General features: G+C 47.2%; 197 protein-coding genes, 2 pseudogenes and 1 riboswitch. Of the genes and pseudogenes, 116 read left to right on the top strand and 83 right to left on the bottom strand.

Going from position 1 to position 230,686, the window contains the following annotated elements:
• The first annotated feature begins 152 nt into the window (after window positions 1-152).
• The 6 genes from C7R93_RS09405 (at window position 153) to C7R93_RS09380 (ending at window position 6,388) form a co-directional block, all read left to right on the top strand.
• Complete coding sequence (locus C7R93_RS09405; RefSeq protein ID WP_106838586.1) at window positions 153-1,136, top strand: ABC transporter substrate-binding protein; 984 nt, start codon at window positions 153-155, stop codon at window positions 1,134-1,136.
• Window positions 1,133-3,148, top strand: coding sequence for an iron ABC transporter permease (locus C7R93_RS09400; protein WP_106838585.1), 2,016 nt, complete (start codon window positions 1,133-1,135; stop codon window positions 3,146-3,148). The genes C7R93_RS09405 and C7R93_RS09400 overlap by 4 nt, the downstream gene beginning before the upstream one ends.
• A 134-nt stretch (window positions 3,149-3,282) precedes the next feature.
• Window positions 3,283-4,110: a helix-turn-helix transcriptional regulator gene (locus tag C7R93_RS09395; RefSeq protein WP_106838584.1), complete on the top strand. Its 828-nt coding sequence runs from the start codon at window positions 3,283-3,285 to the stop codon at window positions 4,108-4,110.
• Window positions 4,111-4,196: 86 nt separating this feature from the next.
• Window positions 4,197-5,180, top strand: a complete 984-nt coding sequence (locus C7R93_RS09390) for an iron-siderophore ABC transporter substrate-binding protein (RefSeq protein ID WP_106838583.1) — start codon at window positions 4,197-4,199, stop codon at window positions 5,178-5,180.
• 33 nt (window positions 5,181-5,213) lie between these two features.
• Window positions 5,214-5,552, top strand: coding sequence for a cupin domain-containing protein (locus C7R93_RS09385; protein WP_106838582.1), 339 nt, complete (start codon window positions 5,214-5,216; stop codon window positions 5,550-5,552).
• 101 nt (window positions 5,553-5,653) lie between these two features.
• Window positions 5,654-6,388, top strand: coding sequence for a hypothetical protein (locus C7R93_RS09380; RefSeq protein WP_106838581.1), 735 nt, complete (start codon window positions 5,654-5,656; stop codon window positions 6,386-6,388).
• Window positions 6,389-6,515: 127 nt separating this feature from the next.
• Here C7R93_RS09380 and C7R93_RS09375 read toward each other — a convergent pair whose 3' ends face one another.
• On the bottom strand, window positions 6,516-6,890 hold the full coding sequence (locus C7R93_RS09375) for a hypothetical protein (protein ID WP_106838580.1): 375 nt from the start codon (window positions 6,888-6,890) through the stop codon (window positions 6,516-6,518).
• Between the two features lie 204 nt (window positions 6,891-7,094).
• On the opposite strand from C7R93_RS09375, the gene C7R93_RS09370 reads away from it, so the two are divergent.
• From C7R93_RS09370 to C7R93_RS09335, 7 genes and pseudogenes are all read left to right on the top strand, one after another.
• The gene (locus tag C7R93_RS09370) at window positions 7,095-7,763 is read left to right on the top strand and encodes a YdeI/OmpD-associated family protein (RefSeq protein WP_106838579.1); all 669 of its coding nucleotides are present in this window, start codon (window positions 7,095-7,097) and stop codon (window positions 7,761-7,763) included.
• Window positions 7,764-7,963: 200 nt separating this feature from the next.
• On the top strand, window positions 7,964-8,227 hold the full coding sequence (locus C7R93_RS31115; RefSeq protein ID WP_106838578.1) for an S-layer homology domain-containing protein: 264 nt from the start codon (window positions 7,964-7,966) through the stop codon (window positions 8,225-8,227).
• A gap of 148 nt (window positions 8,228-8,375) precedes the next feature.
• A pseudogene (locus C7R93_RS31110) lies at window positions 8,376-8,486 on the top strand (hypothetical protein); the annotation flags it as partial.
• Window positions 8,487-9,055: 569 nt separating this feature from the next.
• The gene (locus C7R93_RS09350) at window positions 9,056-10,168 is read left to right on the top strand and encodes an ABC transporter substrate-binding protein (protein WP_106838575.1); all 1,113 of its coding nucleotides are present in this window, start codon (window positions 9,056-9,058) and stop codon (window positions 10,166-10,168) included.
• 12 nt (window positions 10,169-10,180) lie between these two features.
• The gene (locus C7R93_RS09345; RefSeq protein ID WP_208637803.1) at window positions 10,181-11,194 is read left to right on the top strand and encodes a FecCD family ABC transporter permease; all 1,014 of its coding nucleotides are present in this window, start codon (window positions 10,181-10,183) and stop codon (window positions 11,192-11,194) included.
• A complete protein-coding gene (locus tag C7R93_RS09340) occupies window positions 11,187-11,993 on the top strand; it encodes an ABC transporter ATP-binding protein (protein ID WP_106838574.1) in 807 nt (268 codons plus the stop codon). Before C7R93_RS09345 ends, C7R93_RS09340 begins: the two co-directional genes overlap by 8 nt.
• Entirely contained in the window at window positions 11,990-13,300 is a 1,311-nt protein-coding gene (locus C7R93_RS09335) for a hypothetical protein (RefSeq protein ID WP_106838573.1), read from the top strand. Before C7R93_RS09340 ends, C7R93_RS09335 begins: the two co-directional genes overlap by 4 nt.
• Window positions 13,301-13,420: 120 nt before the next feature.
• Here the strand turns inward: C7R93_RS09335 and C7R93_RS09330 are convergent, their stop codons facing one another.
• A complete protein-coding gene (locus C7R93_RS09330) occupies window positions 13,421-14,371 on the bottom strand; it encodes a YndJ family transporter (RefSeq protein WP_106838572.1) in 951 nt (316 codons plus the stop codon).
• Between the two features lie 306 nt (window positions 14,372-14,677).
• Here C7R93_RS09330 and C7R93_RS09325 point away from each other — a divergent pair, with 306 nt between their 5' ends.
• Together C7R93_RS09325 and cysI are read left to right on the top strand one after the other, a co-directional pair.
• Window positions 14,678-16,504: an assimilatory sulfite reductase (NADPH) flavoprotein subunit gene (locus C7R93_RS09325; protein WP_106838571.1), complete on the top strand. Its 1,827-nt coding sequence runs from the start codon at window positions 14,678-14,680 to the stop codon at window positions 16,502-16,504.
• A 34-nt stretch (window positions 16,505-16,538) separates the two neighbouring features.
• The gene (gene cysI, locus C7R93_RS09320; RefSeq protein ID WP_106838570.1) at window positions 16,539-18,260 is read left to right on the top strand and encodes an assimilatory sulfite reductase (NADPH) hemoprotein subunit; all 1,722 of its coding nucleotides are present in this window, start codon (window positions 16,539-16,541) and stop codon (window positions 18,258-18,260) included.
• 65 nt (window positions 18,261-18,325) lie between these two features.
• On the opposite strand, the gene C7R93_RS09315 is transcribed toward cysI, so the two are convergent.
• Entirely contained in the window at window positions 18,326-19,711 is a 1,386-nt protein-coding gene (locus tag C7R93_RS09315) for an SMI1/KNR4 family protein (protein ID WP_106838569.1), read from the bottom strand.
• 25 nt (window positions 19,712-19,736) lie between these two features.
• Between C7R93_RS09315 and C7R93_RS09310 the strand changes: the two genes are divergently transcribed.
• Window positions 19,737-20,174 (top strand): DMP19 family protein, encoded by a 438-nt coding sequence (locus tag C7R93_RS09310; RefSeq protein WP_208637809.1) that lies wholly within the window; start codon window positions 19,737-19,739, stop codon window positions 20,172-20,174.
• A 38-nt stretch (window positions 20,175-20,212) separates the two neighbouring features.
• Here C7R93_RS09310 and C7R93_RS09305 read toward each other — a convergent pair whose 3' ends face one another.
• Entirely contained in the window at window positions 20,213-20,761 is a 549-nt protein-coding gene (locus C7R93_RS09305) for a hypothetical protein (protein WP_106838567.1), read from the bottom strand.
• A gap of 304 nt (window positions 20,762-21,065) precedes the next feature.
• On the opposite strand from C7R93_RS09305, the gene C7R93_RS09300 reads away from it, so the two are divergent.
• Window positions 21,066-22,565 (top strand): malate:quinone oxidoreductase, encoded by a 1,500-nt coding sequence (locus C7R93_RS09300; RefSeq protein WP_106838566.1) that lies wholly within the window; start codon window positions 21,066-21,068, stop codon window positions 22,563-22,565.
• Between the two features lie 152 nt (window positions 22,566-22,717).
• On the opposite strand, the gene C7R93_RS09295 is transcribed toward C7R93_RS09300, so the two are convergent.
• Window positions 22,718-25,831: a S8 family serine peptidase gene (locus tag C7R93_RS09295; protein WP_106838565.1), complete on the bottom strand. Its 3,114-nt coding sequence runs from the start codon at window positions 25,829-25,831 to the stop codon at window positions 22,718-22,720.
• A 231-nt stretch (window positions 25,832-26,062) separates the two neighbouring features.
• On the opposite strand from C7R93_RS09295, the gene C7R93_RS09290 reads away from it, so the two are divergent.
• Entirely contained in the window at window positions 26,063-27,151 is a 1,089-nt protein-coding gene (locus C7R93_RS09290) for an ankyrin repeat domain-containing protein (RefSeq protein ID WP_106838564.1), read from the top strand.
• A 375-nt stretch (window positions 27,152-27,526) separates the two neighbouring features.
• Window positions 27,527-29,002 (top strand): RtcB family protein, encoded by a 1,476-nt coding sequence (locus tag C7R93_RS09285; protein ID WP_106838563.1) that lies wholly within the window; start codon window positions 27,527-27,529, stop codon window positions 29,000-29,002.
• 78 nt (window positions 29,003-29,080) lie between these two features.
• On the opposite strand, the gene C7R93_RS09280 is transcribed toward C7R93_RS09285, so the two are convergent.
• From C7R93_RS09280 to C7R93_RS09240, 9 genes are all read right to left on the bottom strand, one after another.
• Entirely contained in the window at window positions 29,081-30,256 is a 1,176-nt protein-coding gene (locus tag C7R93_RS09280) for an esterase-like activity of phytase family protein (RefSeq protein ID WP_106838562.1), read from the bottom strand.
• A 184-nt stretch (window positions 30,257-30,440) separates the two neighbouring features.
• Window positions 30,441-31,760 carry a sensor histidine kinase gene (locus C7R93_RS09275; RefSeq protein WP_106838561.1) on the bottom strand — a complete coding sequence of 440 codons (1,320 nt, stop codon included), beginning with the start codon at window positions 31,758-31,760 and terminating at the stop codon, window positions 30,441-30,443.
• 23 nt (window positions 31,761-31,783) lie between these two features.
• Window positions 31,784-32,470: a response regulator transcription factor gene (locus tag C7R93_RS09270; RefSeq protein WP_106838635.1), complete on the bottom strand. Its 687-nt coding sequence runs from the start codon at window positions 32,468-32,470 to the stop codon at window positions 31,784-31,786.
• 151 nt (window positions 32,471-32,621) lie between these two features.
• On the bottom strand, window positions 32,622-33,206 hold the full coding sequence (locus tag C7R93_RS09265) for a WD40/YVTN/BNR-like repeat-containing protein (protein WP_158264014.1): 585 nt from the start codon (window positions 33,204-33,206) through the stop codon (window positions 32,622-32,624).
• Between the two features lie 181 nt (window positions 33,207-33,387).
• Window positions 33,388-33,777, bottom strand: a complete 390-nt coding sequence (locus tag C7R93_RS09260) for a VOC family protein (RefSeq protein ID WP_106838559.1) — start codon at window positions 33,775-33,777, stop codon at window positions 33,388-33,390.
• Window positions 33,778-33,831: 54 nt separating this feature from the next.
• The gene (locus C7R93_RS09255; protein WP_106838558.1) at window positions 33,832-34,692 is read right to left on the bottom strand and encodes a helix-turn-helix domain-containing protein; all 861 of its coding nucleotides are present in this window, start codon (window positions 34,690-34,692) and stop codon (window positions 33,832-33,834) included.
• Window positions 34,689-35,576 carry a TIGR01777 family oxidoreductase gene (locus C7R93_RS09250; RefSeq protein WP_106838557.1) on the bottom strand — a complete coding sequence of 296 codons (888 nt, stop codon included), beginning with the start codon at window positions 35,574-35,576 and terminating at the stop codon, window positions 34,689-34,691. Before C7R93_RS09250 ends, C7R93_RS09255 begins: the two co-directional genes overlap by 4 nt.
• Window positions 35,577-35,661: 85 nt before the next feature.
• On the bottom strand, window positions 35,662-36,204 hold the full coding sequence (locus tag C7R93_RS09245) for a GNAT family N-acetyltransferase (protein ID WP_244191486.1): 543 nt from the start codon (window positions 36,202-36,204) through the stop codon (window positions 35,662-35,664).
• 92 nt (window positions 36,205-36,296) lie between these two features.
• Entirely contained in the window at window positions 36,297-36,866 is a 570-nt protein-coding gene (locus tag C7R93_RS09240) for a hypothetical protein (protein WP_106838555.1), read from the bottom strand.
• 157 nt (window positions 36,867-37,023) lie between these two features.
• On the opposite strand from C7R93_RS09240, the gene C7R93_RS09235 reads away from it, so the two are divergent.
• Entirely contained in the window at window positions 37,024-37,620 is a 597-nt protein-coding gene (locus C7R93_RS09235; protein WP_106838554.1) for a TetR/AcrR family transcriptional regulator, read from the top strand.
• 49 nt (window positions 37,621-37,669) lie between these two features.
• Here the strand turns inward: C7R93_RS09235 and C7R93_RS09230 are convergent, their stop codons facing one another.
• The 8 genes from C7R93_RS09230 to C7R93_RS09200 form a co-directional block, all read right to left on the bottom strand.
• Complete coding sequence (locus C7R93_RS09230; protein ID WP_106838553.1) at window positions 37,670-38,305, bottom strand: DUF1266 domain-containing protein; 636 nt, start codon at window positions 38,303-38,305, stop codon at window positions 37,670-37,672.
• A 22-nt stretch (window positions 38,306-38,327) separates the two neighbouring features.
• On the bottom strand, window positions 38,328-40,319 hold the full coding sequence (locus tag C7R93_RS09225) for a J domain-containing protein (RefSeq protein ID WP_106838552.1): 1,992 nt from the start codon (window positions 40,317-40,319) through the stop codon (window positions 38,328-38,330).
• Window positions 40,320-40,483: 164 nt separating this feature from the next.
• Entirely contained in the window at window positions 40,484-40,690 is a 207-nt protein-coding gene (locus C7R93_RS09220; protein WP_208637802.1) for a hypothetical protein, read from the bottom strand.
• Window positions 40,635-40,799: a hypothetical protein gene (locus C7R93_RS30450; RefSeq protein WP_208637801.1), complete on the bottom strand. Its 165-nt coding sequence runs from the start codon at window positions 40,797-40,799 to the stop codon at window positions 40,635-40,637. The genes C7R93_RS09220 and C7R93_RS30450 overlap by 56 nt, the downstream gene beginning before the upstream one ends.
• Window positions 40,800-40,861: 62 nt before the next feature.
• Window positions 40,862-41,428 carry an NADPH-dependent FMN reductase gene (locus C7R93_RS09215; protein ID WP_106838551.1) on the bottom strand — a complete coding sequence of 189 codons (567 nt, stop codon included), beginning with the start codon at window positions 41,426-41,428 and terminating at the stop codon, window positions 40,862-40,864.
• A gap of 20 nt (window positions 41,429-41,448) precedes the next feature.
• Window positions 41,449-42,507 carry an LLM class flavin-dependent oxidoreductase gene (locus tag C7R93_RS09210; RefSeq protein WP_106838550.1) on the bottom strand — a complete coding sequence of 353 codons (1,059 nt, stop codon included), beginning with the start codon at window positions 42,505-42,507 and terminating at the stop codon, window positions 41,449-41,451.
• 15 nt (window positions 42,508-42,522) lie between these two features.
• Entirely contained in the window at window positions 42,523-43,464 is a 942-nt protein-coding gene (locus C7R93_RS09205; protein ID WP_106838549.1) for a ring-cleaving dioxygenase, read from the bottom strand.
• Between the two features lie 51 nt (window positions 43,465-43,515).
• The gene (locus C7R93_RS09200; RefSeq protein ID WP_106838548.1) at window positions 43,516-43,959 is read right to left on the bottom strand and encodes a MarR family winged helix-turn-helix transcriptional regulator; all 444 of its coding nucleotides are present in this window, start codon (window positions 43,957-43,959) and stop codon (window positions 43,516-43,518) included.
• 271 nt (window positions 43,960-44,230) lie between these two features.
• On the opposite strand from C7R93_RS09200, the gene C7R93_RS09195 reads away from it, so the two are divergent.
• Window positions 44,231-45,202: a YpjP family protein gene (locus tag C7R93_RS09195; protein ID WP_158264013.1), complete on the top strand. Its 972-nt coding sequence runs from the start codon at window positions 44,231-44,233 to the stop codon at window positions 45,200-45,202.
• A 71-nt stretch (window positions 45,203-45,273) separates the two neighbouring features.
• Window positions 45,274-45,762 carry a hypothetical protein gene (locus tag C7R93_RS09190; RefSeq protein ID WP_106838546.1) on the top strand — a complete coding sequence of 163 codons (489 nt, stop codon included), beginning with the start codon at window positions 45,274-45,276 and terminating at the stop codon, window positions 45,760-45,762.
• 47 nt (window positions 45,763-45,809) lie between these two features.
• Here the strand turns inward: C7R93_RS09190 and C7R93_RS09185 are convergent, their stop codons facing one another.
• From C7R93_RS09185 to C7R93_RS09170, 4 genes and pseudogenes are all read right to left on the bottom strand, one after another.
• Window positions 45,810-46,697 carry a LysR family transcriptional regulator gene (locus C7R93_RS09185; protein WP_106838545.1) on the bottom strand — a complete coding sequence of 296 codons (888 nt, stop codon included), beginning with the start codon at window positions 46,695-46,697 and terminating at the stop codon, window positions 45,810-45,812.
• Window positions 46,698-46,712: 15 nt separating this feature from the next.
• Window positions 46,713-47,921 carry an MFS transporter gene (locus C7R93_RS09180; protein WP_106838544.1) on the bottom strand — a complete coding sequence of 403 codons (1,209 nt, stop codon included), beginning with the start codon at window positions 47,919-47,921 and terminating at the stop codon, window positions 46,713-46,715.
• A 55-nt stretch (window positions 47,922-47,976) separates the two neighbouring features.
• Window positions 47,977-48,183 (bottom strand): annotated as a pseudogene (locus C7R93_RS09175) (DJ-1/PfpI family protein); the annotation flags it as partial.
• A gap of 241 nt (window positions 48,184-48,424) precedes the next feature.
• Entirely contained in the window at window positions 48,425-50,605 is a 2,181-nt protein-coding gene (locus C7R93_RS09170) for a serine hydrolase domain-containing protein (protein WP_106838543.1), read from the bottom strand.
• Between the two features lie 263 nt (window positions 50,606-50,868).
• Between C7R93_RS09170 and C7R93_RS09165 the strand changes: the two genes are divergently transcribed.
• Entirely contained in the window at window positions 50,869-52,653 is a 1,785-nt protein-coding gene (locus C7R93_RS09165; protein ID WP_106838542.1) for a helix-turn-helix transcriptional regulator, read from the top strand.
• 30 nt (window positions 52,654-52,683) lie between these two features.
• Here the strand turns inward: C7R93_RS09165 and C7R93_RS30240 are convergent, their stop codons facing one another.
• Entirely contained in the window at window positions 52,684-52,842 is a 159-nt protein-coding gene (locus C7R93_RS30240; protein ID WP_167402449.1) for a hypothetical protein, read from the bottom strand.
• Between the two features lie 259 nt (window positions 52,843-53,101).
• On the opposite strand from C7R93_RS30240, the gene C7R93_RS09160 reads away from it, so the two are divergent.
• Window positions 53,102-54,442, top strand: a complete 1,341-nt coding sequence (locus tag C7R93_RS09160; RefSeq protein ID WP_106838541.1) for an erythromycin esterase family protein — start codon at window positions 53,102-53,104, stop codon at window positions 54,440-54,442.
• A 55-nt stretch (window positions 54,443-54,497) separates the two neighbouring features.
• Here the strand turns inward: C7R93_RS09160 and C7R93_RS09155 are convergent, their stop codons facing one another.
• Window positions 54,498-55,088: a DJ-1/PfpI family protein gene (locus C7R93_RS09155; RefSeq protein WP_106838540.1), complete on the bottom strand. Its 591-nt coding sequence runs from the start codon at window positions 55,086-55,088 to the stop codon at window positions 54,498-54,500.
• Window positions 55,089-55,236: 148 nt separating this feature from the next.
• Between C7R93_RS09155 and C7R93_RS09150 the strand changes: the two genes are divergently transcribed.
• From C7R93_RS09150 to C7R93_RS09085, 14 genes are all read left to right on the top strand, one after another.
• Window positions 55,237-56,109 carry a LysR family transcriptional regulator gene (locus C7R93_RS09150; RefSeq protein ID WP_106838539.1) on the top strand — a complete coding sequence of 291 codons (873 nt, stop codon included), beginning with the start codon at window positions 55,237-55,239 and terminating at the stop codon, window positions 56,107-56,109.
• A gap of 181 nt (window positions 56,110-56,290) precedes the next feature.
• The gene (locus tag C7R93_RS09145; protein WP_106838538.1) at window positions 56,291-57,070 is read left to right on the top strand and encodes a DeoR/GlpR family DNA-binding transcription regulator; all 780 of its coding nucleotides are present in this window, start codon (window positions 56,291-56,293) and stop codon (window positions 57,068-57,070) included.
• 24 nt (window positions 57,071-57,094) lie between these two features.
• The gene (fba, locus tag C7R93_RS09140; protein WP_106838537.1) at window positions 57,095-57,958 is read left to right on the top strand and encodes a class II fructose-1,6-bisphosphate aldolase; all 864 of its coding nucleotides are present in this window, start codon (window positions 57,095-57,097) and stop codon (window positions 57,956-57,958) included.
• 37 nt (window positions 57,959-57,995) lie between these two features.
• Window positions 57,996-59,087: a bifunctional phosphoglucose/phosphomannose isomerase gene (locus tag C7R93_RS09135; RefSeq protein ID WP_106838536.1), complete on the top strand. Its 1,092-nt coding sequence runs from the start codon at window positions 57,996-57,998 to the stop codon at window positions 59,085-59,087.
• 1 nt (window position 59,088) lies between these two features.
• Entirely contained in the window at window positions 59,089-60,033 is a 945-nt protein-coding gene (gene pfkB / locus C7R93_RS09130; protein ID WP_106838535.1) for a 1-phosphofructokinase, read from the top strand.
• 26 nt (window positions 60,034-60,059) lie between these two features.
• Window positions 60,060-61,058 (top strand): ROK family protein, encoded by a 999-nt coding sequence (locus C7R93_RS09125; protein ID WP_106838534.1) that lies wholly within the window; start codon window positions 60,060-60,062, stop codon window positions 61,056-61,058.
• 18 nt (window positions 61,059-61,076) lie between these two features.
• On the top strand, window positions 61,077-64,181 hold the full coding sequence (gene ebgA, locus C7R93_RS09120) for a beta-galactosidase subunit alpha (RefSeq protein WP_106838533.1): 3,105 nt from the start codon (window positions 61,077-61,079) through the stop codon (window positions 64,179-64,181).
• A gap of 96 nt (window positions 64,182-64,277) precedes the next feature.
• Window positions 64,278-66,014, top strand: a complete 1,737-nt coding sequence (locus C7R93_RS09115) for a cache domain-containing sensor histidine kinase (RefSeq protein WP_106838532.1) — start codon at window positions 64,278-64,280, stop codon at window positions 66,012-66,014.
• A complete protein-coding gene (locus C7R93_RS09110; protein ID WP_106838531.1) occupies window positions 65,986-67,179 on the top strand; it encodes a response regulator transcription factor in 1,194 nt (397 codons plus the stop codon). The genes C7R93_RS09115 and C7R93_RS09110 overlap by 29 nt, the downstream gene beginning before the upstream one ends.
• A 118-nt stretch (window positions 67,180-67,297) precedes the next feature.
• A complete protein-coding gene (locus tag C7R93_RS09105) occupies window positions 67,298-68,596 on the top strand; it encodes an ABC transporter substrate-binding protein (RefSeq protein ID WP_106838530.1) in 1,299 nt (432 codons plus the stop codon).
• Window positions 68,597-68,653: 57 nt separating this feature from the next.
• On the top strand, window positions 68,654-69,574 hold the full coding sequence (locus tag C7R93_RS09100; protein WP_208637808.1) for a carbohydrate ABC transporter permease: 921 nt from the start codon (window positions 68,654-68,656) through the stop codon (window positions 69,572-69,574).
• Window positions 69,571-70,383, top strand: coding sequence for a carbohydrate ABC transporter permease (locus C7R93_RS09095; protein WP_106838528.1), 813 nt, complete (start codon window positions 69,571-69,573; stop codon window positions 70,381-70,383). Before C7R93_RS09100 ends, C7R93_RS09095 begins: the two co-directional genes overlap by 4 nt.
• Before the next feature lie 17 nt (window positions 70,384-70,400).
• A complete protein-coding gene (locus tag C7R93_RS09090; RefSeq protein WP_106838527.1) occupies window positions 70,401-71,057 on the top strand; it encodes a YesL family protein in 657 nt (218 codons plus the stop codon).
• On the top strand, window positions 71,047-72,738 hold the full coding sequence (locus tag C7R93_RS09085) for an amylo-alpha-1,6-glucosidase (protein WP_106838526.1): 1,692 nt from the start codon (window positions 71,047-71,049) through the stop codon (window positions 72,736-72,738). The genes C7R93_RS09090 and C7R93_RS09085 overlap by 11 nt, the downstream gene beginning before the upstream one ends.
• 271 nt (window positions 72,739-73,009) lie before the next feature.
• On the opposite strand, the gene C7R93_RS09080 is transcribed toward C7R93_RS09085, so the two are convergent.
• The 5 genes from C7R93_RS09080 to C7R93_RS09060 form a co-directional block, all read right to left on the bottom strand.
• Window positions 73,010-73,240 carry a hypothetical protein gene (locus C7R93_RS09080; RefSeq protein ID WP_106838525.1) on the bottom strand — a complete coding sequence of 77 codons (231 nt, stop codon included), beginning with the start codon at window positions 73,238-73,240 and terminating at the stop codon, window positions 73,010-73,012.
• 60 nt (window positions 73,241-73,300) lie between these two features.
• On the bottom strand, window positions 73,301-73,525 hold the full coding sequence (locus C7R93_RS09075) for a hypothetical protein (RefSeq protein WP_244191485.1): 225 nt from the start codon (window positions 73,523-73,525) through the stop codon (window positions 73,301-73,303).
• A 146-nt stretch (window positions 73,526-73,671) separates the two neighbouring features.
• Complete coding sequence (locus tag C7R93_RS09070; RefSeq protein ID WP_106838524.1) at window positions 73,672-74,394, bottom strand: amino acid ABC transporter ATP-binding protein; 723 nt, start codon at window positions 74,392-74,394, stop codon at window positions 73,672-73,674.
• Window positions 74,391-75,044 carry an amino acid ABC transporter permease gene (locus tag C7R93_RS09065; RefSeq protein ID WP_106838523.1) on the bottom strand — a complete coding sequence of 218 codons (654 nt, stop codon included), beginning with the start codon at window positions 75,042-75,044 and terminating at the stop codon, window positions 74,391-74,393. Before C7R93_RS09065 ends, C7R93_RS09070 begins: the two co-directional genes overlap by 4 nt.
• Window positions 75,045-75,095: 51 nt before the next feature.
• Window positions 75,096-75,878 carry a transporter substrate-binding domain-containing protein gene (locus C7R93_RS09060; RefSeq protein ID WP_106838522.1) on the bottom strand — a complete coding sequence of 261 codons (783 nt, stop codon included), beginning with the start codon at window positions 75,876-75,878 and terminating at the stop codon, window positions 75,096-75,098.
• Between the two features lie 196 nt (window positions 75,879-76,074).
• On the opposite strand from C7R93_RS09060, the gene C7R93_RS09055 reads away from it, so the two are divergent.
• The 5 genes from C7R93_RS09055 (at window position 76,075) to C7R93_RS09035 (ending at window position 81,209) form a co-directional block, all read left to right on the top strand.
• A complete protein-coding gene (locus C7R93_RS09055) occupies window positions 76,075-76,776 on the top strand; it encodes a response regulator transcription factor (protein ID WP_106838521.1) in 702 nt (233 codons plus the stop codon).
• Complete coding sequence (locus tag C7R93_RS09050; RefSeq protein WP_106838520.1) at window positions 76,769-77,860, top strand: sensor histidine kinase; 1,092 nt, start codon at window positions 76,769-76,771, stop codon at window positions 77,858-77,860. The genes C7R93_RS09055 and C7R93_RS09050 overlap by 8 nt, the downstream gene beginning before the upstream one ends.
• A gap of 166 nt (window positions 77,861-78,026) precedes the next feature.
• Window positions 78,027-79,289: an efflux RND transporter periplasmic adaptor subunit gene (locus tag C7R93_RS09045; RefSeq protein ID WP_106838519.1), complete on the top strand. Its 1,263-nt coding sequence runs from the start codon at window positions 78,027-78,029 to the stop codon at window positions 79,287-79,289.
• Between the two features lie 16 nt (window positions 79,290-79,305).
• Window positions 79,306-80,025: an ABC transporter ATP-binding protein gene (locus C7R93_RS09040; protein ID WP_106838518.1), complete on the top strand. Its 720-nt coding sequence runs from the start codon at window positions 79,306-79,308 to the stop codon at window positions 80,023-80,025.
• A complete protein-coding gene (locus C7R93_RS09035; RefSeq protein ID WP_106838517.1) occupies window positions 80,022-81,209 on the top strand; it encodes an ABC transporter permease in 1,188 nt (395 codons plus the stop codon). The genes C7R93_RS09040 and C7R93_RS09035 overlap by 4 nt, the downstream gene beginning before the upstream one ends.
• A 148-nt stretch (window positions 81,210-81,357) precedes the next feature.
• Here the strand turns inward: C7R93_RS09035 and C7R93_RS09030 are convergent, their stop codons facing one another.
• Together C7R93_RS09030 and C7R93_RS09025 are read right to left on the bottom strand one after the other, a co-directional pair.
• Entirely contained in the window at window positions 81,358-81,906 is a 549-nt protein-coding gene (locus C7R93_RS09030) for an NADPH-dependent FMN reductase (RefSeq protein ID WP_106838516.1), read from the bottom strand.
• A gap of 86 nt (window positions 81,907-81,992) precedes the next feature.
• Window positions 81,993-83,885 carry a serine hydrolase domain-containing protein gene (locus tag C7R93_RS09025; RefSeq protein WP_106838515.1) on the bottom strand — a complete coding sequence of 631 codons (1,893 nt, stop codon included), beginning with the start codon at window positions 83,883-83,885 and terminating at the stop codon, window positions 81,993-81,995.
• A gap of 154 nt (window positions 83,886-84,039) precedes the next feature.
• Between C7R93_RS09025 and C7R93_RS09020 the strand changes: the two genes are divergently transcribed.
• Together C7R93_RS09020 and C7R93_RS09015 are read left to right on the top strand one after the other, a co-directional pair.
• Complete coding sequence (locus C7R93_RS09020) at window positions 84,040-85,884, top strand: hybrid sensor histidine kinase/response regulator transcription factor (protein WP_106838514.1); 1,845 nt, start codon at window positions 84,040-84,042, stop codon at window positions 85,882-85,884.
• A 63-nt stretch (window positions 85,885-85,947) separates the two neighbouring features.
• Window positions 85,948-86,289, top strand: coding sequence for a zinc ribbon domain-containing protein YjdM (locus tag C7R93_RS09015; RefSeq protein ID WP_106838513.1), 342 nt, complete (start codon window positions 85,948-85,950; stop codon window positions 86,287-86,289).
• Between the two features lie 145 nt (window positions 86,290-86,434).
• Here the strand turns inward: C7R93_RS09015 and C7R93_RS09010 are convergent, their stop codons facing one another.
• From C7R93_RS09010 to C7R93_RS08960, 11 genes are all read right to left on the bottom strand, one after another.
• Complete coding sequence (locus tag C7R93_RS09010) at window positions 86,435-88,306, bottom strand: glycosyltransferase (protein ID WP_106838512.1); 1,872 nt, start codon at window positions 88,304-88,306, stop codon at window positions 86,435-86,437.
• A 26-nt stretch (window positions 88,307-88,332) separates the two neighbouring features.
• A complete protein-coding gene (locus C7R93_RS09005) occupies window positions 88,333-89,256 on the bottom strand; it encodes an MBL fold metallo-hydrolase (RefSeq protein WP_106838511.1) in 924 nt (307 codons plus the stop codon).
• A 28-nt stretch (window positions 89,257-89,284) separates the two neighbouring features.
• Window positions 89,285-90,058 carry a hypothetical protein gene (locus C7R93_RS09000; protein WP_106838510.1) on the bottom strand — a complete coding sequence of 258 codons (774 nt, stop codon included), beginning with the start codon at window positions 90,056-90,058 and terminating at the stop codon, window positions 89,285-89,287.
• 35 nt (window positions 90,059-90,093) lie between these two features.
• Window positions 90,094-90,459: an alpha-helical endospore appendage domain-containing protein gene (locus tag C7R93_RS08995; protein WP_106838509.1), complete on the bottom strand. Its 366-nt coding sequence runs from the start codon at window positions 90,457-90,459 to the stop codon at window positions 90,094-90,096.
• A 57-nt stretch (window positions 90,460-90,516) separates the two neighbouring features.
• Entirely contained in the window at window positions 90,517-90,858 is a 342-nt protein-coding gene (locus C7R93_RS08990; RefSeq protein WP_106838508.1) for an alpha-helical endospore appendage domain-containing protein, read from the bottom strand.
• Window positions 90,859-91,079: 221 nt separating this feature from the next.
• On the bottom strand, window positions 91,080-91,412 hold the full coding sequence (locus C7R93_RS08985; protein WP_106838507.1) for an alpha-helical endospore appendage domain-containing protein: 333 nt from the start codon (window positions 91,410-91,412) through the stop codon (window positions 91,080-91,082).
• A gap of 243 nt (window positions 91,413-91,655) precedes the next feature.
• Complete coding sequence (locus C7R93_RS08980) at window positions 91,656-91,979, bottom strand: alpha-helical endospore appendage domain-containing protein (RefSeq protein WP_106838506.1); 324 nt, start codon at window positions 91,977-91,979, stop codon at window positions 91,656-91,658.
• Window positions 91,980-92,167: 188 nt separating this feature from the next.
• Window positions 92,168-92,476, bottom strand: coding sequence for an alpha-helical endospore appendage domain-containing protein (locus tag C7R93_RS08975; protein ID WP_106838505.1), 309 nt, complete (start codon window positions 92,474-92,476; stop codon window positions 92,168-92,170).
• A gap of 144 nt (window positions 92,477-92,620) precedes the next feature.
• Window positions 92,621-93,316 (bottom strand): class I SAM-dependent methyltransferase, encoded by a 696-nt coding sequence (locus tag C7R93_RS08970; RefSeq protein ID WP_106838504.1) that lies wholly within the window; start codon window positions 93,314-93,316, stop codon window positions 92,621-92,623.
• Between the two features lie 2 nt (window positions 93,317-93,318).
• The gene (locus C7R93_RS08965; protein ID WP_106838503.1) at window positions 93,319-94,020 is read right to left on the bottom strand and encodes a glycosyltransferase family 2 protein; all 702 of its coding nucleotides are present in this window, start codon (window positions 94,018-94,020) and stop codon (window positions 93,319-93,321) included.
• Window positions 93,977-94,879 (bottom strand): class I SAM-dependent methyltransferase, encoded by a 903-nt coding sequence (locus tag C7R93_RS08960; protein WP_106838502.1) that lies wholly within the window; start codon window positions 94,877-94,879, stop codon window positions 93,977-93,979. The genes C7R93_RS08965 and C7R93_RS08960 overlap by 44 nt, the downstream gene beginning before the upstream one ends.
• Before the next feature lie 172 nt (window positions 94,880-95,051).
• Between C7R93_RS08960 and C7R93_RS08955 the strand changes: the two genes are divergently transcribed.
• From C7R93_RS08955 to C7R93_RS08940, 4 genes are all read left to right on the top strand, one after another.
• Window positions 95,052-96,200: a glycosyltransferase gene (locus C7R93_RS08955; protein WP_106838501.1), complete on the top strand. Its 1,149-nt coding sequence runs from the start codon at window positions 95,052-95,054 to the stop codon at window positions 96,198-96,200.
• Window positions 96,201-96,414: 214 nt separating this feature from the next.
• The gene (locus C7R93_RS08950; protein WP_106838500.1) at window positions 96,415-97,383 is read left to right on the top strand and encodes an ABC transporter substrate-binding protein; all 969 of its coding nucleotides are present in this window, start codon (window positions 96,415-96,417) and stop codon (window positions 97,381-97,383) included.
• Window positions 97,384-97,474: 91 nt separating this feature from the next.
• Entirely contained in the window at window positions 97,475-98,485 is a 1,011-nt protein-coding gene (locus C7R93_RS08945; protein ID WP_106838499.1) for a FecCD family ABC transporter permease, read from the top strand.
• A complete protein-coding gene (locus C7R93_RS08940) occupies window positions 98,482-99,465 on the top strand; it encodes a FecCD family ABC transporter permease (protein ID WP_106838498.1) in 984 nt (327 codons plus the stop codon). The genes C7R93_RS08945 and C7R93_RS08940 overlap by 4 nt, the downstream gene beginning before the upstream one ends.
• 50 nt (window positions 99,466-99,515) lie before the next feature.
• On the opposite strand, the gene C7R93_RS08935 is transcribed toward C7R93_RS08940, so the two are convergent.
• Window positions 99,516-100,061 carry a GbsR/MarR family transcriptional regulator gene (locus C7R93_RS08935; RefSeq protein ID WP_106838497.1) on the bottom strand — a complete coding sequence of 182 codons (546 nt, stop codon included), beginning with the start codon at window positions 100,059-100,061 and terminating at the stop codon, window positions 99,516-99,518.
• A 243-nt stretch (window positions 100,062-100,304) separates the two neighbouring features.
• On the opposite strand from C7R93_RS08935, the gene C7R93_RS08930 reads away from it, so the two are divergent.
• From C7R93_RS08930 to C7R93_RS31105, 15 genes are all read left to right on the top strand, one after another.
• Window positions 100,305-101,399, top strand: a complete 1,095-nt coding sequence (locus tag C7R93_RS08930) for a putative 2-aminoethylphosphonate ABC transporter substrate-binding protein (RefSeq protein WP_106838496.1) — start codon at window positions 100,305-100,307, stop codon at window positions 101,397-101,399.
• 20 nt (window positions 101,400-101,419) lie between these two features.
• The gene (locus C7R93_RS08925; protein ID WP_106838495.1) at window positions 101,420-102,451 is read left to right on the top strand and encodes an ABC transporter ATP-binding protein; all 1,032 of its coding nucleotides are present in this window, start codon (window positions 101,420-101,422) and stop codon (window positions 102,449-102,451) included.
• Between the two features lie 15 nt (window positions 102,452-102,466).
• Window positions 102,467-104,167 carry a putative 2-aminoethylphosphonate ABC transporter permease subunit gene (locus tag C7R93_RS08920; protein WP_106838494.1) on the top strand — a complete coding sequence of 567 codons (1,701 nt, stop codon included), beginning with the start codon at window positions 102,467-102,469 and terminating at the stop codon, window positions 104,165-104,167.
• A gap of 40 nt (window positions 104,168-104,207) precedes the next feature.
• Window positions 104,208-104,990, top strand: a complete 783-nt coding sequence (locus tag C7R93_RS08915) for an HAD family hydrolase (protein ID WP_106838493.1) — start codon at window positions 104,208-104,210, stop codon at window positions 104,988-104,990.
• Window positions 104,983-105,324, top strand: a complete 342-nt coding sequence (locus C7R93_RS08910; RefSeq protein WP_106838492.1) for a DMT family transporter — start codon at window positions 104,983-104,985, stop codon at window positions 105,322-105,324. Before C7R93_RS08915 ends, C7R93_RS08910 begins: the two co-directional genes overlap by 8 nt.
• A 52-nt stretch (window positions 105,325-105,376) precedes the next feature.
• Window positions 105,377-109,261: a metallophosphoesterase family protein gene (locus C7R93_RS08905; protein WP_106838491.1), complete on the top strand. Its 3,885-nt coding sequence runs from the start codon at window positions 105,377-105,379 to the stop codon at window positions 109,259-109,261.
• A gap of 181 nt (window positions 109,262-109,442) precedes the next feature.
• On the top strand, window positions 109,443-110,000 hold the full coding sequence (locus tag C7R93_RS08900; RefSeq protein ID WP_106838490.1) for an RNA polymerase sigma factor: 558 nt from the start codon (window positions 109,443-109,445) through the stop codon (window positions 109,998-110,000).
• Window positions 109,987-111,573, top strand: coding sequence for a DUF4179 domain-containing protein (locus C7R93_RS08895; RefSeq protein WP_106838489.1), 1,587 nt, complete (start codon window positions 109,987-109,989; stop codon window positions 111,571-111,573). The genes C7R93_RS08900 and C7R93_RS08895 overlap by 14 nt, the downstream gene beginning before the upstream one ends.
• A 134-nt stretch (window positions 111,574-111,707) precedes the next feature.
• Window positions 111,708-114,383 carry a YhgE/Pip domain-containing protein gene (locus tag C7R93_RS08890; protein ID WP_106838488.1) on the top strand — a complete coding sequence of 892 codons (2,676 nt, stop codon included), beginning with the start codon at window positions 111,708-111,710 and terminating at the stop codon, window positions 114,381-114,383.
• Between the two features lie 135 nt (window positions 114,384-114,518).
• Complete coding sequence (locus C7R93_RS08885) at window positions 114,519-114,764, top strand: hypothetical protein (RefSeq protein ID WP_106838487.1); 246 nt, start codon at window positions 114,519-114,521, stop codon at window positions 114,762-114,764.
• 308 nt (window positions 114,765-115,072) lie between these two features.
• The gene (locus C7R93_RS08880) at window positions 115,073-116,482 is read left to right on the top strand and encodes a helix-turn-helix domain-containing protein (protein ID WP_106838486.1); all 1,410 of its coding nucleotides are present in this window, start codon (window positions 115,073-115,075) and stop codon (window positions 116,480-116,482) included.
• A gap of 196 nt (window positions 116,483-116,678) precedes the next feature.
• Entirely contained in the window at window positions 116,679-116,981 is a 303-nt protein-coding gene (locus C7R93_RS08875; protein ID WP_106838485.1) for an aspartyl-phosphate phosphatase Spo0E family protein, read from the top strand.
• 115 nt (window positions 116,982-117,096) lie between these two features.
• The gene (locus C7R93_RS08870; RefSeq protein ID WP_106838484.1) at window positions 117,097-117,726 is read left to right on the top strand and encodes a hypothetical protein; all 630 of its coding nucleotides are present in this window, start codon (window positions 117,097-117,099) and stop codon (window positions 117,724-117,726) included.
• 140 nt (window positions 117,727-117,866) lie between these two features.
• Window positions 117,867-118,256, top strand: a complete 390-nt coding sequence (locus C7R93_RS08865; RefSeq protein ID WP_244191484.1) for a hypothetical protein — start codon at window positions 117,867-117,869, stop codon at window positions 118,254-118,256.
• 549 nt (window positions 118,257-118,805) lie between these two features.
• Window positions 118,806-118,940: a winged helix-turn-helix transcriptional regulator gene (locus C7R93_RS31105; protein WP_412679449.1), complete on the top strand. Its 135-nt coding sequence runs from the start codon at window positions 118,806-118,808 to the stop codon at window positions 118,938-118,940.
• Window positions 118,941-118,996: 56 nt separating this feature from the next.
• Here the strand turns inward: C7R93_RS31105 and C7R93_RS08855 are convergent, their stop codons facing one another.
• Together C7R93_RS08855 and C7R93_RS08850 are read right to left on the bottom strand one after the other, a co-directional pair.
• Window positions 118,997-120,388 carry an MFS transporter gene (locus C7R93_RS08855; protein WP_106838482.1) on the bottom strand — a complete coding sequence of 464 codons (1,392 nt, stop codon included), beginning with the start codon at window positions 120,386-120,388 and terminating at the stop codon, window positions 118,997-118,999.
• A gap of 108 nt (window positions 120,389-120,496) precedes the next feature.
• Complete coding sequence (locus tag C7R93_RS08850; protein ID WP_088910000.1) at window positions 120,497-120,922, bottom strand: MarR family winged helix-turn-helix transcriptional regulator; 426 nt, start codon at window positions 120,920-120,922, stop codon at window positions 120,497-120,499.
• A 170-nt stretch (window positions 120,923-121,092) separates the two neighbouring features.
• Between C7R93_RS08850 and C7R93_RS08845 the strand changes: the two genes are divergently transcribed.
• On the top strand, window positions 121,093-121,746 hold the full coding sequence (locus tag C7R93_RS08845; protein ID WP_106838481.1) for a glycosyltransferase: 654 nt from the start codon (window positions 121,093-121,095) through the stop codon (window positions 121,744-121,746).
• Between the two features lie 65 nt (window positions 121,747-121,811).
• Here the strand turns inward: C7R93_RS08845 and gcvPB are convergent, their stop codons facing one another.
• From gcvPB to C7R93_RS08830, 3 genes are read right to left on the bottom strand one after another with little or no spacing between them, the layout of a single operon-like run.
• Window positions 121,812-123,401, bottom strand: coding sequence for an aminomethyl-transferring glycine dehydrogenase subunit GcvPB (gcvPB, locus tag C7R93_RS08840; protein ID WP_106838480.1), 1,590 nt, complete (start codon window positions 123,399-123,401; stop codon window positions 121,812-121,814).
• 22 nt (window positions 123,402-123,423) lie between these two features.
• A complete protein-coding gene (gene gcvPA, locus C7R93_RS08835; RefSeq protein WP_106838479.1) occupies window positions 123,424-124,809 on the bottom strand; it encodes an aminomethyl-transferring glycine dehydrogenase subunit GcvPA in 1,386 nt (461 codons plus the stop codon).
• Between the two features lie 52 nt (window positions 124,810-124,861).
• A complete protein-coding gene (locus C7R93_RS08830; protein WP_017246688.1) occupies window positions 124,862-125,644 on the bottom strand; it encodes an SDR family NAD(P)-dependent oxidoreductase in 783 nt (260 codons plus the stop codon).
• Between the two features lie 262 nt (window positions 125,645-125,906).
• Between C7R93_RS08830 and C7R93_RS08825 the strand changes: the two genes are divergently transcribed.
• Window positions 125,907-127,661 (top strand): sigma-54 interaction domain-containing protein, encoded by a 1,755-nt coding sequence (locus C7R93_RS08825; RefSeq protein WP_106838478.1) that lies wholly within the window; start codon window positions 125,907-125,909, stop codon window positions 127,659-127,661.
• Between the two features lie 57 nt (window positions 127,662-127,718).
• Window positions 127,719-128,498: an arylamine N-acetyltransferase family protein gene (locus tag C7R93_RS08820; protein ID WP_106838477.1), complete on the top strand. Its 780-nt coding sequence runs from the start codon at window positions 127,719-127,721 to the stop codon at window positions 128,496-128,498.
• A 390-nt stretch (window positions 128,499-128,888) separates the two neighbouring features.
• On the opposite strand, the gene C7R93_RS08810 is transcribed toward C7R93_RS08820, so the two are convergent.
• Together C7R93_RS08810 and C7R93_RS08805 are read right to left on the bottom strand one after the other, a co-directional pair.
• Window positions 128,889-130,316: a M23/M56 family metallopeptidase gene (locus tag C7R93_RS08810; RefSeq protein WP_106838475.1), complete on the bottom strand. Its 1,428-nt coding sequence runs from the start codon at window positions 130,314-130,316 to the stop codon at window positions 128,889-128,891.
• Window positions 130,317-130,320: 4 nt separating this feature from the next.
• Window positions 130,321-130,695: a BlaI/MecI/CopY family transcriptional regulator gene (locus C7R93_RS08805; protein WP_106838474.1), complete on the bottom strand. Its 375-nt coding sequence runs from the start codon at window positions 130,693-130,695 to the stop codon at window positions 130,321-130,323.
• Between the two features lie 114 nt (window positions 130,696-130,809).
• On the opposite strand from C7R93_RS08805, the gene C7R93_RS08800 reads away from it, so the two are divergent.
• A complete protein-coding gene (locus tag C7R93_RS08800; RefSeq protein WP_106838473.1) occupies window positions 130,810-131,478 on the top strand; it encodes a class I SAM-dependent methyltransferase in 669 nt (222 codons plus the stop codon).
• Between the two features lie 48 nt (window positions 131,479-131,526).
• On the opposite strand, the gene C7R93_RS08795 is transcribed toward C7R93_RS08800, so the two are convergent.
• A complete protein-coding gene (locus C7R93_RS08795; RefSeq protein ID WP_106838472.1) occupies window positions 131,527-133,065 on the bottom strand; it encodes a hypothetical protein in 1,539 nt (512 codons plus the stop codon).
• A gap of 144 nt (window positions 133,066-133,209) precedes the next feature.
• Between C7R93_RS08795 and C7R93_RS08790 the strand changes: the two genes are divergently transcribed.
• The 9 genes from C7R93_RS08790 to C7R93_RS08745 all read left to right on the top strand — a co-directional run bounded on the left by C7R93_RS08790 (window position 133,210) and on the right by C7R93_RS08745 (window position 146,753).
• A complete protein-coding gene (locus tag C7R93_RS08790) occupies window positions 133,210-134,613 on the top strand; it encodes a sigma-54 interaction domain-containing protein (protein ID WP_106838471.1) in 1,404 nt (467 codons plus the stop codon).
• 199 nt (window positions 134,614-134,812) lie between these two features.
• Complete coding sequence (gabT, locus tag C7R93_RS08785; protein WP_106838470.1) at window positions 134,813-136,162, top strand: 4-aminobutyrate--2-oxoglutarate transaminase; 1,350 nt, start codon at window positions 134,813-134,815, stop codon at window positions 136,160-136,162.
• Window positions 136,163-136,189: 27 nt separating this feature from the next.
• On the top strand, window positions 136,190-137,614 hold the full coding sequence (locus C7R93_RS08780; protein ID WP_106838469.1) for an aldehyde dehydrogenase family protein: 1,425 nt from the start codon (window positions 136,190-136,192) through the stop codon (window positions 137,612-137,614).
• A gap of 261 nt (window positions 137,615-137,875) precedes the next feature.
• Entirely contained in the window at window positions 137,876-139,330 is a 1,455-nt protein-coding gene (locus tag C7R93_RS08775) for a polysaccharide deacetylase family protein (protein ID WP_106838468.1), read from the top strand.
• Window positions 139,331-139,362: 32 nt separating this feature from the next.
• Window positions 139,363-140,676 (top strand): nucleotide sugar dehydrogenase, encoded by a 1,314-nt coding sequence (locus C7R93_RS08770; RefSeq protein WP_106838467.1) that lies wholly within the window; start codon window positions 139,363-139,365, stop codon window positions 140,674-140,676.
• Between the two features lie 26 nt (window positions 140,677-140,702).
• Window positions 140,703-142,586 carry a glycosyltransferase gene (locus C7R93_RS08765; RefSeq protein WP_106838466.1) on the top strand — a complete coding sequence of 628 codons (1,884 nt, stop codon included), beginning with the start codon at window positions 140,703-140,705 and terminating at the stop codon, window positions 142,584-142,586.
• A 42-nt stretch (window positions 142,587-142,628) separates the two neighbouring features.
• Complete coding sequence (locus C7R93_RS08760; protein WP_106838465.1) at window positions 142,629-144,389, top strand: polysaccharide deacetylase family protein; 1,761 nt, start codon at window positions 142,629-142,631, stop codon at window positions 144,387-144,389.
• 27 nt (window positions 144,390-144,416) lie between these two features.
• Entirely contained in the window at window positions 144,417-145,481 is a 1,065-nt protein-coding gene (locus C7R93_RS08755) for a glycosyl hydrolase family 18 protein (RefSeq protein ID WP_106838464.1), read from the top strand.
• Window positions 145,482-145,919: 438 nt separating this feature from the next.
• A complete protein-coding gene (locus tag C7R93_RS08745) occupies window positions 145,920-146,753 on the top strand; it encodes an undecaprenyl-diphosphate phosphatase (protein WP_167402448.1) in 834 nt (277 codons plus the stop codon).
• A 47-nt stretch (window positions 146,754-146,800) separates the two neighbouring features.
• Here C7R93_RS08745 and C7R93_RS08740 read toward each other — a convergent pair whose 3' ends face one another.
• The 10 genes from C7R93_RS08740 to efeO all read right to left on the bottom strand — a co-directional run bounded on the left by C7R93_RS08740 (window position 146,801) and on the right by efeO (window position 156,709).
• Window positions 146,801-147,268 carry an OsmC family protein gene (locus C7R93_RS08740; protein ID WP_106838462.1) on the bottom strand — a complete coding sequence of 156 codons (468 nt, stop codon included), beginning with the start codon at window positions 147,266-147,268 and terminating at the stop codon, window positions 146,801-146,803.
• A gap of 175 nt (window positions 147,269-147,443) precedes the next feature.
• A complete protein-coding gene (locus tag C7R93_RS08735) occupies window positions 147,444-148,250 on the bottom strand; it encodes a hypothetical protein (RefSeq protein ID WP_106838461.1) in 807 nt (268 codons plus the stop codon).
• Entirely contained in the window at window positions 148,240-148,833 is a 594-nt protein-coding gene (locus C7R93_RS08730) for a sigma-70 family RNA polymerase sigma factor (protein WP_106838460.1), read from the bottom strand. Before C7R93_RS08730 ends, C7R93_RS08735 begins: the two co-directional genes overlap by 11 nt.
• 133 nt (window positions 148,834-148,966) lie before the next feature.
• On the bottom strand, window positions 148,967-150,655 hold the full coding sequence (locus C7R93_RS08725) for a hypothetical protein (protein WP_106838459.1): 1,689 nt from the start codon (window positions 150,653-150,655) through the stop codon (window positions 148,967-148,969).
• A gap of 27 nt (window positions 150,656-150,682) precedes the next feature.
• Window positions 150,683-151,123 carry a divergent PAP2 family protein gene (locus tag C7R93_RS08720; protein ID WP_106838458.1) on the bottom strand — a complete coding sequence of 147 codons (441 nt, stop codon included), beginning with the start codon at window positions 151,121-151,123 and terminating at the stop codon, window positions 150,683-150,685.
• 23 nt (window positions 151,124-151,146) lie between these two features.
• The gene (locus C7R93_RS08715; RefSeq protein ID WP_106838457.1) at window positions 151,147-151,503 is read right to left on the bottom strand and encodes a DMT family transporter; all 357 of its coding nucleotides are present in this window, start codon (window positions 151,501-151,503) and stop codon (window positions 151,147-151,149) included.
• A 64-nt stretch (window positions 151,504-151,567) separates the two neighbouring features.
• Entirely contained in the window at window positions 151,568-152,497 is a 930-nt protein-coding gene (locus tag C7R93_RS08710) for a decaprenyl-phosphate phosphoribosyltransferase (protein WP_106838456.1), read from the bottom strand.
• 218 nt (window positions 152,498-152,715) lie between these two features.
• Complete coding sequence (locus tag C7R93_RS08705) at window positions 152,716-154,500, bottom strand: FTR1 family iron permease (RefSeq protein WP_106838455.1); 1,785 nt, start codon at window positions 154,498-154,500, stop codon at window positions 152,716-152,718.
• 27 nt (window positions 154,501-154,527) lie between these two features.
• The gene (efeB, locus tag C7R93_RS08700) at window positions 154,528-155,805 is read right to left on the bottom strand and encodes an iron uptake transporter deferrochelatase/peroxidase subunit (protein WP_106838454.1); all 1,278 of its coding nucleotides are present in this window, start codon (window positions 155,803-155,805) and stop codon (window positions 154,528-154,530) included.
• 4 nt (window positions 155,806-155,809) lie between these two features.
• Window positions 155,810-156,709: an iron uptake system protein EfeO gene (efeO, locus tag C7R93_RS08695; protein WP_106838453.1), complete on the bottom strand. Its 900-nt coding sequence runs from the start codon at window positions 156,707-156,709 to the stop codon at window positions 155,810-155,812.
• Window positions 156,710-157,072: 363 nt separating this feature from the next.
• Between efeO and C7R93_RS08690 the strand changes: the two genes are divergently transcribed.
• The 14 genes from C7R93_RS08690 to C7R93_RS08625 all read left to right on the top strand — a co-directional run bounded on the left by C7R93_RS08690 (window position 157,073) and on the right by C7R93_RS08625 (window position 171,055).
• Window positions 157,073-157,861 carry an HAD-IIA family hydrolase gene (locus tag C7R93_RS08690; RefSeq protein ID WP_106838452.1) on the top strand — a complete coding sequence of 263 codons (789 nt, stop codon included), beginning with the start codon at window positions 157,073-157,075 and terminating at the stop codon, window positions 157,859-157,861.
• Window positions 157,862-157,882: 21 nt separating this feature from the next.
• Window positions 157,883-159,961 carry a glycerophosphodiester phosphodiesterase family protein gene (locus tag C7R93_RS08685; protein ID WP_106838451.1) on the top strand — a complete coding sequence of 693 codons (2,079 nt, stop codon included), beginning with the start codon at window positions 157,883-157,885 and terminating at the stop codon, window positions 159,959-159,961.
• 60 nt (window positions 159,962-160,021) lie between these two features.
• The gene (locus C7R93_RS08680) at window positions 160,022-161,122 is read left to right on the top strand and encodes an ABC transporter ATP-binding protein (RefSeq protein WP_106838450.1); all 1,101 of its coding nucleotides are present in this window, start codon (window positions 160,022-160,024) and stop codon (window positions 161,120-161,122) included.
• Between the two features lie 25 nt (window positions 161,123-161,147).
• The gene (locus C7R93_RS08675) at window positions 161,148-162,464 is read left to right on the top strand and encodes an ABC transporter substrate-binding protein (protein WP_106838449.1); all 1,317 of its coding nucleotides are present in this window, start codon (window positions 161,148-161,150) and stop codon (window positions 162,462-162,464) included.
• A gap of 27 nt (window positions 162,465-162,491) precedes the next feature.
• A complete protein-coding gene (locus tag C7R93_RS08670) occupies window positions 162,492-163,379 on the top strand; it encodes a carbohydrate ABC transporter permease (RefSeq protein WP_106838448.1) in 888 nt (295 codons plus the stop codon).
• Window positions 163,380-163,391: 12 nt separating this feature from the next.
• The gene (locus C7R93_RS08665) at window positions 163,392-164,195 is read left to right on the top strand and encodes a carbohydrate ABC transporter permease (RefSeq protein ID WP_106838447.1); all 804 of its coding nucleotides are present in this window, start codon (window positions 163,392-163,394) and stop codon (window positions 164,193-164,195) included.
• Window positions 164,196-164,213: 18 nt separating this feature from the next.
• Window positions 164,214-165,035, top strand: coding sequence for a sugar phosphate isomerase/epimerase family protein (locus C7R93_RS08660; RefSeq protein WP_106838634.1), 822 nt, complete (start codon window positions 164,214-164,216; stop codon window positions 165,033-165,035).
• Window positions 165,036-165,602, top strand: a complete 567-nt coding sequence (locus C7R93_RS08655) for a glycerol-3-phosphate responsive antiterminator (RefSeq protein WP_106838446.1) — start codon at window positions 165,036-165,038, stop codon at window positions 165,600-165,602. It begins immediately after the preceding gene.
• 342 nt (window positions 165,603-165,944) lie between these two features.
• Window positions 165,945-166,247, top strand: a complete 303-nt coding sequence (locus tag C7R93_RS08650; protein WP_244191481.1) for an NINE protein — start codon at window positions 165,945-165,947, stop codon at window positions 166,245-166,247.
• 264 nt (window positions 166,248-166,511) lie between these two features.
• Window positions 166,512-167,609, top strand: a complete 1,098-nt coding sequence (locus tag C7R93_RS08645) for a nitric oxide synthase oxygenase (RefSeq protein ID WP_106838445.1) — start codon at window positions 166,512-166,514, stop codon at window positions 167,607-167,609.
• Between the two features lie 100 nt (window positions 167,610-167,709).
• Window positions 167,710-168,297, top strand: coding sequence for an RNA polymerase sigma factor (locus C7R93_RS08640; RefSeq protein WP_106838444.1), 588 nt, complete (start codon window positions 167,710-167,712; stop codon window positions 168,295-168,297).
• Window positions 168,266-169,195, top strand: a complete 930-nt coding sequence (locus C7R93_RS08635) for a hypothetical protein (protein WP_244191480.1) — start codon at window positions 168,266-168,268, stop codon at window positions 169,193-169,195. The genes C7R93_RS08640 and C7R93_RS08635 overlap by 32 nt, the downstream gene beginning before the upstream one ends.
• Before the next feature lie 194 nt (window positions 169,196-169,389).
• Window positions 169,390-169,794: a hypothetical protein gene (locus C7R93_RS08630; protein WP_106838443.1), complete on the top strand. Its 405-nt coding sequence runs from the start codon at window positions 169,390-169,392 to the stop codon at window positions 169,792-169,794.
• Between the two features lie 295 nt (window positions 169,795-170,089).
• Complete coding sequence (locus C7R93_RS08625; protein WP_106838442.1) at window positions 170,090-171,055, top strand: iron-hydroxamate ABC transporter substrate-binding protein; 966 nt, start codon at window positions 170,090-170,092, stop codon at window positions 171,053-171,055.
• Window positions 171,056-171,125: 70 nt separating this feature from the next.
• Here the strand turns inward: C7R93_RS08625 and C7R93_RS08620 are convergent, their stop codons facing one another.
• Window positions 171,126-172,748: a family 10 glycosylhydrolase gene (locus tag C7R93_RS08620; RefSeq protein WP_106838441.1), complete on the bottom strand. Its 1,623-nt coding sequence runs from the start codon at window positions 172,746-172,748 to the stop codon at window positions 171,126-171,128.
• A gap of 241 nt (window positions 172,749-172,989) precedes the next feature.
• Here C7R93_RS08620 and C7R93_RS08615 point away from each other — a divergent pair, with 241 nt between their 5' ends.
• Window positions 172,990-173,940, top strand: coding sequence for a lipase/acyltransferase domain-containing protein (locus tag C7R93_RS08615; RefSeq protein ID WP_106838440.1), 951 nt, complete (start codon window positions 172,990-172,992; stop codon window positions 173,938-173,940).
• 54 nt (window positions 173,941-173,994) lie between these two features.
• On the opposite strand, the gene C7R93_RS08610 is transcribed toward C7R93_RS08615, so the two are convergent.
• The 6 genes from C7R93_RS08610 to C7R93_RS30235 all read right to left on the bottom strand — a co-directional run bounded on the left by C7R93_RS08610 (window position 173,995) and on the right by C7R93_RS30235 (window position 183,389).
• Window positions 173,995-178,545: a collagen binding domain-containing protein gene (locus tag C7R93_RS08610; RefSeq protein ID WP_106838439.1), complete on the bottom strand. Its 4,551-nt coding sequence runs from the start codon at window positions 178,543-178,545 to the stop codon at window positions 173,995-173,997.
• Between the two features lie 55 nt (window positions 178,546-178,600).
• Window positions 178,601-179,218, bottom strand: coding sequence for a class D sortase (locus C7R93_RS08605; protein WP_106838438.1), 618 nt, complete (start codon window positions 179,216-179,218; stop codon window positions 178,601-178,603).
• Between the two features lie 527 nt (window positions 179,219-179,745).
• Window positions 179,746-180,378 (bottom strand): LysE family translocator, encoded by a 633-nt coding sequence (locus C7R93_RS08600; RefSeq protein WP_106838437.1) that lies wholly within the window; start codon window positions 180,376-180,378, stop codon window positions 179,746-179,748.
• Between the two features lie 151 nt (window positions 180,379-180,529).
• Window positions 180,530-182,293: an SH3 domain-containing protein gene (locus C7R93_RS08595; RefSeq protein WP_106838436.1), complete on the bottom strand. Its 1,764-nt coding sequence runs from the start codon at window positions 182,291-182,293 to the stop codon at window positions 180,530-180,532.
• Window positions 182,294-182,307: 14 nt separating this feature from the next.
• On the bottom strand, window positions 182,308-183,243 hold the full coding sequence (locus C7R93_RS08590; RefSeq protein ID WP_106838435.1) for a hypothetical protein: 936 nt from the start codon (window positions 183,241-183,243) through the stop codon (window positions 182,308-182,310).
• The gene (locus C7R93_RS30235; RefSeq protein ID WP_007724683.1) at window positions 183,240-183,389 is read right to left on the bottom strand and encodes a hypothetical protein; all 150 of its coding nucleotides are present in this window, start codon (window positions 183,387-183,389) and stop codon (window positions 183,240-183,242) included. The genes C7R93_RS08590 and C7R93_RS30235 overlap by 4 nt, the downstream gene beginning before the upstream one ends.
• Before the next feature lie 195 nt (window positions 183,390-183,584).
• On the opposite strand from C7R93_RS30235, the gene C7R93_RS08585 reads away from it, so the two are divergent.
• The 8 genes from C7R93_RS08585 to C7R93_RS08550 all read left to right on the top strand — a co-directional run bounded on the left by C7R93_RS08585 (window position 183,585) and on the right by C7R93_RS08550 (window position 197,805).
• Complete coding sequence (locus C7R93_RS08585) at window positions 183,585-185,378, top strand: vWA domain-containing protein (protein WP_106838434.1); 1,794 nt, start codon at window positions 183,585-183,587, stop codon at window positions 185,376-185,378.
• A gap of 13 nt (window positions 185,379-185,391) precedes the next feature.
• Complete coding sequence (locus C7R93_RS08580; RefSeq protein WP_106838433.1) at window positions 185,392-188,781, top strand: tubulin-like doman-containing protein; 3,390 nt, start codon at window positions 185,392-185,394, stop codon at window positions 188,779-188,781.
• 34 nt (window positions 188,782-188,815) lie between these two features.
• Entirely contained in the window at window positions 188,816-191,164 is a 2,349-nt protein-coding gene (locus C7R93_RS08575; RefSeq protein ID WP_106838432.1) for a hypothetical protein, read from the top strand.
• Window positions 191,161-192,438, top strand: coding sequence for a vWA domain-containing protein (locus C7R93_RS08570; RefSeq protein WP_106838431.1), 1,278 nt, complete (start codon window positions 191,161-191,163; stop codon window positions 192,436-192,438). Before C7R93_RS08575 ends, C7R93_RS08570 begins: the two co-directional genes overlap by 4 nt.
• 17 nt (window positions 192,439-192,455) lie before the next feature.
• Complete coding sequence (locus tag C7R93_RS08565; protein WP_106838430.1) at window positions 192,456-193,091, top strand: beta-mannanase; 636 nt, start codon at window positions 192,456-192,458, stop codon at window positions 193,089-193,091.
• A 13-nt stretch (window positions 193,092-193,104) separates the two neighbouring features.
• Window positions 193,105-194,370: a TRAFAC clade GTPase domain-containing protein gene (locus tag C7R93_RS08560; protein ID WP_106838429.1), complete on the top strand. Its 1,266-nt coding sequence runs from the start codon at window positions 193,105-193,107 to the stop codon at window positions 194,368-194,370.
• Complete coding sequence (locus tag C7R93_RS08555; protein WP_106838428.1) at window positions 194,370-196,868, top strand: GAP1-N2 domain-containing protein; 2,499 nt, start codon at window positions 194,370-194,372, stop codon at window positions 196,866-196,868. Before C7R93_RS08560 ends, C7R93_RS08555 begins: the two co-directional genes overlap by 1 nt.
• A gap of 202 nt (window positions 196,869-197,070) precedes the next feature.
• Window positions 197,071-197,805, top strand: coding sequence for an MBL fold metallo-hydrolase (locus C7R93_RS08550; protein WP_106838427.1), 735 nt, complete (start codon window positions 197,071-197,073; stop codon window positions 197,803-197,805).
• Between the two features lie 108 nt (window positions 197,806-197,913).
• On the opposite strand, the gene C7R93_RS08545 is transcribed toward C7R93_RS08550, so the two are convergent.
• Entirely contained in the window at window positions 197,914-198,540 is a 627-nt protein-coding gene (locus C7R93_RS08545; RefSeq protein WP_106838426.1) for a cupin domain-containing protein, read from the bottom strand.
• A 129-nt stretch (window positions 198,541-198,669) separates the two neighbouring features.
• Between C7R93_RS08545 and C7R93_RS08540 the strand changes: the two genes are divergently transcribed.
• Window positions 198,670-204,585, top strand: coding sequence for an AAA family ATPase (locus tag C7R93_RS08540; protein WP_106838425.1), 5,916 nt, complete (start codon window positions 198,670-198,672; stop codon window positions 204,583-204,585).
• 50 nt (window positions 204,586-204,635) lie between these two features.
• Here C7R93_RS08540 and C7R93_RS08535 read toward each other — a convergent pair whose 3' ends face one another.
• Both C7R93_RS08535 and C7R93_RS30580 read right to left on the bottom strand, forming a co-directional pair.
• Window positions 204,636-204,992, bottom strand: coding sequence for a response regulator (locus C7R93_RS08535; protein ID WP_106838424.1), 357 nt, complete (start codon window positions 204,990-204,992; stop codon window positions 204,636-204,638).
• 241 nt (window positions 204,993-205,233) lie between these two features.
• Window positions 205,234-205,383 carry a hypothetical protein gene (locus tag C7R93_RS30580; RefSeq protein ID WP_244191479.1) on the bottom strand — a complete coding sequence of 50 codons (150 nt, stop codon included), beginning with the start codon at window positions 205,381-205,383 and terminating at the stop codon, window positions 205,234-205,236.
• Between the two features lie 200 nt (window positions 205,384-205,583).
• Here C7R93_RS30580 and C7R93_RS08525 point away from each other — a divergent pair, with 200 nt between their 5' ends.
• From C7R93_RS08525 to C7R93_RS08505, 5 genes are all read left to right on the top strand, one after another.
• Entirely contained in the window at window positions 205,584-206,384 is an 801-nt protein-coding gene (locus C7R93_RS08525; RefSeq protein ID WP_244191478.1) for a DUF4097 family beta strand repeat-containing protein, read from the top strand.
• Between the two features lie 244 nt (window positions 206,385-206,628).
• On the top strand, window positions 206,629-207,582 hold the full coding sequence (locus tag C7R93_RS08520) for an ABC transporter permease (RefSeq protein ID WP_106838423.1): 954 nt from the start codon (window positions 206,629-206,631) through the stop codon (window positions 207,580-207,582).
• Complete coding sequence (locus C7R93_RS08515; protein WP_106838422.1) at window positions 207,579-208,520, top strand: iron chelate uptake ABC transporter family permease subunit; 942 nt, start codon at window positions 207,579-207,581, stop codon at window positions 208,518-208,520. The genes C7R93_RS08520 and C7R93_RS08515 overlap by 4 nt, the downstream gene beginning before the upstream one ends.
• A complete protein-coding gene (locus tag C7R93_RS08510) occupies window positions 208,517-209,275 on the top strand; it encodes an iron ABC transporter ATP-binding protein (RefSeq protein ID WP_106838421.1) in 759 nt (252 codons plus the stop codon). The genes C7R93_RS08515 and C7R93_RS08510 overlap by 4 nt, the downstream gene beginning before the upstream one ends.
• A 104-nt stretch (window positions 209,276-209,379) precedes the next feature.
• Window positions 209,380-210,369: a siderophore ABC transporter substrate-binding protein gene (locus C7R93_RS08505; RefSeq protein WP_106838420.1), complete on the top strand. Its 990-nt coding sequence runs from the start codon at window positions 209,380-209,382 to the stop codon at window positions 210,367-210,369.
• 68 nt (window positions 210,370-210,437) lie between these two features.
• On the opposite strand, the gene C7R93_RS08500 is transcribed toward C7R93_RS08505, so the two are convergent.
• The 8 genes from C7R93_RS08500 to C7R93_RS08465 form a co-directional block, all read right to left on the bottom strand.
• Window positions 210,438-211,094, bottom strand: coding sequence for a DJ-1/PfpI family protein (locus C7R93_RS08500; RefSeq protein WP_106838419.1), 657 nt, complete (start codon window positions 211,092-211,094; stop codon window positions 210,438-210,440).
• 231 nt (window positions 211,095-211,325) lie between these two features.
• Window positions 211,326-212,189 carry an ABC transporter ATP-binding protein gene (locus C7R93_RS08495; RefSeq protein WP_106838418.1) on the bottom strand — a complete coding sequence of 288 codons (864 nt, stop codon included), beginning with the start codon at window positions 212,187-212,189 and terminating at the stop codon, window positions 211,326-211,328.
• A gap of 174 nt (window positions 212,190-212,363) precedes the next feature.
• Entirely contained in the window at window positions 212,364-212,657 is a 294-nt protein-coding gene (locus C7R93_RS08490; protein ID WP_106838417.1) for a YxcD family protein, read from the bottom strand.
• On the bottom strand, window positions 212,645-213,076 hold the full coding sequence (locus tag C7R93_RS08485) for a hypothetical protein (RefSeq protein WP_106838416.1): 432 nt from the start codon (window positions 213,074-213,076) through the stop codon (window positions 212,645-212,647). The genes C7R93_RS08490 and C7R93_RS08485 overlap by 13 nt, the downstream gene beginning before the upstream one ends.
• Before the next feature lie 965 nt (window positions 213,077-214,041).
• Window positions 214,042-214,917: a hypothetical protein gene (locus C7R93_RS08480; RefSeq protein WP_106838415.1), complete on the bottom strand. Its 876-nt coding sequence runs from the start codon at window positions 214,915-214,917 to the stop codon at window positions 214,042-214,044.
• A gap of 1,206 nt (window positions 214,918-216,123) precedes the next feature.
• Window positions 216,124-216,786, bottom strand: a complete 663-nt coding sequence (locus tag C7R93_RS08475) for a methionine ABC transporter permease (RefSeq protein WP_106838414.1) — start codon at window positions 216,784-216,786, stop codon at window positions 216,124-216,126.
• Complete coding sequence (locus C7R93_RS08470; RefSeq protein ID WP_106838413.1) at window positions 216,786-217,823, bottom strand: methionine ABC transporter ATP-binding protein; 1,038 nt, start codon at window positions 217,821-217,823, stop codon at window positions 216,786-216,788. Before C7R93_RS08470 ends, C7R93_RS08475 begins: the two co-directional genes overlap by 1 nt.
• Window positions 217,824-217,865: 42 nt before the next feature.
• Window positions 217,866-218,696 (bottom strand): MetQ/NlpA family ABC transporter substrate-binding protein, encoded by an 831-nt coding sequence (locus C7R93_RS08465; protein ID WP_106838412.1) that lies wholly within the window; start codon window positions 218,694-218,696, stop codon window positions 217,866-217,868.
• Between the two features lie 104 nt (window positions 218,697-218,800).
• A riboswitch (SAM riboswitch) is annotated at window positions 218,801-218,902 on the bottom strand.
• A gap of 221 nt (window positions 218,903-219,123) precedes the next feature.
• On the opposite strand from C7R93_RS08465, the gene C7R93_RS08460 reads away from it, so the two are divergent.
• The 10 genes from C7R93_RS08460 to C7R93_RS08415 all read left to right on the top strand — a co-directional run bounded on the left by C7R93_RS08460 (window position 219,124) and on the right by C7R93_RS08415 (window position 230,280).
• The gene (locus C7R93_RS08460; protein ID WP_208637805.1) at window positions 219,124-219,480 is read left to right on the top strand and encodes a Na-translocating system protein MpsC family protein; all 357 of its coding nucleotides are present in this window, start codon (window positions 219,124-219,126) and stop codon (window positions 219,478-219,480) included.
• A gap of 197 nt (window positions 219,481-219,677) precedes the next feature.
• Window positions 219,678-220,751, top strand: coding sequence for an ABC transporter substrate-binding protein (locus C7R93_RS08455; RefSeq protein ID WP_106838410.1), 1,074 nt, complete (start codon window positions 219,678-219,680; stop codon window positions 220,749-220,751).
• Window positions 220,752-220,838: 87 nt separating this feature from the next.
• Complete coding sequence (locus tag C7R93_RS08450) at window positions 220,839-221,768, top strand: nucleoside hydrolase (protein WP_106838409.1); 930 nt, start codon at window positions 220,839-220,841, stop codon at window positions 221,766-221,768.
• A gap of 26 nt (window positions 221,769-221,794) precedes the next feature.
• Window positions 221,795-222,616 (top strand): ABC transporter permease, encoded by an 822-nt coding sequence (locus tag C7R93_RS08445; RefSeq protein ID WP_007724617.1) that lies wholly within the window; start codon window positions 221,795-221,797, stop codon window positions 222,614-222,616.
• Between the two features lie 5 nt (window positions 222,617-222,621).
• Window positions 222,622-223,410 carry an ABC transporter permease gene (locus C7R93_RS08440; protein ID WP_106838408.1) on the top strand — a complete coding sequence of 263 codons (789 nt, stop codon included), beginning with the start codon at window positions 222,622-222,624 and terminating at the stop codon, window positions 223,408-223,410.
• Between the two features lie 15 nt (window positions 223,411-223,425).
• A complete protein-coding gene (locus C7R93_RS08435; RefSeq protein WP_106838407.1) occupies window positions 223,426-224,487 on the top strand; it encodes an ABC transporter ATP-binding protein in 1,062 nt (353 codons plus the stop codon).
• 18 nt (window positions 224,488-224,505) lie between these two features.
• Window positions 224,506-226,215, top strand: coding sequence for an adenine deaminase (locus C7R93_RS08430; protein WP_106838406.1), 1,710 nt, complete (start codon window positions 224,506-224,508; stop codon window positions 226,213-226,215).
• A gap of 237 nt (window positions 226,216-226,452) precedes the next feature.
• A complete protein-coding gene (locus C7R93_RS08425; protein ID WP_106838405.1) occupies window positions 226,453-227,937 on the top strand; it encodes a lytic polysaccharide monooxygenase in 1,485 nt (494 codons plus the stop codon).
• Window positions 227,938-228,072: 135 nt separating this feature from the next.
• Entirely contained in the window at window positions 228,073-229,428 is a 1,356-nt protein-coding gene (locus tag C7R93_RS08420; protein WP_106838404.1) for an MATE family efflux transporter, read from the top strand.
• 174 nt (window positions 229,429-229,602) lie between these two features.
• Window positions 229,603-230,280 (top strand): MgtC/SapB family protein, encoded by a 678-nt coding sequence (locus tag C7R93_RS08415; RefSeq protein WP_146142416.1) that lies wholly within the window; start codon window positions 229,603-229,605, stop codon window positions 230,278-230,280.
• Window positions 230,281-230,686 lie beyond the last annotated feature (406 nt).

Raw genomic sequence — 230,686 nt, 5'->3', positions numbered from 1 at the left:
GGTGAGTCCAATCAAACAGGAAGAGTCGAAACTCACTTAATAATATTGACAACTTCATTAAGCAATGATAATCTCTCTTTGTTGAAATTGATATTGATTATCATTATTGATTTTGATAAAAATACTAGCGTTTACTGGGTGGGGGAAACATAATGAAAAGGCTATTACAAGTTAGTATTGTTCTACTATCTCTCCTAATTATTACTGCTTGTGGCTCAAAAAATTCGGATAACACAAACAGCGTTGCCTCAAATAATACCAACACGGCTGCTCCTATCATTATTAAACATGGAAAAGGTGAGACTAAGCTGGACAAGCCAGCAGTGCGGGTAGTCGCCTTGGAGTGGATCTATTCAGAGGAATTAATCGCGTTAGGTATTCAGCCTGTAGGAAATGCGGACAATAAGGAATATAAGATTTGGGTGACGGATGAAGCGGCACTCGCAGATAGCGTTACGGATGTCGGCTTGCGTTGGGAACCCAACCTAGAGACGATCGCGTCATTGAAGCCTGATCTGATTATCTCGAATACGGACAATAACGATGCAATCTACGATCAGCTTAATGCTATTGCGCCTACAATTGAATTCGATCCCTATCCGAACGAAGGAGATGCCTATACAGGAATGGTCAACGATTTTAAGACCATTGCTACAGCAGTAGGTAAATCAAAAGAAGCGGATAAGGTGCTCGCAGATCTTGATGAGCATTATGCAGCAGCTAAGGAAAAACTTAAAGCAGCTGGCAAGGACAAATTCAATTATGTCATTACCCAAGCATTCAGCAGCCAGAATGCGGCAACGTTGAGGATGTTTACGGATACCTCGACAGTCGTTCAAACGCTCAATCGTATCGGGTTAACCAGCGATTGGAAGTCCGACAAATTTGAAAAGTACGGTTTTACAGACGCCACCTTTGAATCCCTGCCAGCAGTGAGCGATTCCAATTTTATTTACATTGTCCAGAAAGACGATAACGTTTTCGGTGACTCGGTGAAGAATAATAAGGTTTGGAACGGATTAAATTTCGTTAAAGAAAACCGGACTTATGGCATAGGCGGAGACACATGGACCTTCGGCGGCCCCCTCTCCTCCAAAGTATTAGTTGACCGCGTTGTAGAAGCTATAACGAAATGAGAACCGTTAGTTTATTCGGGGGTGGCTTAGCCGCCCTCTTCCTACTGTTGATAGCCAGTCTGTGCTTTGGAGAAGCACAAATTTCTTTCAAGGTCGTGTTAGAAGCCCTATTTCATCGTCAGGATATACTCTCACATAATGTGATATGGGATATGCGTATACCGCGTGCAATACTAGGATTAATCTCCGGGGCAGGGCTTGCTGTAGCTGGGGTCTTGCTACAGACGGTTACTAAAAACCCGCTAGCTTCCACAGATACACTTGGTATTAATGCAGGTGCTTATTTCATGGTTGTTGCTGGAACGATCTATTTTCCCAACCTGCTCCACCAGTCACCATTTCTCTTTGCCGCCGCTGGTGGAGGCTTTGCTGCGATGTGTGCCTATTTTCTCGGAGGCGGTCGATCTACAAGTCCAATCCGCCTAGCCCTTTCCGGTATGATCGTAGCTATGGTGATCGGTTCATTTACAAGCGCTCTACATATATTCCATGCTACGGAAACACAGTCGCTATTTTTATGGGGCTCAGGCTCGCTCGCCCAACTCGACTGGAAAGGCGTTACGTATGCCTGGCCTGGCGTCAGTGCTGTTATTATCGTCGCTATTTTGATGGGCAAGCAATTCGATGTATTGAACTTGGATCAGTTCACTGCTCAATCATTAGGTCAGAAGGTTGATCTCATTCGCTTCGCCGGATTGGCGCTTGCAGTGCTTGTTGCTTCAGTTGTAGTCAGTGTAGTCGGACCGATCGGATTTGTTGGTCTCGTCGCACCGCACTTGGTACGTCTAAGTGGATTGCACAAGCATAATTGGCTCATTCCCGCCACCGCCCTTTGGGGAGCTGTATTGCTCACTGGGGCTGATGTTCTTACGCGAATGGTGCGTAGCAGCATGGGTGAGATGCCAGTAGGTGCGATGATGGCGATAATCGGAGCACCTTGGCTAATCTGGCTCATACGTAGGAAAATGAATGGTATTTTGGGTTCCTCTTCAACCTCATCCATGTCTATTGGCAGAAATCGTGTTCGGATTCAATTCCCGCTTCTCGCGCTCATCATGCTTTTCTTAGTTGTCTCATTCATTCTTGTAAGCATGACAATGGGCGGCACACGTATTCCGCTAAGTCAGTTATTCACGAGCTTAATTGGATCTGACGAAGCAGCATCTTATTCGGCCCTCTTTCATTTACGATTACCTCGTACCCTTGTCGCCGCAGGCGCAGGAATAGCACTGAGCGTAAGCGGTGTTCTAATCCAAGCTTCTGTTCGTAATCCATTAGCCGATTCTTCTATCCTGGGGGTGACCTCGGGGGCTGGATTCGGAGCACTACTTGTGCTTATTGCCTGGCCGCAAGTACCGATCGTAGTTCTTCCGATTGCTGCCATGAGCGGAGCTATACTTGCTGCTGCCGTCATATTCCTATTCGCATGGCGAAAGTCGCTCAATCCCTCGGTACTTATTCTTCTGGGGATCGCGGTTTCTGCTATCGGCTCCGCGGGTATTCAAGCCTTAATCGTACTTGGGCCATTATGGGGAAGTAGTAGCTATATATGGTTGACTGGCTCGACTTATGGTCGCACCTGGGATCAATTCCTTATCATCTGTATATTCCTAGCCGCTCTCCTTCCCCTTGCATGGTGGCTCGGTCGTAGGTTTGATATACTCGCATTCTCTGATGATAGCGCTATAGGATTAGGTTTATCGGTGCGTAAAACACGATTCGCTGCAATATCCGTAGGTGTTCTTCTCGCTGCTGGTGCTGTCGCCACTGTAGGAACTGTAGGCTTTCTCGGTTTAATCGTCCCTCATATGATACGAAGCTTAATCGGGCATAACACGCGACAATCCATCGTATTGTCGAGCTTACTCGGGGCTCTCCTTCTTGTATTGGCGGACGCCATCGGTCGAACGATACTTGCTCCGGTCGAAATTCCATCCGGCCTATTAATTACATTGATTGGCGCACCTTATTTTCTATTCTTAATGTTTCGGTCACATACGAAGAAGCTTTAGACCAATAGCTAGTGAAGGGTAATCCCTTTACTAGCTTTTTTCTGAATGTCATATAAATGAACGGACCAATCTTATTGCAATAGTTTCCCGTATAACGGCTTTTAAATGATTTCATTTGAAATGAGGTATGCGATGTGAAAATCGACGTTAATCAGTTAGCAGAGCATTTTGCACACATTCCTTTTCAAGTAGAAGGAATATATCGATATGCTAGAAATCCAGGTGTGCCTTACGCTGACTATACAGATTCTTTTCCTGGATTTGTGTTTCCACTTACAGGGAAGGTACAATTTCAATTTAATGATACGCCTTATATCCTTTCGCCAGGAAAAGTTGTGCATGGCGGTGCAAGAATGAAACTAGCTCAAAAAATGTTCGGTAACACAAACTGGGAATATATCCTTGTTTTATACCGGATATATAACTCAGAACTAGAAGAGACAAGCCTTTCTCATCAGCATTTTGAATTATTAACAGGACAATCCCCTCGTCTGATTGAATTAATCATGCGTCTTTGGCATGTGTATAATCAGCGCGGAGGCCTTTCGATGTTTCAGACCGAAATGCTGTTTCGCGATGTACTGAATGAAGCCTTAGTATGTGTTGTTAATAGGCAAGATAGCTGTGAATCACATACTTTATTCGAACGGGTATCTACTTATATTCATGAATACTATTATCAAGGCCTTACAATAGCATCGCTTGCAGAACAATATAACGTTAATCGAAATCGACTTTCTTACGTATTTAGAAGACATGCAGGCATGGGACCAGCAGAATATTTATTAAAATATCGTATAAACATGGCGCAAAACATGCTATTTACAAGTGATGCGCCTGTACAGCAAATTGCGCAAACTGTTGGAATTGCTGACCCCTTTTATTTTAGTAGAGTGTTCAAAAAACATTTTGGTATTTCTCCTACTGAATATCGAGAGAAGTTCATCAATAATCCATGCTAATTTCAACAGGCATCCATTTTAAACCAAAAATGACTTTACTATACTAATGGCAAGCCAAAGAAAACATCATGTCGGAGGAATTTCGTATGTACAAGATGAAAGGCTTGCTAATCTCCATGCTATTATTAGCAGGCATACTAGCAGGTTGTAATGAAACACCTGCTGAAAATAAAGGATCAACTACAGAAAGTACATCTACATCAGCAGTTAAGGCAGATGCACCTGAGTGGCCAAGAACATTTAAGGATGCGTTAGGTAAAGAGATTGTTATCAAGCACAAACCAAAAAAATTGGCCGCACTATGGTATTTTTATCCTGAAATATTAGTTGCATTAGGTGAACCGCCTGCTGCTTCTACTGAAAAAGAGTATCTATCTTCTTTATCTTATTTAAATGGAAAGCTGGATTCAGCTGAAGAATTAGGTGACAAATTGTCTCCTAGTATTGAGAAAATTCTATCCATTGAGCCTGATTTAATTCTAGCAACAGAACAACATGAAAAAATGTATGATTCACTAGAAAAAGTTGCGCCAGTCATTACGTTAAAATCCAAGGACATCTATGAAAATTGGCAATATGGACTCCGTACAGTCGCCGAGATTATTGGGAAAGAAGACGAAGCGGAAAAAGTCATTAATAAAATGATGAAAGAAATTACAACTGGGCGTGAAGCATTAAAGTCGATTCAAGGAGAGACAGTAGCTCTTATTTTGTCTTGGGACGGAAAAACTTTTAATGTTCTAGGTGAAGGAAATCCTGTCTATACACTTGCGTTTGATAAAGAAAAGGGACTGGGGCTTACACCAGATGATACATTTAAAGGTACGAATAATAAATTTACTACCTTTGAAGGGATTTCAACTGTTCAAGCAGACCACATCTTCCTTATAGGTGACATTACAAAAAAGGAAATATTAATGAATGACTTAAAGCAAAGTAAGGTATGGAATAATCTGAATGCCGTGAAGAAAGGCAATGTCTATTTAATGGATAGTTCCGCTATTACTGGTGGCCCATTAGCTATCGAATACGCTTTACAAAATATAACAAATGCCTTGCGTAAGCTCTAAATAACGCAGGTCAAAAAATAAGGAGGGATTCATATGCATTACCAAGCTATTAATCTGAATGAGAAGCTATCTACATTGAACGATCTCTGGTCTCCGAAAGTCATTGCTGAATTGAATGACTATCAATTTAAGCTCGTTAAGATTGCTGGGGATTTTATATGGCACGAGCATCAAGGTACGGATAAGGTATTTATCGTGCTCGAAGGAGAGATGTTCATTGATTTTCGTGATGGTCAGGTGAAAATTTCCAAGGGTGAGATGTTTATTGTCCCGGGGGGAGCCGAGCAGAAGCCCTTCGCCGAAAAGGAATGCCATATCATGTTGGTGGAGCCTAGAAGCGTAGTAAACACTGGCGGTACTGAGTCTGAATAACAGCAGCCAATAATACTCGGATCGATCCAGTTTTTGTTACTAGTACGAACTCAATGTATGAGAAAATGGTTCACGTAAGAAAAATAAACAGAAGATGACAAGTGGAGTTGAAGCAAATGGAGCAAGAGCTCGTTGCCTTAACGTGCGGGGTATGCAAAGGCGTATCAGAGCGCATAAGGATGGAAAGTGAGCTGTTTGATATTGCTGGCTTCGAAAATGATATTATAGAATGGTCAGATTTTGAAAACGAAGTTCCTCCGTTGGATGAGCGACATTGGCAGCGTTCTGATTGCCCGCCTGAGCAAGGTCAGGTTAGAACGGTGAAGGTTTCCCATCCTTTCCATATGAGGATTGGAGAACCCTTTTGGATCATGTACACCCCGGTACGCTCCAGTTTTAATGGATGGGATTCGCATCCCGAAGAGATTGAACAATCTTCTTTTGTACAGTGTTCCATTGAGCGTGTCATTGAGCGGAATGAGTTTAAAGCTTGGTTGTGCGTAAAGATTTTAGATGTATGGCTGATTAAGGATTACAACGAGAGATTTCCAGAAAGAGATGGGAGCACAGGTTATTTAGAAGGTTTTGAGATGTTCGGAGATCCTTACATATTCAACTATCGGAACTGGCTATTTATCAGTGCTGGTGCACAGGGAGATCTCGGTGAATGGGGACTCGTAAAACAATTAAATAGTCAGTACCATATGCTCGTATATGGAGATTGGGGCTTTCATAAGAATAATGCTTATGGAGGAAACATCCTGCTACCTAAGGAGCGGATCGATGGATGGCTCAAGCAAGCGATGGAGAATAATCGTTATGAAACGATAGAGTAGTAAAATGAGAGCGTAAAAGAGGCTTCATGGAAAGCATATAAATGTATCATTGCTTGGGTACCGAAATAATGATCGAATAGGAAAGGAAGGAGCTGACCGCCACAGCTCCTTCCTTATTTTTTACATTTTATTCACATATACTGCAATTCGGGAATTTCCCTTGCAGATAGGAATCCCACAGGCTATTGATAAATTCCATATTAATCTTGTTTTCAAACGCCTTGGAAATTAAACCAAAGTCGTCCGACGCATATCCTGCCAGCTCTGAATTCTGGGTTATCCGAAAAGTTTGCTTGAACACAAATTCCCTAATTTCTCTGATCACGGTATTTTCAGAGGGGGCAATTTCATCAACTTTTTTGTAACTAGAACTCCATGCCGTATCAAATTTATCAGCATCCCTAGCGTCTAATTCAGCGTCCCAATCAACATCTTTATGGAAGACATTCTCTAAAAAACTGTCATTACTGATTATCGAAAGTATCTCACTCGCTGTTTTCAACGGAACCCCCCCTTCCATATTATACTAATAGTAATTATCCTCCATAAAATGTCAACTGATAAAGTCTCCACGTGTACATTAACGGTATAATAGAATGGAAACATAGAACACATGAAGAGAAACTTTGCGAAAGCTTTACATATGTGGAAAGTAAGGTAGGCTGGGCTCCGAGCCGTACCATGAAATCAAAGGGGAAGATCCATCATGTCGAAAACAATCGTTGAGAAGCTGAACCTGCAAAAATATAAAAAAACGGCTGTCTTACATACACCTGAGGGTGAGGAGAGCTTAGCCGTTCTTAAAGAAGCGGAACATGAATTGAAAGAAGTGCAATATGACATGATTTTTGCTTTCGTACTGGATATGAAGGCCTTGCAGGAGCTCATGAAGAAGGTAATCGACTACAGCTATTTATTGGAGGGGGGCCTTCTATACGTTGCTTATCCCAAAAAAGGGAATAAAGTCTATCCGACTTATATCCATCGGGATGAATTGTTCGATGGATTAGGAGCCGACGAAGATGGCTATATCGGGACAAGCACTATCAAATTTAATCGAATGGTCGGCATGAATGAGGTATTTACGGTTGTCGGGTTTAAAAATGAGAAAAAGAAGGCGGCAAAAGCTTCATCTAAGCCGAGTCAATGCGTCGATGATTATATAGAATTTGTACCGAAAATAGAAGAGGATCTGCGTCATGCGCCAAAAGAGCTCGCTTTTTACCAATCTCTCACGCCCGGGTACCAAAAGGATTGGGCTCGGTATGTATATAGTGCCGTACAAGAGGGGACACGGGCAAAGCGTCGAGCTGAAATGATGGCGGTCTTGGCTGAGGGCTTTAAAAGCATGGATCTCTATCGCCGGAGTAAATGAGGCACTGTTTGAAGTTGTGCTGAGGCCTACATAGAATGAAATACAAGAAGAGCTCGCGCGAGTGTGGGCTCTTTGCTGTTTGCATGAACCTCGATACGGAACAATCAAAAACAATCGTGTAATCAACGTATCTCGCGAAAACTGGAATTTCGAACCGTATCTGGTCGATAAAGCGGTCGACGACCTGATCTCACAAATGAATAAGCTGCAAAAATAGTATTTACAGGTGGAAAAACCTTTCTGAAAATGGACAAGCGGCTGTCTATTCCGATACAAAAGGAAATCATGCAGATTCAATCATAGCGACCGTAACAGGGCAAGGCTTCATGAAAGGCTATGAGGATGGTACGTTCCGCCCGAATCAAATACTCACTCGAGCGGAAGCAGTAGTTTTGTTCAACCGTTTGACGGGAAGAACGCCAGTCAAGGGGTTGTCTCTTCATTTAGGAGACAACCCTTTCTGACGTTGATCACTGCGGACCACGCTGTTCAAGCCGAAGTGAAACTGTTTGAGAAACTGCTGCTTGATCAAGATATTCCAAAGGAAGACGGCGAGGATTGGGCTGATAAGATAAATCTCGATTCGTTGATCTATAGAAGGATGCTTTCCTTGAGCCTTCTATTAAGCATGCCTTACCGGAACAGAAATTCCAATTCTTCCGATATGGCCTTTTTTGCGTAGATAAGAAGTATAGTGCCAATTGGATGGTCCTTTTTCTATAACTTTCTGTTACAAACAGTACGGTGAACCGTGACATGTATGCTTCGACTTTTGCGGAGTTTCTAGAACGGCTGATTGACGAGCGGTCTTAAATAAGAATGCATCATAATCGTAGCTTGAACATCCAGACGTTAGTAAGGTGAAACTACGCGCCGTGGCAAATTTTTTGTCGATAGACCTGTTAAGGTGAGCCTTATTACAAATGACGCAAATTTTTTCAGTTCGCCCAGCATGGGTGATGACTACTAGGTGAAAGTTTCGAATAGAGGTTAGCTATCCTCGCCGTTGATATTGACTATCATTCTCAATGATGATAAGATGCTCTATAGTTTAAACAGGAAAGAGAATGAATTCGATAAGTATCAGCCCCTGATCCCAAAGTTCATTTGGACGGTCCTCTGGAAGAATAGCGTCTGTCCCCGCACAATAGCACTTTTCATTGGGAAATCTAAACGATATATGCAGGATACGATTATGAGAGTTTTGATAAACATTTTTCTCCGACCTGCGTTTGAGAGTATTCCTACATACCTTCCAGGGCATCAGAGGCACAAACAACTAGGAGGAAGACATGAGAAAAGTTGTAGTGACTAGTTTAATCGGTATTGCGGCATTAACGATAGCAGGATGCCAAAGCACGGATAATAGCCAAAAGGATAAGGAAACGAAAAATGACGGAACTTCAGCTGTCACGATCGTTGACGGTAGAGGCAAAGAAGTTGTTCTTGAGGATGGATATGCAAAAAATTTCGTACTGTTTCCAAATGAAGGGACAGAGATGTTTTCTATTACGCAATCTGTTGAGCCCTTCTTAGGTATGCGAAAAAGCGATCAGGATTCGAATATTGCAGGTGGCGTAGTAGCGAAATACTACCCTGAAATTTTAAAAGTAAATTCTAATATTATGGATGCTGAAGGGGATGCGCCCAACGTAGAGGAGATTTTGAAGCTGGCTCCTGATGTGGTGTATCAATGGACTTCAGCCGAAGCTAAAATCAAGCCGCTTGAAGATGTAGGGATTGATGTCGTTGCCTTGAACTGGGGTACTTACAAGGATGACGTTGAAAGATACACTTTGTACGGTCAGGCTATAGGGAAGCAGGATCGGGTAAAAGAAGTGTTGGCGCACCATGACAAAGCGAAGCAAGCCGTTTTAAGCGTCACTGAAAAGTTGACAGAAGCGGACCGACAAAATCATGTGTTTGTCAGCCATGTAAAAGAAAATCAAATGAATGTATGGGGAACAGAGCTCCCTCATACCCCTGTACATAAGGTAGAAAATGTCGCGTTTACCAAAGGGAAAATCACAACGAATGACGCTGACATTAATGCAGAAACGCTACTTCAATGGGACCCTGACATGATAGTGATCGGAGAATGGGCAAAAGATATTACGCCAGACTATTTCTTTAACCATCCCGTGCTCAAAAATCTGACGGCGGTTAAGGAAAAGCGAGTATATAAAAGTCCAACTTCTTCTCTGCTAGATAATCCAGGTATTAGCTGGTACTTCTATGCTGTTTTGTCGCATCCTGATAAGTTCAAGGGGTTTGATATGCGTCAGCAGGTTCGTGAAGATTATAAGATGCTCTATAACATCGATGTAACTGAGCAAGATATTGATCAGATTTTGAATGTTGCTGAAAATAAACATAGCAAATCCTTTGAATTGTTCATGCAATAAGGAGATAAGTTGATGGTAAAAGACAGACGTAACATTCAAGTTCAGTTCTATATCATATCCTCTATCATATTGTTTGTCTTGATGGTGGCAGCGATTTGTATCGGAAGATACACAATCGCTCCACTTGATGTTTTTTATGCACTGGTAAATCCAGACGCTGTAGCGGACTCCACGATTCCAGTAGTGGTACAAGAGGTGCGAATTCCCCGCGTAGTATTAGCTGTAGTTGTCGGAGCTGGCATTGCAGTATCTGGAGCTGCCCTGCAGGCCATATTCGGTAATCCACTGGTGAGCGGGGAAATTTTAGGGGTATCGTCCGGAGCAAGCTTTGGTGCGGCACTTGGCATTATTACAATCAGCAGCACGCTTGGTACGCAAGCACTGGCTGTCGTTTTTGGATTTCTGGCGATGTATTTGACGTATAGTATTGCAAAGAGGCGTGGGCATGTCACCGTGTTAATGCTTGTTCTCGCGGGTATTATCACAAGCTCGGTATTTGGTTCGGGTGTATCCCTACTCAAGTATTTTGCAGATCCGCAAAATGAGCTGCCTGCGATCACCTTTTGGCTGATGGGCTCACTTGCTAGCGCCTCTACGGATACTATTCTTAGAACAATACCTAGTATTTTGATTGCCCTCATTTTTATATATAAATACAGATGGCAGCTCAATCTACTTTCTTTGGATGAACATGAAGCGATCTCATTAGGCATCAATGTGAAAAAAATGCGCATCATGATCATCTTTTTTACAACGGTGATTATCGCCGCGGTAGTATCTATTGCTGGTGTGATCAGTTTTGTTGGACTGGTCGTACCCCATTTTACGCGGATGATTATTGGGACAGACAATAAGCATTTAGTGCCAGCGTCTATGCTGATGGGTGCTATATTTTTGCTCATTACAGATACACTTGCCCGATCCGTAACCGCTTCAGAAATTCCACTTTCCATTTTAAGCTCGCTTCTAGGTGTACCGTTCTTTATCTATCTTCTTAGAAGAACAGGGGGTATTTGGGATGATTAGAGTTGAGCATCTTAACTTTCAATACCCTAACTCAGACAGACAAATATTCAAAGATTTGTCCTTCCACGTACCGAAGGGTGAGGCATTAGCGATTCTTGGTACGAATGGGATTGGAAAGACGACCTTTGTGAAATGCTTATTAGGATTTCTAGCGTATCAATCCGGGGATATTTTTATCGATGATGAATCTGTCAAACAAATGGACACCAGTAAATACTGGAAGCTCGTATCTTATGTTCCACAATCGAAAAAAGCGGCCTTTGGTTTTACCGGACTTGAGATGACGGTCATGGGTCTATCCCCGTATGTGAAGATGGGCAGAACACCTACCAAAGAGGATTATGAGCGAGCGTATGAGCAACTAAGAAAGCTTGGGATCGAGCATCTGAGTGAACGGAATTGCAATAAAATGAGTGGCGGCGAGCTACAAATGGTGCTGATTGCCCGATCCTTGATCAAGAATCCGAAGATCCTCATTATGGATGAACCTGAATCACATCTAGATTTGAGAAATCAGCTAAAAATATTGAATATGATCGAGGAGTTAAATAGTAGAGGGGAATATTCTATTATAATCAATACTCATTTCCCTCAACATGCCTTTCGGATCGCCAAATCAACGCTGTTGTTGGGGTATGACGGATATATCTTTGATAAGACTGAACATGTGGTTACCACAAGGAATATGAGAGATTATTTTGGCATTAATTCTGAAATTTTATCGTATGAACGAGCTGAGAAGAGCTACTCGACGATACTGCCGATCGATCTACAAAATAGCCAAGAGGTCAGCCAATGAAAAAAATTGCTTACGTGACGACTGGGAAGAGCTCGCAATTAATAAGCTACTGGGATTATGCTCACTATATGGATCAATTCATTTATGCAGATGATTTGCCTACGCTGGATCTAAATGAATTTGGTGTAGTCATTCTTTCCTGCGGGTGTCATATTGACCGCATTCTTCCGCATAAACAGCAGCTTAACGATTACGTCAGAAATGGTGGATTCCTTTTATTATTTGCACTTGATCAAGCTGATCAGCTGTTAGACGTTGTACAAGTCGAATGGGTGGATTCAAAAATAAAGGATTGGCTGTGGTGGACGAAGCCAGGAGGCAAAATCGAGCTGTACGTTCCGGATGCGATCGAGCATTCTTTCTTTGACTATGTGCAGCCGAAGCATTTACATTGGCATTGGCATGGTGCATTCAAGGGGAATCATAACGGGACTACGCTGCTTGCGATCGAGGAGACGGACGAGTCGGTCATTATTGATTTTAAGGATCTTGAGGGTGGCGGTAGAGTTTTCGTCACGACGCTTGATCCACACAGTCATAACGGTCAGCGATTTATGCCAGTAACAACTAAGCTGCTGCAAGGATTTTATCCGTGGCTTAATCATGAACTTGGCATTGATCGAAATAAGATCGAACCGTTTACAGTAGCATATCTGCAAACAACAGGGATCGATACCGAGGATACCCCGCCATTTTTAGCGGATACCTTTGAAGGCACAAATGGTAAAATAGAATACTTTGGTGTTCGTCCGATTCCAGATGAGGTGTGGGACGCTGACATCATCTATATCCCTAGTATCTGCGATCAGATCTGGATGCAGCAATATTCGGATCGAATGATGGAATATATTAAAAATAATGGACAACTCATATTAAATATTGAGGTAGCTGTATGCTGGCTGCCATTTTTAAAGCCGTTTCACACGGTACCACCTGTTCCATATACGAATCTCAAAGTACGGGTACAAAATGATCCATTTGAATTTTTCAGGAATATGCCTGAGGACTTTGATGGATGGAGCGGGATTATAGGTCAGTATGCTAGAGGATTCTCTCCATTACCGGAGCATGCTCTAGGTCTCACATACATAGGATCGGAGCATGCCAAATACGCATCCGATTATATATGGCAATATCCGACCATAGATGGTAGTGGTGGAAAGGTAGTCGTGCATAACGGAGATAATATGATACGTTATCCTGACCACGGTGAGTATAAAAACAGCCTTGTTCGAGATATTTGTGTAGGTCTTATGAAATATCGCAGTGCAGTTGTTCCTTTTGCTGGGGTACAAGCACACGAGTAATGGGATAAACGTAAAAAGTTTATGTATGAATTCGAATGAGCCCCAGATCGTTGGGGCTCATTCGCTGTTCTAAACTCTAGACTTCTTACGATAGGATCGAGGAACTTTGCAGATGGAGATCTATGTCTTGTCAGCAAGCCTATTTTTCTTAAGAGAGTCTATCATGCACACCCATCCAATCAACCCACACAAAACAAACCCAAACGAATGCAGCAATCCGTAAATCGGAATGAAATCATGTATGGTTAAGGCAAACATGTTCTTCAATAACGGATAGCTAATGGAAAGAACGACAATCGTGTAAAAGGCAATGCAAGAAAGGACTAAAAAGAAGCTTGATTTATTGTGTAACGAGCCCCTCCTCAAGTAACCAAGCAGATAAGTAGTGTAAATCGCAATATTACAGGCGAACAAGGTAACACCAATGTACTCAATCGGCTTCGAGAAAATAATACCGACAGCGATCAGAATAGGTCCGATGATATCGATAGCTACGACCCAGGGATACCAGCTTTTCTTCGTCATGACCCGTCCCAGTAAACCGATAAAAATCGGAACGATTGCAGATGAGAAATGAAAGTGGACCGAACTCAGGGCGTGCGTTGCGGGCTTAGCTTGGGAGAGGTCAAATTGATACTGATAGAGGGTAAACCAAATGCCTCCGATAAAAAAATAAACGAGCCCCGCCCCAATCGCTATTTCCTCTGTTCTTCCCTTGCGATTCACAATAACGGTCAGGCCATAGATGCCGAGCAGGAATGTGAACAGTAGCCACCCGAGGGAGAGAGTCCCTGGTATAGCCGTGCTTCCCAGCCCCCACGTCTTGCTACCCATTACAGAGGCTAAGGCAAGAAGCGCTGCGGGAAATTGAAGCAGCTTAATAGCAGCATAAATAGTCCGTTGATGTTTGTTCTTTTCGTCGTAGCTCAAAAGTACAATCACAAGAGGTACAATGACGAAAGCCGCAAACATGAGAAATTTATCGACAAGCGGCAATTGGAAGTAATCTAGAAAAAATATAAGAATGGTTATGATTCCACCGGGAATCGTCGCTACTATCAATGGTTTCATCAAATGCCTCCATAAAGCCATCCATGGATGTTCACTTCACATTTTTTATAGAGAAGTGGTTACTTTAAGTAGTTTAACACATTCTGTGGGGGCTATTTTTCGACTAATCAGTTTGAATGTCTAAGAACACCCCGGGTCCTAAGATAAGGAACCGGGGTTCTTTCTGCTGTTATCCAATGATTAGGAAAACTTATGATGACAATAACGAATCCCAATTGCTCGGGCTTCCTTACTGTGGTAGGTTAAGGTAAATAATCATATAAGATTACTCGGAATTAAATTTTTTCCTGTGCGAGGTGCATATCGTTGGTACTTAAGGTGACAGACAGTCCTTTTAGTCAGGAACAAGTGGAGCTTCTGAACCGGTTGCTGCCCACGCTTTCGGAGGTGCAAAAGGTTTGGCTGAGCGGATATCTTGCAGCTCTTCACAAAGTGGAAGCACCGATAGCTGTTGGGTTTCAAGCTGCTTCAGCTGCGAATGGGCCAGTCATTTCTAAAGAGGTGACAGTGCTTTTCGGATCACAGTCCGGGAACAGCCAAAAGTTGGCCAAGGTGCTGTCCGGAAAGCTTCAGGAGTATGGCTTCCACGTAACTCTCTCCTCCATGAGCGACTTCAAGACGAATGCGTTGAAAAAGGTTGAAAACCTGCTTGTTGTGGTAAGCACACACGGGGATGGTGAACCGCCGGACAACGCCATCTCCTTCCATGAATTCCTGCACAGCAAGAGAGTGCCTCAATTGGTGGGCCTGCGCTATTCCGTGCTGGCATTAGGCGACACCTCTTATGAATTGTTCTGCCAAACCGGTAAAGAGTTCGACAAGCGGCTGGAAGAGCTCGGCGGCAAGCGCCTGACTCCCCGGGTTGATTGCGATGTGGATTACGACGAACAAGCCTCTGAATGGATGAATCATGTCCTGGCCTCCCTCAGTGAAACTTCGGCAACCCAAGTTGCTGCTGCAAGCGCAATCGTCGGCGGTGCATTGATCGGAACAGGGTCACAGACCGAATATTCACGGTCGAATCCGTTTCAGGCCGTGGTCTTGGAGAATTTGAATCTGAACGGACGAGGATCGGATAAGGAAACCCGTCATCTGGAAATCTCCCTTGAAGGTTCCAATCTCGAGTATGAACCGGGTGATTGTTTGGGGATCTATCCCAAAAATCATCCTGGCCTTGTCCGTGAGCTCATTGACGCGATGGGCTGGAAGCCGGAAGAGCTTGTTCCGATTAACAAGAACGGGGAAGAACGCCCGTTGGAAGAAGCGTTATCCAGCCATTATGAAATCACGGTTCTCACCAAGCCCCTCCTGGAACAAGTGGCAAAGCTTTCTTCAGGAAACGGGCTGCAAGAACTGCTTGCGGAAGGACAGGAGCAAGAGCTTCGAGATTATGTCCGAAATCGGGATTTGTTAGATTTGGTGGATGACTACCATTTGAAGGGAGTGTCATCCAAAGAATTCGTCTCCATACTTAGGAAGCTGCCGCCGCGTCTCTATTCGATCTCAAGCAGCTTGAGGTCCTACCCGGACGAAGTTCATCTGACAATTCGCAATGTTCACTATCAAGCTCATGGGCGAGAGCGGTACGGCGTTTGTTCGAGCTATATCGCGGATCGTTTGGAAATGGGTGATACGTTGCCAGTATTTGTGCAGCATAACCCCAACTTTAAGCTGCCGGTTAACCCGGACATACCGCTAATCATGATTGGGCCAGGCACGGGTGTCGCTCCATTCCGCGCCTTCCTGGGAGAGAGGGAGGAGCTTGGGGCAAAAGGCAAGACATGGCTTTTCTTCGGCGATCAGCATTTCTCTACAGATTTTCTCTATCAGCTCGAATGGCAGCGTTGGCTCAAAAAGGGCATTCTGACGCGCATAGATGTCGCGTTTTCTCGTGATACAAGCCAAAAGGTGTACGTTCAGCACCGGATGCTTGAGAAGAGTAAGGAGCTCTATCAATGGTTGCAGGATGGGGCGCACGTATACGTTTGCGGTGACGAGAAGAAGATGGCGCACGACGTTCACGCAGCCATGGTCACCATACTCCAACAAGAGGGTGGACTTGATTCAGAGGAAGCTGTTGCGTATTTGAAACGTATGCAACAGGAAAAACGATATCAGCGAGATGTCTACTGAGTTTCGAGAAAGAATGAGAGGGGAGATAGGAACCATGTCAGAAAATCATTTGCTTTCGCCAAACAGTGCTCCTCACAGCGATGTAGAGGATATTAAACGCCAAAGCGATTATTTGCGGGGGAGCCTGACGGAAACGCTGGAAGACAGGATTTCAGGGTCCATTCCTGAGGATGATAATCGCCTGATGAAATTTCATGGCAGCTACATGCAGGATGACCGAGATCTTCGCAATGAACGGAATAAACAAAAGCTGGAGCCGGCCTATCAATTCATGGTGCGCGTGCGTGCCGCTGGTGGAGTTGTCACGCCAGAGCAATGGCTCATGATGGATAATATCGCCCAGCAGTTTGCGAATGGAACGATTCGCCTGACGACTCGTCAGTCTTTCCAACTGCATGGCGTGATTAAGTGGAATATGAAGCAGGTGATTCAAGAAGTAAACGAAGCCTTGTTAAGTACACTAGCCGCCTGTGGGGACGTCAACCGCAACGTTATGTGCAACCCGAATCCGTACGAGTCGGAGGTTCATCAAGAGGTTTACGAATGGGCCAAAATACTAAGCAATCATCTCGATCCCCGGACCCGCGCCTATCATGAAATCTGGCTCGACGAAGAGAAGGTTGTCGACAGTAGGGACGGAGTAGAGCAAGAACCGATCTACGGGCCTGTCTATTTGCCGCGCAAGTTCAAGATCGGCATCGCCGTTCCGCCTTCCAATGATGTTGATGTTTTTTCTCAGGATTTGGGCTTTATCGCTATTCATGAGGAAGGCCGACTGTTAGGCTTCAACATAGCGGTCGGGGGCGGAATGGGGATGACCCACGGTGATCCAAAAACGTATCCGCAGGTGGCGCGAGTGATCGGTTTCGTCACACCGGAGCAATTGTTGGATGTCGCCGAGAAAACGGTCATGATCCAGAGAGACTACGGAGATCGCGCGGTGCGGAAGCATGCCCGATTCAAATATACGATCGACGACCGCGGGATCGAATGGTTTGTTCATGAACTGGAGCAGCGATTGGGGTGGGAGCTGGAACCTGTACGTTCCTATCACTTTGAGCATAATGGCGATCGTTACGGTTGGGTAAAAGGGAGTGACGATAACTGGCATTTTACTCTGTTTATTCAAAATGGCCGTGTAAAAGACGAGGGCAACTACCTCCTCCAGTCCGGGCTGCGGGAGATTGCCAAGGTGCATACAGGGGATTTCCGTCTGACACCGAATCAGAACCTCCTCATTGGAAATGTCACCAGCGAAAAGAAGCCGGAAATTGAACAGCTCATTCAAGCATACGGGCTGACCGATGGAGCTTCCTATTCTGCGCTGCGGAGAAACTCCATGGCTTGTGTTTCGTTGCCGACTTGCGGACTCGCGATGGCAGAAGCAGAGCGTTATTTGCCTACGTTGCTGGATGATATCGAGCTGATCTTGGATGAGGCGGGTTTGCGCGACGAGGAGATCGTCATTCGCATGACAGGATGCCCAAATGGATGCGCAAGACCTGCACTGGCGGAACTCTCTTTTATCGGGAAGGCAGTGGGTAAATACAACATGTATTTGGGCGGCGGCTTTTCTGGAAATCGATTGAACAAGCTGTATCGTGAAAACATCGGAGAGGCAGAAATACTGAATGAGCTGCGGCCGATCTTAAATCGGTATGCGAAGGAACGTGAGGAAGGCGAACACTTCGGAGATTTCGCTATTCGGGCAGGGTATGTGAAAGAAGTAAGATCAGGACTCGATTTTCATGAGTAGTGTGGTTGCCAAGAGATAGAAGAAGAGCCCGCGTCAACGTGGGCTCTTTGTTGCTGGTATGTCTCTTAGGCTTCTCGCAGCTGCTGAATCACTTCCGCTGCGAACTGATCTGTAAACCGGATGTGTCCATTTTTCTGTACGATCCGCCCTTCCTTCCTGCGACGGTCCAGCCATTCGCTGATCCATCCTGGGGCATACCCGCCTTGACCGAATTCTCCGCCAAAGGCGATCATTTTCTCATAGACAGCCAGGTACTGTTCATGACTGGTATCCGGGTATGACTTTGTGTATAGCCAAAACTGCACATCGTACATCAGATACGAGAGTTCATCCGCATGAAAAGAAAAATAGCCTTTTTCCTCTACAATCCGTGTACAAATGCTACGTATTTTCTGATCGATTTGCTCCACTTCCGATACTGGCGTGCACAACTCCTCCAGCAAGGAAGAAAATTTCCCGTGGGCTACTTTATTGAGAGCCGCTTCCTTGTCCTCCTCGGAGGTATCGTATTCTTCTTCGCTCACCAAGCCTCTGATAAACGCCTCGAAATTTTCAGCCAGGAAAGTAATCTCATAATCGCTTTCCTGATCGACGTGAATGACTTCGGGTTCACCATCTTTCCCACATGCCCGGTAATCCAGCATGACTACGTCGTGACCTGCTGAAGGACAATCACAGATGACGATTCCAATGTCGGGATATCCCCATTCCTCAATCATAAACAGGCTACCAAGATCCCCGCAGAGCGAATAGCTTTTCTCACGGCCAATGCCTAGAATGCCCGTAATGGCAATGTGGTCCTCAGCCCAGGAGGTAGGGTCCTCTGTTGGAAAGCACGTGTTTTTCGGAACTCCGCCATTCTGCTGCCTCATTAGTGCAAGATAGGAGGCAGGGAGCTTGTATCCCAGCTCTTCCTCGATCGATGCGATCAGTTCATCCGTGGGTGGCTCGGATAGATAGGACTTCCTCGCGTACTCGCTGTCGTCCCAAAAGTCTTCAAATGACATATTTGAAAAAGGAGCTTCCTCCGCTCCTGAACCACGAGATTCAACAGCTGCTGCCTTTTTGGCTGCTATCCGACTCTCTTGTCTTTGCTGCTTTTCCGCTTTTTGCAAGCTCCACTTTAACCATGATTCGGTATTCTGATTACCGGTTTCTAACTTGTCTGAGGTACGGAATGACTGTGCCGCCTCTTCATATCTTTTCAAATGATAGAGGGCAAAACCTACCCGAAAGTGCCAGACTGGATCTTGTTGGCCTGCTTCAGTAATATTCTCCAATTGGTTGAGCGCTTCTTCATAAAGCCCTAAGTTGTTATAAGCTCTGCCCAGTCGGCTGATTGTCTCATAGTCTCGTTCCTCCTCGGGAACAGTTAACAGCAAGTCCACTATTCGCTGGTGTTCGTCTTCTTCATGCCAGCGATTCAATTGTTCGATAAGTGCCTGGTCCATTGCAGCCTCCTAAACGATTCTTTTTATTAGAAATTTTCGGGTTTGGTTCGATTTTGCCGCGGCTTTTGTGCAGAAAAAGAATGTTTCGGGCTGGAACACACTGACTTCGCAGGAACAGGAAATTGCCGCCTTATGGCTACTGGAAGCCGATGTGTATAACGGCGGGTTTTTGCAGTTTTTTTGCAACTGGGGAGAAGAGGCATATATCTACGCGGTACGGGCGTTACAAGCCATCGGGGCAGTCCATGCACTGGAAATCGTCCAGTCCGGATATGACTGCATCGAGCACTTATCGGAAGACAACCGCCTCACCCAACTCTGGGATATTCCACAGTTCCTTACCGAGGAAGAGGCAGAACAGCTGGATAAGCTTGATCAGAAATTCTGGGAAGACCAAGATCGTATTGCAGAAGTTGCACATCGCTATTACGTACAGCAGCTGGGAATACCCACCCCATCATAAGGTGACGGGGGTGGGTACTATCAAGGAGAAGTCGACACCTATTCAACAGCACTAGCCCCTTCTGGTTGGAGCATAAGCAGCAGTTCCTGAATAGCGGGAGCGAGTTTATCATTCCCTTCCATAATCGCGGTGAAAACAGGAATGGCGCCTTTTAGCAGCAAATAACTAAAAGAAAAATAGCTGAAAAATGATTCCTGCTCATAGCCCCGTGGCTCTTCTTCTTCCCACCATAATTCATCGTCTTCTTCGTTCTCTGGCCACAAGTACTTTTCGTCCAGTAGCTCGTTCATGGTCTCAACCGTATTTTGTGAATCGATATCTTCCACGGGTATAGCAGAAGCTACAGCCAAGTACAACTGAATTTCATTCAAAGAGACTTGCTCTGGCTTCTGTTTGGCAAGCTCCTGCAAGAGTATAAGCAGCACCCACGGCGTCGTCTGCCACAAGGTGCTTTGGTGCTCGATTAAATTGGCCAATTCTTCATATTGCCCGGTCTCTATGAGCCGCGGAATGTCCGTCCCTCTTCCATAGGCCGTCGTCAAACGCTGCCACGGAATGCTGGTTGTCGTTAGGGGTAAAGTGTTCATCTCTATCTCTCCTTCCACGTATCTCCCTCAAATTCGTTGTATTTATTAGTCACCTTTGTTCTCCATTTTTGCCGAAAACCCCTCTTGCAAAAAAGCTAAGTTAAGGCAATGTGGATAGCCTTCTTACATTTTTACCAACATTAAATAGTTATTAATCCTCTAATTATAATAGATAATTGAATCAATAAATAATTTCTATGATATAGTTATAGTTGTGAAAGGTAAGATGTTTTCGTAGCGTCTTGCAACGGGGCAAGGAGCTACTACTTCTTTTTTACAAAAACAGTAGATAAGGAAGGGTAATATGAGCTCCATACAGCAAAAAACAGACGTTATTTTGATTGGTGCAGGGGTCATGAGCGCAACTCTGGGAGCATTACTGAAAGAATTGGCACCGGAGTTGGAAATCAAAGTTTTTGAGAAACTCGCAAAAGCAGGCGAAGAAAGCTCTAACGAATGGAATAATGCGGGTACTGGCCACGCGGCACTCTGTGAGCTGAACTATACATCCGAGAAAGCTGACGGGTCTATAGATATTAGCAAAGCGATTAAAATCAATGAACATTTTCAGCTGTCCAGACAATTCTGGGCTTACCTTGTAAAAAACAATCTCATCCAAAATCCGCAAGACTTTATCATGCCAATACCTCATATGAGTATGGTACAAGGCGAAACGAATGTAAGCTTTTTGAAAAAACGTTTTGAAGCGCTGGCAAACAATCCTCTGTTTCAAGGGATGGAATTCTCCGATGATCATGAAAAACTGATGAAATGGATTCCGCTTATCATGGAAGGCCGCGCATCGAATGAACCGATTGCTGCAACCAAAATCGACTCTGGAACGGACGTCAATTTTGGTGCTTTGACACGCATGTTGTTTGATTACTTGAAAACAAAAGATGTCGAGATTAACTACAACCATGCTGTTGAGGATATTAAGCGTACGAGCGACGGCTTGTGGAATTTGAAAGTATATAATATCAATACTGGCAACATCGAAGATCATGCTGCCAAATTCGTCTTTATCGGCGGTGGGGGCGGAAGTCTGCATTTGCTCCAAAAAACCGGAATTCCAGAATCGAAACATATTGGCGGTTTCCCGGTAAGCGGACTGTTCATGGTCTGCAAAAACCAGGATGTTGCAGAGCAGCACCATGCAAAAGTGTATGGAAAAGCTAAGGTCGGTGCTCCTCCAATGTCTGTACCGCATTTGGATACCAGATATATCGATAACAAAAAATCCTTGCTGTTTGGACCTTTTGCGGGATTCTCGCCAAAGTTCTTAAAAACAGGTTCCAATATGGATTTGATCACTTCCGTAAAACCGAACAACGTCATCACGATGTTGGCGGCAGGCGTAAAAGAAATGGGATTGACCAAATACCTGATCGAGCAAGTTATGTTATCGCATGAAAAGCGCATGGAAGAACTACGAGAGTTCATTCCGAACGCGAAAAGCGAAGAGTGGGATATCGTGGTAGCGGGCCAACGCGTGCAAGTTATCAAAGATACGCCAGCTGGAAAAGGTACCCTCCAATTTGGTACAGAAGTTGTTAGTGCCGCTGATGGCTCCGTAGCTGCATTGCTCGGCGCATCTCCAGGTGCTTCTACAGCCGTTCAGGTTATGCTTGAGGTATTAGAAAAATGCTTCCCACAACGTATGGCAGAGTGGGAACCGAAAATCAAAGAAATGCTTCCTTCTTATGGCGTGTCACTCATGGAAAACCAAGAGCTTTTCCAAGAGATTCAACGTTCAACAGACGAGGTGCTGGGTCTCGTCGAAAAGGAACTGGCTTATAGTTAATTAGTTAATGGCAATCACATGGAACCTTTGATCCGTCTTTGGATTGAAGGTTCTTTTTTTAATCTCGCAGAGTAGGAGTAGAGGCTGAAACATAAAGGCCCCGCCACACATCATGGCGGAGCCTTCCTTCATCTATTAAGCGTCATACCAAACTACTCCACTACTGCCTCCAACGTCACTTCCACTTTCACAGTCCGCGTAACCGACTCATCTTCCTTGGAAGTAATCGTCACATACAGCGTAACTGTCTCTTCACCGTCGGCAGGCAGCTCCTTCAAAACCCCCTCATCGTCGATAAACGCCTCATCAGAGCTCTTTGTCACCTGATAAGTTACTTCATCGCTCTCTGCCGGCAGGGAAAGCACTGGCTGATCCAGCTCGGTGGTGTTCGCAATCTCAAACTCGAATTGCTCCTCGGCTTCCTCAACTACCTTGGACAAGACTGCGTTTTTATCAGATGCCTTAATCATGAAGGATTTCCAAGCCTCGTATTCTTTTACAATCTGCTCACCCTTCGGCTTGTTTTGGTCAACGCTTCGACCGACGAGCTTCAGCTTGTATTTGCCTGAATCCAGCTTCTTCGCTACTTGGGTACCATCGTAGTAGGTACCATCGAGATTAGAGAAGGTGATCGGGCCTGGCGCAATCAGCGCGTAGTTGTTAAACACAGATGCGAGAGTACCGATGTATTTATCGTCCATGTTCCATGCTTCAACAGAGATTTGGTTCACGTCTTTTGCTTGCAGCTCAGCTTCGAGCGTGAACGAATCCTCATTGCCATCGCCATCAGGCGTGATCGTCGTATCGGACAGCTTCAGGTTGTCGAAACCGAAGTTGGTATCCTCGCGCTTGTCACCCACATGTACTGCAAACGGCAGGCGCAGGTCAGGGTTGCCTTTCGCTTTCAGCAGGACTTCCCCTTCATATACGCCGTCTTTTGCATCGGAGTCAACGGATAGGTTGAGCTCAAATGTGGTCGCATCGCCTTTTTTAGCGGAGATGGAATCATCGGAGATTTCCACATCGATGTCATCGACATTTGGCGATTTGGAGCCTGGTTTGTATGGATCTGTCGTGACGGACGGATGCATGATCACTTTTGCTTCGTAAGAAACTTCTTTCTTGGACAGGTTTTTCAGCTGGAGCGTTTTCGTGACGGTATTGCTGCCAGCCTTCAGCAAGCCAAAGGAAACATTATCTGCATAATACGGGATGGTCTTCGGCTCAAAATCTTCGCCCAAAATGGTGAGCTGCTCGACCGTTGTCAGAACAGCAGGTGTTTTCGACGCGTCGTAGCCATTTACACGGCCTGCACCTTGGGAGTACACATCGTACAGCGTGCCGTCTGGGCTATACACCTGTTTTGAGGTGTTTGCGAGCGCTGCCTTGATATCCGAAGGGGTCCAGTCCGGATGTGCTTGTTTTAACAGCAGGGCGAGACCGGAAACGTGCGGAGCCGCCATGCTTGTACCGTTCAAACGGGCATATGCCTTGTCGTACTTGGCATCAGGGATCAGCTTGCTCCAAGATGGATAGCTGGACAGAACAGCTACACCTGGCGCAGCTAGATTCGGCTTGATGCTGTAATCGTCGCCCATGATTGGACCACGGGAGCTAAATCCGGCGATGCGGTCGCCAGGATCATTGGTGCTTGGGTATTTTTCAGAGAACGTAAACGTCAGAGTTTTCGCTTTTTCAGGGTCAGCCAGCAGCTCTTTTGCCAGTTTTCGGCCTTCCAGACCCTTCATGTCAAAGGTAGGGATCGCTTCGATCTGGTCACCCAGGATCGTGTTGACATAGCCCTCACGATCACGGATATCCAGGTCAGCTTGGCCATCCCCGTCGGCGTCGTTACCGTTAAAGACCACGATAGCGACAGCACCAGCTTTTCGGGCGTTCTCGATTTTTTCCGTAAAGCCGAGAGTACCGCGAGAAACGAGAGCGACTTTGCCTTTTACACTTGCCTTTTCAAAATCGCTGCGGGAGCCAAGGTTGGCATAGACGACTGGCAGCGGTTTGGTTCCGACGATGGAGGAGAAGTTATCCTTTCTAACCTGCCATGCCATCACAGGGAATTCGTAATTGGCTCCGAAGGACGAGGTTGCTGAGCCATCATATTGCACGGTAGGAGAGTCTACCGCTGCAACTGTAATCGGCAGCCTCGCACCAGAAGGTGATCCCGCCGTGTAGAAATGTCTGCCGCGTTCATCGTCGGCTGAATTCCCACCCGATACAACCGTGATCACACCAGACAGCACCGCGTTATTCACAGCGATGGCATCTGGAGAGTCAGAGTTCTTCTCCATAGAGGCACCAAGCGACAAGTTAATGACATCCATGCCGTCTTTCACCGCTTTTTCGATACCGTCGATGACCTGAGCGGAGCTACCGCCGCCTCGGCCCAATACGCGGTAGACGTAGAGGTCTGCACCGTAGGCAACCCCTTTTACCTGTACATCTGAGGTCTTGTTTTTAGCGCGTCCTACGATGGTGCCGGAGACGTGAGTTCCATGGCTGGAGCCTTCATATCCTTTTCCATCGCGGTCATCTTCCACAGGGATTGGTGCTTCTTCATAAGGATCTTTGTCATTGTCGAAGGAGTCATATCCGCCTTTATAGGCATCCTTGAGATCAGGGTGCTTGTAATCGACACCGGTATCGATGACGCCGACCTTCAATCCTTTTCCTGTCAGACCTGCTTTCCACATATCGAGAACGCCGATTTGTTGGAGAGGGGCCTGATCCCATTTGGTTGCCGATTGTTTCTCGCTGACGGCATCAATTTCGGGGAGCTCATAATACGTATTCTGATAAATGCGTTTAACCTGTGGCAGTCCAGCCAGCTCTTCTAATTCGTCGGCTGACACGGTTACTTCCATACCGTTGAATACATGCTCAAACTTGCGCTTTACCTTCAGTTTGACCTTGTTATCTTTTGCCTCATCGAGGAAGGATTCTTGCTCCTCCTCTACTTTTGCTCGCAATGATCTAACGGAAGATTCTGAACCTTCATCTTGTTTAGCTACGATCGAAGGCTCACTGTTCAGCTCAATAATGACACTGACATTTTTGCTGGAACTGGTGTTCAACAGAGGGGAGATTTTCGAGATTTCGGAGCCAAGCTCTACTTCCGCGTTGGTATATTCGTTTACTTTCTCCCAATCCTGTTCGCTAAACTCCGCCGCTGCCAGTGCATTGTAAGGAAGGCCACTCAGCATGAGTGTTGCTGCAAGCGTAAGAGAAGCGAGAGTACGCATCTTCTTCATCAGTCCACTCTCCTTAAAAATTATGTATAAGACGATTTGCATAAGTATTTCTCTTCCCGTAAAAATACTCCTTTTATTGGGAAAAAACTTTTTATCGACTGGATTCGTCAAAAATAGATAAAATTCCCTATATTTACAATCGAATTAAGGAGAATCAGGCAATTATTTGTTGTTTTTTGCCAAATAATTTTCTATATTTTTTACAAGACAATGGGCAGGAGAGGATAATTGATGATCAAGCTGAAAGATATCGGGAGGTTCGAAGAGCTGCCAGAAATCGCGATGCATATTTATCAAGGAAATATTCCGGCTTTGCAAGATGCTATTGCAGCCGGTTGGGATATAGAAGAGGGCATCGTGCTCAGCAAATACACGACGCTAAGTCCGTTGGAACTGGCGTTCGTATCGGAGAAATTGGAGGTTGTAAAGCTGCTGGTAGAGCACGGCGTCAATTTGAGTGTCAAAAATAATCCGGCATTTTTGCTTGCAGTACGCTATTGCAAGGAAGAGATTGTTCGTTATGTTGTAGCGCAAGGCGCCAAGCTGGACATGCTCAATCAAGTGCGCTCAGGCGCTTATTCGCAGGCTTATTATGGCAACAAAAAAAATATCCCGCTCATTCATGAGTTGGGATTGGATGTGAGACTGCATGGCGGAGAGGTATTGCGTCAAGCCGTGTCGGATCACGACCTTACGACCACCGCTTATTTGCTCGATCATGGGGTGGACATCAATTTTAACGAACCGGATATGGTGTATCCGTATCAAGCGACCCCATTAACGGTTGCCACGCGCATGGGGAATGTCGCCATGGTCAAGTATTTGATTGAACGGGGTGCGGACGTCATGATAGCGGAAAAGAGCGGCGAGCGACCTTATACCATAGCGGTCAGCAATAAAGATACTGTGTTGTCCGAGTATTTAAAATCGCTGGAACCTGCCGAGCTGCATGATGTGGAGAACAAGAAGTACGAGCTGCAAAAATATAAACTGACCGAAGAACTGATTGGTTTCCTTACCGGAGAAGAGCTGCGACTTGAGCTGGCGGAAAATGAATATGACATTGGGTACATCGACTTTTTCACATTGACGGACACCATTGAGATGAAGGTTGGTCGGCAAAAGCTGCTGCGTTTGTCTGCCGAAATCGACAACTACTCCCATCTGCATCTTGTGTGGAATCCGAAGCAAAAAGGTAGCATAGGCTGCTATGATGAGGAGCATAAGGAGTATGCGGATTTGTGCAGCTTTACGGAGTTCCTCGCGCAGCCGGAGGTGTACCTGATCAAGTTTATGGAAGGCGAGTTAGACTCGAAGTAATGGGTAAGATCAAACTGGCCCTCGATATTTCGGGGGCTTGACAGTTAAATTTATCCAATGATAAGATCGTGAGCAAGAAACGAAAGGAGGAGGATTTAAACATGTTCGCATACGTAACCAAGACAAAACAACTTAGCGACAAGATCCAACTCCATAGGTATGCCTTTTACGCAATTGCGCGGCTTAAGGGTGCGCCAACTCCGTTTCCCATAGACTGCGGATAACCCCCTTGTGATAACACAATAGCTCCAAGCGTAAAGGCTGCGATTCAATGCTGCATTTTTCATCGAGGAATGAAGAAATGAGCATGAAGGCGGCTTTTTCTATTGGTAAATAAAGAACATACGTTCCTATAAAAGTGAAGGTGGTTTTATATTGAGCAACACGCTGATTAAATATTTCATGAATCCGGAAGTAAAAGTAGAAAACAATGCGGTAGAGGAGCTTCATCGACTTTTGGAAATGAATGAAACAATTGCAACACTGCAAAAGCATTCACCCGATTATTTTGACGATCCCGATGCTGGGGTTTTGGAAGTAGCTATTACGCCTGATTTTCACAAAGGGAGCGGCGTTCCTGTGGGCACGACGCTGTTTACCCGTGGTTTTGTGCTGCCGCAAGCGATTGGCAACGATATTAACTGCGGGATGCGTTTGTATGTCACGGATTTGTGCGAGGAACAGATTCGAACACATCTGGATGCCATTGAGCGGAATGTCCGCCATGTATTTTTCGAAGGAGGCCGCAATATTCCCATGACACGGAATATGCGCGAAAAAATGTTCAAGGAAGGTCTGATCGGCATACTGGACAGCCACAAAGAAGCGAATGGAGAGGGAATTTGGCGTTATTACAATGAGAAGCAGCAGGAGCTGGATTTGAACCATGTTAATAAAATGGGGTCTTTTATCGCGGAATCGACGATTGGTCTCGATGACTTTCTTGGTCCTGCCGAGCTTTCCCGAGATGCACAAATCGGCTCGCTTGGCGGAGGGAATCATTTTTTTGAGATTCAGGTGGTCAAAAAAGTACACCAGGGCTCTATCGCCAGCCAGTGGGGGCTAAAGGAGGGGCAAGTCGTCCTCATGATTCATACCGGCTCCGTTTCCATTGGTTATAACAGTGGTGCATGGATCAAAGAGATGCTGAAAAAGATGTACCCGACTTCCTTGAAGCATCCGGATAATGGTATGTATCCACTGCCTCTTTCGGAGCGTTCCCTGCCGCAGTGGAAAATGTTTTGGAGTCTCCTGCACAATGCAGCGAACTTTGCGTTTGCCAACCGATTGATGCTGGGGCTGATGATGTACAAATCGATTTCCGATGTATTGGGCGATTTTGAACACAAGCTGTTGTACGATGCCCCTCATAATTATTTGTGGGAAGAGCAGCTCGAGCAGGTGGGCGGATTTTTGCACCGAAAAGGGTCGTGTACGGCGAAATCGGCCGAGCAAATGATGGGCACGCCGTTTCAGTATACGGGCGAACCTGTTTTTATCCCTGGTTCGATGGGGGCGCACAGCTTTATTTTGGCGGGGCTAGGCAATCGGGACAGCTTGTTTAGTGCAAGCCATGGCGCTGGTCGTGCGCTCTCTCGCGGCGATGCTGTAAAAGTGAATGATGACAGGTTTCGCGAGTTTCTTGCCAACTTCCGTGTGATCAATCCGATTGATCCGAAGCGGGCGGATTTGCGCGGACGGAGCGATATTTTGAAAAAATGGGAAGAAGAGCTGAAAAAAGAGGCGCCTTATGCTTACAAGGATATTACTCCGGTCATTCAGTCACATGTTGATCATGGTATGGCTGAGATTGTGGCGGAAGTGGCGCCGATTGCTACGGTGAAAGGATAAAGGAAATAGAAACAGGGGCGATCCCTTAGTCATTTTCCTGACTTTTTGGGAAAGCCCCTTTTTTCTATACCTTGTTACTCACTTTTTAGGCAGAACTTCGAAAGCTAAAAACTGAGTGGTTTGTGTACTTGCGAAGTTGTTATCTGAAACCAGAACTAAGCTGTCATGTCCATTCGGAAGTTTGGGTCCCCACGTTATCCCTTCGATGTTATCAATATGCCGTAGACCTGATTTGGATAAGTCCAGAACCAGACGTTTTTTAACTGGAGTGATATTCTTTCCAAGTATCAAATCCAGATTGGAAATGTCAGAGGCACCAGCTGTATCAATCTCATATACACGAACATGGAAGGTGAAGGTTCCATCTGCTCCTTCAACGCCGGCACGTTCTGTCAGCAAGAGCTGATGATCATTGACAGCGAGAATACTCGTTACGCCATTATCCGCATACTTTCCAGGACCGGGTTTTGCAGGGATGGCATCAACTGGATAGGCATATTGTGATTTCAAGTTTCCATTGCGATCATATTGCGTGATGCGCGAGAGCGATCCAGCGTTTACCGTTGGGAGTCCCCCATCCTGATAGACAGCGTTTTCCATGGCAACCCAAAGCGATGAGCCGTCAGGAGAAAAGCTGAGACCTTCAAAGGTTTGGTTTTGGCGAGGTCCGATTTCGTATTTGGGAGACATGGTGAATAGCTTGTAAGCTGGGAAAGAAGACAAATACTTCCCATCTCTGGTCGCATGCTTGACAGATGGATTCATGCCATGCGTTCGGCTGCCTTCCGTTGTATACCAGATGGTTCCATTCTTGGGGTCTACCGCAATATCCTCCAAATCCGGGATTTCCCCACCTTGCGTAGCGAATAGCTTTTGATTGGGATATTCACTTCCATTCGGTTGCTTTAAAAATGTGACCCCTGATAGCTGAACCGATTGAAACTGCTTATGGTCGTAGGCTAATTTTGCCTGGTAGAATCGCGCAGGGCTTTTATCAGACCGATCATCACTGATGATGAGCCACTGTCCTTGTTTTGGATCATAATGAATACCTGAAAGTCCTCCAACAGTCGTTCCTTCAAACTGCTGGTTAAATGGAATGGTCTTTTCTCCTATAAAAGAAAGGCTGCCTACAGAACGTGCTTTACCATTATGGACATTAGCTGAATCCGTACCGGAAGCATGGGTTGGACCGTAACCGAAAAGGGTCGAGAGTACGAGTGACGCCGTTAGCGTATACATCCATTTTTTCATACGTTGTCTCCTTTTCAATCTGCTGCTGATTTCATGTATGATCCTACCATGCTTATATTGAGAATTGACTTTTCCCATGTTAAGGAAGTGTAAGGGAATGAAAAAAACTCGACATGTATTTTTGTCGAGTCCACAAAGAGCAAAGCGGTGGAACGACCGATTGCCCTTGGTACATTGGGTTTGGTTAAAGGATAAAGATGAAGGTGATGCTTTCGCTCTCGTCGCTTTCAGCGTAAATCTCGCCACCAAGCCTCTCCATAATGGTTTTTGCTATAGAAAGGCCCAATCCATGATTGCCATTTTCATACGTACGTGCAGTGTCTGTGCGATAAAACCTGTCGAACAACTTGGGTAAATCCTGTTTGGACAAGCCTTTGCAACTGTTTTTAATAGAAAAGAGGATACGCTTTTTTACCTTTTTCAACCTTATTTCAATATAGCTGTTTTGTTCAGTATATTTGAATGCATTATCCACTAATATGGTGATGACCTGGTTGATTTTATCTCTATCACTTTTTATCGTTAAATCAGGCTCTATATGTTGAATAATTTTTACACCTTTCTCAAAAGCTACGGCTTCCATTGACAAAATAATATTTTTCACAGCTTGGCTTAAATCAAACGAAGAGTATTGCAGTTTCACTTCCGCCTCATCATTCTTAGCCAAATATAAAAGTTCATTTACTAGCTTGGTCATTCGAGATGTTTCATTTCGGATATATTCCAGCCATTTTTTCTGGCTTCTAATGGTATCATCCTCGTTTGTCATCAATGCATCATAATTTGCTGAAATAATGGCCAAGGGTGTTTTTAGTTCATGTGAGGCATCCGCTATAAACTGCTTCTGTTTGTCCCATGAGATAGAGATAGGCTTGATGGCTCTGTTTGCAAAATACATACTAATAAAGTAAATGACGAACAGCATGATAAAACCTACTGAAACAAACGTTATGAGCAGGCCTGTAAGTGTTTTGCTGTCATCCGTTACATCCAAAAACACAATCTGATAAAGATTATTCTTCTGATCAATAGAACTGGGATCGTCCACAGTCCATGTTTGCCCGCTGTCTCTGGAATATTGCATCTTTCCGTTTTCATCCATTCTTACCATTACAGGACTTTCGGAAATTCTATACATCCAGTCTTTACCATCCAGACTGATAACGGAATTATTCTTTTTCTCTTGCCACGCAAGATTCGCAGCTTGTTTATAGGTTTCATCTGCCATGTCGATAAACGAGTTAACCTTTTGAAGCGCACCATGAGCGTCAACCTGTATATGAAAAGACATGGAATAATTCAAGGAAAGAACAGTTTCCCCCATTTTGGATAAAGTAACATCCATTGTCGGTGATCTGACAGATAAACTGTTCAGTTTGTTCACATTTTCGCTTTGAATGTTGTTGTACGTAATGAGATAAATGATAAAAAATGCCGTTATCATCAATGCTGATATGATCGACATATTGAGTATCAAGAATTTTTTGCGCAATTGTTTAAACAAAGCTATACCACCCGCTTACTTATCTATTTTGCGCTTTCTTTGGACGTTAAATAGTACCCTACGCCTCGCTTGGTTTGTATGGACACATATGATTTTAAACTGGTTAATTTCTTCCTTAAAAAAGAGATATATACTTCTACATGGTTGTCCTCGGCATCGGTATCATATCCCCAAATTTTTTCAATAATGCTGTCTTTGGAAGTAATGCCGTTCCGTCTGTGAATCAATAATTCCAGCAACTGACATTCTTTCAGGGTTAATTTAAAATCGCTTTTTCTGCAACGAAGGTTAAGGGTATGGGGGTTTAACTCGATATCGCCGTACTTTAAGACGTTATCACATATCAACTCGCTTTTTCTGCGTCCCAGTGCCCTTAAACGTGCCAACAATTCCTCTGTTGGAAAAGGCTTGGCAAGGTAATCATCGGCTCCGCTGTCAAGACCAATCACTTTGTCTGATGTTCCGCCTTTGGCAGTTAACAGGATAACAGGGGTATCTATACCATTCTTTCGCAATTCTTTCAGCACGGCTATGCCATTCATTTTTGGCAACATGATATCGAGAATGATGAAGTCGTATATACCGGAAAGTCCACAATCCAAACCGTCTTCACCATTAAAAGCCAAGTCAACACTGTAATGATTTTTTTTCAAAACCTGTTCGATTGCTTCCGCCATATGCTTTTCATCTTCCACCATTAAAATTCTCATGCGCAGCACTCCGACCAGTAAGGTAATCAAGCTGTAAGAAAACATAGCATGCAAAAACGATTTTCTGCTAATAGGTTTTTATATGGAGTATTATGCCATAAAGCAACCATAACACTCGCAAGTGTTATGGTTGCGATACATAGATAGAGTCTTAGTTTTTGTTGGGTGCTTTATCGTTCCAGCTTTTTCCTCCATCTGTAGAATATAGCGTAACTCCATTTTCGATTTTTACCATGATATCCATCGAGTTGTCTGCATTGTGTAAATCGGCATTCTCCACAGCTTCAATGGTTGCGATGCCATCTTTGAAGCTGGTGACTTTGAAAGCCTGGTCCGTAGAAGTCGGTGTAAATTCGTTCCAGGTTTTGCCGTTGTCTGTGGAATAGAGATTAACCCCGTCTTCCGTTTTTACCATGACATCTTTTACTGTGATGGACTTCGAGCTGTCTGCATCACTCAAGTCACCGGCAGCTTCGACTGTTGCGACGCCATCTTTGAAGCTGGTTACTTTAATTGCTTGGTCCGTAGAAGCTGGTGTAGTTTTATTCCAAGTTTTTCCGCTGTCTGTGGAATAAAGGTTAACTCCATCTTCCGTTTTTACCTGAGCAGTAATTTCTGTTCCGATTTGTGGCGTACTCGCGGCAAAAGCTGTAGCTGTGGCTAGCATCAGCGCACCCACACTGCAGAGTGCCATACCTACCCGTTTCTTAGTTGCCAAGTTTACCAATTTGTTCATTTTCATAACCTCCTTTTTTTTGTAAGCAGTTAACTTACAAATTCATTGTAGCCCCGTAACCTTAATTGAACCTTAAACCAGAATAGGTGTTGTCACGATTGGATTTTAACGGTTTTATATACGTATACAAAAAGCCGATGCTCCCCACGTTAAGGAAACATCGGCGGTTATAGTATGTCTTCTAACAAGCAGCCTCTCCTTGTACTTCACTCACTAAGGCATGCGTATTCTCTTCTGTGTCTTTGAAGAAGGTCATCCAGGTTTCCATTTGTCCCATTTTGGCTACGAGATGGGGCTCGTCGATAAACGTAACATCCCTATTCGTTAATTCTTCAAAGGCGGTTTGAATGTTATCCACTTGAAAGTAAATGACGGAGCTAGCGTGTGCAAATTGCTCTTTTTCCGGCAGGCTCAGCATGAGGCGAAGTCCGTTACATTCAAAGAACGCCATATTGCCTGTTTGAAACAAAAGAGGGAGCCCAAGCTGCTCTTTGTAAAAATGGACGGCTTTTTCTAGGTTTTTTACAGGGATGCCGATCTGCCCTACTTTTTGAATCAGGTTCGTTTTCATGATAAAATCCCCCTTTTGTTCACGTCTCCTCATCAGCATAAACGAATCAAATGATTAGTTCTTATCCAAAATCACTTTTTTTCTGAATTGCAGAGGAGAAATGCCGACATGTTGCTTAAACATTTTGCTAAAGGATACGGGGTTACTGAATCCAAGCGCAAAGGTGATGTCTGTCATATTGAATTCCAGCTTGGCTAACAGTTGTTTGGCTTTTTGTATCCGGTATTCCGAAATATGCTGATGAGGCGTTTTGCCATACACTTGGGAGTACGCTCGCAATAAATGGTTGGGGGATAGACAAGCAATCTGCGCGATCTCATCGAGCCTGATTGGTTGATCATAAAAAGCTCGTATATAATCATGGGCGGTACTGATTCTTCGATAAAGTTCTTCACGCGTCGATTGCCGAAGCGCGTGCAAAGCGTCCATTTCTTTTCTTACATCGAAATGCCGGAGTAATAGGGTCCGCATAATCTTGTGATATTGTTCTTCATAACCGATGGAGTCCCGATCAAGGAAGGCGAGACTCTCTTTCAAACTCGCTAACTGAGAAGCGAGTGTATGGCTCGTAGGATAGGTTTTTTCAAAAAAACCGATTGAAGCCGATTCCTTGTAAGGATCACTGAGAAGGCGGTCTGTTGGTTCCACGAGCGTGCTTACAATCTCCTCGCCAAGACCTCGCTTAAAGAAAATGCAAAACGATTCCACTTCCTCATCTTCCTCGATGGAAATGGTATACTCCCCTTCGTTAAGTAAGAGATACCTGCCCTCTTCCACAGCAAAAAAGCCTTTACTCGTCTTGTAATGCGCCCTTCCATTCTGGAATGTCTTAATGGAAAGCTGCCCATCCCCTTCCCAGTAAAATTGCTTGCTTTTTGCGTGGAGAACATAGTTCATGGAATGCTTGTCGGTCATTTCAAGATTTCCTGCAACGTTTTATCGATGTGGGCAAAGCGGAACTGGTACCCTTCACGCTCAAGCCTTTCTGGAATAACCCAACGGCTTTTCAGCACCAGCTCTGTTTCCGTTCCGATCATCATCGCTCCCATTTCCAGCATCCATTTGGGAGAAGGCAGTCCAAAGCTACGATTCATCACGTTGCGAAAATGCTGCATGAACTCACGGTTTGTGACGGGTTGTGGAGAAGAACAATTGAATACGCCGCTTAAATCGGTTCTCTCCTTCAAAAAGAGAATGATCTGGAAAATATCTTCGACATGAATCCAGCTAAAACGCTGGTTTCCAGACCCTTGTACTCCCCCGAGTCCAAAGCGAACGAGATTTTTGTATGGATCGATAACTCCGCCGTTTTCCCCCAGCACGATTGCCATGCGTAATGCTACTTGTCTCGTTTGCGGCAAATCAAAGGAAAAGAAGGCAGATTCCCATTGCTTGGCGACATCGACAGAAAAGCCTGTTCCAATCTCCCCTGCTTCTTCTGTCATGGGGCGATCCTCCGCATGCCTATAGATGGTGGCTGTGCTGGAATTGAGCCAGAGTGAAGGCGGGTTTTTGCAGGCCGATATGGCATTGCCAAGTATGTGAGTGGTCTCTGTCCGAGATCTCAGGATTTCTTCTTTGTTTTTATCATGATAACGACAGTTGACGGATTTGCCCGCCAGATTGATGAGCAGCTCGGAATCTTCCAAAGCTTCCACGATTTTTGCGTGATTATCCCACGTTATATGAGGGGAAGTTCTTGCGATGATCAATACTTCGTAGCCAAGTTGATTGAATTTGTCTGCCAGATACTTGCCGATAAAGCCAGTGCCGCCAGCCAGGATGACTTTCTTTTTCATAAGATCAACTCGCTTCCTGCGGTGTGCGTATTTCTTACAATAATTGTAACATAAAGCGAAGTGGCGGCAGCATGTATCCGTCATTCTAGCGATTTTTTTGATAGACCATACAATACACAGGGACATTATCGATTTTTGTTTGTTCTCGTAACGTAAATCCGAGTTTTTGATACAAAGCTACATTCTCTTCCTTTTCCGTATCCAGCGCGATTCCCTGCGATTCGGGGTCATCCTGTGTGGTTTGAAACAGGTGCTGCATCATGGTTTTGCCGACCCCCTTTCCTTGAGCCTCCGGTTTTACCCCAATCATGATGAGGTAGTGGTGCTTCCATGATGGAGCGGCCGTTCTTGTAATGCGCATATAGGAATTAAGGAGGAGCAGAGTCTTTCCAGACAGTTGAAATACTAACGGAATCAACATGCCGATTAACAGGAAGCCCCCTTTTATATTCGGAAGCTTGCTTGTTTGTGGCTTCTCGACGACGTATGTGCCGAGTAAGCTGTCATTGTCAAAAATACCCCATACTTCCTCATGCAACAGAAAGCTCTTATCAAACAGAAAGGACAGAAAAGCTGTGACGCTCTTTCTTGCTTTGCTATCGAGCTGTGAATCACCAAATACATACATAAATAAAGGATCACGCGAAAATGCCCTGCTCATGAGTGATACGAATGCGGGTTTATCCGACTTTGTGAGTTTGGATAGGCGGTAGGAAGTCCTCATTTTTCTGTACCTGTGTTGTTGATTCCTTTCCCATAATGATTGACTGCAAAGCTAAATAATACTTTTACCATAAAGAATAAGCAGGTGATCAACAGAAACGGATGCATACCTGGGAGCAATGGGATCCAACCAAGGCCAATAGACAGGAGAATGCCTGCGACAAACAGTTGCGAACGATGCCCAAAAAGAGCATTCACAACAAAAGCTCCTACAATCGTATAAGCCCATACCCCTATGGAATACACGAGGTTTTGCTGTAAAAGAAATGCGACCAGGATGATATGAACGTGAATGGCGATAAATACAATTCGATTTTTTTTACGAGCCGCATAAAAATTGCTGGTTGAGATCGTAAAATTCGCTAAGCAACCAGAAAATATATCGAATACAAGCAACAATGCGAGGGTGCTGCGCCAAATAGGCAAGCTGTGCGTGAGTTCAGGGAACCTCAAATAGAGAGCAGTGGTCAGCGCTCCGCCGAACAGCAGGATGACTGCGATCGAGCCAATGCTCTGCTTTTCACCAAAGACGTCATGCAAAAAAGCAGGAATCCGTATTTGTTTCATGATAAGATCACTCCCATCTCACAGAAAATATGTAGTGAATGTAGTTAATTACTACAAAATAATTATAACTGTCGAAGTCTGTCCATTCAATGGTTATGTAGTGTATTTATTGAACTACTCTAAAACATAAGCTACACTACATAAAGAGGTGGAGAAGATGAACGGATTCGAACGTCGAAAACAGAACAAAATCGATCAAATATACAGTGCTGCCTTTCAATTGTTCTCCAAGCATGGTTTTCAAAAAGTCAGCGTAAATGAAATTGCGCAGAGCGCGAAGGTTTCTCCGGCGACCATTTATAACTACTTTGGGACAAAAGAACAGCTCTACGCGGACATGCTCATGAACTGGATGGACAAGCAGTTGGAGCAGTATGAGGCGATTCTCGATTCGGAGAGTTCTTTTCCTGAAAAGACAAAGGAGATCATGCTGCTGGAAGCCAAGAATTTGCATAACCTCTCGGATGAGTTTCAGAACGCCCCCTTTTCTGAACTAAGTGGTTTGCTGCAACGAATAGAAAGCGAATACGAGCAAAAAATCAGGCATTTTTTTATGAAGTTTGTCGGGCTTGGGAAGCAAGAAGGTTATATTCAGCGTGATCTGACAGAAGAAATGATGATGATGTACTTCACGATGTACAAAAATGAGCTGGGACGGCATTGGGAAGCATCGAATCGCGAGCGATTAACGCTGAGTATGGAGCAATGGGTGGAAATGTTTTTCTTTGGTGTGGTTGGACAGAAGAAGGAGTAGCAAGAAAGTAAAAAAGCTCTGCGCCCAAAATGGGGAGAGCTTATATTTATTAGCTAAAATTTGAAAAGTCTGTATGCCAGTTAGATTTCGATAGGAAGCAGTGTTTGGAAACAAAGGAGCGTGAAAAATTCCAATCATTTTGGCGTAGGTAATCCAGCGATGTTTGCGCAGTCATAAATTGATAGCCGGCGATATATCCCGTGATAAACTCGCTCCAGCTGTTATAGGCTTGCTGCGCTTGTCTCACAGCCTGTAGCTTAAACTGCCGAGCTTCCTCTTTGCTGATATAGCCGCCATTTTCCCATCTCGTACCACTCAAGTAGGTGGCCCAGGCATAATCATAGGCGGCAATTCCTTCAGCCGGGAGTCTTCGCAGATAGTAATGAACAACCTTTGCCTTGGCGACGCGATCCTGATCTGGTTCCAAGGAGTTGATATATTCCGCTCGTCCTGACTCCGATAACGCTGATAAGAAATGGTGAAGCCGGGCAAATTCTTTCCGCTCACCTTCATTTAGCATCCACGATAGTCTTTCTTTCTGACTCGCTGCGTCTCTTATTCCCCGTTTGCTATAGTTATCTTTTATTTCGATGTAGACCGTATCTGCCCCAATCGCAATAGCTGAATGCATACTGTAGGTAAAGAAGTGAAATTGTTTTTCCTTTTTACGCTTGAATGTGAACATGTATGAAAAAGTCCACTCCTTGTTAATAGACTCGAGTGATGATATACAGATTGTACAGTGACCCAAAGAAGAAACGACACAAGACCAAAAGAATCAGCCCATAGATATAGATCTCCAACGGCGTGCTCGGACTCGGGATCGTCGGGATCGTCAAATACTTTACCTCAACCATTTGATTCTGATTGAGCTTGTTGAAATCGAACAAAGAAGTCAGTTCCAAATCCTGTAACATTTTCTTTGTGTCCATCAGTACCTTAGGCGGTATATCCATTACCTGGCCCATTTCAAATTCTAAGATTCCGGTTTTTTCAATCTCGATCGTACTATGCTTCGTAATGACGAGGATGGGTGTATCGCCCAAGTAGCCGATTTTTACGTAGCCTGAAGGAGTAATTTTTCCTATGTCTCCAGTTTCATTAAGCGTCAAATAATTTTCGTATGCCGTGTAGCTATTTCCGTCTTTATCTGTTTTCGTATACTGATAGATTTTCAGACTACGGAGATTCGTTAACTTGGCCTGAACGAATTGATTGGGTCCAATCTGCTCCAAAGCTTCTGGCGATGATACGTTGACCAGTCCATCCTGAAGAAGCTTTACATTAGATGTGGGAGTGGACTTTGTATGATCTACATATGCGTTGTATAGAAGAGATTGAAAAAGCATGATGAGAGCAAGGGCCACCGTAGCTATGGTTACTTGAAAATGAATGGCTGGAAGTATTTGTTTATTCAAGCCTTTCCGTTCTCCCAGCTGTGAAGTCAATTGCTGCAAGGCATGCTTTCGTTCTTTGGCTGGCAGCTTCTTGACTTGCTTCAGCATGTTTGCGCGAATCTGGGTGAGCAAAATGAGCGCCTCGTAATCGTGCGGACAAGCTGCGAGCAGTTGTTCAAATGTGACTTTTGCCTGCGTCGTATTACCCAGCTTCAGCTGACACTTTCCGAGCAGGCTCAGTGCTTCCGGATGGTCTGGAAGTTGAGACAAGATGTACTCGCATTCCTTCTGAGCTTCGGTGAAATGTTGATTGTTGTACCAGATGTAGGCCCGAGTCAGGTAGCTGTCGATATCGTCTGGCTGAATGCTGATGATACGGGAATAAGCGTCAAGTGCACCGTCCGTGTCACCGATGCGCTGGCAATACTCTCCCTGAAGGCGAAGCAATTCGGGATCATCGGCAAATAAGGCAATAGCCGGGTTAAGTGAGTGGCTTGCTTGCTCCAGTTGATTTTCTTTCAAGGCTTGATAAGCTGCATCGCGGTAAGACAAGAACAAATCACGATCGAGATGGGTCGCCGCGAGCAAAGTGTCAAAACGCAATCCTGGCTCGTCTAGCTGTTTCAGATAGTATTGGCAGAATTTTTTCGAGTGCTTGTCCATATAAAAAGGCTTTTGAATAAGCTCCCGCCATTGAAAGCCATCCTCTAGTATTAACCACACGCTTTTGGGCAAATGGTGGTGCTCGTGCAGAAAGTGAAACAGACGATCACTTACGATTCTGCTCTGATGTATATTCCACACTAAGTCAGAACGGAGCAGCTTTGTCCAATTTTCTGGATTGATTCTGGAAGGGAAATCGTCGTACAAAGCTTTTACTTGTTCCATAAAAGTGTCTATCTGTTCAACCGGGTCATTGCGATCAAGTGTGGCGTCAATATGTTGAAAGGATAGCCGATGTTGAACAGTGAGAATGGGGGTGTCCTCTTCCACAACCGGATCATTGCGATCAAGTGTGGCGTCAATATGTTGAAAGGACAGCCGACGTTGAACAGTGAGAATGGGGTTATCCTCGTCCGTTTGTACAGGAGCTTCTGTATCGGCTGTGAATGTCACTTCTGCTTTTTGTATTTTCTCACGCTGCTTCGCCATTTTGATGGCCCGATCGTATGCTTCTCTCAGTTGCTGATAGCCCTCCGGATCATCTTCCGGGTGATGCATCTTCAGCTTTTTCGCATAGGCTTTTTTAATCGTCGAAATATCGTCGGTAGGATCAATGTCCAGTATCCTCCAAGTATTCACAAGTCGTCACGCCACCTTTTACATGTGATTCATCTGTTGCTTCATGATTATAATCTACTTAGGATAAATTTAACTATGATGGAAAAATAAAAAAGACGCAGACCTTCTTTCCTTGTGAGAAGAAGATCTGCGTCTTTTCATTGTTAAGGTAGTTGGACGGCAGGTTACTTCGCTGCCAGGCCTTCTTTAAACGCTCTTTGGAAGCTTTCGATGAGCAGGCCGTAGTTTGGCATCACTTCCGCATAGATTTCTGCGAACTCTTGGGCATCTGGGCGGTTCCATGTTTTTTGCAATTCGGACATGACAGCGAGTGTATCAATAGGAACTGCTCCTGCTTGCACTACGCGAGCCAGTGTAATATCTGTCGTCATCTTGCGGCACATCCATATCCCCTACTGTTTGGAACAAACCACTTTGATGGTCGATCAACAACAGCGCTGCATCATTTGCGTCAATGACATGGTGGTTTTTCGTTGTCATGGATAATTCCTCCTAAATAGTTTTGTATTGAGTTTCTTTAATTTGAGATAAATTTGATTCGATTAAAAATCATACTCGGCATCTTTTTGCTCCCGAATCCGTGCATAGGTATCGACGAGCAGTACCGTATCCTCGACAAGTCGCTCTAGGCGGAAGTGAATATCATCATTGATGATTTCTTTGCGGTTGAAGTCTTTCTCTTCGATAAAAACATAAGTGGGTACGATATGTGCCTTCATATAAGACAGGATTGGCTTCAACTGTTGTTCCGCCATGAGATAGTGTTTGGATGTTCCTGCCGTGACCAATACGCTGACGACTTTATCCCGGAATGCGTTGACAGGCAACAGATCAAAAATGTTTTTCAATGTGGCTGGGATGGATGCTTGGAATGTGGGTGTTCCAATGATAAGCGCATCGGCTCCCATGATGGTTTCGGTCACGAGCTTGGTGTCCCCTTCGTAATCCGTGTAATTCCGTCCATCACTGAAGACGAGATTGTACTCGGCGAGGTCAAGCAACGTAATCTCTGCATCCGGGTATTTTTCCCGTGCCATTTTGAGTGTCAAATCCATGGCTGTTCTTGTTTTCGAGCCTACGTTAGAGCCCGCGATTCCGACGATTTTCATAAGTTCCACTCCTTTTTTGGTTAGGATTTGGTTGTATGCTTTTTCACTTCTGGTAAGATTTTCGTTGCAATCAGTTCAATATTTTTTGCGATTTTATCAAAAGGTACACCGCCAAAATCGATTTGCGCCATGAAGCGTTGTTGTCCGTACATTTCGTATTGGTAGAGCATTTTCTCGATGATGACGTCTGGACTCCCAATCATTAACGCATCTCGATAATCGACAGCTTGCGCAAACTGTTGCTTCGGATAGCCACCGCCACGCAATGCGATAAACCCACCATTTAGATGCGGATAGTACTCACGAAGTGCGTCTGAAGTTTTGTCGGCTGTATAAAATAAACTCGTTGTCGCTACTGGCAAGGTCGCTGGGTCAAAACCATTTTGCTTCGCGGCCTCCCGATAAGCATCAACGGAACCTTTGAAGTTGATGGCAGGACCTCCGAGTGTGGTCAGCATCATAGGCACGCCTGCTTGACCGGCTTTAATTGCGCTTGCCGGTGGTCCCCCTACTGCACGCCAGATAGGCAGACGTCCTTGTAAAGGCTGAGGCAGGATCGTAGCATTTTGTAGCGGTGCACGGAATTGCCCTTCCCACGTAATGCGATCCTCGTTATTAAGCTTGAGAAGAAGGTCCATTTTCTCTTCAAACAATTCCTCATAGTCGCGCACATCGTAGCCGAGGAGGCTATACGCTCCTACTCGGGAACCGCGTCCGGCAACTATTTCTGCCCGACCATTGGAGATCAGATCCAAGGTTGCGAAATCCTCATACACGCGGACCGGGTCGGATGTGCTCAATACAGTGGCGGAACTGGCGATTTTAATGTTTTTCGTAGCTTGTGCGATTGCACCCAGAATGACGGTATGCGCTTGTGTCGTAAAATGCGTCTGGTGGCTTTCGCCGACAGCGAATACATCAAGGCCTGCTTCATCTGCCAGCTTACTTGCCTCAATTAATTCCTTAATGCGCTGTTCAGAAGAAATTTTTGAGCCTGTGTGCGGGTTTGGGTTATGATCCCCAATGGAATACAATCCTAATTCGAGTCCTTTTTTTGTGTCGATACGATATTGTTCCATGGTGATTCACTCCTTTTAGTCAATGGGTGTCAATTTGGCTTCAATTTCTGCGCGGCGTTCTTCCAGGAATGGAGGCAAGTCTAGAGCTTTTCCGAGCTCCTCGACGGTTGAATCTGCTGTAAAGCCAGGACCGTCAGTTGCAATTTCGAACAAAATGCCGTTGGACTCACGGAAATACAAGCTTTTGAAGTAGAATCGATCAATCACTCCTGTTGAACGGAAGCCGCGTTTACGAACGGCGTCATCCCAATATTGCAGTTCTTCGTCGTTATTCACGCGAATCGCCAAGTGATGAACACTTCCACGGCCCGGCTTTTCAGGTGTTCCTTCTTCCTGCTTGATGACAATTTCACCGAAGGACTTCCCTGGAACGGATTGATAAATGGCTTCTTGCACTGAGCGTGATACTTCGGTATAGCCGAATGTATCTGTTAACAGACTGGCTATTTTCTCCAAGGAGCGGACGGTAATCTCAACCGTGCCGATTCCCAAAATGCGATGCTTTTCTTCGACTACGGATTCGCTCCATGTAGACCAATTCGACGGAAATTCTTCGCTGTTGTTATTGATCAGGATCATCCGCAGACCTTCCGGGTCTTCGAAATGCAAGGCATCGCGTCCAGCGTACTTGGTAATGTCGCCATGGTGGACATTCAGTTGTTCAAAGCGGTTTTTCCAAAAGGCCAAGCTCTCCAGTGAAGGGACGAGCAGTCCAATTCGAGTGATGGCGTTCGTGCCGCGTACGGTTTTTCCTACCATGGACATTTCAAAAAACGACAACTCTGTTCCAGCACTGCCTGTCAAATCTCCGTAAAACAGGTGATACATCGACGGATCGTCTTGGTTGACGGTTTTCTTCACTCTGCGCAGTCCCAATACGTTCTGATAAAAGTGATTATTCGATGAAGCATGCTTGGTTAACATAGATACATGGTGATGGCCTGGAATGGTGTACATGGGAGTCCCTCCTTATTTAACTTGACTAATCAAGTGATGGTGTAAAAAAAATTACTCGGGCGGTAATTCTTTTTTTTGGCTATTCTTATGAACGCGTGTCATCAGGGTGTAAAGTGTTTTTTGTTCTTCTTCACTCAGTACCTCGTCAAAGAAAGACGATTGGAAAGCCAATTGTTCAGGAAAGGCTTGTTCCAGTACCGCTTCGCCTTTTTCGGTAAGGCTGATCGTTTTCGTTTTCCAATCCTGCTTGCGTTCAATGTAGCCTTCTTTTTCAAGTCGTACGAGCATGCGAGAAATACCACCTTGTGTAACGGTAACCTTCTCAGCTAACTCCGATTGGGTAAGAGGCTGATAGACGCTAATTTGCATCAGGACATCGAATTGAGCTGTTGTTAAATCGAAGCGTTTGAGAAACTCATTCGACAGCTGGTTGCTTTGGGTGGTAAACCGCATCAAGCGTAACCAGATTAATGAGCCGATCGTGTTATTACGCATGGTAGTTTGCCTCCCTTCGCTGAGCTTATTATCACTTTACTACTCAATTGATAGGGAATCAAGTGTTTTTATATTTTCTTCCATACTCATTTATTCGTCCAAGAATGATGTTTTGTCGATTGATTGGTAATTATTTATAGTTATTAATATGATATTTTGTAATTATATCCAAATTATTGAATTATTTAGAATGAAAGGGTGATCTATTTTCTTGTAGTTCATGCATATTCAATTGTTAGCTAAAATTCTAATTAATCTACGGAGGGATATTATGAAGGCGCTGCTGCTTAAACTAAGACATACTACAGCAATAGTGTTAGCTTTTGTTTTATTATTTAACACAGTATTACTATCAACTGCATCTGCAAATACACAAATTAATAAAATCCCAAAAATAGATAGCGAAGTTTTAAAACAAATCCTTAATAGTAAATACTTAGAAGATGCAGGCGTTGAACTTAATTTAAGTGAAGAAGCGTTGCGCTACTCAACTGAATTTGTATTTACCCATTTAGAATACATCATATTTGCTTTACAGGAGGATCAAGAATATAGAGAGTTGTTTATGAATCAATCAACCATAAACGACGATCTAAAGGAAGAGTTAGAATCTGTTTTAGAAATAAAGAATGAAGATAAGAAAAGTGAAAAATTATACTCACTGGTTGATCAGATTAAAGAAGATATCGAAGAAGAGTTTAACGCTAACGAGCTTTCTCCTACTATTTTGCCGAGTATCACCTCAGTGGTATTAAGATATGGTAGTGAAAACATAATTGAACCAAGAAGCGAAACGATTCAGTATAGTTCGAGAGATAAGGTAGAAGCCCTCGCTCTTCCGTTACTTTGGCCAGTTGTGGCGCTCGCATTAAAGGGATTTGTAAAATCGAAATTCGGTAAAAAAATCATGCGTGAAATTTGGGATGAATTTGAAGACAGAGTTTGGGATGAAATTAGCAATGCAGCAGAGGCTGTATATGATGAGCATAAAGGAAAGATTGACTATTCTGGTCCCGAAAATTCTAATGGGAGGATAAAACAAGGAGAAGAAGTATTTACTCTTTATGATGATAGAGGAAGAGATATATTTAGGTTTGATATTAGAAAAAGAGAATTACGGGGGAAAACGCATCTAGACTTCCACTACCATAAAAAGACGGATTCTGATCCTGATATGGAAGATCATTATGAGATATATACAATTACTCGGAATGGAACTTTGCCCAAATGGGGTACGGATTAATAATTTGACGAACTGATTTTGCCTTTGGGTTTAAAGGTAATGCACACTAATTATGAAATAGGGGATCATTTATGGAGAAAAAATCAGGAGTATACTTCGGCAAAGAAATTGCCTTAAACAACTTGAGAGATATCCTATTTCACTATCATACTGAAGAAAATGCAGATTATGAGGTAACCATTGATTGTAAAGAGTTCGATCCAAGAATTGAATTAGATACTGAAATAATTGGATCTTATGTAAGAAATGAAGATATAGAAGAATTGGATTTGAAATTAAAAGGGCTACCAGGGAACTTCCGTTGGTGCACATACAAACACTGGCATACGACTGCAGTAATTAATGATGTAAAATATGAAGCGTTTGGAAAGGAAACCCTAGATGGTGAAAGGCTGCTTATATTAGAAGATTATACGGGAGAGTTGAATGATCTCAGATTAAAAGTATGCAATCTCCCTCAGCATCTACAGTGGGTGACATTAAGGAAAAATATTGATGGAACATATCCAAATAGGCAAGAAAATTTTAGATCATGGATAAACGAGATGTTAAAACTTTGAACTGTTTATAAGGGTGTGCCGCTCCATTATTAGGAGCGGCATTATCTTTATCTAATGTTGTTTTCAACCGTCTTCTTCATTCTTTCAATTAATGCTTTCAAGAGGGGCGAATTCCGGTTCTTCATCTGATATGCCAAATACAAATCATTAAAAACAGTACAGGACGGGTACATAATCTTTACCTTGTTTCTGGACAAATGGTCGTCCAGCATGAAGGTGGGCAATAGGCTTATGCCTGCGCCATGCTCGATAGCCATCAGCACACTGTGCAAATCGGGCACGACGTGTGTCGGATGCGTTTGTGGACGCTTCTGAAAATGCTCACGCCAAAAACGGCGGATAATCGGCAAATCCAAATCATAGCTGATCCACGGCTGGGAGCATAGCCACGCTTGAAAGGATTCCCGGTCCTCAAACGTGGGTTCATTGTAATTGGGAGGTGCCACCAAGACAAACTCCTCCTGCATGTACGGAATATATTCTACACCCGGCGCGGAAAGCTTTTGCGACATGACGATGATGTCTACCTTTTCTTCTACCAGCCAGTCGAGTACTTGGGAAGCGATGCCCAGTTTGGCAATCACGCACATCTGGTAGCTGCCGATATGTGGAGCCAGCTTTTCCCGAAAAAACTCATGCGCCGATCCGATTCGAATCACGGGCAAAGACGTGGCTGCGCTTGTTTTCAGGTTTTGCGTGGTTTCCTCCAATGCTTCGATGAGAGGAACCACCTGCGTATAAAGAGCTTTGCCTCGCTCGGTCGGGATCATTTTCCGGGGAGCTCGCGTAAACAACGGCTCGCCCACCTCAGCCTCCAGAGAAGCCAGATGCTGGCTCATGGCTGGCTGGGTCATCATTCTCGTTCTGGCAGCTTCCGATACGGAGTTATGCTTGTAGATACTGATAAAACTTCGGTACCATTCAAAGTCCACCATGTTGGCTATCCTTTCTTAACTGAGACGTTTCTGGTGCTGTGCTCCCCATATCGTAAACAAAATTCCGATGACCGTCACGAGCGAAGCGACCCAAGGAACGGCAGGGAGACCGCCTGCAAAGTTAAAATCGATGACAACGCCCCCGATATAGGCACCAAGCGCATTTCCCAGGTTAAAGGCCGCGATGTTCAGTGTCGAGGCGAGCGTAGGAGCTTCCTTGGCTGTGTTCAGCATGTGGAGCTGCAAGCCAGGAACCGTACCAAATGCTGCAATCCCCAAAATGAATACCGTTATCAAGGTGAGGACCTTATTTTGATCGGTAAAGCTGAAAACAGCGAGAACTAGCGCTAGTACGACAAGTATCCCGAGAAGGGAAGGAAACAGCTTGCGGTCAGCCAATTTTCCTCCGTAAATATTCCCGATCGTAATTCCCACGCCGAACAAGACGAGAATATAGGAAACAGAGCTAGGCGAGAAGCCTGTGATATCCACTAGAATTGGCGAAATGTAGGTAAAAGCGGTAAATACGCCACCAAATCCGAATACGGTCATCAAAAGCGCGATATGAACGGCTGGGCGTTTGAGCACACCGAGCTCCTGGCGCAGACTGGACGTGGCATTTGCTACCTTCGGGACAAGCATGACAATCCCGATGAGTGCAATGATCCCAATAATCGTGATCGCCCAGAAAGTAGAGCGCCAGCCGTACGCTTGCCCCAGAAACGTTCCAATCGGCACACCCAAAATATTGGCCAGGGTCAGCCCAGTGAACATGATCGCGATGGCACCCGCGCGTTTTTCCTTGGGAACCAGCTCAGCGGCAATGACCGAGCCAACGCCGAAGAACGATCCGTGGGTGAGCGCGGCCAAGATGCGAGCAAACATCAAAACGGTATAGTTCGGTGCGAGAGCGGCAAGCGCATTTCCCGCGATAAATAGAATCATAAGAAACAGCAATAGTGCTTTGCGCGGCATTCTGTGGGTAGCTATCGTGATAATAGGAGCGCCGATAGCGACTCCTAATGCATATCCGGTAATCAGGAATCCAGCCATCGGGATGGATACGTTTAAACTGGTGGCTACCTCAGAGAGCAGTCCCATAATGATGAATTCTGTCATCCCGATCGCGAATGCGCCGAGTGTCAAAGCGTACAAGGCGAGAGTGGAGCCTTTGCGAGTGGCCAGTGTCTGTTCAGAGTGACGGGCCATATTTTCTGTTAGCATGATAGTGATTAGCCCTCCTTTAGGATAAAGAAAATGACAAGATGAATATGGGAGCCAAGCCTGTCGCTGCTTCTTCACTGTCCGTGAAAGCATTCACGCGCTTGCCTGCGACCAGAGGTTGTCCATTGGACAAAGTCGCGCCAACGAGACCGGCAGGACCGTGGCAAACAGCCGCTACTACTTTTCCTGCTTCATAAAAATCTCGCAGTAATTGCTGGAGCTTTTGGTTATCTGGCAGATCAAACATCGTGCCAGCCCTCCCTGTGGGCTTGCTACTGTGATGTCATAGCCTTGGTGACTACCATCAAGATTTGTTTTGCCATCTATATTGCCTCCTGTACTTTGTGATTTCGGGTACAGTTGCTATTCTAAGACTGAGTTATCGATAAAACAAATTATGTTTTATGTATGTATCCATAAATAAATTTATAGAAAAAGAAAAAGACGGGAGTTCATCCCGTCTCTACTCTGTCGGTATTCGATTAAAAAGTACTTCAATGGACTTAACGGCTAAATTCCTTTTGGAAGAGGCCGAGATTAACCTGTATAGGTTCAGGACCGACCGCATTGACGTTCGTCACCAAAACTTGCTTCCCACCTAGCGTACCACCAGCTAACGTTTCAAACCCATGAATGCCGCCGCCGTGTGCCCAATAGCTCTTCCCATTCTGCGTTTTTACCTCATAAATACCGAGTCCATACTTACCATAAGGAGAATCCACACCTGTCGTCATCTGCTTCATCATCTCGTCATTTAATAGCTTTCCTCCTAAGAGCGCACTGAAGAAGGTGGTCAGATCCTTCCCTGTGGAGATCATTTCTCCCGCCGCATTTGCCCATGAAGGATTGTACTCTGTAAAATCATACAAATTACCGGACTTATCCATGTTATAACCTGAGGCATGCTGACCCGGAATTTTGGGGTTGCTACCACTAAAGGATGTATCTGTCATCTGAAGCGGGTCGAGGATACGTTTCTTAATCTGCTCTGCATACTTTTCCCCTGTAACCTTCTGAATAATAAGACCAGCTAGCACGGTATTGGTATTGGAATAGTCCCAGCCTGCTCCTGGCTGAAATACTGGCGGCTTTGCCAGCCCCATACGTACAAGGTCATCGACGGTGTATTGAGGGAATGAGGTAGCGTGTCGCATTTCTATATTCGTATAGCTCGCAATCCCGCTCGTTTGGTTCAATAACTGACGAATCGTGATTTTGTTGCCGTCATACCCATTGCCCTGTACTACACCTGGCAGCCATTTTTCTACCGAGTCATCCAGATTCAGCTTTTCCTCCTGCGCTAACTGTAAGACGGTGGTAGCGACAAACGCCTTGGTGACACTGCCAATACGGAAAGTAAAGTCCGACTCCATCGGATTTTTTTGTTCGAGGTTGGCTACACCCGCTGCATGAGACCAATATTCTCCGTCTCTTAACCCAGCAGCCACTATGCCTGGAATCTTCTCGCTTTTTGCTTCTTGATCAATGAGTTGGTTCATTTCGTCCCGATGTTTTTGGGCAGCTTGATCCACGGTAGATGGTTGATTGGCTAGTCCCGAGAATTCAGTCATCTGGATGCTCTCCATATGTGGAACAGCACCTTCTAGTACGTTTATGCTCATCGCGATCACATGCTCGCCGTCTTTTGTTCCACCTGCAAAGTTGGTGAATCCAGGAATACCACCTTGATGACCCCATATGGTGACGCCATTCGGCAATGTTACTTCTTGAATACCGAGTCCGAACCTCCCGTGTGGAGTAGCAACAGTGGTCATCATTTCTTTCTGAATCTCAGGTGTTAACAATTTTCCGCCCAATAAAGCACTGAAGAACGTTGTTAAATCTTTCGCAGTCGAGATCATCCCCCCTGCTGAGTCTGCAAACGAAGGGTTAAGCAGAGTCATATCCATTAATGTACCGGCATTGTTAAAGTATCCATTTGGACTCCGTTCAGGCAAGGAATGAGAGTCGTCGGGCAATAGCGTTTCTTTTAATTGAAGCGGCTCAATAATTCGTTTCTTAATTTGCTCAGCATACGTTTCTCCTGTGACCTTCTGAATAATGAGTTTCATGAGAACGGTATTCGTATTCGAATATCCCCCCGTGGTTGGTTTTTGCTTTAATGCACGAGAAACCAGTTGTTCGGCTGTAAACGTTTGAGTGGAGTTCTGGAGTAAACTTTGCTTGAGTTCAGCATCTAAGTAGTCTGCAATGCCGCTCGTATGACTTAATAACTGACGAATCGTAATTTTGTTCCCATCATAGCCATTTCCTTGCACGACACCTGGCAGCCACTTCTCCATCGAGTCATCAAGGCTTAGTTTCTTTTCCCCAGCTAGTTGCAGGGTAACTACACCGACGAACGATTTCGTTATACTCCCGATTCGAAATGAATAGTCAGCTTCTATTGGTTTCTTACTTTCGATATTCGCTTCGCCGGAAGCATACGACCAGAAATCATTTCCCTTCTTTACTGCAACGATGACGCCTGGAATGTTTTCGCTGGCAGCGGCTTTATCGATCGCTTCTTTTGTTTTAGCGTGGTCTGTTTTTAGTTGTTGCGTGATTGTCTGGTTCATGCCCGCTTCCGCACAACCGTAAGTAGGAAGTACCAGCGCCCCTATCAATAAGGCAGATAAAGTCAGTGACGCTCCTTTTCCTTTTTGCATGTGGAATGGTTTCATTTCTCTTCGCTCCTATAAGTTGAAATGTGTTGTCTCACATACTCACCTTATTCTTAGCGTTGTAAAATCACATAGTGACAAAACCGCTTCATTTGTCGATGACATCTGGTTTAGACTCATCACATGTACCAAATGACATACTGTCATAAGACCGATATGACAAGTAGATTCTGCTTGACGAATCGGGAAAGGTTGATACAAGATGAGTCATAAACATACAGAGATATTCTTACATTACATAACAAGTGGGAGTACACGAATCGATGTTATCCATGATAAAAAAATGGTTCTGGTATAATTGGGTCATTTTTGCCCTACGAACGATTTGGTTGGCGATTATCATCATTTCTCATGTCGTCTATCCGGCAATGATCGCTGGTCCGTTTGGGGTCACCATCTTCTTCGCCTTCATGGTTTACCTCATTCCATTGATCGTTCCATACAGGAGAGAAAACTGGTATTTGGCAGTCGAGGTCTTAGCTGCCGGCCTCTTTTATCTATATGTGGCTTATGTAGCGCCAGGATTGCTTTGGTCTTTCATCATACTCGTGATGATTATTGGCGTGGCGAGCAATCAGAAAACGTATGTGTGGACGGGAATTCCTTGTGGGGTCATTTTTCCGGTTTTAAACGGTTTAATAACGAATCGCCCGCCGTACGAGTATATGTTTAGTTGCAGCTTTGGGTTTGCCATGGGTTTGGCTTTTGGTATATTGATTCAGTCTCATAAGCAGGCCAGAATCATTCATGAGCAGAAGCAATTACTGGAGCAGCATATTAAGCAGATCGAGGAGCTCACACTAATCGAGGAGCGTAATCGGCTGTCACATGAGCTACATGACACGCTTGGGCATTCGTTAACCTCTTTGCTAGTCGGCGTAGAATCGCTCCGGTCATCAGTTCCTGATTCACAGATTGAACGGGTTGATACACTTGTCGCAATCGCACAGCGCAGCTTGGATGGTATTAGAAAGCATCTGCACCAGCTCTCTGATGCGCAGTTGAGCCAGTCGTTAGGTGAGGCGCTACGGGAACTAACGAAGGATTTTATTCAGGCTACAGGGGTAACGGTCAACTTCCGTGTAATCGGCAGTGAGACTCTCGTTATGCAAGAAATGAGCTTATGCTTATATCGCTGTCTGCAAGAGTCGCTGACTAATGCGGTTCGTCACGGTCAAGCGAGCGTAATCACTGTTGATCTGTATTTCGAAAGTCAGCAACTTCGATTACAGATCGAAGATAATGGCAATGGAATGGAGTCGATCCAGTTCGGATTTGGTTTAAATAGTATGGAGGAACGACTGGAGATCCATCAAGGTACGTTGTCCGTTCATTCGCAACCAGGACGAGGAACCGTCGTCATTTGTAATGTTCCTTTACAGGTAGAGCCTGTACATGGAAAAATCCGTTTGCTCATCGTGGACAATCAGGTTCTCATTGCTGACAGCTTGCAGCAGATTTTAAGTCAGCAGTCCGACTTTATTGTTGTGGGGACGGCTAATAAAGGGCAAGAAGCATTAGAACAGTGCGAGCAGTGCCAGCCGGATATCGTGCTAATGGATTTTCACTTGCAAGGACTGAACGGACTTGACGCCCTACTTGAAATGAAACAACGTTGGCCGAACATGAAGGTTGTGCTCATGACGACTTTTGAAGATTCCACACAGGCTGGAACGGCCATGGAATATGGAGCGGAAGGATACATGCTGAAGTCGACTCAACCGAGAGAAATGGTTGAGGCCATAAAACTCATCTATCGTGGAGGAACGTGGATTGACCAGTCTATCGCCACGCGACTTTTCGAGGAGATGAGGCGCCAACGTGAGCTGTTAGAAAAGTACAGCCCGAACGATCCGAATGGGCTTACCAAACGTGAAATAGAGATATTGCAGCATCTATCCGAAGGACTGCGCTACAAGTCAATCGCTGCCAAGATGTATTTATCGGAAGGAACCGTTCGTAATTATTGTTCCAATCTGTATTCGAAGCTCGGTGTTAATAATCGTGAAGAGGCAGTCGAGCTAGCGAGAAGCAAAGGGATCATTTAGACGACAAAAAAGACGGGAGAAATCCCGTCTTTACTCTTCTGGCGTTCGGTCGAGGAAAAGCCGCGTAACCTCTGTGTAATCCCCTTTTTCCACTTCTTCTTCTGTCGCTTTTTCTTCTAATGGATCATGACCGTACATACTTGGCGCAATCGTTGGATCGTGCTCAGAGGAACGCTTTTTATTATCCATGATTCACCACTCCTTTAGAAGGTAGGGTGCGATGGATGGCCTATTCTTATCCCCGATTGCAGCATATGACATTGGAAATGCTATTTCAAAAGTACCGATCTTCAAGATCCGGTGCTTTTTTTGATGACAGATTGTCATATGGGGTAGGGAGAAACCGTTGGTAACAGGGTGTTTGAAATTTATGACAAAACGTTACTTGTTGTATAGGCAGTGCTCGGGCCATACTTTGAGCAAACGAAGATAATAGGAGGAAAGAGAAATGAACTTTTACAAAAGTAGCATCGCCGCGGTATCGATTTGTAGTCTCCTCTTAACAGGAGCTCATGCCACGTATGCAGCTCCATTAACCGAGACGGACAGCGAACAACAACAAGGGAAGAAGGCAAAAAATCTAAGTCCAAAAGAATGGTTAGAGCTGAAATCTTTTGAATTGAATAGCGCTGAGCCAGGGACTGATCTTGAAGATATTGAACCGCTGCGCGACATGATCGGTTCTGCTTCAATCGTAGGTTTAGGTGAGGCAAATCATGGCAGTCGTGAAATTTTTACGATGAAACACCGGTTTGTTGAATTTCTCGTCATGGAAATGGGCTTTACCACCCTTGTATTAGAAGAAAACTGGGGCAACGCATTGGAACTTGATCATTACGTTCTCACAGGAGAAGGGAATCCGAGTGAAAATCTAATGCCCCTATTTCAAACACAAGAAATCGTAGACATGCTGGAATGGATGCGTGAGTACAATGCCGATCCCGAGAACGAAGAGAAACTGCGGGTGGTCGGGATGGATGTACAAAACGTCAGCGAAAATGTATACGATGAGATCAGACAGTATATAAAAGAATATAAGCCTGACCTGCTGCCCCGTGTGGATAAAAAAATGAAGGAACTTGCCGAAGTTACGAAGGATCTGGAAACCTATACATCTTTGCCAGATGCCATTCAGAAAAAACATCATGAGCAAGCGAAAGAAATCACGAAAATATTGGAACAAAACAAAAAGCGTCTGAACGGCCAATCCGAGGAGTTCGCAAAGATCAAGCAACACGCCAAGATCATTGAGCAATTTACTGGCATGTATTTCAACTTCTCGGAGAATCCATCAGAAGTATTTTTGAGGCATGATATCGCGATGTTTGAGAATGCGAAGTGGGCTCATGAACAGCTAGGAAAAACAATCGTATGGGGGCACAATGGGCACATCGCAAAGAGCAATATAGTGCCGGATGTATACCCGAAGCTCGCCGGTCAGCATTTACTGGACCATTATGGTAAGAAATATGTAACGATTGGAACTTCATTCGGGAAAGGCGATTTCAACGCGTATAACTCTGAATATAAAATTGTTCCAGTTACCATTGAATCGAATGATAATACATCCAATCACACCCTAGATCAAGTCTCAAAGGATCAATACTTTGTTGATTTACGGACTGCTACAGGTCTCACCAAAAAATGGTTAGACGAAGAACGGCCGTTTTTGAACGGACGCGGTTCTGCTAATCCAAACACACCAAACCTTGTAACAGCTGCGCTTGGGCAAACATTTGATATTCTCATTCATATAGACACAGTGAGCGCTGGCAAGCTTGTTCGTTAAATAGCAGAAAGAAACCGGCATTTACCCAAGAGCACTGGGCAGAATGCCGGTTTTATTATACAAGAAACCCCATCAAGCGTTTCACATTGTCGGTGTTTTCGCGGGATGTCAGCGACTCCAGCAAGGTGAATGCCACATCAAAAGCGGTCGAAGGGTTGTACGAGGTGATAATATTGTTGTCGATGACGATGGATTGGTCAGGAATGACATTGGCACCCATCGCAGCTAGTTGCTTTTGCCGCAACTGGTTGTTCAGGTTGTAGGTCGTTGCTTTTCGTCCTTGCAAAATCCCGCTTTTCCCGAGGGGAAGCGCGCCGACACAGATGGAGGCGATCACTTTGCCTTGCTTTTCAAATTCACGTATGAAAGCGAGAACGTCCTCGCGATAGGCATCTTCATAAAACCCCGCCTGCTCAAAACCGCCAGGCAGTGCCAGTGCATCGAAGTCGTTTACATTCGCATCGTCGATCACCATTTCGGGGATCACAGTAAAATTCCACGTGCATTTCAACTCTTTACGCGTGCCCACCGTCACCAGCTCCGTTGTTCCGTCGCCCTCTTCCTTGTTCCAGCCGATTACATCAGTAAATACGCTTGCTTCTACTGCTTCAAAGCCATTCGGTAATAACAAGCACACTTTTTTCATCGAAAATCAGCTCCTATGTTCGAATCGTTCAAGCCGTACCGGTACTTACCAAGAATCATATGCTATCATTGGTTATTAGTAAAAATGAAAGTTCTGAAGAGTAACTTCAGTATTTCTGATAATAAACATGCGGGCAAGGGGGAGACTCATGGAGATTCGCCAATTTCAAACCTTTAAGGCAGTCGTTGATTTCAACAGCTTTACGAAGGCTGCGCAAGCACTGCAATATTCGCAGGCGACCATTACCTCTCATATTCAGCAACTGGAAGAAGGAATGGGCGTCCCTTTGTTTGATCGACTGGGAAAGAAAATTCAATTGACCGCCTATGGTCGCGAGCTGTACACGTATGTCGAGGAGCTGCTGGTTTCGTATGCGAAAATCAAGGATATATCGGCGAATGAGCAATCACTGCAAGGCGAGTTACGCATCGGAGCCTCGGAGACGCTTACGATCTATCGGCTGGGTGACATTTTGTCCAAGTACAGAGCGAGCTACCCGGGCGTAAATATTTCATTTGTGATGGATGACTGTATTCGCTTACGGGAAAAGCTGCATGACGGTCTATTGGATATCGTGATCACGCTGGAGCCAAAGCTCGATGATCCGAATCTGGTAGTGGAGCAGTTCTCTACGGAGCGGCTGGTTTTTATCGGGGGGCGCGATCATTCGTTTGAGAAAATAGAGGGTGCTGGCGAGGAATGCATGATTTTCAGTGGAGAGCATTGTGCTCTGCGGCGGTTTTTTCAGCGCTTCTTGGAAAAAAGGGAGATCAAGCCGAAACACCACCTGGAGTTCTCCAGTATGGAAGCGATCAAGCAGAGTGTCGCGAACGGGCTAGGCGTGAGCTTGATGCCGTATATTAGCGTGGAAGCCTTGTTGCGTGAGAAAAAAGTGAAAATGATAGCGTGCGAGGAAGAGCTGTTGTTCTATGCACAAATTGCCTACCATAAAAATAAGTGGCTCTCACGGGCGCATAAGAAGTTTATTGATTTCATGCTGGAAAGTCGGGATATCGGGTAATGAGGCAACCAACCAGTCTGTTTTGGTCTAGAACCAGAGCAGGCTGGTTTTGTTTTCGGAAAATTCCATAACTTGTTTGACATTCGTTTTTCTTCAATGATAAGATCGAAATGAAAGTAAACGAAAGGGTAACACAACAAAACGAAATTCATAATAGTTTGATCGTAAGGAAGTGAGAGATATGCTGGCAGCCGAACGGCACAACAAGATACTGGAACAGTTGAAATCCGAGCAAAGCGTAACCGTCAGCCAGTTGAGCCTGGCGCTCGATGTGTCTGAAGTAACGATCCGAAAAGATTTGATCAAGCTCGAAAATGATGGACTGCTAACGCGCATTCATGGGGGAGCAACGATTACAAATTTCCTGCCTCTGGAGCGTAGCTTCACAGAAAAGCTGGCAGAGAGAAGCGAAGAGAAGCAGGCGATTGCCTATCAGGCGCTGTCCCACATTCAGCCGGGTGACACGGTCATTCTGGGGGCAGGGACGACGATGATGGAACTCGCAAAGCTACTGCGCGGGATGAATGATTTGACTGTCGTCACGAATGCGGTCAACATCGCAATGGAGTTGAACAGTCAAGGCAAGCATCACGTCATTTTGATCGGTGGGGAGATGCGGCACAAATCGTTTGCTCTCGTGGGTTCAGTAGCGGCGGAAAACCTGCGTGGCTTGTCTGTCTTCAAATGCTTTATCGGTGCAGATGGTGTTCATCCAGAAAACGGACTGACGACATTGAATCTGGCCGAAGCGCAAATCAATCAGGTTATGATGGAACGTGCAAGAAAGGTGTACGTGCTGGCTGATCACAGCAAGTTTGGGGAGACGCATTTGGCCAAATTCGCCGGTCTCTCGGACGTGGATCGGATTATCACGGACGCGGCGGCGCAGTCTTTTGCCAGTAAGTATGCGGAGCTGGGCATCAATCTGGAGCTGGCGAGCATGCAGGGCGTGTCCATCTGAGCCAAGTGAAAAGGAGGATTAGTTATGGCGTTGGTATCATCGACACAGATGCTCCGCGAGGCAAGAGCACAAGGATATTGCGTGGGGGCATTCAACGTACACACGATGGAAATGCTCCAGGCGGTAGTGGAGGCGGCTTCTGAAGCAAACGCTCCGCTTATTTTGCAGACGACCGTCGGAACGGTACGGCATCTCGGACCTGAGTATGTGGCGGCAATCGCCCGGGTAGCAGCACAGCAAGCCCGGGTGCCGATCGCCTTGCATCTGGATCATTGTCATGAGGAAGAATTAATCGTGCGTTGCATCGAAGCGGGTTATACATCGGTCATGATCGACGCGTCGATGCATCCTTTTGCAGAAAATGCAGAGATGACGCGACGAGTAGTGGCACTGGCCCAAAAGCATGGCGTCAATGTGGAGGCAGAGTTGGGCAAGGTAGGAGGCGTCGAGGACGATCTCGTCGTGGACGAAGCAGATGCTGCGCTCGCTGATCCAGCCGAGTGCGAACGATTTATCGAGTTGACGGGTGTCGATACATTGGCCCCCGCCATTGGTACGGCTCACGGAATTTATAAGGGAGAACCGCGCATCGATTTTGCTCGAATTGAAGAGATTGCCCGGCGGGTCTCTGTACCGCTTGTCTTGCATGGTGGTTCAGGAATTCCCGAGGAGCAAGTGAAGCGAGCGGTCAAGCTCGGTATGGCGAAGATGAACGTAGCGACAGAGCTGCGAATTGCCTTTTCGCAAGCGATCAAGGGTGTATTTGACCATAATCCGCAGGAAAACGACCCCCGTACCTATATGAAACGAGCGAAACAAGCGGTAAAAGAGGTCGCACTGGCCAAGATGGAGATGTGTGGTTGTATGGATAAGGCAGTAGTACGGTAACGAAAAACGAAGATAGCGAAGAAAGGGACGATTTTCCATGCGTATCAATTTGGATGATGCGAAAAAATTGCGTGAACTGGATACGATTTTGGCACTGCAAGATACGGAAAGCTATGATGAACAGTTTCAAGAAGGTCTAAAATTATCTGATTCTTTAGATGTATCGAATATTTCTGTTAAAATTAAAAATATTGTGGTTCTGGGAACGGGAGGCGGCTCCGCTGCGAGCGTCAATCTGATCAAGTCGTATTTGTTTGATGAACTGCAAGTTCCCCTCCAGTTGAATCAAGGTTACACCATCCCGGCTTTTGTAGATGCAGAAACACTCGTTATCGTCGTCAGCCATTCAGGCAACACGGAGGAGGTCGTCAGCGGATACGAAGCGTCGATTGCCAAAGGGGCACAGGTGGTAGTCATTACAGCGGGCGGCAAAGTATTGGAAATGGCACGTGAAAACGGTCATGCCTGCGTGGTCGTACCTGGTGGAATGATGCCGCGTATCGTGCTCGGGTACATTTTCCTGCCGATTCTCGCCATTTTGACCAAGCTCGGGTTGGTTTCTGACAAGCGTGCGGAGATCGAGGAAACGATCGCGCTGTTCCAAACCTTGAAGCATACGTACGGAACCGATTCCCCGATCAATCGAAACGAAGCGAAACAAATCGCAATGGAAATGGATGGTCTGATCCCTGTTGTGTACGGAACTCTGCCGTTATTCGACGCTCCTGCATGGCGCTGGAAAAACCAGCTGGGTGAAAACAGCAAGCTGATGGCATTCTGGAACGCGATACCGAGTCTGCACCACGACGAAGCTGTGGGCTGGGATTCGCCTGCTGCTCTATTGAAAGGCGTTCACTTTACGCTTATCCGTGATCAGGAGGACAGCGAGAAGACGACACAGCGTGTGGAAATTAGCGCAGACATTTTGCGTGAGAGAGCGGGTGCAGTCAGAGTGGTTCATTCGCAAGGCGTATCCAGAATGGCCCGGCTGTTTTCCATCGTGTACCTGGCAGACTTCGTGTCGTTGTATGCAGCCTTGATTCGTGGGGTTGATCCGACACCTGTAGATGTGATCAATTTGTTCAAACAAAAAATGGGGCAGCCGCTCGTTAGTGTGCAGGTGAGATAGCATGCTCGTAACGGTTACGCTGAATGCGGCCATCGACAAGACGTATCGCCTCTCTCATTTTCGTGCAGGGGAACTGCATCGGATGCGGGATGTACTGAGCCTACCGGGCGGAAAAGGCATCAACGTGGCGCGCGTAGCCAAAACGTTGGGGCAGGAAGTGGTAGCAAGCGGTTTTGTCGCTGGTCATAACGGGAGGTTTATCGTGGAAGGCTGTGTACGCGAGGGGATCGCAACCTCATTTATTGAAGCCAATGGGGAGTCCCGCCTGTGCCTCGCCTTTCTCGATGAGCAGGAAAAGACAGTGACGGAATTGTTGGAGCCGGGACCTGTATTAGGTGAAGAGGAGTTGAACCTTTTACAGGAACGCTTGGTATTGCTGGGAAGCAAGGCACAGTTCGTAGTGTTTTCCGGGAGCTTGCCTGCCGGATTGCCCGCAAATGCCTACGCGACTCTGATTAGAGTCGTTGCCCAAACAGGAGCGAAATGTGTGTTGGATACGAGCGGTCAAGCGCTGCTCGAAGCCTTACGTGAAACGCCTTACTTAATCAAGCCGAATCAACCGGAGACAGAAGCACTCCTTGGCTTTTCATTGGATAGCGAAGAAGCGCGGTGCAGGGCTGTACGTGAGCTGCATGCACGCGGAGCGCGACATGTTCTTCTCTCGCTTGGGGCAGAAGGCGCGTTGTTTGGAGCCGGGAGTCAGATCTGGCGTATTGCAGCCAGTTCGCTACCAGCTAACGAAGTCAAAAATACGGTTGGCTGCGGTGATTCCATGCTGGCTGGTGTACTAGTCGGGCGAATGCGCGACCTGAACTGGCCCGATGCGATTCAGCTCGGGATGGCATGTGGTGCAGCAAATACACTGTCGTTTGGGGCTGGCATGATCACGCCTGAAGATGTTCAGAGGATGTTGCGCCAACCGATGCCCGTAGAGCAGCTTGGGTAATAGAAGCACATGGAAGGGAGAAGCACATGCGCCATGTAATAGGACTGGATGTAGGGGGCACCACGATGAAAGGGGCGGTCATGGACGAAAATGGCCGTATTCTCATCCGTGCTACAAAAGAAACCAAGGTGCATAACAATTTGCCGCTCCTGCTTGAGCGAATGGCAGCCCTGATCGGTGAGCTACGGGCCAAGTCGCCTGTTTACATTGAGTCAGTGGGAATCGGATTTCCCGGTCCTTTTGATGCGGAGAACGGCATCTCTGTGCACTCGCCCAACTTTCATTTGCATCAGGCAGACCTACGAACCCCTCTGGCAAAGCTAGTTGAGCTGCCGTTGTTTTTTGACAATGATCTGCGGACAGCTACGCTCGGTGAAGCGGTATTCGGCGCAGGACGCGGTATTAGCCATCTCGTTTTCGTGCCCCTTGGTACGGGGGTCGGTGCAGGAATCATAAATGAGGGCAAGCTCGTTCGCGGTGACAGCGGATTTGCAGGGGAGATCGGTCATGTTCGTTTCCCCGGGCTTACTGCTCCATGCAATTGCGGCAAAATGGGTTGTGTCGAGACCGTAGCATCTGCAACAGGCATCGCGCGAGTAGCTCGTGAGCGACTGGATAAAGAGCTTAACGCCAACCCGTTGGGGGCAAAAGCATCACAGCTGTTTACTCTCTGTGATGGTGACATAACGAAAATAACGGCTGAACAGGTGGCGACGGCGGTCGGAAAAGGTGACTCATTAGCGATCGAGGCATGGAACGAGGCGTGCGAAGTAATTGGCTGGGCGCTCTCCGTGCTGATTAACGTCTGTAACCCACAACTGGTGGTAATGGGCGGAGGGGTCAGTCGTGCCGGGGAGCTACTGCTGGCGCCAGTCCAAGCGAGCATTGGACGCTATGCGATGGATGTCGTTCATGAAAAGACGAGGATTGTTTTGGCCGAGCTCGGGGCAGATGCAGGTATTCTCGGTGCTGGTGCGTTGGCCTTACTCGCAATGAACGAGGGAAGCAAGACCGAGAAAATGTAAACAAAGGAGTGTACATAGATGAGCAAACCGAATGACTGGGCGAATCACCAGCTGCTGGAGCGAAATCGCCTCGCAGCTCGAGCTTACTTTTTGTCTTACCCGGAAGTAGCGGGAGCATTAACGTATGAGAGAGGCGCGACTCCGTGGTTTCAATTGTTGAATGGGCATTGGCAGTTCGCCTACGTGCCATCTCCACTGCTCGTTCCGGAGAACTTTTTTGCAAGCGACTTTGATGCGTCCGATTGGAGTCGGATTCAGGTGCCGGGGCATTGGCAGCTACAAGGCTACGGCAAACCACATTACACGGACTTGTACTATCCGTTTCCTGTCGATCCGCCGCATGTTCCTTCTGATAACCCGACAGGCTGCTATTTGCGAGAGTTTACGATAGCGCCTGCCTGGCAGCAGCATCAGGTGATTTTGCGATTTGAAGGGGTGGACAGCGCCTTTCACGTGTGGCTAAACGGAAAAGAAGTCGGTTATAGCCAAGGAAGTCGTCTGCCATCCGAGTTTGATGTGACCGAACTTTTGCAGGAAGGCACTAATCGCCTGGCTGTACAGGTGTACCAGTGGTCGGATGGTACGTACGTCGAAGATCAGGACATGTGGTACTTGAGCGGGATTTTCCGTGATGTATCCCTCATCGCGAGACCGAAGCTGCATATGCGAGATGTGGCTGTCGTGACGGAATTGGATGATGAATACCGCAATGGCGTGCTTCGCGTACGTGCACTTGTGGAAAATAGTGCGGCAGCCAGTTATGACGGCGTGCATGTGACACTACAGCTACTGGATCAAGCATTCTCGCCCGTAGCTTCTACGATTCGGGCAGGAGCTGGCCAGTTGGCAGCGGGACAGGAGACGGTAGTAGAGCTGGAGCTTCCTGTGCAGGAACCGCAAAAATGGTCCGCGGAAGAGCCGAACCTGTATCATCTGTTGCTAACGATTGGGCATGAGACTGGTGAAAAGACAGAAGTCATCCCGATTCGCGTTGGCTTCCGCCGTATCGAAGTAAAAGGAAACAACTTCTTCGTCAATGGCGTGGCAATACGTCTGAACGGGGTAAACCGACACGATCATCATCCAGACCTCGGCCGAGCTGTCCCATATGAGACGATGCGCGAAGATGTCCTCATGATGAAGCGCTACAACATCAACGCCGTTCGTACCGCTCATTACCCGAATGATCCGCGCTTTTACGATTTGTGCGACCAGTACGGTCTGTATGTGATGGATGAAACGGACTTGGAGACACATGGCTTCCAGTTGACCGGCAATATCAGTCAGCTGAGCGACGATCCAGAGTGGGAGCAGACCTACGTCGAACGCATGCAGCGCATGGTGGAGCGGGACAAAAACCATCCGTCGATCATCATGTGGTCGCTTGGCAACGAGTCCGGCTTCGGCTGCAATTTCCGGGCAATGGCCGCATGGTGCCGTCAAGCGGACCCGACCAGACTCATTCATAACGAAGAAGATCGGGAAGCAGAGGTTTGCGACGTATTTTCCACCATGTACTCCTCGATAGAAAAAATGATCCAGCATGGTGAAAATGAACATCTGCAAAAGCCGCATATCATGTGCGAATATGCTCATGCCATGGGAAATGGACCTGGCGGGTTGCGCGACTATGCCAATGTGTTTGACAAGTATCCACGCTTGCAGGGTGGCTTTGTATGGGAGTGGATTGACCACGGCTTGCGTCAATATACGCCGGATGGGCGAGAGTATTTTGCCTACGGGGGAGACTTCGGAGACTACCCGACGAATGGCAACTTCGTCATCGACGGCTTGATTCGTCCAGATCGTACGCCATCGCCAGGGCTGCTCGAATATAAAAAAGTGATTGAGCCAATTGTCGTCGAAGCGACTGATTTGGAAAGCGGGCTTGTCACCATTGTGAACCGCTATGATTTCCGTACGCTAGATCACGTGAGAATGGTGTGGAGTGTGACGGCAGACGGACAAGTGCTGGATAGCGGAAACTTGTCGCTTCCACATACAGCAGCAGGAAGTCGCACGATTGTGGCGGTTCCGTATACCTTGCCTGCGCAGGTGCAGGTTCGAACCGACTACTGGTTGACGCTCTCCTTTGTGCTTGCCCATGATGAGAGCTGGGTGCAGGCTGGACATGAGCTGGCGTGGGCACAATTTGCCTTGCCAGTGACCGCTGCGCAACAGGTAATGGTAACTCCACATCAACCTGTACTTGGCAAAGTGGATACAACCGAAACGAAAACGGACGTGACCTTAACAGGAGCGGACTTCCAATTTGTTTTTGACAAAGTGAACGGTGTGCCAACAAGCTGGGTATTTGCGGGCAAGGAACTGTTGGTGGCAGGACCGCGCCTTACGTTTTGGCGAGCGCCGATTGACAATGACATGTATGTAGTCGAAGAGTGGCGCAAGGTGTATCTGGATCGTTTGCAAACGCGGGTTGAGCATGTAGCGGTTAGGCAGGAGCGCGGGGATCGGGCAGTGATCACTTGCGACGTGCGAATTGCTCCACCTGTATACGATTGGGCGTTCACGTGCCGTTATACGTACACGGTGTTTGGAAATGGCGAAGTGCTGGTAGACGTACAAGGCACACCAAAAGGCACGCCGCCAGCCATGCTGCCACGAATCGGCTTGAAGCTATTGGTCGCCAAAGACATGGAGCGAGTCTCTTGGTACGGTCGAGGCCCGGGAGAGGCGTATATCGATAGCAAGGAAGCCAATCGCATCGGGGTATATCATGCAAGTGTGGATGAGCTGTACACGCCGTATGTGTTTCCACAGGAGAATGGCAATCGCACGGACGTCAAATGGATGTCGATCACGGATCAGAGAGGCATTGGACTTTTCGCGATTGGTCAACCGACCTTGGAATTTAGCGCACTTCGCTATGATACCGATGATCTGGAGCAAGCGAAGCACACGACAGATCTCGTAAAAAAAGAGTATGTCACCCTGCATCTCGATTATCGACAAAACGGGCTGGGTAGCAATAGCTGCGGACCTAAGCAATCAGAGCAGCATGCCTTGCGTCCAGAGGAGTTTTTCTTCCAGATGAGGGTAACGCCTTTTTCGAAGGATACGATTTCTCCGGTTCAGTTGTATAAGCGGAATTTGTGTGACTAACCGATGATTGTTCTCGAAGGCATCGCCGAAACGTTGTACAATCTAGTTGAAGATTGAATAGTGCAACTAATCAAAAATCGGTGGTGGTTTTGTCATATGAAGTCATGGTCGCTCTTTCCGCGCAGAAGCATTCATGCCAAGCTCCTCGCTTTTATGCTCATTGCAGCCATTATCCCGTTAATTACTTTGGGGAGTATGGCGTACTGGAAGTCGTCGATGGTCGTCCGCGAGCAATTCAGCACGTCAGGCGAGTATATCGCTACACAGCTGCAAATCCAGATCGACAACTACCTGAGCCAAATGAGATACATGGCCTACGACATCAACACGTACGTGTCCGACCCGACGTTGGTCGTCATGAGGGAGGAACAGCCGAAGACCTACACAGGCTTCCTGGAACAAAAAAACTTCGAGCGATACTTGGGGGCGCACCGCAATCTTGATACCAAAGGCATTTTTATCGTGACGCCCTCCGGTTATTTTTTCGGGGAAAACGTAATCAATGGACAGGATCTGATGCGGGAATGGTGGTGGAAGGGACTGCCCGCCAAGCTGGATGAGGAGCGATGGATTGGGTTTTACACACCGCGGCATTACGTCGGATTTCAGGATGAGGCAGAGCTGCGGAATCAGGAGAAGGTGCTTGGTCTCGTCGTTCCCGTACTCAGCGGTTATGGTGTGCTGAAGGATAGTCGGATATTGATCGAGATGAAAGCAGGCAAGCTGTTTCAGTTGTTTGAGCAGCTGGAAGAGGACATGAGTGCGTATGTGACCATCACCGCCAAAAATGGCGAGCTGATTTACCAGACGGCGGGTACGTTTGTCCAGCAGGAGAGCGATGTCGTCTGGAACAAGCCGCTGGAGTCCAACAACTGGATGATTCAGGTGCGCTTGCCTTATGAGCAAATGAATCGCTCTGCGGAAGTGATGCAATCCTTTTTTATCGCAGCGCTGATTCTATCGGCAGTGCTGGCACTACTTTTGGCGTATTTATTTTCCAGACGGATTACAGGCAAAATCAAACGACTTCAAGAAACGATGCGGCTGGTAGGAACAGGCGAGCTACAGACGCGCGCAGAGGTAGACACAGAAGACGAACTGGGGCGGTTAGGGGTGAGCTTCAACCAAATGGTGAGGCGGATTCAGACGCTAATCGCCGAGGTGAGTCGAACCGAGCAGTTGAAAAAGGAAGCAGAGCTGCGAGCCGTACACTACCAGATCAACCCGCATCTGTTGTTCAATACACTCAATTCCATTCAGTGGAAAGCAAGATTATCTGGCTCAAATGAAATCGGCAATATGCTCTATCATCTCATCAAGGTGCTAGAGGGCAACCTCGACATCACGCAGGAACTCGTCCCGCTGGAGAAGGAACTGCAAACGGTCGAGCATTTTCTGGAAATCCAAAAGCTGCGGTATGGGCATGTTTTTCAATATGATCAAACGGGTGTAGAGGATTGCAGTCGCTATTTGATCCCGCGGATGACGCTTCAACCCCTTTTGGAAAATATCTTTTTCCACGCATTCGAAGACGGGCACGGAACGATCCGGATCAGTGTCAGTGAAAAAGAAGGGCTTGTGACGCTGCTGTTGCAAGATGACGGTGCAGGAATTGTGCCGGAGCGATTGGCTAAACTTCTCGATCCTGATCTGGAGCGTTCTAGCAAACGAGGGCTCGGCGTGTACAACGTCGATCAGAAGTTCAAGCTTCATTTCCGTATGGAGCACGGCATGAAGATTTCATCTGTCAGAGGAGAAGGAACCACAATTCAAATCACATGGCCGAAAAGGGAGGAAATTCCTGATGAACATCAAGGTAATGATTGTGGATGACGAAGTGCTGGTGCGAAAAGGACTGAAAGCAATGGTGCCGTGGAGTCGCTACGGGATGGAAGTAGTAGCCGATGCACCGAATGGTCGCAAAGGCTGGGAGGCTTTCTTGCAAATACAGCCCGAGTTGGTGATTACGGACATCGTTATGCCGGAAATGGATGGGCTGGAGCTGTGCAGGCGAGTGAAGGAGCACGCTCCACAAACAAAGGTGCTTCTGCTCAGTTGTCATCGCGATTTTTCTTTTGCCCAGCAGGGAATCGCTCTCGGGGTATCGGGATATTTGCTGAAGACCGAGTTCCAGGATGAGGAATGGGCTACGTTGTTGGACAAAATGAAGTCTGAGCTGGCAGGCGAGAGCGCGCGACCCGAAAAAAATCGGGAACGTCCTGATGAATGGAAGCGGGAATTCGGTGCGTGGTTGACTGGCTTGAGCCGTGATTTCGAACAAAGCTTGTCTTCCTTCCTGCAATCACACTGGTCGTGGATGAACGACCCTATGCGTATTTGGCTCTTGGAAGGAATGGGTAGTACAAGCTGCGAGGAGCAGGAGCGGGCATGGATTACCCGAGAGCTGGACAGCCAATGGGAGTGGATCGTATGTGGTGATATCCGCTTTTTGCTGACTCCCGCAAGTGCTGGCAGGCAGGTAGAATCATTGCTCGTGGAATGGAAGCTGGCTGGCAGGGTGACGAGCTGGGAGACAACAAGCCCGTTTTCTGGACGCGAACCGTGGATTCAGACGGTACGGATGCTCTACCAGCGTACAGAGCGGGCGCGCAAGTACGGCGTTAATCAAGACCCATGGCAGGAACCAATCAAACAGGCTGTTCATTACGCGCTCGATCGTCTGGATACGCCATTGACGGTTAGTGAAGTAGCTTCACAGGTGGGACTGAGCCGCAGTCATTTTAGCGTGATGTTTAAAAAAGGAGTGGGCGAGAGCTTTGGCGAGTTTCTCGACAAGCGCAGGGTAAAAATGGCCCGGGCGATGCTGGATGAAACAGCATTGTCCATTCAGGAGGTAGCCGAGCGAGTCGGTCTTCCTGACGCCAAATACTTCAGTAAATGGTTCAAAAAATGTACAGGGATGACCCCGAGCCACTACCGTTTCAAACAAAAGGAGGAGTCCAGTCGAACAATCGTCCACTCCACCGCGCAAACCTGAACGAATCGGAAAAAAGGAAACAAATTCACACACTATTGCGAACAGTTATCGGTTTCACCGTTTTTTTTCCTTCATTAAAATAAAGGGAAATGAGGGGTAAAACTAGGGGGGATCACAGATGAAAAAGGTTGCGTCAAAATGGATGGCAGCGGGCATGGCACTTCTTTTGGCCGTCGCAGCTGGTTGTTCACAAGCCCAGCCCACAGGAACAGACGGTACGTCTAGTAACACAGGTACGACAACGCCAACATCGTCTGATAAAAAGGAAACGGTTACATTGCGTTTCGCGACATGGGACACGGACCAAATGCTGAAGATCCAACAAGATATCGCGAAACAATTCGAACAGAAAAATCCGGGTGTGAAGGTACAAGTCGAGGCATATGCAGATGGTTTTGATCAGAAGCTGGTAGCGGCATTCGGAGCGAAAAACCCGCCGGATGTCATGTACATGTGGGATTTCCCCACGTACAACGCTTCGCTCGAGCCACTGGATGAGTATGTAAAGAAGGACCCATCCGTGGCAATCGACGACTTTTACCAAGGCCTCTTAAACTATAATCGATTCGATGGAAAATTGTTTGGTCTCCCAGCGGGCTTCTCGACGCGGGTCGTATTCTACAACAAAAAGCTGTTTAACGAAGCAAATGTACCGCTTCCGACAGACGACTGGACATGGGATGATTTCAAATCGGCTGCCAAACAGCTGACCGTTCGTGACAAGAAGCAGTACGGATTCGCTGTTCGTTCTGAGCCAGATACGTATGATTTGCAGCAGTTCGTGTGGAGCAATGGCAGCAGCTTCATAAGCCCTGACGGAAAAACAATCGAAGGCTACATGAACAGCAAGGAAACGGCAGAAGCCCTGCAAATTTTCAGTGATTTGACGAAAGACAAGAGCGCTTTGCTCGTCGGTGGCAAAAACCAGCAGAGCGGGAACGACTTGTTCAAAGCAGGAAAGCTCGCGATGTATGACAACGGCGTATGGTCGCTTGAGTCGTACAAGAAGGCGAATGTCGATTTTGGTACAGTCGTGATGCCGCAATTCCCTGGCAAGCCTGGTAAGGGTGTCATTGCAACCTCCTCAGTATCAATCGCCAAGGATTCCAAAAACAAAGAACTGGCTTGGGAGTTTTTGAAGTTCTTCGTTTCCAGTGATGCGATCAAGATGCGTACCTCTGACTTGCCTGTGCGTATCAGTGTCGTACAAGAGAAGAAGCTTGATCAGGACGCGCTTTACGCTCCGTTCTATAAGACATTGGAGCAATCAACTGACACGCCAGCATTCCTGTTGAATCCGCACTGGAACGAAATCAACCGGAACCTTTCCGCAGCAGTCAATGCAATCATGATGGGACAAAATGCCGAGGAATTACTGAACAAGGCAGTAAAAGACTCCCAGAAATTCTTGAAATAACGGGAAGGGGTCAGGGACTTGAATATAGAGAGTGTTGTGACACATAAACAGCCTGCCATGACCGTTCAACCGAAAAAACTCAAGGGAAGGGCGTTTCTTACGCCCTATCTTTTTATCTTGCCTTGGATTCTCGGCTTCCTCGCCTTTACGCTGGGACCGATGATATTTTCGCTAGTCATGAGCTTTTTTGATTGGCCTGTCGTTGGTGAGGTTACGTTCGTCGGTCTGGACAACTACGTCAATATGTTTACGGATGATCCTTTGTTTTGGCAATCGCTCTGGGTCACGATTAAATTCGCGTTGCTGTTCGTACCGTTGAATTTGTTCATCGCGTTGTTTCTAGCCATGATGCTGAATCAGAAGGTAAAAGGCAGTGGCTTTTTCCGTACAGTGTTTTACTTGCCGAGTGTGATTTCCGGTGTGGCGCTGGCAATGATTTGGGCGTGGGTATATGACGGGGAATACGGTATTTTCAACTATTTGCTCAGTCTGGTTGGGATTACAGGTCCTGACTGGCTGAACGATACGTCGTGGGCGCTCGTGGCTATGGTCATTGCAAGTTTGTGGGGCCAAGGCTCTATGGTATTGATTTTCCTGGCTGGGCTCAAAAGCATCCCAGAGAGTTTGTATGAAGCGGCTTCGATTGACGGAGCAGGGGCGGTACAGAAGTTTTTCCGCATTACCCTGCCGATGGTGAGTCCAACGATTTTGTTTAACCTAATTATGACGATCATCAGTGCGTTCCAGCAGTTGAGTCTAGCACTCCTGCTCACTGGTGGCGGACCGTTGCAGTCTACGTATTTCTATGCCATGTACGCGTACGACAACGCCTTCAAATACTTCAAGATGGGGTATGCTTCGGCGAACTCCTGGTTTATGTTTGTAATCATTTTGGTATTGACCTTCCTCGTATTTAAAACGTCCGGCAAATGGGTGTACTACGAGGGCGACAACCGCAGGGGAGGGGAAGAGGCTTGATACGCAAAACAATCGCTTATGCGAGCTTGATCCTTTTTTCTTTCCTGTTTCTCGCACCGTTTTACTGGATGATCTCCACTGCACTCAAGTCAGACGATGAGATTTTGCAGTATCCACCAAAATGGATTCCAGATGTGCTCCATTGGGAGAACTTCGGGAATGCGTGGATGTCGCAGCCATTTAATTTGTACTTGGAAAACTCGCTGACGGTGACGATCCTGACGACGATTGGTCAGTTGATTTCGTCTTCGTTGGTCGCGTACGGATTTGCACGGTTCACATTTAAAGGGAGAGACTTTCTGTTCATGGTCGTACTCGCTACGATGATGATCCCGTGGGAAGTGACGATGATTCCGCTGTACATGGAGTTCAACTACCTTGGCTGGATCAACACGCTCAAGCCGTTGATTGTTCCTTCGTTTTTCGGCTCAGCGTTTTATATTTTCCTCATGCGACAGTTTATTTTGACCATTCCGCGTGAGCTGGATGAAGCAGCGCGTATCGATGGTGCTGGCTCGTTTCAGATTTACGCTCGGATTATTATGCCGTTGATGATGCCTGCTCTGATTTTGGTGAGTGTATTTAATATCTTGGGCACATGGAATGACTATCTGGGTCCACTCATTTTCTTGAATGACCAAAGCCAGTACACGTTGACGCTGGGCTTGGCGCAATTCAAAGGGATGTATGAAGTAGAGGCAACCGGACTGATGGCGGTAACGTTCCTGATCTCGATTCCGCCGTTACTCCTCTTCTTCCTAGCACAACGATATATCGTAGATAATTCAGCCGGAGTTGCAATCAAATAAGTGAGGAGGGAGCCACAGTGGGAAATCGGGCGAAGTGGGAAGGCTGGGCATGGTCATTTCATCAATTTGGGGAGCGACTGCTGCGGATGGCGGCAGCGCATCTCATGTGGGTTGTGTGCACGCTGGTGGGAGGGATCATCTTTGGAATCTTCCCAGCAACAGCGGCTTTGCACGACGTACTTAGCGGCAAGTGGAATGACCGTGGGCTTCCGTCCGCTTTCTGGCATGCTTTTCGCCACTACTTCTGGAGGAGCCAATGGCTTGGCGCAGGGATGGTGCTAACGGGGGCAATCCTGTGGGTCGATGTGGTGTTTTTCCTGCGTATGGGCACGCTGTGGGGGCTTTCGATCGCGGCTGTTTTTGCGGGGATCGGATTCTTGCATGCGGCTACCTCTTGTCACGCTTTTTCCGTGCTTGTGAGGGAGGGTGCAGACGTGAAGCGGACGCTCAAGCAATCGTTTTGGCTGGTTGCGGCCTTTCCGTTGCATTCGCTCGTAACGATGGGAGGCTTGCTCCTTCACTTGATTCTCTTGCTGGCGATTCCTGTTTTGCCGATCTTGTTGGGAGCGAGCCTGCCTGTCTGGTGGATGAACGCCCGAATGAGTCGTCTTTTGGAAAAGCGCGATCGTAAAATATCGACCAAGCAACCTCGAGGTGAGACATATGCAGTTTGATCTAGGAATGGTTCCTTTTAGCCGATACGGTTCGTACCTCGTACTCTCGCGACTGGGTAACGCCAAGCGCGCAGAAGGACTTTATTTGCGCAATATTCGTGGAGGAGACAACCACGATGGTGCGATTTTTCGAATAGAAATGGTAGCCGATGGTGTGGCGATTCCATTTGAGACGGAGGCTACGTCAACCTTGCTGCGTCTTTACGGGGATAAAGGCGAAGTGAAGCTGTGCATGAGCGAGCCGCAGCTGGTGCAGGTGCGTGGTCAAGGCGTTGGTTTGCGCCTGGTGCTGGAATCGTCGGCAGCAGATTATGCGATTCAAGCAGGAGCTGGATGCTGGGAAATCAATCACTTTTCCACGGAAATTCGCTTGCGAGTGACTCCGCTTGCTGGAACGCTCGCGGTAAACCCTACGAAGGCATCGCGTGAAGAGCAAGTGGGCGTAACCTTTCTTCCCGACGAGGGAACCGGTGTCCTGGAAGGCGTATTGGAGGAGTTCCACACGGTCTGGAAGGAACGCAGCTACCCTGCCTTTGCCGATGGATGGGCACAGGTAAGAAATGAGTACGACGAGTGGCTGGAACGGACACTTTCTGTATCTGAGGAGCATCGCGAAGGCTTGAGTGAAGCGCGAGAACTCGCGGCGTACATCACCTGGTCTTGTGTGGTGAGACCAGAAGGCTATCTGCCGAGGTCCGCGATGTACATGTCGAAAAACTGGATGACGAATATCTGGAGCTGGGATCATTGCTTCAATGCGATGGCACTGACGCGCGGAAATTTGCCGCTGGCGTGGGATCAGCTCATGATCTTTATCGACAGGCAAGATGAAAGTGGTGTCTTCCCTGATTTTATTAATAATCGGTATGCGCTGTGGAATTGCTGCAAGCCTCCGATTCACGGTTGGACGCTGCGCTGGATGCTGGATCGGAACAACGCGATTACAAACAAGATGCTGGAAGAGGTGTACGAGCCGCTTTGTCGCTGGACCGATTGGTGGTTCCGTTACCGCGATGATGATCAGGACGGGATTCCGCAGTACAATCACGGCTATGACTGCGGCTGGGACAACAGCACGATTTTCCTTGATGGAGCGCCGATTGAAAGCCCGGACCTGCCCGCGTATTTGATTTTGCAAATGGATGTGTTGGCGGGTTTGGCCAACAGGCTAGGCCGTCCCGCAGAAGCAGCTATTTGGCAGGAAAAGGCGGAACTGACACTGCAACGACTGCTTGCGAAGCACTGGAACGGCGAGAATTTCTACGCGACCCACTCTGGTAGCGATCAGCCTACCCAAGGAGACAGCTTGATCCGCTATATGCCTCTGGTGCTTGGTGAAAAGCTGCCAAAAGACATCCGGGCCAAGCTGATTGCTGACTTACAGGAGCGGTTTTTGACAGAGAATGGACTGGCTACAGAGAGTCCAACCAGCTCGTTTTACCGCGCTGATGGCTACTGGTTAGGCCCGATCTGGGCACCAGTGACGATGCTCGTAGTTGATGGATTACGGCGAGCTGGCGAAGTCGCGTTCTCTCAGGAGATTGCCAGACGTTTTTGCCGAATGGCAGCCCGCAGTGGAATGGCGGAAAATTTCGATGCGCTGACAGGGGATGGACTGAGAGACCGGGCATTTACTTGGACGTCCAGTGTGTTTTTGATGCTGGCTAATGAATATGTATAGGAGAAGTTCATAGAGGGGTACCGCCAGCAAAACGCAGATTTACAACGTTAAGGGATTCATAAAGCAAAAACATGTTGATTTTATCGAATTCTCCTGCCATGTCACAAACTGCATTCGAAAAATGACAATTGCTGTAAGCTTGTGACCCAAAATTACTCGTATCTCGGCTGTACCCCTAGATGTGCTACGGCTTTCCTTTGATGGAAAAGAAACAGCAACCATTCATAAATCCGGTTACTGTTGTATCTCTCATTTTGGTTACTCAACATAACTATGTACAACATTGTGCTACTTTCAATTCATCACTTCTTCTTATCCATAAAGATCCGTCTTCTTTGATCATATAATCAATTTTATAACTCTTTAAAGCTTCTATCTGTTCTGAAGATGGTCCATCAGAAAGTCTATAGTAATCGTTTCCAGTCCCTGCATATAAAAATCCAAATACTAGCATCACAACTATTGCTGTTGCAGCCAAAGACACGATTAATTTATTCTTCATAAATATCACCTTCTTTCAAAAAGGAGAATCAGGAATAATCATTCCTGACTCTCTTTTTTCTTACGTAATAGGGGGAAGATCTTGATCTACATAATCCTCTTCTTTACCTGTAAACTTTTCTAGTGTCCAGGTACTCTCTTTTTTGTTTGGTTTATTTATTTTTTTAAGCTTTCCGCTTTTGTATAACTCATCAATCGCAATTTTAACGTCTGAACGACTGCTATCGCTGTCTATCCCCTCTTGTGCTGCTTTGTATCGTCCTTCTGCATTATTGTGCATATCCATTTTATATGTTAAAGATTTTTTGTTTTGATAGGAAGCACCATCTTCCCTTAACGTTGTAAATTCGCGTTCTGCTGGCGGTACCCCATAGAGAAAAACAAACGGGCATGATGGATGACGAATCGATCATGCCCGTTGCTTGTTTTGTTTTACAACACTTTGCTGAGAAACGCCTTGGTTCTCTCTTGCTGAGGATTGTCAAAAATCTCGGCAGGCTTGCCTTCCTCTACGATATATCCGCCATCCATGAAAATCACGCGATCGGCTACTTCACGAGCAAATCCCATCTCATGCGTGACCACGACCATCGTCATTCCTTCTTTGGCCAAATCTTTCATCACCTGAAGAACTTCCCCTACCATTTCCGGGTCGAGTGCAGAGGTAGGCTCGTCGAAGAGCATGATGTGAGGGTCCATGGCGAGTGCACGGGTGATTGCAACGCGTTGCTGTTGACCACCTGACAGCCGATCTGGATACACGTCTCGCTTGTCTGCCAAATCTACTTTTTTCAGCAATTGCATAGCCTTCTGCTCATTTTGCTGACGCTCTGAACTTTTGACGTGCTTGGGTGCGAGCATAATGTTTTCTAAAACAGTGAGATGCGGGAATAGATTGAACCGCTGAAAGACCATGCCGACACGCTCGCGCAGCTTGTTAATGTCCACCTTGGGTGAGGTAACCTCCATGCCCTCAATGGTGATCTTGCCAGATGTCACCTCTTCTAACTGGTTCAGGCAACGCAGAAACGTACTTTTGCCTGAACCGGAGGGACCGATGACACAGACGACTTCGCGCTCTTCAATGGTAGTCGAGATGTCTTTGAGTACTTCCAACGAACCAAAGCTCTTTTTTAAATTCTCCACATGAATCATTTCGCGAACCTCCTCTCAAGGGAACGAGATAGCAGACTGAGGATGTAAATCATGAGGAAATAGAAGACCGCTACTACTGCCCAAATTTCAAACGAGCGGAAGTTCCCTGAGATGATAATCTCACCACTGTTCATCAGTTCACGGATACCAATGACCGTTAAGAGAGAGGTGTCTTTTAACGTCACGATGAATTGGTTGACGAAAGCAGGAATCATGCGGCGAACAGCCTGGGGCAAGATAACCAGGCGCATAGCTTTTCCGTGCGTGAGTCCTAGGGAACGGGCTGCTTCCATCTGTCCTTTATCGATCGAGAGTATTCCACCACGGAAAATTTCCGCCAAGTAGGCTCCGGCATTGAGGCTGAGTGCAAGGATACCTGCGGTCGTTTCCGGAATTTTGATATCAAGAACAGGCGGCAATCCAAAATAAATAAAGAAGATTTGAACCAACAGCGGTGTACCGCGGAGAACGTCAACGTAAGCGGTTGCAATGCCGCGAAGCACTTTGGACCGGCTTGTGCTCATCAAGCCAAAAAGTAATCCGATTAAGAGAGCAAAAAACAGGGAAATGACCGTTATTTTTAGCGTGACCACAGAGCCTTGGGCCAAGACAGGAAGCGCATCGACAATGACATCCCAACTACTGCTCATTTGGACAACTCCATTCTTTCTAAGGTGAAAAAAAGGCGCGTCTTGCGCCTTTTATTTTTTCGTGCTCAAGTATGTGTTGATGATTTCATCGTATTTCCCGTTCTCTTTCAGCTTCTTCAGACCGGAGTTGAGTTTGTCTTGCAGCTCTTTGTTGCCTTTTAAAACCGCGATGCCGTAGTGGTCACCATTGAGACGTTCGCCTACAATTTTTAGCTTGGAAGCAGGGTCTACTGCAATTTTATAAGAGATAACCGGATAGTCTTCGATGGTTACATCAGCATTGCCGTTTTGAACCTCTTGGAACATGGAAGGGCTATCGTCGAAGTATTTGACAGTCGCTCCGTACTTTTTCCCGAGCTCATCAGCAAAGGTCGCACCAGTCGTGCCTTTTTTGATGGCGATCGTTTTGCCAGCCAAATCTGCCTCTCCATTGATCGTTGTGTTGTCCTCACGTACGACCAAGGAAAGACCTGCTTGATAGTAAGGTTCAGAGAAATCTAAAATTTCCTTGCGATTATCCGTGATGCTGATCCCTGCAATGGCACCGTCTAATTGCTTCGCTTGAACGGCCGGAATGATTCCTTTGAAGTCCATCGGCTTAATTTCTACCTCAAAGCCTTCTTCTTTGGCGATGGCATTGATCAGGTCGATGTCAATTCCCACGTATTTTCCGTCTTTTTCAAACTCAAAGGGTGGGTATGTTGCATCTGTACCAATAACGTACTTCTTGGCACCCGACTGCCCAGATGAGGAAGCTTGATCCGTGCCACTGCCACATGCACTTACCGTGAGTGCCAACAAACTAGAAACAACAGCAAACATTAGTTTTTTCATAAATTACCCCCAAGTATATTTATGATAGATATGATATGGACATGAATATATTAATATAGAAAAGTCCGTAAAGTCAAAACAAACTGAAAGTAATTATTATCCATAATTGTATGAACGATATCATGGTGAGATCACAGAAAAGTCTTTTCATACCTGCTATAATGGTAGCAAATGTATACAAGGGATGGGAAAAACGATGAAGCAGGTCACCATATTGATCGCCGACGATGAAGCGGAGATTGCTGAGCTCGTTGCTTTGCATGTGAAAAAAGAAGGTTACCACACAATCATCGCAGCGGATGGAAAGGCAGCACTCCAAGCTGTGCAGACGCATTCGATTGATTTGGCGATCCTCGATATCATGATGCCTGGGTTGGATGGCTATGAGGTCACCCGGATCATTCGTGAACAGCACAATATGCCGATTATCTTTTTGAGTGCCAAGACGTCCGATCTGGATAAAATCTCGGGATTGGTGATGGGCGCAGATGATTATATGACCAAGCCATTCAATCCAATGGAATTGGTCGCCCGTGTGAATGCCCAGCTGCGACGTTTTAAGCAGCTGAATCAACCAGCAGTAGCAGTAGCGAGTAACAAGGTCTTAGAGGTAGGTGGACTCGTCATTTATCCAGAGCAGCGAACCGTGAGCCTGTACGGAGAAACGATTGAGTTAACGCCGAAAGAGTTTGATATTCTCTACCTGCTTGCCAGCTATCCGAAGAAGGTGTTTAGTGCGGACAATATTTTTCAGCAGGTGTGGGGCGAAGCGTACTATGAGGGCTGCAATACAGTCATGGTGCACATCCGAACCTTGCGAAAGAAGCTAGGCGAAGAAAAAACCAAAAATAAGTGGATTAAAACGGTCTGGGGCGTGGGGTATTCCTTTAATGGTTAAAATGATACGAAGCTTTCGATTCCAAATGGTCAAGCTTCTGGGCTTAAGTCTGCTTCTATCCGGTGCGGTTACCTATGTGATCTTTAAAGTGCTACAGCTTTACTATCGAACACAGGTAAGGTTTGAAAGCTTGTTAACACCGATTCGCTATTTTATGCGAGAAATAGGGGACATTTACTTCTTTCTGATTATTTTTGTTCCACTAGCCATACTGTTTTTCTTTTTGTTAACCAAACGGTATGCCAACTATTTTCAGGAGATTTCCAGAGGGATTCATCATCTTGCGAATGGCGACTTTACCCATCATGTCCACATACCGTCGAACGATGAGTTCGGGGATATTGCCAAGGATATCAATCTGGCGGGTGAAAAATTGCAGGAGGCTGTACAAAGAGGAGATTTTGCCGAAAGCAGCAAGGATCAGTTGGTCTTGAACCTGGCACATGACCTGCGGACGCCGCTGACTTCTGTATTGGGTTATTTGGATATCATTTTGCGGGACGAGCAGTTGACGGTACAACAAGCCAGACATTACACGACTATTGCTTTTACCAAGTCGCAGCGATTGGAAAAGCTGATCGATGAGCTCTTCGAAATTACGAGAATGAACTACGGCATGCTCACCATCCAACAGAATTTGATTGACCTGAGTGAATTACTCATGCAATTAAACGAGGAGCTATATCCTTCCTTGGAGAAAAATCAGTTGGAAACCAGAATGAATGTGGCCTCACGTTTGACGATTCTCGGAGATGGCGAGCTCCTGGCACGCGTTTTCGAGAATATCATGACCAATGCCATCCGGTATGGACAAGATGGCCAGTTTGTTGATATCAACGGTTTTTTGGATCGCGAAGAGGTCGTTGTGCAGGTGATTAATTATGGCAACGAGATTCCCCCGGAAGATCTGCCGCATCTTTTCGAGATGTTTTATACGGGAGACAAGGCACGCACTCATCAAAACGGCGGCACAGGTCTTGGGTTATTTATCGCCAAAAATATTGTCGAGGGCCATGAAGGGACGATTTCTGCTCAGAGCAATTTGATCCGCACCGTTTTTGAAATACGTTTGCCTTACGAATAGACTACCTCGCTTTATAAAAATTTAAGTTTTACCCCACTTTTTCTTTTAACAGTTTTCCTTATCCTGATCGGGTGACGAGCCAGGGTGGAACCTGCAAAGGGAAAAGTGGGTTTTTTTTATTGGCCAAGGGTTATCGGAGCGTAAAAGTTTTGTGGGAGGTAAGGGAATGAAAAAGCGATTGTGGATCTGGCTGAGTGTGGGCGTGCTTGTGGCTGGGTTTGGCGGCTATGCGGCTTCTTCGGGCGAAAAGAAGAATGGTGTTCCTGTGATGTTATCAACGGTGGTAACGGCCGATTTGCAAAGCACCATTTTGACGTCGGGCATTGTGAAAGTTCGAAATGAACATACCTTGTTCGCTAACTATGCAGGCGATCTGCGGAATTTCTCCATCAAGGAGGGAGACAAAGTGACCAAAGGGCAGGTGATCGGCAATATCGACATGTCTGATGTCAGCAATGAAATCATAGATATCGAGGCGCAAATCGCCATTCAGGAAGCGAATATCGCAAGGCTCTCCAAAGGTGTGGAGCCCGAGGAAGTCACGAAAATGCAGGAGCAGCTTGCCCAGAATGAACGCGAGTATCAAACGGCATTAAAAGATTATCAGCGAACGCAATCGCTGTTTACCGCAGGCGTGTCTACCCAACAGGCTGTAGAGGAGGCGAAGCAAAAGCTACAGACCGCGGAATCAAGAGTAAGGGTCGCGAAGCAAGATTTACTTTTGAAGCAAAAAGGGCCAGACAAGGCAGAGATTCGCTCCTACGAGGCGCAGATTCAAAAGCTGAATTTGGAAAAAGCGAAATATGAAAAGCAACGTGTGCAAAGCAGCATTGTGTCTCCGATTGACGGGACGGTGCTCTCGATGAAGGTGAAAGAAGGGAAGTACCTGAGTAAAGGCGAGGAAATTCTCACGGTTGGAGATACCAATGATGTTATGGTCGAAGCAGGAGTCGGAGAATCTGATTTGCGTAAAATCAAAAGCGGACAGGATGCGGTGGTCTCAGGCATTTCCTTAGGCGGAGAACAGTTGCAAGGCAAGGTGTCGCGCATATCTCCTATAGCTGTAACCAGCAAAGAGCGGGATGGAGAGAATACGAGAGTGCCGGTCGCTGTCGATCTGAATGAGACGAGGGAGTATTTGAAGCCAGGTTTTCACGTTGAGGTGGACATTGTCCTGCAAAAAGCAGCAAACGCCATGCAAGTCCCCATTGAGGCAGTCATGACGGATCAAGATGGATCTTCCTTTGTCTGGGTAGCGGAAAATGGAAAAGCAAGGAAGAAAAAAGTGACGACTGGAATTGAAAGTGAATTGTTTATCCAAATTGAAAGTGGATTGGATGGCAGTGAAGAGCTGGTAGTGAATCCGCCGGAAACTTTGCAAGAAAATGAAGCGGTCTTCCAAGCATCTCCCGAAGAGGTTTCGGAGTAAAGGAGGGAGGATACATATGCTGCATATTGAGGAGTTAACCAAACAGTACAAGACGGATGAGCTGGAGTTGTTCGCTTTGCAAAATGTCAATATCCACGTAGCTCAAGGTGAATTCGTGGCGATCGTGGGACCTTCTGGTTCTGGAAAATCGACGTTTATGAACATGCTGGGTTGTCTGGATCGGCCAACCTCCGGATCGTATGTCTTGGATGGAATTGATGTTACGCAGTTGAAGGATAGTGGGCTGGCGCAGGTACGCAATCAAAAAATCGGCTTTGTCTTTCAATCGTTTCATTTGTTGCCACGTGCCACTTCGCTGCGTAATGTAGAGCTGCCGATGATGTATGCGGGCGTCGGCATGACAGAACGCAAAAAAAGAGCGAAAGCGGCGTTGCAGCGTGTCGGACTCGGTCAGCGGATGGATCATAAACCGACGCAGTTGTCCGGCGGTCAAAGACAGCGGGTAGCCATTGCCAGAGCGCTAGTCAACCAGCCAGCAATTTTACTTGCTGACGAGCCGACGGGGAATCTGGACAGTCGTTCCAGCATCGAGATCATGGCGATTTTTCAGGAGCTACATGCGCAAGGGGTAACGATTCTGCTCGTCACGCACGAGGCTGATATCGCCCAGCATGCCGAACGGGTCATTACGTTTCGAGATGGTCATATCATCCGAGATGAACGAGTGGAAAAGCGCTTGTTTGCTACTGCGTCCGAGGAGGTGATCCTCACGTGAATTTACTCGAAAGCTTTCGTACGGCTCTGGAAGGGATTGGGACAAATAAGCTCCGAGCTACCTTGACGATGTCTGGGATCATCATCGGAATCATGTCTGTCATTGCCGTGATTACACTAGGGAACGGCAGTCAACAGTCCTATACCGATCAGTTGGAGAAGCTGGGTGCTACGAATTTCAGCGTTTATTTTGGCTGGGACCCTGAGCAAGGAAGTAAACTTACTGATTTGACAGTGGAGGATGCTTATGCACTTCCCCAACAATCGCCCAACATTGAAGAGGCCGTGCCGTTCGCCTCTTATTTTGGAACGATTCGTGGCCCGAAAAAGGGGAAGGACGCCAGTATACAAGGAACAAATGAGGATTTGTTAAAGGTTCAGCCCAACTTGAAAATAGTTGCAGGCAGATATTTTACTGCGAAGGAAGTAAGAGAGGGGAGGCCCGTAATCGTTCTAACTGAAAAGTTAGCGGCTGGGCTTTTCGGAGGTGAAGACCCGCTTGGCAAGCGTTTGACTTATGATACAGCATCGGCCGTCGTCATTGGCGTGGTAAGGGAAGACAAGCTGATGTTTGACAATGGTCGATCTGAGGGTGCCTATATGCCGATTACCTATCTGCAAAATGTGACCGGGTTGAAGATAGTTCATACGATTACTGTAAAAGCCAAGTCGAAGGAAACGATGGAGGCAGCCAAGAAGCAGACAGAGAAGTATTTAAACCGCAGACACGATCGCGAAAACTACTACCAAATCGATAGTATCGAGAATGCACTGGGGGAGATGGATTCCTTTTCCGGCACGCTCACCACGATCTTTAGTGTCGCAGCCGGGATTGCGTTATTTGTCGGTGGGATTGGCGTCATGAACATCATGCTCGTATCTGTCACGGAGCGGACGCGGGAAATCGGCATTCGCAAAGCGTTAGGGGCGCGTTACGGAGATATTATGCTGCAGTTTTTGATCGAATCGATGATCGTCTGCCTGATTGGTGGAACGATTGGGATTCTGCTCGGCATCGGGACAGCCATGTTTGCCTCGCAATATGTCGATGTGCCGCCGCTATTATCGTGGGAAAGTATCGTAATCGCCTTCGGGTTTTCCAGTGCCATCGGTATTTTCTTTGGGCTCTACCCGGCTCACAAGGCTGCGAGGCTCAATCCGATTGATGCGTTGCGATATGAGTGAGGAATGAAAAAGAAATGACTAGCAGAGGTCGCTGCTAGTCATTTTTCTGTCGTATAGGAATTTATAAAATAAATTCCGGAGCGCATGGAAACTTTCCGCTAAAACGCGGTCGCTCCTCCTTGAAAAGGCCTCGATAGAGGTTTTCTTATTAGTCTCGAACCGATTGTAGTGCCGTTGACCAACTAATCACTTGATTTAACATGTCGTTTATATGTGGGATGTGCAATTCGGATGGTTTAAAGACCGTGTAATTTTCAAAATCAGTAAATAGATTGAATGCAGGTTGTATACGAACGTCGGCAACCTGCAATTCCCCCAGGATTCCACGCAAGTGCTCTGCTGCACGAGTTCCGCCTGATGAACCATAGCTGACGATACCAGCCGCTTTGTTGTACCATTCCTTGCGGGCGAGGTCGAGTGCGTTTTTTAATACCCCTGTGATGCTGTGGTTGTATTCGGCGGTAACGAAAACGAATCCATCTAGGCTGGATAGCTTTGCCGCCCATGCGGCTACTTGTTGCTCACCATTCGGATCGCCAAAGAACGGTAAGTGAAAGTCCGCAATATCAACGATTTCATAAGCTGCGTCTCCTCGTTGATCGGCAACTCCTTTGAGCCACGCACCTACTTGGGGACTGACTCGGCCTGGGCGAGAGCTGCCCAGAATAATCCCGATTGTTAAGCTTGAAGTACTCATGGTTCGTTCCTCCTTATGCGGCTTAGTTTAATGGTAGTTCCTTGGGTCAAACATTATGCTGAAAAAAATGGCGCAACTGTAAAGCGTTATGTGAAATGAATCGAAAGAAAGTTCCAGTAAAATAAATAGCCAGTATACAGGATGGAGAGTACCGCTGCTGTGCCATTCGCTACCTTCCAGCGATCGCGCTCCTTGGCTGTTCCGATTCGCAGTAGCAAATAAGCGGAGACGGCCAACGAAAAAATCGGAAGGGATGCGACAACCACTTGGTAGAAGGCCGGGTAGCCGTATACCAGTGATTCGTTCGCATAGGTGAATTGGATGATAAAAAATAAGCTATGAAGCAGAGCTATAATCGGAACGATCTTCGAAATGACGTACGATTGTTTACGCCATTTGCGTAGTCCGAAACGAGCGATCCAGACGAGCGAAAGAAGGGTGAACACGATTCCAGGAATCACATACAGAGCCATGAGAACAGACGGACTTTCGATGAAGGAGATGCGAGGAAGCGAAAAGTTCATCGGTCCTGTCATATAAAATTTCCCTTGTTCCTCGTGAAAATATAGCTGTTCCTCACCGCCGATCTCTTGAAAGAAATGATCGTCTACTTGCACAAACTTTTTCTCGAGGGATTGCTGTCCTTCATTCTGGAACAAACCAGTCACGGATATCGTCTGCGCGTCCAATGCCTGCACTGTGTAGGTGTAACTGCTGAGCAGCCGAAGCCCTTTGCCCCAGCCATTCTCGGGCGTCAAGGTAAGCAGATATTGACCTTCCACTTTTTTTAATTCGTCTATGGTTCCATCAACAGGAGTTAGGGGCTTGCGGACTTGCTCTGTCAGTAGCTTATCGGCAAACGCGTTCACGACCTTCCCGTGCAGCTTCAAGCCTGCATGCGTGGCGTTCACAGTCAGAAAGATGCCAATTGATTCTGAGGGAATCAGCACCATTTTCGAGATAAAGCCATCAATCCCACCGTTTGCCCATAGGGTAGGAATGCCGCTTTTCGTCTCTCCTTTAAAAAAGCCGTAGCCGATGCCGTGCATGCGTTTATGGGCCGCGAATTGCTGGGCATGCATAAGCTCTACAGTTTCTGGCTTGAGCAGAGCTGTGCCGTTATAGCTGCCGCCTGAAAGATGGGCGATCATATAGGGAGCGAAGTCGACCGGTGCCATATTAGCCGCGCCACTTCCTGGGAAAATAATTCCCGAATAAGGAATCGTTTGATAGCTGTTTCCGTCGTAATAATAGCTTTTGGCCAGATTGCTCCTGTCCTGTGGGAGATACAATTCGGCGGAATCCATACCTAGCGGGCGGAAGATATTCTCCCGCATATAGTCATGCAAAGATTGACCGGAAGCTTGCTCGACTACACTTCCTAACAATCCGGTGCCGGCATTACTGTATTGAAATTTGCTGCCTGGCGTGAAAATCGTCTCCTGCGACTGAAGCGTTTCATTTACCGTCTCGGTCGAAAATTCCGGTATCACAGTCTGGCGGTTGTCTCTTTTATAAATCTTTTCATCTAAGCCGGCCGTATGTGTGAGTAGGTGGTGGAGTGTGATCGGGCCGTAACGATTATTGGAAATTTTGTAGTCTTTTATTACGGTATTCAAATCTTCGTGTAAGGAAAGTTTGCCTTTTTCCACTAGCTGCATCGCTGCAGTAGCTGTAAGCGACTTGGTCACAGAACCGATTCGAAACACCGTACGCTCAGGATCAACGGGGATTTGCTGTTCGATGTCGGCAAAACCATAGCCTTTTCTAAAAATGATGCGATCTCCCTGTGTAATGACAATGGCTGCACCCGGGATATGCAAGTTGTTCATTTCACTTTTCATGAGGGGATCAACTACTTGTTCGATGGAAGGAGCAGTAAGCGGCGAGCGAGCATTGACCACAGATAGGGGCTGTATCAGCATGAGGCAGGATACGAGAAGAACGGCAAACCATTTTCGTAGAGCAAATAATGTCATGTTCATCACCTTTCGCGATTATCGTCAGTCAGTTGTTGTAAGCCAGCGATAGGGATGAGTATAGGTCGATGAGTATCACGGAGAGAAGTAACAGAATGTCATTGTTTATCGTGATAGTAGATGGTCGTCATCTGATAATATAATGGGGAAAAGTTTGGGTGTAGATGAGGTGTGCCAATTGCTTGCATTTGTTAAACGATGGTTATGGGTCGACTGGATGATCTTCACGATCCACTTTATGTGGGGGGTGACGATTATTCTCGGCCTTGTCCGCTATCAAGATCAATTGCCTTATCCACTCGTGATTGCATTGATCGTTTCGTTCTTGGCGCTTGTCGTCCCCAGTTGTTTGCGTCGATACTCGCGTAACCTATATTTGTTCGCTGAGATTATTTTGAGTGGAAGCTTGTGCATTGCCTTGAACTTCTATTTTGAAGGAGTAAGATGGCAATTTGTCCCCATCGCTTTTCTCATCGGATATCACAGTGTGGAACGATCTTATCGCTGGACGGGACCATTAGCGATATTGGCGATCCCGCTTCTTGTGGGCGAGGCAATTGGGTTTGATTTCGAGCCTATAGTCGTAAGCGATCTAATTGTGTACCATTTCGCGGCATATGCGCTTGGTTTTGCTTTTCAATTGCTTAGCCGTATGCACAAGCAAGGCCTGATTATTCAACACCAGAACCACATATTGGAGCAATACGCTTCTCAGGTGGAGGAAATTACGCTGCTGGAAGAACGGAACAAAATGTCCAGAGAGCTGCATGACACGATCGGACACACGATGACATCGCTTATTATGGGTATGGAGATGCTTCGGTCTAAAATACCAGATGCGGAGGCTAGTCGGCTGGACATGCTTTTGCAGATGGCCCGACAAGGCTTGGATGAGTCCAGAGGGATTTTCCACAAGTGGGCTCATAATGGCTATGAATCTGCTACGACGATGGAGTCCGCCTTCGTTGAATTGATCGGGCAATTTCAGGTGGCTACAGGGGTGTCCGTCAAGCTGCGTATGTACGGTACTGAGTATGCGTTGAGCCGTTCCGTAAAGCTGACTTTGTACCGCTGCTTGCAAGAAACATTGACCAATGCTGTGCGCCACGGAAAAGCATCACAAATTCAAGTGGGGCTTTACTTTGAACAAGCCCAGATCCGGTTGCAGGTCGAAGATAATGGGGAAGGAAATGGGACGATCGAATTCGGATTTGGTTTGCAATCGATGAAGGAAAGGCTTGAAGCACTTCAGGGAGGATTATCGATCCATTGTATGAACGAAGGAGGCGTGACGGTCATTTGTTGTCTACCAGCTATGCAGGCTGTACCAAGTGCAGGCATACGCATCCTGATCGTCGATGATCAGTCCTTTGTGAGGGAAAGCTTGCAACTCGTGTTACATAATCAGCAAGATTTGCAGGTGGTCGGGGTCGCAGAGAACGGCTTGGAGGCACTCGACATCATTCCAAAAGAAAAGCCCGACGTCGTACTTTTGGACGTTCAAATGCCTGTCATGGACGGGGCGAAGACTCTACAAGCGATACGTGAGCGGTGGCCGGGTATGCGTGTCATTATGCTGACGACCTTCGAAGAAACAGCCCTTGCGACTGAAACGCTAGGGAGAGGCGCGAATGGCTACTTGTTAAAATCAGTTAGTCCGGTCGAGCTCGTAGAGGCGATACGAGTTGTTCATCAGGGTGAAGCGTTGATTAACCATAAGATTGCTGATGTCCTTTTCAAAGAAATGCGCTTGCAGCAAGAAGAGCTGAATGGACTTCGCAAAAAGCAAGGACGCGAGTGTCCCTACGGGTTGACGGAACGGGAAAGAGGCATACTGGCCTCGTTAGTAGAGGGGCTTCGTATGAAAACAATCGCGGAGAAAATCTTTCTTTCGGAAGGAACGGTACGCAATTGCACCACAGTGATTTATGCAAAACTGGGTGTAAAGAATCGCGAAGAGGCCGTTAAAAAAGCACGGGACGAAGGGCTTACTGGGTAGGTGGCCAGGTTTTCAGGCTAGTTATGATAGAATGGACAGTATCGAATGGAGGTTATATCAAAGATGAGTCAATTGCCAAATTGCCCAAAATGTAATTCGGAATACACGTACGAAGATGGAAGCTCCTTGATTTGCCCGGAATGCAGCCATGAGTGGACGCTCCAAGCAGGCAACGATAATGGTGAAGATAATAAAGTCATCAAAGATGCAAATGGAAATGTCCTTAACGACGGCGACACAGTAACGGTCATTAAAGACCTCAAGGTAAAAGGAACTTCATTAGTTGTAAAAATAGGAACAAAAGTAAAAAACATTCGCCTGATTGATGGGGACCATGATATTGATTGTAAAATCGATGGTTTTGGCGCGATGAAATTGAAATCGGAATTTGTGAAAAAGGTGTAATGGACGAGAAAAAGCTGACTGCATGTGAGAGTGCAGTCAGCTTTTTTCGTAAGCGCCGTGCTCATCAAAAAATAGACCACCATTGCTTCTGGCATGTATACATTCACCCACAGGGTGGGTAACTTTTTCATGATCACGAGGGAAGTCAGGTCAGAGACTCAAAATACCTTTTGTTGTAGAGGATGCTGTGGTGGGTTGGGTTGTATGAGTAGGCAATATCATTGTGGTGACGTGATTTCTCGTTGTCACCCATTTGAGAATAGCATAAGCAGAGTTGAAGATGAGGTAGCCACGTCCAGGAAACGTGGTCGATGTGTGCGAGCTTTTCAGCAGGTCGCTCCACTTTTGTGGCGAGATCATACCAAAAAATGGCGACCAGCCAATTTTTATCTTCGACGTGAAAGGCTCCGATCTGGCAGCACGCTTCCGCCCGTGGACGATCGTAGCTGAACGTACGATATAGCGATGACAAAACATTTTGTCTCTCGTATAGATGAGAATAGCAATTCGCCAACTTCAAGCAAGCGTTAATGTTGTCTTCTACCCAGCCTTGTTGGGTGTTCAGGAACTTCGTGTAAAAAGTAATGGCCTCTTCATGATACTGATTGTCGCGCAATTCATTCGCATAATAGTACAAGTCCCGTGGAGAGAAGTCTTCCCCTTTGGCATCCCGGCGTCGATAGATTTGCAGATTGCGGTCCGTGTATTCCTTCTGCTTGTTATGCGTGATGGATATATCACTGTTGATGACGTTTCCGCTCACTTCCAAATACTCATGGACGGGTCCGATCCAGCGAAAACGACGGTCGCGTTTTACGAGGCGATTGCGGCGAATACTGTATGACACATTCCCATTGCTGTCCACAGAAAGGTTGTAGTTCATCGTGACACTATCGATGCTGTAATTCAACGCAAGCTTCAACTCGCGGAAGAGCTGACGGTCTTTCTCCAGAAGGATATCGTCTGCATCCAGCCACAAAATATAGGGGCATGTTGCCTTGCTGAACGCGTAGTTTCGTGCAGCTGAAAAATCATCAATCCACTCAAAATCATAAAGGGTGCAGCCATAGTTGGACGCAATTTCTTTCGTCCGGTCTGTTGAACCCGTGTCGACGATAATGATTTCATCGACGAGGTCTGCAACGGTGGAGAGGCAACGCTCCAGAGCGTCTTCTTCATTTTTGACGATCATGCATAAACTGATTGAAATTTGATTCGCTTTCCCCGCAGTCATGCCATTTTTTTTGCGATACTGGTTCACTCCTGCCAGATCCGACTGACGGTAGATGTGGTACCCAGGAAGGTGCGTATCCACATGCAAAGAAAAGCCCATAGCTACAGCCCGAACGCAAAAATGCCGATCTTCTCCCCAGAACGACAAGTTAGCTATTCGTTTAAAGCTGACGCCTGCCTCCAAGACCTTTCGATGGATTAACGTGCATGCACCGAGGCCTCCTACCTCATACACACCCGGTTTGCGCAGCATCTCTAAAAAGTTTTGGTTCTCCGCTGATTCGGACGCGCCTTCGCGTGTCAGCGTGTATTGATCCATCAGCCAAACTTGAGGAAGCTCAATCGAATCAGGCTGCCAACGCGTCCAGTAAATGTTGGAGATAATATCTTTATTGGCTTGAAGCAATTGTTGCAGGGTGTGAGGATGTAAAACGAGATCGGAATCGATCAAAAACAAGTAATCGAAACCTTCCTTGAGCGCATAGGAGATAATCGTATCTTTCATTTGCGCTACTTTCCAAATATTTCGTTCCGTCCAATAATGGGTCATTTCATTTCGGACATACGTGTCATCGTCTGTGTTTTTGAGGATGACTGTTCGTTTGTTCGCCTTCTCGAACTCAGCCAAGTGTGTACGGGATAGTGGGTCTTTGTTATCGTCAATGAACATGTAATGAACCAGTTCGTTTTTGGTAGTCAGCTCCGTGAGGGATTGAAGGAATTCCTCCAGAATGATCGGGAATTGTTGAATGGGACTACCGATCAAAATACGTTTTTTATCCATGGTACACCCCCATATATACCCTTTGTTCAAATGGTTGCCGCAGATTTACTGAATAGCAGTAGACCATTGTCCACTTTTGCGACAATTCGTTTCTCTTGCAGTAGCTCTTTTACATAAGAGCGGATGATCGAAGTAGTCAAACCGTAGCGGTGCAAGTCATCTTCAAACTTATACTTTTTCATGACTTGTTGGACTAATTGTTCGAGAGTGCTTGGCTGCTCATGAATCAATGCTTCAAGAAAAGCAGAGGTGTCTTTCATAAGGGTGAGATGCTTGTTAATTAAACTGGTTACTGTCTTAAAGGCTCCACCGTGGTAAAGCACATAAGCGTTCAATTTCATCATCGAGAGCTTCTTGAAGCTTTTTCTGGCAGCCCTCAGATCGTTAAAAAAAAGTAGATCCTGCTTGTTCAATGTTTTGGGACCAAACAAGGCATCTCCGCAGTAAAGGACATGATCAGGGGTAACAAAGCCGACCATTCCCGGCGAATGTCCAGGTAAGGAGACGATTTTGAATGGGATGGTATGGACGTGAAAAATACCATCGGCGGATGGAAGATAATCCGTTACAAGTGCATCTGCATTCTCTTTGTTTTGATCAGGCTTCGTATCAGACTCTCCACCTGCCTCGAAAACCAAAGGCTCAAGATGCGGATTTTCAATGAGAAAGGATGCCAAATGTGTCGCATAGATGCGAAGGTTGGGGAACCTCTTTTTCAAATAGAGATTGCCACCGTGGTTAACAGCGTGACCATGTGTATGAACAACAGCAAGGATTTGATACCCTCGATCACTGATTCTCGTGCATACTTTCTCGATGACAGCGGCATTTGGGCCGCTATCAATGCAAACAGCGGTTTTGCTGGACCTATCCAAATAGACCCCGATCCCGTATTTACCGGAGACCACATAACTATTGCCGGCCACTTCGATCAATTCCAAACGATCCATATCCCTTACTCCTTCATTAGATTCAGGTTCATATGTGGATGACCTTGGTGACATTGCCGATACGTACCTTTACGGAGTTCGGTACATAGGGAGGCCGTGCAGGTGCAGACACTCGCTTCGCGAGCATTTTTTTCTTGCCACGTACTTTTTCCACGTTCGCTACAGGCTTGGAACGCACGGATTTGTTTCTGTTTTTATCGGGAGTAGGGATGGACGCAGCTTGTGCTAATAATGGGGGCTTTTGACGTAGTGATTTCTGGTTGTTGGCTGTATCAATGCGTGCGTTGTTTGCGAGCAATGGAGGGGTTGGGGAAGGCATAGGTGGAACGTCAGCGGCTTTCGTTTGCTCACCCAGCTCTAATTGCATCGGCTCTTCGCAGGGGGAAGCCTCTCCCGGTTCCATAGACTTTGCTTGATGATGGGAATAGTCTTCTATCAAGTAAAAAGCTTGTAATTGCCGCAAATGATCTTCAATGAATGTTGCGATTTGTTTATGTGGGAACCTCCATGTCTTTACCAATTCCGATAACTGGGCAATCGAAGCAAGGACATGTGTGTATGTTTCGCTTGTGGGATGGAGAGGGTTACGCGATTCAAAAAGGAAGCTGTGAGCAATCTGCTTATTATGTAGTTGAGTATGCAGTCTGACGAGCAGATTGATCATCGTTGATATTTGGTAGCCAAACAGCATAAGCTCGTAATCTTTGGCATGATGAAAGCGGGCTTCCAATCCTTTGACCAATTGGACGATGGAATAGGTCAGCTTTAGAACGGTTTGGTCATCGATACCTCTGTTCTTCATGGCAATTGACCTCGAATTCCTGAAATGAACAATCGTTAATAGTCGATGGTGATGTCATCCAATTCATCCCCGAAATTGGATTCTTCCAGCTCAAAATTTGATTTAAGCGCCACAGGGTACATGTGAATGGCTGCATCCAGCTTTTTTAACAAAAGCCACTCAGTCATCAGCACCGAATCCAGAATCGAAATGACTGTACGATTAAAGGTGATGATCTCATCATTGGAGGGGCTGTTGGGGAAGTCCAGATTTTTGCCAACGAAAGCAAGGGCTTTGTCAGCCTCAGCATTTAGCAATCTGGACAAGGCTTCTTCCTCTAGGGCAATCGATTGCAGCAAATGACTCAAAGCTTCTTCTCGCGTAGGCACATCATATGATGGAACTTTATCTTGTAAGGTCATCATCATCCCTCTTCAATAAAATTAGGATCTCATGAAAAGCAGTGTGAGTAGTGAGGGTTATTCTTTGAAGCAAGGAAGGTCGGGTATGTCAGGTAAGTCATCGTGATGATGATCATGCCTCTGCTCCAGCTTAATAATGTCCTCCAGCTTGAATTGCAAGAGCATCTCTGTCTTGATGACATTGCGCAGCATTCGTTCAACACTATTGTTTAGGGCAAGCGCATCATTGAGCGAGAGGGATTGCTCCTTCACGATTTTTTGGATCTTTTGCCCCTCTGCATTAATAATGTGAGAAAGTCCGATTTCCTCCAGCGCAATGGAGGTGAGAAGCAGATTTAATACTTCGTTGCGTTTCAATATGATTTCCGGTGTTATATTGGGGACCGTGGGCATTGACATCGTTATCTACATCCTTTGTTTGTATGATTTTGTATACAAAATAAGACTTGCCCGAGATAGAAGGCGATCTGCTTCCCATTATTTGCACAGAACGCCTTCAGACAAGTTTCTTACAACGTACTAAAAACGATAGGATCGTCATAGGATCGCGTAATTGATAGTGAATAAATGGAAACTTCCTCGCAGTACATGTTATGTAACCGCGATCTTAATATGACAACTTAATCGTATTCATTCGATAAGGAAGTAGAGGTGCTCGGGATAATGCTAAACACATTTTCTAGCTTGAAATGCAAGAGCATCTCTTTTTTGATGACATCTTGCAGCGTTCTGCGAACACTGTTGTTAACGGCAAGAATGTCAGAGATGGTGGGGACGACCTCAGGCGTAACCCCCAATGTACCTACCACAAACTGGAGGTTTTCTGCCTCTGCATTCATAATATGCACCAAAGCCAATTCTTCCAGAGCAATGGAAGTCAGCAGTAAAGATACCGATTGCTCAATCGTAACGGAAATCGTTGGGGTAATGTTAGGGATGGTAGGTTGAGACATGAGATCACCTCTTTGAAGGAATGGATAACTATTTTACTCAGTTAAGTCTATCGCTTACTTCTAAACCGTGAGCGCTAGCTATTCCCCCCTTTGTTTTAACTACGGTAAGTGTATGCATAGGTGTGTGTCCCACTGAACTGTTTATTTGTACACATGCGTAAGGAAGCGGGGAAAAGGAAAAGCCCGGATCGATAGACCCGGACCAGTGGTATATGGTGATAGTTTCCGTACGAAGGAGGCCTATTAAGGCGAAGGAATCTGTGGAAGAAGATTATCCACGATATTTTCCAATTTGAATTGCAGAAGCATTTCTTTTTTGATGGCATCCTGTATGGTTTGGCGGACACTGTCATTGACGAGGAGGAGGTCAGAGAGGGAAGGTGCGGGTGTGAGCGCTAAGCCGCCCCCAAGAGTACCTATCGTATATTCGAGTTTTTCAGCCTCTGCGTTCAAAATATGAGTCAAAGCCAGTTCTTCTAAAGCGATAGAAGCTAGCAAGAGGGCAACGGTTTGATCGATCGTAATGGATATAGCCGGTGTAATATTTGGAATGGATGCTTGGGACATAATCATCACCTCATGGATTCAGTTGATTAGCCGACGTACCCTTTTTTTGTCATTGTCGAAATTAAGGTATGCAGGTGAGCCTACCGAGGTGCATGTGTGAACGGGGGAACAGCGAATGGTCCGAGGTGTGCGACCTGGACCATGTGTGGGAAACCGATATCATGATTCTATGTAATGAAACAAGCTGATTAGCTAGGAGTAATCAGATTATCAATGATGTTCTCCAGCTTGAATTGGAGAAGTATTTCTTTTTTGATGACATCCTGTATCGTTTGACGAACACTTGAATTGACGAGCAGGATGTCGGAGAGTGTAGGGGCTGGTTCGAGCCCTGGAGCAAGGGTACCTAAAACAAATTGGAGTTTTTCAGCCTCGGCGTTCAGAATGTGAGCCAAAGCCAGTTCCTCTAAAGCGATGGATGCAAGCAAGAGCGAAGTGGTTTGGCCAAGCGTAATGGAGATAACAGGCGTAATATTAGGGATCGATGCTTGGGACATGATCATCACCTCATGAATTTATTAATCAAACGTTTCTTGTATCCTGTTACATAACTGCGTATGTATCCACTCTTTTAAACTTTCTCGAGAGTAGGATATGCACAGGTGCCTATGGAGGTGTTTGTCTGAATGGGTAGCCGCCCATTAATTTTTGGTGCCCTGGAGCCTTACCAATACCCAGCGACGATTTCCAGCAATCTCTCGAAAAAGTTCCTCGTAATGATAGATTTTTCCGAGATGGGCTAGAAAGGGATAGTGATCAAAATCATCTATGAGAATAAGCGCATCTGGTTTGAGAGTGTCAACAAATAGTGGATAGGCAAGAGAGCGGCCGTTGCCATGCGGACCGTCCACAACCATGACATCTACTGATTGAACGGAAAGCGATAGTTGATCCAAATCCGCGTAAAATGTATTTTGAATGGAAAAATGATCAAATTGATTCTCGGGAACATGCTGTCCGATGGCAGGCCATAAGCTCCTGCTCTCTGCTGGATTGTCGAAGATCTGGTTCCATTCTTCTTCGGATAGTTGCTTCAAAGAGCTGGTCACGAGGGCGACATGCGATTCATCCCCCAGACTCTCCTTGATTTTCTTTGCACGAATCGGATGATGCTCCACAATGGTTGCTTGAACTGGGAGTAGCTCAAGCTCACCAAGCGATTTCCAAAACAGAGCAGAGTCACCTCCACCCAACTGAAGCACCTGACACTCCTCATTTTCTTTTTGGATATGACGGCATACATGTACGAGGGCTTGTTTGCTCAACGTGAGAGAGCTGTATCGCCAGTGATTGCAATTGGATTGCTGTAAGGCCTTTTCGATATCACGAATAATCATCTTCATTCCACCCATTCCATCAGATTGGGATGTTGATCCAAGATCGATTCATATTGTTCCTTCCAGCCATATCTGGCGTCGGGGTCGAGGAGCTGATATCGGTTGTATTTGCTCTGCCTGTCTTCTGGCCGAGCCCAGCCGAAATGCTTCACGCGTGATGGATGGCACAGGTAAGGGAACTGGTTGATCGAGAGCGGGAATCTGCCGCAATGCTGAGGGGTTTCCTTCCATATATAAGGAAAGTCAGGGCGGTACTTGATCATAAAAGGACGGTAGTAATGATGGGCATTCCAATACACATCTTCGCGATAATGCGTCTCGCTCCACATATCGTACAAACGAAAGTAGACCGCCTCGTATGTCTGTTGTTCCAAAATCTCAGAAACATTCGAGGGGAAGGAGCTATCCATGATTTCATCGGCGTCCAGATTCAAAATCCATCCCGGATCAGTCTGTATCGTTTCTTGCCATTGTTGTTTGCGCAAGGTGACCTCGTTGGAAAACTGAGAGGTAGCGTTTTGAACTAGATGAAGAGGAATGCCCTTGAGAACCTCTCTACAGAGATCCACGGTATGATCGATACTGCCATCGTCGATGATGACTGCTGCGTCAATAAAGTCTTTATATGCTTCCAACGCTCGTCTCAAATAGCGATTGCCTTCATTTTTCACAATCATGGAAAGAGTCAGCTTGGCTCTGGTCATCTATGTGCTGCACCTCCTGCGCTTGTCGTGTTGCAATGCAGAAGATTTCATGGCCTTGGAAGGTCGACTGGAGGTTCACGGCTAGCTTCATGATGTCCTTGACCAGTAAAGGTGTTTGAGTGGTTTGGCGCAGATGGTTTTCCAAGCGGTTCGTTTCTTCTCGAGAAAAGATGGAGAGAACCTCCCAGCCACCTTGATGAAGCAGTGAGATCAGATTGTCGCGGGAGTAATGAAAGAGGTGGTCATTCTCGGTATACAGCGGAGAATATACCCCAAACAGTTTATTGGTGAACGAGTTTTTGTTCGGCACGCTAAAAATGATTTTTCCTCCTGGTTTAAGAAACCCCTTCAATTCTTCAAGGTATTGCTTCGGGTGCGAAATATGCTCAAAGACGTGACAAAAAACGATGGCATCAAAAGTACCGATGTGTTCTGGGGCGAGCACGGAGGAGTTCCATAACGAATGAACTAGTTGTAATCCATACTGGTCTTGGGCGTATGCGCATGATTGGTGTGAAGGCTCTACCCCAATAACCTCCCACCCAGCCTCACGAGCAAGGAATAACAACTCTCCTGTTCCTGGACCAATTTCGAGCAGCTTTCCTTTTTCCGAAAACCACATATCGAGCAGTAATGTATGGAAGATCGCATGCTCCGTAAATGTATTTTTGGCGTATTGATCCCGAATTGAAACCCAACTCGCATCATAAATGTCTGCAACCAGCTGTGTCACGTTGACTTGATCGAGGTGAGGTTGAAAAATGAGATCACAATCTTTGCACGTAAGGAGCGAAAAGGTAGCGTACTGGTGGAAAAGCGCAACCTGAGAACTGTTGCACAAAGGACATGAATCATGCATGGATACGGTCCCTGCTTTCTATGTGATATTTGCCTACCACTACCTATGCGCTGTTCCAACAAAAGGTTCGAAAACCAAGGAAATGGCGCTATTCTGAAAGGAGCAGTCTGCTCATATAGTAAAGGGGGATATACTACGACCTCAGTTATGTGTGTAAAAGGAGATGAGCAGCATGTCTGAGGCACCGAAAATTTCCTTATGTATGATTGTAAAAAACGAGGAAGAGTGTCTTCACAGGTGCTTGGAAAGTGTAAAAGATCTTGTGGATGAAATGATGATCGTAGACACGGGGAGTACCGACAAGACGGTAGAGATATGCAAGTCATTTGGAGCGGTTGTGCATTCGTATGAGTGGCAGGATAACTTCGCAGAAGCGCGAAACTTTGGACTGGAAAAAGCAACGGGCGACTGGATATTGTGGATGGATGCCGATGAGGAAATGAATAAGGAAGACAGCAAGAAATTGAAAGAGCTGCTTCGCGATCAAGAGGATTCTCTTTTTTATATTCATCTAATAAATTACATTGGAGATGAAATAAATGAAGACGATGCTTTTCATATCGCTCACTCACGTTTATTTCGCAATGGCATCGGTTTTCGCTTCCATTTTCCCATTCATGAAACGCTCAACGTAGAAGAGGCTCTTCCCCATCTGACCAAAGACCTCCACATTCAAATCTTGCCTGTACGGATATACCATTACGGTTACATGAATGAATTTACTGGCAGAAAGAACAAATTCGAGCGCAATATTCAGCTGCTAATGAAGGAATTGGATAAAGAGGACCACTCTCCATGGATTGAGTACCATCTTGCCAGTGAATTCTCCCGTATCCAGGAGCATGAGAAAACGTTCAAGTTCGTAAATCTGTCTATTATCGGGTTTCTCGAAGAACATAGGATGCCTCCCTCGCTTCTTTATAAGCTCAAATACTCTACGTTAATCTCGATTGGCAGTGCGGAGGGAGCGTGGCCAGGGATTGAAAAGGCAATCGAGATATATCCTGACTACGTCGATTTGCATTTGTACAAAGGGATCATTCAGTATTTGAAAAAGGACTACAAGCGAGCATTGATGACGTTCGATCACTGCTTGGAGCTAGGGGAGAGCAACATTCGTCATCTGACCTTGAAGGGATCGGGAAGCTTTCACGCCTGGTATTACAAAGGGCTTTGCTACGAGGGAATGGGCCAAGTGGATGAGGCTGTGGCAGCTTATCAGACGTCGTTGGCGATGGCGGGGAATTATGCGCTTGCCAAGGAGGCATTAGAGAAGCTCGGCCCCATGTCTGAAGTAAGTCATACGCAAAACAACAAATAGCATAGTGGCGAAAAGCCGTTTACGTCGATTGTTCAGGCGTAACGGCTTTTTTGCGTAATGGAGAGGCATGAACAAAATGACGTTAATCACCTTTATTGCGGTAAAAGGTTTAATTAGCACAATGTTTCATTTACGGCAGCGGATTGTTACAATAAAAAACGCATTTCATCGGTAATAATAATCATTATCAATTACATCAAGTGAGGGACAAAAGATGAAGCGAACAAACGGAATGAAACGTCTCGGCTACATGCTTTGGACGCTTGCACTAGCAGGCACGGTATTACTGACTGGGTGCGGCAGCGCAGAGCAAAAACAGCCAGCAGCAGGTCAAGATAGCACGCAAACCGCACAAAAGCGCATCGTGAAACACGAGTTGGGCGAAACGGAAATTACCGGAGACCCGAAAAGAGTCGTCGCGTTGGAGTACTCCTTTGTAGACGGGCTATGGGAGCTGGGAGTGACGCCTGTAGGAATCGCGCAGGAGAAGGATAAGGACGTAGAAGGACTGGTCGGCAAAAAAATCGAGTATACCTCTGTTGGGACACGCCAGCAGCCGAGTCTGGAAGTCATCAGCTCGTTGCAGCCGGATTTGATTATCGGTGATTTGAATCGCCACAAGGACATTTACAAGGATTTGCAAAAAATCGCACCGACGATCATTTTGAAAAGCCGCAACTCGACTTATCAGGAAAACTTGAGCTCGTTTGCAACGATTGGGGAAGCGCTGAACAAGCAAAAAGAAGCAGAACAACGCCTAATCAAGCACAAGGAGATCATCGCAGAGTTTAAGAAGAAGGTGCCGGCTGGGGATTCCCGCAATGTCATGCTAGGTGTATTCCGCGCAGATTCGTTGTCCGCACATGGCGCGAAATCGTTTGATGGCGAATTGCTCGAAATGATTGGAATCAAAAATGCGATTCAAGATGCGGCAGAACCAACGGTAAAAATCAGTCTGGAACAAATGGTTGAGTGGGACCCAGATGTGATTTTCTTGGCAGAAGCAGACGATGCACTGTTGAACGAATGGAAGCAAAATCCGCTCTGGAACAATATCACCGCAGTCAAAAATCAGGAAGTACACAAAGTAAATCGTGACCTCTGGACACGCTATCGCGGACTGAAATCCGCAGAACGCATTGTAGAAGAGGCAGTGAATCTCCTATATAGCAAGGAAAAATAAGAACACATACGATGCAAATTATGGAAAGACCGATCGCTGATCTGGTCTTTTCCGTGTTCCTGCACGTGGTAGTTGATCGAGGTGGCTTGTATTGCAGAAAACAACGACACGACAACGAAAAGGTACCTTTGTCCTCATTGCGATCGGCTTGGCTATCCTTTTGTTCATTGGCTTGTTGCTGAGCTTGTTTACCGGGGTAGCTTCGTTGCAGATTCGATCATTAGTGACACATTGGCTATCGGGTGAATACTCCAAGGAGCTCTTGATTTTCCAGACTATCCGAGTTCCGAGAGCGGTGCTGGGGGCCATCATCGGGGCGAATTTGGCTGTGGCAGGAGCCGTGATGCAAGCCGTTACTCGCAATCCACTGGCATCCCCGCAAGTATTTGGTGTGAATGCGGGGGCTTGTCTGGTGGTCGTACTCGCGATTGTGTGTTTACCAGATATCGGGAAAGCCAATCTCATTTATTTTGCATTTGCTGGAGCGATTCTCGGGGGTCTTACTGTCTTTGGATTTGCAGCTTCCCGCGGGATGACCAATCTCAAGATCGCTTTGGTAGGAATGGCCATTCACCTGCTGCTCACCTCCATTACGAAGGGAATCATCATTTTTAACGAACACATATCGAATGTATTGTACTGGCTGTCCGGCTCTATTAGCGGAGCGGCTTGGACGGATGTGCAATTGATTTTGCCATGGTCTATTGCGGGACTCCTGCTGGCGATCTGGCTGTCCGGTTCTTTGTCTGTATTTCGACTGGGGGAGGAAGTCGCGATGGGGTTGGGACAAAAAATCGCCCGCGTCCGACTACTGTCTTATGTTGTGGTCGTTATTTTGGCAGGTGCCTCTGTTGCGGTCGCCGGAGCTGTCGGATTCGTCGGACTGATGATTCCGCATATCGCAAGGAGGCTCGTGGGAACGGACTATCGGGTCGTTATCCCGGTGTCTGCGCTTGGTGGCGCTGTCTTGGTCACTTATTCTGATGTCCTGGCTCGCTTGATTTCCTATCCGTTTGAGTCTCCAGTAGGTATAGTAACGGCTCTCCTGGGCACCCCGTTCTTTCTGTATTTGGCGAGAAAAAAGGGGAGGGAAATGGTATGACTTCGCGGAAAAACACCCTGCTCCTGATTGGTCTCGGTGCCTTAGTCATCATGGCAGCATTGCTTAGCATGGGGGTCGGTCCAATCTTTATCGGCCCTGATCAAATCATCCGGGTGATCATGGGCGAATCTTCGTCGCTTACTTTTATGATTGAAAACTATCGATTGCCGCGGGCATTGCTCGCGATTCTTGCCGGAGCGGGCTTCGCGATCGCTGGTGTAATTTTGCAAGGAATGATCCGTAATCCGCTGGCATCACCAGATGTCGTAGGTGTAACCAAAGGCGCTGGCTTGTTCGCGGTTGTTGTCATCATTCTGTTTCCGACGGCTACACCGCTTCTTCTCCCGATTGTCGCGTTTTTGGGAGCGCTGGCGGTAGCGATTGCCCTTATCTATTTCGCTCGGAAAAGCGGTGCACAGCCCACTACGTTTGCATTGGTCGGCATGGGAGTAGGGGCGATCTGCCAAGCGTTGACGGAGTTCATCATGGTGAAGTATCCGATGCAAGCCAATGATTCTCTTGTCTGGCTGGCGGGGAGCCTGTGGGGGAAAGGCTGGGATGAGATTTACGCTTTGCTGCCGTGGCTGCTCGTATTCATTCCCATTAGCCTTGCCCTGCACCGAAAGCTGGACATTATCAGTCTGGATGAAGGAAGCTCCACGGGGCTCGGACTGAATGTCGTGCGGACACGCTATGTGCTCTTGCTGCTCGCCGTTGCCTTGGCAGGCGCATGTGTAGCGGCGATTGGCTCGATCGGCTTTGTGGGATTAATTGCGCCGCATATGGCGAGAAAGCTGTTCGGTCATCAGCATCGTTATCTGTTGCCAGGTGCGGCGGTATTGGGAGCGTTGATTCTCGTAATCGCAGATGCATTGGGGAGGGGACTGAATCCTCCGATCGAGATTCCCGCGGGTATTGTGACTGCGGTCATCGGTGTTCCATACTTCTTGTATTTGGTGCGTCAAGAGAAGAAAAAGTAAAAAGAAAAGCCATCTTTTCCCCTAGCTTAGGCGGGAAAGGTGGCTTTTTGCTATTCGGGCTCTTCTTCGAAAAAATCACCTTGTTCCAAGGCATACACAAAATTTTGCAACCATTCGTAATACTTTTTGGCATGTCTGAGCTTGTGCAAATCTTGGAGAGCGAGCTTTCGTTCTTCATCAGAGGTACTTTCCTGAAGAATCAGCTCGGTTAATTCAGGCAGCGCTCGGTCGATGGCACCAGTCATTACATCGACTTCACGCTGTAGCTTGTACGAGAAGAAGTTTTGGAACGCTGTGAAAAAATCCGTTTCCGCGGCATACAGCTCTTTTCGTTCCTGCTTTTCCTCGAGTTTTTTGACCATGCGGGATTCCATTAAGGATCTTACCGCATAGCTCATGTTGCTTTTGCTCATGTTCATCTGTGTTTTCATCTCGTCGAGCGTCATCGGACGATTCTCGAAGAACATGACACCGTATAGCTGACCCGAAGAATGAGTAGCGCCATACAAGTCCATCGTTTCCGCCATGGCTTCGATCATTTGCTTACGGATATGGAGGCGTTTTTCTTCTGGTACAGTTTCCTCGTTCAAAGACATGCGATTATTCACTTCCCTCTCGTGCCACCGTCATCATCATTTCGTTCAATTCTTTTTGTATGATACTTCCATTATAGCAAAAAGTTTTTTAACACAGTGATAAAGCTATCGTCATGAGCATTTACGTAATCTTAATGCTCAATTAACAGTGGTTTCATGGGTGAAACACAATGCGAATGTACAATAATTTTTGAACACAGATGGTTTTTATCCGATACTTTCTTTCAGAAAAGGAGAATCACAGTGAAAATCAAGTGGAATGTGATGGCAGCAACGTTGGTCGTTACGAGTTTGTTGGCAGGCTGCGGAGCACCGAAGACAGAGGGAACGGCATCGAGCAGTAGTCAAACTGGCTCGGAGGCTGCTGCTGTGTCTAACGCTTCTGGAGAAATCAATGTGTACACGGCAATTGAAGACGAACAGATCAAGACGTATCTGACTTCTTTCAAAGAGCAGTATCCGGATATCAAAGTAAACATCGTTCGTGACTCCACTGGCATCATGACAGCCAAGCTGATTGCTGAGAAGGACAACCCGCAGGCTGATGTGATCTGGGGGCTGGCCGCCACTAGCCTCTTGGTGATGGATGATAGGAAAATGCTGGAGTCATATGCTCCGAAAGGCGTAGATCGTGTACTGCCTGAATTCAAGGACAAAGCCAACCCGCCGAAATGGGTCGGCATGGATATATGGGAGACAGCCATTATTGTCAACAAAGCAGAGATGGAAAAACGCAATCTGCCCATCCCGCAATCGTACGAAGATTTGGTCAAGCCAGAATACAAAGGCTTGATTGCGATGCCTCACCCTGCCTCTTCTGGAACAGGCTACTTGACTGTCAACGCCCTGCATCAGTTGTACGGCAAGGACAAGGCTTGGGCTTACATGGACAAGTTGCATGAAAACATAATGGTCTACACGCACTCTGGTTCCAAGCCGGCGAAGATGGCGTCCTCAGGTGAAGCGCCAATTGGTATCTCTTATGGATACAGCGGCATTCATGAACAGAAAAAAGGAGCTCCAGTCGAAGTCGTGTTCCCGAAAGAAGGCTCGGGCTGGGATATGGAAGCGAGCGCGCTCGTAAAGAAAAAGGACATCAAGCCGGAAGCAAAATTGTTCCTCGATTGGGCGATCAGCGATGAGCCGATGAAGGAATACAACAAAAACTACGCGATTTTGAGCATCAAGCAAGAAGGAAGTCAAATTCCGGAAGGCTACAAACAAGATCCTGTATCGCAGCTGACCAAGCTGGACTTGTATCAAGCAGCAAGAGACCGCGAAGGTATTCTGGCAGAGTGGGAGCAGAAGTACGGCTCCAAGGCTGAACCGAAAAAGTAAAAAACAAAGGAGCATTTGTGATGGAGCAAGGCTATTTGTCATTACACAATCTCGCCAAGCGATTTGGGAAGCACACAGCGCTTCAGGACATTCAACTGGACATTGCCAAGAATGAATTCATCTGTCTGCTCGGACCGAGCGGCTGCGGTAAAACAACGTTGTTGCGCATCCTCGCAGGACTGGAAAAAGCGGATCAAGGGAGCGTCGTCATTGCCGGGAAAGACATTACCTCGCTGCCAGCAGGGAATCGGAATTTTGGCATGATGTTTCAATCGTACGCTTTGTTTCCGAATTTGACGGTCAGTGAAAACATTGCTTACGGATTGCGTAATCGCTTCTCCAGGGCACAAATTGCTGATCGGGTAGAGGAAATGCTCCATCTGGTTGAGCTGGGAGAACACCAGAGCAAAGTCCCGGCTCAATTATCAGGAGGACAGCAGCAGCGGGTTGCTCTGGCGAGGGCCTTGGCGTTTTCGCCGGACTGCTTGCTCTTGGATGAGCCATTATCTGCGCTAGACGCCAAGGTTCGTGCCAAACTCAGAAACGAAATTCGCCGGCTCCATCATCAATTCGGGATGACGACGATTATGGTAACGCACGATCAGGAGGAAGCGTTGACGATGGCGGATCGCATCGTGGTTATGAACCAGTCGCGCATCATTCAGGTCGGTACGCCAAAAGAAGTGTACGAGCGTCCCAAAACGCCATTTGTCGCTGATTTTATCGGAGCCATCAGCTTTATCCAGTCGGATAGGCACTCGGAACAGGCTATGCTCGCCATCCGTCCGGAGCATGTTCAACTGCTGCGTGACGGTCATGAAAAAGGCAGACAAGGAATCGTGCGCGAGCTGGAATATCGCGGTACGCATTATCGGATTGTGGCAGAGTTAATCGGTCCACAAGGTACTTTGTTGCAACAGTTTGTCACGATTGATGTCCCGGCACATGCTATGGTGTCTCATCATGTTTGGCCGGATCAAAAAATTGCCTTCACCCTGCCGCCAGAGCATGTCATCCGTTTTGATGATACGGCAGATCTGGCTGTTGGCTAAGGAGCGCACAAGAATATGGACACCTGGTTAAAACGAATACGCCCAGATGCCAACCAATGGAGCCAAAACGCGATCATCGTCAGCATGACCATCGCGTTGTTGTTCGCCATCCTGCTGCCGCTTAGTGAGCTGATGATCAAGGCAGTTACGGATCAGAATGGGAACTTCATCGGGCTCATGCACTTTGCCAATTACTTCTCGACGCCGGCTCTCGTGATGTCATTGTGGAATTCCATCCAGGTGTCGGCGGTCACGACGATGATTGCCGTGACGTTAGGCTTCGGATTTGCTTACGCACTGGAGAGAAGCGCAATCCGAGGCAAATGGTTTTATCGGTCTGTTGCTCTCTTGCCGCTATTTGCACCCTCCATGCTGCACGGCTTGGCGCTGATCTACTTGTTTGGTAATCAAGGGCTGATTTCTACCGGATTTTTCGGGCTGCTGCCGGAATTCCGCATCGAGCTCTACGGGCCCATCGGGATCGTGATGGCGGAAGTACTCTATACGTTTCCGCAGGCGTTTCTGATGCTGTCGGTGGCACTCGCAAGTGCAGATTACCGGATGTATGAAGCGGCAGAGACGCTCGGGGCATCCAAGTGGCGCATATTTTGGACGGTCACGGTACCAGGTACGAGATTTGCGCTGTTTAGTGCCATTTTTGTCTGCTTCGTCTTGACCTTTACCGACTTCGGGGCTCCCAAAGTAGTCGGCGGGCAATACAACGTGCTGGCAACAGACTTGTACAAGCAGGTCATCGGGCAACAGAACATGCAAATGGGTGCGGCCGTTGGGGTGCTGCTGTTGATACCAGCCGTCATTTCTTTTGTGATCGATCGCATCTCCCAGCGCAAACAAAGTGGTTGGTTGAGCGCGAAGTCTACCCCTTACCGAATTGAACGCAACAAACTGCGGGATGGGTTGTTCTACGTGCTTTGCTCCGCCGTATCCGCTGTGATCATCGGAATTATCCTGGTTGCTATCTACGGCTCCCTTGTAAAAGTATGGCCGTACAATCTGTCTCTTTCCTTTGCGCACTACGAAGGCTTTTTGGATGGACAAGGACCGTTTATGACGAGCTTGCTTATCGCGTTTGCTACGGCATTGATTGGCACTGTCGCTACCTTTTTGTTCGCGTATCTCATCGAGAAGTCACGCGGGAATCGTCTATTGCGTCAATCCGCGTATTTTCTGTCCATGCTGCCGCTCGCATTACCAGGACTCGTGCTCGGTTTGATCTACGTGTTCTTTTTCAACAATCCGAATCAGCCACTGCACGGCATTTACGGCACGATTTGGATCGTCATTTTGTGCAACATCGTTCACTTCTACTCGGTTTCTTTTCTGACGATGACGTCTGGTCTGAAGAAGCTGGATAGCGAGTTCGAGGCTGCATCGGAATCGATGAACGTACCATGGTATCGGACATTGCTGCGGGTCACGGTTCCGCTGTCATTGCCGACGATTTTGGAAGTGTTCCTCTACTATTTCATTAACAGCATGGTGACGGTCTCGGCCATTATTTTCTTGTATGCACCGGACTTGAAACCGGCTGCGGTAGCGATTGTGAATAAGGAGGACTCAGGCGATATCGCGCAAGCTGCTGCGATGTCTACGTTAATCATCGTGGCGAATCTGTTAGTACGTACCGCAGTCATGTGGATCTCAGGCAAGATTCAGAGAAGAACGGATACACTTCTCGTGAGAACAAAAGAATAATCAGCAATCCGAATCCAAATGACATACAGGTGGGAGAAAGATGCCGGATTTAATTGTGAACAACAAGAGATATACGGTCAAAGCGATTTTGTTCGATAAGGATGGTACTTTACTGGAGTTTGTTCGGCTCTGGGGTTACTGGAGCGAATCCGTACATCGTCATTTTGCCAGCCAGCTTCCGTTTCCGGCCCAGATCGCTCCTCTCTCAGAGCTGTGGGGGACTGTTCACGACGAAGACGGGCACGTATGCGACTACAGCATCAATGGTCCATTAGCGATGGGCTCGACTGGCGATTTGCTTGCGATCCTGGCATGGCAGGGATATCGTCAGGGACTATCGTGGGGGGAATCCATTCGGCTGGCCCGGGAGAGCAAGGAGCAGGCTTATCAGGATATGGACCAGGCTCGCCCTGCCTATCCCATCCCGGGGCTGATCCCGTTCCTCGAACAATGTCGTGATCACGGAATGTTTATGGGGATTGTAACCGCAGACGAAACAGAGGAAGCGATCAAGCATATGGAATGGATGGGCATTCGCTCTTATTTTCCAGTCATCATCGGGAATGATCAGGTAGAGCGTGGCAAGCCTTATCCCGACATGGTGGTAAAAGCTTGTACCCAATTGGGCTTAAAGCCGAGGGAAGTTGCTGTCATCGGCGATACGAGCGGCGATATACGCATGGGGAAAAGCGCAGGGGTCACTGTGACCATTGGGATTGTGAGCAAGGAAGATTCGACTGACCGGTTACACATATTGGAGGACGCAGAGGCGGTGATTTCCTCCTACGCGCAGCTGAAGGTGGAGGCATCACGGCATGCATGAGGGGATCGGGTGGGGATGGATTCTCCTCACATTCGCCATTCTTTTGGAGCTGGCAGGTACGACTTCCATGAAACTATCTGCGGGCTTTACCAAGCTGTGGCCATCCATTCTGATGTTTCTGTTGTACGGTGCCAGCTTTACTCTGCTTAATTTTGCACTCAGCTATATACAGGTCGGTGTCGCCTATGCGATCTGGTCTGGTGTCGGGATTGTTCTGATTACATTCGTCGGTATTTTCTTATTCAAAGAAATGATCAATCTTCAGCAAATGCTCTGGATGTCACTCATTGTGATTGGTGTCATTGGTCTGAAAGTCAGCAGCAAGGTCGTGTAAAAATCATCAGTCGGACTCTATCAATCTGATCGAAATGAGGTGCGCGTTTATTATGAAAGTGATAAACAAAACGATGTCAATGGTACTGGGTGTTACGGTTGCCTTCATGGGAATGACCCAACCTTTTATGGTTCAAGGTGTTCAGGCAGCAGGAGCGCAAAGCGTGACGATGGACAAGCAAGCTTTTTTGCACGGTCAGCCGATTACGCTGTCTTATACGGGCGCTTCGCTCAAGGATTGGATCGGACTGTATAAAGCAGGTGCGATTCCACAGGGCAGCAACCCGTCCCTTACCTGGCAATACACGAGTGCAGCCGGTCAGCCAAATGGTGCGATGAGCTTTACGAAGTCTTTGCCAGCAGGTGAATACGAGGCGCTGTATATGCAAAATGACGGCTACAATATTTTTCAGCGGGCTCCGTTTTCAATCATTACCTTGAATCCTCCTACGGGTATTACTTTTGTTGATACGGATGAGGATGCCGACCAGATCGCAGGCGATGTGAAAATCAAAATCCCTGCTGATCCCGCGAATGTGACTCATTACAATTTGTACTGGGGAAATGATGTCGGAAAGCTGGCAGGAGAGCCAATCATCGCACAAGTGGAGCCTTCAACTACGCCAGGGGAAACGTATGCTACCTATACAATCCCAGCTAACACGGTCATTCCAAAGGGCGCGACGAAGCTCCTCGCTTACTCTGACTCAACAGCGGGCGAAACGACTGCCAGCGCTGAATTTACGATCCCAGGGATGGTGAAAGAGAAGTCATTGGTCAGCTTCGAGGTCATCACCGACATGCATGTACAAACCAGCAAGGATCACGTTCATAATAAAAACCTCGAAGATGCCTTCAAAGATATGATTGCGTTGAATCCGGACAGTGACGGAATCATGACCATCGGGGACAATACCGAGAACGGAACCGAAGCGCAATACATGGAGCTGGCCCGGATTTTCAACATGTACAAGGACCAACTCCCGGAAACGTATTTTGTTCAAGGGAACCACGATGTTCGCTGGGGGGACTGGACGCAATTTTCGGAGCTGTTCCACAAGTACACCAACATGAAATCCAGCTACTACAATGTGTGGATTAACGGCTACCAGTTCATTTTCCTTGGCACGGAAAAAGGGTTGAAGGACTTCTCCTACCTGTCGGAAACGCAGTTGAAATGGCTGGACGAGAAGCTCGCTGAGTCTGGGGGCAAGCCGACGTTCATTTTCCATCACCAGCCGTTGAAGAATACGGTAGCCGGTGCCAATGATGGTTATCTCAAAAGCAATTACTGGTATGGTGTCAGACAAGATACGGAATTGAAAACGATCCTGGCGAAGCATCCCGGAGCCCTTCTGTTCAGTGGACATACACACTGGGAGTTGGGTGCGAAGGATACGATGTATAACGCCAAATACGCCACGATGTTTAATGCAGGTGCGACCTCCTATTTGTGGACAGATGCGAATACAGGTAAGGACGGAAGCCAAGGCTTTTTTGTGGAAGTCTACGAAGATAAAGTCCTGGTAAAAGGCAGAGATTTTAAAAACGACACATGGATCGCCAATGCACAATATGAAATCGATCTTTCCGAGAAAATTCCAGTGGTAGACCCTTCTACCGATCCAGATTTGACCCTTAGCAATCCTACGGTTCATATGGTGAAAGAGAAGTACCTGTCGTCCGAAGCGATTGAGGTTGCCTACACGAGCTCGGTAAGAGAAGACTGGATCGGTATTTTCCCTACAGGCACGAAGTTGGGCAAAAATGTAAAAGCAATCGCCCAGCAAAAAACGAGCGGCGTGAAGCAGCCAAATGGAACAGTTTCATTCAAGGATTTGAAGCTCGCTCCGGGGAAGTACGATGCGATTTATGTCGGGGAAGCAGAATATCGCTCCGATAACGACAATATTGAACTCGGTCGCGTGACCTTTACGATTGTGGATGAGACGCAGGCACAAGCACCACAGGCGGTATCCTTTACCGATGCGGACACGAATAAGGGTGTGATTGGCGGCGACGTCACGGTCACTCCTGCGGCAAATGAAACGAACATTGACGAGTATGTACTCTACTGGGGGAACGACGAGGGCAAGCTGTCCGGTCAGTCAGCGATCGCATCTGTAGCCAAGACAGGCGATAAGGTCGCCTACGTGATCCCGAATGGTACGGCGATCCCGAATGGCGCGACGAAGCTTCTCGCTTTCTCCAAGCAAAAGGACACAGAGTCAGAGGACTTTGCTCAAACAGCACTGAAGGATGCGTTTACCGAAGTGCCACCAGTAGATCCGCCTGTACTCACGCCAGATGAAGAGTTGCGCCAAGCCAATCGCGCTGCTGCTGAGGCCATTAAGAACGCAACGGATGAGGATGTGGTAGAGGAGCAGGCAAAGAATGCAATTAAGCAATTGTCCAAGCTGATCAAGGACGAAAAGCTCAGTGATTCTACGCATCTTGCTTTGGTTTCCGATGCAACGAATACCGTGTTGGCAGCGATGGTTTCCAAATGGAAAGAGGATATCGTCGATGAGGATCAAGTGTTAGAACAGACTTACTCTCTGTTGAAGGACGCTTTCTTGCCAGTTGTAGATGAGATCGAGAAAAACGATCAAGAACAATGGGAGCAAGCAGTAAAAGTCATGGCTCATGTAGCAGAGACGACGATTGCCCAGCTGAATAAAGATGATCTCTCTGAAAAATGGGTGAAAAAGCTGAAAGAGCCGATCACAGAACTTTTGACACAAGTCAGCACGATCGAAGCAGATGATAGCGAAAATACAGAGAAGGTAGTCGCTCAAATCGAACGCCTTGCCCAAGCAGTCGAGGCTATCGAGACAGCACTGGACAAGCAAGCATCGCTGTTTGACTTGGAGAAGACAATCGAGATTCGCATGGATCGCGACAGTCATGAAGTGCGTGCAGCGAAAAAATCGAAGGAAGAAGAAAAATCTTCGATGACTCTGAACAGTGATATCGTACATGCATTGGCACAAAAGCAAATCAATGTAGCACTGGTGAACAAGGAAGACGCAGGTGTTTGGCTGTCCAGCAAGCTTCTCGAAGAGCATGAAGCTGGTGATATCAACGTCGAGCTCTCGAAGCCGGACGACATCAAAAAGCCTTCGAAGACGGGCAATGCCAGCGATATGTACGAAGTTCGCCTGGAAGCAGACAACAAGGAAATGAAGCGCTTTGACAGCGAGACTGTCCGCATGATTTTGCCGTACGAGCACAAGGAAAAATATTTGACGGCTCAGTACTATGATGAAGCGAAGAAAGTATGGAACGTCCTCAAGACCTCCAAAGGAAAAACGGTAGATGTCCTCAAGACGGGTGACCGCGCAAGCTTTGAAATCGAAAAGCCAGGCATCTACTTGGTAGCAAATACGGGTCTGCAAAGAGTGAACGTTACGCCAAGCAGGGCAACCCTATTGCCGGGTGAGAGTCTCCAGCTCCAGGTGACCGGATGGTTCTCGAACCGCACCGAGCAGGATCTGACCGATGAAGAGAGCGGTACTGTCTATGAATCTGACAATAGTAACGTCACCGTTGATGAAAACGGCTTGATCGAAATTTCCGAGGATGCGCGACCTGGCAAAAAAGTTACGGTCAAGGTGAGCAACGGAGAAAAATCAACCAAAGTGACGTTCACGATTGCAGAGGTCAAAAGTATCAACCTATCCGCAAAAAAGAGTACAGTGAAGCCGGGTAGTACGGTTCAAATGAGCGTTTCGGCTACTATGACGGACCGCAGCAGACGAGACATGACCACAGAGAGCACAGGAACCACATACAGTGTCGTGGAAGCAGAATTTGCTGAGATTAGCGAGGATGGTCTGGTAACCGTCCATGACGATACACCAGACAAAACCACGGTGACGATTGTAGCGGAAAACAATGGTCATACGAGCGAGTACACGTTGAAAGTGAGAAAATAGATGTACCGATTTACTAGGAAGAGCCTGACCAGTGATGGTTGGGCTTTTTTCCTATCCCAAAAATAATTATCCAATCCTTGTAAGAAAAAAACCGTTCTTTTCATAGTAAAGGTAGAATGATTGCTGGACAGTAGAAGTGAACGGAATGTCTGGTGATAGAAATTGAAGGGAGCGACCATTCATGGAGGAGGATCAAGAGTGGGTGAAGCAAGTCTTGGGAGGCGACTCGCATGCCTTTGCCCACCTTGTGAACAAGTACAAAAACAGGGTGTGCTCGTTGCTCGTGCGGATGGGCAATTCCCCAGAGGATGCAGAAGATTTCGCACAGTCTGCGTTCGTCAACGCGTATAAAAGCTTGCAAAAATACGATGCGAGCCGTCCGTTTTCAGCCTGGTTAAATAAAATCGCAATCAATTGTTGTCTGCAAGCATGGCGGAGGGCTGAAAAGCATCCGAGCGTACCTTTACAAGAGTCCAATACGGCTCATACCTACGAAGAAAACCCGGAGTCATTTTACTTGGCGCTTGAAAAACAAAACGAGCTATTCGCTGTCATGGAAGAGCTCGCTTCCCATTACCGGATCGTACTTACGCTGCGTTATTTTGAAGAGATGAGTTATCAAGAAATTGCGGAGACGATGCAAGTGCCGGTGACAACGGTGCAGGTTCACTTGTACCGCGCAAAGAAAAAGCTACGTGAGCTCATGGGAAAAAGGGGGAAGCTTCATGAAATGTGCTGATTGTGTCAGGCTGATCAATCAAGTCGACCGAGAGCTTTCACATGAAGAAGGAAGACAGCTTCAGGACCATATCGCTGGTTGTGAGCATTGTCAGTCCATGCTGCTTCAGGAAGTCGACGAAGTGGATGCAGACTTGAGTAAACCTTGGCCAATCGTGTCTGCCTCTGATCATTTCACCGAAAAAGTCATGGCGGAAATTTTACAAGTAGAAGAGCTACAACAAGGACCGATCCGCCGAAAAAAATGGTCAGGCAGTCGTCTGTGGCAAAGGGCAGGTATTACTGCAGCCGTACTGCTGCTTGCCCTGACAGTGGGTGTCGTCTCATCGCCTACGCTTGCTCACTATGTCACATCGATTTTTTCCGAGTCGTTTATCGTGGAAATGCAGCGCGGAGGCGATCTGGGTTTTTCTCAAAAAGTGAATCAAAAGGTAACTGATCAAGGCATTACTATGCTGGTAGATGAGATTTTGGTCGATCCATTAAAAATGTACGTGTCGATTCGGTTTTTCACCGAACAAAATCAAGAGCTGGAAGCTTCCATTGAGTTTGAAAACAAGGATAACCGGATTTTTCTGTCAGACCAAAACGGGAAGTACATCAGAACCGAGGTGCAGCATTCCTACGGCTTTGAGACCTTGTATCTCCCAGAGAATATACCGAATGATTTGATTCTCAACCTGAAAGTAAATAGATTGGATCTGCACAATGAAGCTTATACAAAAGACGAAAAGAAAGTAAATCCCACTTATGGAAGCTGGCATTTGAAGGTCCCCGTTTCTTTGGAGAAAAGCAAATCAGCAACGCAAACGATTCCGATACATAAAACATACACCTCACCGCAAGGATTTATCTTGGAGGCTGACCGACTGGTGCTGACGCCAATGGAATCAAAGCTGATCCTCTCTTCCAAAATGAACGAGCAAGAGCTTGCCCGTATGGAGTCGAGAGTTCAAGCAGGAGTGAAGGTCTACAATTCACTTTACCCGGACAAGGTCACGGCCCAAGAACTATGGGATTTCTTTGGGACGAATGCGACAGTCATGTGGGAAATCGTCGATGAGAAAGGCAAGGTTGTGATGGATACGAACGGGGCAGACGGAGAATTTTATGGACCGATTGAACCAAACAAAAAGCTTACGTATCGTACCGTCTACATCGAGAAGGCAGAACCATCCGATCTGCTCCTGACATTTACGCCTGCTGACCTCAACAAACAGCCTCTAACCTTCACCAATGAGGGGAATACGTTTGTCTTGAAGTCGTTTCGCATCGCGCCCGAGCCGAATCCAGCTCACGGCACATCCGGATACGTCGGTATCGTAGAGGCAGAGTTCACCTACCACCAGGACAGCTATGAATACCGTGGAATCGATGCGATTGGATTGGGCATCGTCAAAATGGAGAAGGAAGATCGTTCTACGGAAAAAGATCGTCCCCATGCAATAACGATCACGATCCGCGATTTTCCGAAAGGAAGGGAAAATCAACCGGTAACGATCACGGCCAGTCAGCTAGTAAAAAGGTATGAAAATGTGGATTGGAGCTTTGACATGGTGAGTCCAGCGCGTTGAAGATTGTCCTTCATAAATTGGCGTGCAGCAGCTCATGCTACTACTGACAGCTCATTCCCGTTCATTTCCTTCCATGGTAAACTGTCATGTGAGTGTAAAGATTCATCCATTCTTTCTTACTAGGTGGTACATACATGCGGTCTATATGGAAGATTTACAAAACGGACTGGATTAACATTTTCAAGGTCCCGACTGGGATTTTTCTGATCATCGCCATCATTCTCCTCCCTTGTTTATACGATTGGATCAACATCAAATCGGTCTGGGACCCTTACGCCAATACGCAAGGCGTCAAGGTAGCGGTGACGAGCGAGGATCAGGGAGCCATGGTTGGCGATCAAAAGGTCAACATCGGAGACGAGCTCGTAAAAAGCTTGCAGAACAACCAGAAGCTCGGGTGGACCTTTGTGGATAAAGAAGAGGCCAGGCGGGGCGTGGAGCGAGGCGATTATTATGCCAGCATCTTGATCCCGGCTGACTTTTCCACCAAAATCACGGGAATTGTTCATGGTAACCTGAACAAGCCCGAAGTGATCTATACGGTCAATGAAAAAGTAAACGCCGTCGCTCCCAAAATCACCTCGTCAGGTGTTTCGGCAATTGCCAAGCAGATCAATGAGAGTTTTACCGAAAGCGTCAGTGAAGCCTTGCTGACGAAGCTTACAGAGATCGGCATAAAAATCGAAGAGCAATTGCCGACCATCCGCAAAATCGAGAGTGGCGTTTTCCAACTGGAAAAAAGTCTGCCCGAGATTCGTGCCGCAGGGCAAAAAGTATTGGAGATTGAGAAGAAGCTTCCCGAGATTCACGAGAAAGCGCAGATCATTCTGGAAGTGGAAAAAAGAATCCCAGAGATCAATCAAGCTGGGCAGGCAGTGCTCAAAATTCAGCAAAACTGGCCGAAAATCAATGAGGCGGCGTCGGTCATTATCGCGATGGAAGACAAGCTGCCGGTGATTGAGCAAGCCGTCGGACGAATTGAAGAGCTGGATCAAAATTTTGATAAAGTCGCAAACGGAGTGACTACGGCCACAGAAAAAGCGAGTCAGGCCATTGAAATCGTTTCAGCTGCTCAAGATGCGTTGCCGCGTATTGCTGATCTGACTGATAAGGGCGCGGCTGTTGCCGATCGGCTAAATGACTTTTTTGCGAAGCATGATGGTGCCTTTGAAACGATTGCACCGTTGATCAAGCAAAATCTCATGCTAGCCCAGCAAGCCACGGACGCGCTCACACAACTCACAGACAGACTGTTGCAAATCAATCCGGATCGCTTGCCTACTGCGAGTGAAGTAAATGCCGTGAAAGACAGGTTATCCAGAGCCGCGAATGTTTTGGGGCATACCGCATCACTTGTAGAGAAAGTAAACAGCTATATTCCCGGACAGCCATTGAGTCATTTCACAGAGAGGCTGCGCACGATTGAAAACAGAATGAACCGACAAATGGAGATTCTCGGCATGATTGCAAGCGCGCTGGAAAACGGCAAGCAGCCAGCGAAAGACTTGGTCGAGAGTCTGAATCAGCTCTCGAAAAACGTCAGCGCGGAATTGGGAGACATCCTGTCCCTCTACGATAGCGAAATCGTCCCGAAAATATCCGAGGGCATTGAAAGGCTGAAAGTGATCACGGGAGAATCCGCCGATCTACTGCATAAGGCCCAAGAAAAACTTCCGGATATCGAAGCGATTCTCCAAGAGACAAAGTCGGGCTTGGAGCTGGGATTATCAGAATTGAAGCGAATCCAACAGGAAATGCCGCAGATACAGAAGCAAGTCCACGAGCTCGCGCAGACGCTCAGAAGCAAGTCGGATGCTTTTGCAAATGCCATTCGCGTAGCAGCTCTATTCCTGAAGAGTAATCTTCCTGCCATTGGGAAAAAGCTCGACGAGGCAGCAGCATTCGTCCAGAACGATCTGCCCAAAGCGGAGGCGGATTTGACCAAGCTGGCTGATTTTGTGCGCTATAAGCTCCCGGAGGTGGAGACAGGAGTCCACAGAGTTGCCGCATTGGTTCGCGATGATTTGCCCAAGCTGGAGAGTGCCATTGGGCAGGCGGCCGACAAGCTGAGAGAGGTCGAGGCGAACAACAACTTCGCCGATCTTGCCAAGCTATTGCGCGGCGACATTAAAAAAGAGAGCGAATTTCTCGCAAGTCCCGTGCAGATCAAGGAAAACCGCCTATACCCGATTCCGAATTACGGTTCGGCCATGTCACCGTTTTACGGTGTGTTGTCTCTCTGGGTTGGCGCGACCTTGTTGATTTCCCTGCTGAAGCCGAATGCGGAAAATCCAGCCGGAGTGTACAAGCCGTATCAATTGTATCTGGGCCGCTTGGGAACGTTTGCGACAATCGGGCTACTTCAAGCGTTGTTCGTCACGCTCGGTGATATTTACATCCTCGGGGCCTATGTAGCGGATAAAGCTCCGTTTGTGTTATTCGGTATGCTGATCAGCCTGGTGTTCGTCACGATTACGTACACGCTAGTATCCGTTTTCGGAAACGTGGGCAAAGGCATCGCGATCATCTTCATGGTGTTTCAATTCTCTAGCTCGGGCGGTACGTTCCCGATCAGCATGACTTCACCGTTTTTCCAAGCACTGAACCCATACATGCCCTTTACGTATGCAATCAGCCTGTTACGTGAAGGGGTGGGCGGCATCCTCTGGGAAACGGCGATTCGGGATATACTCGTCTTATCCGGCTTTATCGGTATTAGCCTGTTCGTGGCGCTCGCGCTGAAGCGTCCGTTGAGCGGACTCATTGAAAAGTCGATGGAGAATGCGAAGAAGACCAAGATCATTGGGTAAAGGATATACGGTGTCGATTGGAATTAGCAGGGTGCCCAAGTACTGGAGGGCACCCTTTTTCAAGGACAAGTGATTGTATGATTTGGTAAAATATAGGTGGTTTGCGAATTGTCAAATCATAAAGGGGAGTGAACCATGGGGAGATGGTTTGGATACATTCTACTGACGATTTTGATAGGCGGTGTGTGCTTTTTTATCATTACTCCAGAAATCACCTTGATATTGAGTATGTTCGTCATTATCGGAACCCTGTTTTATATTGTACACATTTTGAATAATGAACTGCCCAGAGTAGTTCAGGATCGGCTGGAAAGACGATTCAACAAGACAGACAAAAGCCTCGAAGAATTACAAAACCTGTACAAGCAGGAGTCTGAATAGGGATGTTTACGGGAGAGGGCACCTACTGAAGGTGTCCTTTCTGCACGAGTACAGGATACCTTCTTTCAAGGTGGGATCACCTCACGAAACGGAAAAAAAGCGTACGTTAAGAATTGATAGAACAACCCCATTTGAACATATTCATACCTTGATTTCACTAGCTTTCTAGTTGTTTCGTCAGAGTGTACTCTAAATGAACAAATCTTGCAGGACGATAGCTGTTTTTGTAAAATATTTACATTTATTCGCACCTTCTGTAAAATATAGGAAGTTTGATGTTTCCTGTGTTAAGGAGGAGTAGATGTAATATGGGGGAAGGTAAGACAGTTCAACGATCATTACGATCAGAGATTGAACATCATCTGAAAGAACGTGGTTACACACTGACTAGACTTAGCGAGATAACAGGTATTAATCAGGGAGTATTGAGCGACCTCTTAAATCGAATTCCACCACGGGCAATGACGATTGGTCACTTGGATGCACTCGCTCATGCTTTTGAGCAATCTCAAGGCTGGCTGTACGAATTGTACGAGGCCGAGTGTTTTGTGGAAGGAAGGGTGTCGCGATCCAGGGTTGTCCCATTCCTGGTTCGATGCGCGGAAATTGGTCGGCGGGATTGTATTGATTCGATTGTCTCCAAGCTACTGGACGATCAGAAAAACACGTCCATTCTCTTTCTGGTTGCGGAGCAGCTCTTTACCAAAGGGAAACGTAAGGAATCGGTTCTTTTTTATCAACTCGTCATTGATACGGATAAAAACAGCCACAATGAGCGCTTTGTCATCGCACAGTATCGATTATTTCGAGCTCTACAAGGTACCGATTCCGAAAAAAATTTGGGGGCTGTCATACAATTTGATCCATATCGAAAGAGACTACCTGAAAACTATCAATTGGATGCCCTATTACAGCTTGCCAATGTATGTTTTTCGCTTCACAAATGGAAAGAGGTAGAGCGTTATGCAGATGAACTAAGAGCGTTGGCAACTGCTGTTTATCAGGGTGAGTTGCGTGGGCGGAAAATCAACAGAAAAACGCTTCCGCTGAAGACAGAGCGACATTTAGTTGTATACTACGGTCAGGGATTCCTTTTGAAGAGTGCTGCCTTGGAAAAGCAAGGATTGTATGAAGAAGCGAAAGAATATATCTCTGGTTACGCTGATCTGAGTGGGTTTGAACTGTTGGATGAAACAGGACAGATGGAGGTAGAAAAGTTTCGACTGTGGGCAACGGCTAATCGCTATACGTTGGATGTCCTCCTGGGTGACATCGATGTTTTGCCTACTTACACTCGTTTCCTAATCGATCACCCAAAAGAGATCCTCTCTGGCCTAATAGCCATTATGGAATCGGCCAATAAGCATGGATTTTTAGTGGATGGGATTCTCAAACAATTTTCAAATCAGATCAATGATTTTATTGATTATGATAACCTCATCCAGACGGATCGTTATTATCGTTTTCGATATGAGCTAGCTATGTATCGACTTAACAACGGCGAGTATGTGAGCGGAATGGAGGATACTTTACGCTGCCTGGTTTTATCGACTATCATGAAGAATGACAGTGGCTTTATTCGTTGCGTTACACTGTTCGAAGCTTTCCGATCACATGCAACAGATCAACAAAATAGGGAGTACAAGCGAATCATGGAGGGGGTACGAAATGAAGCGGTCGATTTTGCTATCAATAGCTTTAGTTTTGGGACTGTGTAGCAGCGTCACGAGTGGACAAGCAGCAATCCCTAAAGGAACCGTTATACAATATGAACACGGTGTTGGTGGGTAAACACTGAAGGTAATCATCCTCTTTTGAGGATGATTTTTTTTTACTATTCAAATTTTGTCAACCACCAACTTTCTGAATGCTAGTATATAGTTATAAATGTACTTTATTGGAAGAAAAAGGAAGGTGATAATCATAGGAGCTATTGCATATAAAAAGGGCGTTCCACCCCTTCACCAGGTTAAAGGAACGCCCGCAGGAGGAGCAGTTACAGCTCCTATAAGTAAATGTACCACGCTACCTTTAGATCGGGAAGGAGGAACTTATTACGATTTAGACCATCTGAAAAACATTGTGGAACAATTACGGGAACAACTGGTGCAATTGTTTTTGGAGAAGAATGATTTGTTGGATGATGAAGTCGTGGAATTAAGTCAGCAATTAGATCAGTACATCCTGGTAATCCAATCAAAAATGATGCAAAAATAAGAAAAAAAAGAAAATAAGGTTTTATTTGAATCAAAGTAATCACACCCTTAATTGGAAATATATATTATAATCATTTTGTGTTTAAAGTTTCTGATAATATACAGGAGGATAAAAAATGAATATTAAGAAACTTTCTTTCGCAACTCTCTTACTTAGCAGTTTAGTTGTATCTGGAGCTGGTTCTGCACTCGCAGTATCTCAAGGTGAGACTATTAAAATAGGTAACCTAAAAATCGTTGAACGTGTATATGAGAACCCAGTAGAGTATGATTTTACAGATGCCCTTACAAAGAGTGATTCATCTAAGATTGGTCCCTTAGGCAATGATATGACTGGCAAAGTGTATGAAATGTCTAAGAAGGACCTATACAAATCAAAATCTTATGAAGCTGATATTGAAAATGATAGTAACGAAAATGATTCCTTTTCAAGAAAGGTTACAAGAAAAACCTTTCTGACTGGAAAAATAGGTGTGGAGGCTGAGACGAAAGTCAATTGGAGGATAATAGAGGGGAAAGTTGGGATTAATGCAGAAGTTTCATTTGGAGAAGAAGACATTATAGAAACAACCCACAGTTGGGTCATACCAAAGCGTACGATTACAACTGTTGAATACGGATCAAAAGCCGTAAAAACAACTGGAAGCTTAAACGAATATTTTCAAGGCAGAGTAGTAGATTCTAACTACGTTAACGTCAAATACTCGTACAAAGAGTATTCTAGTAAAAAATCAAAAGATCTATGATCCGACCTCTCCATATGCTTCTCCTTCTGTTCATAGTTCTTCTTAGTGGTTGTAGCGAGGGTAGTTCATCAGGAACAGTCCCTAAAGAGAAGTCATATGTAAGCGTCTACGATTATTTCGAAGAAATTACAGGGGAGAATTTGAAAACATCCGTGCTTCAAATAACAAAAAACGGTAATTCGGCAGAACTCACGTTACGAATCTTAATTTCGGACGATTTGAGAGAAAAAATGATGCATACGGAAAAACCCATTTACTTTTCGTTTGCAGATATGCCGGGTAACGAGACCATTAAAAATTTGCTTGCTGAGACTCCTTCACTCGTTCAAATTGAGTTAAACAGTAAAGAGAGTCGGTATACGATTTCGCAACAGCTAAAGCTAAAAGAAAATTTGACAGATGCTGATAACCAGGCGCTATTGTCTCCAGCTAATTACCGATTTCAGGTCATAAACGAAGAAAAGCTCTCTGTAGCTAGTTTTATGGGTTTAGAATATTCGTTACTTCCTGAAGATAATCGGAAGCAATAAAATCGCTTATTACGATTTGTACTTCATGTTGCAAACGTGGCCACACCCCGCATGTATTCTTTTGGGGGTATCGCCAACCAAATATCATCAAACCTATGCTGACTTGGATGTAATAAAAAGCTCGATTTCCTGTACGCTAAGGAACTCGAGTTTTTCATATTGGCGGTACCCTGGGTAGTAGCAGCCATTGTTCTCTGGAATACAGTACTTGAAGTGAGCGATACAGGCGTTGACAGAACGAGGAGAATTGATCGATGACAATCTATTACGTTCGTACGATTATTTCCGTTTCGTGAGGTGCCCCCGAAGTAATACTAAAGTTTGGCAGGTGAATAGCTTGGATAATTTAGTAATAAATGAAGGGTGTTCTGTCGGTGAAATTAAACTAAATATGCGCGAAGAAGAAGTGCAACAATACATTCAGCAATATAAGGAAAAATGGTTTAATCCTAGAACATCCTTTCATAGGAACTTTCGCTGTGAATATGATTCAGAAGGAAGGCTAATTTATATAGAAGTTGTAAATGATTTGAAAAGACAGTACGACATGTGTACCCGACCGTACCGCCTAAGGTGGAATACTCGTTAACGGACTTTGGCAAAAGCGGTTCCTATCTTGGAGCAGTTGATAGGAGTCGGAGAACAGTATATATCCAGACCAAAAAAGAAAGACATGCCCCCTGAAAAATAAGCACAGGAGGCATACCTACCCTCTCTACACGAGTACAGGATACCTTCACTCAAGGTGTCCTTTTTTCTTGAAAAGGTACTGAACCTGTCGCCAGTCGAGCAGCAGATACCAACCCCAGTATGACGATGAACGTCTGAAGGAGTAGGGAAACGGTAATGCCAACGGAAAGTGAGAACTCAAATGCAGTCATCACAGATACAATGGCTCCTCCCACCCCAATGACAATCGCGGGCGTGAACGTATCAGCGATCGATATTTCAGCAGATACTTTTCCTTCTTCACCAGGTTTTGCAAGAGAAAACGCAATGGCGCCACTTGTCGGGTGAGCCAAACCGATTCCGAAACCCATGATGATCTGGCTGAAAATCGCGAGCACGATTCCGAAAAGGTCTTGTTGAATGAGTGTCAGCGGTACGGTGCCAGCGACTCCGATGAGCATAATGGCGAGACCTGTGATAATTCGTTTTTTTCGACCTGCTCCTTGGTCTCTTTTGTCCAGTTTTGCCTGTACATTGGCTGCCAGTGACCAACTAATTGCGGCAGAGGCAACAGCTAAACCAGCTTTGTCGGCAGTTAATCCTAAAATTGAAGTGAGTCCAAGGACGAGATACGTTTGTGTGCCGTAATAGGCAGCGACAAAAAGACCCCGAGATGCGATGACAGCAGGTAAGCCTGAGCGTGCAAGGAGCGTTCCTTTAGGCATCAGCTTATATAATGGGACACTGAGGGTGAGCAAACCCGCGATGGATAGCAGGAAACCGTAGATGGAGGGAATTTTGCCGAGTCCAAAGAGCAAGGCACCAGTCCCTACGGCCAAGAAAAAAGGCAGAAGAAGACTACGATTGTTCGCCACGCTTGCTTTTGGCGGTTGTAAGCCTCGGAATGAGGGGGTGGTTAAGAGTGCAGACAGAAAAATAAAGGGAAGGATCAACCAGAAGACATATCTCCACGACAACTGTTCAGCAATGATCCCTGCGACATATGGTCCAAACAGGCCTGGAAGGATATAAGCGCTGGAGAAGACAGCAAGAATTTGAGGGCGCAGGGAATCGGGGTAACGCAACGTGATCATGGTATACACGCAATTGACCAAGGCACCGGCTCCGAATCCTTGCAACACTCGCCCAAGCAGTAAAGTAAGCATATCTGGCGCGATTGCAGCCACTACAATGCCAATAGCAAAGAGCACGATAGTGACAATAAAAGGCTGGGCAGGTCCTTTTCTATCGACGAATTGACCTGTGACCACGGTTCCAATCAGCTGAGCCAACAAATAGGCGCTGAATACCCAGCCATATAGATCCTCGCCCTGTAGCTCTCGAGAAAGACCGGGGGCGATTGTCGTGACAGCCAAGCCTTCAAATGCTGTAGCAGTCACCACCAGAATAATACCGATCGTCAAAGCTCGGTAATGCGTGCTCCATATGCCTTCTGTGCTCATCATTTTCACTCCTTTTTGTATATATCTTGTCTTGAAAGTTGTTATAAAAACTGTTGTTATAACAACTAATTATATACAAAAAATGACAGCTTGCAATATGTTTTGTTTTCAAAAGTTTTTCACGTTCTCATAAATGATATTGAGTGTTCTGCGAAATTGGTTCACTTCTTCTTCGGTCAATCCTGCAATGGTTTTCTCGTACGCTTCAATCGAGGGAGGAAGGACTTCGTCTTTTAAAAGGCGCCCTTTTTCCGTCAGATAGACACGAAGGGAGCGGCGATCCTTTTTATCTGTTTCGCGATGAATGAACCCTCTTTCTTCCATGAGAAAGAGCATCCGCGCGATATTCGTTTTATCCTTATAGGTGCGTTCTGCCAACTCGTTCTGGGTCAGACCTTCTTCTTCCCATAGCACGACAAAAATCATCCACTGATCGATGGTGATGTTATACGGATTGCATACTTTTTGATAATAGTTGTTCAGTTTTAAATCCGTTCGTTTCACGATGACGCCGATATACTCATCCAATTTCATTGCAAAACCTCCTACGTTCGGTAGTCAGAGCAACTGTTGATAATGACAACTATAAGGATGCTTTTGGCAGGTGTCAATTTGCAGGGCTAATGTGTTGAACGCATGAAAAAGCCAAATTTGCTTAAAATAACAGCGGGATTCATTACATATCAGAAAAGGAGAAGGAATAAATGACTCCACTACTCAGGAAAGCAACACTGTTGATGATTTGCCTAGCTTTGTTTGGTGTACCGGTGATGGCTGTAGCCAAGGAAGCACAAAGAAACGGCCAGCAACAGGAATGCATAAAGCCGAAAGAAGTCAAATTGCAGGGGGATATGAGGAAGCTCTGGGTCGACCATATGATATGGACAAGAGGCTATCTGATCAGTGCATTAGCAGGGCTGGAAGATCAAGAAAAGGTATTGGCACGGCTTTTGCAAAACCAGGTGGATATCGGAAATGCAATCAAACCATATTATGGGGAGGAAGCAGGCAAAAAGCTGGCTGAGCTGTTAACCGAGCATATTGTGATCGCTGGCAAAATCATCGACGCAGCTAAGAAAGGCGATCAGGCAACTGTTGAAAAGCTCAACAAGGAGTGGTTTCGGAATGCAGATGATATCGCCAAGTTTTTAAGCAGTGCGAACCCTAATTGGCCCGAAAAAGATCTAAAAGAGATGATGTATACGCATTTGAAGCTGCTCTCCGATAATCTTCAGGCGAGGTTGAAAAAGGACTGGGATGCAGACATTGCTGCGTTTGATAAAGGCGAGGAGCATATTATCGCAATGGCTGATGTGCTGACAGCAGGCATCATCAAGCAGTTCCCGAATCAGTTCTAAAAGAAACTTCCCCAACGAAAAGAACGCCAGCACTTGTCTCATTCTGTGCTGGCGTTTCTTTCTTTTTATTCTTGTGCCGTCTTTTTCAAATAAGCTCTCCAAGTGATGCACCATTGATCAGGATCATCGAGCACGGATTCTAGGACACGGTGACCTGTACTATTGTGCGGCGCTGTTTTTACGATCTCCGGATTCTCATAGGCTTCCTGCGAAATATGGGTCAGTGCTGCGATGTATTCGTCGAGCTCTGCCATGGAGTAGGACTCCGTCGGTTCCAGCGTAAACGGCTCCGGCACGACGTACGGGTGGTGACTGGTCCAGTAATGGTGGGCAAAGTCGACCATGCGGCGCTGAACATCGTACGTGGTGACGCCCGTGTCTTCTTTTAGCTGCTGCCAGCTATAGCGAACCTGCTCCAGACGTCGGCCCTGGATATAGGGCGCGCTCGCACCGCGAATTTGCAGGATTTTGTGATAGAGATAGTTGTTGTTGAGGCAAGCGATTTCGGCAACTTCCTTCAAGCCGTCAGCACCAAGCGCACGGACCCAAGCGTAGGAGCGCAGGACCGCAGGTGGTACGCCGTAAAAGCTGCGGACTTTCCCGATGCTGTTTTTCAAATCACGCTTATAGAAGTAACGCTCTCCGTCGAAGTCTACGATCGGACCTGGCAGGAATGGCGCAAGCTCGGCAGTGACACCGATGGCACCTGTTGCAGGTCCGCCGCAAGCGTGTGGGACAGAGAAGGTTTTGTGCAGGTTGAAGAAGCACATGTCAAAGCCTGCTTCCAGCGCGCGGGTAATGCCGAGCAAGCCGTTGGCGTTCGCTTGGTCGTAGCAGCATAGCCCGCCTGCTGCGTGGACGACGTCTGTGAACTCCTTGATGCGGGAGTTGTAAATGCCTGTATCCTCTGGATTCGCTACTGCAAAGGCAGCAGTTCGCTCCGATACGAGTTCCTTTAGTGCTTCCAGATCGGGGTAGCCGTTTTCGTCGGCAGGTACATATATGATTTTGAAGCCTTTGACTGCGGCGGTTGCTGCTTGGGACGGGTGGGAAAAATGGGTGGTAATAAACTCGTTGCGTTGCTCACCTTCTCCGCGAGATTCGTGGTATTTGCGCACGATGGAGGCTTGGGTAAACAACGCCTGTGTGCCGCTGCCCGGCTGGAACGAGAATTTGTCCATTCCCGAAATCTCGCGCAAGTACAGATCGAGCTGATACGTCATCTCCAGCATCCCTTGGACAGTTGATTCGTCTTGCAGCGGATGCAGCTCCGCCATTTTTGGTGAGCGCACGAAGCGTTCATTGATTTTCGGGGAGTATTTCATTGTGCAGGTGCCTTGCCCAATCTCTACGTTGAAATCCGACCCCAGAACCTCCTGCGAAATGCGGGAGTAATGACGGATGACGCGGTACTGGCTGATCTCAGGCAGATTCGGGCGTTTTTTCCGGCGGAGGCTGTCTGGCAGCTGGGAGAGACAATCGCCTACGGTCTCCACGATTTGTGGTTCGACAGGTGGTACCTCGACGCCACGCTCACCAGGCTGGCTCAACTCGAAAATGACAGGCTCATCCCACTTCGCTTGGTGGAAGCGGCGTACCTTATGGTCTCTTGGAATCCGTTTCATTTTGTCAATTGTTCCTTCGGATGTTTTCATGGGGGGGCCTCCTTTTTCGTTTTTACAAAATGCTTTTCATAGCGGCAACGAGCGTATCAATATCTTCCTGGGTATGAACCTCCGTGACGCAGTAGAGCGCACATTGCCCCAATTCCGGGTAGTGTTCAGTCAAGTCAACTCCGCCGAAAATTCCTTTGGCGAGAAGGGCAGCATTGATGTCTTTGACGGTTTTGCCTGTTTGCGTGAAGTCGATCACGAACTCCTTGAAGAAAGGAGCAGCGAATTTGGCCTCGACGCCGGGAATGGCAGCGAGCTGCTTGGCTGCGTATTGAGAGCGCTGCATGATGCCTTGCCCGACTTCTTCCATGCCTACAGGTCCCATCGTCGCCAAATACACGCCTGCGGTAATACCCCATAGCGCAGTTTGTGTTCCGACGGACTCCTTGCCTTTTTCACGTTTGGCAAAAGAGGTGCGGTCGTACGCGACGTCTCCGAAGCCGTACTCGCCTTCGACTTCTGTCGGAGCGATTCCGAACAGGCGAGATGGATATTCCATGACGAAGGTCGGATCGTCATGCGTCGCGATAAAGCCGGATTGCCCGCCGCCGTAATGCATGTGTACGCCAAGCGGCTGCAAATCTCCGCACACGATGTCCGCGCCGTAATTCGCCGGGGATTCCATCACGCCGAGGGAAATAGGATCGACGCCGACAACGCAAATGGCACCGGCTCCATGAGCCAAGTCCGCGATCATCTGTCCGTTAACTTCCACGGAGCCGAGGAATGTCGGGTTTTCGAAGTAAACCGCTGCTGTATTTACGGTGAGCTTTGCTTTTAGATCATTGAGATCGAGCGTGCCTGTTTCGTTCTCGAAATCGATCAAGGTGACGGTAAGATCAGGAGACGTATAGTTTTTGATGATCAAGAGCTTGTCAGGATGAATGTTTTTCGAGATCAGAAGCTCCGTACGTTTCGTGATGCGTGCTGCCATGCGCAGAGCAGTAGAAGCAGCCTGTGCCCAGTCAAAGGTAGGAACGTTCACGACGTCCATATCGACCAGCTCTGCTACGAGGCTTTGGTACTCGAACAACGCCTGAAAGCGCCCCTTGTCTTCATAAGGCTCTCCAGCATACGCCGTCACAAACTCCGCGCGGGAGTTGATTTCACCACAGACAGCCGGAACAAAATGCGGCCAGCAGCCTGCGCCGAGGAAGCTGATATTCTCCTTTGTGGTTTGGTTTTTATTCATCAGCTTGTTGACGTGGCGCTCCAGCTCGTATTCGGTCAGCGCTTTCGGGATGTTCATTTTTTCTTTTAGGCGCAGCTCCCCGGGAATATCGGCAAAGATATCCTCGATGCTGGCAAATCCGATTTCAGCAAGCATTTTCTCTTTGACTTCAGGTGCAGAATTCGGAATATACGGGTGGGCATAACGCTGTACGCTCATCTCATGGTTCCTCCATCTCTTCGTTGGAATATTCAGTCGGAATAACGAAAAATTAAGCCAAACCGCCGCCATCGACGACCAGTACGGAACCCGTCACCCAGGATGACAGATCGCTGGCAAAGAACAGGACAGCATTGGCAATATCTTGCGGAGAACCGAGACGCTCCAGCGGACGGCCTTGGGCGGAGGAGACGAGGAATGCTCCTTCTTCTTTTTCCAGCTGGCGTGCTTCTTCACGCAAGAGTGGCGTGTCGGTATCGCCAGGTGATACGCAATTCACACGGATGTTTTCCGGACCGTGGTCTATCGCCATTGCCCGCGTCAGGTTGACGACGCCTGCTTTTGCCGCGCAGTAGGCCGCAGCCTTGTCGCCGCCCTTGATGCCCCATCCAGAGCCTGTGTTAATGATGCTGCCTCCGCCTGTTTTTGCCATGACAGGAATGACGAATTTCGAGAGGTTGTAAGCACCCTTCAAGGATACATCGACGACCAGATCCCAATCGTCCTCTTCCAGCTCGACTACTGTCTTTCTTCTGATCACGCCAGCATTGTTGAACAAAATATCGATGCGACCATATGCCTCCTCGATCGCTTGCGTTACTTCACGACAATCCTGTTGGGAAACTACATTGCATGTAAAATAACGGGCTGAGCCGCCCTCTGCTACAATTTCTTGTGCCGCCTTTTCCCCGAGCTCCTCATTGATATCAAGCAGCATGACGTTTACCCCGAATTGGGCCAGTCTTTTCGCTGTTGCAAGTCCGATACCGGAAGCAGCACCTGTCACCAAGGCTACCTTTCCTTGCAAATGGAATACTTCGTTCGTGTTTACCATGGTTGATCACTCCCCCTAGATGAAAAGTTTATAATGCAATCACTGTGCCAAGTGCGGAATGGACTCGGCCGAGTTTGCATGCTCCTTGTTTAATCGAAAAAAGCTGATTTTACGAGGTTCCGAGTGTGTGTCGTGCCGTCATGGCGGTGACAAAAGTGGCAACGAGTTGTCATTATTGACAATTGTCAGTGGTAAAATGTTTGTGAACTATCTAAATATTTCATAAAATAGAGAGCAAGGACAATAAGCAGGGAGGAAATCCATGGTTTCGTTGGATCTGTGCAAACCAGCCATCGAAAAGGTCATTACAGGCATTTCAGATATATTGAACGTAGATGCTGCGGTGATTGATGAGCGCGGCCTATTGGTCGTGAGTACGGAGCGCTACTTGAAACAAAAAGGCGAAAACGTGCATGTGCCCTCGATTGAATTCGTGTTGGCAAAAGGACAGTATGTGGTAGACAAACCAGGCTCTATGGAGATGTGCAAAGGCTGCCGGTTTCTCGACAGTTGCCCCGCCAAAGTAGAGCTGCTCTCTTCCATTAAGGTAGCCAATCATGCAATCGGGGTCGTTTCCCTCACATCCTTTACGAAGGAAGGTCAAAATCGCCTGTCCAAGCATACAGAGAAATACAAACACATCCTGACAGAAGTCAGCGAAATGATTACGGCGATTGTACAGTCCCATGCGACGAGACAGATCGAATCGTCTGATGACTCCATGCGGCTGTTAGAGGGAGCACTGGATACCCTAGCCGATGCGTATTTCACCTTTGACCGAAGTGGCAATGTCATTCACACGAACGCCAGCGCTCGTAGACTGCTGTCCCAGCATGAACTGCTGCCAGCAGAGGTTTCACGGATGTTGCTGCCGTCATTATCCGGGATGGCCGCGCATTCCTTGCCGATCGCCAATTGTCTCGTTGACAAGCTGGATGCTCCGACCGAGGCCACGCCGATCATCGTCAACAATCAGCTCATTGGTGGCGTTCTTCGCGTGCAGAGGGGAGCGTTGTCGGTTCCGCGTTTGAAGGATCTTGAAGGAAGCCGTTTATCTGGCAAAACGGATAGCCTGGCTCAAATCATTGGAAATAGTCCAGCCATCAAACAGGTCAAAGAAATGGCGAGGAAAATCAGTAACAGCAGCTCTACGGTACTGATTACTGGCGAAACAGGGACAGGCAAAGGACATCTGGCAAAAGCGATTCATGAGGCAAGCACGCGCGCCTACTATCCGTTTGTCGCAATCAATTGTGCCAGCATTCCGGAAAATCTGTTCGAAAGCGAATTGTTTGGTTACGAGGACGGTGCGTTTACTGGAGCCAAAAAGGGAGGAAAGCCAGGGCGATTCGAAATGGCCGAGGGAGGAACGCTTTTTCTGGATGAAATCGGCGATATGCCGCTCTCCTTGCAAGCCAAGCTGCTGCGTGTCTTGCAGGAAAAGGTCGTGGAACGCATCGGCGGCACGCGGTCGTTTCCCATCAATGTGCGAATCATCGCGGCGACGAACCAAAACCTGGAGGAGCTCATGGAGAAAAAAGCGTTTCGTGCCGATTTGTACTATCGGTTGAACGTCATTCCGATTCATGTCCCATCACTCGCAGAGCGCAAGGAAGACATCGAGCTCTTGGCTGTTTCGTTTATGGAAAAGTACGGGGAGCAAGCAGGGCGCACCTTCTTCGGGATAGCAAGAGAGGCGATCAACCTGCTCACGCACTATCACTGGCCGGGCAATGTGCGGGAGCTGGAAAACGCCATCGAGTACGCCATGAACATGGAGCAAGACACGGTACTGACTACCGACAGCTTGCCGCCGCGCCTTCGTGCCCGTGCTCCAGTGGCGCTTTCGCATTCCGGGCCAGATATCAAAGCGAGGGTAGCGGATGTACAAGCGGACGCGATTCGCGCCTCGCTGCAAAAGTACGGCAGCGATTTGAAAGGAAAGAAGAGGGTGGCGGAAGAACTCGGGATCGGGCTGCGCACCTTGTATCGGAAGCTGAAACTGCTTGGTATATAAGGAATTCGGGCTGAGCCTGGCGAATATTTGTGGGAGAACCTATTGGGGGGAAGAAGCATGAGTGAGCTGAATGTCTTATTTCGGAAAAGAATCGGCATGCCAGAAAGTGAAACGATCACCTTCGATACATTGGATCGCCTCCTTGATCTGACAGCATTGGCGATTCCTTTTGAAAACCTGTGCATTGTGGAAGAGGGAACATACGTAATCTCTAGACGGTCCGTCATGGAAAAGATACTGGTCAGAAACGAAGGCGGTCTTTGCTACGAACTCAATCTGATGCTGTACTTCTTCTTACTGGAAAATGGCTTTGACGCCAAGCTGATACGCGGAGTTGTTTACAGGCATGACGTTGGCGCATATTACACCATTGGCCGAACGCATGCCACGATTTTACTTACCTATGAGGGACAAACGTATTTGCTCGATACGGGCTTTGGTTCGAACCTGCCGTTAAAGCCTGTTCCGTTAACCGGAGAGACCGTTTCTTCGCGCAATGGTGAGTTTCGGATCAAGAAAGAGCAGACAGAGTATGGGGATTATGTACTCGAAATGAAGCTGCGGCACAAGGATAAGGACTGGAGGATCGGCTATACGTTTGATTCGCAGAAGCTGGTGACGGATGAAACGGAATTAAACGAGATTCAGACCATTATCGCGGAGCATGAGCAGTCTCCCTTTAACAAAAGCCCTTTGCTGACGCAGTTGACGGAGAGAGGCAATGTTACATTGACGAATAGTTCTTTTACGCAATGGGTGGATGGGGTCATGACAAAAGAGACAATTGACGATGAACGATATAAAGAGCTGGCGAAACAGCATTTTGGTTTGTCATGATTTAAATTTCCTATCAGCTGTTCTTGAGGAAAAGAGACGATACAAATGCAAGAAGTGCCACTACAATCAAGACGTTGGTTGCTTGAGGAGATAGACGCTTTACCTCCTTACCTTTATACCAGCCGCTAAACTGGAGCTTGTTTCTGTAGAGCACAAGAATCAGCAACAAATTCGCAAAAAACAACAGGAAAAACGGAGTTCCCTCCAGTGTTATCAAGAACAATTTTGATTCAACAGAAAACAGCAACCATAAGCCCGCAAACAAGATGATGATGACTCAGATCAATTCTAGTAGAAACCTGAAAAGATTCGACATGACGAGACTCCTTATTTTTATTTCCAAATAAACTCCCATCAGAGCTTTTGTTCTGATGGGGTTTATTAGTTCTACTATTGTGTCTTTACATCCTCTAAGTGCTTCATAGGATCAACAGGTATACCATTTTCGAGAACCTGAAAAGCAAGGTGCGGTCCCGTGCTGCGTCCCGAACTGCCTAACAGACCAATGAGCTGGCCTTGGGTCACAGTAGCTCCAGCGGTGACCTCCAGCTTTTCCAAGTGAGAATAAACCGTTTGATACCCGCCTTCATGCTCCAGAATGACCTGGTTGCCTTTCCCGGTTTTTGTATCGTATTCAGCCGTGACCACCTTACCAGACCCGGCTGCTTTTACCGGAGTGTTCAGGGTGTTGATGATTGAGAGGCCGGCATGATCAGTCGCGCTTCGCATTTCCCCTTCCGCTGGTACGGTGAAGGTGACCTCGTTCCCTAGTACTTTTTTTGCATCGGTCAAAGTGAAGACACCTAAAGCTAAGACGACCACGATTCCAGATACTGTCCACGTATAAGCCCGTTTTTTAAAGTGACGAATCATTTCTATTCTCCTTTTCACCTGTTTTTTGGAGCTGGAGAACCCGGCTGTGAAGCGAATCTGTTTGGGACAGGCATACAGCTCGAGCATTTTGATCATGGTGTATCCGTAGCGAGGTACCTCTGTCTCCTGCAAATAAGTCAAAGCCAAGGCATCACAAGCCATTTCCTGATCCTTACGCATGCAGGAAGCAGCGTACCATAACAGCGGGTTGAACCAGTTGAGGATCAGCAGCGCGCTCATGATGCTGTTCACGGGAATATCTCGTCTTTTCCAATGCGCCAGCTCATGCAAAAAGATGTGGCGCAGCTCATGCTCATCGAGCTTGTCCAAGAGATTTGCTGGAAGCCAGATTTGCGGTCGCCAGATCCCCATCAAGGCAGGACTTGTCATTCGATGACTCGTACGCAGGGGAATCGATTTGGTGATGCCCATCTGTTTTTGGCATTGAGAAAATACGCGCAAAATGGCTTCATTCTGTATAAACGCATCGTTTTTTAGCTGAGAGAGCAATCGGTATGTACTGAGAGTCATGGTGATAGCGAAAATAATGACACCGCTGATCCAGATGAGAGAAAGCAGGCTGATCCAGGAAAAGCTCGCGTCGTTTGCTAGAGGGATATCTGGTTGGAGAGCAGAATCATGCGGATTCAAAACCCCAGTACCGAGAACAATCGGTTCCGTAGGCGGGGGTGCTTCCTGCATGGATGTCCATGGCGAAGCAGGTAGCCAGTTATACAAACTGATAGAGCTGTCTAGCGACCAAGGAATCGCGAGCTTCCAGAGAAGGAGGAACCATACGGCGTAGTGCCAGCGGATAGGGAAATGATTTTTGCCTAGCTGCTGGCAGAGCAGGATCAGGATCACAAGAAGACTGGCCTCGATGGAGTTATACAGTGTCCACTTAAATGCTTGATTGAGGGTGAGTGTGAGCCATTGCCAATCCACCAGCTTATTTCTCCCTTTCGGAAAGGATTTTTTTCAGCTCGTCAATCTCTTGGGAGGAGAGCTTTTCTTCTTTCAAAAAGTGAACCAGCATGGGCTTTAAGGCCCCACCGTACACGCGCTGCAAAAAGGATTGGCGCTCTTGGCGTTTGCATTCTTCCTCAGTGAGAACAGGAGAGTAATAGTAGACGCGATTGACCTGCTCATAGGTGAGAATGCCCTTTTGCAAGAGGCGGCTGAGCAAGGTTTTGATTGTCTTGTCTTTCCATGTCTTATTGTCTCGCAGAGCATGGATGACATCGGCTGCTGTAGCGGGTGACTTCGTCCAGATGACCTTCATAATCTCCCACTCGGCATCCGAGATTCGTGGTTGCTCGTCCAAGCTGGACTCCTCCTTCGATTACATTTGTAATCGTTAATTCTGCTTTAAAGATTACATTTGTAGTTGGTGGTTGTCAACTATCATTTTTGTAAATCCGTTCCAGGTGGTCAAACGTTGGAAGATAACAAGCGAATTGGTACACTGGAGAAAAAGCGGATAAAGGCTGTGATAAACATGAATCTGACCGAGCAGTTTGGCGATATAGACATTTACTTGTTTGATCAGTTGTTAAAGGGACGGGTTACGAAGGACATGAGGATACTCGATGCCGGTTGCGGTTCGGGGCGGAATTTGGTCTACTTTTTACGAAATGGCTATACGGTGTATGCGGTTGACCAATCGGCAAAAGCCATCGAGGCATTGCAGCGAATGGCAAAGCAACTGGCGCCGAACTGGTCAACGGAGCGTGCTCGCGTAGAACCGATTGAGAATCTGAGCTTCGAAAACGAGAGCTTCGACTTCATCATCAGTAATGCCGTTCTACATTTTGCTGAAAACGAAGAGCATTTTCGCCAGATGCTAGAGGAGCTGTGGCGGGTACTGAAGCCAGGAGGCATTCTATTCATGCGTCTTGCTTCCTCGATCGGAATTGAGGATGCTGTACAGCCACTAGGGAATGAACGTTATTTGTTGCCGGACGGAAGCACCCGTTTTCTCGTAAAGGAACAGACGATGGTGGGCATGACGGAAAAATTGCAAGGCGTGTTCCTAGAGCCAATCAAAACGGTGAATGTAGCCGGACAGCGCTGCATGAGCACGTGGGTAATCAAAAAGAATGCCTAAGCACAAGAAGCCGCCTTCCTGTAGGAGAGGCGGCGTCTTTTTTCTCACTTAAAAATCACGTGTCTGATCAAAAACAGCAAAAAGCTCGTCCACATCTACTTCTACACCCGCAGGAGACAAATTCCGTTTTGCCGACTGAAGCAGCTCATCGAGCACAACGAAAATTTCTTCCCGCTCAACCGTTTCAATAAAGCCAGTCCGGCGATCCATTTTGTTGAACGTCTCTGTATACTCTTTGACCAATGCACACAAAGCAGTTTGTATTTCTTCCGCATTCATCGCGTCGTCGCTACTCTGCTTTTCAAGCGCGCTGATCGCGGTGTTCATTTTTTTATAGAGACTGGCAGCCTTGTTGGCGTGTGTCGTTGAGATGTGTTCCCTGCCATCCCAATCGCGAAACGGATTGGTCAAATTATTGGCCAGCCATTCGGGCTTACGTGGCTTGGTGATGGACAAATCCAGCCCATTTTTCACTTCTTTTTTGTAGGTGGCTTTAATGGTCTTCGCCGCTTCTGCTGGGAGGCTTGTCATCCAGAGACTGGAGAGCTTGGGACATTGATCTGGCGAAGGGAACTCGTCCCCTGTGAAGCCAAACAGATCGTAGGTCGTAAACGTCAGTAGCTCCTTCAAGTGCTTGATACTGCCCAGATTACTGAGGGTACCAGGCTTGCCCCACAGACGGAGGTCCTGAAGCGAGGGATACCGCTGGACGAGTGGCTGTAAGTCCAGCTCCGTCACATTACGCAGATTGAGTCCTCCTAGCTGGTCGAGTCCACGGTGAAGCGGTAGCGAATCTGAGAATGAGGCGGTCAGCCAATATCCATCCTGTTCGGCTTCTATGAACAGGTTCGATGAAATGGCCTTGTCCAGTATGAGCTCTCTTAAACCATCGTTCAGATGCAGGGACTCCAGCCCGTCCGCGTTTTGAAGAGAGAATTTACTAAGATGGCTTCCTGTCAGATCAAGTGAGGAGCCATTGGCTTTTTCCAGGTGCAGCTCCAGAATAAACGGATTGCTTTTGACAAAGGCAAGTAAGGAATCGGTAGGCTCCTCTGCATGGATGCGTGTCAGGCAAGGGAGCTTTTCCAATTCAGAGATGTCCGTCAAGCTTTGCAGGATGTCAGCATGAATGACGTTGTTCGATCGGCGAAGGTTCTTCCCGCCCAGCGAAATCATCTTGTCATCATTTGCGGCCTGTTTGAACTGCTGGCGACGTTCCTCGGGAATTTGATTCCATTTATGTTGACGGTAAAGGCTCCCTCCGACATCCCAACTGCCGTAACTCCTTGTCTCTTCTGTTACGAGAGGTGGTATATTTCCTACTTTTATGTAGCCTTTGGGCACCGCTGGATCAACATAGATGTGATCGAGCTTGTTGTTCCAGAAGAAGTAATCGCAATATAAGGGCTTCATCTGGTGCAGCTCTGATTCATCAGGCAGTGTATTGCAGCCCCAGTCCAGCTCGAGGATACTGATGAGGTTGGATTTGCTCGTGTCAGGCTCTTTTATCGACGTGACCTGGCAAGCTGCATACTTTTGCAGCTTCTCGACAAAAACACAGTAGATGTCTCCGACTGTGGGCGTCATTCCTACCATCCTTTCCATCTCGCAGGGCTTGTTATTACCGCTATTTTTACATATTTTTCATAGGTTGTCGTTGTTCTTGCTGTTTTCTATAATGAAAAAATAAACAAAGTTCGGACACAATGGCGTGTGAGAGGCGGCGAAGAGATGAAGAGAGAAGAGAGCACAGAGAAGTGGATGAGCCGCGTATTGGAGGCCATTATTGAAACGTCGCGCGATCATTTGTTAATCACGGACCATGAGGGCTACATCCGGCTGGTTGGCGATTCGTCCTATGAGATGTACGGCATCGGGAAGGAAGAGCTCTTGGGCAAAAACGTCATCGAGCTGGAAAATAAGAAGGTCTTTTCTCCTTCTGTCACCCGAAAAGTCATGGATGCCAAGACACAGCAGACGATCATGCAGGAAATACCCGGAGGCCGAAAGCTGATGGTGACGGCGTTTCCCGTCTGGAACGAGGATGGCAGCATGCATTCGATCATCAGCTATTCACATGACCTGACGGAAATTATGGAATTGAAACGGCGCTACGAGGGTCTGACAGAGCAGCTCAAGCAGTTTGAAACCGAGATTGAGGAGCTGCGCGAAAAGCACCAGGAGGGCTTCGTGGCAGTGAGCCAGCCGATGCAAGCCATTGAGCGTCTCATCAAAAAAGTCGCGGCTGTCGATTCGACTGTCCTGATACTCGGAGAATCGGGTGTAGGGAAAAACGTGATCGCAAAAGAAATTCATCGCAATAGCCGTCGTGCGGGTGGGCAATTCGTGGAGATCAACTGTGGCTCGATCCCGGAGGGCTTGCTGGAATCCGAGCTGTTTGGCTATGAGGCTGGTTCGTTTACGGGGGCCGCCAAGCAGGGGAAGCAAGGGATTATCGAGATGGCGAACCAGGGGACTCTCCTCTTGGACGAGCTGGGGGAACTGCCGCTGACTTTGCAGGCAAAGCTGTTGAAGGTGATTCAGGAAAAACGGTTGCAACGCGTTGGGAGCACACAGTACCGCGACGTGGATTTTCGCTTGATTGCCGCCACCAATCGCGATTTAGAGAAGATGGTGAAGGAAGGGAAGTTCCGGCAGGACTTGTATTTTCGCCTGAACGTTGTCCCGATCCACGTCCCGCCGTTACGAAATCGGCCTGAGGATATTGCGGCTCTCCTGAAGCGCGTCGTCCGCTCGCTCAATGAACGATACGGAATGGACAAGCGTCTGGACCCTGCCGCGACGCATGCCTTGATGCAGTACGAGTGGCCTGGCAATGTGCGCGAGCTGGAGAACGTCTTGGAGAGAATGGTGGTCACAGCGGACGAAGATGTCATCACTTCTCTGCATCTGCCTGCGGAAATCAGGATGGCAGGGGAAGAGCAGACAGCTATGGAGCCGAGTCTGGCCACTTCCAAGATGTCGCTTCGGGAAGCACTGGAGCAGGTAGAGGAAAAATGGCTGCGCTATGCATCCGAGCACTGCCGGACAACGGGAGAAATCGCGGAGTTTCTCGGCATTAGCCAGCCATCTGTCGTGCGAAAGCTGCAAAAGTATCGTATTCGTTCCAGATGATTCAAAAATGAATAGTTTATTCAAAAATGAATCGGACATTCTGCTGTTTTCGATTCATTTTTGAATAATTAGGTGGGGCTGGTGCGCCGAAAACGCGAATTTATCAAGCTCCAGCGTTTGGCATAGGTATTGCTACATATCGTGGTTGAGTTTACAAGCAACCAAACCAATACCATCTCGAACGAGGAGAGGAAACGATATGTCCAAACAACGTCAATTTGTTAACGTAGCTGCTGGTGTGCCAGGTCCAAAGGGAGCGGCCCTGATTGAAAAAAGAAAGCAGTTCGTTCCAAAAGGTGTCGGCAACAATACCCCTGTTTTTGTAGAGTCAGCTTCAGGTGCATTGGTTACAGATGTAGATGGCAATACGTACATCGATTTTGCCGGTGCGATCGGTACACTAAATGCCGGACATTGCCCGCCAGAAGTAGTTGAGGCACTAAAAGCGCAGCTGGATAAATACATCCATCCTTGCTTCCATGTAGGCATGTATGAGCCATATGTGGCTTTGGCTGAGAAGCTGACGCAAATCACACCAGGCAGCTTTGAAAAGAAGACGATGCTCGCAAACAGCGGGGCAGAAGCAGTAGAGAACGCGGTAAAAATCGCCCGCAAATACACAGGACGCCCAGGTATCATTTCCTTTAGCCGCGGCTTCCATGGTCGTACGCTCCTGGGCATGTCACTGACTTCCAAAGTGAAGCCGTACAAATTCCAGATGGGCCCATTCGCACCAGCTACGTATAAAGCGCAGTTCCCGTATCCACTGAATAAGCCGGAATCCATGACAGATGATGAATACGCGCAATTCTGCGTGCGTCAGTTCGAGGACTTCCTTCTGACTGAGGTTGCACCGGAAGAAGTAGCTGCCGTGATTATGGAACCGATTCAGGGAGAAGGCGGTTTTATCGTTCCGCCTGTGTCCTTCGTTCAAGGTGTCTATAACATTTGTAAAAAGCATCAAATCCTATTTATTTCCGATGAGATTCAAACAGGCTTCGGACGTACAGGCTCCATGTTCGCCTCTACCCAATTCGGTATCGAGCCAGATATTATCACCATGTCCAAATCAATTGCGGCAGGCTTGCCTATCTCTGCGGTTACGGGACGCGCAGAAATCATGGACGCGCCAAACCCAGGTGAGATCGGCGGGACCTATGGAGGAAGCCCTCTTGGCTGCGTAGCGGCATTGGCGGTCATTGAGAAAATGGAGCGCGAAGACCTGCCGGGTCGTGCACAGGTGATCGGGGACAAAATTAAGGAGCATTTCCACGCTTTGCAAAAAGAGTTCCCTGTGATCGCAGAGGTGCGCGGGCTGGGTGCAATGTGCGCCGTAGAATTTATCGATCCAACAACCAAACAACCTGCGAAAGAACTCGTTGCTGGCTTGACCAAAAGCTGCTGCGAGTCTGGCGTCATGGTGCTTTCTGCTGGCGTCCACAGCAACGTGCTGCGCTTCCTGTCTCCATTGGTCATTACAGACGAGCAACTGGAAGAGGCGCTGGACATTATGACGGATGTTCTAAAGAGCCAATACGTTACGAACTAAAACGCCCGAGGGGGGTTCTCCATACTCATGAAAAAGCATCTCTACATCAACGGACAATGGAAAGAAGCAAAAGAATACGTGCCGCTCTACTCCCCGTATTCTGGGGAGCTGCTGGCTGAAATCGCTCAGGCAGACGATCATGACGTCGACGAAGCAATCAAGGCGGCCAAAGCAGCAGCCAAAGTCATGGCGAAAATGCCAGCCAGTCAGCGCGCTTTGATACTGGAGCGTGCAGTTGCGATTATGGAAGCACGCAAGGAGGAACTGGCGGTCATCCTCGCACAGGAAGCCGCCAAGCCACTGCGCACGGGTCGTGTAGAAATCGCTCGGACGATCCAGACCTACAAGTTCGCAGCAGAAGAAGCGAAACGCATTCACGGAGAGACGGTGCCGCTCGATGCTGCACCGGGCGGCGAAGGACGTCTCGCTTTTACCGTGCGCAAGCCTATCGGTGTTGTAGGCGCGATCACGCCTTTTAACTTTCCATTTAATCTCGTCGCACACAAGGTAGGGCCTGCCATTGCCGCAGGAAATACCGTCGTACTAAAGCCAGCGAGCCAGACGCCGCTTAGCTCGCTGATCTTGGCCGATATTTTCGCAGAGGCGGGCTTGCCGGCAGGAGGGCTCAATATTTTGTCTGGCAAAGGAGCAGTCGTAGGTGAAAAGCTGGTCAGTGATAGCCGAATTGCCGCGATCACCTTTACAGGAAGCCCTGCGGTTGGAATCGCTATGAAAAACAAAGCGGGACTCAAGCGCGTGACCTTGGAGCTTGGCTCCAATTCCGCGGTGATCATCGACCACAACGTGGAAATCACGCAAGCGTTGATTGATCGTTGCGTGACGGGTGCCTTCTCTTTTAGCGGTCAAGTGTGCATCTCTCTGCAACGTGTCTATATTCACCAGAGCAAGTACGAAGAGTTTCTGGAGAAGTTCAAGGCTGGCACAGAAAAGCTCGTGTTGGGTGATCCGCTGAACGAAGAGACAGATATGTCCTCCGTGATCTCCGTCAAAGATCATGAACGCATGGGTGCATGGGTACAAGAAGCAGTAGAAGCAGGTGCACATGTAGTGACTGGCGGGAAGCCTGTCAGTGACAACCTCTTTGCCCCTACGATTCTGACGAATGTGGGCGCACATGTTGCCGTCTCCTGCCAGGAGGTATTCGGTCCAATCGTAGTCGTTACACCGTTTGAGACGATGGACGAAGCGATTGAGGCGGTAAATGACTCTCGATTCGGCTTGCAGGCAGGCATTTATACGAGTGACATTCACGCGGCTATGCGGGCAGCGGAAGAGCTGGAGGTCGGAGGCGTGATGATCAACGACATTCCGACGTTCCGTGTGGACAACATGCCGTATGGCGGTGTAAAAGACAGTGGCTTTGGCCGCGAAGGCATCAAGTATGCCGTCGAGGAATTAACGGAACTAAAATTAATTGCGATCAAACTGTAACAGCGAATGACGGGCCCGATGAGGCTCGTCTTTTTTTGTAAATAGCGTCCTGTAGGCGATTCATAATATTTCCATAAATTGTCATAATTGAAACCGCTTCATATAGTTGTTTGGCATAGGTGGTTATGTTAGTCTAGCGTGTAGAGGCAGACTATGTTCATTTCTGTGCAAAAAGTGTTTGATTACACTTACTTGTTACGCAGATGAAATAGTCGTTTTTTTATGCGAAAAGGGCATTTCTTACATGAAAAGGGGACAATCATGATTAGTCATAAGAAAGGGGCCAGCGGGTTCCGATTATTTCACTGGATCTCCCTAGTAGCGATCGTGGCATTGTTGGCAGGCTGTTCACCGTTTCAGGGAAATGAAACCGGTGCAGATAACGGCCAACAACCAGCCAAACCTGAAAAAATCGAGCGCTACCAAGGGGAAAAGAGCAAGGCAGTGTCTATGGTCTACACGACGCAAAGACAGCTTGCTCTTACTTTTAATGGGATGGCAGATAAGGACACGATGAAAAGACTGCTAGATGAACTGGACAAGTACCACATCAAAGCAGCTTTTTTCTTGCCAGGCATGAGGGTAGCCGAAGAGCCGGACATTGCGCGACAAATTGTCGCCAGAGGTCACGAAATTGAAAACAACACGTTGAACCAGTCAGATTTGCAGGGTCAATCTTACGAGAAAATGTACGAAGATATCAAATTGGCTAATAAGGTCATCAAAAGAGAGACCGACAAAACACCGCGGTATATCAGAACGAAGTCGGGCGATTACTCCGACGATCTTCGATTGGTAGCTGCTCACAATGGACAAGAAGCGGTCGTGTCCTCCAGTCTGTTTCTGCACAATTGGCAAAAAGAGACGGAGGAGCAAAAAATTCATTACTTAAGAAAGTACATGAATCGTGGCGGCATCGTCGCGATGGATACAGAGGAGAACAAGTCTGTCGTAGAAAACATCCGGCTATTGGCAGAGGCAGCTACTGATGTCGGTTACAGATTTGTCCCATTACACGAGTTGATTGCACAAGGCGGGGAGCGAAAGCCGCTTCAAGAAATTCCGGGTTTTGATGCAGCAAAAATGAATGCGGAGTATTACAAGTCCAAGCCCAATCTCATCTATCGAAAAGAAACCGACAAAAAGCTGGTCGCCCTGTCCTTTGATGATTGGGGTACCGATCAAACGGTAACGAAGATTCTCGATATCCTGGACAAAAAAGACGTAAAGGCTTCGTTTTTCTTGCGAGCAGATGGTGTAGAGCGAAATCCAAACCTAGCGAGAGCGATTGCGGAAGCGGGACATGATGTAGCTAACCACACCTATTCTCATCCGGTGAATACCCAAATTGCGCTGGAAGAATTGCAAAAAGAGATTGTCAAAGCCCATCAGGTCATTACCGAAGCGATTCAGCAGAGGCCGACGATGTATTTCAGACCGCCAACTGGGGCGTTTGACGAACAGACACTCAAGGCGATTGCAGCGACGGGCTACGAGGATATTACGATTTATGATGTGACGCCGTCTGATTACGACAAGAAACGGAATGCGGACGATATCGTCAAAGCCATTATGGAGCAGACGCGGAGCGGAAGCGTAATTCTGCTGCACATGCTCGATGACATTCACACAATCGAGGCGTTACCGATCGCAATTGACCAGCTTAGAAGCAAAGGATTCACGCTTGTACCCATGACAGAGATGTTTGGCCAATAAAGCCAAAATACAATAGGGAGAGGGAGCCGCTCATGAATTTGTACGAAGCGATTGTGGAGAGGAAAGAAAAAATTGCCGTCGTCGGTCTTGGGTATGTAGGTTTGCCGATTGCGATGGCACTATCCAAACGTGCTACTGTGATCGGATTCGATGTAAACAAAGAAAAAGTAGCGGCTTATCAAAATGGCAGCTTTCATGATACTGAGGTGGATCGGGAGCTGGCGAGTGATACAGCGATTGAATTCACGTCAGACGAAAATAGATTGCAGGAAGCACGATTTTTTATCGTGGCGGTGCCTACCCCGGTCAAAAGCGGGAATGTTCCCGATCTGAAATATGTAGAAAGTGCATCCAGCATGGTTGGCAGACAGTTGAGAAAAGGGTCAATCGTTGTCTTTGAATCAACCGTTTATCCAGGGGCAACCGAAGATGTCTGCTTGCCGATTCTGGAGGCCGAGTCGGGCTTGCGCTGTGGGATAGACTTTAAGATTGGTTATTCACCCGAACGCATCAACCCGGGAGACAAGGTAAACCGTCTGGAAAACATCGTCAAGATCGTATCAGGGATGGATGAAGAAACGCTGGGAATCGTGGCAAGCGTCTACGAGCTCGTGATCAAGGCAGGCGTTTATCGAGCGGAGAGCATTAAGGTAGCAGAAGCGGCAAAAGTCATTGAAAATGCTCAAAGGGATGTCAACATTGCGTTTATGAATGAGCTGGCGATGCTGTTCAATCAGATGGATATTCCGACGAAGGCAGTATTGCAAGCGGCAGGAACCAAGTGGAATTTCCTTTCTTTTTCACCGGGCTTGGTCGGCGGTCATTGCATTGGTATCGACCCTTACTATTTAACGTACAAAGCAGAAGACAGCGGCTATCGCTCCCGCATCATTTTGGCTGCTAGACATATTAACGATGGCATGGGGAAATATGTCGCCCAGCAAATCATCAAAATGGCTGTGCGTTCGAAGCTCGATCTCAAGAATGTACGGATTGGCATACTCGGACTGTCCTACAAAGAGGACTGCGCGGATATCAGAAATACCAAGGTGACGGATATTATGGAAGAATTGAAGGAGTACGGGATCAACCCACTGATCGTAGACCCGATGGTGAATCCGCGGGAGGCATACGAGGAATATGGCATCGAGCTGGCAGAGATGGGGGCTCTCCATGACTTGGATATTGTGGTTGTAGCGGTACCGCATGCTGCCTTTGCCCAGATGGAAGTGGCTGATTTTGCCGCGATGTACGGTAAGAGTGAAGCAAAAATCATGATCGATATTAAAGAGACCTATTCCAAAGCTGACTTTGAAAACAATGGATTTCATTACTGGAGCTTGTAGGCAGTGGAGGGGAGAGAGCGACAGTGATGAAACAGCTGATAGAGAAAATAAAGCCAAAAAAGAAAGAGAAAATCGAAGAAGTGCTGACTGTTTCCAAAACAGAGAGGCGTGTGCTATCGAATGTGCCAGACCCAGAGAAAATTCGTGTCCAGGTAGACCGCCGCGGTGCTAGGGACACGAATGAGCCAGGAAATCTGGAGGACCCGGAATACTTAAATCACATTCGGATGCTGAGTCTGCGCTATATGGCGGATTTCCCGGTGACGCTATTGACCAAGAAACAGCGGGTCAAGGATGGGATCAAGGCCAGAGCCGTAGACATTTCTTCAACTGGATTATTAGTTGAACTAGATTCGGAGATGGAAGACATCCAGGTGGGACAAGTGTTTATGATCCATTGCACGATCCCACCAGGTACGATGCCAGAAGGCTATGAGTCAACGGTGAAGCTGGATGCGACTGTCGTTCGTCGGTTTACGCAGGAAGAGGACGGGCGTCATAAGTTCATGCTCGCCTTCGAGTTTTCCAAACCACTGACCGAGTATTTTCGCAAAAAGCGCTGGGGATACGCCATTTATATCGCAAGTACTTCCCTTTTTTTCGCTGCGGCGTTTATCGTGCTCATGCGCGCGGAGAGCGTGATTTATTTCAAATACAACATCTACTTGTATTTGTACAGCTTGATTGCTGCTGCCTTTTTGCTGACACGGTATTTATTCGGTGCTCTTTATCGCGAGGTTCCTGTCAATCCGGACTATACACCGGGCGTGAGCATTATTATTCCGTGCTTTAACGAAGAGCAGTGGATTCACCGGACGATTTTGAGTTGTGTGAATCAGAATTACCCGATTGATAAGCTGGAGGTCATCGTAGTAGACGACCGTTCCACGGACCGATCCGCAGAAGAAATTCAAAAGGTCATCGATATGATTCATAACGAGGCCGAGCGCTATATGACCCGTGAACGCGTGAAGATGCACATTCTTCCTGAAAACGGCGGGAAACGGGTCGCTTTGGTAAAAGGTGTGGAGATGGCGAAGCACGATTTGGTTGTCTTCGTTGATTCGGACAGCTTTTTGGAACCAACTGCGATCCGCAACCTCGTACAGCCTTTCCAAGATCCGAAAATGGGTGGTGTCGCGGGGCGTACGGATGTGGAAAACAAGTTCACGAACGCGATCACTAAGCTGCAAACGGTTCGTTACTACATTGCTTTTCGTATCATGAAGGCGGCCGAGTCGTGGTTTGACAGTGTAACGTGCTTGTCTGGGCCGTTGTCATGCTATCGCAAGGAATTGATTTTGCAGCATTCCGAAGCATGGCTGAATCAAAAGTTTCTCGGGCAGCCCGCCACTTTTGGCGATGACCGAAGCATGACCAACTTTATTTTGCAAACACATCGGACAGGTTATCAGGATTCGGCGATTTGCTCGACGATTGTACCGTCAGACATGAACGTATTTTTGAAGCAGCAGATGCGCTGGAAGCGTTCGTGGTTAAGGGAATCCTTGCGTGCAAGCGGCTTTATTTGGCGCAAGGAGCCTTTTATGGCGATCTTCTTTTACATCGGTCTGATTGTTCCTATCGCTGCTCCCGTCATCGTACTGTACAACCTCGTATACGTTCCGCTCGTTCATCACATTTTCCCGGGCACGTTTTTAATGGGCTTGCTGTTGATGGCGCTCTTAATGAGCCTGGCCCATCTGTTTTTCCGTAGAAGCAAGCTGTGGATTTTCGGGATTGTCTTCTGTGTGTTTTATGAGCTGGTGCTGTTGTGGCAGATGCCTGTGGCTTGGGTGACATTCTGGAAATCTACTTGGGGTACGCGAGAAACGCCGCAGGACGTCGAAGCGAGATTGAAAAAAGAAGCTCGAAAGAAGAACAAAAAAGGCTTTGGACTGCCTTTTTAATGAGATGCACGAAAGACAAAGGGAGTGAGGGTGTCAGGAGTTATGGGGAAAACGACGAGCGATGTCTTGGACTATCGGAAAAAAGATCGCAATAAATTCATCAAGACCCTGATCCAGGTCGCTATCTTAGTCGTCTTGGGTGTCATGTTATTCAATGCCGTATTTGATTGGAAGAAGTATGAGGAACCGAATAAGGCGAACTGGACGAATGAAAACGGCTTTATCGCCATCTCCTATTTTGGTGTAGGCCGTTCAGGTACACCGAAGCTGGTAGCCAAGAAGCAATTGGATGAGCAGCTTCAGGCGCTTTACGACCAAGGCTATCAAACCATCTCGCAGCAGGATGTTTTGGACTTTTACAAGGGTAAAAAGCCACTTCCTGAGAAGGCACTGTTCTTGGCCTTTGAAGATGGCCGCAACGATTCGAGCTTGTTTGCCCAGCCGCTGTTGGAGAAGTACAACTATAAAGCAACAGCATTGTCTTACGGCAACAAGATGGGGAATAGCGAAAACAAGTTCCTCCAGCCCGAGGACATGAAAAAAATGATGGAAAATGGCTTCTGGGAGCTCGGCTCTAACGGCTATCGATTGACCTATATCAATGTATTTGATGATCAGGGCAATTTCATCGGTGTGAAGGATGAGAGTGAATTATCGAATAAAACAAAGGTGGGCTATTATAACCACTATTTGATGGACTTTATCCGTGACAGCAATATGATTCCGATTGAAGACAGAAGCAAGATGGAAGCGAGAATGAACGAAGACTACAAGCTGATGAATGATACGTATATGGAGCAATTGGGCTTTGTTCCGGGTGCGTATATGATCATGCATGCGAACACCCTGTATGGCGGAATGAATCGCCTGGTAGCGGATGCGAACGACGCGAATATCAAAAAGTATTTTACGATGCACTTTAACCGGGAAGGAACCGCCTACAACGACAGCGAGAGCGATTTGTACAACCTGACCCGCGTGCAGCCAGAGCCTTACTGGTACACGAATCATTTGTTGATGCGCATCCAAAAAGACTCCGACGAGAAGATTCGCTTCGTTCGCGGCGATGAAGAGCAGGCCAAAGAGTGGGATCGTCTCGGTGGTGCCGCGCAATTTATGGAGGATCAGATCGTATTGACCTCTCCAGCTGCCGACTCTGGCATGTTATATTTAAAAAACAGTGACAGTCAGAAGGATATTCGGCTTTCTGCCAAACTGGAAGGGAATGTGATCGGCAAGCAGTCCATTTACTTGCGCTATGATCGGGAAAAAGGCAGTTTTGTACGGGTCGTCCTGCATGATAATGAGCTGCGCGTCGAGCAGAAGAAGGAAAAAGGCGAAGTTCAGGAGCTTTTCAAGACGGAATTGAGCCAAGTGATTTGGAATCCAGAAGATTTGACCTTCGACCGTGCCTCTGTTTATACGAGAGAGCAAGGCGAGTCTGGTGCTCCCGAGCTGGAAAAATACCCGATCAACATTAAAAATACGCGTCCATTCGAAATCACTGTACAAGGTGACCGTCTCAGTGTTTCCGTGGACAAGACACTGCTCGTGGATAAGCAACAGATCGATCCAAGCATTAGCAGTGGTGGTGTCGCGTTTGAAGCGGCCTATAGTGAAGTGAACAAAAAGGACGTCATTTATGACGGGGTGTTTGCGGACGTACAGATTGGGTCCTTGGAGCAATCAAACGGTGAGCAGCAGATACTGTTCAGTAATGTGCAGACAGGGCTTGCAGGAGTCGTTAGTTCGATCAAGAAAGCTTTTTCTGCCACAATGGACTGGGTTATCGACACCTTTTAAATCCGAAACAAGGGGGATCCGTGTAGGGTGTCAAATATCAAGAAACGATCGATCATTTTGACTGCTCTTCTGATAGTAGTGTGTGCCACCCTCTTATGGTACATGATGAAATGGAATGATACCGAGGGCTTGGAGAGTGTAGGTGCAGCAAACAACACGACGGAACTGTCTGCATGGGTGGTAGACTGGCAGTGGGAATCCGGTTTGGAGGATTTCCGCAGGATGACGGATGGCTTGTCGAGTGTGCAAGTCTTCGCGGCGTATTTTGATGAAAACGACAAGCTGCATTTTACTGACCGCATGACCAAGGCGATGCCTGCGATCAAGGAAGCCTCGAAGCAGGGCAGCTATGTCGATCTCGATTTGACCATGGTGAATGATCGTTTGAACAGTGATGGTACGCAGGTTCAAAAGGACCCGTCGATTGTCAGCAGGCTCATGGCGACAGATGCTAGCCGAACCAAGCACATTATGGAGATCAAGAATGCCGTGATCCAGAATGGCTTTCATGGTTTGGAGATCGATTATGAGAGAATTGACGAGAAAGACTGGGACAACTTCCTTACATTTATCCATACCTTGTATCAGCATATGGAGCAGGAGGGGAAGTCGCTTCGCATCGTATTGGAGCCGCGCGCGCCGATTGAAGACTTGGCATTGCCAAAAGGTCCTACTTACGTCATGATGGCTTACAATTTGTATGGTACGACTACGGAACCAGGTCCCAAAGCCGATCATGAATTTATCGAGGAGCTTGCCCATCGAATGCAAAAAGTGCCGGGTGACAAGGTCATGGCACTATCTGTAGGGGGATTTGACTGGGCTAGTGATGGAAAAGTGACGGCTGTGACGGAAAAGCAGGCAGCAGACCTTGCCAACTCGAGTATCGAACCGCCAAAGCGGGATAAAGCGAGCGGCAGCTTGTACTTTGACTATATTGATGAAGACGGCAAAAAGCACACAGTTTGGTATGCTGATGAAGTAACGCTGTCTCAATGGGTCGCAGTTGCCAAGAAAGCGGGTATTGAGAAAATCGCGCTTTGGCGACTTGGTGACATGGGAGAAGGGACTTTGCAATATGTGAATCGATGAGGGGCTGTGGTGGAGGGAAGAAGCGAATTTCCAGTCTACGCTTCGGCCTACGCCCCGCAAGGGGTATGACTGTCCGCTTCAGAATGAATGGCGGGAGCGCTTCAAACGTAGGGTTTCGGGGAAGTAGTTCATAAGTGAAGCTTAAAACCCCCGCCATTCATTCTTACGCTGGGGCGGGCTCCAGAGGCGCTTGGACTGGAAATTCGCTTCTTCCGACGCGGCTTTTCGATTCACATCTTGCAGAGTAAAAATGAATCAAAAAATCATGACGGCTATCACAGTGGGCACAACCCATCAGGGATTTGCTAGAATGTTTTTCTATCATGGTGTAACTTTGTACCAGAGATGAACGTTATAATGCTAGGAGCGGTAGTCTGCCCATATACAGGGCGACTGCTACATATGATTTTGGACATTATTCATAGGAGCGTGGAATTTTTGAGTCTCTGGGAAGCTTTTGTCGCGATCATGTTGGGGCTAGTAGAAGGACTGACTGAGTTTGCTCCAGTCTCCTCTACGGGTCACATGATCATTGTGGATGACTTTTTGTTCCAAACGAAGGAGATGTTTTCACCAGAAGTGGCGAACACCTTCAAGATTGTCATTCAGCTAGGTTCGATTCTAGCTGTTGTCGTACTGATGTGGGATCGCTTCATGAGCTTGCTCGGCTTGAAAAAGCTGGCGGGTAAGAGTGAGATTCCAGCAGGACCTCGACTGAATTTGGCTACGGTCATTGTCGGTTTGATTCCAGCGGGGATTCTGGGCGTTCTGTTTGACGACTACATCGATGAGTATTTGTTCTCCACGAAGACCGTGGTAATCGGACTGGTGCTGGGCGCTCTGCTCATGCTGGCTGCGGATTGGTTCCGACCAAGGCGTGCCAAGATCGAATCGGTTGATCAAATTACGTACAAGCATGCGTTGCTGGTCGGACTCATTCAATGCTTCTCTCTGTGGCCGGGCTTTTCCCGTTCGGGTTCCACGATCTCTGGGGGCGTACTGTTGGGCATGAGCCACCGGGCAGCGGCAGACTTCACGTTTATTATGGCAGTGCCGATTATGGCGGGCGCGAGCTTTTTGTCGCTGTTGAAGCGTTGGGATGCCATTACGATGGACAGCATTCCGTTTTTCGTCGTCGGTTTTATTAGCGCGTTTGTGTTTGCGCTTCTGTCGATCCGTTTCTTCTTGAAGCTGATCAATCGCATCAAGCTGACACCTTTTGCGATTTACCGTCTGGTGTTGGCAGCGGTCATTTACTTTGGGTTTATGTAAACATCAAAAAGACAAGAAAGGCTCCCAGTTGGGAGCCTTTTTTTACTTTAATCATTCGCCTTTAACTCGCTCGGTTTTTCAATAACAATTCCATTTAATTTAAGAGTGACCGGATTCGCGATCGTATCTCCAACAGGGCATGTCTGTTCCAAAAATTCCACAAATGACTCAACCTGCTCTCTAGGAGCATCGGTTTTGATATGAAAGGTGTAACGGATTTCAGAATACCCGCGTCGAACATCAGATTTGTTCATGAAGCCATCTGTATCGAGATCGCCTTCGACTTCCACCCAAAAATCGTCGAGTTGAACGTGAAACTTCCTGGCATATGCTCTGGCAACGATCGATTGGCATGCGCCTAATGCGGAGAGTACCAGTTCAACAGGGTTCATGCCGGTATCCGTTCCTCCCAGGCTTTTCGGTTCATCGACGGTTATCTCAAAACTTCTGGAACTGGCTTTGACGACCATTCCCTTCTGTAGATGTGCAGTTGCTTTGAATGTCTCAACAGGCATAAGGCACACTCCTTATTGGATATTATTTACAAGTACACTCTAACATACATTTACCGCACTTATTATGAATATTTTTACATTCATGTCAAAAGGAAATACGGAACGATTGCAGGCAAAACTAAACGGCCTTTATCCCTATGCATGGATGAATTTGCAGCCAGCTTTACAGCAAGTTTTACGAATGACCAATCGCAACTGCCGTCACCCAATCGGAGAAGGTGACTGTGATGAGAGGAAGCTCATTGCTGGTCGGCTTAAAGATAACCTGCACGTTTGTGCCCTCATCTTTTCCGTCTTTGCCCTTCAATAGGGTGCGTTCGATTTTGGTCACGTAGGCGGTCCGGTCAATCTTTAGCTGGGACAGAAGCTGATCGGCCATCTCCATAATTTTTTTGTCAACCAGCTTACCGATATTCCCGTCAGCATTTGCCTTGCTGTGAATGAGTGTAGTGATGTGACCTGTCTTGGCGTCTACCGTAAATGTTACCTCTTCTGGCTGCTGAGAAAAGTCCTTGCCTTTTTCTTTTACAATCAGCGTCAGGTCATGCAGTTCTTTTACGAGTTGAGTCCCTTTTCTTTCCTGAGCCATGGCTATTTCAAAATTCTTTGTCTGTGGGTACATCGTGTGAATGGTTTGCAGTGCTGTTTGCGCTGTCTGATTGGCGGCAACTTCTTCTGCATACAAGTTCGTTGTGGTGTAGTTCGATTGCTCGTCTTGGGTGGTAAAGGAGCGATCGGGAACAGTTCCTTCCAGATTCAACAGGATGCGCGCTTTTTCTACCAGAGTAGGTCCCGCCAAAACCGTAGTAGGAATAACCAGTGCTGCTGCTACGATACTTGCTACCAAACGTTTTTTCATGAAAAATCCCTCTTTCCCCATGTCATCTATTTGCAGAAACAGCTTTTGTTTCACTTCCTTGGGAGTCACGATGTGTTTAGCTTCTTTCTTCAATACCTCTCGAATCTGGTCTTCAAGTTCCATGCCGTTTTTCCACCTCCGTGAAAAAATGAAGCGTCTTGTTGTACTTGCTCCGTAGCTTCCGTAGGGCCGTAGATATTCTGGATTTGACGGTACCTACGGGGATCTGGAGAATGTGGGCGACCTCATCCTGTGCGTATTCCTGCAAGTAGCGGAGAATGATGACCTCCCTATACTTATAGGGAAGCTGATTAATCTTCTCCAGAAGAAGCAGGTTGTCCATTTTTCGTACCACATCACCTGAGAAGTCAGGGGCTGCATTCGTATGTGTGTATTGCTGTTGTTTGGCAAAAAGCTGAAACCATTTCCATTTTTTCCGTCGATGGTTGTTGATTTGTCGAATGGCAATCCCGGTGATCCATGGACGAAACGGACGGCCGATTTCAAACCGTGGCAGGCTTCGGTAAACTTCCAGGAAAATCTCCTGTAGCACGTCGTCACGTGCCTGTTTGTCACCCAGGAGAAAATGTACAGTTACCGCCACTTCATCAACCGTCTGGTCATACAGCATGCAAAATGCGGATTGGTCGCCGGCAGCTGCAAGCCTGATTAGGTCTTCCTGTGTTGGGCAAGACGGGTCGTTCACGTTTTCTCCCCCTCTCTTTGTTGGTTACATGATATATTGGCAGGTTCGTTTTTTTTCGTTCGCACTTTTTTAAAAAAGTGATAAGGCCAAAAGAAAGAATCCCCTTCACAACCAGGTGGAAGGGGATTTCTACTTATTTGAGTAGGTAAACTGCACGTGTCGTGATAAACCCTTTTACATCTTCGCCTTTATCCAGCTTTTGCTCGACGAAGGGAATACCGGCTTCTTGCAGACGTACTTTCACCGCATTGAAGTGGTGGAAATCTACGACCAGCGTTTTGTTGCTTGCCTTAATCTCTTCAAGCTGCTTTTTGACTAAGGCATTAGCGCCTGACTGTCCAATGATATGAGAAGCATTTACCATCACCATATTGGCGAGTAATATGACAACCAGAACCTTGCCTGCATGGCGGAAAAAGCCCTTCTGGACATCCCAGATGGCCAGCGCAGTCAAGAGCGGAATCAGCCAAAGCTGCGGGACATAGCGTGCCCACCAGCTTTCTGGATTAATGAGCACTGTTACGAAGAGCGCGACACTGATCCACAAGAAAGGGGCCACTTTTTTTCGATTGGTCCCCAACAATAATGCGGCCAGAATCAGACATGTGACAATGACAGCCCCGCCGAAAAGCGGTCCGAATCCGGCTACCCGCACGTCAGGAGAGTAGAACACAGCGAGCTCCTTCAGGGTGACCGTAAACGGCACTTTCAGTGAAGGGCTATTGGGTGTTGCAATATTCTCTGATTTGGAGAAAAGCGACAAGGCCAGGTTCTCTATACTCGTATTCTCCTTGAAACCATGCGGGCTGTTCGAGGTCATGATATCAACGGCACCTTTGCCCGCCAACGGATAAAACGGATGTCCCTTCGAGAGCGTATTGGAGACATACGGATTGTATCCGACGACCCCTACCGTGATAACCAGACTAATCGAAAGCCACACGAGCATGCTCTTGATGTGCTGACGGCGATCGTAGAAAAAGAAGAACACGAGAATAGCCAATCCGAGCAATCCAGCGTACCCCAATGCCGTGAATTTGATCTGCGCCAGTAGCATGAGCGCTGCGCATAGCGCCAACAGCGTCCAGACATGGTAGCGCTTGTACAGCAGATAGCCGAGAGCGCAGATGATGAGCACGAGCGAGCCAAGCTGTCCGTCAATATAGAAGGAAGTCGATTGCGTGATGACTGCCGGGTTGAACGCCGCAAGTAGAGCGAAGGCAATCGCCGCCCCTTTTTTCTCTGGGAAAGCAGCTCGGATGGCAGCAAGTGCCAGAAAGAAGGACGATGCAATCAACAACAGGTTAAATATTTTGCTAACCTCGATCTGACCAGTCAGTTTATACATGACAGAATCCAGCATCCAAGGCCCTTTGGCGTAATGATTGATCCAAAGGTGAAAGGCCGAGAGAACCTCTTTATTATCCATTTCCTCCACTTCTTTAGATACAGAAGGCTTGAGGATGGGCTGGTCATGAACCGGATTCCAGCCGTCGGTTAGCTTCACGATTGCTTCCTGATGATAGGTTTGTCCGTCAAAAGAAAGATCGAACGTATTGGCACTGATGTAGTAGCAGATGCCTGAAACAATCGCCAGTCCAGCCAACAGGGAAAAAAACCATTCCTTGCGACGCGAACTTACGAAGACAGACACCATCCCGCCCATCGCAGCCAAAGCCGCAACGAGGCCAATCCAAAAGCTGGCGGCCGTCACGGATACTCCGAACAAAAATAAAACCGATGTGCTAAGCACAATCGTAGCCATAAACAATAGCAAAGCCGTCCCGAGCAGGAACGAGTACGTAGCTGTACGGTTATTCATGAACATAATCTCCTGTCTACGAATCTACTAGCCAATGAGGGTAGGGAGGTTCGCTGCCAGCAGATGCAATACGGTCGCAAGCAGTACCCCGAGCACCAGACCCCCGGCAATTTCCCATCTGGTATGTCCCATGCTTTCGCGCAAAGGTTTGGCGGGAAACACGTCCGGATGTTCCTTTGCGAGCTTGTTGAGTGCCTCTGCATGTTTTCCTACCGCTCTGCGCAATCCAGTCGCATCGATGATCACAATAAACGTCACAGCCACACCCAGCCCGAATGCGGGATGAGTAAAGCCCTCCTGCAAACCAATCAAAAACACAGTCGTGACCATAACGGTTGTGTGCGTGCTGGGAAACCCGCCGTTCCCGACCATTTCTTTGGCCCGGGACCCAAAACGAAGGTAATTAATCAAAAATTTGGTTATTCCGGACAAAAGCCAGCCGATAAACGGCGCCACCGCATATAACATGATAAAACTCCTCTACGTGATGATTAAGACTGGGAAATGACGACGACGCCCACGACGATAATCGCCAGACCGACAATACGTGTAAGGGACAATGGTTCGTTGAAGACCAAGAAGGACAGGACAGCTACCAACACGTATCCGAGTGCTGCCATGGGATAAGCATAGGAGAGCTGCACCTTTTCCAGCGCAGCAATCCAGATAAATGCAGAAAGTCCGTAAAGTGCAAGTCCCACCATAATCGGCAGGTTCGTGAAATAGTGCAGGAACTTCAGTAGCAGCATGTCATTGTTGCTGGTGAGCGAGGATGCGCCCATTTTCATCGCGACTTGTCCACACGCACTGAGTATCACGGAAATGATGATGAGAACAATTGATGGCATAGCCTGACCCACAACCTATCTGTGCAAGTAAATTCATGTTCAAAAGACGACTTTTTGAATTCCGTTATTTTAATTCAAATACGTAAATAATCCCGGCTACCATGACAACATACAAAAATACTGTAATGAGAATCGGCTTGTCCTGAAGCAAAACTTTTTCCGGACTGCCGCCCTTGCCTGCCACGGTGATCAAATACAGGTAACGGAAAATACCAAAGATCACGAGTGGAATGGTCCACATCAAGTGAATCGTGCGTCCCGATGTAAAAGTGAACAAGGAATAGCTGATGATTGTCATGGTCGTCACAATCGTATTCAACTGATTCAACAATTCGGACGAATAACTGTCGAGCACTTTGCGATGTGTTCCTTTATCCTGTTGCAACAAAATCAGCTCGTGGCGACGTTTGCTGATGGCCAAAAACAGCGCGAGCAGCATCGTACAGAGCAAAAACCACGGCGTAAACGGCGTTTGGATCATCAGACTTCCACCGATGGCACGCAAAACAAAACCGGCTGAGATAATCATGACGTCCAGAATGACCACATGCTTCAGCTTCAGAGAGTAAGCGACATTGAGCACAAAGTAAACCAACAGTACGAGCGCGAATAATCGATCAAAATAATAAGCACTAAAAAGGGAGCCCAGTAGCAAAAACGCTCCGAATGCTAATGCGAGCGCTGGCGGCAATGCACCAGAAGCCATGGGCCGGAACTGTTTTTCCGGGTGATTTCGGTCATTTTTGATATCGACAAAATCATTGAGAATGTAGACACAGCCGGATACGAAACAAAACAGCAGGAAAGCAAGCACTGATTTTCCAATGACATCCGGACTTACTTTGTGCAAGGAAAATAGCAAGGCAGCAAAAACTAGCAGGTTTTTCGTCCATTGATGTGGACGAAGCTGCTTCACTAATAGATAGACCATATTTTGTCGAACGCGTGGCGTTGTTTTGACGTCAACTTTAACAGAATTTGATGTTGCCCCCATATCTAACTCCTATCCAAGTATCGAATCTTGTACCTTGTAATGACGAAAAATGTAAAAAGAAGGTTACACCTGTAATATGGTAACATAACTTGTCCCATAAAAATTTAACGATAACAGAAAAAATGTGAACTTGCGATAAAGAATGATTGCCAAAAATAATATCGGGATTACAAGAAAACGCAGCCCTCATGAAGGAGCTGCGTTTTTCAGGTTTTCTTTTAGTTCACTCGCGGAATTGAAGTGGCTGGTTTTTTCCGCGAATACAGGACCAAATTGATGAGAACGATCACCAGTATGATCAATTGCGGGATCGTCGTTTCCCAGCTCGCGTAAATGCCGAGAGTCGGTGCATACAACAAGTAATCGCTGCTGTGTGCAGAAAAGCTTCCCGTCACCTGCAAAGCGTGGATGCTGACGCCGACGAATTTAAACGCCATATAGTAGAGCAAGAGGCTGGCTACAAAAAAGAACGGACGAACCGGAATTCGAGCGCTGAGCTTGATGATGACAAAGCCAATCACGGCCAAGACGACAAGCGCGCTCATAATACCGATCGCCAGGTCTGTCATGGAGATCGTAGCGGCCATCCCCATATAAAAGATAATCGTTTCTGCCCCTTCGCGGGCAACAGCGAGAAAGGCAGTGAAAGAGAGTGACCATAGCGCTCCTTTTGCCAAAGAAGAGCCAATAGATTTCTCGACAAACTGATTCCATGCCTGCAAATTGGACTTCTTATGCAACCAGGCACCGATCGTCACCATAAAGAAGACGGCGATCAGTCCGGTTACTCCCTCAATCGTTTCTCGCGAACTGCCTGTGGAGAGGGTGGAGAAAACGAAACTGAGGATGACGGCAAGGATGGCGGAGGCTACGATCCCGGCAAGTGCCCCAGACCAAATCCATTTGCGCTTGTCGGCATTGCCTGACTTGTTCAGGACAGTAAGCAGGGAGACGATGATTAAGATGGCCTCCAGTCCTTCGCGGAACAAGATGAGTCCCGCATCCCAGGCAGTGTACGAGGACGCTGTTACAAATGGCGCAAGTTCTGCCTTCATTTCCGCAAGATGAGCCGTCGCCTTTTCCCATTGTGGGGGATTGGACAGGATGAGTGTCGGGACAGAGACCATCTTGGCTTCGATGCTGCTGTAGGTAGCAGGCGATTTGGTCATGACCACGCCTTCTACAGAGGGCCAGCTAGTAATAAAGGTCTCCATTTTGCCCGAAGCAGCGGTTGCGTCCTGATTGGCGATATCTGTTTCTACCGATGCAAGGAGTGTCAGTAGAGACGAGATGGAGGGCTGCTCGGAAGAAGGATTCGCAGCGGCCTGCTGGACTACCTTTCCTGACAAATAATTGTCCACAGCAGTAATGAGTGCCTGTACTTTCTCGGCGCTCTTTTTGGGATTGGGTGGTTCTGTGTTCAAAGCAATGCGTGCACCGCTGATTTTGATTTCCATATCGCCGTAGACCGCGGTATTTTCCGCTCGAACAAGACCCTCTGCCTTGTACCAGCCGGTGACGAAGCTGTTGAACAATTGCTTGGCTTTCGTCAGATCGCCTTCCGTGATGGCTGTCATACTGTTTTGCAAGAGTGGTAGCAATGCCGCAATTTGCTTGTGTGCTCTTTCCTTTGGTTGACCGCCGTCTTCTTTGGACGAGATGTACCGATCCGTCGTTTTTGCCAGATTGGAGATGGCTGCTTTTGCAGTGTCAGGATTCGCCTTGGCTTGGGCAAGGGCTTGCTCTGCTTCTGCGAGTGCTTGCGTCAATGCTTGTGCATCTGTGGAGGTTTCTTCCGAATTGCCTTCCCAGATGCTCTTCATACTGCTGATCGCTTTTGCTGCTTCTTCCCAGTTGTTATCTCCACTGCTAATCAAGGCATCACTAGAGAGGGCGATCATTTGCTTGAGCTGCTCTGGCACCAGCGGCGCAGCTACAGCGGCAGACAGAGCATTTGTCCATAGCAGCATGCACGTACAAATGATAAACAGATAGCGTTTCAAGGTGTTCACTCCATCCCAGGTAGTTGGTTAAAATAGCGTGTCCCCGATATATCCGCCCTCACTTGCACCAGGAAGACAGGCGTACAAACCACTGCCGACATGGGTGATATATTCATTGAGCAGGTCGACGGATGCGAGCTTTTGTTGCATCGGAATGAATTGCTTGCGCGGATCACGGTTGAAGCAAATGAACAAAAGCCCAGCATCGAGCTGACCAGTCTTGAGATCCATTCCGCTCGAGTAGGAGTAACCGCGCCGCAAAATTTTCACCTTACCCTCCATATGGGCCAAGGCAACGTGAGAATCCACAGGAACAACGGGTTTTCCCTTCGAATCCTTGCGATCCAGCTCTAGCTCGTCGAACTCATTTGCTTTGCCTAGTGGAGCACCGGTTATACGGTGACGACCAAATGTATTCTCTTGATCGGTTAGGGAGGAGCGATCCCATACCTCAATTCGCATGCGGATTCGACGCATGACCATGTAGCTTCCGCCTGCCATCCACGCGGGACTTTCAGCGGTTTGAGCCCAGACGATTTCATTTGCAGTAGCGGAATCGTTTACCTGCGGATTGTTCGTGCCATCCTTGAAGCCCATTAGATTTCGTGGTGTGGAGCCAGTCGGGTCGGATGCACTAGTGCGCTGGAAGCCTTCCTGTAGCCAGTGAAGGACAGCCTTGCCCCGAGCGATTCGGGCCAAGTTCCGTAAGGCATGGAAGGCGACCTGTGGATCGTTGGCACAGACCTGCACGACAATATCGCCATCCGACCATTCTTTTCGCATTTCATCGCTGTTGAAGCGAGGCAAATCGACCAAGGGAGCTGGGCGTTTGGCTGCCAGACCAAAGCGCTCGTCAAAGAAAGAGGCACCGAGTCCAAATGTGATCGTCAATTTCATTGGGCGCAGGCCCATAGCTTCTCCCGTATCGACAGGAGGAAGAAGGGCGTTATCGCTCTCCTCATCGACGTTTTTGCCGGTGGTCATGTGTGCTGCCGCCTGCGTCCAGCTTTGAAACAGCTTGCGGACATCCCCTAGCGAGGTCGTCGTCAAATCAAAAGCACCCATACAGATAAAATCCTGCATAGGTGTAATGATCCCGGACTGATGCTTGCCATAGAAGGGAATGATCTCATCTGCATGGGCAGGAGTGGCACTCGTCTGCTCATTTTTGGAAGCAGAGGGCAGAAGGCTATTGACTCCTGTCGCCCCTAAAAGCAGTCCAATCCCCCCGACACCAGCCAACTTCAAAGCTTCTCGACGTGTGATTTTGTCTGCTTTGGTGTTTGCGAGATGCTTGTCATTCATCTTGTTAGCCTCCTACGATCGTACCCATTTTGGACAATGGTTCAGCCAATGCATCGAGGGACTGACTCAGCTTTTTCACCTGGTCTTCCTTCAACTCGGTGTACAGCACATAACCGTCGCCTTTGCGGTATGGTGCGAGTGCTTTGTCCAAATCAGCGAAGCGAGCTTCAATTTCACTGGCAAGAGCAGAGTCTTTAGCCGTAACAGCAGGCTTCAATACTTTGTAAATTTCGTGAGCACCTTCTACGTTAGCAGCGAAATCGTACAAGTCCGTATGGGAATAGCGTTCTTCCTCACCAGTCACCTTGCTCGTCGATACCTCGTTCAAGAGCTCAACCGCACCCGTTACCAGCATTGGCACATCGATTTCGACGCTTTCTACCTTCACGCGGAGCTGCTTCACATCTTGCAGCAGTTGATCCGCCACTTTTCCTTGGTCAGCGACCGATTTGGTTTCCCAGAGCGCTTTCTCCAATTTGTGATAGCCGCGCCATTCGTTATCAGGCACATCGCCTTCGCGGGCATCGATCCACGGGTCAAAATCGCCGAGAGATTCAGCAATCGGTTCGATTCTCTCAAAGTAAGCACGGGCTGGAGCATACTCCTTTTTCGCTTTCTCCATATCGCCTGCTTTGACAGCGGTGGTGAAGCTCTCTGTTGCTTTTACGAATTGGTCGGTTTGGTCAACGACCCATTTGCGGTATTGATCAATAGAAGCTTGCAATTCAGGAGAAGTAGCAGAAGCATTGCTTGCTGTCGCAGACTGATCGGCAGCGGCAGGCTTGTCAGGCTGAGCAGCTTCTGGCTTTTTCTCTTCGGTTTGTGTTTGTGCATTTCCACAAGCGGCGAGCAAGGAGGAACCGAGAACAACTGCGGCAAGTGGATAACTCCATTTTTGAATCATGAAAAGACATCCCTTCGATATGATATAAGTGCATAATTATATGTTGATAATGAATATCATTATCATTCACAAAGAATTTTACTCTTTCTCAGACAGTTTGCAATCTTTTTTTGGCTAACGGTCACTGGTTAGTTTTGGTGTTGTTCACATAAAAGCAAAAGTAGCTCAACAATCCCTTAACAATGGCTTGCTATGATCGAGCTATCAACTAAATGAATAGCGTCTGTAAGTGGGTCGAGACGTGGAGAAAGCCCTCATACAGCAATAGATTCGAAAAAGACCGTTCGTTCGGTTTGTTTCTTTGTGCTATTGCCGTGTATGAGGGCTTTTTGTGTTTTCGAATGAAAGGAGCGAGCAGGGGATTTGCTAGATACAGATAGGTACGATGCGTATTTTTTTGATTTGGATGGAACGATTTTTCTCGGGAATGAGCTGCTTCCTGGGGTGGAAAAGACACTTGCCGCGCTGCGGGAGAAGCAGAAGAAAATCATGTTTTTGACCAATACGACGGTACAGACAAGAACAGCTTGTCAGACTCGCCTCCAGAAGCTCGGATTGGCGGCCCGGCAGGAAGAAATCATGACGGCTGCCTATGCGGCGGGATTATATCTCCAAGAGAATACGGAGCAAGCGCGTGTCCTGATCGTTGGGGAGCCTGCCCTGGAGGAAGAGATTGCGAGCTTTCATATAGAGCAGGTGCAAGATGCGGAGGAAGCTACGCATGTATTGGTCGGAATGGACCGTGCATTTACGTATGAAAAGCTGCAGCAGGCTGCTGACGCTGTACGAAATGGAGCCCGCCTGATCGTAGCGAACCCCGATCCGGTATGTCCGGTGCCAGGGGGTGCCATTCCTGATACATGGGCGTTGGCGAGAGCGATTGAAACGGCTGGTGGAGCCTCGGTCTGGGCGATGACTGGCAAGCCGTCCCTGTACTACGCCGATCAGGTTTTGCAACAGCTTCATGTGCAGCCAGAAAGATGCGTCATGGTGGGTGACCGTTTGGAGACGGACATTTTACTTGGGAAAAACAGCGGCATGAAAACGGCGCTGGTATTGACAGGAGTGACGACCAGTCGCGAACTGGAAGCCACGGAGATTCAACCAGATTACATCCTTCCGACGATGGAAGCCATGGAGCAAGTCGAGTAGGAAAACGAGGAGGCATGGGAGATGGAGTTGGGAAAGAGTAGCAAAAAGTGGTTGTGGTCACTAATGGCAGCAAGTCTGGTTACTGGCAGTGTGCCTGCGATGGCGCAAAGTGCGGTGAGCAAAACCTTGCTCATTACAGAAGTCGTCAATGATCCCCTTTTTGATGAAAGCACAGGCGAGTTTATCGAAATCACCAATATCTCCAACGATCCGGTTGATTTGAGTGGATACATGATAGGCGACGAGGAAAAGCGCGGAGGAAATGAAGGGATGCATGCGTTTCCGGAAGGCACCATGATTGAGCCGTACCAAACGATTGTCATTTCTCGCTATGCAGACGGAATCGTGGAACGCCATGAAGTTACTCCTGATTTTGAATTGTTCGATTCCATGGAGGACGTCCCTGAGCTATTGCCGACGGATTGGGCGACAGGCAGCATTTATTTGGCGAATGGCGGCGACCATGTCATTCTGATGGATCGTGATCACAATGTCATCGATTCAATGGCCTATATGGATGCAAAGGTTCCCGGAGTGACCTCCCATCCGGGAGTCGCTGGTGGGCACTCGATGGAACGCCTGACGGAAAAGGACACGAATGATGCTTCCGCCGATTTTGTCGATCAGCCTAAACCGACCCCCGGTGAGCTGTTGTTCGGGCCAAATGCACAAAAAGACAAGATTCCGGTCTCGGATATGAAAGACGATGTGCTGATTGTCCCTGAACCCAAGACAGGAATTGTCCTTCCTCCGACGGTGATTGCCATGTACGACAAAAAGTCCGAGATCGATGCGATTCTGGATGCTGAAGCGTCTTCCATTTTTATCCCAGTGAAAAAATCCGGGAAGAGCGGAGTCGTCACCCAGGACGGTACACCTCTGGACGAGGTGCTGAACCAGATCAAGGACAAGGCGATCCCGGTGATTCATATCGAGGACAAGAAATTGGTAGCGGAGGTCGATCGCCTGCTACAGAAAGAGAACCTCACTGATGTGCAGATTGTGTCTTCCCGTCCAGAAATCGTCCAAGCGATGCGGGAGAAAAACAACGAATACCGTGGAGCCCTCGTGCATGTCGACGGCAAGCTGAACGAAAAGAAGCAAAGAGAGCTCGTACGCTCAGCCAGGAGCAGTCGTTCCAATGTGGTCATTCTCTCCCAAACTGCGATGACAGAGGATGTCATTCGCTACTTCCGCAATCGCGGGTTGTCGGTCTGGGGAATCGATCGGGCGAACAAGAACCAAGCAAGTGAAATGATCGAGATGGGTGTAGCGGGGGTTGTCTCACACGATCCAAAAGAGGTACACGAGCTGCTTGCTGCGTACCCAGAGAAAAGCATCACGCAACCTCCGATGGTCATGGCGCATCGAGGTATCCCTTCCTTAAAGCCGGAAAACACGATGTACGCCTTTGAAGAAGCGATGGAGCTAGGTGTGGAAATCATCGAGACAGACGTTCACAAAACAAAGGATGGCAAACTGGTCCTGATCCACGATTTTGATCTGGAGCGTACGACGAACGGTACAGGCAAGGTAAAAGATTTCACGCTGAAAGAACTGCGCGAATTGAACGCTAACAAGCTCGATCCAGCAAATCCTTCCTGGTACCAGCCTGAGATTACCGATGCTGTCATTCCTACCATGGATGAATTGCTGGAAGCGGCCAAGGGCAAAGCAGTACTCATTCTGGAAGCAAAGGGGATTGGGTACGAAAAGGAAATGGCGGAGTCCATCAAGGAGCACGACATGGTGGAAGATGTGATTGTCAGCAGCTTTAGCTCCGAGGTGTTGGAGCGTTTCGCCAAGCTCAATCCGGAATTGGGGCTAGGCTTTACCTTGAGTGGGACCAAGCCAAAGGAACAGCTGGAACAGTATGCCGAAAAGCAGGTAACAGACGCGGTTCAACTGAATGCCCAATACTTTATCAACCATCAGATTGTCACGCCAGAGCTAATCCGATTTGCCAAGCATCGGGGAATCATTTTGACCGTGTATACGGTTAACGAGGAAGCAGATATGAAGCGGGCAACCGAGGCGGGAGTCGGGGGGATTATTACCGACTATGCACAAAAACTTTACAATACCCAAATGTTACCTTAGTAAGCAATTGTTATAGTCGAGAGATACAAAAAAACAGCGAGAGATTCAGGGGGGAAAGTCGTGGCTGAAGTGGAATTGCGGCGCATTTCCAAGATGTATGGGGGCCAGAAGGTAGTCAATGAAGTGAGCGCTCGTATTCTGCCAGGAGAATTTTTCGTGCTGGTAGGGCCTTCTGGTTGTGGGAAATCAACCACACTGCGCATGATTGCCGGGCTGGAGGAGATCAGCACGGGTGAGCTGCTGATTGGCGGCAAGCCGATGAATCAAGTCCCTCCGAGCGGGCGAAACATCTCCATGGTTTTTCAAAATTACGCACTTTATCCGCATTTGACGGTAAAAGATAATATATTGTTTGGTTTGCAGGTTCGAAAAGTAGATAAAGCCGAGCAGGGCAAGCGGTTGGAGCGTGTAGCAGAGATGCTGGGCATCGCGCATCTTTTGCAACGCAAGCCGAAGGAATTATCCGGGGGACAACGACAGCGTGTTGCACTGGGACGGGCTATCGTCAGTCAGCATCCCATCTGCTTGATGGACGAGCCGTTGTCCAATCTGGATGCCAAGCTGCGCGGGCATATGCGCACGGAAATCCGTCGCTTGCAGCAAGAGCTCGGCATCACGATGATTTACGTGACGCACGATCAGGTGGAAGCGATGACGATGGCAGACCGCATGATGGTCCTGCGCGACGGCGAGGTCCAGCAAGTCGGGAAACCGCTCGACGTCTACAATCATCCAGCGAATTTATTCGTGGCGGAGTTTACGGGGGCACCCCCGATGAATACGGTACCTGCCATTTGGCGGACAGGCGATCAAGCAGGGATTGAGCTGACAGGTCAGCATTTTTTGCCGCTACCTTTGTTTAACGGTATCAAGGACAAGACCCCGGTCGTTCTCGGACTGCGTCCTGAATCCTTACAGCCTGTAGAGGAAGGCCTAACTGTCGATGCCTCCTGCCAGCTCCCTGTCACCGTGCAGGGAGTAGAGATTCTCGGTTCCGAGACGATTGTTGAGTTTACCGTGGGAGACAAGCTGTGGAAGGCCAAATGGAACGGGCAATGGCACTGCAAAAGAGGGGAAACCATGCATGTTCGTTTTGATCCTGCGCAGGTGAACGTGTTTGATGGAGAAACCGGAAAAAATCTAGGGGTTACGACCAATTGAGAAAAGAAAAGGGAGAGGTACTGCGATGCGTAAAGTTGTCAAAAGCTTGTTTGCGGTCGTTATGAGTATGAGTCTGATCATTGGGTGCTCCAGTGGCAATTCTTCGTCCACGAACAATGCGGCGCAAGGAGCCAATTCATCAGGCAAAACTGAGCTGTCCTTCTATTATCCGGTTGCGGTTGGAGGTCCCTTGACCAAGATCGTGGACGGAATGGCAGAGGAATTTAACAAAGAAAACCCAGATATCACAGTGAAGCCAGTTTATACGGGCAGCTATCAGGATACGACAACAAAGGTTCAGGCAGCGGTACAGGGTAAGACTCCTCCAGACGTAGCGGTGATGCTCTCAACTGAGTTGCATACGATGATGGACATGGATGCCATCCTTCCGTTGGACGACTTCATTGCCAAGGATGGCGGCAGCGAATACGTGAATGATTTCTTCCCGGGCTTTTTGGCGAATTCCCAAGTAGGCGGCAAGACATACAGCATCCCGTTCCAGCGCAGCACCATCGTGCTCTATTACAACAAGGACGCGTTCAAGGAAGTAGGACTTGATCCGGAGAAACCGCCGACATCATGGGATGAGCTGGTTTCGTACGCTGCCAAGTTGAAAAAGGACGGACGCTATGGCATCGAGATTCCTTCTTCGAGCTTCACGTATTGGATGTTCCAAGCACTTGCTCTGCAAAACGGCAAGAACTTGATGTCCGAAGATGGTAAAAAAGTGTTTTTAGATACGCCAGAAAATGTAGAAGCCTTGCAATTTTGGGTAGATTTGTCCAAAAAGCATCAAGTCATGCCTGAAGGCGTCAACGAGTGGGCAACCGTACCGTCTGATTTCTTGGAAGGCAAAACAGCGATGATGTTCCATACGACAGGCAATTTGACGAACGTGAAGAAGAGCGCGAAGTTTGATTTTGGCGTAGCGTTTTTGCCAGCGAAAAGGAACTACGGCAGCCCGACAGGTGGCGGTAACTTCTACATGTTCAAAGGCACCGATGAAAAGAAACAGGAAGCGGCGTGGAAATTCATTCGCTTTATGACCGAGCCTAAGCGCGCTGCTCAGTGGAGTGTCGATACTGGCTATGTCGCTACACGCAAATCTGCTTACGAAGAAGAGACGATGAAGCAATACGTCAAGGACTTCCCAGCAGCAGCAGTGGCTCGTGACCAGCTGGAATACGGTCATGCTGAGCTGTCTACACACAATAACGGCAAAGTGACAAAGCTCTTGAACGACACGCTCCAATCCGTGATTACTGGTCAATCCGAGCCTGCGGAAGCATTGAAAAAAGCGCAGGAAGAAGCGGACAAGATGCTGGCACCGTTCAACAAATAAATCAAGCTAGGTAATGGGGGAGCGACAATGGGGGAACTACGCGCAAAATGGAAAGTGAACATGTACGCCTGGCTCTTGCTCCTTCCCTCCCTCATCTTCCTGCTGCTGTTTACTTTCTATCCGGTGATACAAACGTTCATACTCAGTTTTCATCAAGCGGATCTGGGTTCTCCAGAGCCGTTTTTTAACGGGATAGATAATTATAAACAAATGGTGGAAGATGAAGTGTTTTGGAAGGTGCTGACCAATAATATCTGGTTTGCCATCGGGACCGTGCCGACGAGTGTGGCTCTCGCACTAGGGATGGCGCTGTTCGCCAACAAGGCATTACGAGGGAAGAGCTTTATCCGCACGGCTTATTTTTATCCGACAGTTGTTCCGATGATTGCAGTGGCGAACATCTGGCTGTTTATTTACACACCGGAGTACGGAGCGCTTAGTCATGTGATGGAGTGGTTCGGAAAAGGCGACATGAACTGGCTCGGCGATCAGAAAAATGTGATGTGGGCGATGATCTTCATGGTCATTTGGAAGGAAGCGGGCTATTTCATGATCTTTTATTTGGCGGGGCTACAAAACATTTCACAGGAGTTATATGAATCCGCCTCCATGGAAGGAGCATCGTCGTGGACGGTGTTTCGCCGCATCACCTTTCCACTGCTCATGCCAACCACGATGTTTGTCAGTATTATCGCCTTCACCAACTCTTTCAAGCTGGTGGACCATTTGGTGATCATGACCAAAGGCGGACCGGATAATGCCAGCAATCTCTTGCTGTACTACATATACGAGACGGCGTTTTCTTTCTGGGACCAAGGAATGGCTTCTGCATTGACGATTGTCATGGTCGTGCTGCTGCTGTTGGTCGCTGCATTTCAGTTTTTTGCTATGGATAAAAAGATTCATTACAACTAAGGGGGATGGCAGATGCTTCGCAAATTCACAACGGTTGGCATGTACGGCTTGGCCGTTCTCTGGTTGTTTCCTTTGCTCTGGGCGGTCTGGACTTCCTTTCGCCCGAGAGAGCTGGCGACTTCGTGGTCGCTCAGTGCTGATTTTACACTCGATAACTTTGCGAAGGTGTGGGACTCAGCACCCTTTGACCAGTACTATATCAACACTTTTTTGATCGTGACTGGTATTTTAGTAGCGCAAATCATCACGGCTACACTTGCAGCTTATGCCTTTGCGAAGCTGCAATTTTGGGGAAAGGACGTGCTGTTTGTCCTGTTCCTGGTCCAGCTCATGGTCCCAGCAGATATCTTGATTTTCCCCAACTATAACGTCCTGCGTGACTTGTCTTTGCTGGATACCAAAATCGGCATTATGCTGCCGTACTTCGCTTCTGCCTTCGGGGTCTTCTTGTTGCGACAAACCTTCAAGACGATCCCGCACGAGCTGGAGGAGGCGGCACGGATGGAGGGCTGCTCCTGGTTCCAGATTTTGTGGCGAGTGTACGTTCCGTTAGCCAAGCCGACTTACATCGCTTTTGGTTTGGTCTCGGTCAGCTACCATTGGAACAACTTCATGTGGCCGCTGATTATTACGAATTCCGTGGAAAATCGCCCGTTGACGGTCGGTCTGGCGATTTTTGCCCAATCATTTGAGACAGGGGCGCAGTGGGCCGAGGTAAGTGCAGCGACGGTCATGGTGATTTTTCCGTTGTTGCTGGCATTTTTGGTGTTCCAGCGACAGTTTATCAACAGCTTCATCCACTCCGGCGTGAAATAAGAGGGAGGGTCATGAATGATGAGAGACAAGAGCTCGTTTGCGGTATCCACCTATGCGTTATTCGATCTGTCCCTGCGTGATGCTATCGTTCAGCTTTTGCACCATGATTGGAAGGCCATCGAGATTATGTGTGAAGAGAATCATGCCGACCTCTTGGACTGGTCCTGGGAGCAGCTGAAAGAGTTGAAGCAGCAGGGAAACGAGAGAGGGATTGCCTGGTCGATTCATGCGCCGATCAGCGGCTGCAATCTGGCTGCGGACAAGGGACCGACTCGGGAGCAAACGATGGACACGATGAAGCGCTGCCTGGAGATTGCTAGCTTTCTCGACTGCACCCATGTTGTGATGCATGCGGGGGAAGTAGCAGATCGACTCGCGGAAGGCGAGCGTGCAAGAGGTGTGGAAAATGTGAGTCAGGCACTCCAAGTGTTGACCAACGAGCTGTCCGCAGAGGGCAGAACCATCCTGACGGTCGAGAATGTTCCTCCTTATCCAAAAGTGCTCGGGTGGAACGTCGAGGATCTCGTGCGTATATGCCAGAATGTCGATTCGTCTCGCGTGCGGATCGTGTACGACGTAGGCCATGCCCATTTGATTCGTCCGGGATATGCGATCGATGCATTGCAGGAGGTGCTTCCTTATTTGTCCGCTCTTCACCTGAGTGATAACTTTGGCAAGCTGGACGATCATTTGGCGATAGGCGATGGAACGATCCCGTTTGCTTCGATCCTGTCACTTTTGAAAGACAACGGATTCGCGGGTCATTGGGTAGTGGAGACTAAGCAGCTTGGCTGCGCTGAGGTAAGTGTTGAACGGCTACTGCGGGCAGGAGGCGAATAGATGGACATGCAAACGATTTTGAAAACGAATCCGGTTATTGCGGCAACCGAACAGGATCGCTTGGGAGAGGCGATGGCGTCCCGAGCTTGCGCGATCCTGTTGATGTACGGAAAGCTGACTAGGCTGATGGAGGAGGCCGAAACGATCCGTCAGTCGAGCAAGCCGATTTTTTTGCACACAGACCTCATGAATGGCCTGTCCAATGACAAAGAGGCTTTTCGTTTCTTGTCCACCTATATCCAACCAACGGGCATTGTCACTACCAAAGGACCGATGATTCGCGCGGCCAAAAAGGAAGGCATGCTGACGATCCAGCGCGTCTTTTTGATCGATTCGACCTCTCTTTCGACGACCATCAAAAACGTCTTGGAAAACCAGCCAGACGCGATTGAGATCATGCCGGGGATAGCGCCGTCTATTATTTCTTATATCAAGGAGCATCTGTCGCAGCCGATTATTTTGGGCGGGTTGATCTGGAATATGGAGCAGGTCAACGAAGCATTGAAGGGTGGAGCAGATGCTGTTTCGTTGAGTAAGTCGGAGATGTGGAACCATATGGCTGTTTAGGAGAAAGGGCAGGTGTGTAAGCACCTGTCTTTTTTGCATGTAATAAATCTTTTCGCGCCTCGCGAGCCGTTCTTTCTTCTCCCGTATTTTCTGGAGTGGAGCTGTTGGAGGGACAATCGTAATTATCGGGATCAGTCCTTGGGGCGTTGGGTTCATTCCGTGGGAGGCTGTAACGTTCGCGATTATCGGCGAACATGGGCTTTTCCGTTCCAAGAAGTAGAAAGCAAACCAAAAGGGTAGCCCATTGCTACTCTTTTTTCCTTTACAGGTAATAAAAGGGGTAGTATTATTTCATTATTAAATTTTTACATTTCATATAGCATGAGGGAGAAATTTTACATTATGGATACAATCCTCATCCAGAAAAACATGACAATGGATCAAAAAATGATTTTCCAGTCCGAGTACGGCAAAGTTCAGAAAAACTCCACGACAGCTATTCTCCTCTGTCTGTTCCTTGGGGGTCTGGGAGCGCATCACTATTATATGAACCGCGTAGGCCTCGGAATTGTTTATACCCTTTTCTGCTGGACGTACATTCCTCTTATTATTTCTATTGTAGAATTATTCCTTTTATCTGGACGGGTTCGTCGTCACAACGAAAAAAAGGCGAAAGAGATCGCCGGAAAAATCTTATCGGTTTAAGAAGGGCGCTAAGGCGCTCTTTTTTTATTTTCATTAGGGTAGTTAATATTGCTAAATTTCGTAATATAGCAATTAGCAGAGTCGATCGCGGGATTTTTCAAGCTGCTTATTCATCGTGCGTAGTAACCACGTCAGCCAATGATTCTTACAGAAATGTGTCCAAGTGCCTACAGGGATTGGTAATAGAGTTCCGGTAAATTTATAATGAGGGTACATATTTTTCGAGGACCATGAACCGCTCTTCAGCGGGAAAAGAGGGTAATTATGGAAGTGAATCAACTGATGGAAGCGGCAGAGCAATTTATCCGAACCTGCTATGGTGAACTGGACAAGACAACCGACGAAACCGAGCGACGGCTACAAGAAGTCCGGCAGATGATCGAACAGCAGGGATATTATGAGCAGACAACCGAAGAGCTTCGTCATGGGGCGAAAATGGCCTGGCGCAATAGCAATAGATGTATTGGTCGATTCTTTTGGGAATCGTTGATTGTGTTAGATGAACGGCAGGCAGAGACAGAAGAAGAGATGGCGCAAGCAATGCTTCGTCACATCGAGTTTGCGACTAATGGGGGGAAAATCCGCCCAACCATCACCGTTTTTGCACCTACTATGACAGGAAGACCGCACATGCGCATTTGGAACGATCAGTTGATTCGCTACGCGGGATATGAAACGGAATACGGCGTATTGGGCGATCCGATTTCACTTGAGTTGACGAAGCTATGCCAGAGCCTGGGATGGCAAGGCAAAGGCACGCACTACGATGTTTTGCCGCTTGTCGTGCAGATTGGAGATCGGACGCCGCAGTTTTTTGAGATTTCTCAGGAGCTGGTTTTGGAGGTGCCAATCGTGCATCCTGATCTACCGGGCTTTGCCGATTTGGAGTTGCAATGGTATGGGGTTCCGATCGTCTCGAATATGCGTATGGAGATTGGTGGCATTGAATACTTGGCGGCGCCTTTTAACGGCTGGTACATGGGAACGGAGATCGGTGCGCGCAATTTCGCTGACCAAGAACGATATAACATGCTGCCAAAGGTCGCAGAGGTCATGGGGCTCGATACGACCAGGGAAGTGACACTTTGGAGAGACAAAGCGCTCATCGAGCTGAATGTAGCCGTCCTGCATTCCTTCAAGGAAAAAGGAGTATCGATAGTCGATCATCACACCGCGAGCCAGCAATTCAAGCGATTTGAGGAAAGAGAAGAGAAATGTGGTCGAGCCGTTACTGGTGACTGGACATGGCTGGTTCCGCCGATCTCAGCAACAGCTACACACATTTTCCACAGTCTGTACGACAACACAATCCACTCGCCGAATTTCTTTTACCAGAACAAGCCGGAGCTCGGCACAAAATAAGGCTTTCAAACGTCGCGAACATGCTTCGCGGCATTTTTTTGTACGCGATGTCACATACAGGGTGATATGGTGCGTTATACCAGTTGAAAGGAGGGAGAGAGTGGACACGAGAGAGATAGAAGAACTTCTGGATGAGATCATACAGGGAGCGGATGACCGCTACGCCGACATCATGAAAAGCTACCAAACCCCAATATTTCACTACTGCTATCATATCCTGGGGAGTCGATTCGAAGCGGAAGACGCCACACAGGAGGTCTTTTTCAAGGCTTATCGCAACTTGAAAAAATACAGTCCAAACATGCCTTTTGCAGCTTGGCTTTATAAAATAGCCTATCATCATTGCATCGATCTCATCAGAAAAAGGAAATGGACAAAAATGTTGCCATTTTTGATGCAGGACAAAGAGCCTCAATCAGACATCGAGCGGCATATTGAAAATGTATATTTCAGTGAGGATGTATTTCTTGCCATGCAGACACTCTCGGTAGAGGAAAGAACGCTTCTTTTGCTGCGAGGCGTGGAAGAAAAGACGTACGAGGAAATTTCCTTGATCATGAACAAAAACGCTGCGAGTTTGCGCAAAAAATTCGAGCGTACGGCATCGAAGTTCCGATCCGCTTATTCTCCTTTAGGGAAGGGAGGGTCAGCTCACGATGAGTCCAAACAAATCGCACGAGAGTATTAAGGACCTGTTCAATGACCCGCGCATCCCGCAGGAGATTGACATTAGCAAGCAAGTGATGACAAAGATCAAACGAGAGAAGGAGAGATTTTTTGTGAAGTATAAAGTGAGTATTTTGGTCGCGATCGGATTAATCGCAAGCATTTCTTCGGGTTATGCTGCTGTCCAGTACTATCAGTTGAAGAGCCCACAAGGTGAGGTGCTGTACCTAGAGAAAGATGTAAAAGAATCGGGCGCCAAAACAGTAAAAGAGCCGGATCAAGAAATGGATGCCTTTTTAAATAAACGTTGGGAAATCGAGGATAATATGGAGCCTGGAACTGTTGCAGCTGTCTACATCGTTCCCCACAATCCTCAAAAACAAATCGTGACGATGACGGCTCCATTTGAGTATATGACTTTGGCTGATGTCCAAAAGAAAGTGGGAGACCAGATATTCTTGCCAGAAACATTGCCAGGAGGCCATGCTTTCTTGGATGCCCGATTCGAGTTTGGTATCAAGAACGAATATGACAAGGCTGCCTTGTACCAGAAGGCGGAAAAAGAGAAAAAGGAATACGTCATGCAGCCGTTAGCATGGACAAATGAATTGGAGTATCTGTATACGACGTATCAGTCTGGAAAAAGCTATATAAATTTGAACATCACGAATTATGAAGGTGTACAAGAAAGTACAACTTATGAAGCAAATCTGGATCAACAGAAAAAAGAAGTAGTGAAGGTAGGGCAAATCGAGGTGCTCTATACAGAGGAAGCCAAAAAAGACCAGACAGACAAGAGCATTGTGTGGGTGGTGGAATACGCTGGCAAGAAAATGCAGTACGAAGTAGTCGCGACTGGTGATGTATTGACCAAAAGCAAAATCAGCGAGTTTGTAAATGCTATGATGCCGAAAAAATAAAGCTACCAATGTCGCGAACATGCTTCGCGGCATTTTTTTGCCGGTGAGTATACTCTGAGAACCGAGTGATGTGCGATGTTAAGGAAAATTTTATTTTCACCCCACAATTTTCTTTAACATTTCCTCTTATCCTAAATTTAGCAAGTAAGAGATTTGCTTGCACACAAAAAAAGAAATGAAAAGGAGCGAGACAAATGAAAAAGAAATGGATGACAACTGCATCAGCTTTGTTACTTACTGGGGTGATTGGTACTGTTATACCGTATGCAACCACAACAGTAGATGCAAAAGTAAACGTTGCGGAAAAAAGTAACTTAGACCTAACGATTGCATTCGTTTTTTCTAAGGATGGCCAGGCAGTAACTATTAAAGACAGTCAACTAGGTGAGCAAAAGGCCACGGTTAAAGATCTCTCCGATAAGTTAGGTATAACGGCAGCTGATCTTAATCTATCTTCACATATGATTGAAATGAAACCAAATGCGACAGGCAGCAAGATTATTGTCAAAGAAACTTCCTTTAATGGTGAAGTAAAAGAGTACGAGAGCAGCGATAATGATGTCCTCATGCTGTTCGGTCTTCACAAAGTAACAAATTAACTGGTAAGGTAACAGCGGCAAATAAAATAGTCCCCATTCTTTTTTAAAAGATGGGGATTATTTTACACAGTCTCAACTCCCCTTAGGTGCAATAAAAATAATGGGCGCTCCTCCAAAAATGATATACTGTCAAAAGCCACCAATGTCGCGAACATGCTTCGCGGCATTTTTTTGTGACGAATTGTAAATGGTATCTCGGAGAACGAAAAAGATGGGCAGAGCAAACTCTTTATGCTAAAATTCACGAGAATGATTATCAATTTCAATTCTCGTTGAAGGAGAGGTTCTTTTGAGAATGAGAAAATCAGGCTTAGATAAGATCATAGTGGTAGCCCTTATTATGGTCATGATCAGCATGTTATCAGCCTGCGGACAGACACCAGCCAATCCAACTGCTCAACCTGCGCAGGATGGGTCAGTTAACGAAAGTAACAATGAATATATCACCTACGAGGCGTTTAATGGCACAGTGAGAATTCCTAAGGATCCAAAAAGGGCTGTGATACTAGCGGACAGCTATGTTGGACATTTTCTGACACTGGGAATCAAGCCTATCGGTATCACGGACCATGCTATGGAAAACCCATATTTTAAAGGGAAGCTGGATGGTATCGAAAGCGTGGGCGACGGAACATCACTAGAAAAAGTATTGGCGATGAATCCTGATTTACTTATTGTGTTTGAAGGGGATAAGAATATCGAGGAGTTCACCAAAATAGCTCCAACGGTAGTGATTCAATACGGTAAGAAGCCAATCCGCGAAGAACTGCGGGAGTTTGGCAAAATGACAGGAAGAGAAGACAAGGCGAATGAGTGGATTGCCGAATGGGACAAGAAAATTGCTGAGGCAAAACCCAAGGTGCAAGCAGCGGTAGGTGATCAAACCATTTCGATTTTGCAGCCATACGCAAAGGGGATCTATGTGTTTGGGCACAACTTCGGAAGGGGTGGAGACATCATCTACGGCGAATTCCAGTTGAAGGCTCCAAATGCCGTACAAAAAGAAGCAATTGATAGCAATACCGGCTGGGCGGAAGTTTCGCTCGAAACACTGCCAGACTTTGCGGGAGACTACATTTTTACCAGTGGATGGTCCGGAGATGATGCCAATCCGGAGAGTGTATACAGTACAAACGTTTGGAAGGGCTTGTCGGCAGTAAAAAATAACAAGGTGTTTCAGATTGATCGGAAAGGCTCCTATTTCAATGACCCGATCTCCTTGGAAGCACAACTCACGTTCCTTGTAGAAAAATTAACGTAGAAGAAAAAACCCCCGAAACAAATGTAGCGAGATGCTCTGCTACTATGGTTCGGGGGTTACTGTTATTTATCTAGCGGTTGTAATAACTGCTAAGAGCTGGGAGCAGGCCTAACGGATTTTTCCGCAAGTCCTTGGCGCTGAAGAAAATGCTACCCTGAACCTGAGGAACCATCTGGTTGTAGTTCAATTGGTTAATAATCTCTTGGGCACTCTGCCAGCCAGCTTCCGCTGTTCCGAGCTTGTAAGGCGAATGACCGATGTAGAGCTTGACGTTCGTAGCTTGTACTTCGTTTGCCCACCAAGTAACGAGCTTGTCGTATTGGGCAGGAGCGAAGGAAAAGCTCCAATAAATTTGTGGAGTCACATAATCGATCCATCCTTGTTGAATCCATGTGCGCACATCGGCATACATGTGGTCATAGGCAGTAACGCCAGCTTTTGTATCGGAGCCGGTCGGATCGACGTTGCTATTGCGCCATACACCGAATGGACTGATCCCGAACTGTACGTGAGGCTTGACGCTCTTAATGGACTGATTCAATTGTTGAACAAATTGATTGATATTATCCCGACGCCAGTCTGCTTTGGACACGATCTTTTTACTGTTGTAAGCCTTGAATGCTGCATCGTCCGCAAAGGCAACGTTGGAAGGATAGAAATAATCATCCAGATGGACACCATCGATGTCATAGCGCTGTACGACTTCCATTACTTCATTGATAATTTGCTGACGTGCCGCCGGAATACCTGGGTTGATATACAGCTTTTTGTTTGCATTCACAATCCAGTCAGGGTGCTGCTTGATCACATGATTAGCTGGCAACTGGTCTGTTTTCGCGTCCGTAGTAGCACGGAACGGGTTGAACCACGCATGGAATTGCATCCCGCGTCTATGCGTTTCTTCTACCATAAAGGCAAGTGGGTCGTAGCCAGGATCTTTCCCCGGGGTTCCCGCCAAAAATCTCGACCATGGAACGAGTGTAGAAGGATACATAGCATCTCCAGATGGACGCACCTGTACGAAAGCAGCGTTCATTCCCATGGCTTGCAGCTCATCGAGCAGCTGTATGTATTCTTGTTGCTGCTTCGCCGGGTTTCCGTATGAACCGGAAGATGGCCAGTCCAAGTTGTAGACCGTAGAGATCCACACCCCGCGCAATTCTCCATTTGTCACGACAGGTGTGCTTGGTTCCATTCCGCCAGTTTCACTCAATACATCCTGTGGTGGCGGAGTCATGGTAGCGACGTTGCCGCTTTGCAGGCGAATGGTTCTTGTCTTGTCTTCCCAGTTAACCGTAAGGCCCAACTGCTCGGAGACAAATCGCAGCGGAACCATGATTCTTCCTTGTTTGTTCTGAACAGAAGAATCAAGTGGGACGCTGTTGTTGTTCACGAGAGCGTTCTTTTGATTAACCGTCATGGACAACAAAGTATCTTGTTTGCTGATGGTTGCCGTTTGAGACTTTGGCTCCCAATTTACTTCGGCTCCCAGATTTTCACCGATCACTCGCATTGGGACCATCGTTACGTTTGCTTTTGGAATAATGTACGGAGCGACGTCACTTTTGATTTGTTGCCCGTCCAAATAGATGCTGATGCCAGGTGATGTCTGCGCGGCTTGCACGGATATCCCCATCGTTGGAATACATAGTACGAACATTAGCAAAAGCATAAACCACTTGCGTACCTTCATTTTTGCCAATCCTCCGACAAGTTTAGATTTGCTGTAAAACTTTATCCAATACTTAGACGCTTTATTATATCGCTTTGTTACGCTCCAGTGGGAAGATAATTGTAACGATTCGCTTCATTTCGGCAAAAAACGACGACACTCATCGAAGCAAGGGAACCACCCAAGCTGCTCTGGCATAGGCAGAAGCATATGTTGTTTTCCTTCTGGTCATGGGACAAAAGAGAGGGAAAGGAGTGCAAGCATGAGTTCTTTTCTCGCGCAAAAGGCACCGATTGTTTTTGTTCCGGGGCTGTTTGGGTCGATGAGTGATCAAATTATTCCGGGTACTGGTGACTGGGGCTTCGGGTTTGCCCGAACGGCTTACGAGCCATTTATCCGTTTGCTTGGAAAAATGGGTTACGCCCTCAATGAACAATTGTTTGTCGCTTTTTATGATTGGCGAAGGCAGATTGATATTTCAGCTGAGCGCTTTTTGCTGCCTGTTATCGAGCGAGCAAAGCAAACGACAGGTTCTCCTTCTGTCAATCTCATTTGCCATAGCATGGGGGGGCTTGTTGCTAGAGCCTATGTCCAGAGCGAATTTTATCAAAACGATGTGGATCAGCTGCTCATTTTTGCGACTCCCAACGCAGGATCGCCTGTTGCCTACAGCTATTGGGCAGGAGGGAAGCTGCCGCGCTCTGTTTCTGCGAAAAGAAATGTCGTGGAGCTCTACATGAATGTATATCTGGCGTATTTGGAGCAAAGCATCCCTTTTCAACGTATACAAGCTATTCACAGACACTTTCCCAGCATCCTTGACCTTACCCCGTCAGCAGCTTATGGCGATTATTTGCTGGAGAAAAAACAGGGGGTAGATACATTCGTACCTTATGAAAAGATGGTTGTGAAAAATCAATACATGGACTACCTGAACGCAACGATGGGGATTATCGCAGCCCGCAATATTCGCGTCACGCTGGTAGCTGGCATCGGACACGAAACGATTCACTACCTGCGAACGGTGCCCTCGCTGTCTCCAAATAAATGGGTCGATGGAAGAGTAGTGGGCTCGATCAATAGTGACGCTGGGGATGGGAATGTCATGGCAAATAGTGTATTTGCGCTGGAAGGTGAGCGTTATTACGTCGAGGCGACTCATCTGGAAATTTTATATAAAAGTGAACCGCTTCTCCGGCAATTGCTAGAGTAGGGGAAAAAAGAGGACCAAGCCGGGAAGATCCCTGGACTTGGTCCTTTAGATGAGCTACGCTTTCTTGTTTTTGCGGTACATGATCGAAATGCCGATCAAGATCGAAAGGATACCTGCAACGATAGGGATAGGGTTAGCCTGTTCTCCGGTCTGTGGCAATACTTTGCCTGTAGCTGGAGATTCGTTGTTGGTTTCCAAGACGTTGGAGTTGTTGGCAGCTCCCGAATCGTTCGGTTTGCTCGTTTCTCCTGTTTGATTCAACTCCCCGGAAGTGTTGGGGTTCGTAGTGTTGTTGTCTGTATCAGGAGTGCTAGGCTGGTCTGGGTTGCTCGGTTGATCCGGGTTGCCAGGTTGGTCCGGGTTGCCAGGTTGGTCTGGGTTGCCAGGTTGGTCTTGGTTGTCAGGTTGGTCTGGGTTACCAGGTTGGTCCGGGTTGCCGGGTTGATCCGGTTTGCCAGGTTTATCTGGTTTATCTGGTTTATCTGGTTTATCTGGTTTATCCGGTTTGTCTGGCTTTTCCGGCTTAGGCTCTGGCTTAGGCTCTGGCTTAGGCTCTGGCTTCGGTTCTGGCTTCGGTTCTGGCTTCGGTTCAGGTTTTGGTTCAGGTTTAGGCTCAGGATTTCCGCCTCCACCGCCTCCACCGGAGGTCACGTCATTTTCGACAGTCACCATTACATGGTCGCCAGCTACTTGGTTTCTTTTAATCTCGAACTCGATTGGCTTGCTTTTGTTTACATAACCAGCAGGTGCCTTTGTCTCGATAAACTCATACTTGCCTGGATTCAGGCCTTCGACAATCAGCTCACCGTTGCCATCCGTGGTCAGCTTTGTAAGCTCCTGACCGTTCATGTCTTTGGCAACCTGACCATTTTCATCACGGAGCGTAAATTCAGCTCCTTTGAGCTTATGATTTGGGTATCCCGTTCTCACCTTGGTCAGTTTCACAGAGCCTGGGATCAATCTGTTGGTTAACGTGAGAGAGGCCGTGCCCTCATCCGTTACTTCGAATTTCAGTGGTTCAGCGAGCTCATAATCAGCAAGAGCTTTTGTTTCAACGAGCTGGTAGAATCCTGCCTTCAGGTTTTCGAGGAGCAGGATACCGTCCTTATCCGTTGTGAGTCCACTTTGCAGTACTTTCCCGTCAGCATCTTGAAGCTCAAAGGTCACGCCAGGCAGTGGCTCTTTGGTGTAGTGGTCCACTTTCAGCAATTGAACGGACCCGATATTTTTGGCGTTCTTTTTCGTAAGGGTCACAATTTCTGTCTGGTTGGCGGCGATTTTGAATGAAAGGGGAGTCGCATCCAGTTTGTATCCCTTCGGAGCTTTTGTTTCGACTAGCTGATAGTTTCCTTCTGGTAGATCGCCTTTGGAGACTTTTCCGTCTGAGCCGGTTGTCAGCTCGGCAATCGTTTCGAACGCTCCGCCATTTTCAAACTGTAGCTGGAAGACAGCGCCTTCGAGCTTTTTGTCGACATTCTCCGCGTCAACTTTGGTTAACTCAAATCCTTGACGGAGGAGCTTGTTGTCGATGGTCATTTCGATTGTGACTGGAACACCGGGGGCAGTACCCGCAGGAGCTTTTAACGTAATGTCCTTTCCGTTTCTGTACTCGTCTGCGATGACGTAGCCAACAGGAGCGGATAGTTCTTTTAACTTGTACGTTTTAAATTTGTAGCCTTTGAAGGTGGCAGTGCCATTTTCATCGGTTACGACTGTTTCCAGCAAGGTTTTCCCTGACTTGTCGTACAGACCGAATGTGGCGCCTGCCAATGCTTTTTTCGTATCTGCATCTGTCTTGACGATTTTCAAGTCGCCTTTACCAGGGGTGTTGGCTCCGCCACCAGCACCGGACAAGCTGACCTTGACACCTTCTTGTCCGTCTTTACCTGTACCTACAACTGTTTTCCCTGCAAAAGAGACTTCGTTTTTGATGGTCTCTCCATGATCGGCATTGATAAAGGAACGGTATTCCAGGATGTAGGCAGTGTGCAGATCATTTTTGAAAGTCAGCTTAAAGCTGTTGCCGACTACTTCTAATGTGTAGTCCTCAGATGCCACTTCTTTTCCGGTAGCCAGAGCACCGGATTCAGAGACGGTTGTCGTAAAGAGTTTGAAAGAGTCTTTCATCAGAAGTTGATTGCTGGACAGCGTATCGGTCAAAACAGCACCTGCTGAAATATGAGACTGGCTAGGATTGATTTTTACTGTCCATGTTGCATATTCCGATTCTGCTCCTGTGCCTTGTACGCCTGTTTTGATGACGTATTTCCCACCGTATGTCGGCTTAACAGTTGTCTGGCCTTTATAAAGTGGTGTGCCTGTTATGTCGCTATCGTGCAGGGTCGCATTGTTTTGGTACACTTCCCCGACAGGCAGATTGGCCAAGCTGGTTTTGTACGTGATGCGATAGGCGGAGTCAATGGGACCGAGATGAAGCTCGAAGCCGTTGGCCAGTTCGTCAAATTTGGTGGCGACAACTGGACCCTCGACCACTTTCACACCATCTGCTCCACCTGTGAGCAGCAACTTATGCACGGTTAACGAGTCTTTTACAAAGGTTTGTTCCCCGGTATAAAAATCCCGGATGATCGCGTTGTTAATCTTGTGAAGGTTATAGTTCACATCGATTGTCCACGTGATTTCTTTTGTCCGGGCGTCGTATGTACCCGTTTTGTTGCCGTTGTTGTTGGTGTAATTGTCTGGTTTAACGGTAGCGGATTTCGTGATGGGGTCTTGTGCTTTCCCGTTTTCCTTCCAGTTCAGTTCAGCCTTGTTTTGGTACGCGGATGGACGGTCCTTAGAAGTGGGATCGAACTTCGTCAGGTACGTAATCACAAGACCTTTTGTGACTGGTTTGTGGAAGGTGATCGTGAATCCTTCTTCGTATGTTCGGTTCGGAGAGATGCTGTAGTCTTTGTCAGCACCTTCTTCCAAATCCTTTGTCCAATCGTTGATTTTTACTTTGTCAGGAAGAAGAGTCAGCCCTTGGCCCGCATAACTGTCGGTAATGACGACTTCATCCATCACCTGATTGTCATCGTTTAGACTAAGCGTCCATTCGATCGTTTTATCCAGGTAGTTCACTTTTTCTTTTTTGGCGTTTTTCCAGAAGATTGCTTGATTGATCTCTCTGGATGCATCTTTTTTGGTTCCATCATAGATCTCTACTTCATTTTTCACGAGGTAGCTGTCTTGGTGGACACGATTTTTGGCTTTGGTTTGATAGGTGATTTCGTAAGCCGCCGATACGTCATTGTCAAACTGCAAACGAAAGCCAGTAGCCGATGGGGTTACGTTGTACTCTGTGATGGCTGCCCCGTCTTTGGTTCCGTTTCCGTTGTCGCCGATGGTCATTTTATGAACGGTAAAGGAACTGTTCACGAGCTCTTGATGACTCGTATCGAATCGATCCTCTAGCCACGCATCGCTTTGCTTGATCACTTTTTCATTGTAGTTGTACTGAATAGCCCAGGTGATCGTTTGGGTGTTGTAATCATAGTCAATCGCCTTTTTGTTCAAAGGCTGGCTGAATCGGACAGAGACATTCGCCGAATCGATTAAATCCTTTGGAAGATTCGTTCCTGTGACAGTGGCTTTATTCGTGTAGGTTGTATCTGTCGTACCGGTGACGTTGGTCTTGTACGTCACGCGATAAGCACCTTCAATGTCGCCGAAGTTTATTTTGAACCCATTTCCTTCTGTCAATTTCTCAGGAGTGAACGTGGTTACTTCACCCTTGGTATTTACAGAGCCATTCAAAAGAACTTCTAACGGATACACTTTGATGCAGCTCATATCCAATTCGAGACCGCTTGGAAGCTCATCCGTAAAGACAGCGCCTTTAAGCGGATTTTCACTTAGGTTAAAATCGACGGTCCAATCGAGATGGCTAGGGTTCATGCCCTTGTTTGCTTTTCCGTTTTTGTCGATTTCATTGTTGTTTTTGCCTTTGAAATGGACAGAGATTGGGGCGACGCCATCGAATTTGAAATCGATCTCTTGTCGCGTGCCACCCTCAAACTTTTTCTCATCGAATTCCCGCCACACAAAGAACGTTCCGTCATTAATCTCTGCGCCGTCATTGATGGCATCACTGAAAGTAAAGGTGACAGTTCCGTCTATTGTCACTTCATAGGTGCCGTAGCCTCCGTCCAGATCTCCGGTCAAATTGCGATCGGTCCTAAACTTGTCTGGGAGCGGGAAGGTAAAGGTGGCACCTTCTGTGTAAGGATGTCCGGCAGTGATTTTCCAGGTGAAATCAACTTGAACACGCGAGCCTTGATCGGGGCGGATGTCTTCAATGTTGTTTCCGTCCTTGTCCTTCATCACTACGCTGGTGATGATGCTATCCTTGATGATATTGGCGTCAGGGTCAGGTTCTGGGAGAGGGACGGGAACAGGTTCAGGTACTGGTACAGGAGTCCCTGTGCCCGGATCGGTAGGAGTTCCAGTGCCCGGATCGGTAGGATCGCCTGTACCCGGTTCCCCGCTATTGTTAATGACAACCGGACCTTGTGTTTGGGCATACGAGGTTGTCGTGAAACCGAAAAAGTTTTGGATGATGAGCAAAAGTGCCACCGCAGCGATCCAAGATTTCCTTTGCATATGCTCCTCCTGTCATTAATAAAAGCTAGCTCATTTCGTCTTTCAGCAGGAAGTGTTAGGGCTGAGATGAAGTTGTTTGTTTCCATTCAGCTTGAATGATCAATCTGTCCTTCGGATCTTTTGCTCCAACAGGGGTGCATGTGACCAAGGTGATCAACGGCTTCTTTTGATCCTCTAGAACTTCTACTTGTGTACGATCTACGACAAAGGTTTTAACGACAACGAATTGGTAGGTTGCCGTTTTCGTCTTGATCTCAATCTCATCGTTGGGTGCTAGCTCGTCCAAGCGATTGAATTGCTTGCCGTGAGTAATCCCGCGATGACCTGCCAGTCCAACATTGTTCACACCGAATTCCTTGTCTGGCTCGATCAGGCCAACACCTTTACTCAAGGCATGCTTGTCTGCGCCTTCAAAAATCATCATTTCCAGATCAATTTTGGGAATCCGAATCACGCCTCTGGCACCTTCCAACATAGCGAGCGGTTCTTGTATCTGAGGAGCTGGTCGATCCTCTGATGCAGCCGTTTCTATTTGCTCGCTAACGTTGCTCAGTTGTTCGAACGCTTCGATGAGCTGTTCTTGCTTTTGTGCAGATACCGCCGTTTCCCATTGAGGATAGAAAAGGAGGAACAAGCCTGCCAGAATAAACCCAGCACTTAACAGCACTCGCACATTCTTCAACTCCCTTTTTGCACCGTTAACTCAATTCATCTTTCCTTCCTTGTTTTTTAGTTATACTAAACTTTTTCATTAAGGGCATTCTTCAGTGTACAAATCTTGCTAGTCGCGAACAACAGATTCACCTACTGTTCCAATTGTGAAAAAATGCCTAGAAGCATCATAAACTTTCGACCTAAACAATTTCTGAACATGAAAAAAGCCAAGTGGCAGAAATGCCCTTCTTGGCTTTTTGAGTTAGTATGTTTAATACTTCTAGTATCCGAGCATTGGTTCAAACCTTATCTTATCAAGCTGAAAATACTATAGCGCGGCTCGTCAAAGGTAGTTGTTGGCTCATTCCCTTGAGAAAGGACCTTTGACCGTTGAGGAGGTTAGGTAGTCATTCTTTGACTCTTACAGTTCTGAGCCAATAGCCCTAGCGGGTTGGCTATTTGTACAGGGGCAGGGATGCTGGAACATCCTTGTCCCTTTTTATTATACGATGCTGTTACGTCCAGTTCCCTTCTATATCTCAGCTTTTAAGGATTCGCTTTCGCCCGCAACAGATTCAACCCCATCCCGATAAACACAATCCCCGTCAGCTTGTTGAGAATGACAGAGAACTTCTGATTATTGCGCAATTTTTGCGTAGCGAAGGAAGCAAACAGGGCGAGGAGACTGCACCAGATGCCACCCGTAACGGTAAAAGTAAGGCCAAGAATGAGGAAAGGGAGTGGTCCGGCTTCCGTCGTGCTAACAAATTGCGGGAGGAAGGCGATGAAAAACAGGGCGACCTTTGGATTCGTTACACTTGTCAGGATTGCTTGCAGATAGATCTTTTCACCCTTCAGCTTCTTGGAATCGGCTGTATCAAAAGCTGGTGATTCCTTCGTCATGAGCATGCGAATGCCCAAATAGACGAGATAGGCGACCCCCAATATTTTGACGATATTAAAAAGCACGATGGATTGAGCCAAAATGAGGGACAAACCAAAAGCAGCTAGGAGCGTGTGAATGAGGGAGCCTGTCAGAATACCGAGAACCGAAAGAATACCTGCCTGTTTTCCTTGCGAAATGCTGCGGGTGATGATGTACATCGTGTCTGAACCGGGTATCAGGTTCAACATGATCGCGGTCATCAGAAATGCTTCATAATGAACGATTCCAAACATCTCTTCTCACTCCTTGTCTATCTATAAAATAAAAATAGATTATAGAATAATCTGACACATAGTGCAATGTGGAAAAATAGGGAAAAGCTCCTGACGCAGATCAAAGAAAGCGTGCATGATCGCGAGGGGAGCTCCTAATTCAGCAGACTGATTATGGCGTTGATTCGGTAGCGCGTATCCAGCCTTCTTTTCCATCAAACACAATCTGGTACCAGCCATTCAGATCTGCGATGACTTGAATGGAGCCATCTGCCACCACTTGACCGATCCGATCGTAGTTTTCACCGGGCCCTGCAAAAACATCGATTTTTTGAGGGGCAGGGGAGATCTGATCCGTCGCTTCTGTCGACCCGTCAGCAGGGGAAGTCGCTTCTCCTGACTCAGTTCCCTCGGTTGTTTCTTCGGAACTCTTTTCCAAGTCAGCCAGCTTTTCTATGTAATCCAGGCCATTATCCTCGAGCTTGAACAGAGCGATTTCGTTTTCCCCTTTGCCTACCGCATTTTTCATGATCACATGCTCGGAGTCTTCTACGCTGAGTTCATCAGCCTCGAACGAAAAGCGCTTATCGAGAGTCTCTTTTGTCAAATTCGGAGAGAGGGCAGTGTAGGCGTTAGTCCGCTCCTTGCCGGATGCACTCACGATAATGATAGGCTTTTCTTTACTTCCAAGAGTATCGTCGATCTTAGCCTTTGCCGATTTCATGTCCACATCGAGTGACTGATCCAGATAGAGAAGCGAGTCATTTGGCATTTTCGCCGCGAAGTAAAGACGTTGATCTGCCTCAGAGAGTCCAAATGCGTAAAGCTTTGCTCCCCAGCGATCTGTGCCGGAGAGCATTTCGGTGAACGTTCTGTCTGGATATCTCAATTGCAATAAGCGTGCTGGATCGTATTCCAACCAGAGTTTTTCCAGATCGGACAGGAGTGTAGCCGTATCCTGGAGCGGATTCAACTGTTCGTACAATTCACGCGCTTTGGTGAACTCAAACGACTTGATGTATTGTTCTGCCTGCTTGAGCTTGCCTTCCAGATAGCGGGTGATTGAATCGAGGACAGGTGAGTCACTAGACAGGACATCCTCGATTTTTCGATAGGCGGCTGCCATATCAACGAAGGCACTCAAATCCTTCGAACGAATGACTTCCTTGATTTCGGCTAGCGCATACTTTTCCAACTGACCCACTAACCAGTCTGTGTCGATACCCAGTTTTTCGTAATGGCGCAAGCTGGTAGCCGTTTTGGTGATGACTTCCTCAAAAGAAGCCGAAGCGATCAATTTCCGCAGCTTCGTCTTTTCATAGTCCTGGAACAAGGCCGTGAGCTCAGCCTTCTTTTTCTCTTTGCCGCCGTAGTATTCATCTGGAATGGCAAGGAGTGTTTCGATGAAAGATTCGTCCTGATAGTTTTCCTTTTCGAGATTCGATTGTGCCTGCGACTTGGCTGTTTGCAAGGCGTTCAAGTAATAATCGGAAAAGCTCTTATCCATACCCAAATGAGCGGACAATTGCTGGAAAAACATCGCCGGGACGTTCTTTTGATTCTGGTATTGCTGTTTGACAGCTTGGTATTGTTCATAGACTGCACCGATTTCTGCGACCTTTTTCTCCGAGATGGCAGAGCGCGATTGCTGGTGAAGCCCTTCCAAATCAGTGCGGATAGAAGTCAGTTGGAACATGATGGAATTCCACTCGTCATCTCCGTAAGAAAGGACAGCCATATCATGCGCACGAGAAAAGGTTTCCTCGGCTTGCAGCAGGTTCTTTTGTTCATAAAACGCCTTTGCCTGCTTGTACAGCGTAATCTGCTTGTACCCAAATCCGAGCTTGAACAGAACGGCGATCAAACCAAGGGCAAAGAGTCCAAGAAAAATATTACGGACCCAGAGGGACCTATGATAGGGAGAAATAGGCAGCATAAAAGGCTCCTCCTTCACAGTATGCCTTTGAAATCCGGGTCAAACGCGTAATGCGTATCCACCCTGTTTTTGGTAGAATGATATAGTTGTTCCCAACCTTCATCTTTATGGGTTTGTACCATTTTTGCCAATCGCAGAAGGCGCTCGCGGGGCAAAAAATCGATAAATTCGATAATCAGATCCTGATATTCATCTACATAAGACTTCATGCGGAGCGCCGCACCTGCCACTTGACCGATCAGCTGATCCCCGTTTTCTAGCAACAATATTTGATTTTTATATCGTCTGACATACTGGAGCACAGATTTTTTGACGAGCGAAGGCTGGACCTTGATGACTTCGCGCACATATTCCATGAAGTCCTTGTCGTACATAGACGGGATGAGCGTTTCGAGCTCCAGTTCCATGTCTTTGCGCAGGACGTAATGATTGAGGAACATGATCTTGCGAATCTTGATCGTATCGGAATCGATGAAATGCCCGAGCTCTCTTGTTTTTTCATAAGCTTCCTTGAGATGTCCTTCTTTGACGTCGTTGCCCACTTCCTCCAAATGACGGAGGAGTGACTTCTTGAGCGTCTCCTGTTCCCTCGTTAAAAAGTGTTGAAATTGTACGTCTCTTTCATAGGAGCCGTATTTTTTCTGCATCACGAAAAACAGGACGAACAACACACAGCCAATACCTCCTGCGAGAGCTAATTGCAAAAGGGTATCCGCAGAAAGGACAGCAAGACAGACGAACAAGCCCAAGAGCAAAAAGCGTGTCTGTACATAGCGGCGCGTCACCGCATGGGAAGCCTGGCGGATCGGTGTGTAGGTTCTCCCACAGGTCTCACAATGCGTCTCCCATAAGACATGGTACGTATGGCATCGCGTGCAGGCTTGAATTCTTTCATACGTATGAGTGGTTTTACGGGTTTTTCGAAATTGGACGCCGATTCGTTTTCTCATGGTGAATCCCTCTTCTCATTCAGTAAGGCATGAAGATGCTGATCGATTTCGGCGTTGGAGAGATTGCGCCGTTTTAGTCGCAGCAGCTTGAGGAATCGGACCGCCAACAGCAAAAAAGCCGCAAACAACAGAAAGTAAGTTAACATAAAATTTCTCCTAACGAAGTTGTCGAAATCTGTAACAAAGAATCATGTCGTATCGTATTACGAGTAAGGGGCAATCATTCTAGTACTTTTCTATCATCTGTCTTCTATATCTTGAATCTAGTGGTAATAGTGTCATAGTCTTACTTTCTTTGCAACACTTCTAAATTCTTCCTTAATAATGGAAAAGGAGCACTTATGAAAATAATACGATTCCGAATGTTATGTCGATACGTAGTATGTCTCGCCCTGCTCTTGGTCAGTGTCTTCTCCGTCACTCACCCGGGCTTTGCGCAAACGAGCGGAAACAATATGGACGCGGTACTGGTCGTGGACGTCAGCAATTCCATGACTAAAAGCGACAAGAACAAAGTCAGCAACGAAGCGATGAAAATGTTCGTCGACATGACGTCGATCCAAGCGAACAAAATCGGTGTAGTTGCCTATACCGACAAGATCGAGCGGGAAAAAGCACTGCTTGAGATCAATTCCGAAGAAGACAAGAACGATATCAAAGCCTTCATCGATAGCCTGCAAAAAGGAGCCTACACGGATATCTCCGTCGGGGTAACCGAAGCCGTAAAAATTCTCGATGCGGGACGTAATCCAAACAATGCACCGATCATCGTGCTGTTGGCAGACGGTAACAACTATTTGAACAAAGCATCAAGCCGTACCCAAGCACAGTCTGATCAAGAGCTGCAGCAAGCAGTAAAAGAGGCCAAAGACAAAGGTTATCCGATTTACACGATTGGCTTGAACGCAGACGGTCAGCTTAACCGCACGGCCCTGCAACAGATTGCCACAGAGACAAATGGTAAGTTTTTTGAAACAAGCACAGCGGACAAGCTCCCGCAAATCTTGAGCGAGATCTTTGCGAATCACCTGAAGCTGAAGGTTGTCCCGGTTAAGAGCTTCGTCGCAAACGGTCAGGCTCAGGAAATTCCGATCCCAATCCCGAACGGCAGTGTCATGGAAGCCAACATCTCGATCATGTCGCAAAAACCGGTGGAAGTGAAGCTGTATGACCCAGCAGGAAAGGAAGTACAAGTTCCTTCGAATCAGGTCAGATTATCGAAGTCCAATGCGTACACCATGATCAAGCTGGTCAAGCCACAGCAAGGGGATTGGAAGCTACAGGTAAAGGGTGTCCCGAAGGAAAAGATCGATATTAACCTCATCTTCAACTACGACTTGCAATTGGAGATGGAGCCAGTCACAGCCAAGAGCTTCAAGGCTGGGGATGTCGTACCGATCAAAGCTGGACTTGTTTCAAATGGACAAAAGGTAGCGAGTCCTGATCTGTACAAGCAGATGAAGGCGACACTGATCGTCAATGACCAGACAGACAAGAAGACAAATGAGGTCGTCCTGAAAAACACTGGCAGCGGGTTCGAGGGCAGCTTCACGATCCCGGCTGACCATACGTACGAGATAAAAATCAAGGCAGAAGACACCAGCTTTTACCGGGAGACAAAGCCACTCCTTGTAGATGCTTCGAAAACGGCAGGTTCTGGAGCGAACAAGCCGACGACAACCACTGATCCTGCGGCAGAATCGAAACCATTTCCATGGTTGACCGTAGTAGGAGGTAGCGTAGTTCTCATCCTGGTGATCGTGGCAGGCTTGTACGCACTGTCGATCTATCGCAAGGCGAACAAGGGCTTCGCGGGCCAAATCGCCATCGAGATCGTGGATGAGGATACAGGCGAGAAGTCCAATCCGCAGTACAAGAAACTGAATGCGTTCAAAGGAAAAGTAAAGCTGCACCAGCTCTTGCAGCTCGCCCCTGAGTTTGCGGAGACAGAGAAAGTCATCTTACTACCAGGGAAAAACGATACGCTGATCATCGAAAACCGTTCGAGCTGCCGCATTGAAAAAGCCGGACGTGTACTCGATGCCAGCAAAGGCAAAGAGTTGAAGAAAAACGATCGTATCAAAATTTCGTTAACAAATGTGAACAAGTCCTTATATGTAGATTACATCGTCTAGGAGTGAGTCGATTATGAAAGCAGTTGTGAGAGAACACATTCAACAATTGGACGTATCCCTCGGCGGAGGAATCGTCAGTGACAAGATTCGTGTAGATACCATTGATAACCCGATGCTTGTCATCGGTCTTGGCGGTACAGGTATTGATGCGCTGTTGCGCCTGAAATACCAAGTGAACAGACGCTTTAAGCTGCCTGTAGACCAGCTTTCCAAGAAACGCAAAGAGAAGCCGGACAATATTGAATTCATCGCATTTGAAACGAATGAGCATGACCGCAACAAAAAGTACAAGGGCATCGGGCTCGATCCGGTGACGGAGTTTGTCCTTCTGTCCAATCCTGAGATCGGCGGTGTGTTGCAGAATCGCAGTATTCTGGAGCCGTACATCACCGACTGGCTCTCACCAGAGCTGACGATTACGGACGGAATCAGCGGAGCGTCGGGTGTGCGCCAGGCAGGTCGACTTCTTCTCTTTACGAAAATTACGCAAGTCGTACAAACGATTGAGAAAAAGGTCAAGATGCTGTGCGAGGGCACGAACAAAAAGCTGACCGTATTCCTTTTGAGTGGTTTGTCCGGGGGAACGGGGAGTGGTTGCTTCCTTGACATCGCCTATATCGTACGCGGCATTTTGGAGCGCGACTTCGGCAGTGCGGGGGTAGACAAGGTGAATACGCTGGGCTACCTGTTCACGCCTGACGTCAACCTGTCGAATAAGAGCCTTAGCTCGCACACACGCGACTACATCATGAAAAACGGTTACGCCGCACTAAAAGAGCTAGACTACTGGATGAATGCGGATGAGCGCAATGAGCGTTTCCGCCAGCAATACGGCAACGTGCTCACCGTCCAATCGCCAATGCCGCCTTTCAACTTGTGCCATTTGATTTCTGCGACCAATCTCGAAGGCAAAGCATTGGAAAACGCCTACGATTACTGCATGAACGTAACCGCGGAGAACATTACGAACTTCATGGCGAGCGAAGAAAAGCGCTCGGGTGAAGAGTTTGCGATCCACGACTATATCAGCAACATCCGTACGAACATCAACCAGATGCCAAAACCGTACGCAGCCAACTATCAATACAACGTCATCGGTGCCTCCTCTGCTGTCTTGCCGATCGAAGAGATGACAACGTACTTGGCCTATCGCTTGTTTAAAAAGATGGAAAAAATGTTCACAGTTGCGCCAACGCAAGAAGATGCGGAGAAATTCGCCCGCAAGCTGGGAATCGACATCGACTCAATTGCGCGCAAGTTCGAGGAGCGCGTTCCTGAGCCGTTGCCAGGCTATGAAAATAGCGAGCGACTGAACTACAGCAACGTTATTACTCAGCAAGTCGTAAGCATCGACCACGAGCTGGAGCAAGGCTATCTCGCCAAAGCGCGTGAAGCGTACATCAAGTCCAAAAAGCAGATGCCAGGCGACATGATCTCTGTTTTTGGCGAAATGATCACGCGAGTATTCCTGCACGCGCAGCAAGGACCATTCTATGCGTCTCGTATGATTCAATCGGACAAAGGCTATTGCCTGATGAAAATGATCCTCTCCTACATAGAGAGCCTCAAGGCGAAGTTGGAGAGTTACCCGCGCGAGATCGAGGGCGCGAGAGAGAACGCGAATGAAAAGCTGGGCGATGCCCGCAGTGCATTCATCTCCAAGGAGAAGAAGAAAAACAGCTATATCGAAGCGAAGATCAACGAATACCAGCTCCTGGCTGATCAGGAAAAGCTGGAGCAAATGATCGAATTCTACGAAGAGCTGCACCGTTTGCTGAATGCAGAAAACAACCGCATTTATAACGTGTTTACTGAAATTTTGAACGCACTCAACCAAATTTTCGAGCAAAACGGCGACATCCTGATCAACGGCGGCGAAGAGAGCGACCGCACTGGCAACAAGACGTACTACTGGAATATCGTCAGCGTGCCGGATATCTCCAAAGTAGTCAGCAGCATCCTGGAGCAAAGAGATGCGGATGACCTGATCCGTGATTTCACCAGCGAGCTGCTGCGACACTCCGATCAGTGGGTCAAAGAGCAGGAGCTGGATATCGTCAGCTCGATTTCCGAATTCCTCTCGGAGAAGTTCGGTGAGCTGATCACCAAGTCGATGGAAGAGTTCCTCATGATCAAATACGGTCAGGACGAGACATTGGATCGCATCGTAGAGCGCAAGATCGCGAGCAAGCTGGATGAAGAGGCAATTCCGGTCTTCCATTTAAGCAACAATCTCGGCAATATGCACTTCCCTTCTTGGGGTTTTGTATCCGTGCCACTGAAAGCACCATCGATTTTGAAGGGGATTAAAAACTATCAAGATACCGCCATTAGCGGCTCGCGTTTTACCGTCAAAGAAAGCGAAGTCAAAAACCGCATCTTCTGGCTGAATACGAAAAACGGTGTTCCGCTGTTCGCTTACACACCACTGAAGGTCTACGAGGAAAGCTACGAACGTACCATTCTGGATAGAGAGGGTATTGGACGCCACCTCGTTCAAACCGAGAAGAACAACTGGGCGTACCTCCCATCTCCAATTCCAGAAAAATCATGGGGAGATACGTACCAAAACGGGCGGATCAAAACGTACAACGCCAAAATACGTGAACTGTTTGACCGTGCGGTGCGCTACGGAGTCATCCGCGAAAAAGGCAGCGACAGCAAGACGAGCAACCGCTATGAAAGCATCGTGACGAAGTCCTTCTCCATGGCTGCTTTCTTAGCCAAGCACCAAGCGCAAGGAGACGCGACCAAGCTGAGCCCTGGCGAGATCAAGCGTGCATTGGTAGAGCTCAAAGGCTTCATGAGAGATGGTCTGGAGCAAGAATCAACACGGGATGTTTTCGGCAGTATCAATGAAGAGATGGCAAAAGAAAACCTGATTCGCTATCCAGAGCAGATTCGCTTGATCGAACAAGAAGTGCGTAAATACGAAGAAATCGAGGCCAAAATCCAGGAGCTGGAGCAAATAGTCAACGCCATCCAGGGCGAAGAAGAGCTGGTGACCCGTTTCATTGAAGCACTCTATACCGGTACGATCTGCAAGCGTGGCGCATTGTACGTCTATGACAAGGATGAGGAAGAAGAGGCATGGGAGCCATTTATCAACCTGATGAAGGTGAACAAGCACGTTGAATTCGCCATCTATGAAAAATTCCGCGCATTGGATCACAAGAGCATGGCAACGATCCAGCGCAAGACAGGAAAACGCAGCGACGCGATGACTTCTGCAGAGGATACACAACAACTGGTGGCAAAACTTGACGAGATCGGAGCGGTATTCCAAGAAACGAAAAACGATCTGGAATACGATCGCGACGAATACGTGAATGGTGAAGAAATGTACCAGTTCTACAAGAAGGTTTGGTCAAAAGTAAATGATATGCGCAAGACGCTGCAATAAACAGTCAGGATTGTTTGATAACCGAGGAGGAAGCATGCGGGATTTGATTGGAGAGTTCGCGACCCAATACGTTACGGAACTGGAAAGACAACTGGATAGCGGAAACGGACAGCGAAGCATTCAAAACCCCGTGCTCTTCCTGTTTCTCGGGGATAAGAGCGTGGAGGCACTGCAAGCTGTTCAGGCCCACAACGAACACAACTGGCAAAATGGGCACGGTGTTCTTTATGTCCATGCGTATCAGGACAAAACGTGGGAGCATCCGCAAGTAATCGGCTGCCGCTTGCCGCAGGCAGATGCCGACAAGAAAAAGATGCGTACATCGATCCACGAGCGTTTTTTACTCGATGAAGCTGTCACCATGGAATTGAACAAGGTGATGAAGCTGGCAAGCGTGCGGGTAGCGGAAATGGGCAAGTTATTCACTGCTTTTCAGCAAGTCAATATAGCGGTCGTGGCAAGGGCAGATGACCCTGCCACGATCCTTTTGCCAGAGCTGACGCTGCTACTCAAGGGCTACCTCAACGAGCTGTTTAAAAACGTATCAGTCGATCTGTACGTCCTGCTTCAGGAAAAGAACAACGGGGAAGCATTCGGATTCTCGACGGCGCTCTCGGTCAGCTTTTTGGAAGAGGTCACTCGCTATCAGCGGAGCGACTACAGCTATCGTGCCAATTTGCTAGTGACAGAGGACCTCGTCAAGCTGCCTGTGGAGCATGCACCTGCCCCGTTATTCTCATTGGCGTATTTATTGAGTGACAAGACCGAGCATGGCTTGTTTATCGAAGGCGGTATGCAGGAAAATTACGAGCTGATCAGCAAGCTGGTGCTTTTGAACAACAAAAAGGTAGAGTCAGAGTTCCATGAAAGCAACGAGGGCTATAACAAGCTGCAATTTATGCGCAGTATCACGGTCGATCACGGGCAGACCAAGTTTGCGTCGGCAGGTCTATCCAAAGTGAAGCGACCGACTCATGCGATTGCGTTGACGGTGCTATCCGCAGTATTTGACCGCTATTGGGAGCGACTCCAGGACGGCGAGGTGTTGCCGAAAACAAAAGCGAGAGAAAAGCTCGGATTGACTGCGCATGATTTGCAGCGAAAATTGGCTGGCATTCTCCCTGAGGATCACATCCTGGAAGAAATGACGGGGCTCATGACCTCTGGCATCAGCTACAGCGAGCTTTGCAGCATGAATATACGCGAAGCGGAGCTGGCTTTGTTTGATGGCAGCAGCCAAGCCTTTTTTGAGGCGAATGTCGTTTCTGGGGCGCGTAAACGTCTGGAGCACATGCTGTCTCAGGAGTCCTTGGCTGATACGATTCAGAAAGCAATCATCGAGGATGAACGGCTTGGGCTGTATGCGGCTTACTATCTCACAGCCGAACACGCCAATGGAGCAAACCTGCTGGATGAGCTGCGCACTGGAATTCGCGAGACATCTCGACAGGTTGAACAGATTAAAGCCGAGATGGTCGACCTCTACCAAGAGCGAGTGGATCGGCAGGACATTCGCGTAGGAGGGTTTTTCACACGGGATAAGGAGCGGGTGCGGACCTTCATTCGTCATTTGTTGGACGCTGTTTATGGGAAAAAGCTGGAGCTATTGGATTGGGAGATGATGCTCTCGATCCTTGTGAGCTATGAGAAACAGGCAGAGCAGATTCACCGGCAGTTAGGTGAGCAAGTCGAACAACTGGAAGCCTTGCATAAGCAGCTACGGGAAATCGCCCAGACGAGTGTTCGAGAAGCGACTGACTACTTGGGCAAAAACGTAGACGAATATTACGAATCTGTCGTCCATGAAACGATCCGGTCATTGGAAGCTTCACGCGGCAGTGATTTTTACATGGAGCAACGGTATATCGGCAGCGGTGCTCTGCTCAGCGGGAATCGACTCGCCGGACTCGTGGAGCGGCTTTGTCAGTTTTGTCGGAACGAGATTCTCACGCGTGCGCCATTTGCTTTATCTTTTGAGGCGGAGCTGCTTGCGCGTGCCAACGTCGGGGCTGCTTACGATAACCGAACCGTGCTGACGAAGGGGGATTTGTTCCTCGATCTGGCAATGGTTCTGGAAGAGCGGGCAGCGGTTCACATCGAAGTGTTCCATTTCTTGCAAAAGCATCGCTATGAGGAGAAGTACTTCTTTGCAGATATTCACAACGACTTCGTCCAGTATGCGCTACACAAGGATGAGAACACACGGACTTACAAGCTGGGCTGCATCCACGAGGAACAAAAAAGCGGGATAGAAAAAATGAACCTGATGGGTGGATTCGGCATGGAGGACTTAATGTTTTACCGCAATAACAAGAAATACCATGCTTCCTATGAGGACAGCGGGTTTGTCTTTCGCCGTGTGGAAGGAGATGAGACGTCATGAGTCAGAGAAGGGTAAGCTTGCTCATGTTAGTGTGTAGTCTGGTAGGTGGCGTGATCGGATTTTTGGTCGGGGAAGTCATGCTCGCCAAACTGTCCGGAGAAATACCGCAATGGTTGTTAATGGGACTTTATTTTGGTCAATATGCCTTTTTCGTAGGACTGATGTGCCTCATTGCGGAAATGATCTCGCCACGACTGAATGGAGATGGCTGGAAGCAGCGCTATCTGGGCTTTTCCTGGAAAATGCTCGTGCCCAGTACGTTTTTGATGGTGGGCGTAGTGGCGCTCTTGCTTCAACTGCTGTACGGGTCATCGTTCCAACAGGCCAGTGGAGCTAACAATATTGTCATGGTTCTGGATACGTCAGGCAGCATGCAGTCGTCTGACCCGGATAACCAATTGTTCAAGGCAGCTGCCGACATGGTGCAGCGCATGGACAGTGACATGAACATCGCGGTGGTTACGTTTCACGATCAAACGAATGTGCTGCAACCTCTCACCGAGCTGAGTAGCCAGTCTGTGAAGGATGAGATTGTGAAGAAGCTGCTCCAATATCCGCGAACGGATGGAGGCACCCGGATCGATCTGGCACTGCAAGCGGGACTGGACCAGATGCAGGCCAATCAAATGGCGAACAGTACGGTAGTGTTGATGTCAGACGGTTATAGTGATCTGGATGTTCCTGCCGCACTTGCACCCTATAGGCAAAACCAAGTGATTGTCCATACCGTGGGCATGAGTCAAATCGATGCAGACGGAACAGCGCTGCTTCAAAAGATCGCTACTGAGACTGGCGGCAGCTACTTTAATGTCGAACACGCTGATCAAATGACAGGAATCTTTGGTCAGATTTACGATATGAGCCGAACAGACCGCAATATCGTTTCCGAGCGGACAGGAGCGACAGAGGAAAGCATGTTTTACGCGATTACCCGTGTGGTCAGTGTGCTGATCATCGGTGCTTTGCTCGGCTTGGCTCTAGGTCTGATTTTTGACAATCGCCATCTGGCCAAGAGCTTCACGATTGGTGGGGCGGTATCTGGATTGTTAGCTGGACTTGTTTTGGAAATGGGGCTGTCGTCGATCGACTTGCTCGATATGGTTGTACGTTTGCTAGCGTGCTCCTTGCTCGCAGTTATCCTGACATTGTTCACTCTTTTTGTGCCAGCTTCCACGAGTGGCGGATCGTCTTTTGCAAAGCGCAGACTGAACTCGAGACAAAGCCCCCGTGCCTTGGACGCCGGGAACCAGAGCAGCAAACGGTTTGATCTGTAAAGGGAGCATGATGAATCATGATTAATCGGGAGGAAACAACAGAAACCTTCATCAAGGACGTCACCTGCCAGCATCAAGGGAGCGAATACGTGCTCAATTGGCATTGGGCGCAGGATATTCCGTGCGTGTACGTGCACAAGTCGCAGTTTGGCGCCCCTTTTGACGTAAACGAGCTGGATGATCGTCAGTTCAAGCTGTATACCCGAGAGGAATACAAGGTTCACAAAGGGCTGCGGGAAAAAACAGACGGCATCGGCAGGTACACATACCGCATCTTTCCTTGCCGATTGGAAAATGGCAAGCCGATCCTGCTCATGCCAGACGGGGATGCCTATGTGATCCATGTCAGTACCGGAAAAGCGAAAATCTACTACTCGTTCAAACGGGGCGGAAGCTGGTTCAGCAAACATCAATCGTTGCAGATTCGCATTTTTTCAGAGATTCCGATTGCTCGGGACGTACTCTGCTACGTAAAAAAAGAAGGCTCTCCTCCCGCCCACAAGGATGATGGTACCCGATACAATTTCATTCGCGATCTCGAGCCCGGTGTCAATCTGATGCCGGAGATCGAGGTCAGGAAAAAAGACGTCGTCCGCCTGTTTTTTACGGATGGGAAAAAATACGGAGAAATGTACGAACTGATTCCTGAATAGGAGGGGATGCGCCATGCTGTCGTTTTTGAAAAACATGTTTGAGAAGAAGCCGCAGGTCAAGGAACGGCTTCCTTTTTACGATATTGTCTGCCCGTACTGCTTCGCCAAATACGGGCCGGACGAGGTTGTCTTTCGTGCCACGCATCATCGTCAGGACGACGAAGACTACGCGTTGCAGGAGGATGAGATTCTCAATGCGTATCGGGATAAATTCGGACTGGATGCCATCGACGAGCTGGAAGCGGTGATCGATCCGGAATCCATCCCGTCGGAAAACCATTTGTACGTCGATAACGTGCTGGCAGGTGTGACAGACCGGTATGGCATGGTTTCCAAGCGAAGATTATGTCCGAAATGCCACAACGAGCTGCCGATTACAGCGGGCAAAGCGCCGAGCAATATTATTTCGATTGTCGGGGCGTCTCAAGTAGGTAAGTCCGTTTACATGACCTCGCTGATTCATACCTTGCAGAACACGACTGCGAATCACTTCGATGCAGCGTGTATGCCGCTCAATGCGCAGATTAGCCGCAAGTTCCGGGAGAACTACGAGGCACCCTTGTTTGAACGCGGACAGCTGCTTGATTCCACGCAAAAAGAAAAGCGTCAGGAGCCGTTCATCTTCCAGTTCATTTTCAAGGATAGCGACAAGGCACCGTTAATCCTGGTGTTTTTCGACGTAGCAGGCGAGGGCATGGTTGACCGCGAGTATTTGGAGCTGTATGCGGCGCATGTGAAAAACTCATCGGGCATCCTGTTTCTGGTCGATCCGTTGCAAATCAAGACGATTCGCGATCGGGTCATGCTGCAAGCAGGGGATGAACCAGGGGAATTCACCGCGAGATACGATGAGCCGCGCGAGGTCGTCATTACGCTGTTTGAGAACTTCATCGGCTATCAGGAGCAGAGCAAGACGCATATCCCGACTGCTGTCGTGTTGACGAAGAGCGACATGCTGCATCTGATCAAGGAAGACGACAGTGAATACATCAAATCGAACAGCAACGTTTTCCGCAATTTCGTCCATGAACAATATTTGAATACGACTGAATTTGAGAACATCGATGGGGAAATCCGCCGATTCATCGAAAAGGTGGACAGACCGTTTAAAGACGCGTTGGATGTTTACTTTACGAATACGGCCTATTTCGCTGTATCTGCGCTGGGGAGCAATCCAGTCAATCAAAGGGTGAGTGGTGTCGTGACGCCGATTCGCGTTGATGAACCGTTTATTTGGTTGATGCACCAGCTTGATTACATCGAGGGGAGGGAGCGGTAGTGAGCAACCGTCAGCCCATTTTGCAGCAGTACTACACCCGCGGGCGACAAGGGGTTTTCCGTTCGAACGAAGGATACGATACTGTCGCCAAAACGCCAGGGCTGGATAACCAATTCATTAAAAAGGCACTCCATCCGTTTTGCGTGTACGATGCGCCGCGACAGCTTCAAGAGCGAGCGGAAAGCAATCTGGCGCTCTTTCCCGAGGCGCTTGTCAGCTTCCAGGCCGAATCTGGGGAGATGGTCCTCGGCAGAAGTGTATTTGTCGGGGCAGACTTTACTGGGCAGCGCAATACGTTTTTCAGCCACAACTATGTCATTCCAGTAGAGCGCCGGGACGAGTTTATCAAGAATCCGAGGAAGATCTTCGGAGTGCGCTCTTTTGCAGATCGCCACGATGATGCAGTGGGCAAGGAGCTTCCTACAGTCGATGACATCCCTTCAGAAAAAGGCTTGTCGCAAGACCACAAACAGCTGCTTGGGCAATTGGGTGTCGATGAACGTCTATTCAAACAGCTCCTCTTTGCGGTGATGTCCTCGCTCGCAACGAAAAAGAAGGTATTCATCAGCCTGGATGTGGACGTCAGTGCTGCATCCAAGAGTGCTGCTCAATTGCTAGAGATTTTGTACAGTTGTCTGCCTTATGAGATGCGCAGACATTTTGGGTTTCTCACGTTTAGCAACGAGCCGCAGAGCAAGAAGCATATCCATGTCACGTTTGTGGAAAAAGGAAGCATACGGCCAGGCGGGGGACACAGCGACAAAGACTATTTGTTCGACTTTTCCCTTGGTCGCGTTCAGAACGTCGATTTGCAGGACGGAGGACACGAATACCTCGACTTTGCTTGGGAGTATGTGAATGAGCCACGGATTCTGGATGCATTCCACGAATTTTGTGAGGAAGTGCTGGCTGGAGCAGACCACGCACTGGCCTTGAACATTCGCACCTACTATGCGCTGTGTGCACTGTATTTAATTGAAAAGGGACGAACGTCCGTGTATGAGAACAAGCGGGCGGGCGTTTGGCAGGCGCTGAACAGCTATTTGGGGCACAGCAGCCTGACTCGCAAGAAACGGCTGATCGAGCTTCAGGAAATGCTGATGCGGATCGAGGTAGAGGCGCTTTCGTCCAAACAGCTGCCTGACGGCGAGACGATCAAGCAAATGATTGAATCGTACCGCGTCACGAGGCAGGAACGCCTGCAAATGGATTTGATTCGCTTCCTGATGGACGTGTTGATGAAGGCCAAGACCTCAAGACAGAGCAGCTATGTGGCAGAGGTGTACAAGCATTTGTCCAGCAACCGAGAGCTGTTTGGCTTCATGATGCGGACGATTTTCGGCTATCCACAGTTAGTGAAGCCACTCTTTGAGGATTATATGACCGAGCGGGTATCCGCTGTGACCAGTTTGGATCAGATGCTAAAGGAAATCCGGTTTTGGACAGAAACAGAACCGCAAGCCATGCGCAATGCCGTCTTTGTTTCTACCACGACGGAAAAAGTTCTGCGCTTATTTGCGCGTGAACGTCAAAAGCTCGCTGCCGCTATTACCATCCACCAGTTCTTTGAAAGCATCGATGGGGCACGCAGCTATGCTGATGAGCTGTTGGATGAGCTGGACAAATCCTTGATGAAGCTTGTCACGCTAGACACGCTATCCAAGGATGATTTCCAAGTTCTCATCGCCCTATTGGAGGAGAAGCCACAGAGCTTTTTCGGAACGCTGGATATGGAGAGTCGCAACAAGCAAGAGATGCTCATGAATCTGGCGAAGCTGCATGAAGAGAGAAGCACGCCACACCCAGCAGAATTCTTCCGGAAATGGGATCGGGAAGCGATTTCCGTGCAGCAAAGAATGATCCAGAATATGTTGAGTAAACCGCTCCAGGCTGACGAGTTCCCGCAGGTGCCGCTGGTCTTTTACCGGGAAGATCATTTTGGTCAAGAAGGCTTCCAGTTTGCAGAATTGCTGGAGTATGTTCAGCAAAATGGTGGGGAAGCCGTAACACTGTCCTTTATCCAATGGACGATGAGCCAGCGGATGTTTTTCGAAGGAAAGTACTTGCTACCTGCATACAGACAAGCGTTGAAGGCATTTTTCCTTGAGGAGAAAGGCAAGAGATTGCGGGATAAAGAATGGCGAAAACGGTGGTATGCGATCCGAAATGCTGATTTCCGCAAGCTTTTGGAGGAAGTACGCAGCGAAACAGCCAATCCGTTCGTGAAGCTGTTTCGGCACAAAGCTACGGTGATATCCAGCGTGGTTGTCTTGCTAGGTGCCGGAGCGTGGGGAGGCTATATGGTTTGGGGAGATACGAGTACGCACGTGCAGCCACCTGAAACGCAGCCTGAACCGATCCGCCCTCCTGCTGTGTTTGTGCCGGTTTATCGGTTGATGGTGGACGAGCCTGACATCCAACCTGTCCGTGGCATTCTTGGGGAGCGAAGCCAAGATGCAACCACGGGCGGTCAGCCTGTTCAGACAACGACACCTTAAGTTAATAAAACGTTAACGCGGTCTGTTCTGGTAGGAGCGACCGCGTATTTCGGGGGTCTTTGTTGTACAAGAAGATGCCTTAAAAATATATTGACAAATATTTTTATTTATGATATAATAAAATATTTTTCTGTTGAAACAACTCCTCGCTCCGTGATAAAAAAGTAGTTGTGCGATGAAATGGTGTGAGGAGGAATAGGAAATGAAAGCTAACACAGGTGTGAAAATGATTCCGTTGCAAGGAGAGGCATTTGGCAAGCCGATGGTGATCTATCCTACCTTGCTTTGGGATGATGATCGAGCGGTATTAGTAGATACCGGAATGCCTGGTTCATGGGAGACTATTCGTCAGGAGATGCTCCGTGCTGGCATACCACCTGAACGTTTACAAGCGATCATTTTGACACATCAGGACCTTGATCATATTGGCAGTCTTCCAGAAATCGTTCGTGAGCTTGGCGGACAGGTTGAAGTATACGCGCATGAGCTAGATCAGCCGTACATCGAAGGCACACGCCCTCTCCTCAAAACAAACGCCCAAAGCATGGCCCCAATACTTGCGATGTTGCCTGAAAAGGAACGCGAGCATTTGCAATGGCTTTGCGAAAATCCACCAAAGGCAATGGTGCACAAGACACTAGCCGATACAGAAATTCTGCCGTATTGTGGAGGAATTCGCATCATTCATACCCCTGGACATACGCCGGGGCATATCAGCCTATATGTACAAGATAGCAAGACATTGATAGCAGGCGATGCTATGGTGTATATGAACGAAGCATTACGAGGACCGATTCCGCAAACCACTCTCGATATGGAAATGGCAGTAAACTCATTGAAAAAGTTCGAGAACTTGGAAATTACTAGTATCATTTGTTATCATGGAGGCATGTGCCAAAATAACGTGGAAGAGCAGCTTCACGCTCTGATAAGGTGAAGTGGTACATTATCTTACACGTAAAACATCGTGTCCAGATTGGAATGTGTGGATATAAGAAGCGTGGAGGACACCAAGCTGGAGTAATCCCTATGGTGTCTTTCTCTTTTATCCTTGCAACGTCTTTTGCGTTGTTTGCTCGATTCCGGTATGGGAGATTGGTGCAGTTGGAGAGGATTTGTAGTATTTTTCCAGGGATTTATCTGAGTCTGTCCAACGAGCGAGCATAGCGAACACATCGAACATGCCTTTTTGCAGGAAGCGCGGAATGATTGGGAGGTAAAACTGCCCCATCTGAAAGATCGTTCCCAAGAGGAGAATATTTTTCGGGATATTTTGCTTGAGGATCGGCAAATAAAAACTACGCCCGTCTGTATCGAGCCCGTATCCGCAACGGACAAACGCTTCAAAAGTACCAGCCGGACGGATTTCGACATCAAAGCTGACAAATTCGTTAGAGGGGTTGTGGAACCCATGAACCTTGTCTGTCGGAATGGTTAGCTTCTCTCCCGGCTTCAGGTTTACTTTTTTTCCATCAATCGTTACCTCTAAATTTCCAATTACACCTTCAAAGGTTTCGACAAGTTTTGTATGATAGTGTAGAAAAATCCCGTTATCCGGTGGAAGATCGGTACGGAATAACAAATATTCACCATTCGTTTCTTCTGTTGTCTTCAAAAAGGTAACTACTTCTTTATTGTGCGGGTTACTTACACTTCGACTTAAATTTGACAAAACTATACCTCCTTGAAAAATAGTATAAAGAGATTATATTAAGACAGAATATAGATTAAATATAGATTATTTGTTCCGGGGCAACAATTAAAAAGATAGGATGTTCTACCTAAAGATGGAGTGGATAGTATGAGCGGCATGATCGTGGTTCCAGGTTATAGGGTGGCAGAGTTTCTTTCCACTCATTCAAAAATGGGAATTTATCGGGGTTACAGGAATAACGACAATCTCCCTGTCTTATTCAAAGTACCGATGGAAGGACCTTCCCATAAGGAATCTCTGTGGAAACTGAAGCATGAATATCGCATTCTTCAATCATTGGAATCCAATGCAGTGGAAACGATCATCGAACTCGTTAATCACAACCGTGAGACGGTAATGATTACGGGAGATTTCGGGGGAGTGCCGCTCTCCTTGCTTATGAAAATGAAAGGACTGTCACTGAAGGAGATGCTCTTCATTGCGGTCCGAATGGCTTCCTGCTTAAAGGAAATCCATCAGCACGGAATCATTCATAAGGATATAAATCCCGATCATATTCTGGTTCATCCTGAAACCTATGAGGTAAAGCTTGTTAGCTTTGGGTTGGCGTCTAAATGCCACCAAGAATACCAAAGCGTGATCAATCCAAAAGAATGGAAGGGGAATCTTCGCTACGTCTCGCCGGAGCAGACGGGGAGAATGAATCGCACGGTCGATTACCGCTCCGACATTTATTCTTTTGGTGTCACGATCTACGAGTTGTTGACTGGAAAGCTGCCCTTTTTAACTTCGGACATGCTTGAGCTCATACATGCTCATATGGCGAGAAAGCCGCTCGCTCCCTCCAGTGTAAAACCATCCGTTCCAGAGATTCTATCGGACATTGTGATGAAGTGTCTGTCAAAAAATACAGAGGATCGCTACTTTAGCATGGCTGGCTTACAGGCAGACCTACAGCGCTGCTACGACCAGCTTGAACAAAACGGTTTGATTACGCTTTTTCCGCTTGCTTTAGAAGACCGTGCTGATCACTTGCGGATTCCGGAGAGACTCTATGGACGTGAGCAGGAAATCCAGATGCTCATCGATACTTTTGATCAAGTTACGAACGGCGCTACGAGGATGGTTCTCCTCAGTGGCTCTGCAGGCGTTGGTAAATCTGCTCTCGTGCTGGAAGCGCAAAAAGCGTTTTTGAGAGGCCGGGGACGTTTTGTTTCAGGAAAGTTCGACCAATATAATCAAGCCGTACCGTATTCGGCTATCATTCAAATCTTTCAGGATTTGATCAAGCAGCTCTTGGTAGGCCACGAACGCGAGTTGCTCGCTTGGCGAGAGATGATACTCGACGCCATGCAAGGACTTGGTCAAGTGATCGTGGATGTCATTCCACAGCTTGAGGCAGTGATCGACAAACAGCCTGCCGTACCTGAGCTGCCTGCAGCAGAAGCAAAAAATCGCTTTCAATGGGTGATGCAACGCTTTATTCGAATTTGGGCGCGACCAGACCATCCACTCGTCTTGTTCCTGGATGATTTGCAGTGGGCGGATTCTTCCTCGCTTTTCCTGATTCGAGAGTTGGTTGCGGATATGCAGATCAGTCATTTTCTGTTGATTGGCGCTTATCGTGAGCATGATGGCAGTACGATGAATCCGTTGATTGCCATTTTGACAGAGACGGGCATCAAGAGCCGCATTCTGCGCCAATTCACGTTATTGCCGCTCCGAGAATCTGAATTCAACGCGTTGTTAGCAGATACGTTGCATAGTGATCCGGACATGACGAGGTCGCTGGCTACGAGTATTATGCAGAAAACAGCTGGGAATCCGTTTTATGTAAGAGAATTCATTAAGACGCTGTATGATCGGAACTTATTGTCGTATGTGAGAGAAGAGCGGAACTGGCAATGGGATTTGGCAGAAATCGAAAAGTTGGGTACAACAGAAAATGTGGCCGATTTTCTCGTGGAAAAAGTGAGAAGATTGCCTGATTCCACACAGCAGCAGCTCGTTTATGCTGCTTGTCTGGGTAACTCGTTTATGCTTCATTTGATAGCCAGGTCACGTAATCAAACGGAGTCAGAAGCTATTCAGCATATATGGCCTGCGATTGAGGAAGGTCTCATCTATCCAATTGAAGGAGCCGAATATCTGACATACGCTGCGCTCGTGGAAGAAGAAGTGGCGTCTCAGATGAAGATTCGTTTCCGCTTTGTGCATGATCGAATTCAACAGGCGGCTTACTCCTTGTTAGCAGAGAAGGAGCTCGGACAGATTCACGTCAAGCTGGGCAGGATGATGTGGGACATGTCCCAAGGGAGCGAATCTAGCTACCTGTTCGAAATTTGCGATCATATGTATCGGGGCAAGGATATATTGGAGGATCATGCGGAGCGCGTTCATGTAGCGCACTGTCATTTGCTCGCCGGTCAAAAAGCGAAATCCTCTGCGGCATTTGAGTCAGCCTTGCAGTACTTCCAACGCGGTCTCGAGCTGGTCGGGGAGGAGGGCTGGCAGCGCAATCATGATCTGACCATGGAGCTGTGTGCGTTGTCTGCGGAGACGACTTATCTCTGCAACCAATTGGATGAGGCAAAACAATTGTTTGAACGCGGAATGCAGCATGCCAAAACAGACAGAGAACGAGTACGAATTTTGGAAATGGAAATTCGCATGTATACGCGACTGGCTGAATTTCCGCGTGTCATGGAGATCGCAAGCGAAGCCTTGGGGCTATTGGGCGTACCGATTCCGAAAAAGCCTGGCAAGTTCGATATCATTAAGGAACTGTTTTACATCAAACGCCACCTCAAAGGCCGAAAAATAGATGAGTTGTTGTATTTGCCGGATGTTCCCGATGAGAATTATCAGATGGCGATGAGCATCATCAGCTACGCCGGGCCATCTGCTTACTATGTCAATCTCAATTGGTTTGCTTTAACGATTTTGCGTGCCCTTCATTTGTCGCTTGTGCACGGAAACGCGGTCGCCTCGGCGAACGGTTATACCGGTTACGGGATCGTTCAAGCTGGTCAATTCGGAAAATATCGAGAGGCTTACGAATTTGGACAATTGGCTTGCCGTGTAGCAGACAGCTTCGCTGATCCGATCGCCATGACGAAGGCGTATGGCGCGTTTGCTCTATTGATCAATCACTGGTGCGAGCATGCGCGGACGAATATTCCTCTCCTGAAAAAAGCGATTCAGCTCGGCTTGGACGGTGGCGGCAATATTTATGCTGCCTACAATGCCCATGGGCTTTTGGAGGCCATGCTCTATTGCGGTGTGCCAGTGGAAGAATTGGAGCAGCAAATCGAAGAATACAGCGATATGATTCAACAAATCAAGGTCGTCGATCACGATGATCGGCTCCTGTTATTGCGCCAAGCGCTGCATGCTTTTACACGCTGGACAGACGATGAACGAACGGCGTTTTGCCGTGATGGATTCGACGAAGTGGCATATGTAAGTAACCTGCAAAAAGAAGGTAACAGCTACAAGCGGTATATGTACTATTACTACAAATCGATGGTTCATCTCATGTACGGGAACCATATGGAGGCTGCCGAGCTACTGGCTGAAGCTGAGCAATGGATGGAATCAGTCAGTGGACAAGTTCTAGTCAGTCAGCATGTTTTTATGCAGACATTGGCATTGACGGGGCTCTATGAGAATGCCAGTCGACAGGAAAAATCGAAGTATGGGAAAAAAATCAAAGCCAATATCAACAAGATGAAGGCATGGGCAAAGGAATGCCCGGAAAATTTTCAGCACAAGTGGTTGCTGATGCATGCTGAGTGGCTGCGTGTCACAGAGAACAAACAAGAAGCAGATCCTTTTTATGAGCAGGCGGTTCAACTCGCCAAGAAGGATGTTTTCTTGCAAAACGAGGCGCTGGCAAATGAATTGGCCGCCAAGCATTACTTGGCGCTGGGACTCGAAACGATTGCGAAAGTATACATGACCGAGGCGCACGAGGTTTATATGCTTTGGGGAGCGGTCGCCAAGGCACGAGAGATTGGGGAACGGTACCCTTATCTTTTGCAACGGGCAAGGAGCTTGGGGGCTTCTGCCGAGATTGCCACGACTGACCAGACAGCAGATCTCGTCGATTTGATGAGTGTCATCAAGGCGTCGCAAACGATTGCCAGCGAGCTCCGCCTGGAAATGCTGTTGGCGACGATGCTGCGCACGGTGATGAGCAATGCAGGTGCGGAGAAAGGAATCCTCCTGCTGAAAAAAGAGGGAGACTGGCTCATCGAAGCGGCAGGCTCTGTCGATTTGGACGTGGAGATTATGCAGTCCGTCCCGTATGAGCATAGCGGGATGCTCTCTGTCGCTGTCGTGAATTACACTATCCGTACAGAAGAGATGCTGGTGCTCCACAACGCTTCGGTTGAAGGCGTCTTTTTCCGCGATACGTACATCGCGAAGCACACGCCGAAATCGATTCTATGTTCCCCGCTATGGCAGCAAGGAAAAATGATCGGTGTCATTTATTTGGAGAACAACGAGACGACACATGTGTTCAACGAAAAACGCTCAGAGCCGCTCAGACTGATCTTCTCGCAAATTGCGATCTTTATTGAAAATGCGAGACTGTATCATCAACTGGAGCAATGGAATCAATCGTTGGAAAAGATCGTGACAGAGCGTACCAATGAGATCCAGGCCCTTTTGCAGGCGAATAAAAATCTGTTAAACAATGCGGGACAAGGCTTCCTCTCTTTTTCCAAAAACCTGCTGGTCCATTCAGAATACAGTCGGGAATGTCTACGGATTTTTGGCAGAGAACTGGCTGGGTTATCGGTTGCAGAGCTGCTGTACCCAGATCGTCCAGAGGACAGCGTGTTTATTGAATCCCTTTTGGAAAAGTACTTTGAAGCAAAAGACCAAGGGCAAAAAGAGCTGTATCTCAGTCTATTTCCTACGGAAATTCAGATCAATCAAATGCCGTTGAAGCTTGCATGTAAGCCGATTTATGAAGATCGGCGAGATTCGCCAGAGGGCTTGATGCTGATTTTGACCGATATGAGTGAGCAGCGGGCGCTCGAATCGAAAATGCAGCGAGAATGGCAAAGGCTGAATATGGTCGTAACTGTAGCGATTAGTCGCTCACTCTTCCAAAAGGTACTGCGAGCTTTTGACGCTTTCTTTGAGGAAGGGTGGAAACTGGTCCTCGGAGAAGAGATTGCGGAATCCGAGAAATTATTCAAATTGGTCGCTCAGATTCATCAGTTTAAAGGTGACTTCAGCCAATTACATTTGATTCATACGCCGCAAAAGCTGCATGATTTGGAGTCGTGGTTGATTCAATGGGCAAAGTCTGAAGAACGCCTGTCCGAAGAGGATGTGCGCGCCCAGCAGTCATTTGCTGAGGTTCAAGCTGTGATGCAACAAGATTTGTCCATCATGCAGCACAAGCTCGGGATCGGGTTCCTGGATCATAACGAGCATATGTACACCATTGCAAAAGAGCGATGGGAGAGCTTCGAGCATGAGATCACCAGTCTGGTACAGGGGGAAGCTCAGCAGGAGCTGCTCCACCGCATCCGCAAACTTCGCTATCGTCCTATGAAGGACATGTTGTCCCAGTATGAAGACTATGTAAGTGAGCTCGCCATCCGTCTGAATAAGACCATCGATCCAGTTGAATGGGATGCAGAAGAAGTACTGGTCGATCCGGAGCGATTCGAGAATTTTGCGAGGAGTCTGGTTCACGTATTCAACAATGCGATCGATCATGGAATGGAAGAAGAGCAAGAACGATTGGCGTGCGGAAAAGAACGCAGTGGCAAGATTCAATGCCGTATTTGGCAAGAGGATACCTTCCTGTGCGTCACGATTCGTGATGATGGACGGGGCGGAGATATGGAAAAGCTAAAGCTGGCGTTAGCTGAGCATGTCACGGTACAAGAGCATGCAAGTCTCGTATCGGGTAGAGGAATTGGCTTGTCCATTGTCCAACAAGAGGTTGAACAGTTGGGAGGAACCCTTCAGGTTCATGCCCAAAAAGGAGAAGGCACCCGTTTTACCTTCCGAATTCCGCTGGAAGAACTTCGCTAGACTCATAGAAAAACTGAGGCGACAGTGCCTCAGTTTTTTTGTTGGATCGACTACAGAGAATTCGAAATGGAAGCCAAAAGTCGTTCTTCATCGATCGGTTTTAAAATATAATGGCGCGCTCCAGCGTTGATCGCTTCAAAAACGAGCGGCCTTAGTCCGTTGGTGCTAACCATAATGATGTTGGCGTCGGGGAAGGTGCCGATGATTTTTTTGACGGTATCTATGCCATTCATTCCTGGCATATTAATATCCATCGTCACCACGTCGGGGAGGTGGGCCGTATACTTTTGATAGGCGTCCAATCCATTCGTTGCTTCTGCAATGACTTGATGGCCCGCCCGTTCCAAAATGATTTTCATGTAATCTCGTACTACAAGGGAGTCGTCTGCTATCAGTATACGAGCCATAAAACCTCCTGTTTGAGCCGGTTAGTTATTCTTAGTAAGTGAGTAGTCTACTTTTACCATAACATTGAAAAGAAAAATGTCGCAATCATTTGATCATAAAAAATCATGGGCGAGCATACGAAAAAACAAACGAATTCCAGCCCGTAATGAAACTGGAGTCGTTTGTTTTGTTTTCCAGAAGAGTAATGCATGTGGGTTAGCAAAAGCAATCTGGTTTGTCAGGAGAATCACGATAACTTACTCACCAATCACCGAGAAAAAGCCTTTCCTGGAGGGTTTCGCGGCGAATAGCAGCTATTCGGCCTCGTCCTAACTGAAGCCATCCGGCTTCCGGAACAAGGGAAAAGCACGGAGAAGCATCCGTCACAAGTTGAATTCGATTCAAGTCCATTGTTTTATCCTCCGCGGCGGTTCGATTGGGGAAATATTCTTACTTGCAGTGTAGGGAAAAGACGCGATCTCTACAATGGAATATCCGTCTGCAGACTGACCAAAGAACAACGCTGTAGCCTGATTTCTCTTATACACTGTTTTTGCTACGATACATATAGAACTTATTTTGTAAAAATAACCAGTATCGAGGGGAAACAGATGAAACAGATGAAACAGATGAAACAGATGAAACAGATGAAACAGATGAAACAATGGATAGGAGTAGGGTTAATCGCTGTGGGAATCAGCTTGGCCGGATGCACGATCAGCAATAACGTGATCAAGGTGGAAGAAGAAAAGAGACAGCTTGAATTACCTGCGGAGTCCATCGAGGCGTTGAATATTTTTACAGATTCAGGCGATTTGATCGTCAAAGGTGATGAAAAAGCAACCGTGATTCATGTAGAGGCTGATATCCAATCGAAAAATGTCAAACCCGAAGACATCATCATTACACTCGAGAAGGATGGGAATAACGCAACACTACGATCCGAAATGAACACGGATATTGGTTTTAACTATGTGGATATAACGCTAACGGTAACAGTTCCTGCCCAGCTGCCGATAGCTCTTACCGATGGATCAGGAGATATTGACATGACGAATTTGACAGGAAAGATCACGATTGAGGATGACTCCGGTGATATTCGATTGACGAATACGAACGGAGAGGTAGAGATTCGTGACCAGTCCGGTGACATCCTGATCAAGGACGCGTCCGCCCTCAAGCTGATCGAGGACGATTCAGGTGATATCTTCATGGAAAATACGGGTGGAAATGTAGAGATTCACGATCAATCCGGCGATATGGTTATTCGGAATCATAAGGGTGACGTGAAGATATCGGACCAAAGTGGCGACATGGTCATTGATACTGTCGAAGGAAATGTGCTAATTGAGAATGACGGGGGCGGAGAGCGAGCCGTTCAAAACATAAAAGGCTCGTACACATCCAAATAAATCAGGACCGTCAGGGTTTTTGCCCTGGCGGTTTTCTTGTTCTTGTCGGTATTTTGACAGGTTGAGGAAAAAATTAGCCGACTAATGAAAAAAAGCTTTCCCTTCCGATAAAGAAGTGCTAATATAGCTAAGGTAGTTCTAATTGAGAATGAATCTCTTTATTAATGAAAATTATTCTCTTTCGGAAATACTCGAGTCAATACGGAACATTACTCCAGGAAAATGTAAGAAGAGTAGGGACGCGATGAAAAAGAGATATTTGGTTGTAGCACTTATTTTGCTCTCGTTCGTTTCACTTTTTATTGGTGTGAAAGATATATCTCCGTTGGAACTGTTCAATCTCACAGATGACAAAGTGCAAGTGCTATGGATTAGCAGGATTCCGCGTTTGATCAGCATTATCATCGCAGGGATCAGCATGAGTATCGCCGGATTGATCATGCAACAGCTGACCCGAAACAAGTTCGTTTCTCCGACGACAGCAGGGACAGAGGACTCCGTTCGATTCGGAATATTGGTTTCACTTTTGGTGTTCGCTGATGCGAGCTCTTGGGTGAGGCTGCTCGTTGCTTTCGCGTTTGCTCTACTTGGAACCTTTGTCTTTATGAAGATTCTCGAAAGAATCAAATTTAAAGACTCTATTTTCATCCCGTTAGTGGGACTGATGTTTGGAAACATCGTCGGATCTATCACGACGTTTTTCGCTTATAAGCATGACCTGATGCAAAACATGTCGGCTTGGTTGCATGGTGATTTCTCCACCATTATGAAAGGCAGCTACGAGCTTTTGTACATAAGCATTCCGCTGGTGATTATCGCTTACTTGTATGCGAACAAGTTCACCATTGCCGGAATGGGAGAAGAGTTTGCCATCAACCTCGGGTTGAACTACAAGCATGTCGTCAACATTGGACTGGTCATCGTCGCTTGTGTGACTTCGGTAGTTATTCTCACGGTAGGGACGATCCCGTTTTTGGGGCTGATCATTCCTAACCTGGTTACAATCTACCTGGGGGATAACCTGAAAAAAAGCTTATCTCATACCGCTTTGCTTGGCGCGGTGTTTGTACTTGCTTGTGATATCCTGGGACGCCTCATTATCTTCCCATACGAGATTTCCATCGGCTTGATGGTTGGGGTAATAGGCAGCGGGATGTTCGTGTACTTACTCATGAGAAGAAAGGCATATGAACAATGAAAGCGAAGATAGGCGCTCTGTCGCTTGTGGCCATTGCTTTAATAGCCATTTTTATGATGATTGACGCCGGTGGCAACTGGGACTACGTCCTTCCTCGGCGGGCTAAGAAAATTCTTGCCATCATTTTAACCGGTTGCATCATCGCCTTCTCTACGATGATCTTCCAGACAATAACGAACAACCGAATCTTGACGCCCAGCATCATCGGCCTCGATTCGCTCTATATGTTCATCCAAACGTTTGTGATCTTTGTTTTTGGCTCCACCCATTTCACCTTGATGAACAACAACGTGAACTTTCTGATCTCGACAGGTGGGATGGTGCTTTTCGCAGGCTTGCTCTACAAATTCCTGTTTAAGAGGGAAGGACAAAACATTTACTTCCTGCTCCTTATCGGATTGATTTTGGGCACATTGTTCAGTAGCTTGTCCACGTTCATGCAAGTATTGATTGATCCGAATGAGTTTTTGGTTGTGCAAGACCGAATGTTCGCCAGCTTCAACAATGTCAAAACAGACCTGTTGATCACGAGCTTTGTTCTAGTCATCGGAATCATGATTTACTTCTGGCGATACATCAAGTACTTGGATGTGTTATCACTCGGTCGGGATCAGGCGATCAATTTGGGGATTCCGTACGATTTCGTCATCAAGCGGTTCCTCATCGTCATTGCCATTCTCGTATCGATCGCGACAGCACTCGTTGGACCGATTACTTTTCTTGGACTGCTGGTAGCGAATCTCGCCCATCAGTTTATGAAAACCTATCAGCATAAATATTTGCTGGTGGGCTCGGCTTTAATCAGTGTGATTGCACTGGTTGGCGGTTTGTTGATTGTGGAGCGTGTACTTGCGTTCTCCACAACGCTCAGTGTCATTGTCAACTTTATTGGTGGGGTTTACTTCATCTATCTTCTGTTAAAGGAGAATAAAGCGTGATAGAAGTCCGGAATGTCACAAAACAGTATGGTAGCAAAAATGTCGTAGAAAATGTCTCTGTGAAGATTGCCAAGGGGAAAATCACGTCTTTTATCGGACCCAATGGGGCCGGAAAGAGTACCCTTTTGTCGATGATTAGTCGCCTATTGACCAAGGATCAGGGCGAGGTTTTCATTGAGGGCCAAGAGATTGGACAGGCAAAGAGCAGTGAGCTGGCAAAGAAAATCTCGATTCTCAAACAATCGAACCACATTACGGTACGGTTGACGATTCGTGAGCTGGTTAGCTTTGGACGCTTCCCTTATTCACAAGGCAATCTGACAAAAGAGGATTGGAAGTATGTAGACGAAGCGATCCAATATTTGGAGCTTACGGACATTCAACACAAGTACCTCGACCAGTTGAGTGGCGGTCAGCGTCAACGCGCTTACATCGCGATGGTTGTCGCTCAAAATACGGAATACGTCCTCTTGGATGAGCCGCTCAACAATTTGGATATGAAGCATTCCGTCCAGATCATGAAAGTACTGCGACGTCTGGTAGACGAAATGGGCAAAACGGTTGTCATTGTCATTCACGATATCAACTTCGCTTCCGTCTATTCGGATTATATCGTCGCTCTCAAGGACGGCAAGGTCGTGAAGGAAGGCACTACAGACGAGATCATCACACGACCGATCCTAAAAGATGTCTATGACATGGATATCCATATCGAAGACATTGACGAGAATAAAATTTGCGTCTATTTCGCGTAAGATCCAACTTCCTATCGTTAAAATTTTGATGGCCTGCCGGAGGTTTCATCAGCAAGCTATCAATAATTTTATATACTTTTACATTCTATATAGAGGTGAGAGAAGTGAACAAAAAATTACTCATGCTGTTTATGGCAGTACTGTTGGCTGTATTCACAGCTGCATGCGGCTCCAATAATGCCGCTCCTGCAACACCTGCAGCGGACGCAAACAAAGCACCTGAAGCTGCACAAACATCCGAAGAAGTTACGATCAAGCATAAATTGGGTGAAGCAAAACTGAAAAAGAATCCAAAAACCGTTGTAGCATTTGACTACGGTGTTCTGGATTCCTTGGACAAATTGGGTATCGAAGTAGCGGGTGTTGCACAGTCTTCCAACATTCCTGCGTACCTGGAAAAGTTCAAAGATGCGAAGTACACAAACGTTGGTGGTTTGAAAGAGCCAGACTTTGAAAAAATCAATGCAATGAAACCAGATGTTATCTTCATCTCTGGTCGTCAATCAGACGCATATGAAGAACTGAACAAAATTGCTCCAACCATCTTCATGGGTGTAGACAATGCGAAGTACATGGAATCCTTCAAAGAGAACATGAAAACATTGGGTACCATCTTCGGTAAAGAAGCACAAGTAGAAGAAGAGCTGGGCAAAATCGATGCAGCTATCAAGGAATTGAATGCAAAAGCAACTGCAAGCGGCAAGAATGCGCTGATCGTTATGGTTAACGAAGGCAAGCTGAACGCTTACGGCGCGGGCTCCCGTTTTGGTATCCTGCACGGTGAATTCGGATTTACGCCTGTAGATACAAACATTTCCGTAGAAAACCATGGTCAAAGCGTTTCCTTTGAATATATCGCAGAAAAAAATCCAGACTATCTGTTCGTAATTGATCGTGGCAACGCGGTTTCCAAGAACAAAGAAGTGTCTACTTCTACAAAGGAAACTGTAGAAAACGACCTGATTAAGAACACGAAAGCATTCAAAACTGGCAACATCATTTACCTCGATTCTGCTAACTGGTACCTGTCTGGTGGCGGATTGGTTTCCACCGCTGGCATGGCAGAAGAAGTTCTGAAAGAAGTTAAGTGGTAAGAGGCTAGAAAAGAAAGTGGCGACAGCCGAGGGGAGTAAGACATTCCCCAGGCTGTCGCCTTTTTCATTTATACTTCGGGCTCTCGTTTTGCAAACTCCTGTAACATCCCTCTGATTTGTTCTACCAATAAAGTAGGTGCTTTCTTTGGTGAACCCGAGTCAAACGGAGGCTGGGGATCGTATTCCAAAATAAGCTGGACTCCTTTACTCATATCGTCTCCCAATTCCCATGCAACTAATTGGAGTGCCATGTCGATACCAGAGGAGACACCGGCTGCTGTCACGATTTTGCCCTGACGAACGACTCTTTCCTCTGTTGGAGTAGTTCCAAGCGATTGGAGCAGATCGAAGGAGCCCCAATGAGTTGTGGCTACGGCTCCTTGCAACAAGCCTGCGGCGCTCAAGATCAGAGAGCCATTGCAAACCGATGTAGTCCATTTCGTCGTTTCATGGATTTGGCGAATCCACTGGAGAGTTTCTTCGTCATTCATTGGGGTTTTATAATTGGGCGGACTGCAGCCTGGAACAACAAGAATATCAGCGGAAGTAACTTCCGAAAAACTGTAATCGGCATGCAAATAACCCATATTGGAGTCAAGCTTGATTAATCCTTTTTTCTTAGCGACAAACTTTACTTCACATTTCAGTGTAGCAGCGAATACATCGTACGGACCAATTGCATCTAATGCGGTGATGCCATCGAAAAGCATGATTGCAACCTTCATGATGATCTCTCCTTTGAAATGGGATATAGTACTTGCAAACAAATAGTAACATACATATACGGGGTATATGTATTGCGGAGTTGTGACTAACTGCTAGGATTTTTCTAGGCTCGTGTAACGAGGAGAGATAAACAGTAGAGATAGCAAAAAACCGGTTACACCTTGAAATGAGGTGAGAACCGGTTTTTTTGTATACTTTGTGATCCACCTTTTGCTAGCGGAAACGAACAATTATCTGGCTCCAACCAGCTTGCGCTCTTCCGAGTAAACAGGTTGGGTAGTGTTTTCGTTTGATTGCTTTTGCTCCGCAGCATGAGACAGCTCATAAGGGAGGCAGAGCGGTACGCCTGAGCGAGGATCAGTCAGGATGTCTGCTTCGATGTTGAACACCTTACGCAGCATATCAGGCGTCATAACCTCAGCAGGTGATCCCTCAGCGACGACGGTACCTCGAGAGATCGCAACCATGTGCTGCGCATAACGGGTCGCGTGGTTCAAATCGTGGACGACCATGACGATCGTACGATTTTCTTCGTCATTCAGCTTTTGCAGAAGCTTGAGTACTTCTAGCTGGTGAGCCATATCCAAGAAGGTCGTAGGCTCATCGAGGAACAAGATGTCGGTTCCTTGTGCCAGAGCCATCGCAATCCAGGCGCGTTGGCGCTGACCGCCGGACAGCTGGTCAACAGGACGATCGTGGAAATCAGCCATGCCGGTCATGGAGATGGCCCAGTTTACGATTTCCTTGTCTTCCTTGCTCAAAGAGCCGAAGCCTTTTTGATGGGGGAAGCGGCCGTAGGTAACGAGCTCAGACACAGTCAAGCCATCGGGTGCGGTTGGGTTTTGCGGCAAAATCGCCAACTGCTTGGCGACTTCCTTGGTCGATTGCTGATGGATCGATTTTCCATCCAAAAATACTTGTCCACCTGTTGGTTTCATAATCCGCGCGAGGGTTTTGAGGATCGTCGATTTACCAGAACCATTTGCACCGACCAGGGCAGTGATTTTTCCAGAAGGAATGCTGATATTCAAGTCTTTGACAATGGAAAGCTCACCGTATCCGATGTCCAGCTTTTGTGTGTATAAGCGCTCCACAATGGGCCAACTCCTTTTTAAAAGTATGTACCTGTATAAGTAAATGTAGTAATGATAATCATTTTCACTAAGTTAAAGTATATAACGGAATGAGGTCAAATTCAATATGTAAAAAGCCAACCTGCTCACATGCGTGAACAAATTGGCCTTGGGTTAAGAAACGATGATCCAGTGTTAGTAGGTGATATGAGCGATGATACCCTGTTCGTCGTCCAATACCAGCTCGATACCGGCGGAATAAGGGTTGCGCTGCATCTGGGTCTCCAGGTAGTAGCGAATCGCTTCAATCATATTAATCTCGATGAAGACTTGTTGGCGATCCACCCAGTGCACTTCAGCAGAAAAGCCGTATTCTTCGTCCCACATCAGTTCGACGGAGATGTCTTGTGGCTTCACCTGCTTTTTGTAGGCTGCGTGAATGCAGATCGCGTTAATGATATCTTGTTCGGAGAACGTTATCTTTTCCATGCGTTCAGTTCCTGTTCCTTCTCACGCTTGTTTTTAAAGTAGACGATCACTTTGCGGATCAGGATAATCACAGCGAGGATCGCCATCAAATTGATCATGAAGCCAAGGATGGAGCCCAGGATACCCATGTCAGAGAACAGCGTGCCAAACAGCAAACCAGCCAGACCACCAATCATGAGACCTTTCATGAAACCGCCGCTTTTGCTTGCTGTAGCAGCAGGAGTTGTTGTACCTTTATTTGTTGTCGCATTTACATTTGAATCGGCTTTGTTAGGTGTTTGCGTATTCGTAGGAGCCGTATTAGAGTTAAAAGATTTTTTCCCGGACTTATAGCCTTTCGCGTCGGCATGATCAATGAATCCTCCAGCCGGAGCGAGTACGAGCATTACGGCAACCAACATCATGATGAGTTTTTTCATGTGATTTGAGTAGCCCCTCTCATTAAAATGACTTGTATATATAAGTCTACATGAATATTGGACGAAATTCCAACGAACTTTCGGTGACGAACTCTGTAAATATCTACAAAAAAGCTTTTGAGGAGCAACGTCCGGGGAAATTATTTCTGTAAATTAACATTTTTGTTAAAAAATGATCAAATGCAGGCGTGGATGGGAAACATAGAAAATCACGTTTCTGTCTCTTCCTGAGATCTCCAGAACCAGGTGGATATGTAGATCAATGGTTCCATAGTACTTCGTATACCTAGTCATTGTTCAAAACTAAGATAGCGGATAGAGTTACTGTGCTAGTAGTAACTACAGAAAGCCATTGACATAGCAAGTAGCATGTCAATGGCTTCTCTATGTTAACCTCTTACTCTCCAAAAGAGTCTCCAAGAACATGAAAATACATTTTGCAGTTGATTCTTATATTTGTATAGCTTAAATAGTAGTAATTCTATATTTATATTCTCTTAAACAAGTGATACAGTCTTGTTCGTTTTCAGGTTGATTTACAAAAATTGCTTCATTTCATACAAAATAGCATTTTATTTCCTGAGCCAATACTCATCAAGAATTAAGGGTAACCCCTTGCTACGCAATCCCTTGACGCTCCTTGGCTAAGCGAAAATTTTGCTAATAGGTGTGCAATTGATGATTTGTTTTCATTCTGCGAGGTGGGTAAAACTAATATGTTTAGCAAGTGGTCAACACTTTTGTGAGCCTTCACACATTCTTACTTTTTGCCTTTTTTTTTGTATAAGAGAATCCAAAATTGAGTCACAATAAGTGATAGATTAATATATTCAAAATATGGGCGAAGAAATACGAACACAAATGCTTCAAACAATAAAGTTAATACTACAATAGAAATATACGGTGCCATTTTTGTGTATCTCCTTTATAAAAGAGGCCCCAAGTTGGAGAGCCTCTTTTAATTTTCACCACTTTATAGTTGTTATTGCGTACTCTGTCGATATTGTATTCCCGGGCTCGACTGAAAGTCCAGCTGGAAATACAGTAAAAGCCGGCGTAAAACTAGCTTGCGAGTGACCATAGACTGTTTTTACGTTAGTTTTTCCTGAATCATTTTCGTCAAAATATACATACTGTTCCATCCCTCCATAAAAATCAAGAGCTGTCACAGTCCCTGGTAAGTCAATTTCATGTCCTACACCTGCGTTAGGTTCCGCTGCGTCCGGTCTTCTAGTCTTAGAATACCGAATTTCCTTGTCCCTTGGATATGCTTTTTCAAGTATATAATCATTGGCATAGAATTGGTCAACATCGTCATCTGAATCTGTAGGTATATACCATCCTGTACTTTCAGGCCACCCTAAAGAGATAGCATCTGTCCATCGATTGTTTGGTGTATCGTTCCAGTTGTATGATGCAACAATCAGGAGTTTTTTTTCACCTGTTATGTCACTATCTACTTCCCATGCTTCAACATCTAAGTCCATGTCAAGTGAGCCTGTTGAACGAGTTGTTACCTCGCCTTTTTTAAACTCTAAGAACTCAACTATTTCACCAGTATCTGGATCTTCACTCAATTCTCCTTGTTCAACTAACTCACTATCCAATTTTTTTAGCTTTTTTGTTTTACTTAATAGCTTTAAAGTACTTTCAGAGAGTAATGTTATTTGTGCATCTGAGAAATCAGCATCATGCAATTTTTCTAGCAAATTATCGCTGATATTTTCGCTACTTTTGTTTGTAACCTTCGATTCAATAGCCAACGTAGGGTTAGCGAATGCTAGAGAGACTAAAAAAGCTGACATCACAAGAGAAAATTGTTTTTTCATTGTTAGATTCATCAACTAATTCTCCTTTTAGAATAGTAAATGTAATTTTTTTGTTGTTTCGGGGGTTATAATCATTGTGCAGACACAATTACATAATATTACCAAATAAGTAAACAATCAACATTTTGTTTTCGAACAACTTTAAAATATCCAAATACCACCTTTTTAAAATTTCCCTGCATTAACCACCAAATTAATCTTCCAGGAGACATAAGTTAATAGAGTAGGATAAAGGATATCGTTACATTGCTTGAGAGCAGAAGAGAAGAGTATTCATGAAATTTGCTTGTCAAACGTATCTCGAATTACCATTTGACGAAATCTTTGGAGTAAAATTCAACCTCGAAAAATTGAACTTGTAAGGTTTTCACATCCTGGCAGCAATCCGCTAGTTTTTAAAAAAAGATACAAATGCTAATATCCGGATTGATAAGGATTTTGTTGGAGGATGAAAAAGCGGAGGGAAAATATGGATGCTTCATTCTTACTACCATCGGTGATGTCATAAAAAAATCAGGAACAAGCTAACCTTACTATTAGACAACTTGCAAATTTGTCAGGAGTATATAAGGGGATTATTTTAAAAATTCAATTTGAGGATATCACTAGCGTTGCATTATAAATTTTAAGGGTTTTAAACTGATTTTTCTGAATGCAAGCATTCGGCGACGTTAACAGTCCAGTCCCCACCAGATATAGATGTCATCTCAGAGCGTCACCCGTAACCATCGGTATATTTGAAGTAGGCTTTTTTAGCATGTTGAGAAGATTTTAGCCAGTACGAGTAAACAAAAGGCGATCAGGGCAATAAAGACATGATTATGAACCGCTTCTTGGCTCTCCCAACGACTACGGTACTTCTCAATAATCTCTTGTGCGGACAATTTCAATAGACACCTAATCAACATAGTGGAAATCCCTGTGAATTCGTTGTCTTAATGAACTGAAGGACATGTTTCACCTTCTTCTGTTTTGTCTCCATTTCCATATAACTATCTCTTTTGTAAAGGATTTTTTTATGTTCACATCGACGTAGAGCGATTTTTTGTGTATTTTGACTGCATTAATGTAACGTTAGTGATTTATTTTATAATTACGAGCGCATTCAGGACCGTTCAAACAATCTGAGCTCGGTACAATACCGAGCTCAGTCTGGCTAGATGAAGGTTTGTGTCCAAGACAGGGGGAAGATCACAATCTGGTCAGGGGTTCTCCTATTTACGCACTCTTTTTCAGTTTTCGAGCCGCCCAGTTGCCCAACGACTGAATGAGCTGGACCAAGACGACGAGAATAATGACGGTAATGATCATGACTTCGATGTCCCATTGCTGGTAGCCGTAGCGCAAAGCCAGATCTCCGAGACCGCCCGCACCGACTGCGCCGGCCATAGCAGTAGCACCGATCAAGCCGATAGTCGCAATCGTCAGGCAGAGGACGATGCCAGGCCGTGCTTCACGCAGCATGATGCGAAAAATAATCTGGCTCCGGGACGCACCCATTGCCTGATACGCTTCGATCACGCCACGGTCTACGTCATGCAACGCTGTTTCCATCAGGCGCGAGATGTAAGGCGACGTATAGACGATGAGTGGTACAATCGCTCCTTCAATCCCGATCGAAGTACCCACGATCAGCTCCGTAAAAGGAATGATGGCGACCATTAGGATAATAAAAGGCAATGAACGCACGATGTTGATGATCGTATTGAGCGTGTGATAGATGAATTTGTTCGGGAAAAGGTGATTCGCCTGTGTGATGACGAGCAAAATCCCAAGTGGAATCCCGATCAGTGTCGCAATGAATAATGAAAACCCAACCATGATGACGGTCTCTTGCAGCGATTGCCCGAATACGGGAATCATTTCAATCAGACGCTCCATTAGCTCCGCACCTCCTCTGGTGACACAATATCTACGCGGTAGACGGATTCGCGCAAGAAGCGAATGCCGTCCTGAATGTCCTGTTCTTCACCGGATATGTGCAAAAGCAAAATGCCGAGAGCCGTTCCTTTAATGGTCGTAATCGAGCCGTACAACAGATTGGTGCTAATCGGAAACCGTGCAGACAGCGTCCCTAGAACCGGATCGAGAGCAGCATCACCGCGAAAGGCTACGCGAACAATTTTGGATACGGGCCCGCTTTCCTTGATCTTGGACAAAATCTCCTGCGGTACCTGATCGTCAAAAACCGTTTTGATAAAATTACGAGTCGTTTGCTCTTGTGGATTGCTGAAAATATCCAAAACAGAGCCTTGCTCAATGACGACACCGTTTTCCATGATGGCTACCTGGTCGCAAATTTTCTTAATGACCTGCATTTCGTGTGTAATCAGCACGATGGTCAGGTTAAACTTCCGATTGATGTCGAGCAACAGCTCCAGAATTGATTCGGTCGTCTGCGGGTCGAGAGCGGAAGTCGCTTCGTCACAGAGCAGGATCTCCGGATCGGTCGCCAGCGCACGAGCGATGCCCACCCGTTGCTTTTGTCCCCCGGATAGCTGAGAAGGATAAGCGTTTGCTTTATCAGACAAGCCAACCAAGCCGAGAAGGTCTTCTACCTTGCGCTTAATGACATCTTTGGGGACGCGATTCATCCGCAAGATTTCCGCCACATTGTCAAAGACATTATAGGAAGAGAGCAGGTTGAAGTGTTGAAAAATAATCCCGATCTTTTTGCGGGCTTGCCGCAGTTCTTTTTCCTTGAGGGTCAGCATGTTCTGGCCATTGACGATCACAGAACCGCTGGTCGGCTTCTCCAACAGGTTGATGGTACGGAGCAGGGTACTTTTCCCCGCTCCGCTAAAGCCGATAACCCCGTAGATTTGCCCTTTTTCCACCTGCAGGGACACGCCCTTCAATGCCTTTACCTGCTTGTTTCCTACTTTATACGACTTATGAATATCGGTTAGCTGTATCATAACGAGTTCTCCTTGTTGTTCTTGATGTTCCCGGCGTCGATCTTACCAGGACGGCAGTACAGCTCCTTCAAAACGTTCGTCGATGAATTTCTTCACTTCTTCCGAACGGTAGATGTCCACCAGCTTTTTGACAGCTGGGTTGTCTTTGTTGGCTTCATTGACTGCCAAGATGTTTACGTATGGAGAGTCGGCTGTCTCAGCGAAGATCGCATCTTTTTTCGGGGTGTAGCCAGCTTCCATGGCGAAGTTCGTATTAATCGAAGCGACCTCTACGTTTCTCAGCGAGCGTGCTAGGAAAGCAGCCTCCAGCTCTTTGAATTGCAAATTTTTTGGATTTTCTACGATGTCCAGTGGTGTTGCATTGTCGCCCACGCCATCCTTGAGCTTAATCAAGCCAGCTGCCTGATAGAGCAACAGGGCACGCGCTCGGTTAGTAGGGTCGTTTTGAATGCCGACAACGCCGCCTGCTGGAATGTCTTCCACTTTTTTATGCTTGGTGGAGTAAAGGCCCATCGGATACGTGACGGTTTTGCCAACCTCGATGATTTTCGTTTTATGGTCTTGATTGAACTTCGCCAAGAACGGGATGGTTTGGAAGCTGTTCACATCGAGATTGCCTTTGTCGAGCGCTTGGTTCGGCTGTACATAATCATTGAAAACGACGACTTCGACTTCGAGACCTTTCCCTTTTGCAACTTCTTTGACTTTATTCAGAATCTCTTCGTGCGGGCCGCCAGTGACGCCCACTTTGAGCGAGGTTTGTTCAGCAGCAGCGCCACCGTTAGCGGGAGCGGTTTCTTGTTTACCGCCGCAAGCCGTTACGAGCGATGCAGCGAGCAGTAGTGTAGTGAGCAGTAGACCAGTCTTTTTCATGAAAATACCCCTTTTCTCTGGATGTAAGATGGAATAGAAAAAAGCCTCTTCCGACTGAAAGAGGCTGGAACTGCGAGTATGTAAACCACACTGCAACAATACCTCTCTTATCTGTCGGAATAAATCCGCTGGATTTGGCACCGTATCAAGTGTGATAGGTTGCCGAGGTGTCATAGGGCCAGTCCCTCAACCTCTCTTCATAAGAGAATGTGCTATGAAATTGAAAGTCCAAACAATTGTTACTAATTCGTATTTGGATAGTTGGATTATAACTACTGATTTTGCGGGTGTCAAATGTTTTTGCAAACGAATGACTTGCTGGAAAAATGTGAAATTGATCAAAATACGAATATTATATTGAAGAATGAAAAAATCATATGTATAATGAGAGCGAATGAACCCGATACCAGCTATCGCAGGTGATGACATGACTCTAGTGGACTCCAATGAAACCAGAAAAAAGCTGTCTGCCATCTATAATGAGATAGCCAAAGAGTTGTTCGGATTTGGAACGACTTTGCTCCGAGTCACGATTGAAAATCAGATGATTACGTTCCAAGCCAAGCATCGCCGCTCTCCGCGCTCACAAGCGTTGGAAGGAGAAGCGCCAGCCCTCAAGCTCGAAGTCGATTTTCGCATGTCTCTTCTCTATAAGAAAAGACTGAAAGAGCGACTGGAAGAAGAGATGGGCTTGCCGCTGGAAGCTGTGCTGCGGGACTATGATGCGCCTACGCAGTGGGCGATCACGAATGTTATTTTAGCTGAATCAGAACTGAATACCTGACGCAATCGTTCGGATTTTCTCTTTTGATCTATCTTAAGGGGAGACCGTAGACAACGCGTAAAACGGGTGTCACTTCTCTTTGTTTACGAAGAAAAGTGCTCTTGTTTAGAATGAAACGTTCTAATCAAGGGTACTTTTCTTTTTATTGTTACCACCATATTTTGTCATCAAATGAACCCAACTGGAGGAGAATTACGATGAAAAAATTACTTGCTGGAATCCTGTCTTTTTCTGTGATGTCACTTGCTCTCGCTGGCTGTGGCAGCAATGCTCAACCACAAGCGGGAGGAGCTGGCGGCGAAGCCAAGGGCGAGCCACAAAAGCTGGTCATCTCCACATGGGGCTTCTCCGAAGACTTTTTCCGTAAAGAAGTATATGAGCCATTTGAAAAAGAACACAACGTAAAAATCGTTTTGGAAATCGGGAACAACGCTGAGCGCTTGAACAAAATTCGTCAAGGCAGCTCCGATGTAGACTTGATCTATCTCTCTGACTACTATGCACAGCAAGGGATTGAGAGTGGGGCATTTGAAAAAATCGATCGCAGCCGCATCCCGAATCTGGATCAAATCTACGATATCGCCAAAGCTCCACTGGGCGAGGAGTACGGCCCAGCTTATACGATTGGGCAATTCGGAATCGCCTACAATCCAAAGCTCGTTCAATCCGAGATCAAGGATTGGAAAGACCTGTGGAACCCAGAGCTGGCGGGCAAATTGACATTGCCAAGCATTACGTCTACAACAGGTCCGATGGTCCTCGACAGTGCTTCCAAAGTAGCAGGCAGCAAAGAATTCAATGAGGACCAAGCTTTCGCGAAAATGAAGGAAGTAAATAAGGGGATTGTGAAGTTCTACGATAAGACCTCCGAATACGTCAACATGTTTGGACAAGAAGAGATCGGCGTAGGCCCAATCATGGAAATGTACTTCAAAGACATCAAGGCTGCTGTTCCAGAAGCTGTTTTCGTACAACCTGCAAGTGGCGGATACGCTGTCATGAATACAGTTAACATCGTAAAAGGCTCGAAAAACAAAGCGCTGGCAGAAGACTTCATCAACTATCAGCTGAGCAAGGAAGTTCAGGAAAAAACAGCAAAAGCGAAAATCGATTCCCCTGTAAACAAAACGGTTCAACTGACGGAAGAAGAAGCAAAAGGTGTAACGTACGGCGAAGAAACCGTAAACAAATTGCAAATGCTGGACATGAAATTCGTAAACGAGCACTCCAAAGCATGGATTGACCGTTGGAATCGTGAAATCACGCAATAACGAACGATAGAAAAACAAAGGCGAGGGTATAGTCATTTACGGATATACCCTTGTTTTCATGAGGAATGAACGTGAGGAGGACCACTCGTGCAAAAGATCATTCTTGACGTGGATACAGGCATTGATGATGCGCTTGGCATTATTCTCGCTGTGAAGAGCGGGCAATTCGATCTGGTTGGCATTACTACGGTGAATGGCAACGTATCACTGCGAAAAGCCACAGAAAACACGTGCAAAATTCTCGATTTCTTACAAGTCGGGGAGCAAATCCCTGTCGTCTGCGGAGCGTCTGAACCGCTGCTGCGGCCGTTGTTTTTCGAGCATGCTGTACATGGTGAAGATGGTTTGGGTGGCGCTCTTGCTGGAGTTCCGGTTGACAAGGAGCCGACTGCTGGCTTTGCCCCTGATTTCATCGTGGAAAATGTGCTCGCGCATTCCGGCGAGATTACACTTATCATGACAGGGCCGCTGACCAATCTGGCGCTGGCGGTGAAAAAATGTCCGGAGCTTGTCCAACACGTCAAGGAAGTCATTTTCATGGGTGGAGTGGTTCGCGAGCACGGCAATGTGACGCCGGTTGCGGAGTATAACATGTACGTCGATCCAGAGGCAGCCAAGGTCGTATTTCATGCCGGTTTCCCGCAATTGACGCTGGTTGGACTGGATGTGACGAGAAGAGTGCTGTTGAACGAGGAGCACATTCGCGAGTTAGGGGATACACCGATGGGCGAGTACGTGAGACAGAGTACGTCTGATTACCTCCATCGTTATTTTGAGAGAAATGGTGTCTATGCGTGCGCTATGCACGATCCGTTAGCTGTCGCCGTCGCACTCGACCCGAAGCTGGTGAAGACGCAGAAGCTATATGTGGATATCGAAACGAGAAGTGAGCTGTGTGATGGGCAAACGGTTTGCGACTTTCAAAACCGCCTGAAAAAAGAACCGAACATAAACGTCTGTCTGGACGTAGATGCAGATGCGTTCTTTGCGCGTTTTATCGGCGCATTGAAAGCCTGACGATACCGTGAACAGGAGTTAATCAGATGAGAAAAACGGGTCTTTATTTATTGCTGTTGCCAGGTGTGCTGTTTTTGACGCTGTTCATGGTCATTCCGATCGTGATGACGATTGCATCCACCTTTTATCAAGATGGTAGCTTTACGATCCAAGGCTATCTCCAATTTCTTACAGACGCGTACTTCTTGAAAATTATGCTGACAACGCTGCAGGTCAGTCTGGTCACGACGATTGCGTGTGTTCTGATTGGTTTTCCTGCCGCGTACTACATTTCCAAGCTGGGGCCTCGCAAAAAGGGTATCTTGCTGGCGTTGGCGATTTTTCCTTTGCTGACTAGCTCTGTCGTGCGGTCGTTCTCTTGGATGATTATTCTCGGAAAAAAGGGTTTGTTGAACAGCTCGCTGCTTGCAATCGGGCTCATCGATAAGCCGTTGGAAATATTGTATACGCCGACTGCGATGATGATTGGTCTGATTCATCTGTTCCTGCCGCTGATCATTATTACGCTGGTAGGGGTGATGGAAAACATCGACCCGGATTTGCTGAAGGCGGCGGAAAGCCTGGGTGCTTCGAAATTGACTGCCTTCTGGAAGGTCATCGTGCCGCTGAGTGTACCGGGACTCATCATTGGTAGCATTCTGGTGTTTGTCGGCAGCTTGACCGCCTACACCACGCCTGCCCTGCTAGGTGGAAAACAGCGAGTCATCTCTACGTTCCTTTATCAAAATGCGATTACGCTCAATGACTGGCATTTGGCATCCGTCATTGCCACGATCATGATTGTCATTACATTTGTCGTCATCTACTTCATGAACAAGCTGGCGACGAAATTAAATCCGAAGGGGTAGAAGCTATGCAGGAGAAAAATCGCGGGTTGGCCCTGTTTACCTCTCTCGTCTTTCTGTTTTTGCTAGGGCCGCTCATTATCATTTCTTTTACGTCGTTTGAGCCGGGGAGCGTCTTGAAGTTTCCACCGGAGGGCTTTTCCTGGCGGTGGTACGAAAACATCTTCAAGGTAGAAATGTTCATGACTACGTTCAAGACCTCGATGTTCGTTTCCTTGCTGGGAAATCTCTTGGCGCTCTTGTTGGGGATTCCGGCAGCCTATGCGCTCAGTCGCTTTGATTTTCGCGGCAAGGGCATCTTGAATGGGATTTTCATCTCACCTGTCCTGATTCCGGGGATTGTTATGGGCTTTGCGATGCTGAAATACGTCATCGTCGTGTACAATTTGCCGATCTATGCGGGACTTCTCGTCGGTCATACGGTGCTGATGCTTCCGTTTATCATTCGCGTCATTGCATCTTCCTTGTCCAACTTTGACTTCGCCATTGAAGAAGCGGCGCTAAGCCTTGGGGCAGGTCGTCTCGAAACCTTTTTCAAAGTTGTCTTGCCGAATATTCGCTCCGGGATTATTGCTGCGATCCTGATCGCTTTTCTGGAGTCGTTCAACAACGTAGATATCTCTGTTTTCATGACAGGACCAGGGGTAAGCACGCTGCCGATCCAGATGCTGACGTACGTAGAAAACAACTTCGATCCGACGATCGCCGCTATTTCCGTGCTGCTCATGATTCTTACGGCTATTCTCATGTTCATCATTGAACGTCTGATGGGGCTTTCCTACTTTACAAAACGATAACGGAGGCATCAACTCATGGCATTGCTCACGCTGGAAAACGTATCGGTTGCCTATGACAATCAATATATTTTGCAAAACTTCAATCTCAATATCGAAAAGGGACAGCTCATCTCTTTGCTCGGTCCGAGCGGTTGCGGAAAGACGACGACGCTGCGCCTGATTGCAGGTTTTCTTGAAGCAAAAGATGGTCGGTTCATGTTTGAAGGAAAAGATTATACGCGGGTTCCGGTCAACAAACGCAACTTCGGGTTTGTGTTCCAGAGCTATGCGCTGTTTCCGCACCTGTCTGTATTCGATAATGTGGCATTCGGTTTGCGCCTGCGCAAGATCAATGAAACAGAGGTAAAGACCCGGGTGCAGCATATTCTCGAAGTCGTGAGTCTCGGCGGCTATGAAAAGCGTTTCCCGAAGGAGCTGTCCGGTGGTCAAAGACAGCGCGTGGCGATTGCCCGGGCACTGGTGATTCAGCCTGACCTGCTCCTGTTCGATGAGCCGCTCAGTAACCTCGATGCCAATCTGCGGATCAACATGCGCGTAGAAATCCGTCGCATTCAACAAGAGCTGGGAATTACGACTGTGTACGTATCGCATGACCAGGAGGAGTGCTTCTCCATCTCGGATCAGGTGGCGATCATGAACAAGGGTGTGATCGAGCAACTCGACGATCCAGCCACGATTTTTAAATATCCGAAGACGGAGTTTATCGCCCGCTTTATCGGTTTTACCAACTTCATCGACTTCGCAGAGCGCACCGAACAGAACGGAGAAATCGGTCTGCGCGTCGGCGACCATCAGTTTACCGCTTCCAAAAATCCGGGCACAGCGAGTTCGTCCGGCAAAAAATGTGCAATGCGACCAGATGACCTCCTCGTGACGACAGAAGAGAGTGCTGAACCGGGAATGAACCGTTTGCGCGGAACGGTAAAAGTAAGCACGTTTTTGGGACGCAGCTATCAATATGTCGTGGAAACAGAGTTGGGCGACTTCACGGTCAATCAGGAGATGGAGACGCCGTACAAGACTGGCATGAACGTGAATCTGCTGTTTCCGAAAGACAAAGTGGTACTCGTGGACTAAAGACAGGAGGTTATTTTCGTGAAGGTCGATTTGTTGATTCAAGACGTCCAAGTGTTTAACAGCTATTTTAAAAAGTTCATCAGAGGAAATGTCGCTGTTTTAGATGAACGATTTTTCTATATCGGTGAGCGGAGTACGGAAACGTTTAAAGCTACTGAGATCGTGGACGGACAAGGCCGCTACATGATTCCTGGTCTGGTCGATATTCACCTGCATATTGAGAGCACGATGGTGACGCCGGAGACGTTTTCCTACGGCTTGATTCAAAACGGAGTGACGACGATCGTACCGGAGCCGCATGAGATGGCCAATGTGTTCGGAATCGAAGGGATCAAAGAGATGATTCGTGCTAGCCGTGATTGTGTCGCTGATATGCTGTACGCGATCCCGAGCTCCGTACCAGCTACCTCGATGGAAACAACAGGTGGGTCTGTCGAGATTGCAGACATGGATGAGCTCTTGCGTACCGAAGAGATCATTTGCCTCGGCGAAATCATGAATTACGTAGACATCATCAAGGACCCTGACTGCAAGACGAACCGCATCCTGGAGCATATTCGCAAGACGTATCCGAAGCTCGTCATTGAGGGGCATGTCCCAAAATTGCTTGATTTGGACCTGCATCGCGTCATTTATGCGGGGGTGGACTCCGATCATACGCACCAGACGCGAGAAGGCATGGAAGCGCGAATCGCAGCCGGCATGTTTCTCGAGATTCAAGAAAAATCGATGACGGATGAAGTCATGGATTATTTGATCAAGGAAGATGTTTCTGAGCATTTTTGCTTCGTGACGGATGATGTGATGACGGATTCCTTGGTCAATCGCGGACATTTGAACCATATCGTGAAAAAAGCTATTCAAATGGGGATGCAGCCGGAGCGCGCGATCTACGCGAGCACATTTACCCCAGCCAGACGTATGAACATGACGGATCGAGGGGCGATTGCTCCAGGCAAAATAGCGGACTTCCTGTTGCTGTCCGATCTGCATGAACTAAAGATCGAACGCGTCTATAAAAATGGGAAGAAAGCTTATGACGTCAAAGAAGAGTACCGACAAGTGGTCAAAGAAAAGCAGTTCCCTGCGCATTTTTATGAGAGCATCAAGCTATCGCCACTTACAGAGCAAGATTTTCACGCAAAAGTAGAAGTGCCGGACAATCGTTATCCATGTCGGGTCATGCTTGTTCAAAACGGTTCTACTTTTACAGAGGATCACCGTGGGATCGCTGAGGTGCGGGAAGGACAACTCTTGTGGGAGGAAAGCCCGTACGGCTTGATCGCCGTCTTTGAACGCTATGGCAAAAACGGCAACCGCGGCTATGGCTTGATCAGCGGAGATACGATCAAACGAGGTGCGGTAGCCACCAGCTATTCGCATGACAACCACAATCTCTTGGTTGTCGGGCACAATCCGCACGATATGATGGTCGCAGCCAATGAAGTCATCCGCAATCAGGGCGGCTTTTACGTGGTCGAGGATGGCGAAGTGATCGCGAGCCTTCATTTGCCAGTCGGAGGCATTTTGACAGAGGAACCATTGGAAAAAACCGCAAAGGAAGTCGAGCACCTTCGCCGTGCCATGGAGTCGCTCGGTTACGATCACTACAACCCGATCATGTCGATCAGTACGCATTCCTTACCGGTCAGTCCAGCCTTGAAGCTGACGGATCTGGGGTTGATCGATGTAAATGACGGGAAAATCGTTCCGTTGCTTTTGATGTAATAAAAGTTGCTTGCTGAGTAGGTTGTTTTCAGCAGGCAACTTTTTTTGATCAAAAAGTCCCTAATGAAGTATATAAATTTTCATGCATAGGTATACATTCCTGAATCATCTCCCTATTTTCTGACTGGAATTCGGGTATTTGGTAGGCTTTGGTTTAGGTATTCAGAATCTGGGATACTGGAAAAATTTTCTGTAACATGGTATTCGATCCTAATCCAGAAAAGAGGAGATAAATAAATGGATAACGTAGGGTTGAGAAACAAACTGTTTAGTAATGGGCTGTCGCTTTTGTTCATGCTGGCAATGATGCTGGTGGCGGGCGCAGCTACTCTCGTGTTCGCTGAGAAAGCCTCGGCTCACGGGTACATCGAATCGCCAGCGAGTCGCTCTTACTTGTGTAAGACGGGGCAAAACAAAGGCTGCGGTCAAATCCAGTACGAGCCGCAAAGCGTGGAGGGCATCGGATCGTTCCCGCAATCTGGTCCTGCCGATGGTGAATTTACCGGTGCAGGCCGCTATCCTGAGCTTTACACACAAACAGCAGATCGCTGGACCAAGGTTACCTTGCAAGGTGGACAAAATGCGTTTACTTGGAATCTGACAGCCCCGCATAGCACAGCGGAATGGAAATATTACATCACGAAAAAAGATTGGAATCCTAACAAACCGCTTACCAGAGCGGATCTGGAACTGTTCTGCTCGTTTCAGGACGGAGGGAAAAGACCGCCATTCACGGTAACGCATTCGTGCAATGTACCGACAGATCGCAGCGGTTACCACATTATTTTGGGTGTTTGGGAAATTGCCGATACGGGCATGGCCTTTTACCAGGCGATTGATGTGAATCTGATTAACGGTGGTTCAGGAGTTGTACAACAACCTACCGTTCCAGGTAATGTGACTTCCGTATCGCAAACAGCTACAAGTATTGAGCTTAGTTGGACAAAATCCGTCGCAACTGAGGGAATCAAGCAATACGATGTGTATCGCAATGGCAAAATTATTGCATCTACCAAAGAAACAGCTTACACGGACAAAGGTTTGACGCCTGCTACGGCTTACAGCTACACCGTAGTGGCAGTCGATGGCAAAGGGAAAGAGTCTAACGCTAGCAAAGCACTAACTGTTCGCACAAAAGCAGAAGATATCGTGGATACAGAAGCACCGACTACACCAGCAGGAATCATGACTCACCATCCAACAGAGACAGAAATCGACCTCATGTGGAGTCCTTCCCGTGACAATGTTGGCGTGGTGAAATACGAGGTGTATCGTGATGGCTCCCACGTAGGAACAGTTAAGCAGCCTTCCTTTGTCGATAAAGGATTAAAGGCAGGAACAGCTTATACGTATACGATCAAGGCAGTTGATGCGGCAGGTAATATTTCCGAAGAGAGCGCACCTTTTGCTGCAAGCACGAAGGAGAAAAAACCTGAAGTGCCAGGTGAAATCGCCGAGTGGGATTCCTCTGCCGTGTATGTAGAGGGCGACCGCGTCTTGTATAACGGACTGGAATTCGTAGCAAAATGGTGGGTGACTGGCGAACAGCCAGACCGTTCCGATGCGTGGAAGCTGGTGAGCGATGTCGTCCTGTCGTGGGATTCCGGCAAAGCGTATGATGGCGGAGCGAAAGTGAACTACGAAGACAAGGTTTATGAGGCAAAATGGTGGACCAAAGGCGAAGAGCCAGGGAAAGCCGATGTATGGAAGCAGGTTAAATAATGGTGCAAAGCCCGGGTGATCTGCCTGGGTTTTTTTAATCTAAGTGCAGCCAGTATTTTGCTGATTCCTACTTGTTTTGATATACTTATAATTTGAACGATAAGTCCATTTTATAAGGTTAGAAGGAAATGAAAAATGAATGAAACCTATTCGTTAAAAGAAAAATGGCGGCAGTTTTTGGCTGTTTTGCTTCCGATCTTGATATCACAACTGGCGCTGTTTTCGATGACGTTCGCCGATACCATCATGTCTGGACATGCCAGTCCGACGGATTTGGCGGGTGTAGCGATTGGGGCTAGTCTGTGGACACCTGTTCAAGCAGGTTTGACGGGGATTCTAATGGCTGTCATGCCGATGGTTGCACAGATGGTGGGGGCAGGGAAACAAAATCAGGTGCCTTACACGGTTATGCAAGCCTTGTATTTGAGTGTGGGGATTGCGGTCGGTGTCATCATCGTCGGTGGTTTGCTACTTGATCCGATCTTGAACTGGATGCAATTGGAGCCTGAGGTGCGCACGATTGCTCGCGGCTTCCTGCATGCAATCGCTCTTGGAATTATTCCGATGTTTATTTATACGGTACTCCGTTGCTTTATCGACGCATTGGGAGAGACACGGGTAACGATGTTCATTACCCTGTTATCGTTGCCGATTAACGTATTGTTGAACTACGCTCTTATCTTTGGTAACTTCGGCTTGCCCAGGCTGGGTGGAATCGGCGCCGGGCTTGCATCTGGCATTACGTACTGGTGTATTTTGTTGATTACTTTGTTTGTCGTGAATCGTGTCCATCCCTTTGTGGAATTCGGTTTGTTCTCCCAATTTCACCGGATCTCGATGAAGGCGTGGAAAGAGCTTTTGAAGCTGGGGCTTCCCATCGGATTTTCGATCTTTTGCGAGGTTAGCATTTTTGCGGCCGTCACTTTGTTTATGAGTGAATACAGCACAATTACGATTGCTGCCCATCAGGCGGCGATGAACTTCGCATCATTCCTGTACATGGTGCCACTCAGCATATCCATGGCGTTGACGATTGTCATCGGCTTCGAGGTTGGCGCCAAAAGGTTCCGGGACGCGAAGCAGTACAGTTATTTGGGAATAGGTATCGCTCTTGGTATTGCCCTTTTATTTGGAATCAGCTTGCTGATGTTCAGTAAGCAGGTGGCTGGTTTTTACACAACCGACATAGAGGTGTTGGAGCTTGCCCAGCATTTCTTGATGTACTCGATCCTCTTCCTGATCTCTGATGCCGTCGCGGCTCCTATCCAAGGTGTACTGCGCGGGTACAAGGATGTGACCGTTACCTTTATCGTTGCGCTGATATCCTATTGGGTGATTGGCTTGCCTTTGGGATACATTCTGGCGAAATTCACTTCGCTTGCAGCATTCGGATACTGGATTGGTCTGATTACGGGATTGGCTGCTGGTGCCATTTTCCTTTTTGGGCGTCTGCTGTCGTTACAGAAACGCATGATTCGCAGTCATTCATAAGGAAACAAGAGAAGCGGAAAATCCCTGTTGAGGCGGTTTTCCGCTTTTTGCATGAAGAATGAAAGCCCCGTTTACACTAGGTGAAATACCAGATATACTTCTTATCATAGATGATGGAAGATAACCTGACATCAAAGCAGATGGGGGGAGAAGCTCATGTCGCTCTCAGTATTCATGACGTATGATTTTTTGCTAAAACTAGGAGTTGCACTATTTCTGGGTTTACTGATTGGAATGGATCGACAGCTCAAGCACAAACCGCTTGGTGTCAAAACCAGTATGGTCATATCGGTAGCGAGCTGTCTCATTACGATAGTCTCCATCGAATCCGTGCATCGATTCTCCATGCCCGGACACACCAATATGGACCCACTTCGTTTGGCTGCTCAAATTGTGAGCGGTGTCGGTTTCCTTGGGGCCGGTGTGATTTTACGCCGGAGTAATGATGTCATTTCGGGTTTGACCACAGCATCGATGGTCTGGGCAGCTTCTGGACTAGGGATTGCGGTAGGAGCAGGATTTTATTTTGAGGCAGTGACCGCGACGATCCTCATTATTTTAGCGATTAATTTGTTCCCGATTATTCTTCGCTTGATTGGTCCGGAATCGCTCAGACAAAGAGATTTGTCGATCAAGATTGTGGTAGAAGGCGGGGGCGACTTGGATTTGGTGTTCAAGCAAATTAAGCACCTCGATCTGCAAGTGAAGCGGGTCAAAGTCAAAGACTTGGACAATAAGATGCAAAGGCTGGAAATGATGATTACAGCGTCGGAAAATACGTATACGACGGATATATACAGTCTCCTGAAAGCGGTAGATCATGTCGTTTCCGTAGAAGTAGAAAGCAGATAAAAAGGAATAATAGAAGACGGAGGCCATCGTGGCTTTCGTCTTTTTTAGTTGCTGTCGTGAGGGAAGAAGCGCATTTCCAGTCTACGCTTCAGCCTCCGCCCTGCTGAGGGTGAAGACTGTCCGCTTCGGAAAAAATGGCGGGAGCGCTTCAAACGTAGATGTTTCGAAGAAGGATTCCATAAGTGAAGCTGAAATTCCCCGCCATTTTTTCCTACGCTGGGTCGGGCTCCAGAGGCGCTTGGACTGGAAATGCGCTTCTTCTACGCGGCTTTTGTTTTTTTGAAAGCAAAGTCTATGATGCGAAAAACGCTTCTTGAAACTCCCTTGTATGACTAACAAAACGTTGTAAAAGCATCTACTACACACAAGCTGTACGAAAGCCCTGTCACATGTCTGGAAGGAGACC

Source organism: Brevibacillus fortis, from assembly GCF_003013395.1.
GTDB lineage: Bacteria > Bacillota > Bacilli > Brevibacillales > Brevibacillaceae > Brevibacillus > Brevibacillus fortis.
The sequence above is the reverse complement of the archived record's forward strand: the minus strand, read 5'-3'. Positions and strand labels throughout refer to the sequence as shown.

Bases quoted from the DNA above. Each gene is read 5' to 3' on its own strand.
- C7R93_RS08550 (WP_106838427.1), top strand. From the start codon at position 197,071: ATGAAAGCTAACACAGGTGTGAAAATGATTCCGTTGCAAGGAGAGGCA.
- C7R93_RS09065 (WP_106838523.1), bottom strand. From the start codon at position 75,044: ATGAGCAGTAGTTGGGATGTCATTGTCGATGCGCTTCCTGTCTTGGCC.
- C7R93_RS09315 (WP_106838569.1), bottom strand. From the start codon at position 19,711: ATGGACCAGGCACTTATCGAACAATTGAATCGCTGGCATGAAGAAGAC.
- C7R93_RS08820 (WP_106838477.1), top strand. From the start codon at position 127,719: ATGAGTGAGCTGAATGTCTTATTTCGGAAAAGAATCGGCATGCCAGAA.
- gcvPB (WP_106838480.1), bottom strand. From the start codon at position 123,401: ATGAAAACATCCGAAGGAACAATTGACAAAATGAAACGGATTCCAAGA.
- C7R93_RS09350 (WP_106838575.1), top strand. From the start codon at position 9,056: ATGAGAAAAGTTGTAGTGACTAGTTTAATCGGTATTGCGGCATTAACG.
- C7R93_RS08770 (WP_106838467.1), top strand. From the start codon at position 139,363: ATGAATTTGTACGAAGCGATTGTGGAGAGGAAAGAAAAAATTGCCGTC.
- C7R93_RS08925 (WP_106838495.1), top strand. From the start codon at position 101,420: ATGGAGCAAGGCTATTTGTCATTACACAATCTCGCCAAGCGATTTGGG.
- C7R93_RS09200 (WP_106838548.1), bottom strand. From the start codon at position 43,959: ATGCGTAATAACACGATCGGCTCATTAATCTGGTTACGCTTGATGCGG.
- C7R93_RS08720 (WP_106838458.1), bottom strand. From the start codon at position 151,123: ATGTTATATGCGGTGGCGCCGTTTATCGGCTGGCTTTTGTCCGGAATA.
- C7R93_RS08540 (WP_106838425.1), top strand. From the start codon at position 198,670: ATGAGCGGCATGATCGTGGTTCCAGGTTATAGGGTGGCAGAGTTTCTT.
- C7R93_RS30240 (WP_167402449.1), bottom strand. From the start codon at position 52,842: ATGGATAATAAAAAGCGTTCCTCTGAGCACGATCCAACGATTGCGCCA.
- C7R93_RS08940 (WP_106838498.1), top strand. From the start codon at position 98,482: ATGACTTCGCGGAAAAACACCCTGCTCCTGATTGGTCTCGGTGCCTTA.
- C7R93_RS09075 (WP_244191485.1), bottom strand. From the start codon at position 73,525: ATGGATATGCACAATAATGCAGAAGGACGATACAAAGCAGCACAAGAG.
- C7R93_RS09180 (WP_106838544.1), bottom strand. From the start codon at position 47,921: ATGCTAACAGAAAATATGGCCCGTCACTCTGAACAGACACTGGCCACT.
- C7R93_RS09145 (WP_106838538.1), top strand. From the start codon at position 56,291: ATGCTGGCAGCCGAACGGCACAACAAGATACTGGAACAGTTGAAATCC.
- C7R93_RS08855 (WP_106838482.1), bottom strand. From the start codon at position 120,388: ATGAGCACAGAAGGCATATGGAGCACGCATTACCGAGCTTTGACGATC.
- C7R93_RS08665 (WP_106838447.1), top strand. From the start codon at position 163,392: ATGCTTCGCAAATTCACAACGGTTGGCATGTACGGCTTGGCCGTTCTC.
- C7R93_RS08575 (WP_106838432.1), top strand. From the start codon at position 188,816: ATGCGGGATTTGATTGGAGAGTTCGCGACCCAATACGTTACGGAACTG.
- C7R93_RS08620 (WP_106838441.1), bottom strand. From the start codon at position 172,748: ATGAAGGTACGCAAGTGGTTTATGCTTTTGCTAATGTTCGTACTATGT.
- C7R93_RS08775 (WP_106838468.1), top strand. From the start codon at position 137,876: ATGATTAGTCATAAGAAAGGGGCCAGCGGGTTCCGATTATTTCACTGG.
- C7R93_RS08830 (WP_017246688.1), bottom strand. From the start codon at position 125,644: ATGGTAAACACGAACGAAGTATTCCATTTGCAAGGAAAGGTAGCCTTG.
- C7R93_RS09205 (WP_106838549.1), bottom strand. From the start codon at position 43,464: ATGTACACCATTCCAGGCCATCACCATGTATCTATGTTAACCAAGCAT.
- C7R93_RS08985 (WP_106838507.1), bottom strand. From the start codon at position 91,412: ATGTCTCAACCTACCATCCCTAACATTACCCCAACGATTTCCGTTACG.
- C7R93_RS08475 (WP_106838414.1), bottom strand. From the start codon at position 216,786: ATGGAGCGTCTGATTGAAATGATTCCCGTATTCGGGCAATCGCTGCAA.
- C7R93_RS09190 (WP_106838546.1), top strand. From the start codon at position 45,274: ATGGAGAAAAAATCAGGAGTATACTTCGGCAAAGAAATTGCCTTAAAC.
- C7R93_RS08740 (WP_106838462.1), bottom strand. From the start codon at position 147,268: ATGCCTGTTGAGACATTCAAAGCAACTGCACATCTACAGAAGGGAATG.
- C7R93_RS08850 (WP_088910000.1), bottom strand. From the start codon at position 120,922: ATGAAATTGGATGAGTATATCGGCGTCATCGTGAAACGAACGGATTTA.
- C7R93_RS08845 (WP_106838481.1), top strand. From the start codon at position 121,093: ATGACTCCACTACTCAGGAAAGCAACACTGTTGATGATTTGCCTAGCT.
- C7R93_RS09105 (WP_106838530.1), top strand. From the start codon at position 67,298: ATGAAAAAGGTTGCGTCAAAATGGATGGCAGCGGGCATGGCACTTCTT.
- C7R93_RS08565 (WP_106838430.1), top strand. From the start codon at position 192,456: ATGATTAATCGGGAGGAAACAACAGAAACCTTCATCAAGGACGTCACC.
- gabT (WP_106838470.1), top strand. From the start codon at position 134,813: ATGTCCAAACAACGTCAATTTGTTAACGTAGCTGCTGGTGTGCCAGGT.
- C7R93_RS09405 (WP_106838586.1), top strand. From the start codon at position 153: ATGAAAAGGCTATTACAAGTTAGTATTGTTCTACTATCTCTCCTAATT.
- C7R93_RS09150 (WP_106838539.1), top strand. From the start codon at position 55,237: ATGGAGATTCGCCAATTTCAAACCTTTAAGGCAGTCGTTGATTTCAAC.
- C7R93_RS09210 (WP_106838550.1), bottom strand. From the start codon at position 42,507: ATGGAACAATATCGTATCGACACAAAAAAAGGACTCGAATTAGGATTG.
- C7R93_RS08650 (WP_244191481.1), top strand. From the start codon at position 165,945: ATGGATACAATCCTCATCCAGAAAAACATGACAATGGATCAAAAAATG.
- C7R93_RS09220 (WP_208637802.1), bottom strand. From the start codon at position 40,690: ATGACGACAGATATTACACTGGCTCGCGTAGTGCAAGCAGGAGCAGTT.
- C7R93_RS09335 (WP_106838573.1), top strand. From the start codon at position 11,990: ATGAAAAAAATTGCTTACGTGACGACTGGGAAGAGCTCGCAATTAATA.
- C7R93_RS09050 (WP_106838520.1), top strand. From the start codon at position 76,769: ATGGTTAAAATGATACGAAGCTTTCGATTCCAAATGGTCAAGCTTCTG.
- C7R93_RS08595 (WP_106838436.1), bottom strand. From the start codon at position 182,293: ATGCTGCCTATTTCTCCCTATCATAGGTCCCTCTGGGTCCGTAATATT.
- C7R93_RS09270 (WP_106838635.1), bottom strand. From the start codon at position 32,470: ATGAGAATTTTAATGGTGGAAGATGAAAAGCATATGGCGGAAGCAATC.
- fba (WP_106838537.1), top strand. From the start codon at position 57,095: ATGGCGTTGGTATCATCGACACAGATGCTCCGCGAGGCAAGAGCACAA.
- C7R93_RS08600 (WP_106838437.1), bottom strand. From the start codon at position 180,378: ATGTTTGGAATCGTTCATTATGAAGCATTTCTGATGACCGCGATCATG.
- C7R93_RS09115 (WP_106838532.1), top strand. From the start codon at position 64,278: ATGAAGTCATGGTCGCTCTTTCCGCGCAGAAGCATTCATGCCAAGCTC.
- C7R93_RS09015 (WP_106838513.1), top strand. From the start codon at position 85,948: ATGAGTCAATTGCCAAATTGCCCAAAATGTAATTCGGAATACACGTAC.
- C7R93_RS09055 (WP_106838521.1), top strand. From the start codon at position 76,075: ATGAAGCAGGTCACCATATTGATCGCCGACGATGAAGCGGAGATTGCT.
- C7R93_RS09245 (WP_244191486.1), bottom strand. From the start codon at position 36,204: ATGTATGTATTTGGTGATTCACAGCTCGATAGCAAAGCAAGAAAGAGC.
- C7R93_RS08975 (WP_106838505.1), bottom strand. From the start codon at position 92,476: ATGTCCCAAGCATCGATCCCTAATATTACGCCTGTTATCTCCATTACG.
- gcvPA (WP_106838479.1), bottom strand. From the start codon at position 124,809: ATGAGCGTACAGCGTTATGCCCACCCGTATATTCCGAATTCTGCACCT.
- C7R93_RS09345 (WP_208637803.1), top strand. From the start codon at position 10,181: ATGGTAAAAGACAGACGTAACATTCAAGTTCAGTTCTATATCATATCC.
- C7R93_RS08455 (WP_106838410.1), top strand. From the start codon at position 219,678: ATGAAAAAATTACTTGCTGGAATCCTGTCTTTTTCTGTGATGTCACTT.
- C7R93_RS09100 (WP_208637808.1), top strand. From the start codon at position 68,654: ATGACCGTTCAACCGAAAAAACTCAAGGGAAGGGCGTTTCTTACGCCC.
- C7R93_RS08645 (WP_106838445.1), top strand. From the start codon at position 166,512: ATGGAAGTGAATCAACTGATGGAAGCGGCAGAGCAATTTATCCGAACC.
- C7R93_RS08525 (WP_244191478.1), top strand. From the start codon at position 205,584: ATGAAACAGATGAAACAGATGAAACAGATGAAACAGATGAAACAGATG.
- C7R93_RS09045 (WP_106838519.1), top strand. From the start codon at position 78,027: ATGAAAAAGCGATTGTGGATCTGGCTGAGTGTGGGCGTGCTTGTGGCT.
- C7R93_RS08560 (WP_106838429.1), top strand. From the start codon at position 193,105: ATGCTGTCGTTTTTGAAAAACATGTTTGAGAAGAAGCCGCAGGTCAAG.
- C7R93_RS08630 (WP_106838443.1), top strand. From the start codon at position 169,390: ATGAAAAAGAAATGGATGACAACTGCATCAGCTTTGTTACTTACTGGG.
- C7R93_RS08500 (WP_106838419.1), bottom strand. From the start codon at position 211,094: ATGAAGGTTGCAATCATGCTTTTCGATGGCATCACCGCATTAGATGCA.
- C7R93_RS08965 (WP_106838503.1), bottom strand. From the start codon at position 94,020: ATGACCAGAGCCAAGCTGACTCTTTCCATGATTGTGAAAAATGAAGGC.
- C7R93_RS08960 (WP_106838502.1), bottom strand. From the start codon at position 94,879: ATGCATGATTCATGTCCTTTGTGCAACAGTTCTCAGGTTGCGCTTTTC.
- C7R93_RS08670 (WP_106838448.1), top strand. From the start codon at position 162,492: ATGGGGGAACTACGCGCAAAATGGAAAGTGAACATGTACGCCTGGCTC.
- C7R93_RS08910 (WP_106838492.1), top strand. From the start codon at position 104,983: ATGCATGAGGGGATCGGGTGGGGATGGATTCTCCTCACATTCGCCATT.
- cysI (WP_106838570.1), top strand. From the start codon at position 16,539: ATGTCAGAAAATCATTTGCTTTCGCCAAACAGTGCTCCTCACAGCGAT.
- C7R93_RS09155 (WP_106838540.1), bottom strand. From the start codon at position 55,088: ATGAAAAAAGTGTGCTTGTTATTACCGAATGGCTTTGAAGCAGTAGAA.
- C7R93_RS08905 (WP_106838491.1), top strand. From the start codon at position 105,377: ATGAAAGTGATAAACAAAACGATGTCAATGGTACTGGGTGTTACGGTT.
- C7R93_RS09340 (WP_106838574.1), top strand. From the start codon at position 11,187: ATGATTAGAGTTGAGCATCTTAACTTTCAATACCCTAACTCAGACAGA.
- C7R93_RS08610 (WP_106838439.1), bottom strand. From the start codon at position 178,545: ATGCAAAGGAAATCTTGGATCGCTGCGGTGGCACTTTTGCTCATCATC.
- C7R93_RS09230 (WP_106838553.1), bottom strand. From the start codon at position 38,305: ATGTTCACATTCAAGCGTAAAAAGGAAAAACAATTTCACTTCTTTACC.
- C7R93_RS08520 (WP_106838423.1), top strand. From the start codon at position 206,629: ATGAAAAAGAGATATTTGGTTGTAGCACTTATTTTGCTCTCGTTCGTT.
- C7R93_RS08780 (WP_106838469.1), top strand. From the start codon at position 136,190: ATGAAAAAGCATCTCTACATCAACGGACAATGGAAAGAAGCAAAAGAA.
- C7R93_RS08460 (WP_208637805.1), top strand. From the start codon at position 219,124: ATGACTCTAGTGGACTCCAATGAAACCAGAAAAAAGCTGTCTGCCATC.
- C7R93_RS08825 (WP_106838478.1), top strand. From the start codon at position 125,907: ATGGTTTCGTTGGATCTGTGCAAACCAGCCATCGAAAAGGTCATTACA.
- C7R93_RS09370 (WP_106838579.1), top strand. From the start codon at position 7,095: ATGTCGAAAACAATCGTTGAGAAGCTGAACCTGCAAAAATATAAAAAA.
- C7R93_RS08585 (WP_106838434.1), top strand. From the start codon at position 183,585: ATGAAAATAATACGATTCCGAATGTTATGTCGATACGTAGTATGTCTC.
- C7R93_RS08580 (WP_106838433.1), top strand. From the start codon at position 185,392: ATGAAAGCAGTTGTGAGAGAACACATTCAACAATTGGACGTATCCCTC.
- C7R93_RS08420 (WP_106838404.1), top strand. From the start codon at position 228,073: ATGAATGAAACCTATTCGTTAAAAGAAAAATGGCGGCAGTTTTTGGCT.
- C7R93_RS09280 (WP_106838562.1), bottom strand. From the start codon at position 30,256: ATGAAAAAATGGATGTATACGCTAACGGCGTCACTCGTACTCTCGACC.
- C7R93_RS08890 (WP_106838488.1), top strand. From the start codon at position 111,708: ATGCGGTCTATATGGAAGATTTACAAAACGGACTGGATTAACATTTTC.
- C7R93_RS09195 (WP_158264013.1), top strand. From the start codon at position 44,231: ATGAAGGCGCTGCTGCTTAAACTAAGACATACTACAGCAATAGTGTTA.
- C7R93_RS08590 (WP_106838435.1), bottom strand. From the start codon at position 183,243: ATGAGAAAACGAATCGGCGTCCAATTTCGAAAAACCCGTAAAACCACT.
- C7R93_RS08660 (WP_106838634.1), top strand. From the start codon at position 164,214: ATGAGAGACAAGAGCTCGTTTGCGGTATCCACCTATGCGTTATTCGAT.
- C7R93_RS09030 (WP_106838516.1), bottom strand. From the start codon at position 81,906: ATGAGTACTTCAAGCTTAACAATCGGGATTATTCTGGGCAGCTCTCGC.
- C7R93_RS08715 (WP_106838457.1), bottom strand. From the start codon at position 151,503: ATGCCATCAATTGTTCTCATCATCATTTCCGTGATACTCAGTGCGTGT.
- C7R93_RS09000 (WP_106838510.1), bottom strand. From the start codon at position 90,058: ATGAAGAACAGAGGTATCGATGACCAAACCGTTCTAAAGCTGACCTAT.
- C7R93_RS08445 (WP_007724617.1), top strand. From the start codon at position 221,795: ATGAGAAAAACGGGTCTTTATTTATTGCTGTTGCCAGGTGTGCTGTTT.
- C7R93_RS09305 (WP_106838567.1), bottom strand. From the start codon at position 20,761: ATGAACACTTTACCCCTAACGACAACCAGCATTCCGTGGCAGCGTTTG.
- C7R93_RS08935 (WP_106838497.1), bottom strand. From the start codon at position 100,061: ATGTCTTTGAACGAGGAAACTGTACCAGAAGAAAAACGCCTCCATATC.
- C7R93_RS08790 (WP_106838471.1), top strand. From the start codon at position 133,210: ATGAAGAGAGAAGAGAGCACAGAGAAGTGGATGAGCCGCGTATTGGAG.
- C7R93_RS09290 (WP_106838564.1), top strand. From the start codon at position 26,063: ATGATCAAGCTGAAAGATATCGGGAGGTTCGAAGAGCTGCCAGAAATC.
- C7R93_RS09330 (WP_106838572.1), bottom strand. From the start codon at position 14,371: ATGAAACCATTGATAGTAGCGACGATTCCCGGTGGAATCATAACCATT.
- C7R93_RS08900 (WP_106838490.1), top strand. From the start codon at position 109,443: ATGGAGGAGGATCAAGAGTGGGTGAAGCAAGTCTTGGGAGGCGACTCG.
- C7R93_RS08920 (WP_106838494.1), top strand. From the start codon at position 102,467: ATGGACACCTGGTTAAAACGAATACGCCCAGATGCCAACCAATGGAGC.
- C7R93_RS08440 (WP_106838408.1), top strand. From the start codon at position 222,622: ATGCAGGAGAAAAATCGCGGGTTGGCCCTGTTTACCTCTCTCGTCTTT.
- C7R93_RS08970 (WP_106838504.1), bottom strand. From the start codon at position 93,316: ATGATTATTCGTGATATCGAAAAGGCCTTACAGCAATCCAATTGCAAT.
- C7R93_RS08490 (WP_106838417.1), bottom strand. From the start codon at position 212,657: ATGGAAAAGATAACGTTCTCCGAACAAGATATCATTAACGCGATCTGC.
- efeO (WP_106838453.1), bottom strand. From the start codon at position 156,709: ATGATTCAAAAATGGAGTTATCCACTTGCCGCAGTTGTTCTCGGTTCC.
- C7R93_RS30450 (WP_208637801.1), bottom strand. From the start codon at position 40,799: ATGACAACGAAAAACCACCATGTCATTGACGCAAATGATGCAGCGCTG.
- C7R93_RS08425 (WP_106838405.1), top strand. From the start codon at position 226,453: ATGGATAACGTAGGGTTGAGAAACAAACTGTTTAGTAATGGGCTGTCG.
- C7R93_RS08415 (WP_146142416.1), top strand. From the start codon at position 229,603: ATGACGTATGATTTTTTGCTAAAACTAGGAGTTGCACTATTTCTGGGT.
- C7R93_RS08765 (WP_106838466.1), top strand. From the start codon at position 140,703: ATGAAACAGCTGATAGAGAAAATAAAGCCAAAAAAGAAAGAGAAAATC.
- C7R93_RS09250 (WP_106838557.1), bottom strand. From the start codon at position 35,576: ATGAAAAAGAAAGTCATCCTGGCTGGCGGCACTGGCTTTATCGGCAAG.
- ebgA (WP_106838533.1), top strand. From the start codon at position 61,077: ATGAGCAAACCGAATGACTGGGCGAATCACCAGCTGCTGGAGCGAAAT.
- C7R93_RS09125 (WP_106838534.1), top strand. From the start codon at position 60,060: ATGCGCCATGTAATAGGACTGGATGTAGGGGGCACCACGATGAAAGGG.
- C7R93_RS08625 (WP_106838442.1), top strand. From the start codon at position 170,090: ATGAGAAAATCAGGCTTAGATAAGATCATAGTGGTAGCCCTTATTATG.
- C7R93_RS08735 (WP_106838461.1), bottom strand. From the start codon at position 148,250: ATGGAACTTGAAGACCAGATTCGAGAGGTATTGAAGAAAGAAGCTAAA.
- C7R93_RS09240 (WP_106838555.1), bottom strand. From the start codon at position 36,866: ATGAAACAAATACGGATTCCTGCTTTTTTGCATGACGTCTTTGGTGAA.
- C7R93_RS09385 (WP_106838582.1), top strand. From the start codon at position 5,214: ATGCATTACCAAGCTATTAATCTGAATGAGAAGCTATCTACATTGAAC.
- C7R93_RS30580 (WP_244191479.1), bottom strand. From the start codon at position 205,383: ATGGACTTGAATCGAATTCAACTTGTGACGGATGCTTCTCCGTGCTTT.
- C7R93_RS08760 (WP_106838465.1), top strand. From the start codon at position 142,629: ATGGGGAAAACGACGAGCGATGTCTTGGACTATCGGAAAAAAGATCGC.
- C7R93_RS09165 (WP_106838542.1), top strand. From the start codon at position 50,869: ATGTTATCCATGATAAAAAAATGGTTCTGGTATAATTGGGTCATTTTT.
- C7R93_RS08725 (WP_106838459.1), bottom strand. From the start codon at position 150,655: ATGAATAACCGTACAGCTACGTACTCGTTCCTGCTCGGGACGGCTTTG.
- C7R93_RS09025 (WP_106838515.1), bottom strand. From the start codon at position 83,885: ATGACATTATTTGCTCTACGAAAATGGTTTGCCGTTCTTCTCGTATCC.
- C7R93_RS09170 (WP_106838543.1), bottom strand. From the start codon at position 50,605: ATGAAACCATTCCACATGCAAAAAGGAAAAGGAGCGTCACTGACTTTA.
- C7R93_RS08980 (WP_106838506.1), bottom strand. From the start codon at position 91,979: ATGTCCCAAGCATCCATTCCAAATATTACACCGGCTATATCCATTACG.
- C7R93_RS09060 (WP_106838522.1), bottom strand. From the start codon at position 75,878: ATGAAAAAACTAATGTTTGCTGTTGTTTCTAGTTTGTTGGCACTCACG.
- C7R93_RS08615 (WP_106838440.1), top strand. From the start codon at position 172,990: ATGAGTTCTTTTCTCGCGCAAAAGGCACCGATTGTTTTTGTTCCGGGG.
- C7R93_RS08635 (WP_244191480.1), top strand. From the start codon at position 168,266: ATGAGTCCAAACAAATCGCACGAGAGTATTAAGGACCTGTTCAATGAC.
- C7R93_RS09160 (WP_106838541.1), top strand. From the start codon at position 53,102: ATGAACTTTTACAAAAGTAGCATCGCCGCGGTATCGATTTGTAGTCTC.
- C7R93_RS08465 (WP_106838412.1), bottom strand. From the start codon at position 218,696: ATGAAAAAGACTGGTCTACTGCTCACTACACTACTGCTCGCTGCATCG.
- C7R93_RS09235 (WP_106838554.1), top strand. From the start codon at position 37,024: ATGAACGGATTCGAACGTCGAAAACAGAACAAAATCGATCAAATATAC.
- C7R93_RS09215 (WP_106838551.1), bottom strand. From the start codon at position 41,428: ATGAAAATCGTCGGAATCGCGGGCTCTAACGTAGGCTCGAAAACAAGA.
- C7R93_RS09005 (WP_106838511.1), bottom strand. From the start codon at position 89,256: ATGGATCGTTTGGAATTGATCGAAGTGGCCGGCAATAGTTATGTGGTC.
- C7R93_RS08795 (WP_106838472.1), bottom strand. From the start codon at position 133,065: ATGACGCCCACAGTCGGAGACATCTACTGTGTTTTTGTCGAGAAGCTG.
- C7R93_RS09255 (WP_106838558.1), bottom strand. From the start codon at position 34,692: ATGACCGACAAGCATTCCATGAACTATGTTCTCCACGCAAAAAGCAAG.
- C7R93_RS08995 (WP_106838509.1), bottom strand. From the start codon at position 90,459: ATGACCTTACAAGATAAAGTTCCATCATATGATGTGCCTACGCGAGAA.
- C7R93_RS08880 (WP_106838486.1), top strand. From the start codon at position 115,073: ATGGGGGAAGGTAAGACAGTTCAACGATCATTACGATCAGAGATTGAA.
- pfkB (WP_106838535.1), top strand. From the start codon at position 59,089: ATGCTCGTAACGGTTACGCTGAATGCGGCCATCGACAAGACGTATCGC.
- C7R93_RS09185 (WP_106838545.1), bottom strand. From the start codon at position 46,697: ATGGTGGACTTTGAATGGTACCGAAGTTTTATCAGTATCTACAAGCAT.
- C7R93_RS08685 (WP_106838451.1), top strand. From the start codon at position 157,883: ATGGAGTTGGGAAAGAGTAGCAAAAAGTGGTTGTGGTCACTAATGGCA.
- C7R93_RS09040 (WP_106838518.1), top strand. From the start codon at position 79,306: ATGCTGCATATTGAGGAGTTAACCAAACAGTACAAGACGGATGAGCTG.
- C7R93_RS08950 (WP_106838500.1), top strand. From the start codon at position 96,415: ATGAAGCGAACAAACGGAATGAAACGTCTCGGCTACATGCTTTGGACG.
- C7R93_RS09010 (WP_106838512.1), bottom strand. From the start codon at position 88,306: ATGGATAAAAAACGTATTTTGATCGGTAGTCCCATTCAACAATTCCCG.
- C7R93_RS08435 (WP_106838407.1), top strand. From the start codon at position 223,426: ATGGCATTGCTCACGCTGGAAAACGTATCGGTTGCCTATGACAATCAA.
- C7R93_RS08955 (WP_106838501.1), top strand. From the start codon at position 95,052: ATGTCTGAGGCACCGAAAATTTCCTTATGTATGATTGTAAAAAACGAG.
- C7R93_RS09085 (WP_106838526.1), top strand. From the start codon at position 71,047: ATGCAGTTTGATCTAGGAATGGTTCCTTTTAGCCGATACGGTTCGTAC.
- C7R93_RS30235 (WP_007724683.1), bottom strand. From the start codon at position 183,389: ATGTTAACTTACTTTCTGTTGTTTGCGGCTTTTTTGCTGTTGGCGGTC.
- C7R93_RS09135 (WP_106838536.1), top strand. From the start codon at position 57,996: ATGCGTATCAATTTGGATGATGCGAAAAAATTGCGTGAACTGGATACG.
- C7R93_RS08885 (WP_106838487.1), top strand. From the start codon at position 114,519: ATGGGGAGATGGTTTGGATACATTCTACTGACGATTTTGATAGGCGGT.
- C7R93_RS08515 (WP_106838422.1), top strand. From the start codon at position 207,579: ATGAAAGCGAAGATAGGCGCTCTGTCGCTTGTGGCCATTGCTTTAATA.
- C7R93_RS08570 (WP_106838431.1), top strand. From the start codon at position 191,161: ATGAGTCAGAGAAGGGTAAGCTTGCTCATGTTAGTGTGTAGTCTGGTA.
- C7R93_RS09080 (WP_106838525.1), bottom strand. From the start codon at position 73,240: ATGAAGAATAAATTAATCGTGTCTTTGGCTGCAACAGCAATAGTTGTG.
- C7R93_RS08710 (WP_106838456.1), bottom strand. From the start codon at position 152,497: ATGGGGGCAACATCAAATTCTGTTAAAGTTGACGTCAAAACAACGCCA.
- C7R93_RS08535 (WP_106838424.1), bottom strand. From the start codon at position 204,992: ATGGCTCGTATACTGATAGCAGACGACTCCCTTGTAGTACGAGATTAC.
- C7R93_RS08915 (WP_106838493.1), top strand. From the start codon at position 104,208: ATGCCGGATTTAATTGTGAACAACAAGAGATATACGGTCAAAGCGATT.
- efeB (WP_106838454.1), bottom strand. From the start codon at position 155,805: ATGAATGACAAGCATCTCGCAAACACCAAAGCAGACAAAATCACACGT.
- C7R93_RS08870 (WP_106838484.1), top strand. From the start codon at position 117,097: ATGAATATTAAGAAACTTTCTTTCGCAACTCTCTTACTTAGCAGTTTA.
- C7R93_RS09295 (WP_106838565.1), bottom strand. From the start codon at position 25,831: ATGAAGAAGATGCGTACTCTCGCTTCTCTTACGCTTGCAGCAACACTC.
- C7R93_RS08485 (WP_106838416.1), bottom strand. From the start codon at position 213,076: ATGAAAAAACTCATCATGATGTTGGTTGCCGTAATGCTCGTACTCGCT.
- C7R93_RS09390 (WP_106838583.1), top strand. From the start codon at position 4,197: ATGTACAAGATGAAAGGCTTGCTAATCTCCATGCTATTATTAGCAGGC.
- C7R93_RS08895 (WP_106838489.1), top strand. From the start codon at position 109,987: ATGAAATGTGCTGATTGTGTCAGGCTGATCAATCAAGTCGACCGAGAG.
- C7R93_RS08675 (WP_106838449.1), top strand. From the start codon at position 161,148: ATGCGTAAAGTTGTCAAAAGCTTGTTTGCGGTCGTTATGAGTATGAGT.
- C7R93_RS09400 (WP_106838585.1), top strand. From the start codon at position 1,133: ATGAGAACCGTTAGTTTATTCGGGGGTGGCTTAGCCGCCCTCTTCCTA.
- C7R93_RS08470 (WP_106838413.1), bottom strand. From the start codon at position 217,823: ATGATACAGCTAACCGATATTCATAAGTCGTATAAAGTAGGAAACAAG.
- C7R93_RS09300 (WP_106838566.1), top strand. From the start codon at position 21,066: ATGAGCTCCATACAGCAAAAAACAGACGTTATTTTGATTGGTGCAGGG.
- C7R93_RS09265 (WP_158264014.1), bottom strand. From the start codon at position 33,206: ATGAACAAATTGGTAAACTTGGCAACTAAGAAACGGGTAGGTATGGCA.
- C7R93_RS08480 (WP_106838415.1), bottom strand. From the start codon at position 214,917: ATGAATCTAACAATGAAAAAACAATTTTCTCTTGTGATGTCAGCTTTT.
- C7R93_RS08990 (WP_106838508.1), bottom strand. From the start codon at position 90,858: ATGTCAATGCCCACGGTCCCCAATATAACACCGGAAATCATATTGAAA.
- C7R93_RS09260 (WP_106838559.1), bottom strand. From the start codon at position 33,777: ATGAAAACGAACCTGATTCAAAAAGTAGGGCAGATCGGCATCCCTGTA.
- C7R93_RS08655 (WP_106838446.1), top strand. From the start codon at position 165,036: ATGGACATGCAAACGATTTTGAAAACGAATCCGGTTATTGCGGCAACC.
- C7R93_RS09070 (WP_106838524.1), bottom strand. From the start codon at position 74,394: ATGATTCATGTGGAGAATTTAAAAAAGAGCTTTGGTTCGTTGGAAGTA.
- C7R93_RS09110 (WP_106838531.1), top strand. From the start codon at position 65,986: ATGAACATCAAGGTAATGATTGTGGATGACGAAGTGCTGGTGCGAAAA.